Here is a 228163-nt window from a genome sequence, read left to right as displayed (position 1 = left end):
TCGGACGTCCGCGCAGCAGTGCGGGATTCGTGCCCGGACCGAGGACGACGGCGGCGAGCCGGTCGCGGGCCTGCGCCATCGTCGGACGGCGGGCGGGGTCGGGTTCGAGCATGGAGAGCAGGACGTCGGTGAGGGGGCCGGTCCGGGTCGGCGGGATGATCTCGGCGCGGGCGACGCGGTGCAGCAATGCGATCGAGTCGGCTTCGAAACCGAACGGGGGCTGGCCCTCGAGGATCGTGTAGAGGGTCGCGCCGAGGGAGAACACGTCGCTGGCTTCGGTGGGATCGTTGCCGCGCGCCACCTCGGGGGCGAAGTAGGCGGGGGTACCGGCGATCACACCGGACTGATCGGAGTCGCCGCTCGCCAGGGCGATGCCGAAGTCGCTGATCTTCACGATGCCGAGTTCGTGGCCGCGTTCGGCGACGAGGATGTTGCCGGGTTTGATGTCGCGGTGGATGATGCCCGCCGCGTGTGCGGCGGCCAGGGCGTCGGCCACGTCCGCCCCGATCTGCGCGACCTCGTACGGGGGCAGGGTCTCGACGGTGTTCAGCACCTGGGCGATGCTGCGGGAGGGCAGGTATTCCATGACCAGCCACGGTTCGCCGGCGTCGAGGGCCACGTCGTACATCCCGATGGCGTGCTCGTGCGCGAGCTGCGCGGCGATCCGCCCCTCGCGCAGTGTGCGGCGGCGTACCTCGTCGGCGGCCTCCGGCTGCAGGTCCACGGTGGAGACGACCTGTTTGACGGCGACATCGCGCCCGAGGCGCGTGTCGTGGGCGAGCCACACGGCGCCCATCCCGCCGCCGCCGAGCTTGGAATCGAGCCGGTAGCGACCGGCCACCAGGTGGTCCGGGCCGACAACCCTACCTACTCGTTCCTGTTTCGACACCTTCACGAGAGTAGTGGATGCGAGGGGTCTTTCTGCGCTTGACGGGCCGCCCCAAGATCATGTGTACTGGAAAGGTTCGAAAGTATGTTCGATAGTTGGTGACTGAACCACGTCTTCCCCGTGGTGTCGGTGGGCCGTGTTCCCGCGGCCGGCAGATGACGAAGGGGTGCATGTGGGTGAGCTCGCCGAGTTTCCGCTCGACGGTGTGGAAAGACCGTCCCGGCAGGAGCGGATCCAGTCGCTGCGCCGGCGGATGGCCGCGATACCCGCGCGCGGGGAGGTGGAACGGGCCGCCCCCGCCGACGTACCCGCCGACCGGTTGCTCCCGGTCCCGGAACCGCTCGCCGATGTGCTGCCCCAGGGTGGTCTGGTCCGTGGCTCCGTCGTATCCGTCTCCGGCGCCACGTCGTTGCTGATCGGTGTTCTCGCCTCGGTGACCGCTGCGGGAGGGTACGCCGCCGTGATCGGTCACCGCCGGCTGAGTCTGCTCGCCGCCGCGGAAATGGGAGCGCAGTTGCAGAGGGTGGCGGTGATTCCCGATCCCGGACCCGATCCGGTGGAGATCGCGGCCGTCCTGCTCGACGGCATGGACCTGGTGATCCTCGGTCTCGGCGGAATCGCGGTGCCGCCGTCGCGAACCCGGGCCGTGACCGCCCGCGCCCGCAGCAAGGGGGCGGTGCTGGTCGTCGTCGACGGCCGGTGGGAGGGGGCGCAGGTTCGGCTCGACGCGCAGGTCAGCGGCTACGAGGGACTCGGGGCGGGACGCGGCCGGTTGCGCGGCACCCGGCTGTCGGTGCGGGCCCAGGGCCGGGCCTTCCCGGCGCGGACCACCCGGATGGACGTGTGTGCCACCCGCACCCGGACCGAATGGAAGCACGCGGACCGCGTCGATTCGCCGCGCCGACCGGTCGCGCTGTGAGCGCCCGCGAACCGGCGCGGGTGCTGGCCCTGTGGTGCCCGGACTGGCCCGCCGTGGCTGCGGCCGCCGCGGCGGACCTGCCCGCGTCGGAACCGGTCGCGGTGGTCGCGGCGAACCGGGTGCTCGCGTGCTCGGCGACCGCCCGCGCCGCCGGGGTACGTCGCGGTCTGCGGCGTCGCGAGGCGCAGGCGCGATGCCCGGAACTGCATGTGCTGCAGGCTGATCCGAATCGTGATGCGCGGCTGTTCGAACCGGTGGTGGAGGCGGTCGACGCGACCGCCCCCGGTGTCGAGGTGCTCCGCCCCGGCCTGGTGGTGCTCGCCGCCCGCGGTGTCGTCCGCTGGTTCGGTTCGGAGGAGGCCGCCGCGGAACGATTGGTCGACGAGGTCGCCGCTCTCGGCGTCGAATGCCAGGTGGGGATCGCCGACGAACTGTCCACCGCGGTGCTCGCGGCGCGCCGCGGAACGCTGGTACCTCCGGGGAAGGGAGCGGAATTCCTTGCGCCGCTGCCGATTTCCGATCTGGCTGTCGAGCCGTCCCTGGCGGCGCTGGAACGTGAGGAACTGGTCGATCTGTTGCGTCGCCTCGGATTGCGCACGATCGGGGCCTTCGCCGCGCTGTCGGCCGGGGACGTCGCCTCGCGTTTCGGGACCGACGCGGTCAGGGCGCACCGCACCGCATGCGGACACCCGGAGCGGCCCCCGTCCGGTCGGACGCCGCCCCCGGACCTGACCGTCGAGCAGCGCTGCGACCCGCCGCTCGAACGGGTGGACGCGGCCGCGTTCGCCGGCCGTGCCCTCGCCGAACTGCTGCACGTGCGGCTCGCGGCGGCAGGGGTCGCGTGCACCCGGTTGCTGGTGGCGGCACGTACCGAGGGCGGCGAGGAACTGGCCCGTACCTGGCGCTGCGCCGAACCGCTGACCCCCGACGGCACCGTCGACCGGGTGCGCTGGCAACTCGACGGCTGGCTCACCGGACGCAGCCGAGACCGGCCGACTGCCGGCATCGAGGTGCTGCGGCTCGAACCGGTGGAGGTGGTGTCGGCCGGTGCCCTGCAACCGGGACTGTGGGGCGGGGTCGGCGACGAGGACGAACGGGCCCGCCGCGCGCTGGTGCGGGTGCAGGGCCTGCTCGGCGGTGAGGCCGTCCTCGTGGGGGTGCTCAGCGGCGGCCGGGGCCCGGCCGAACGCATCACCCTGGTGCCGGTCGGGGACGAGCGGGTCCCCGCGTCGGACCCGGAGGCGCCGTGGCCGGGTCGGCTCCCGCCACCCGCTCCGGCCATGGTGCTGACCGTTCCGCCGTCGATTGCGCTGCTCGACGACGCGGGCGCGGAGGTCGCGGTGACCGAGCGCGGGTTGTTGAGCGCGGCACCGGCACATCTGCGGTGGGGAAGCCGCGGATGGCAGGTGGTGGGCTGGGCCGGACCCTGGCCGGTCGACGAGTACTGGTGGGATCCGGCCGAGGCCCGGGCGGTGGCGCGGCTGCAGGTGCTGCTCGACGGGTCGCGGGCGCTGCTGGTGATCCACACCTCGGACGGCTGGAAAGTGGAGGGGGTCTACGACTGAGTAGGCTCGATGTCCGTGGAAACCGTGTTGACAGCCCAGCCGAACGGTGTGGCGATCGCCTACCGCGACTCGGCGCCGAGCGCCCGCGCCCACCCCGTTCCGGTGGTGCTGGTGCACGGCATGGGCGGTGACAGCCGCACCTGGGACCGTTTCGCCCGCACTCTCGTCACCGCCGGACGCCGGGTCGTCGCGATCGACCTGCGCGGGCACGGACGCAGCGCCCGGGCCCGGTCGTACCTGTTCGGCGAGTTCGCCGCCGACATCACCGGTTTGTGCGACCACCTGAACCTCGACACCGTCGACCTGGTCGGTCATTCGCTCGGCGGCCGCACCGGGTCGCTGATCGCCCAGGATCGCCCGGACCTGGTGCGCCGTCTCGTACTCGAGGAATCACCGCTGCCGCTGCGCGCCGGCGATCCCGTCCCGGAGATCCCGTCCCGCCGTCCGACGGTCGCGGAACTGTGGCACGCCACGAGCAGTCTGGTGCGCAACCCGCGCGCGACCGTCGCGTTCGACCGGAGCATGACCGCCTCGGCCATCGAACAGTTCCGCACCCCGGATCCGCGGTGGTGGCAGAGGCTGCCGGACCTCGCCGCGCCGACCCTGTTCCTGCGGGGCGCGCGGCCCGGCAGCATGGTCGATCCGCACCTGCTCGCCGAGGCTGCCGCGGCACTGCCGAATTGCACCCTCCGCGACATCGCGTGCGGGCACAGCATCCACCGGGACCGTTTCCGCGAATTCGAAGCGGCCGTGCTGCCGTTTCTCATGGACTGACCGTGCGGATCGCGACCTTCAACATCAACGGCATCCGCGCGGCGCAGCGGCGCGGATTCGAGGACTGGCTGCGCGAACGCGACCCCGACGTGGTCGCGTTGCAGGAGGTCCGTGCCCCGGCCGCCGCGATTCCGCCCGGCGTCTTCGGCAAGTACCACTTCGCCTACGACGAGGGCACTCTCGCCGGCCGCAACGGCGTCGGCATCCTGACCGCGCAGCCACCGGCCGCGGTGCGTACCTGGAGCGGGACCGCGTTGCTGCGTGCGCCCGGCGAGGAACACCTCGATCGGGTCGATCTCGAACGGGTGCCGTTGGCGCGTGGGCTGGGGGAGTTCGCCGGCCAGGGCCGGTACATCGAGGTCGATCTGGCCGACGCCCCGCTCACCGTCGCGTCGCTGTATCTGCCGAAGGGTGGTCTCCCGGCGCACCTGCAGAAGCCGGGGCGGATGCGGGAGGCGCCGGACGGCGGCGCCCGATACGAGCGCAAGATGCGGTTCCTCGCCGCATTCGCGAGGCAGCTGACGCGGTCGCGCCGCGCGGCGAAGGCGCAGGGCCGGGAACTGTTGCTGATGGGCGATCTCAACATCGCGCACACCCGGCACGACGTGCGGAACTGGCGGCGCAGCAATCAGGCCGAGGGGTTCCTTCCGGAGGAACGCGCGTGGCTCGATTCGCTGCTCTCGCCCCGCACCCTCGTCGACGTCGTCCGCAGCCGGTATCCGGGCGTCGACGGCCCGTATTCGTGGTGGTCGTGGATGGGGGAGTCGTTCACCGACGACGTCGGGTGGCGGATCGACTACCACCTCGCGACTCCGGGTCTGGCGCGCACCGCGACCGTGGCGGGTACGGACCGGGAACCGTCGGCGGATCGCCGGATGAGCGATCACGCGCCGGTCGTCGTCGATTACGACATTTGACGCGAACCACCCATTTCCCGTCTGCCGAAGAACGTGGTATTCATCTTTTGGAACGGGATTCTGCCAGGGGGAAGCGGGTACGTGGTGGCGACATTTGTTCTGGTACACGGCGGTGGGCACGGCGGGTGGTGCTGGGGGCGCTTGGCGCCGCTGCTGCGCGCCGCGGGCCACGACGTCCACACCCCGACGCTGACTGGTCTCGGTGACCGTGCCCATCTGGTGCGTCCGGGTATCGATCTCGATCACCACATCTCCGATATCCTCGCGGTTCTCGAATTCGAGGGTTTGAGCGACGTCATCCTCGTCGGTCACAGCTACGGCGGCATGGTGATCACCGGAGTCGCGGACCGGGCGCCGGGACGGATCCGTCATCTCGTCTATCTCGACGCCGCGAGCCCCGCCGACGGGCAGTCCCTCACCGACATCGCCCCGGCCCTCATGGAATTCGCGCGCAGCACCATCCGTGAGGTCGACGGTGCCGAACTCGTGTTGTGGCCGGTACCCGAGATGGGGCGGCTGTACGGGGTCACCGACCCCGACGATCTCGAGTGGATGCAGAATCGGCTCACGCCGCATCCGCTCGAGACCTTCGTCCAACCGCTGCTGTTGATCAACGAGGCCGCGATGCGGAAGATCCCACGAACCGACGTCGTGTGCATCTCCGAGTTGAGCGCCATCGAGGGCGCGAAAGAGGGTAGATCCGATGGTGCGCAACGGGTCTGGGAGATCGAAACCGGGCACGACCTGATGATCACCGAGCCGAAGGCCGTCGCCGAGATGCTGCTGAAGGTCGCTGAACTCTGAGCGAGTCGCCCGCCGCCCGCAGCCGCCGATGAGGCGGACAGCCGCGCGCTGCCGGTCGTCGGCGGCTGTCATCCGAGCGCGCGGATTTCGGCGAGCTGGGTGGTCGGTAGCATCGTGCGCATGGCTCTCACCGCATCGGATCGTCGGCTCCTCGGCTCGGCCGCGGTGTTCGTGGTCTCCCAGGCCAACGTTGCCCGCGTCCTCGGGTCCACGGCCCCGACCGTGGGCGCGATCCAGACCACCTTCTCGGCGGACAAGTACCGGAAGATCCTCGACAATCTCCAGCCTGAGGACCTACAGCGCTACCGGCAGCACTACTACTGGGACATGGTGCATCCCTTGACCTTTGCGGTCGCATTGCGGGCCGGAGTGCGGTCGCTGGCCGAGCATCATCCGGTGTCGCCGGGCACCCGCCGTACCCTCGCCGTGGCGTCGGTGGCCGCGGCGGCGAGCGACTACGTCGAGAACATCGCCGGGCTGTATCTGCTCGACCACCGCGACCGCATCGACGACACCACGGTTCGTGCCGTATCGACGATCAGCGTCACCAAGTGGACGCTGGCGTTCGGCTGCTTCGCCTATCTGTCCCAAGGATTCCTGCGCGTGTGGACCCGCGCCGGGTTGCGACGTCTGCGCGGTGAGAAGGGCTGAGAAGTTCGTCCGGCAACTCACCGAGGGCCGACGCTGCCACGGATGACCCCACCGGCGACAATGGCCGGGTGACCATCGCCGCCCCGATCTGCTCCGCGCCGTCCGTCCCCGAGGAGCCGCTGCCCGGCACCGCCGCCACGGCAGCGGGATATGTGTGCCTCGAGGTTCCCTCCGGGTGGGGTCGCGACGTGCTCGACGGCACCGCCCTCGGAACCGAGCTCGCCGCCGAGCTGTCCGCCCGCGCCGACGCGGCGGGGGTACGCATCCAGTTCATCCGACGTCCCGGCCGCGACGTGGAGCGCCCGACCCGCACCGTGCTGATCGCCCGCACCGAACCCGGCAACACGTGGTGCGAACGCCTCGAGGTCACCGAACCGGCCGAGCTGCTCGACATCGTGCCCCGGGTCGTCACCGGACCTGCGCCTCTTCTCGGCGCCGCGGTGACCGACCCGATCGTGCTGGTGTGCGCGCACGGCAAACGCGACCAGTGCTGCGCGGTGCAGGGCCGCCCGATCGCAGCCGCCCTCGCGCAACAGTTCGGCGACACCGTGTGGGAGTGCTCGCACACGGGTGGGCACCGCTTCGCACCGTCGATGATCCTGCTGCCCACCGGCTACACCTACGGTCGGCTCGACGCCGCGCACAGCGCCGACGCGGTGCGTGCCGCGGCCGCCGGTGAGGTGTACCTGCCGGGGCTGCGGGGACGCAGCACGTGGGCCGCGGCCGGTCAGGTCGCGGAGATCGCGGTGCGCGAACTCGACGCCGCTGCCGGTATCGCCGCTGCCGGTATCGATGCCCTCACCGTCGACGAAGCACCCTCACCGATCGTGCGTCACCGCGACGGCCGCGCCTGGCGCGTCGACGTCGAGCTGCACGAACTGCCGGCGCGACCGGCGAGCTGCGGTGCCGCGCCGAAGCCGGTGCGCCCGACCGTCGCGTCGAAGATCACCGCGCTGTAGCGGGTGAGATGCGCCTCACCCGAGGCTTCGGATTCGGGAGCGCGACCGCGATCCTCCTAATCTGAATGGTCGTGCCACGAGTAGACCTGCCGATTCCTGCCCCTGCTGCCCCGTGGCCGGCGATGGTGGGAGTACCGAGGTTGGGACGCAAGTGGCCCGGGGTCGCCCGCGCGGCCGTGACCGTCGCGGTGCCAGGACTTGCCGGTGTCCTCGCCGGCGCCGGACCGGTGTCCGCGATCGCGACGCTCGGCGCGTTCGCCGTCGTGTACGGCGAGACCCGTCCGTATCGGGTGCGGTGGCGGGCCGTGGGGATCGTCGGATGCGTGCTCGTCGCTCTGGCCGGTCTCGGAGCCGCCGTCGGGTCGGTGGTGCACAGCGCCGTCGCGGCCGGCGGATCCGCATGGTGGCCGATGCTCGTGGTGCTCACCATGACGGTGGTGGTGGCGTCGTGTGCGTTCGTCGTCGACGCCCTGCGGCTCGGTGCGCCCGGAGCGTTCCTGATGTTGTTGACCCTCGAGATCGCGTCGTCGCTGCCCGTGGCCGGGGTACCCGTGGCGACGATCGTGGGATGGACGGCGATCGGGGCGGTCGCCGCGCTGGCGGTCGCGATGTCGGGTGCGATCGTCCGGCCGCGCACCGCCGAGCGGACCGCGGTCGCCGCCGCGGTCGCCGCGGTCGAGGCCGTGTGCGAGGAGAACTCGGCGGCGCACCGTCGCGCTGCGGTGCACGATCTGCACGCGGCGTGGCAGTGCCTGCACGACGCCGGGCTCGTCGGATCGGAGCATCCGCTGGTCCGGGCGCTGCAGAGCGCGCACGCCCGGTGCGCGACCGTGCTGCACGGCGTCGATCACCACGAAGCCGACCCCGAGGACGACCTCCGTCCGCAGGTTCCACTGCGCCGGCCGTCGGTCCGCTACCGGCTCGCGCGTGCGGCGCATCCGGGCGGTCGATCCGTGACGGTGGTGCTGCGGCTGCTCGTCGCCGGCCCCGTGGCCGGGGGAGTCGCGGTCGCGGCGGGACTGGGGCGGCCGGACTGGGCGGTCATCACCGCGGCGATGATCCTGCACCAGGGACCGGACCGCATCCTCGGCAGCTACCGTGCGGCGCACCGATTCGTGGGGACCGTGCTCGGGCTGGCGCTGCTCGCGGGACTGTCGCTGTTCGACGTGCGCGGGGCCGCGCTCGTACTGGTCTGCGCCGCGATGATGGCCGGCATCGAGGCGTATCTGGTGCGCAACTACGGGCTCGCGATGGTGTTCATCACCCCGCTCGCGCTGATCCTCGGAGCACTCGGCACACCCGCGGATCTGGTCCTGGTCTCACGGGAACGTCTCGTCGAAACCGTCATCGGTGTGGTCGTCGCATTCGCCGTGATGTGGGGTGTGCTGCCGCGGGCGCACCGCCGGATCCTCGTCGACGCGGACGACCAGGTCGCCGGAACGATCGACCGGATCGTCGCAGCCGACGCCCGCGAGCTTGCCGAACTGCGCCGCGACCTCGAATTCGACCTGCACGCCTCGACCGCCGCGGCGATCACCGCTGCCCACACCGAGCCTGCCTGGACCGCGCGGAGATGGGCGGAACACCGTCGCCTGCACGAGCGCGGCTACCGGATCCTGGCCGGCCGCTGATCACCGCAGCTCAGGACGCGCGCAGACGGGCCAGTGCCGCCTCACGCCGCTTCCACAGCACGGTCTCGTCCGCCACGACGATCACCACCGGCGCTGCTGCCACGATCAGCAGGCAGACGGGGACCGGAACACCCAGCGCACCCGCCGTGACGGCCGCGCCGAGGACCACCAGCGCGGCGACGGTCGTCCCTGCGACTCCGAGGTCGACGCCGACGAGCCGGCTGTACAGGGCGGCAAGCGCCACCAGGTACACCGCGACGGGAATTGCGACGGTCGCGAGCACCGTCATCGTCGAGACGTGCGACTCGTGTTCGAGGTGATAGCCGGCCACGTGCAGTCCCGCGCCGACCGCGGCCAGCGCCGCGAACACCACGATGTGCCCGTATCCCCAGCCGAACGAGCGCGACCTGTGATGGTGTAGCGCGTCGCCGAACGGGTACTGGAAGTACACCCACCACAGCCCGAACGTCAGCCCCACCCCGGCCAGACCTGTGACGGCGGCCGTGACGTCCCATCCCTGCAGGTCGACGACCGCCCCGAGCGACGCGACGGTTCCGACGATCACCTCACCGAGCGCGATGATCGTGAGCAGGCTGTACCGCTCCGCGATGTGGTGCGGATGCCACGGTGTCCGTGCGGTGCGCTCACCGAGAACCGGCCCGAGCAACTCGAGCACGATCAGCGGAACGGTCAGCAGGAACGTCTCCCACACCGGGACGTCGACGAAGATCAGCGTGATCCAGCCGAGCTGCGCGATCGACACGAACCCCGCATAGGTCAGCGCCGTGCGGCGCAGCGTCTCGTTCTGCTTCGCTACGCGCAGCCACTGACCCACCAGTCCGACGCGCATCACGACGTACCCCAACACCACGATCCGGTTGTCCAGATAGTCGCCCTCGTCGATCGACGCGAACATCGCCGGCAAGCCCAACGCCAGGATGAGCACGCCGAGCATCTGCAGCATCGTCGCGATGCGATACAACCAGTCGTCCGTGTCGAACGCGGAGGCGAACCAGGCGAAGTTCACCCACGCCCAGCACACCGCCCACATCGCGAAGCCGAACGCGGCGATTCCCGAAGCCACATGGCCCTCGGCGATCAGGTGGGCAGCCTGATTCCCGGCGACACCGAACGCGATGACGAACGTCAGGTCGAGCAGCAACTCGAGCGGGCTGGCGACGCGGAACGACTCGCCGGGATCACGACCACCCATCCGCCGGATGCCGTGCGGGGAACGGGGAGAGGGCGGCGTGTCCAAGAGATCTCCCGGGTGAGGGGGAAGGGGCGTGCCGATGATAAGCGTCGGCAACGCTCCCTTCGCCGGATCAGTGCCCGATGCCGACCTTCTCGTGCACCCGCTTCATCCACGCCGGCGCCCACCAGTTGGCGTCGCCCATCAGCTTCACGAGCGACGGCACCAGCAGCATCCGCACCACCGTCGCGTCGATGATCAGCGCGAGGATCATGCCGACACCGAGGAACCGCATGATCGACAGCCCGGAGATGGTGAACGCCCCGGTGACCACGATCAGCAGCAGTGCCGCCGCCGTCACGACGCGGCCGGTGCGTTCGGTTCCGAACTTCACCGCCTCCTCGGTGGTCGCCCCGGCGGCGCGGGCCTCGACCATCCGGGACATGAGGAACACCTCGTAGTCGGTGGACAGACCGAACACCACCGCCAGGATCAACACCACGAACGACGGTTCGAGCGGGCTCGCGGTCACCCCGAGCAGTTCCGCACCGTGACCGAGCTGGAACACCCAGGTCAGAACACCGAACGTTGCGGCCAGGCTCAACGCCGCCATCGCGACGGCCTTCAGCGGCAGCACCACCGACCCGAACGCCAGGAACAACAGCACCAGCGTCGAGACCACCATGATCGCGAGCATCACCGGCAGCCACCGCGAGATGGCGGCGTTGCCGTCGTCGACCATCGCCCGGCCACCACCGACGAGCAGTTCGGTGCCGGCCGGCGCATCGACCGCCCGCAACTCGTGGACGATGTCGCCGGCCCGGGCGGTGCCGTCGACACCCTGCGCATACAGGGCCTGCACCACCGTCACGTCGCCGTTCGAGGCGACCGTCAACGCCTGGGCGATGCCGTCCACCCGGGCCGCCGCGCGCGACACCTCACCGACCGCGGCCGTGGACGGCGGGCCACCGTCGCTTCCTCGCACCAGGAGCGTGGCGCCGTTACCGGTGGACGGGAAGTCGTCGAGCAACGCCTGGGTCGCCACGCGCGCCGGGGCGTCCTCCGGAAGAGCCGTGTACTCGACCTCCCCGAACGAGGCGCGCAGCACCGGGAACGCCAGCACGAGCAGACCCGCGACGATCGCGACGGCGATGACCGCGGGCCTCCGCATCACCCCGACGACCACCGAACCCCAGAAACGCCGGGCCCGCGCCTCACCGCGATGAGCGGCGTTCTTGCTCCACGTCAGCGAGTTGATCCGTGGGCCGAGGATGGCGAGCAGCGCGGGGATCGCGGTCAGCGCGAGCACAGCCGCACTCAGGACCGCTGCGATCGCGCCGAGACCGAGGGATCGCAGCACCGCCTGCGGGAACACGAGCATCCCGGCGAACGCGCAGATCAGCAGCAGCCCGGAGAACATGACCGTTCGGCCCGCGGTGAGGACGGTGCGTCGGGTCGCCGCCGCCGTGTCGGCGCCGCCCTCGAGTTCCTCGCGGAATCGGCTGACGATGAACAGTCCGTAGTCGATGGCCAGGCCGAGACCGATCAGAGAGGTGACGTTCAGGGCGAACGAGCTCACATCGGTGACCATCGTGAGCAGGCGCAGCGTCGCGAGCGCGCTGAGCACGGCGAGGACACCGACGAACACCGGGACGGCGGCCGCGGTGAGGCCACCGAAGATGATCACCAGCAGGACGAGGGTGATCGGGATCGCGATCGCTTCGGCGCGCAGCAGGTCGTGCTCGAGCGTCGACGTGAAGGCCACGGCGACGACCGAGTTCCCCGCGAACTGCGACTCGACGCCGGGAACCTCGAGCTTCGGCAACAACGAATCGAACGTGGCGACGGAGACGCCCGAGTCGGGGGACAGGGTGATCGACGCGGCGACGCTGCGACCGTCCTTGGACAGCAGCAGCTGGTTCGCCGGGGGCGCCGTGGACCAGTAGGTGTTGATCGCGTGAGTGGGCACCTCCGCGGCGAACCGGTCCAGCACCGCGGTGACGTCCGGTTCGATGTCGTCGACGGTCCGGCCCTCGGGGGCCGTGTACATCGCGATGATGTCGGCGGTCTGCGGACCGAAGTTCTCCTCGACGATCTCCGCGACCTTGTAGGACTCGCTGTTCGGGTCGTAGAACCCGGCCGACGACAGATTTCCGAACACGCCGGTGCCCCACGCTCCGGCCACCGCCACGATCAGGACGGCGAGTCCGAGAACCCACCATCGCCGGGCGACCACGGTCGTGGCCCAGCGGTTCATGCGCGCTCCGTTCGGTCGAGGTGCCGACACCCCGGCCGGGCGTCGTGCCTCCGCGACTGTAGTAGGCCGCACGGATTCGCCGTCGTGGCGGTGGAACGCGGTCGAAACGACCGTGAAGTAGGGGACCGGCACGCCCGATCGCCTCTCGGCGAAAGGCGCAACGCGGCTCCAGCCGAACGGTATTCCACGAGGGCAAATTGTTTTGAGCCCGGGGGATACGTGACGTGCCGATCCGAACGGGGTCAACGCATCGGACCGCGCAGGTATTCCCGGCGGTCGATAGGGTGCGCGTATGCGCGTTCATCTCGGACCGGACCACGACGAACACCTCGCCGCCGCCATCGTCGAGGGCGGCGGCACACTCGTCCCGCTCCACGAGGCCGAGGCGCTGGTGTGGCACGGCGACGTCGCCGGTTTCCCCGAGCTCCCGGCGGGGGTGCGCTGGGTGCAGCTTGCGTTCGCGGGCATCGAGCCGTTCTTCCGCGCCGGGATTATCGACCCCGACCGGATGTGGACCAACGCGTCCGGGGTGTACGCCGACAACGTCGCCGAGTACGCCGTCGGGGCGCTGCTCGTCGGACTGCGGCAGTTCCACGGTTCGATCGCGGCCGCAGCCCGGCCGGTGCAGCGGTGGCAGAAGCCGGTGCTGGACCCGCAGGTGCGGATGCTGCACGGGTCGACCGTCGCGATCGTCGGGTGCGGCGGTATCGGCCGCGCGATGATCCCGCGCCTGCGTGCGCTCGGCGTCGACGTGGTCGCCGTGAACTATTCCGGTCGCCCCGTGGAGGGAGCATCGGTGACGTTGCCGGCGAGCCGCACCGCCGAGGTGTGGACGAGGGCCGATCACTTCGTGGTCGCGGCACCGGCGACCGCGGCCACCGACCGGCTCGTGAACGCCGAGGCGCTCGACGCGATGCCCGGCACCGCGTGGCTCGTCAATGTCGCGCGCGGCAACCTCGTCGACTCCGACGCGCTCGTCGATGCGCTGCGTGGCGGGAAGATCGCCGGTGCCGTCCTCGACGTCACCGACCCCGAGCCACTGCCCGACGACCATCCGCTGTGGACGTTCGACAACGTCGTGATCACCCCGCACATCGCGAACACCCGCACCGGGCTGAACGCGACGCTCGCGCCGACGGTGCGTGAGAACGTCGCCCGGTTCATCGCGGGGGAGCAGCTGATCGCACTCGTCGATCCCGCGGCGGGCTACTGACGCTCCGGGGTTACGGACCGTCACCGTCACCCGTATCTCCGGTCGGCTCCCGCAGCCACCGACGCCGGTGCTCGCGCAGCTCGTCTTCGCGGCGGGCGCGGTAGTGCGCCAACGCCGCCGACAACAGATCACCGAGATGATGACGGTGATTGACCCGAGGCTTCTGCTCGGGGTCGATGTGCGGTGGCGGGATCCACTCCGTGCGACCCGGGTGTTCGGAGTTGGCCGACGCGACGCGCGTTTGCCAGCCGCCGGGCCCGTCGTGCACCAGCGCGTGGCAGGCATCGCAGGCGAGGTCCTCGTTGGTGATGTCGGTGGGCCCGCCGTCCCGCCATTCGGTGACGTGGTGGACCGCGGTGAGTGTTGCCGGAGCATCGCAGCCGGGGCGGGTGCAGCCGCCGGAGGCGGCGATCAACGCCAGCCGCTGATCGGCCGAGGCGAGTCGTTTCGCGCGGCCGAGATGCAGCGGCCGGCCGTGGTGATCGAAAATCGCCAGCACCGGATGCGCGGTCTCGGCCATGCGCAGCGCGTCGCGGATCGGCACCAGCCCGCCGGAGGCGGTGGTCACGACGCCGGTCGCGTCTTCGAGCTGTTTGACGGTCATGGTCAGGATCGCGGTCACCGGCAGCCCGCGGTGGCTGCCGAGCACACCCGACGACAAGATCTGCCGCAGGGCGACTTTCAGTCCGTCGTGGTTGCGTTGCACCGCGGTGCGGGTGTCGCGGGCGGCGGCCTTGGCGAGGGCGTCGCGGTCGAGGGTCTCGGATTCGACGTCACCGGAAGGTGATTCGGGATCGTCCGGATTGTTCATGCCGGGGCGGGCGAGTTTCGCCAGGACCGGTTCGAGCAGGGCGCGGGTTTCGGGGTCGATGAGCCCGGAGATCGGGGTCATGAGATCGACGCGCTGCTTGCCGATCCGCAGACCGCGCCGTCGTTTGCGTTCCTTCTCGTCCGGCACGTCCCCGTCCGGATTCAGGTACGCGAGCAGATGCGCGCCGAGTTTCACGAGATCGTCGGGCGTGACCGAGCAGGCCGCGTCCGCGAGGATCTGCTCGGCGACGGTGATCTCGTCGAACCCGACCGTGCGCGGCACCTTCCGCATGGTCTTCGCGACGGCCGCGACATGATCCGGCCCGATCGCGCCAGAGCGCGCCGCGGCAGCGGTGGCGGGCAGTTCCGGTTCCAGGTCCTCGCCGTCGAGGGAATGCCAGGTGCCGACCTTCTTCGCGCCCTTGACCCGCCGGGCCGCGTCCGCGGCGGAGATCCGCAGGGTTCCGACCAGGAAGTCGTTGACCGAGCGGCATCCGAGATGCCCCGGAATCGTGCGTTCGGTGGCCTCGACGATCGCCCGGTGCCCGACGGCAGTGGCCTTGCGCAGGACGGTTTCGAAGCGCTGGAAGAACTCGACCAGGTCGTCGTTCGACAAGCCGGTCAGATCGTCCTCGAGCAGGCCGTCCACCGCGGCGTCGAGGGCGGACAGCCGCGCCCCGACGACCTCCCCTTCGACGCTGTTCGAAAGCATGTTCGAACTATAGCGAGACCCACCGACATCTGGGGATCAGTCGTCCGGGCTGTGCAGTCGCACCGTTCCGGCGTCGAGGTCGACGCCCAGCGGATCGGCACCGGTGCCCTGATCGTGCCGCGAGGTGCGCTGCCGCTGTTGTTCCTCGGCGACGTGGCGATACGACGGTGACAGCAGCGTCTGGATCTCGCCGAATGCGCCCATGACCGCCCCGCCGTTCACCGGCGGCTTGCGTTTGCGCCAGTAGATCCAGCCGCGACGCTCGGCGTACAGGGCGGCGCGGTCCAGAATCACGCCGGCCAGGACGGCGATTGCGAGCCAGACAACTGCGGACATGCGGCCTCCGGATGCCGTTCTCCGTTCGGGGCGATCGGGGTATGAGATCGGAGAGTACCGCTCAAGGGCGCATACCCGCTGCGACGTCGTGCTCGGAGCCCGACGACGAAGAGATATCGACGAGACCGCACAGCGCCGGCGGCAGCGGCGTCCGGTGGAGGACGCCGAGCAGCTGCGTGGCGCGGGTGAGCGCGACGTACAACTCGGCCGCGCCGCGCGGACCGTCGGCGAGAATCCGATCCGGATCGACCACCAGCACCGCGTCGAACTCGAGGCCCTTCGTTTCGGACGCCGCGACCGCACCGGGTACATCGGGCGGACCGATCACGACGCTGGTGCCCTCGCGTCCGGACTCGTCGCGGACGAATTCTTCGATCGCCGAGGCGATGTCGTCGTCGCCGACGTACCGGGACCACGGGGCGACTCCACATGCGCGCACCGACTCCGGTGGGGTTGTGTCGGGCGAGAACCCGGCGAGCAACGCGGCTGCGACGCTCATGATCTCCGTGGGGGTACGGTAGTTCACCGAGAGCGACCGGTACATCCAGCGGCCGGGCACGTACGGTTCGAGCATCACGTCCCAGGACGACGTTCCCGCCGGTGACCGGCGTTGTGCGAGATCGCCCACCACCGTGAACGATCGGTTGGGGCAGCGTCGCATCAGCACCCGCCAGTCCATTTCGGACAATTCCTGCGCCTCGTCGACCACGACGTGCCCGTATGTCCAATCCCGATCCGCGGCGGCACGTTCGGCGAGGTCTCGGGTGTCGCGTTCGACGAAGCGGTCCGCGAGATCCTCGGCGTAGAGCAGGTCGGTGGCGAACAGGTGGTCCTCGTCGTCCATGTGATCCTCACGGTTCGTCATGAGGTCGAGAACCCCGGCAGCGTAGGCGGTTTCCCTCTTTCGCTCGGACTCGGCCGCCTCGGCCGCCTCGACGGTGTCGACGGTGCCGAGGAGGTCGACGAGTTCGTCGAGCAGTGGCACGTCGGACACGGTCCACGCGTCGCCGTGCTCGCGCAGGAGCACGTCGTCGCCGCCGGCCGCCCGCAGCCGGGCGGGTGACGAGAACAGCTCCGACAACAGTGTTTCCGGTGTCAGAACCGGCCACAGGTCGTCGAGAACTCGGGTGAAGACATCGTTCCCGGCGAGTTCGCCGCGCAGGTCCTCGCGCAGGTTCTCCCACGCCGCGCGGTCGTCGCGGGACAGCCAGCCCCGGCCGATACGAGCGATCGCCCGTTCCGTCAGCGCCCATGTCACGACGTCGGTGAACACGGCCCGGGCCTGGTTGTGCGGAAGACCGCTCGCGCCGGCCTCGTCCCGTGCCCACCGAGCGATCTCGGCGTCGAGTCGCACGGTGACGTCCGTGAGTTCGACGAGCACCGGGTCCTGCGGCAGGCGCTGACGGTCCGCGATCGCGGCGGTCAGCACCTCCAGGATGGCCACCGAACCCTTCGATCGCGCGGCCTCGGCGGTGTCCTCGGCGGTGACGTGAAGGCCGGGCACGAGATCGCCGGTGGTCGCGAACACCACGTTCGTCTCGCCGAGCGACGGCAGGACGTGGGCGATGTGGTCCAGGAACGTCGGGTTCGGTCCGACGACGAGCACCCCGTGACGCTGCATCCGTTCGCGCTGCGTGTAGAGCAGGTATGCGACGCGATGCAGGGCGACGGCGGTCTTGCCGGTGCCGGGTCCGCCCTCGATGACCAGCACGCCCGGATGGTCGAGGCGGATGATCGCGTCCTGTTCGGCCTGGATGGTCGCGACGATGTCGCGCATGCCCTGCCCTCGCGGCGCGTTCACCGCCGCGAGCAGCGCGGCATCACCCCGGCCGCCGCGTTCACGACCGTCGGGGCGGCCGAGGACTTCGTCGGTGAACTCGACGACCTCGCGTCCACGGGTGTGGAACTGTCGGCGCCGCCGCATGCCTTCCGGGTGGGAGCCGGTCGCGACGTAGAACGGGCGTGCCGCCGGGGCGCGCCAGTCGAGCAGCAGTGGTTCGTATTCGTTCGTCCGGTCGAACATGCCGATCCGGCCGATGTAGGAGACTTCGCCGGTCGGCGTGTCGAGCCGGCCGAAGCACAGCCCGCCTTCCGCGACGTTCAGCCGTTGCACCTCCCGGGCCAGCGTGCGCACCTCGACCTCGCGATCCACGAGCGTCCCGCCGCTGCCCCGCAACGCGGCCGCATACCGCGCCTTCGCCTCCGCCCGCTCGGCATCGAGCCGCGCGTACAGGCCGGCTACACAACTGCGCTCGGACCGGAGCTCGTCCTCATACCCTCGGATCGACATGTGCGCCTCACTTCCCTCACCGCTGCGATCATGGGTTTCCGCTACGGCCAGCGATTGTGCGGCACGAGCGGGGCCTTGCCGCAAGACCCCGGGTGCGCTATACGTTGAAAGTGAGAGAGGCGCAGTGCCTCTCTTCTTCGTATTCGCGGGTTCGCGTCCGAGAGTCTTCTGGGACGATCCGGTGATGGATCAGCCCGGATACGACGCGGTTGCCGACCTCTACGCCGACACCTTTCCCGCCACGTACACGACTCCCCTCGAGCGTGCGGTGGTCGCAGCGTTCGCCGAATCGGTGCGCGACGGTCCGGCCGACGGTCTCGTGGTCGACGTGGGCTGCGGCGTCGGCCACGTCACCGCCGATCTCTCGAGCAGGGGACTGGACGTCGTCGGCGTCGATCCGAGCCGGGAGATGCTCCGGATCGCGCGGGATCTGTACCCGGGCCTCCGTTTCGAACGGGACGACGCGCACCTCGCCTCCACCGATCTCGGCGGCCGCGGTATCGCGGCGATCATCGCCCGGTTCAGCCTGATCCACGTGCCACCCAGCGGAATTCTCGACGTGCTCGCCGGCTGGGCATCCAGGACCTCCCCCGGTGCGGTGGTCGCGGTCGCGGCACAATCCACCGACGAAGCGGGAGAGGTCGTCGAGTTCGATCACGCCGTCGCACCGGCCTGGCGGTGGCACCCGGACCGGCTCGCCGAGTCACTCGCCGCCGCCGGATTCGACGAGATGTGGCGGACGGTCAGCCGTCCCGACACCGGGTACCACCGGTTTCCCGAGGTGCATCTCGTTGCTCGTCGCCGCTGACGGGACCGCCACTACTCCGGCTCGACGCGAGACCCGACGGTGTGAACGACCTGGAGTTCGGGATCCCACGGGAAGAGCCCGTCGACGGCATCTTCCAACTCGCTCAACGGGGGTAGTTCGGCGGGACCGAGTACGGACACGGTGACGGTGTCGCCCTGCCACGCCACGTCCGTGACCTCGGCTCCGGGCGTCGAGCCGAGCCACTGCTGCGTCACGTTGGAAACCTGCCGCGCCCACAGCGACGCGAGGGAGTTGACGACCATCGGCACCGCGACGACGACCAGCGCGATCGTGAGGATCACGTACGCACGCCGTCGCCCGGTCCTGAGACTGTCCTCCGCGGAGTAACCGGCGGCGACGAGAACGACGGTCGCGGTGATGATCATCGCGATCACGTTGGAGGCGAAGAGGATGAACGCCCCTGCTGCCAGAGCCCCGGCTCCCGAGCCCAGGCAGACTCCGACGACGGCAAGTGGCGGAACGAGGGAGATCGCGATGGCGACGCCCGGCAGGACGTCGCCGACGTCGCGGCGTGTAATCGCGACCGCCCCGACGAGGCCGGTCGCGAGAGCGGCGGTCAGATCCATCAGGGTGGGGGAGGTACGCCCGAGAACCTGCGAGTTGCTCAGCACGGAAGCCGGATTCGCGAGTACCTGAGCGAATACGACGCCGAGCAGGACGACCAGCACGATGCCGGCGGCGATGTACAGCAGGCTGCGAACGATCAGGGATCCGCGCCCGACGGTGATGCCTAGGCCCACACCGAGTATCGGCGTGGACAGCGGTGCCACGATCATCGCGCCGATCACGGTTGCGGTCGAGTCGCTCACCACGCCCGCCACCGCGATCACGGCGGACAGTGTCAGCATCACCCAGAATGCCGAACGTTTCGCCCCGGCATCACCGACGGACAGGTCCAGGCGGTCTTCGAGTTCGCCGAGGTCACGACGTTGGCTCGAGGGAATCACCAGGTGCAGCATTCACGACCTCCCGTCGGAGCCATCGCTTTCGGTTCCTGCCGAGTCGTTCGCCCCGGGAGGACGGTCGGACGACCGCGAATCCGACGTGGCGGTGGGCACAGAGTACGCCGGAACGCGGTCCGTCATCGAAGCTTCGGCAATCACCGGTGCGGCCACGAGCACCACCGCGAAGACGAACAGCCAGCCGATCCCGCTGAACACGATTCCGAGTACGCCGAAGTGCGCATACGAGTCTGCGATCACCCGCGGCATCACGATGCGGCTCGCTGCATCGAGCCCGGTGAGCAACGTCGCCGTGATCATCCCGGTGATCCACAGGACTCGGCCGGAGACGAACCCCACCGTCAGCAGGTAGGGGCATCCCGCCCACACGCACGTCCACAGGCACCACTGGCCGACCAGGATCAGGATCGGAATCTCCGACAGCTGGATCAGCGCGACGAGCGGAATCGAGCCGGCCACGACGAACAGGACCGCGAACCACCGCCAGGCATCGGACAACCCGAGGCTCGGTGTGTGCCATACCTTTCCGTACATGCGGCCGAGAGCGCGCGCGAACGACGTCCCGCCGATCACGACCATGATCACGCCCACCACCCCGAACGCGGCGGTCTGCGGGATCATCGGCAGGGCGTCGCCGGGGTAGAGGAGCGAGGTGTCGATGCGGTAGCGGTCCTGCACGGTGCGTCGCACCACGGTCGTGTCGGCGACGATCGACGCGGCCATGAGCACCGGCAGTACGGACGTGAACAGCTGAGCGGCCAGTGTCATCGCCCGGTCCACCAGCTCGATCTGTGCCAGTCCCACCAGCGTCCGCTCGACGACGCGACCGACGGGATTCGACGACAGACGAGCCTCGAGAGCGAGGATCGCGGCGTTCTTCGGCCGAGGTTGCTCTGTGGGTCGAGCCATGCCGGAATCCTTCCGTCATCCCACGGGCCGAAGCCGATGGCACGCCGCGCAGCGCGTCTTTCGGGCCGCTCGCGCAGCCCGAAAGACGCATCTACCTAACTACTGCCATTGTGCGCGGCGTCGACCTTCGCGATCGGTGCAGCGGAGACGGGGGCGGTGGCCGCAGTCGTTGCGGGGCGTTTTCCGACGGACCCGAGCATGCCGCTGACGTCGATACCGGAGGCTTCGAGTGTCTCGATCACGCCGGCGATGGTCGATGGGCTGATCCCGAGGATCGAACCCACCGACCCGGACACGCCGTCGGCGCCCCCGACGATCGAGATGCGGTCGATCTCGCCCACCGGCTTCGCGGCCGCGGCCGTCGCCTCGACCAGAGCCGCGAGGACGTCCGGCAGCATGAGCAGTTGCGCAGCGGCCGGGCTGTACGCATTGAGTGCCGCCGCGATCTCCTGCTTACCGCTCGCTTCTGCCTCGAGCCGGGCGCGCAGACCGTCGGCCTCGGCCTGCTGTTCGGCACGCAATGCGTCGGCGGCGGCCTTGCGGCCCTCGGCCTCGGCTTCGAGGCGGGCCTTGATGCCCTCGGCTTCGGCCAGCTGCTCGGTGCGCACTGCGGCGGCGGCGAGTTTGCGGGCATCGGCATCCGCTGCACCCGACCGGCGCGCGGCCTCGGCGGCAGCGTCGGCCCGCAGGATCGTCGCCTGCTTCTCACCTTCGGCACGAGCGACCGCGGCCTGACGTTCCGCCTCCGCAGGGGCGATCACGTCGGCTTCGAGGGCCGCCTTCGCCTGTTCGGCGCGACGCTTCTCGACCTCGATGCGGGCTTCGACCTGCGCGGCTTCGGCCTGCTCCTGGGCGATCCGGACCGCCTTCTCCGCGGTCGCCCGCGCCAGGGGACCGGCCTGATCGGCTTCGGCGTTCTCCGCCTCCGTCCGGGCGCGCAGCTTCGCCAGCTCGACGTCGCGGGCCTGGTTCGCGGCGGCGATGGCGGTGTCGGCCTGGGCCTGCGCGACCGCGCCTTCCTGCCTCGCCTTCGCGGACTGGATCTGGGCGTCGCGTTCGGCGTTCGCGGTGCCGACCGCGGCGTCCCGCTTGACCTCGGCGATCCGGCGCTGACCCAGGGATTCGAGATAGCCGTTGTTGTCGCTGATCCCGGCGATCTTGAGGACGTCGACTTCCATGCCGATGCGGGCGAGGTCGCTGCCGGCCTCGTCGACGACGCTGCGCGCGAGCGTCTCACGGTTCGAGTTCAGATCCTCGACGGTCATCGTGGCGGTGATGCCGCGCAGCGAACCGGCGAGGATCTCGTTGATCTGCCGGCGCAGTTCGTCGAGGTCGGAGGTGAGGAATCGCTGGACCGCGGTCTGAACGGCCTCGTCGGCGGATCCGATGCGCACCAGGCCGACCGCTTCGACGTTCACCGGCACACCGTCGTTCGACAGGGCGTTCTGGAGGTTGATGCTCACGTTGAACGGTTCGAGCGACATGATGTCCACCCGCTCGATACCGGGGATCTTGAAACGGGCCCCGCCCCGCACGACCTTCGGCTTTCCGCGACCCGTGAAGACCGCAACCTCGTTCGGGGGGACCTTGATGTAGTTCCGGACATAGACGAGTGGCACTCCGACGAACACCACCAGAGCCACCACGACGGCGACCGCGACAACGATCATGTAGTCATCCTCAGTTCGATTCGGGCATGTGCAGACCGGTGCGGGGATCGTCCGGGATCGACACGACGTGCACGACCTGCTCGTCGACGTCTCCGATGTAGACGTGGGAATTCGCAGGCAGCGCAATCTCTTCCGCGGTGACGGCGCGGGACCTTACCCGGTTGCCCTCGGTGTCGGTGAACGCGACCTCGCCCCAGCCACCGGGTTCGATCGACAGCGTGACGACGCCGGTCAGTCCGATGTACGAGAGGCGTCCGGTGTGGGAGTTGCCCTGCTGCCGTAGCAGATACGGCAGAAGAACACCTCGGGTCACGACGATCAGGACGAGCGCTGTGCACGCTGCGGCGACCGCAGCCGCAACGGATCCGAATCCGAGAAGTGTTGCGGTACCGCCTCCTACGCCGATTCCGAGAAGCGCTGTGGCGACGGTGGTGAGATTCAGGAACGGAAGACCGTCACCGGCGTCTCCGAGTTCCGATCCGGTTTCCCCGACCACGAGGGTCCCCACGACCCCCACCAGACCCATTGCGAGACACGCAATGTAGAAGATGTCCACCCGCCCCCCATTTCGCCGGTTCGTCGTCGACCTTACCGCAAATCGGACACCGGCGGCTCTGCGGGCGGCCTGCCCGCCGGGCTGCCGGAAGGACCCGAGGACGCACGATCGCTAGTCACGTACCCAGCGAACCAGCGTCCCGACGGGTTCCCGTCGGATGTGCCCGTCACCGCCGAATCCCGCGTGCGCGTAGAACCGTTGCGCGCGGATGTTCGTCTCGAGCACCCACAGGTGGGCCGGTTGCTCTCCCAGTGCCGCGTCGAGAAGCCGCCGGCCGTAGCCGAGTCCCCAGTGGGAGCCCCGCACGTACAGCGCGTACAGCTGCAGGGGAGTCGGCGCGGCGGGTTCGTCGGGTGGGCCGCTCGTGGCGAAGCCCGCCAGGCTTCCGTCGGGCAGTTCGACGACGAGAGCGTTCGGTGCCCGGGTCCGCCAGGTTTCGATGCGTCGGGCGCGTTCGTCGGGATCACGGAGACCGGCCAGGATCGCGGGGTCGATCAGTCCCGTGTAGGCGTCGTCCCAGCAATCGGCCTGCAGGTCGGCGAGAGCCTCTGCTTCGGCCGGAACCGCGCGGCGGATCACCCCGTCCGAAGCTCCGGTCATCGCGACCACCTCGATTCCGTGCGTGCGATCGCAGCGCTGCGCGTTCCTGCCGCGCGGCGGTACTCCCGAATGCTAGGAGTAGAGGAACGTCCGGGGAAGGTCTCCGGTGGGAGCGGGTGGGGGTGAACCGGGGTGGACGGCTTCTACGAACGCCGCGACGAATCGACCTTCGAGAGCACGCCGGCGACGGCGGGACCGTGGGGGCCGCAGACCCAGCACGCCGGTCCGCCCTCGGCGCTGCTGACCGGGGAGATCGAACGGCACCACGTCGCCGACGGTCAGCGGCTCGGACGCGTGTCGGTGGACATTCTCGCGCCGATCCCGGTCGCGCCCATCACCGTGACCACCTCGGTGGTCCGTCCGGGCAAACGCACCGCCCTGATCGAAGCGACCGGTGTGGTGGGCGAGCGGCCGGTGTTGTCCGTCCGGGCGTGGCGGCTCGCCCGCATCGACGACGACTACCCGGCCGTCGACCTCGCGCCGACGGTGCTGGACACCGACCCGGATCACGCGCGGGACGGAGGTGTCATTCCCGGGGCCAACATGGACGGGTATCTCGCTGCGACGCAGTTCCGTTTCACCACAGGAAGTTTCGCCGAGTTCGGTCCTGCCGCGGCCTGGGGACGCTCCCTGTGCGCCCTCGTGGCCGGGGAAGAGCCGAGTCCCTGGCAGCGGGTGCTGATCCTGGCCGACTCGTCGAGTGGAATGAGTCTCGCGGCGCATCCGGGGCGGTTTCCCGCGATCAACGCGGATCTGCATGTCGTCCTGCACCGTGATCCGGTCGGTGACTGGATCGGCATCGATGCGGTCACCCACAGCATGCCCGGGCACGGCGCGGCGGCGTACGCGCGTCTGAGCGATACGACCGGGTTGATCGGCACGTGCGCCCAGACGCTGTATGCGAGCACCGTGCGGTGACGGGAGTCAGTTCGTCGCGGTCGCAGCGAGGGAGTCGATGGCTGCCTGTAGAGCGACCGTGGCGTCGTCGGCGACCTCACCGAGTCCCGGCTGGTCGGCGACCTGGACCATCAGCCGGGGGTTCATCGCGTCGACCAGTACCGCGCCCGGGTCGGCGGGATCGGCGCGAACCACGACGTTGCAGGGCAACAACAGCCCGATCTGCCGGTCGACGTTCACCGCGCGATGCGCCAGCGGTGGGTTGCAGGCACCCAGGATCAGGTAGTCCTCCATGTCCTCGCCGAGTTTCGCCTTCAGCGTGGCTTTCATGTCGATCTCGGTGAGTATGCCGAAACCCTGGTCGGCCAGTGCTTTCCGGGTTCGCTCGACCGCCTCGGCGAACGAGGTGTGCAGAGTCGTCGACAATGCCAGTGCCGTCATGTGTGTGCCTTTCACTCGGAGTGCTCGGGCGAGAGCGGTACTCGAGCGAGAACGGTGCTCAGGCCAGAGCGAGGAAGAGCTTTTCGAGCTCTGCCTCGGTCATCGGTTCCTTGCCTTCCCGGTCCGTGCCGGTCAGGCATTCCCGGAGGCCGGTCGCGACGATCTTGAATCCGGCGCGGTCCAGTGCCCGGGAAACGGCGGCGAGTTGGGTGACGACGTCCTTGCAGTCGCGACCCTGCTCGATCATCGAGATCACTCCCGCGAGCTGGCCTTGCGCGCGGCGGAGCCTGTTGAGTACGAGAGCGATGCTGTCTTCGTCGCCGACCATAGAAGTGTCCTTTCCTGGAACTGACGTCAGTGTACCCCCGGGGGTATCGATCTCGGAGTCAGCGTAGCGCGACGACGTCGACCAGTACATATGCCGCCACGGCGAAGACCAGATAGGCGAACCAGTGTCGCAGCCGATCGGTGTCCAGGCGCGTTCCCACCCGCCCGGCGATCAGCGACCCGACGATCGCGGTACCCGCGAACGCGGCCGTGACGGCCCAGTCGATGCTCGTGCCGCTCAGGTGTGAGACCAGCCCGGCCGCGGAATTGGCGACGATGATCACCAGTGAGGTGCCCACCGCGACGGGCATTTCGACACCGAGCATGAGCACGAGGGCGGGAACGATGAGGAAACCGCCTCCGACGCCGAACAATCCGGTGAGAAAACCTACCGCGATGCCCGCCGGGATCGAGCGCGAAGCGCACCTGCGCCAGTTGATCCCGGATCCCTGGATGGAGCACGCGGTTCCGGTGCTGCCGTTGTCTGCGAGCATGCGCGCTCCCGCGACGACCATCACCACCGCGAACCCGATCAGCAACACCGACTCGGGCAGCAACCGGCCCACGGCGCTGCCGGCGAAGGTGGCCGGGATCCCGGTGGCGGCGAAGATCCCGGCGAGACGCCATTGGACCTGATGGGCGCGCACCTTCGGTAGCGCGCCCACTGCCGAGGCCGTGCCCACGACGATCAGCGAGATCGGGATCGCCTGCTCGATTCCCAGTCCCAGGCCGAAGACCAGCGCGGGGACGGCGAGGATCGATCCGCCCCCGCCGAGCAGTCCCAGCAGCACACCGATCACAGCGCCGAACCCGAGCGCGAGCACCCACGTCATCTCGTACCTTCTGCTGTCGGTGCGCTCACGACCGGTGTCCGTTCGGGTTGTTCGTCGGCTCGGTCAGCTGGGCCACAATGGTCCGGGGGTCGCACGACGCGCTGCGGTTGTAGGGCAGCTTCGACAGCACGGCGCCCATCGCGCAGGTGTTCGACACCGCGGCGAACGCGAGCCCGCCGCCGACACCGGCCGCGAGCCACTTGAGCTTCGGGACGGCGACGCTGGCCAGGACCGAGGTCAGGACGAGTGAACCCGCGACGAGCCGGACCTGGCGTTCGAGGTCCCAGCGCTGGGCGCCCCGGCGAACGGGCAGGCCGGCCGTTTCCCAGCTGAGCATGCCGCCGTCGAGGATGCGGAGGTTGAACAGTCCCGCGGTGCGCAAGGTCTCCTCGGCCTGGGCGGCCCGCTGCCCGGAGCGGCACACCAGCACGACGTCCTCGTCGAAATGGGCGAGGAACTCGTCACGGTGCTCGCGTAGCAGGTCGAGCGGCACGTTGTAGGCGCCGGAAATGTGCACGGACTCGAATTCGCCCGGCGTCCGGACGTCGACGATGCGCACGTTCTTGCCGGAGCCGGTCAGCTCGCGCAGAGCGATCGGATCGATGGTGACGGCAGTGGGCTCGGTCATGGGGGCCTTTCGATTCGGGGGGTGGCGGGCATCTGCACCGCAGGGGGAATACCCCAGGGGGTACTTGACATACCCTAGGGGGTATATGCCAACCTGTCCACATCGCCCCGGAAATCCCCGGGAACCCATCCGGCACCAGTCACGGAGGAGTCCATGATTCTCGAGCAGTACTACATCGAGTGCCTCTCCCACGCGTCGTATCTGATCGGCGACGAGAGCACCGGCCGGGCCGTCGTGGTCGACCCGCGTCGTGACATCACCGAATACCTCGACAACGCAACGAAATACGGCCTGACCATCGACGGGGTGATCAACACGCACTTCCACGCCGACTTCGTGTCCGGTCATCTCGAACTGGTCGCGGCCACGGGCGCGTGGATCGGCTTCGGGGAGGCCGCCGAGACCGACTATCCGATCCGCCGGCTGCGTGAAGGTGAGCGACTGTCCCTCGGCGAGGTCGAACTCGAGATCCTGGCCACACCGGGGCACACCTGGGAGTCGATCTCGGTGCTGGTGCGTGAGCGCCCCGGCGCCGTCCCGACCGCGGTGCTCACCGGTGACTCGCTGTTCATCGGCGACGTCGGCCGCCCGGACCTGGTCAACCTCGGCGAAGGATCGACCGCCGATCTGGCCCGCGCCATGTTCCGCACCGTGCACGAGAAGCTGCTGGCCCTTCCGGACGAGGTCACCGTCATGCCGGCGCACGGCGCAGGCTCGTCGTGCGGGAAGAATCTGTCGGCGGAACTGACCTCCACGATCGGCGAGCAGCGGGCGACGAACCCGTCGGTGCAGCCGATGACCGAGGCCGCCTTCGTCGCCCTGATCACCGAGGGGCAACCGGCCGCTCCGTCGTACTTCTCGGTCGACGCCGCGATGAACAAGCGGATCCACCCGCTCCTCGCGCAGGATCGCACCATCCCCGAACTGACACCCACGCAGGTGCGGGCCGAACTCGCCGCCGGCACCCGCGTGCTCGATGCGCGCAGCGTCGACGACTTCGCCGCCGGGCACCTGCGCGGTTCGGTCAACGTCGGATTCGACGGCCGTTTCGCCGAGACCGGCGGCATGGTCGCCGATGTCGGCGAGAAGATCGTGCTGATCACCTACCCCGGTGAGGAACAGGATGCGGCGGTGCGCCTGGCCCGGATCGGTTCGGATGGTGCGGCGGGCTATCTCACCGTCGACCGGGACGGGGTGTTTCCCGCGGAACTGACCGGGCTGATCCAGGCCGCGCCGCGCACCACCGTCGAGCAGCTCGATCGGTTGCTCGCCGCCGATGCGGTGACCCTCGTCGACATCCGCAATCCCGGTGAGCGCGAGTTCGGCACCATCCCCGGAGCGGTGCCGATTCCGTTGGCGCAGATACGAACCCGCGTGGATCAGGTGCCGGGCGACAAACCGATCGTGGTGCACTGCGCGGGTGGGTGGCGCTCGAGCGTGGCGGCCTCGCTGCTGCGGGCCCACGGTTTCGACGGCGTCTCGGACCTGGTCGGTGGCTACAACGCCTGGGCCGAGGCCCACGTCCCGGCGTGATCACCCGGGCAGCACCGGCGGCCGCCCCCTGCTTCCACGAGTTCCACGAACGATCGATCCCTGGAGGATTCCATGTGTTACCCCGTCACCTGCTCCCGCTGCGGCAAGACCGGCTGGGGAGGATGCGGCCGGCACGTCGACGCGGTCATGCGCTCCGTGCCCACCGCCGACCGCTGCACCTGCAGCCAGGACGCCCCGCCGGTTCAGGACCGGCGCGCGACTTTTCGTTCACTGTTCCGGCGCTGATCCCACGGCCGGCTACTCGCTGCCCGCCGCCGGCATCCAGGTGCGGGCTGCGGTCACCAGCGCACGGACCCCGATCGGAAGCGTCGGTTCGATGACGGGGGCGTAGTGCGGCGAGTGGTTGGACGGCACTGTCAGCAGCGCAGGGTCTGTCATGTCACCCGTGGTGAACAACGAAGGATCGGCGCCTCCGAGCAGCCAGTACGACAACGGGGCCCCGCAGCTGGTGGCGAGGATGCCGACGTCTTCGCTTCCCGCGCCGGCGCCCGGATCCAGAATGTTGTCGTGCCCCAGCAGATCTCCGAGGGCGTCGAGGCTCCGGCTCAGGGCGGCGGGGTCGTTGGATACGACGGGGAAGCGCTCGATCTCGGTGATCGTGGGCTCGTCCGGTGTGCCGGCGGTCGCGGCTTCGCCGCGCACGATGCGTTCGACGCTGTCGAGAATCCGGCGCCGCACCGCGGGATCGTAGCTACGGATGTTCAACTGGATCTCGGCGTAGCCGGGGATCACGTTCGCCGCGTCGCCGGCGTGGATCGAACCGACGGTGAGGACAGCGGTGGCGGTGCTCGGAATCTCCCTGGAGATGATGGTCTGGAGACGCAGGACCGTTGCTGCGGCCAGGACGATGGGATCGACCGAAGCCTCCGGCATCGAACCGTGTGCGCCCTTGCCTGCGAGGCGGATACGCAGCGAATCGGATGCCGCGTACGAGGGGCCGGGATGCCCGGCGATCTTGCCGGCAGGCAGCGGTGCCACATGCTGGCCGAGCACGACATCCGGTGTCGGGAATCGCTCGAACAAGCCGTCGTCCACCATCGCCTGGGCGCCCGCGCCCAGTTCCTCGGCGGGCTGGAACACCAGCATCGCCGTGCCGGTCCAGGCGGATCTGTCGTCCGCCAGAATCTGCGCTGCGCCCAGCAGGCAGGTGGTGTGCAGGTCGTGGCCGCACGCGTGAGCGACCGGCACGGTCTTGCCGCGCTCGTCGGTGGCTGTGACGGTGCTGGCGTAGTCGAGGCCGGTGTCCTCGCGGACGGGCAGGGCATCCATGTCCGCCCGCAGCAGTGCGGTCGGGCCGGTGCCGTTCTTCAGGACACCGACCACACCGGTCTTGCCTATCCCGGTTGTCACGTCGAATCCCGTTGCGCGCAGCCGTTCTGCCACGATCGAAGCGGTGCGGTGCTCCTGGAACCCGAGTTCGGGGTGGCGGTGAAGGTCCTTGTACACGTCGACGAGTTCCGGATCGATCCTGGTGTCGGGCACGGTCATCGTGACCTCCTTCGGCAGCGTTGTCGATCGGACGGGATCACCCACTCTGCATCTCGCCATCATCGCACAGCGTCGCCGGGGCCGGGGGGCTTCCCGCACACCGGCGCGAATATGGTACGACCGCTGGCACATACGCCCCTGCAGCGACGGCGGCGGACGGAGGATCCCGCTGAACCTGCTGTCACACGACCACGAATCTTACTGCGTACGAGCGAGTTTCTGTGACGGAGGGTTCCTGTGTGCTGTCGAGCGCAGGACTGTTCGAACATCGAGCCCCTGAAATGGCGTGTCCGGCGACATCGGGCTACTTCTGGATGATGTGGCGTGCGGACCGAATTCTCGGCTGATCCGGCGCATTCCTGCTTGACCTTCACGTAACGGCAACTTCTACGGTCGAAGACGAGGCCGGATCGACCGGCCTCACGGAAGATGGGAAGCACCATGAGCTGGTCGATCGCGGATGTGGCGAGGATGTCGGGCGTCACCGCCCGCACCTTGCGGCATTACGACGACATCGGGTTGCTCGAGCCCGCCTACGTGGGCACCAACGGCTACCGCTACTACGAGGATGCGCAACTGTTGCGCTTGCAGCAGATCCTCGTCCTGCGCGAACTCGGCCTGGGCCTCGCCGAGATCGCCGAGGCGGTCGACTCCGAGCCGGACACGCTCGCCGCCCTCAGGCGCCAGCACATCCGCCTTCTCGGAGAGCGCGACCGCCTGACGCGGATGGCCGACACCGTGGCGCACACCATCGCCGAACTCGAAGGGAAGACGGAAATGGCAGTCGAGATCAACCGCCCGGAGAACCTGTTCGAGGGCTTCGACCACACCCGGTACGACGACGAGGCCCGCGAGCGCTGGCCGGAGGAGTTCGAGCAGTCTCGGCGCAACACCGCAACGATGACTGTCGAGGACATCGAGCGTATGCAGCGTGAGCTGACCGCGGCGATGATCCGTATGGCCGAGTTCATGGCCGCGGGCACCCCGGTCGGCGACGTGGCGGTCCAGGCCGAGATCCATGTGCAATACCAGGGCATATGCCGCATGTGGACCCCGAACCGGGACGCGTACAAATGTCTCGGGCAGATGTATGTGGACGACGAGCGGTTCAAGGCGAACTACGAGAAGATCGCCGAGGGTCTGGCCGAATTTCAGCGGGACGCGATGGTCGTCTACGCGGACGAGCGGCTCGGCGAGTAGTCCTCGCCCGGCCGGCGCTCCGGATCCTGCCGGGACAACACAGCGAACCGGCCGTGGCCGCCCTCACCGATCGCCGCGACATGACATCACCCGCAGCCCAACACCGCTCGACGAACAGCACGCTCGGCGTGGGATTCTGGTGAATGGCCCGACCCTCGACAAGTGTGCTCGCAGTTCTTGCGTCGGCCGCCGCGGGATGATCCGCTATCATCGAACACGTGTTCGAGTTCGAGGTGGGTGCGCATGGGATGGAGTAACGGCCCGCCCACGTGGGCGGAGCTCGAACGGGTTCTGTCCGGCCGGCCCCGCCGCGAACCGGAGTTCCCCGGCGACGGCAGCGACAGCCCGGCCTGGTCGCGCACCCGCCCCGAGTACGAGGCCCGGGTGCGCCGACCGGACGGGCCGGTCGTGCCGTACGCCGAACTGCACACGCATTCGGCGTTCAGCTTCCTCGACGGTGCCTCCACACCCGAGGAGCTGGTCGAGGAGGCTGCGCGACTCGGCCTCGAGGCGCTCGCGCTCACCGACCACGACGGCATGTACGGCGTCGTCCGGTTCGCCGAGGCTGCGCGGGAGTTGGCGGTGCCCACCGTGTTCGGTGCCGAGCTCACCCTCGACGACGCGCACCTGCTCGTCCTGGCGCGTGGGCAGGAAGGGTACCGGCGGCTGTCCCGGCAGATCGCCGCCGCGCACCTGGTCGGCGGCACCAAGGGCGCGCCGCGCTACGACCTCGACGCGCTCGCCGACGCCGCCGGCGACCACTGGCAGATCCTCACCGGCTGCCGTCGGGGGCACGTCCGGCGGGCCCTCGCGATCGGCGGTCCCGACGCGGCCGCGGCCGCCCTGCGCGAGCTGATCGACCGGTTCGGCGCCGACCGCGTCACCGTCGAACTGACCCGGCACGGACTGCCCGACGACGACGAACGCAATGCGGCCCTGGCTGCGCTCGCCGAGGCGCACGGACTGACCTGCATCGCGAGCACCGCGGCGCACTTCGCGGACCCGTCCCGCAGGCGTCTCGCCATGGCGATGGCCGCCGTCCACGATCGGCAGAGCCTCGACGACGCCGCGGGCAGGCTCGCCCCCACCGGCGGCGGTCATCTGCGTTCCGGTGCCGAGATGGCGCAGCTGTTCGCCGCCCATCCCCACGCGGTGCACCACGCCGCGGAACTCGGCCGCGAATGTGCATTCGATCTGCGGCTCATCGCACCGAATCTGCCGCCGTTCGACGTACCCGCCGGTCACACCGAATTCACCTGGCTGCGCAAACTCACCTTCGACGGCGCGCACCGCCGCTACGGGCCACCGGAACGCAATCCGGCCGCCTACCGGCAGCTCGAACACGAACTCGACGTCATCGGCCGGCTCGACTTCCCCGGCTACTTCCTCGTCGTGCACGACATCGTCACCTTCTGCAAGAACAACGACATCCTGTGCCAGGGAAGAGGTTCGGCAGCCAACTCCGCCGTCTGCTACGCCATCGGCATCACGAACGTCGACCCGGTGCGCAACGAACTGCTCTTCGAACGCTTTCTGTCCCCGGAACGCGACGGCCCCCCGGACATCGACATCGACATCGAATCCGACCGCCGCGAGGAAGCCATCCAGCACGTCTACAGCAAGTACGGGCGCGAGTACGCCGCGCAGGTCGCCAACGTCATCACCTACCGCGGCAAGTCCGCCGTCCGCGACATGGCCCGCGCGCTCGGGCACTCGCAGGGCCAGCAGGACGCGTGGAGCCGTCAGGTGAGCCGCTGGCACGGCGTCACCACCGAGACCGACACAGACATCCCGCGTCCGGTGCTCGAACTCGCCGCGCAGATCGAAGGACTCCCGCGGCACCTGGGCATCCACTCCGGCGGCATGGTCATCTGCGACCGACCCATCGCCGACGTGTGCCCCGTCGAATGGGCGCGGATGCCCGGGCGCAGCGTGCTGCAGTGGGACAAGGACGACTGCGCCGCAGCCGGACTCGTCAAGTTCGACCTGCTCGGCCTCGGCATGCTCTCCGCGCTGCATTACATGATCGACCTGGTCGCCGAGAACGAAGGCGTCACCGTCGATCTCGCACAGCTCGACCTCACCGAACGTGGCGTCTACGAAATGCTGTGCCGCGCAGACTCCGTGGGGGTCTTCCAGGTGGAGTCGCGCGCCCAGATGGCGACACTGCCCCGGCTGAAGCCGCGCAACTTCTACGACCTGGTGGTCGAGGTCGCGCTGATCCGTCCCGGTCCGATCCAGGGCGGATCCGTGCACCCCTACATTCGGCGCCGCAACGGACTCGAACCCGTCACCTACGACCATCCGTGCCTGGAGAAGTCGCTGAAACGGACCCTCGGTGTGCCGTTGTTCCAGGAACAACTCATGCAGATGGCCGTCGACGCGGCCGGCTTCACCGCCGCCGAAGCCGACCAGTTGCGCCGCGCGATGGGTGCGAAACGCTCGACGGAGAAGATGGAACGGTTGCGCGGCAGACTCTACGACGGTATGCGCGAGCGACACGGCATCACCGGCGCCGTCGCCGACCGCATCTACGAGAAATTGCATGCGTTCGCGAATTTCGGTTTCCCGGAAAGCCATTCGCAGAGTTTCGCGTCGCTCGTGTTCTACTCCGCCTGGTTCAAGCTGCATCACCCGGCGGCATTCTGCGCGGGCCTGCTGCGCGCTCAGCCGATGGGGTTCTACTCCCCGCAGTCCCTCGTCGCCGACGCCCGCCGGCACGGGGTGGTCGTGCACGGACCGGACATCAACGCGAGCCTCACCCACGCCACCACCGAGAACCGGGGCCGGGAGGTGCGGCTCGGCCTCGGCGCGGTCCGGCATATCGGCGACGCTCTGGCCGCACGCATCGTCGCCGAACGCGACGAGCACGGGCCGTACACGTCGTTCCCGGACCTGACGACCCGGGTGGAACTGACCACCGCTCAGGCCGAATCGCTCGCCACCGGGGGAGCACTCACCTGTTTCGGGATCACCCGCCGCGAAGCGCTGTGGGCGGCGGGAGCAGCGGCCGGGCAACGCCCCGACCGGCTCCCCGGCATCGGGGCATCCACGCAGGCGCCGGCACTGCCCGGCATGAGCGACGTCGAACTCGCCGCGGCGGACGTGTGGGCTACGGGTGTGTCGCCGGACAGCTATCCGACGCAGTTCCTGCGCCCGCAACTCGACGCGCTCGGTGTCGTGCCCGCCGGACGGTTGCTGCAGATCCCCGATGGGAAACGGGTACTGGTCGGGGGCGCGGTCACCCACCGGCAGCGACCCGCGACCGCCGCGGGCGTGACCTTCCTCAATCTCGAGGACGAGACCGGCATGGTGAACGTCGTCTGCTCGGTGGGGCTGTGGGCGAAATACCGCACGCTCGCGCACACCGCCCCGGCGCTGCTGGTGCGCGGACGGGTGCAGAACGCGGAGGGCGCGGTCACCGTCGTCGCGGACCGGCTGCAGCGGATGGATCTGCGAACGGCGGGGAAGTCCCGCGACTTTCGTTAGGATCGCCGCCATGAACCGGCTGCTGGTGGTCCTGCTCACCGCGATAGCCCTGCTCGCCACCGGCTGCGGCGGAACCGGCTCCGACTCCGGAAGCGCCCCGTCCGCGTCGATGCCGCCGTCGCCGTCCCTGGCCGACGGCACCCGCGAATCCGCCCCCGCCGACACGCAGGCGACCGAACGCAAGGAAATCGTCACCGGACACCTGATGATCACCGCCGACGATCCGATCGCGGTCGGACGGCAGGTGGTGACGATCGTCGAGGACTCGGGCGGTCGCGTCGACTCCGTCACCGAACAGCCCGGGATCAGCAGCGTGCTCACGGTGCGGGTTCCGGCGGACCGGCTCGAAGGCACCATCGACGAACTCCGCGGTCTCGGTGAGGTGACCAGCCTGACCACCACGCGCGACGACGTCACCCTGCAGTACACGGACCTCGAGGCGCGGATCTCCGCCCTGCAGGCATCCGTGGACCGACTGCGGGCGCTGATGGAGTCCGCCGCGAACACCGCCGATCTCATCGAGGCGGAGAACGCGCTGGCGGATCGTCAGGCGGAGCTGGACAGTCTCACCGCGCAGCAGCGGTACCTGTCGGATCAGATCGACCTGTCCACCTTGACCGTCGACATCAGCGCCGAACCACGCCGCCCCGACGACCGCGACAGCTTCTGGGACGGAGTGCTCGCGGGCTGGGACAACCTGCGGTCCGCGATCGGCGATTCGATCGTCGCGCTCGGGGTGGCACTGCCGTGGATCGTGTTCTTCCTCCTGGGTGCCGGCATCGTCTACCTGATCGTCCGGCTGCTCGCCCGCATCGGACGCCGCCGGCCCGGAACCCCCGGAACTCCGGCGGAAACCCCCGACGAGAACCCGAAGGTGGAGGCGGACGATGACTAGGCGGATGAACGGCCGATGGACCCGAATGCTCGCTGCCGGTGCCTGCACGACCGCGGCCGTGCTGCTGGCCGCGTGTGGTGGAGAAACGGAATCCGGCACGCCGGTACCCGAATCAGCCACGGCCGCAACGCAGATGGATGCCGCCGAAACGGACGCCCCCGGCTCGAAGCAGACGCATTCGCAGCCGTCTGCCGGTGTCTCCGAGAAACCCGAGGTGTCCGCACCCTATCGGGCCGAGGAGATCCTGGTGTCGGGCTCGACCGACACGGTCGACTACGACGTGGTGATCCCGCAGATCAGTGGCGGGGACCCGGCCGTCGTCACCGAGTTCAACGAGTCGATGCGGGCAGCGCTCGAGGACTGGATCCAACGCTCCGACGACATGAGCTACACGCTCTCGACACAGGAACACGAGGTGACGCGCATCGGGGAGCACGTCGTCGCAGGTCTGCTCGTCGCTTCCTACAACGCGAATCCGCCGGGCGCGCACCCGACACCGCTGGTCGCCACGGTCGTGGTGAACACGGACACCGCAGCCCCGATCACGCTGCAGGACCTGTTCCCGGACCTGCAGGCCGGGCTGAACCGGCTGTCCGAGCAGGCGGCTCTGCTGTTGCCCGGTACCGCGGCCGGTCCGGAATATTTCGCCGATGGCATCGCCCCCGAGACGGCGAACTTCGCGAACTGGCTGCCGACTCCCGCGGGCATGGAGATCCACTTCGACGACTACCAGGTCGGGCCGCACGCGGTCGGGCTCGTCACGATCACCGTGCCGTGGGAGAACCTGACCGACGTCATGGATCCCTACATGGCAACCGTCGTCGCGAGCTGAGCAGCCGCCAATCCAGCGGATATCCGCGCGCTGCCGGTCGCGCGCGGATGTCTCGCGGGCGGGCGAACGTCAGACGGCCCCGGCGAATCCGTGCTGTCGCCATGCCTCGTAGGTGACGACGGCAGCGGCGTTCGACAGATTCAGCGACCGGCGGCCGGGCAGCATCGGGATACGGACCTGCGCAGTGATGTGCGGATCGGCGAGGACCTCGTCGGACAGGCCCGTCGGTTCCGGCCCGAACAGCAGCACGTCTCCCGGCTGGTATTCGATCGACGCGTACGACACCTCGCCGTGCGCGGTGAACGCGTACACCCGCTCCGGCTGCAGCGCATCCCAGGCCTCCTGCAGCCCTGCGTGCACCGTCACCGACGCCAGGTCGTGGTAGTCCAGTCCCGCACGCCGCAATTTCGGTTCCGACAGGTCGAACCCAAGCGGTTCCACCAGGTGCAGTTCGCAGCCGGTACCGGCGACCATGCGGATCGCGTTACCGGTGTTGGGGGGTATGCGGGGTTCGTGGAACATCACTCGGAACACCCGACCACCTTGCCAGAATCGGGGCGGCAACTTGAACTCAGCACACCCTGACGCAAGTCCCAGAACACGCTGATGGATTGTGCTGCCCGGGGGTCTCCCGGGCGACCTAATCGATTGTGTGAATGCCTACAGCTGGCTCCGGATCAGGCCGGGGCAGCGGATAGGGGCTTGTCGCAGCGGAGCGGATGACCGGCTCCGGCAATCATTCTTTGTGTGATGTAACAAACCATTCGGCCCCGGCGACGTTCTGCGGAACGTACCTCTCAGAACGGACCTCTGATGAACCCACCTGCTGGTTGGCACCCAGACCCCTACGATCCGTCGATCGATCGCTACTGGGACGGTCAACAGTGGACTGGCCACACCAGGCCCAAGGGGGCCTACGCCCCTACTCAGGCGTTCGGTGCTGCCGACGCTGGTGATCCCGCCAACAACGGGAAGAAGCGCAAGACCTGGCCGTGGGTCCTCGGCGCTGGCGTCCTCGGGTTCGCTGTCCTCGGCTCGGTTGTCGATACCGAGGACAAGAAGGACGCTCCGGCCGCCGTAGTCGCTACAACGACCAGTTCGGCGGCTCCGACAACCACAACGGCTCCTCGGACTACAACAACGACGGTCCCGCCCACCACCACAGCCACAACGGCACCTGCTGTCGTGCCGCTGGTGCCCCAGGTCGAGACGACGACCACGGTGTACACACCGCCGCCTGCCCCGGCGTACACCCCACCTCCGACGACTCAGTACACGCCTCCGCCCACGACGGAGTACACGCCGCCTCCGGCTCCGCGGCAACCGACCGTGTCGTACAGGAACTGTGATGAGGCGAAGGCTGCCGGGGCTGCTCCAATCCTTAAGGGCGAGCCGGGTTATGGAACTCATCTCGACCGGGACAAGGACGGCATTGCCTGCGACAAGTAGTGTCGATCGACCGGATGGTTGCGGCTAAACCCACATGCCAGCCGGGGCTCTTCGCGCTCGGCGTCCGGCAGGACGTCGAACGACGGCGAGCTGCTCACTGTGTCCAGAGCGGGGCGAGTCTCCGAGTGCGGGTGGTAGCGCATCCGCAACCGCAGGTGCCCCGCTCAATCCCGTTGGCGCGGGTCTCACGCGGCGTGAGTCACCGCGGCTGCTGCGGGCGGTACAGCTGCTGCGCGTAGGACGGTCCGTAATACCGCTCGAGTTCCTCGAGCGTCTCGGGTGCGTCGGGGACGGTCGCCTTCGCCAGCGCCGCGACCGACGGCAGAACCGTGGGATTCCACGTGTCCGGATCCCACAGCTTCGACCGCATGAACGCCTTGGCGCAGTGGTGGAAGACCTCCTCGATCTCGACGACCAGGCACAGGTTCGGGCGATGGTTGGCGACGCGGAGATCGTCGAAGAACGGCGCCTCCGTCACCAGCCGGGCGCGGCCGTTGATCCGGAGCGTGTCCCCGCGGCCGGGGACGAAGAAGTTCAAGCCCACGAACGGATTCCGGAGAATGTTGCGGTAGCCGTCCATGCGCTTGTTGCCCGGCCGTTCGGCCAGCGCGATGGTGGTGTCGTCGAGAACGTGCACGAGCCGGCCGGGAGGGTCGCCCTTGGGGGAGACGTCGCAGCGGCCCGTCTCGTCGGACGTGCCCACCAGGCAGAACGGCGACGCCGCGAGCCACTCGATGTCGAGTGGGTGCAGCCGTGCCCGAACCTTGTTCGCCGCCCGGAACGTCGGGACGCCGAACAACGCCGTCAATTCGTCGGGATCGCGGATCTCGGTCCAGGTCACCGCCCGACGCTACCAACGGATGTCGGTGGCCGCACCTACAGTTGCCGGCATGACGGTGCGCACGGTCGGGGTGGGCGAACGCAGGGCACGGCTAACACGCAGGCACCGCTTGTCTCCGGGGCATCGCGCCGCGGAAGCGGTGGACGCGGCGACGAGCATGGTGTGCCTGCACGGGACCGACGCGCCGACCGTGTATCTCTCGGCGTGGGCACGCGTCGCCGATGTCACCGTCGCCGATCTCGACGAGGCGCTCTACACCGACCGTTCGCTGGTCAAGCACCTGTCGATGCGGCGCACCATCTTCGTCTTCCCCCGGCATGTCCTGCCGTTCGCGCAGGCCGGCGCGAGCAATCGGGTGGCACTGGCGGAACGACGGAGGCTCACAACAGTCGACGAGAAATCCGATACTCGGTAATACTCTCCGATTCTTCCTGTTGTCCTGCTGCGTGTCTCGGAAAGAGCGGGATCGGCACGCATCGCAAGGGTCGGTCACCGCGCCGGCACACACCCCGACCCGGTCGGGACGCGGACCGAACCGAATCTGTCGGTGCCCGACGCTACGGTCGACGCCGCAGTCGAGCACGACGAGATGGTCCCGGCGGGAACCGATCGACGACGACACGGGGCGGGGGTGAACGGATGAGCAACACCGAACCGATCGACCGGCGCCCGTTCGCGTTCACCACCCGCCCCCATCGTGCGGTCGACGACACCACCGGCGAGCAGATCGGACTCGACGACCTCGATATTCGCATCGCATGGCTGCTCGACCTGATCACCGGCGCCGAAACCGAACTGCTCACCCGACTGTGGCAGCCGACCACCTTCGACACCCTGGCCGCCGGCCGCGACCGCGACGGCCGGGCACTACCGAAGCACGGACACGTCGCGGCGGCGCGTCTGGGCTGGACCCCCACCTACCCCGACGGGGTGTACGTGCCGTCGCGGGTGACGCGGGTGGTCACCGCCCACGCCACCGCGACCCTGCGGACCCTGGCGTATCGGGATGCGGCGCTCGCGTCGCTGTCGGCCCGGTTCGATCCCGCCACCGGACGCATCGCCGCACCGGAGTGTGCTGCGGAGTATGTGCCGTCGGGGTTCGCGCGGGGTGTGCGCCGTCAACTGCTCGCCCGGACCCGCCGGGTCGACGAGACGGCCTCGGCGGTGACACCACTGCGGATCACCGACATCCAAACCCCACCGCAGGCCGGTGCGATGGCCCGGCTCTCGGCCGCCGACACCCAACTCGCGCAGCTCACCGTCCTCGACGACACCATGGTGCTGACGGTGAAACTGCCCACCACCGCCGCCCCGACCGGGCGGGCGCACTGGAGGTCGGTGAGCCTGACCGCCGCGCTCCCCCCGCACCTGCACGGCCGGGCGGTCACGCAGTGGCATCTGCCGACCCTGACCCTCGACGGGCGGGGTCTGTTGCTGCGGTGCGCCGCCACCGAAGCCGTCCCCGCCGGTGACCTCGCGGCGGGCACGGTCGCGGTGGGGGTGGATTGGTCACCGGCCACCCTCGGCGCCGCCGCCGTGGTCACCGACACCGGCGACGGGTTGATCTCCGACTTTCGGGGCTTCACCTACGACGATCGCGGACTCGGCATCACACTCGCCCGCCTCCAGACAGAAGGCCAATTCCTGCACCGCAAGGCCGCGCGGCTGCGCCGGCTCGCCGAGACCGCACCGCCCCGGGTGCGGGCGGAGCTGGAGGCGAAGATCGAGGTCCTCGACGACAATCGTCTCGCGATCGGTGCCAAACGCGCCAGGATCAACCGGGAACTGGCGTTTCATTTCGCCCGCCAGATCGTCGACCACGCCGCTGCGGCGGAGGCGACGGTGATCGCGGTGGAGGACCTGACCACCCTGGAGGCTCGCAGGCGCGGCCGGTGCAACAACAATCGGGCGGCGCAGTCCGCCCGCCGTCGGGCCGCCGACGCCCTGACCCACACCGCGGCCCGGGAGGGTGTGGTGGTGGTGTCGGTGCCCGCGCGGGGATCGTCGGCACTGTGCCCGGGCTGCACCGAACCACTGACCCGCCCCGGTGGCTATCACACGGCATGGTGCGAGGCGTGCAAGGTGGGTGGGAATCGTGATCATGTGGCGGCGGTGAACCTCGCCGCACGGGCGTTGGTGGGGCGCAGCAGAGCGGTCCGCACCCGCAGTGGGAGCGTCGAGATCCGGACCGCGGTGCACGCCCCGGTCCGGAAATGCCGGGACAAGACCGGTCCCACCCCGCGCAGGCCTCGGCATCGCCGGGTCCGCCGCAGTGTTCCCGCCGCGACACCCCCGAAGGGGGTGACAGAGTCGAGGAGTTGTCCTGCACCCGAAGCGTCGGTGTGGGACACGGTCGAGCCCGCAACATCGCACGATGGTGTGGTGGGAGCCGTGAGGAACGTGGATCTTCACCGCCTGCCACGCCAGTGGCAGGAAGTATCAGATTTACGTAGACGCTGATCAAGGATGCCGAGGCGTCGGGGCTGCACCGGGACGGCGAACGCTGGCTGGACGAGGTGAGCGGCCGGGTGCTCGACGCGCTGGCGGACGGTCGGGAAGCGACGTCCACGGAACTGCGGGCCGAGATTCCGCTGCTCGGGGGCTCGATGGAGTATGGCGTCGGAAAGTCCTGGGGCGGAGAGGTTTCGCTCGGGCCGCGTGTCCTCACGGTGCTGTCGGCGTCGGGAAAGGTGGTGCGGGCCTCGAACAACGGTTCGTGGCGGGTGTCGCGGCACAACTGGGCGACGACGGAGTCGTGGCTGGGCTCCGGGATCGAGTCGTGTGACGAGGCGGACGGGCTGCGCACGCTCGTCGAAATGTGGTTGCGTGCTTTCGGTCCCGGAACGGAGACCGACATCAAGTGGTGGCTCGGTTCGACCCTGAAAACCGTGCGCGCGGCACTCGCCGAACTGAACGCGGTCGAGGTAGATCTCGACGGTCGCACCGGGTATCTGCTCCCCGACGACCTCGAGGCGGCGCCGCTCGTCGAGCCGTGGGGTGCGCTGCTGCCGGCACTGGATCCCACCACGATGGGGTGGTTCGAGCGCGACTGGTACCTCGGGCCGTACCGGCAGCAACTGTTCGACACCGCAGGCAACGCGGGCCCTACCGCGTGGTGGGACGGCCGGATCGTCGGCACCTGGTGGCAGAACGACTCCAGGGCGGTGTGCCTGCATCTGCTCGAGGACATCGGATCGGAAGGGAGAGCCGTACTCGAGCAGGAGGCCGCCCGGCTCGACGAATGGGTGGGCGGCGATCGGGTGACCGTGAAGTTTCCGAGCCCGCTGGCGCGGGAACTGGCCGGTCGTGGCTGAGCCGCAGGTCCCGGGTCGTCGTCGCCTTGCCAGAACCGGTAGGGCGTGGACGATGAAGGTATGGGCAGCGACAACACCGAGGTCCTGTGGAGAGGAGCGCGCGTCACGGGACGAAGCTTCCGGGACGCGGATCTGCGCGGCTCGATCATCGAGGACGCGTTCTTCATCGACTGCGATTTCACCGATGCAGACCTGAAGGGAAGCAGCCACCTGCGCAGCACCTACCGATCGTGCACGTTCACCCGGACCGATCTGTCGGACAGCGTCTTCCGGCGCTGTTCGCTGGTGGGATCGGTGTTCAAACAATGCCCGATGCGCCATCTCGTCCTCGACGACGTCGACTTCACCCGCGCGAGTCTGCGCAGCGCCGACCTGCGTGGCCTGGACCTGAGCACCTGTATCTTCCGGGACGCCGACCTGACCCGCGCCGACATGCGGTACGCGGTGCTGCGGACGGTGGATCTGCTGGGCGCGCGGCCGGTGGGGGTCCGACTGGACGGCGCGGACCTGCGCGGCGCCCACATCGGTCCCGCATTGTGGCGCAGCGCGGAACTCGACCACACCCGGATCGAGCAGTCGCAGGCGATCGGTTACGCCCGCGCTCACGGCCTCGACATCGACGAGCCCGACCGCCGTTGAAGGACCGGGACACGGACCTGCGACAATGGCAGTCGTGACTGCGACGATCCTGGACGGCAAGGCAACCCGCGACGAGATTTTCGAGGACCTGAAGGCCCGTGTGGCCGCGCTGAAGGCGAAGGGCATCACGCCCGGCCTCGGCACCGTCCTCGTCGGCGACGATCCCGGATCGGCTGCGTACGTGCGCGGTAAGCACAACGACTGCGCGAAGGTCGGCATCACCTCGATCCGCAAGGACCTGCCCGCCGACATCACCCAGGAGCAGCTCCACGCCGCGATCGACGAGCTCAACGCCGATCCCGCGTGCACCGGCTACATCGTGCAGCTTCCGCTGCCCAAGCATCTCGACGAGAACGCCGCGCTCGAGCGCATCGACCCGGACAAGGACGCCGACGGCCTGCACCCGGTGAACCTCGGCCGCCTCGTGCTCGGCAAGGAGGCTGCGCTGCCCTGCACCCCGCGCGGCATCGTGCACCTGCTGCGCCGTTACGAGGTTCCGATCGCCGGCGCCCACGTGGTCGTCGTCGGCCGTGGCGTCACCGTCGGCCGTCCCATCGGCCTGCTGCTCACCCGTCGCAGCGAGAACGCGACCGTGACGCTCTGCCACACCGGGACCAAGGATCTGAAGGCCGAGGTCGAGCGCGCCGACATCGTCGTCGCGGCGGCCGGTGTGCCCGGTCTGATCACCGCGGACATGGTCAAGCCGGGCGCGGCGGTGCTCGACGTGGGTGTCTCCCGCACCGCGGACGGTCTGCGCGGAGACGTCGCCGACGATGTGCGCGAGGTCGCCGGGTTCATTTCGCCGAATCCCGGTGGTGTCGGTCCGCTGACCCGTGCTTTCCTGCTCACGAACGTGGTGGAGCGGGCCGAGCAGCTCGCCGGCCTCTGATCCGGAATCAGGCGACTCGGATGGACCGTTGGATGCGGTTCGCCCGCCGGAACCTGCCGTTGGTGGCGGTGACCGTGGTCATCGCCGCCGCGGTGGTGCTGGTGCTCGCGGACCGGTGGCGTCGTGGCGCGTTCGTGTTCGGCGGCGCCGTGATCCTCGCGGGTGTGCTGCGGTGGGCGCTGGCGCCCGAGCAGGTCGGGGTGCTGGCCGTGCGCGGCAAACGATTCGATGTCGCGGCGATGCTCCTGGTGGGAGGGGCGATCGTGGCGCTTGCCGTCTCGATCGACCCTCTCGGAACCGGTTAGCCGCGTTCGACCAGGTCCATCAGTTCGACCAGGAGCTTCGCGACGGCGTCGGCCTCGGTGAGGAATCCGTCGTGCCCGTCCCGCGATTCGAGGACCCGCAGACCGTCGCAGTTGGGCAGCCCGTCGGCGATCTCCTGCTGCAGCCGCAGCGGGTACAGCCGATCGGAGCTGACGCCCGCGACGATCGTCGGAACCGGGGAAGCGGCGAGCGCAGCCTGGACTCCGCCCCGTCCGCGCCCGACGTCGTGGCGGTTCATGGCCTCGGTGAGGACGACGTAGGTGCCGGGGTCGAACCGCGACACCAGCTTGTCGGCCTGGTGTTGGAGGTAGCTCTGCACCGCGTACCGTCCGCCCTGCCACGGATCCTCGTCGGCCTGAGGCGAATTCGCGTAGCGGGAGTCGAGTTCTTCCTCGGTGCGGTAGGTCAGGTGTGCGATGCGGCGCGCGATGCCCAGACCGGCGTCCGGACGGCGTCCGGTGCCGTGATAGTCGCCGCCCTGCCAGTCGGGGTCGCCGGTGATGACGGCCATCTGCGTGGTCTGGGTGCCGATCTGGTCGGCGGTGGCGCGGGCGCCCACGGCAAGGATCAGCGAGGCCCGGACCCGGTCCGGATGGGTGACAATCCACTCGAGCGTGCGCATGCCACCCATGGATCCGCCGGTGACGGCGGCGAGGGTCTCGATGCCGAGCACGTCGAGCAGCGCGGCCTCGGCGGCGACCTGATCGCGGATGGTGATCTGCGGGAAACGCGACCCCCACGGTTTGCCGTCCGGGGCGATGCTGCCCGGCCCGGTGCTGCCGCGGCAGCCTCCGAGCACGTTGGACGCCACGACGCACCAGCGGTTGGTGTCGATCGGGGCGCCCGGCCCGACCATTCCGGTCCACCACCCGGGTGAGGGGTGATCCGGTCCGGCGGGTCCGGTGATGTGCGAATCCCCGGTGAGTGCGTGCTCGACCAGGACGACGTTGTCGCGCGCGGGGGAGAGGGCTCCCCAGCGCTGCACCGCGAGCGTGACGTTCGGGAGCGTCTCACCGTTCTCCAGCGACAGAGCGCCGATGTCGACCAGGCCGAGACGGCCGTCCTCGGGAGGAAGGTCGACGTATCGCCGTTCGGTGCCCGCCGTCAAGACGCGGCCGCCTCGACGACGACGGTGGGGGTGAGGGTGTGGGTCATCATGTCCTTCTGGGCGGGCGGCGGATGGTCGGGTCGGATCTACGCGCGACAGCTCATGATCACAACTCTCATGGTCACTACCTCCCTGTACAGGCTTGCCGCCCGGCCTGTGCGCCGAACGGCCCGGTCTTCACCCGGAGCACCCCACCCTGACCGGAGGGTTGCCGACCAGCAAGCCGGGGCTCGATGCTGGTACTCATGACCTGAACGGCAAGTTTAGCGGCTCGTTCGGGCGCGCCGGAAGCCGGGCCGAGCGCCCCGCTGACCAGCGCAAAGTTACCGGTCGGTAGTGAAACCCGCGCTTTGCGCTCCCAGGGAATAGCAGTACGCTTGTCTTGTTTGGCACGTGTTCCCGCGCGTGTGAACACGTCCATGCTCAGATCCCTCTGAGCAGTGTGAAGCCGTACTCACAAAGTGCGGTCGAATCGGGCCGAGGAAACGTCCTAGGAGGACACGAAGCGCACATGTCCAAGATCAAGGTTGAAGGCAAGGTCGTCGAACTCGACGGCGACGAGATGACCCGCATCATCTGGCAGTTCATCAAAGACAAGCTGATCCACCCTTACCTGGATGTCGATCTCGAGTATTACGACCTCGGAATCGAGCACCGCGACGCGACCGACGATCAGGTCACGATCGACGCGGCGAACGCCATCAAGAAGCACGGCGTCGGCGTCAAGTGCGCCACGATCACTCCGGACGAGGCGCGCGTCGAAGAGTTCGGCCTCAAGAAGATGTGGCGCTCGCCCAACGGCACGATCCGAAACATCCTCGGCGGCACCATCTTCCGCGCCCCGATCATCATCTCCAACGTGCCCCGCCTGGTTCCGGGCTGGACCAAGCCGGTGATCGTCGGCCGTCACGCCTTCGGCGACCAGTACCGCGCCACCGACTTCAAGGTCCCCGGCGCCGGCACCGTCACGATCACCTTCACGCCCGAGGACGGCAGCGAGCCGATCCAGCACGAGGTGTGCAAGATCCCGGAGGACGGCGGCGTCGTCATGGGGATGTACAACTACAAGAAGTCCATCCAGGACTTCGCGCGTGCGTCGCTGGCCTACGGCCTTCAGCAGAACTACCCGGTCTACCTGTCGACCAAGAACACGATCCTCAAGGCCTACGACGGCATGTTCAAGGACGAGTTCCAGCGGATCTACGAGGAAGAGTTCAAGGCGGAATTCGACGCCGCGGGCCTGACCTACGAGCACCGCCTCATCGACGACATGGTCGCCTCCTCCCTCAAGTGGGAGGGCGGCTACGTGTGGGCCTGCAAGAACTACGACGGCGACGTCCAGTCCGACACCGTCGCGCAGGGCTACGGTTCGCTCGGCCTGATGACCTCCGTGCTCATGACCCCGGACGGCAAGACCGTCGAGGCCGAGGCGGCGCACGGCACCGTCACCCGTCACTACCGTCAGCACCAGCAGGGCAAGCCGACGTCGACCAACCCGATCGCGTCGATCTTCGCCTGGACCCGCGGTCTCGAGCACCGCGGCAAGCTCGACAACACCCCCGAGGTGATCGAGTTCGCGCAGCAGCTCGAGGACGTCGTCATCAAGACCGTCGAAGCCGGCCAGATGACCAAGGACCTCGCTCTGCTCGTCGGCCCCGAGCAGGGCTGGCAGACCACCGAGGAGTTCCTCGGCACCCTCGACGAGAACCTGCAGAAGGCTCGCGCCTGACGTAGCTCGCGACACAGCAGAACGGGGCGCCTCCGGAAGGAGGCGCCCCGTTCTTTTGCTTTTCGTCGGGTCGACAGCGTTGTCGGGCCGACAGCGTTGTCGGGCCGACAGCGTGTCAGACCGACAGCGGCGACCGCGTAGCCAGGAGATGTCCGAACAGGCCACCGGCACGCAGCCATTCGTACTCCAGCGGAGTGTCGAGCCGTGCCAGTGCAGTGCCCTCCCACGACACCCTGCCCGCGCGCGTGACCCGGACCGTGACGTCCCGGGATGTTCCGAGATCGTCCAGACCGAGCACGGAGATCTCCTCGCTGCCGTCGAACTCCTCGGGGGCGGGTCCGTCCCACTGGATCGGCAGGACACCCAGCGCGACCAGGTTGGTCCGGTGGATGCGTTCGAAGCTGCGGGCGAGAACGGCCCGGACACCGAGCAGCCGTGTCACCTTGGCGGCCCAGTCGCGGGCGGACCCGGCGCCGTAGAGTTCTCCCGCAACCACGACGACGGGTGTGCCGTGCTCCCGGTGGTGTTCGGCGGCGACGTGGACCGGCACCGGAGGCTGCTCCGGCGAGATCCGCGTCCAGCCGCCCTCGCGCTCGGGCGCGAGGAAGTTGCGCAGGCGGGTGTTCGCGAAGCCGCCCCGGACCATCACGTCGTGGTTCAGCCGGCGAGAACTGAAGGTGCCCAGCGCCCGTTCGTCGACACCGCGTTCGACGAGCCAGCGTCCGGCCGCGGAATCGGGCAGGACCCGCGCGACGGGGGAGATGTGGTCGGTGGTCACGGCATCCCCGAGCACGAGCAGGGGACGCGCGTGCAGGTCTCCCGTGATCGCGGGCACGGTCAGCTCGGTGTCGGTGAACGGGGGCCGGCGGATGCTGCCGGTTTCCCCGTCCCACCGGTAGTGCTCGCCGTGCGGGTACTCGAGCTGTTCCCAGCGGTCGGTCGTCAACGCCCGATCCGCGCCACGGCCCAGCGCTGCCGCTTCGTGCTCGGCGAGCAGCGCGTCGATCTCCTGCTCGTCCGGCCAGAGGTCGGCGAGGGTGACCGGCGAGCTGTCACCGGCGTGACCGAGAGGCTCGGCCGACAGGTCGACCCGGACGTTGCCGGCCAGGGCGTAGGCCACGACCAGCGCCGGGGAGGCGAGGTAGGCGTGGGTGACGTCCGGGTGGATCCGGCCGGTGAAGTTCCGGTTGCCGGACAGCACGGCGGTGTCCGCGGTCCTGTCCGAGCCGGCCGGGGCCGGAGACAGCGGACCGGAGTTGCCCATGCAGGTGCCGCAACCGAATCCGGTGACGTGGAAACCGAGCCGGTCGAGGTGTGCCTGCAGGCCGCTGGACTCCAGGAGGTCGGCCGCGGCGCGGGATCCGGGGGTGAGCGAGGTCTTGGTCCACGGTGCCGCGGCGAGACCGGCCGCGACGGCGTTGCGCGCGAGCAGACCCGCGGTCACCAGGGCGCGGGGGTTGGACGTGTTGGTGCAGCTGGTGATCGCGGCGATGGCGATGTCGCCGCTGTGCGAGCCGGACTCGCCGCGGGATGCGGGAACGTCGGACAGCGACAGGGCTTCGTGCGGCCGCGACGGACCGGCCAGCGTCGTCGTGATGCTGCCGAGGTCGATCCGCAGTGTCGTCCCGAACCGGGGGACCGGGCTGGTTGCGGTGTGCAGCAGGCCCTGGGCGGCCAGGTACTGCCCGGCCAGGCGGACCTGCTCGGGCGAGCGCCCGGTGGTGGACAGGTACTCGAGGGTGCGGTGATCCGCGGGGAACCACGCCATCGTGGCGCCGTATTCGGGGGCCATGTTGGCGACCGTGGCGCGGTCGGGCACCGACAGCGAACCGAGGCCGTCGCCGTGGAATTCGACGATCGCCCCGACCACGTTCACCGCGCGCAGACGTTCCGCCAGGGTCAGTGCCAGGTCGGACGCGAGCACTCCCGGCGCGAGGCGGCCGGTGAGTTCGACACCGACGACGCGCGGCACCCGGATCATGAGGGCCTGCCCGAGCGCTGCGGCGGTGGCCTCGATTCCGCCGACGCCCCACCCGGTGACACCGAGCGCGTTGATCATCGTGGTGTGCGAGTCGGTGCCGACCAGCGCGTCCAGGGCCGCCACACGCAGGCCGTCGGATTCGGTGGTGGTGACCACCGGTGCCAGGACCTCGAGGTTCAGCTGGTGACAGATGCCGACCCCGGGCGGGACGACGCGGAGCCCGGGGATGCGGTCCTGGGCCCAGCGCAGGAATCGGTAGCGGTCGTGGTGGCGCATGTACTCGAGGTCGATGTTCCGGCCCGCTGCGGCGACGTGTCCGTGTTCGTCGACCTCCAGCGCGTGGTCCACGACGAGGTCGAGGGGCAACGACGGCCGGAAGGCGGATGCGTCGATGCCGTCGCTCTCGGCCCGCTCGAGCAGGGTCACGATGTCCGCCAGCACCGGAATGCCGGAGGCGTCCTGGAACAGGACACGTCCGGGGAAGAACGGAACGGCGGCGGTCTCGTCCCGGCGGGTCAGGGCGAGGACGTGCTCGGGCAGCGCCTCGGGATGGCCCTGATTGCGCAGGGCCCCTTCGACGAGCGTCTTCAGTGACCAGGGGAGCTCGCCGATCGGTCCGGCGCCGTTGGCCTCGGCGGCGGCGAGGCTGTAGTAGTGCAGCGGAGAACCGGCCGGGTCGTCGAGCGGCAACGCCGTCAGCGACCGGAAGGGATCCGTGTCGGAGATGCTCATCGGCCGTTCGTGTCCTCCGCTTCGGGATCCTCCACCGATTCGGGATCCCACGCGCGCTCGGGATGCCCGACGTAGGTCGGGAGCAGCGGAGGCGGCATCGGGCCCTTGATGCGGCGACCGCTCTGCGACTCCTCCCAGCTGTGGGCGAGAACGCCGACCGAGCGGGACAGGATGAACAGGCCGCGGGCGAGTTCGGCGGTGAAGCCGAGTTCGGCGTAGATGACGGCCGTCGCACCGTCGATGTTCATGGGAACCGGTCGGGCGCGGCCCGCGGAGAGCTGTTCCTCCAGTTCCAGCGCGGCCGCGAGGTAGCGGCCGGACACGACTCCGGCGTCGACGGCGGCCTGGACCGCCTCCAGAAGAGGATCCCGGCGCGGGTCGCGGGTGTGGAACCGGTGGCCGAAGCCGGGAACGTAGGCCCGGCGCGCGCGATAGGCCGCCACCTCGGCCGCCACGGCCTCGCCGAGATCGCCGCCCTCGGCGGACGTGACCAGCCGCTGCAGGAATTCGACGCACTGCTGGCCGGCACCGCCGTGGACGTCGCCGAGCAGGCCGACACCGGTCGACATCGCGCCGTGCAGGCCGACACCGCACGTGGCGGCCATCCGGGCGGCCGCGATCGACGGTGCCTGCGGCCCGTGGTCGACGGCCGCGACGAGCGCCTTCTCCAGCAGGGCCGCCTCGGCGCGGGACGGCATCGAGCCCCGCACCATGGTCCAGATGGTCTCGACGAACGTGGCCCGGCGGATGAGGTCCTGGATGGGGTATCCGCGGAACCGGATCACGTCGGGTTCGATGTCCGAGACGGCGGTGCTCCACCAATCGGCGGTCTTCTGCGAGTCCACCGCCTCGAGGGCAGCCGTGCGGGCCGGGGAGGTGGCGAGGTGTCGAGTCGTTTCTGCGGTGGTCATACGGCACCTTCTTCACGGAAGCTGGTGATCTGGTCGGCGGTGAAACCGATCTCGGCCAGGATCTCGTCGGTGTGCTCACCGAGGGTCGGCGGGCGGGTGGCGGGGCCGACGGCCTGACCGTCGACATGGGTGGGCAGGCCGAGGACCTGGACGGTGCCGGCGTCTCCGACCGGCATCTCCACCTCGGAGATCAGCTGACGGTGCCGGATCTGTTCGGAGCGAAGCGATTCCGACACCGGGACCACCGGTGCGGCCGGGACTCCGGTGTCGAGGAGGATCTCGTCCCACTCGGCCGCGGACTTCTCCTTCAGCGAGATCTCGAGTTCGTCGCGCAGGATCTCGCGGTTGCGCTTGCGGTCCTCGCGGGTGACGAAGCGGGGGTCGGTGATCAGTTCCTCGCGGCCGAGCACCTTGCAGAGGATCTCGTACTGCTCCTGCTTGTTCGCCGCGATGTTGAGGACGCCGTCGGCGGTCTTGAAGGCACCGGAGGGGGCCGAGGTCATGTTCTCGTTGCCCATGGGGATCGGCTCCTTGCCCGTGACAAGGTGATTGGAGACGACCCAGCCCATGGAGGTGATCGCGGCGTCCAGCATGGACGTGTCGAGGTAGGCGCCCTGTCCGGTCGCGCGCTGGCGGACGATCGCGGCGCATACGGCCATCGCCGCGGCGAGGCCGCCGAAGCTGTCGCAGACCGGGTAGCCCACCCGCAGGGGCGCCGACCGGGTGTCGCCGGTGACGCTCATGATTCCGGACATGCCCTGGACCACCTGGTCGTAGGCGGGGCGGCCGCGCAGCGGGCCGGTGGCGCCGAACCCGGACACCGCGCAGTAGACCAGGCGGGGGTTGATCTCCTTCAGGCGGTCCCAGCCGAAGCCGAGGCGCTCGAGCACGCCCGGACGGAAGTTCTCCAGCAGCACGTCCGCGTCGGCGAGCAGGCGTTCGAAAACCTCCTTGCCGCCAACGGTCTTGAGGTTCACGGTGACCGATCGCTTACCCGAGTTCTGGGCGAGGAAGGAGACGCCCATGTATTCGGCGCTCAGGCCCGGGTCCGCACCCAGCTGACGGGCCAGGTCACCGCTGCCGGCGGTCTCGACCTTGACGACGTCGGCACCGAGGAGGGCGAGCTGGTAGCCGGCGAAGGGGCCGGCGAGGACATTGGTCATGTCGAGGACGCGCACGCCCCCGAGCAGATCGGTGGTCAAAGGAAAGCCTCCACGGTTCCGAGCCCGACAGCACTGATCTGCCGGGCGGTGTCAATTACGGCGTCGACGTACCGGGCGACCCGGTCGGCGGTGAAGCGCGACGTGGGGCCGCTGATCGAGAGTGCGGCGAGGACTCGGCCGTCGGCGGAGAGAATCGGGGCGGCGACCGCCGAGGCGCCCAGTTCCCGCTCTCCGTGGGTGATCGCGCAGCCGGCCTCGAGGTCCCCGGCTGCTCTGCTGCGCAGGTCCGCTGTGCTCACGCCGTTCTGCTCGGCCAGCGCGTCGAGGACCTTGTCCGGGCAGGCGCCGAGCAGGATCCGGCCCGCGGCACCGGTCGTCAGGGGGTACTGCGCCCCGACCTGGACCACGCTGCGGACCGTGGTGGTTCCCTCGATCTGCGCGACCGACAGGCGGTGCAGGTCCTGGCGGATGTAGATGTTCACGGTTTCGCCGCACCGGTCGCGCAGGGCGGTCATCAGCCTCCGGGCCTCGGGGCCGATCTCCCACATCGCCTCGGCCAGCTTGACCCAGCGCAGGAACGAGGGCCCGACGCTGTAGGTCGTCGATTCGCCGGGGCTGGCGATGATGCCCTGCGACGTGAGCGTGCCCAGCAGCCGCACCACCGTGGACTTGGGCAGTCCACTGATGTCGACGAGTTCGCGCAGGGTCCGGACCGGATGTTCGGCGTCGAACCCGTTGAGCAGATCGAAGGCGCGGGCCACGCTGCGGACCCCGCCGTCGGCTCCTGCGGCCGCTGTTACCTGTGTCATGACGCCACTGTAGGTCCGCTAGGTGGTTTCTGCAAACCATCTGATGGATAAACGTCGTATTGACTTGTCAACAACACCATGATTTTATGCGTGACGCAGACCACAGGACTGCTCTGTGGTTCCGATCGACCACGTAGTGGTCGAACACGAGGAGGAAAATGACCACCAGCGGCGAGCTCATCGAAGAAGGTGTGAACAACAACGGGGTGAACACGGAGGGGGGTGCGAAGACCACGGGGAACCCCGCCATGGCGCGCCGAGCCGCGCTCGCCGGAGGCGTCGGTACCGTTATCGAGTACTACGACTTCAGCGTCTACGGATTTCTGGCGCTGACCCTGGCGCCACTGTTCTTCCCAGAGCAGGACCCGGCCACGGCGACCCTCTCGGCGCTGGCTGTGTTCGCGTCCTCGTACCTGGTCCGTCCCGTCGGCGGCTGGTTCTTCGGGATCCTCGGTGACCGCCGCGGCCGGCGCTTCGCGCTCGTCTCGACGGTGCTGCTCATGTCCGCCGCGTGCCTCGTGATGGGTCTGCTGCCCACCCACGCCAACATCGGCATCGCGGCGACCGTCGCGATCGTGATCGTCCGCCTGGTCCAGGGCTTCGCGGCGGGTGGTGAGGTCGGCGGTGCGGCGACCTACATCGCCGAACTCGCGCCTCCGGGGCGCCGCGGCTTCTTCGGAAGTTCCACCGCCATGGGTGCGACCTTCGGTTTCGCGGTGGCCGCGGCCGTCGTCGGTGCCGTCCGGCTGGGCCTGAGCGCCGAGCAGATGCAGTCCTGGGGATGGCGAATTCCGTTCCTGGTCTCCGTGATCTTCGCCGCCGTCGCCCTGTGGGGACGTCTCCGGCTCGAGGACAGCCCGCAGTTCAAGGAACTCGAGGAGCGTCTCGACGGACCGGCCGTGGAGAAGCGACCGCTGGCGACCGTGATCCGCAACCACCCGCTGTCGGTGCTCCGCGTGTTCGGCATGTCGGTCGCGCTCAACGGCACGGTGTACATCGGCCTGACCTATTTCGGAATCTTCCTGCAGCGCAAGGGACATCTCTCGCCGACGGCGATCGCGTGGATCGCCGCCGCGGGTATCGCGATCGCGACCATCACCTTCCCGCTGCCCGGTCTGCTCTCCGACCGGTTCGACCGTAAGCCGGTTCTGATCGTCGGCTACGTCGCACTCGCGCTCCTGGCCTGGCCGGCGTTCTCGATCCTGTCCACCACGAGCAGCGTGCTCCTGGCCATCGCGGTCTACGTCGTCTACATGTTCTTCAACGGATTCGTCCAGGTACCCACCTACGCCCTCGCGGCGGAGTTGTTCCCGACCAACGTGCGGTACACCGGGATCGCGCTGGGTTACAACCTGGGTACCATCACCGCCGGTGGCACCGCGCCCCTGATCGCGGAGCTCCTGGTGCAGCGCACCGGACAGGACACCAGTCCGGCAGGATGGGTCATCCTGGTCGCCGTGGTCGGTCTGATCAGCGTCGCCACCGTGGGGCGGACCGCGTCCAAGTCCCTGCCCCAGCACTGAGGAGTTTCATGAGTATCGACACCGCAACGCTGGAAACCGAGGTGCAGGCCGCGCCGGCCTCCCCGGAACGGCAGATGGCCCGTTTCGTCGCCGACACCGTGGTCGCCGACATCCCCTCCGATGTGCTCGCGATCGCCCATCAGGTCCTGCGCACGGTGTGCGGCACTGCGATCGCCGGGGCCGCCCAGGACGGAATCGCGGAACTGCGGAAGATGGTCGTCGTCCAGGGCGGTCGAGGTGAGGCGCGGTCGTTCGTTCACGGCGACCCCCTCCCGGCGCAGAGCGCCGCGCTGCTCAACGGCACCATGGCGCGCGCCCTCGACTACTGCGACACGATGGTCCCGGGGCTGCACCTCGGTTCCTCGGTCGTGCCGGCGGCGCTGGCCGCCGCCGAGCTCCGCGGCGGGTGCACCGGCTCGGAGCTCCTGGCGGCCCTGGCCGTCGGGCTCGAGGCGGGCATCCGGTTCAACCTCACCGAGGAGCAGTACGCCGGCCTCGACCCGACGGGCGTCGCCGGCCTCCTCGGAGCCACCGCCGCCGCGGCCCGGGCCGCCGGACTCGACGCCGAACAGACCCTGAACGCGCTGGCTCTCTCGTTCAACCGGTGCGCGGCGAGCTTCCAGAGCAACGTCGATGCGTCCCTCGCGGTGCGGTTGATCCAGGGCTGGACCGCGGCGTCGGCCGTGCAGAGCGTCCAGTTCGCCCAGGCTGGACTGACCGGGCCCGCGAACTACCTCTCGGGACCGTTCGGGTACGCGCGGCTGTATGCGCGCGGCGAACGCACTCCGGAGTCGTTCGTCGAGGAGATCGGCGGCCGCTACGGGCTGGGAGACATCTTCTTCAAGAAGTACCCGAGCTGCGGCCTGACCCAGGGTGTCACCGAATCCGCCCTCCTCGCACTGGAATCCGTCGGCAAGGAGAACATCGAGCGGGTCGACATCCACCTGCCGGAGTTCGCCCACAATCTCATCGGCAAGCCGTTCGAGCCGGGCACCAACCCGCGGGTCAACGCGCAGTTCAGTGCCCAGTACACCTGCGCGAACGCCCTCGAGCGCGGTGCCTCGCTGCTCGAGCACTTCGAACCGGAGCGGGTCGCCGAGCTCGACGGATCGGACATGCTCGCGCGGATCCGGGTGCATTTCGATCCGGAGCTGACCGGGCACTCGTCGTCGCGGGTCGAGGTGCACGCCACCACCGGCAGCACGTGGGTGCGGACCCTCGAGATCGGCCCGGGCTACCCCGGCAACCCCCTGACGCCGGAGGAGCAGGCACAGGGGTTCGGTGACTGCGTCGGCTATGCGCCCTGGCGCCTGCCGGCCGATCAGGTGCGCGACCTCGAGCGGATGACGTCCGATCTCACGACGGTGGAGGACGTCCGGAGCGTCGTCTCGGCGTTGATCAGTCCGGACGCGACGTCCCTGCCCGAGTCGCCGTAACGCCGAGCACGACACGAAAGAGGTCCGCGCCGGGGATGCCCGGCGCGGACCTCTTTTCTTTGTCGACGTACTGCCCTCAGGCGCAACCGATTTCGGATTCGACCGGTTGTGGGTGCAACCGGCTTCGGGGATGGGGTTCCGCCGACGAGGAGGGACCACCACGCGCGGTGGCGCATGGCGGTCCCTCCCGTTTCGTGCTCCGTTCGCCCGGGCTACCGGTTTTCGGCAGCCTCCTCGGCGAGTCGACGGAGTTCGAGTCCCCACGCTGCGATGTCCGCGCCCGGCGTGGGTGGTATCCGGCACAGCCGCAGCATGAGTTCGCAGCGGCCGTGAGCATTTCTGATGGGCGCCACCAGGCTTGCGCCCTGGTAGAGCGTCTGCGCCTCGAGCGGCACCGGTCGAAGTTCCGGCACTGCGGCGTGCAGCATCTGCCGGACCTCGCGCTGCCGGGCGGGCGTGACGGAGTCGAGGCCGTACTCGTCCAGGGCGGGGAACAGCAACCGGTCCCGCGTTTCACCGGCGTAGGAGCCGGTCCAGCCGTGTCGGCACGCGTGGGCCAACCGCTCCCGCGCGACGCTCAGCACCTCGTCGTCGGCAGAACCCCCCGCGGTCGCGAGCCACTGCTCGACCTCGGCCTCCGGGGCGCCCACCAGGAACACCTCACCGAGGGGAGGAGTCAGCGGCAGCTTCGAACCCAGGACGGTCGACGGCGGGACGTCGGCTGCGGCCACCGTCGCCACGGCAACCGCATGGTCGGCGACCTTGGCGTAGGCCGTGACCTCGCCTCCTGCCGCGTGGGCCAACGCCTGCATCCCGCTGCGGATGCGCTGCACGATCGGGACGCTCCCGGCGACGATCCCGTCGCTCGGTGCGACGAACGAACCGGGGACGAAGCCGCCGAAACCGCCCTGGAAGAACAGCAGCGGCGCAACGGGTCTGTGGATCGCGAGACTCTTCACCCGGCCGGTGACGAAGTAGTGGTCGCCCGCCGGGGTGGTGGATTCGAGGGTGCAGTCGATACTGCCCACGACGCCGGGCAACAGGGGGGAACCGTTGCCCGACGGCGACCACTCGACCCCGTCGAATTTCGTTGCGGCGGGCCGGGACAGCGCTCGGCACAGCGGTTCCTGGTCGTGGGCGAGGATGTTCACGGTGAACTTCCCCACCTTCTCGATCTCGGCGAAACTCGCCGAGTCGCGGGTGGGCAGGAAACCGACCAACGGGGGATCGAGGGACACCGACGTGAACGTCCCGACGATCATTCCGACCGGTGTCCCCTCGGCGGTCACGCTGGAGATCAGCGCGACCCCGGTGGGATGGTGACCGAGCACCTGCCGGAAATCGGCGGGATCGAGGACCCCGGTGCTCATGACGGTACGGCCACCGGAGTGGGGGCAGTCGAGTCGACCAGGGCGCGAACCTCGTCGGGCCACGCCATCGGACGCCCGCTGTCGCGATCGGTGAGGACGAAGACCGAGCGGGACGACGCGACGTCCTTCTCGCCGACGGACATCGTCTGGAGCAGCGTCATCGACGTGCGTCCGATCTTCTCGATCCGGGTGGCGGTCCGGATGGTCGCGGGGTAGTGGACCTGTCCGGTGAACTCGACCTCGAGCTTGACCAGGGCGAGGATGACGTCGAAACCGACTGTCGGCCTGACGCAGTCGCTCAGGAAGGCGAAGCGCGCGTTCGCGAAAACCTGGGTGAAGGCGGTGTTGCCCATGTGGCGCTGGAAGTCGAGGTCGCTGACCCGCAGGATGTCCTCGACGACGTGCCCGGAGGCGGCGAGCACCGTGCTCGGCTGGTCCGTCATGGCGTCCTCACCCGGCCTTGGCGGCCTTGACCGCGGCGCCGAAGTCCTTGAGGGCCTCTGCGCGGTATTCGCGCATCTCCTCGTTCGCCTCGCGACCGCGCACCAGGCCCTCGGCCAGCGGGAGATCGGCGACCTTGTGGAACAGGCGCTTGGTGGCCTGGAGGGAGGTGGGGATCTGCTCGGCCAAGGCCTGCGCGACCTTCAGGGCTTCGGCGTATTCCTCGCCCTCGGGGACCACGCGGGTGACCATGCCGAGCGCGGCGGCCTCCTCGGCGCCGACGAGGCGGCCGGTGGCCACCAGTTCGAAGCCGGCCTTGCGTCCGAGCTGCTTGGTGAGATTCGCCATCACCACGGCGGCGACCAGACCGTGCTTGATCTCCGGGTAACCCATCCGGACGTCGGCCGATGCGATCGTGATGTCGCAGGCCAGCGCGAGACCGCAACCGCCGCCGACGGTGTAGCCGTGGACCGCGCCGATCACCGGCTTCGAGATCTCGGGGATGGTCTTGTGCAGTTCGTAGGTGAGCCCGGCCCGCGCCTCGACGCGTTCGGTGTTGTCCGGCGTCAGCTCGGCGAATTCGCCGGTGTCCGCGCCGGAGCAGAAGGAGGTGCCCGCGCCGCGGATGACCACGGCCCGGATGTCGTCGTCCTTGTCGGCGCCGCGCAGCTCGTCGGTGAGGCGGATGTAGAGCGCGCTGTCCATCGCGTTGAGCTTCTTGGGACGGTTGAGGGTGAGCACCAGCACGTGGCCGAGGCGCTCGACGATCAGGTTCTCTTCCATGGTGGGGGCCTTTGCCTAGTCGAGGGAGAAGAAGACGGATTCCTGCTCACCCTGCAGGTGAATGTCGTACTGCAGGTGGCCTTCCTGGCCGGTGGGCTGGGCGACGAGCAGGTGACGGCGCTCCTCGGGCACCTGCTGCAGGATCGCGTCGGACCGGTTGGCGTCCGTCTCGTCGGGGAAGAACATCTTGGTGACCAGCGGTCCCGCGAGGCCGCGAGTGAAGATGAAGATGCCCAATTGCGGTGCGAGAGTGTGGCCATCGGCCAGGGTGACCGGCTGCGGCTTGCGCACGACGGCGCGGAAGCGCCCTTCCAGGGTGCGCACGCGGCAGGCCTGTTCGTCGCTCCAGAACTCGAGGAACGCGCCGTAGTCCACGTGCTCGCCCCGACCGTCGAGGAGCATGCCCTCGATGACGATCGCGTCGGGGTGGTCCTCGGAGACGGCCTGGGTGACCGCGGGCGGGGTCAGCGCGAAACCGAACAGGGGGCCGCAGGTCTGTGCGGGGGTGAGAATCATCGAGTCGTCCCTCATTCGAACGGGGTGGCGGCGGATCCGCGGAGCACGATGTCGAAGCGGTAGGCCAGTGCCGAGGGGTTCTTGGTCAGCAGGGCGCCCGGATCGGTCCGCTTGGGCGGGTACACGACGGCACCGCTGCCGTCGACGGTGGGCAGTGTCCTCGATGGGCCGAACGATTCGGAGATCGAGTTGTCCGCGTCCAGTTTGGCGACCAGCCGGTCCTGTCCACGCCGGTCCGGGATGGCATTGATCATGCGGTCCATCCGGATCAGCGGGTCGCCCTCGAAGTACATCTGGGTGACGAGGCGGCTCGCGCATCCGGCGCCGAGCACGGAGAAGTGGATGTGGGAGGCGCGCCAGACACGTGCACCGTCCTTGAACATCGCCGGGTACGGGCCGGGGCGGATCGTGACGAACCGGTAGTAGCCGCGGCTGTCGGTCAGGCAGCGTCCGGCACCGTAGAAGTTCGGGTCGAGCGGAAAGCCCGAGACGTCCAGGGAGTCGCGGTATCCGCCGGCGCTGTTCGCCTGCCAGATCTCGACGAGGGCGTTCTTGACCGGGACACCGCCGCTGTCGGTGATGTGGCCGTGCACGATGACCCGAGTGCCGATCGGCTCGGAGACGCCCTGCACGGTGAGGTCGCTGTCGAACGCGCCGAGCTTGAGCTGCCCGAAGGCGGGGCCCGGCCGGTTGTGGAAGAACTCCTTGTCCAGGTGCACCGGTGCCTGCAGGGGCACGCGCAGGGTGCTGACGAGGGAGTTCGAGTCCGCCAGCGGCGGATCGAACGATTCGATCATGATGTTGCCTCCAGTGCTTGTGCGGCGATGTCCCGGATTCCGAGGCTCTCGTCGGCCACGGTGTGCTGTGCGGGGCTGACCCCGCGGTCCATCAGCCTGCGGGCCGTCAGGAACGCGCCCGGGTCGTTGAGGGCCTCCACCGCGACGAGGTCGTCACCGCGGTAGTGCCACAGGGAGAATCCGTTGCCGTCCTCGGCCTTTCGGGTGACGACGGTGTCGCTCTCGTCGAGCAGGCCGACGATCTGCAGTTTCACGTCGTACTGGTCCGACCAGAACCACGGTGCGGGCCGCGGGGGAGTTTCCCTGCCCGCGATGTGCGCGGCCGCGGCCTTCGCCATGAACTCGGCGTTCTGCACCGACTCGAGTCGCCGTCGCCCGCCGCGCCACGCGAAGTTGGCGCAGTCGCCGATCGCGTAGACGCCGGGGGCGCTGGTGCGGCCGAGTTCGTCGACGGTGATGCCGTTGTCGACGTCGAGGCCGGCGTCGGCGGCGAGCTCGGCGACCGGTTCGGCGCCGATTCCGACGAGCACCAGGTCGGCCTCGATGCGGGTTCCGTCCGTCATCACGCCGGCGGTCACGCGTCCGTCCACGCCGTCGAACGAGGCGAGTTCACGACCTTCGACGAATTCGACGCCGTTGCCCAGGTGCACGGACCGGATGTGCTCGGCCGCCTGTTCGCTGACGACCCGCCCCAGCACTCGGTTGCGTTCGACCACCGTGACGCGACGGCCGAGACGTGCTGCCACGGCGGCGAATTCGAGTCCGATGAAGCCGCCACCGAGGACGAGCACCGACTTCGCGTCGTCGAGGGCGCCGGCCAGGGTGTCGGCGTCGGCGAGGGTCCGGAGCACGTGCACACCGGCGAGTCCGCCCACCAGCGCCTCGGGGAGCCTCCGGGCCCGGGTGCCGGTGGCCAGCACGAGATGGTCGTAGCGGAAGCTGGTGCCGGCGTCGGAGACGACGAGGCGCCGGTCGACGTCGATGCGGGCCACGCGTTCGCCGGTGCGCAGGTCGATCTGCGGTCCCCGGGCACGGCCGCCGAGTGCCAGGTGCTCGGGCTGGGCCTCGCGCAGCAGGTAGCGCTTGGACAGCGGAGGACGCTGGTAGGGGGCGGCCGGCTCGTCGCCGATGACGGTGACCGGGGCCTCGTATCCGGCGGCCCGCAACTGCATGGCGGCGGTGTGGCCGGCCTGTCCGGCGCCGACGATCACGGTTCCGTGGCTCATGGCTGTGCTCACCAGGCGGAGGGCACTTCGACGGTGATGCCGTCGAGCTCGGGCCGGGCAACGATCTGGCAGCTCAGCCGGCTGGTGTCGCGGCGGGGGACCTCGGCGAAGTCCAGCAGGTCGGCCTCGACCGGGGTGGGTTCACCGGTCCGGTGGTCCGACTCGACGTAGACGTGGCAGGTGGCGCACATCATTCCGCCGCCGCATTCGCCGACGATGCCGGGGACGCCGTTGGCGACGGCTGCTTCCATCAGGTTGATGCCGTCGGCGACATCCGCGGTGATGCGCTCGCCGTCGGCGATCCAGGTGACCTCAGCCATTTTCGGAACCTCCAAGGCGGACCTTCAGACTCTGGGGGCCGCGGTGGGCCATCGTCCTGGTCCATTCGAGTTGTTGTCCCTTCACCAGGCTCATGCCGGGGAAGGCGTTGACGAGTTCTTCGAGCACGATCTTCAGTTCGGCGCGTGCGAGGGGTGCTCCCATGCACACGTGGATGCCGTATCCGAAGGACAGGTGTTCACGGGAGTTGCGGCGGTGGATGTCGAAGACCTCGGGACGTTCGAACCGGGCCTCGTCGTGATTCGCCGAGGCCAGGCTGAGCAGGATCTTGCCGCCGGCCGGGATGGTCACGCCGCTCAGTTCGACGTCCTCGAGCGCGGTACGCCGCCAGGTCATGACGGGCGTGCTGTGCCGCAGGACCTCTTCGATCGCGCGGGGAATCAGCGAGGGGTCCGCGACCAGTTCCTCCCAGGCCTCACGATGCTCGAGCAGAGTGAGGACGCTGATGGTCAGGCCGTTGGTGACGGCCTCGTGACCGGCCAGCAGCAGCGCGAAGACGAGGCAGATGATCTCGTTCTCGGTTAGCACGCTGTCGTCGCCGTCACGCAGTTCCAGCAGCTTGCTGGGGTAGTCGTCGCGCGGGTCGACCTTGCGGTCCTCGACGATCTCCCGGCAGAACTGGAAGAAGTTGTTCAGCTCGTGGCCGGCGTCGATCATTTCCTGGTCGGTGAGCTTGCCCCAGATCATGGTGGCGCGGTTGAGCGCCCAGCGCTTGATCTGCAGCGGGTCCACGTCGTCGACGCCGAGCAGCATGAACACCACGCGCGCGGGCATCTCGTGGGTCAGTTCGGCGACGATGTCGACCTCGTCCTCACCGCGTGCGACCTTCTCGCGCAGGCCTTCGACGTACTCCTGGACCAGAGCGCGGACGCGGGGTTCGAAGTCGCGGTAGCGCTTGGGGTTCAGGAACTGGCCCGCACTCTGCCGGATCCGGGAGTGCCGGGGGCGGTCGGTGTTGGACTGCACCGGCTCCACCGTGAAGTTGTTGTCCGCGAGGAACCGGGTGAGCTCCTCGGGGTACGGCTTGACCGAGGACAGCACGTTCGCGGCCGAGAACCGGTCGGCGTCCTTGAACACCGCGAGGACGTCCTCGCGCCTGGTCACCACCCAGTAGTCGGTCTCGGCGTTGTAGAAGACCGGTGCCTCGCGGCGGGCGCCGAGGAAGAACTCGTAGGTGCCGTCGTGATCGAACGGCTTGAATCCGCTGGTCACGGGGCACTGTGCGGCGGCGGCGGTGGGCTTCTCGTCGGTGACAGTCATCCGTCTGCACTTTCTCCCGTCGGTCGTGTGTGACCGTGCTCGAGGTCACATTCGACCGTAGTTGTTGTTTTGTCAACAGACGGTCGAAGTGTGTCCAGAGTTTGATGATTTGTCAACAACTCCCCGGAAATCCGAGGACGGACGCGACTTCGCGGGAGAGCGTGTTGACAAGTCAAGAGTCTTCCGTCACCGTTGTGGTCCAGGTCACCGGACTCCGCCGAACCGATTCCGTGAGCGCAGTCCCGCCCTGGGGCCGGCGCTCCGTTGAAACCGGATTGCGGGCAGTGGCTTTCATAAACGACTCTGTCGAGAGGACTCCTATGGGAGCGAATCGGACTCCTGAACTCGCCGAAGCTTTCGCGTCGGCGGGTAGCACTGCGCCGGCAGGCATGGACCGGGAACGGCGACGCGTCGCGTATGCGACGCTCGTCGGCACCACGGTCGAGTGGTACGACTTTCTTGTCTACGCGCAGGTCGCTGCCCTGCTCTTCGGCAATCTGTTCTTCAGCGGTCTCGGCGAGTGGAGCCAGCTCACCGCGCTGGCGACCACCGGCGTGAGTTTCGTGTTCCGGCCACTCGGGGCGATCATCAGCGGATACCTCGGTGACCGTTACGGCCGCCGCCTCGTGCTGGTGCTCACGCTGGCCCTGATGGGTGTATCGACCGTCCTGGTCGGTCTGCTGCCGACGGCCGCGTCGATCGGTATCGCGGCTCCGATCTTGCTCATTCTGCTGCGGTGCCTCCAGGGGCTCTCCGCGGGCGGCGAGTGGGGTGGCGCGGCGATGCTCGCCGTCGAGCACGCCGAACCCGGTCGCCGCGGGCGCATGGGCTCCTTCCCCCAGATGGGCATGCCGCTCGGCATGATGCTGGCGATCATCGTGATGGCCGTCCTCAACGGCGTGCTGGGCAAGGAAGCGTTCGACTCCTGGGGCTGGCGTCTGCCGTTCCTGTTCTCGGTGGTGCTGGTCCTCGTGGGTCACTTCGTGCGGTCCAGGGTTTCCGAGTCGCCGATCTTCGCGCAGCTCGAGGAATCGAACGCCACGGCGAAGACCCCGCTGCGGGAGCTTCTCGGCAACCACTCCGGCAAGGTCTTCCTCGCGGCCGGCACGCTCGTGGGCAACATCGCCGCCGGGTACATGATCGTCGGTGGTTTCGTTCTCGCGTACTCCACCAAGACACACGACCTGCCCCGCAACCACGTGCTGATGTGGCTCGTCGCGGCCAGCGCGGTGTGGATCGCGTGCACCTACCTCGGGGCGTGGTGGAGTGATCGCGCCGGTCGCCGGGTCGTCTACCGCACGGGCTACTTCCTGCTGTTCGTGATGCTCGTGCCGCAGTTCTGGCTCCTCAGCGGGGGTTCCGAGCTCGGTACCGGCGTGGCGCTGCTGACGCTGGCGGCGCCGCTGGGTCTGACCTACGGACCGCAGTCGGCTCTGTTCGCCGAGATGTTCCCGGCGAAGATCCGGCTCTCCGGGGTGTCGCTGTCCTATGCGGTCGGTGCCGTGCTCGGTGGAGCCTTCGCTCCCACGATCGCCGAGGCGCTGACCAAGAGCTTCGGCTCGGTCATGGCAGTCGCTCCGTACCTGATGGGCATGGCCCTGCTCAGCCTGATCGCCGCGTTCCTCATCCCCGAGCGCTCCAAGGAGCCGCTGCCCACCCACTGAGTGCAGCGGCAGTTCACGAAGCACGGCCGGCGTCGGCGGCGTGGACCTCGGGTCCCGTCGCCGGCGCCGGCGTGCCGTTTTCCGGCAGGCCTGCGGAAGGGCCGACCCTGTGGCGTCGAGCCACATCCATCGCAAATGTGGTGTTGACAACTCAACAACTCTCTCGACAAGATGCGTGTTGACAAAACAACAACTTGTGACGGGGTCGTGCAATGCGTCGGCGCCCGGGCCGCAAGTCGTAGGAGGAAGCTGTGGAGATTCAGCAGAGCAAGGAAGCGGGAAGTCCGCTCGGAATGCTTCCGGGACTGAAAGTCGTGGAGATGGGCCAGAACCTGGCCGCTCCGTACGCTTCGTTGATCCTCGGTGACCTGGGCGCCGACGTCGTCAAGGTCGAGAAGCCCGGCGGTGACGACGCCCGCGGATGGGGCCCGCCGTTCGTGGGGGACAGCTCGGTGAGCTTCCACATGATGAACCGCAACAAGAAGTCCGTGGTTCTCTCCCTCGATGACGAGAACGACTACAAGGCGTTCCTCGATCTCATCCGCGATGCCGACGTCTTCGTCCACAACCTGCGCCCCGGCGTCGACAAGAAGCTCAAGGCCGACGCCGACACGCTCATGGCCGTGAACCCGCGGCTGATCTACTGCGGGATGTCGGCCTTCGGTCACGCCGGCCCGATGGCCGACCGTCCCGGCTACGAGCCTCTCCTGCAGGCCTTTTCGGGCATGGTCGCCATCAACGGTGACCCGAGCGGACCGCCCTCGCGGGTCGGCCCCTCGGTGGTCGACCTCGGCACCGGCATGTGGTCGGTCATCGGTGTGCTCTCGGCACTCCTGCAGCGTCAGGTCACCGGACTGGGCAGCGAGGTCAAGACCTCCCTGCTGGAGACCGCCGTCAACTGGGCAGGTCGCCACATCGCCGATTACGGTGCCACGGGCAAGATTCCGCCGCGCGTGGGCACCGGCCACAACTCGCTCACGCCCTACGGGGCGTTCGAGGCGTCGGACGGCCCGTTCATCATCGCGGCCGGCAACGACCGACTGTTCGCCAAACTGGCCGGGGCACTGGGCCATCCGGAGTGGCCCGAAGATCCGCGCTTCACGACCAACGCGGCCCGCACGGAGAACCGTCCCACGCTCCTGCCGCTGATCTCCGAGATCGTCGCCGGTGCCACCGTCGCGGAGTGGATCGAGCGCCTCGAGGCGGCGGGAGTGCCCTGCGCACCGATCAATTCGATCCCGCAGGTCCTCGAGCACCCGCAGACCGCGGCGATGCAGATGATCCTCGACACCGACGACGAGCGGCTCAAGCTCACCGGACTGCCGCTGAGCATCAACGGTGCCCGGGCAGGCTTCGGCACCGAGGCTCCGGCGCTCGACGCGCACCATGACGAACTGGTCGACGGCGCAGCCGCGACGAACACGGGAGAAGTCAAGTGACCCAGGCAGTGACACACATCGCGACCTCCGACGAGAAGTCGGTCACCGTCCGCGGCAAGGACCTGTGCGAGGAGCTCATCGGCGAGCGCACCTTCACCGAGATGATCTACTTCCTGTCCGTCGGGCGGATGCCGTCCACCGCCGAGGCGCGTGTCCTCGACGCCTGCCTGGTCACCTTGATGGAACACGGCTGGGTCCCGACCTCGATCGTCACCCGCCTGGTCGCGGACAGCGTCCCCGACGACGTGCAGGTCGCGATGGCCGCCGGTCTGCTCTCCGTCGGCCCGGTCTTCGCCGGCACCATGGAAGGCTGCGCGGAAATCCTCGCCGAAGGCATCCGCAGCGGTGAGGACCCGGACGTGTACTGCAAGCGGGTCGCCGAGGAGTATGTCGGCACCAAGCGGCCGGTCCCGGGATTCGGGCACCGCCTGCACAAGCCGGACGATCCGCGCTCGATCAAGCTGCTGCGTGTCGCCGAGGAGAACGGGCTCAAGGGCCGCTACGTCGATCTGCTCCTGACGCTGAGCCGCGAGGTCGACGCCGCCCGCGGTGGCCGGCACCTGACCATCAACGCCACCGGCATGATCGCCGCGCTGTTCCTGGAGATCGGAATCCCGCTGAAGGCGGGCCGCGGCATGGCCGTGGTCTCGCGCGCCGGCGGTCTGCTCGGTCACGTGGTCGAGGAGTTCAACGAGCCCTCCGCGCGGAAGATCTGGCAGCTCACCCGGGAAGGCATCCCGTACTCGGCACCCGAGGAGACGCAGGCATGACCGCCGCGTCGACCGATCGGTACTCCTCGGCCGAGGTGCTGGCGCTCTATCGCGAGCACGACGGAACCCTGGCCGATCTCGTCCGCAGCCGCGCCGAGACCGATTCCGGGCGCGAGATGCTCGTGTGCGGCGAGCGGTCCCGGTCCTGGGCGCAGGCCCTGGACGCGGCCGGCCGTCTGGCCGCCTACCTGCACGGCCGCGGTGTCGTCGCCGGCGACCGCGTGCTCGTCATGGGCCGCAACAGCGACTGGCACGTGCTCGCGTTGCTCGCCGCCGCGGGGCTCGGTGCCGTGTTCGTCCCCGTCAACCCGGATTTCAAGGTGGAGGAGGCGGCCTACGTCCTGCGCCAGTCGGGTGCCCGGGCCGTCCTCTGCGACGAGGTCGCCGCAGCGACCGCCGAGGCGGCGCGCGCCGAGGTCGACGAGGACGTCTGGATCGAACGGCTCGGCGAGCACCTGCTCACCGCAGAGCCGATGACGCTCGGTGGCGACCCGGAGGCGCCGTGCGTGATGATCTACACCTCCGGAACCACCGGTTTCCCCAAGGGCGTCCTGCACTCTCAGCAGAGCGTGATCGCCGCGGGGGAGAGCTTCGTGGAACGGGTGCAGCTGCAGCCGCACGACCGGGTCCTGGCGATCCTTCCGCTCTTCCACGTCAACGGACTGCTCTACTCGGTGGCGGGCGCGCTCGCCGCGGGCGCGACGCTGCTGGTGGAGCCGAAGTTCTCGGCGTCGAACTTCTGGACGACCGTGACGACGCTGTGCGCGACGCAGGTCAACATGATCGAGGCGATCAGCGCGATCCTGCTCAACCGACCCGAGAGCGAGTACGTTTCCGAGCACGGGCTGCGCAAGATCTACGGGATCCGGCAGGCGAGCATGCAGGCCTTCCGCGACCGGTTCGGTGTGCCGCACCTGGTGGGCGGCTACGGCATGACGGAGATCCCCGGCATCCTGAGCACCCCCTACGACGGCGAGACTCCGAAGGGCAGCATGGGCCGGTTGTGCCGGCATCCCGATCCCGCGCGGCCGTGGGCCAAGTGCCGGATCGTCGACGACAACGGCGCCGACGTCCCCGACGGAACGGTCGGCGAACTGTGGGTGAACACGCCCATCGTGATGCTCGGCTACTTCCGTGAACCCGAGCAGACCGCCGATTCCTTCGACGGCGGCTGGTTCAAGACCGGCGACCTCGTCCGCCGCGACGAGGACGGGTGGTTCTACTTCGTCGCCCGCAAGAAGGACATCATCCGCCGGCGCGGGGAGAACATCTCCGGCGCCGAACTCGACCGGGTCGTTGCCGAGCATCCGGAGATCGTGCTCGCCGCGGCTGTCGGCGTGCCCTCCGAAATGGGTGACGACGACATCCTGCTCGTGGTGACCAGGCGAACGGATTCGCAACTGACAGAACAGGAAGTCGCCGACTTCTGCAGCACACGACTGGCCCGGATCAAGCGACCGCGCTACGTCGTGTTCACCGACGACATGCCTCTCACCCCCACCGGAAAGGTCGCGAAACACCGGTTGCGCGCGGACGCCACGCTCCGCGACCGCGCCTGCGAAGTCGACCTCGTAACCGCCGAACAGTAAGCCCGCACCGTCGTCGGTGACGACGCGCAGCCACCCGTCGAACCGGTCAGCGTGACCGACGGTGGCCACAGAAAGGACCGAGCAATGACCGAGACCCTCGCACCACGCACCGCATCCTTCGTCTGGGACGACCCGATCGGCCGGATCCACGAATTCCTGGTCGGCGACTTCACGTCCTCGCCGCTGGTGCAACGTGCCCGCGACCTCGTTCCGACGCTGAAGGAGCGCGCGGCACGCCAGGCGCAGCAGGACCGCATCCTGCCGGAGACGATCGAGGACATGCAGCGGGCAGGGTTCTTCCAGATGCTGCAGCCGCGTTCCCACGGCGGTTTCGAACTGTCGCCGATCGAATCGTTCGAGGTGACTTCGATTCTCGCGGAGGGAGATCCGTCCGTCGGCTGGGTCCTGGGCGTGGTCGCCATCCACCACTTCCACCTCGGCTTCTTCGACGAGCGTGCCCAGTCGGACGTCTGGTCGACGGACCACACCACGCTGGTCAGTTCGCCGTACGCGCCGCAGACCGCGAAGCGGGTGGACGGCGGCTACCTCCTGTCCGGCCGCTGGTCGTTCTCGTCGGGCAGCGACTACTGCGAATGGGCGCTGCTCGGCGCGAACGTCGAAGGCGAGCCGACCCCCGGACCCGGACCGCTGGGCAGCCACGTGCTGCTGCTCCCGCGCAAGGACTACGAGATCGTCCACAACTGGGACGTCTCGGGCCTGCGCGCTACGGGTAGCAACGACATCGTGGTCGAGAACGCCTTCGTCCCCGACCACCGCAGCCTGACCTGGAACGAGGTGCACGACGGAACGGCACCGGGGCTCGCGCTCAACGACGGGCTGCTGTTCAAGCTCCCGTTCTTCCAGGTCTTCTCCCGCGCCACCCAGGCTCCCACCGCGCTCGGCGCACTGAAGGGCATGGCCGACGCCCTGGCCGACTTCATCCGGAGCAAGGGACGCAAGGGTGTCGATCCTGCTGCTGCCCTCGCACTCGCCGAGGCGTACTCGTTCATCTCGGAGGCGAAGGGACGGCTGTACGCGAACTACGGTGCGGTGATCGCCGAAGCGACCGGCGGTGCCGCGGTTTCGCCCGAGCGGCTCGAGGAGTTCCGGTTCCAGTCGGCGTACATCCCCGCGCGCGCCGCCCGGTACGGCACCGAGCTGTACCGCGTCGCGGGTGGCACCGGTATCTACAACACCCGGCCGTTCGGGCGGTACCTCACGGACCTGATGGCCACGCAGACCCACGCCATCAACAACTTCCAGGCCCGGGCGATGGACTGGATGGGTCCGCAGCTCGACATCACGGGTTCGTTCGTCTCGAAGCCGGACGGCGTGGTGCCGAACGCGATTCGGCGCTGAGCCGCCGGCGAGCACTGCTCGGCCCGGGTACCGATACGGTGCCCGGGCCGATCTGCTTTTCGGCGGTCCGTCTATTCGCTCAGCCCGTCCAGGTTCTCGCGGAAGCGCCGCAGCATTTCGTTGAACTTCTTGATCTCCCGCGGTGTGAAGCCCGACAGCACCTGCTTCTGGCGAGCGAGCACATCCTCGAGCATGCGGTCGTGGAGCTCGTATCCCTCCGGCGTCAGATGCCACAGGCGGCTCCGCGGATTCGTGCCGTTCGCTATCGCCTCGGCCAGGCCGAGCTTCTCGAGCTTGCTCAACGCGCGGCTCACGGCACCCTTGTCGTAGCCGACCGCGGGGCTGGCCGCGGTCACCGGGACATCCGGTTCCTTGCACAGCATCACCAGCATTCGCCATTCCATCGCGCTGATGCCGAATTTGTTCTGGTAGTGCCGGGAGGCGCTCCGGTTGAAACTGTTGGCGGCCCACACCAGAAGGACCGTCGGATTGTTGTCGAGATTGAGCGACTTCGAGCCGGAGCCGTCGCTGCGCTCGACGTCCTCGACAAAGAATTCATCGAGCGCGTCGGCCATGCGTTGCCCTTTCGGTTTCGGCTCGAACCGACGATCTCGGTGAACCGGACAGGAATCAGTTCTTGTTTCGTCAACAGTTTAAGGGCATTTCGGCGATTGCCAAGAGGCTGCAGCTGTTTGCCCACCCGAAGTTCCGGGGTGAGTGCCGGGTGAGTGAAGTCACGGGGCCGCACCGGTGACCTCGCCGCCGCGCACGGGACAATGGACACCCGTGACTCTCACCGACATCGCGCACCCACCCACCGGGTCCGGAACCGTCCGCAGCCGCGCCCTCGCGGTGTTCGCGCTGGCGCTGGGTGGCTTCGGAATCGGCACCACCGAATACGTCGCGATGGGACTGCTCCCCGAAATCGCCGCCGACCTCGGTATCACCGAGCCCACCGCCGGCCACACCATCTCCGCGTATGCGCTCGGCGTCGTCGTCGGCGCACCGCTGTTCGCGGTGCTCGCCGCCCGAATGCCCCGTAAGACGCTGCTCGCCGCCCTGATGGCGGTCTTCACGCTCGGCAACGCCGCCTCGGTCACGGCCTCGGGCTACGGGCTCCTCGTCGCGGCCCGTTTCCTCGCCGGCCTGCCGCACGGGGCCTACTTCGGGGTGGCCGCGCTGGTCGCCGCGCACCTCGCCGGTCCCCGGCGCCGCGCCCGGGCCGTCGCCCAGGTGATGCTGGGCCTGTCCGTCGCCAACGTCGTCGGTGTGCCCGCTGCGTCGTGGCTCGGGCAGGCCCTCGGCTGGCGGACGGCGTTCGGCCTCGTGGTCGTCATCGGCGCCGCGACCGTCGCGGCCATCACCGCCTGGATACCGAAGGTCTCGATGCCCGCCACCAACCCGATCACCGAACTCGGTGCGCTGCGGCGACGGCAGGTGTGGCTTACGTTGATCGTCGCGACCGTCGGTTTCGCCGGGTGCTTCGCCGTCTACACCTACCTGGCGACCACCCTCACCGACGTCACCGGCGTCGCCCGCTCGACGGTCCCGATCGGGCTGGCCGTGTACGGCGCGGGCATGGTTGCGGGCAGTCTCGCCGGCGGTCGCATCGCCGACCGTGCGCTGATTCCCGGCCTGATCGGCGGCATGCTCGTCTACGCCGCGCTGCTCGGCCTGTTCGTCGCCGGCGCTCACCATCCGGTCGCGGCGTTCGTGCTGCTATTCCTCATCGGCGCGACCAACGCCTCACTGATCCCGGGGCTGCAGACCCGCCTCATGGACGTCGCCGCCGACGCCCAATCCCTCGCCGCGTCCCTGAACCACGCCGCGCTCAATGCCGCGAATGCGCTGGGCGCGTGGCTGGGTGGCCTCGTCATCGCCGCCGGGTTCGGCTATACGGCGCCCGCCGCGGTCGGAGCCGTACTCGCGCTCGCAGGGGTCGCGGTCCTCACATTCTCCGTCCGCCTCGACACCCTCCCACCGGACCGGATCCGTCGACTGCGTCGGATACGGTGACCGGCGTGCCTCGCATCATCACCACCGTCAACGTCAACGGCGTGCGCGCCGCGGCCACCAAGGGCCTGCTCGAATGGCTCGCGGGGTCGGCCGCGGACATCGTGTGCCTGCAGGAGGTCCGCGCGACCGAGAAGCAGTTCCACGCGGCGATCGCGCCCGCCCTCGCCGCCGGATGGCAGGTCGTCGGCGCCGAATCCTCCGCGAAGGGCCGGGCCGGTGTCGCGATCATGTCCCGGGTTCCCGCGGACGCCGTCCGCGTCGGCTTCGGCGACGAGAGCTTCGCCGACACCGGCCGCTACCTCGAGGCCGACTTCGGCGACCTGACGGTCGGGAGCCTCTACCTGCCGACCGGCGAAGCGGAAACCCCGAAGCAGGACGAGAAGGAGCGCTTCATGAAGTCGCTCGCCGCCTACCTGGGGGACCGCGCCGCCGAGGTCGTCGAGGCGGACCGGCACATGCTCGTGTGCGGCGACTGGAACATCGCGCACACGGAACGGGACATCAAGAACTGGAAGGGCAACATCCGCAAGTCCGGGTTCCTGCCGCACGAACGCGAATGGGTCGGCGATCTCCTCGCGACCGGTCAGTGGCGCGATGTCGTGCGCGAGCACCACGGCGATGTCCCCGGCCCGTACTCGTGGTGGTCGTACCGGGGCAAGGCCTTCGACACCGACGCGGGCTGGCGGATCGACTACCACCTGGTGACCCCGGCACTCGCCGACCGGGTGACCGCGGCCCGCGTCGAACGGGCCGCGACATATGCCGAACGCTGGTCGGACCACGCGCCGGTGACGGTCGAATTCCGATGATCCGGCACCGGGTGAACCGGCACTGCAAGGCGGCCCTGCTCGCGCTGCTGTCCGCGATCGTCGCCCTGTTCGTCACGGCCTGCGGATCCGCGGGCACCGACACCGGCACGACCGTCGCGCCGCTGCTGTCCGTTCCCTCCTCGACAGCACAGCCGTCCGGGACGGCACAGCCGAACGGCGACACCGTCACCTGCGAGCCGGAAGGTCCGATCCCCGACTACGTCTGGGACACCCTCGAGCTCATCGACGCGGGGGACTGGCCACCGGACGACGCCCCGGGCACCCAGGGCGGTCGCCGGTTCGGCAACTACGAGGGCGAGCTGCCCACCGTCGGCGACGACGGGCGACCGGCGGCCTACCAGGAATGGGACGTCAACCGGAAGAAGCCCGGGCGCAGCCGCGACGCCGAACGCATCGTCACCGGTGCGGACGGATCGGCGTGGTACACCGCCGACCACTACGAGTCGTTCACGAGGATGTGCTGATGCGAGCCGACCTGACCCTGCTCGAGACCACCCGATCCGGGGCAGCGGACCTCGAGGAACAACTGCGGCAGGACGGGCGCGTCGTGCACCTGCGCGGCCGGAAGATGACGACCCTCCGGCAGCTGTTCGACGAGTTCGCCGCGGCGCTGCAGTTCCCGTACTACTTCGGTGCGAACAAGGACGCGTTCGACGAGTGCCTGTCCGAGGTCTGCGAGGCCGCCGCGCCGTCGGTACTGGTATTCGACGCACACGAACTGCTCACAGGAGAACCGGACCAGCTGGCGTGGTTCGTCGCGGTGCTCGGGCAGATCCCGCTGCGGGTGATCCTGCAGGTTCCGCCGCAGCACGCCGACGCCGTGGCCGAGCGATTCGCCGCGGCCGGACACGGCGACCTCGGTCGCAGCGCCGAACCCGGTGCGTGACAGTATCGAGAGCATGTCGAGCACTGCAGATCAGAACGCCACCGCGCCGACCGCCCGGCCTCGGGTGCTGTCCGGCATTCAGCCCACCTCGGATTCCTTCCATCTCGGGAACTTCCTCGGTGCGCTGCAGCAGTGGGTTCCGATGCAGGACGAGTTCGACGCCTACTACTTCATTCCCGACCTGCACGCGATCACCGTGCCGCAGAATCCGAAGGAGCTGCGCAAGCGGGTGCTGGTCTCGGCGGCGCAGCTCCTGGCCGTGGGCATCGACCCCGAGAAGTCGGTGCTGTTCGTGCAGAGCCACGTGCCCGAGCACGTCGAACTGTCCTGGGTGCTGACCTGCATGACCGGCTTCGGTGAGGCCAGCCGGATGACGCAGTTCAAGGACAAGTCCGCGAAGCAGGGCACCGAGCACGCCGGGGTCGGCCTGTTCACCTACCCGATGCTCATGGCCGCGGACATCCTGCTCTACCGCGCGCAGAAGGTCCCGGTCGGCGAGGATCAGCGCCAGCACCTCGAATTGACCCGCGACCTCGCGCAGCGTTTCAACAAGCGCTACGGCAAGACCTTCGTCGTCCCCGAGCCGCACATCGTCAAGGGCACCGCGAAGATCTACGACCTGCAGGACCCGACGTCGAAGATGAGCAAGTCGGCCGAGACCGCGGCCGGCCTGATCAACCTGCTCGACGACCCGAAGGTGTCCGCGAAGAAGATCAGGTCGGCCGTCACCGACAACGAACGGGAGATCCGCTTCGACCGCGAGGCCAAGCCCGGCGTGAGCAACCTGCTCACCATCCAGTCGGCGCTCTCCGGCCGCGACATCGACGATCTCGTCGCCGGATACGAGGGCAAGGGCTACGGCGATCTGAAGAACGACACCGCCGCGGTGCTCACCGAGTTCGTGACGCCGCTGCGGGCGAAGGTCGACGAGTACCTGTCCGACGAAACCGAACTGCTCAAGATCCTGTCGAACGGCGCGGACCGTGCGCGCGACGTCGCTTCCCGGACACTTGCCCAGGTCTATGACAAGGTGGGATTCCTGCCCCGCAAGTAGAAGGAGCGTCACGGATGGCCGGCGCGAGCGACGAGAAGAAACCCGGTTTCCTCGATCGGCAGCGTGCCGCCCATCCCTGGCTCGACCACACGATCCGGACCGGGCTGCGCTACCAGGAGCACAAAGGCGACTACTACGCCGCCGGTATCACGTACTTCACGGTGCTGGCTCTCGTGCCGATCCTCATGGTGGCGTTCTCGATCGCCGGTTTCGTGCTCGCCGGCCGACCCGAGATGATCGAGCAGATCCAGGACGCGATCGCCGAGAACATCCCCGGGCAACTCGGTGACACCGTGCAGAGTCTGATCGCGTCGGCGATCAACTCGCGCGGCGCCGTCGGCGTGATCGGGCTGCTCACCGCGTCGTACGCGGGACTCGGCTGGATGGCGAACGTGCGTGACGGCCTCACCGCGATGTGGGACCACCCGCGCGACAAGGGCAACTTCGTGGTCTCCAAACTGCGGGACGGGGCGTCGCTGCTGGGTCTCGGTCTCGCCATGCTCGTCTCGCTCGGGTTGTCGGCGCTGAGCAGCGGCCCGATCATGTCCAGGCTCGTCACGCTGCTGAACATGGAGAACCTCCTCGGGATCGGCGTCGCGTTGCGGATCGCCGCGCTGGTCTTCGCGCTGGGCGCGACCTGGGCGGTGTTCACGTGGGTGATCGCGCGGCTGCCCCGCGAACCGGTCACCTTTCGTAGCGCCGCGCAGGCCGGTCTGATCGCCGCGATCGGATTCGAAGTGCTCAAGCAGGCCGGGTCGATCTATCTCGAGATCGTGCTGAACGGGCCCGCCGGCGTCGCCTTCGGCCCGATCCTCGGTCTGCTCATCTTCTCCAACCTGACGGCGAAGCTGCTGCTGTTGTGTACGGCGTGGGCGGCGTCGAAGAAGGAGAATCTGGCCTTGGCGCACGTGCCCGCGCCGGAATCGGCGACGATCACTCCGCGGCTCGAGGTGCACCAGGGTCCCGGGGTGCGGGGGAGCATCGCGCTCCTCGGCGCGGGCATTCTGGGTGGCGCGCTGCTCGGGTCGCGCCGACGCGCCCGGAGATGACCGGCGAAGTCGAGGGGCCGGCGGATCAGCCCGCCGCCTCGTCCTGGCACGCCTCGTAGCCTCCCGCGACGAAGGTCGTCGCGGAGCAGTACACGGCGGTCGGATAGTACGGTCCCATCACCGTCGCGGGGTCGGCTCCGGTCGCCTGGGACGCCTGGATGGACTGCGGGTAGAACGCCGGCGTCGGCAGCATGTAGCGCAGGAACAGCACCTTCTTCGGTACCGTCGTATCGCCCCACGGCAGCACCGTCACGGTCGGATCGGCGACCGAGGTGAGATCGGCGGGCGCGGCGACCGCGTAGGTGTAGTAGCCCGATTCGTCGAGCGCGGTCTCGAAGTCGGCCCCGCACGCCACCACCGGATAGGGCGAGACCCGATCGTTCTGGCACAGCGACCAATACCGCACCTGCTGATCCGGGTCGGTCGCCGGGACACCCGCGCGGGTGTCCGGGAACAGCGGCGCCTTCCCGCGGACGACCACGATCCTGCCCGGCTGGTAGGTCAGTGCCGTTCCGAGATACTTGTTGTCCCCGTTGGGAAACAGACCGGACGAGCTGGCCGGGTTCACGAACACCGTCTCCGGTGTGTCGCCGGGGAACGCGCCGCTCGCGGCACCGGCGATGACCTGATCGAAACCTGCCTGCGCGAGCTGCGAGACGGGTCCCGTGTAGGAGTTCGGGTCGAACGGCTGCTCGCACGGCTGCCGCGGAACGGTCGCCCCACCGACCCGCATCGTCGCCTCGGGCAGGGGCACACCGCCGCTGGGGGAGGCGGCGTCGTCGGGCACGTAGACGCGGATGATCAGGAAACCCACCGGGGTGCTCTGACCGGCCGGCAGAGCCTGAATCTCGTTGCGCGCGTGGTCGGCCGGGCCGGTGACGATGGTGGCGTGCCATTGGCGTTGCACAGGGGGGAGGGTCCGTGCCGACGCGTCCGTGAACGGATTGCTGCTGCCAGGGTCGGGGTCGATCTGGTTGTCGCGCAACGTATCCACGGTGTCGAAGTTCGTGCCGTAGGTGTTGAGCGAGAAGTACCGGGCGTACGGGTAGGTGCCGGACAGTTCGATCGAGTCGCCCGGCCCCAGCGCATAGGGCAGGACCCAGTAGGTGGCGTTCACGTCCGGAAACGCGACGTTCAGCACCGTCTCGTTCGACATGAACCGCCACGCGCACAGGGGAGTATCGGCGGTCGCGGCCGGAGGCAGGGCGACCGTGACGGCGGCGCACAGGAACGCGACGAGGGCAACGATCCGGGCGCAGGCAGATCGAGAGCGATTGTCGGACACGGGGACTCCGTTCGTCGCCTCCACGATAACCGCGGTTCGCCCAGAACGGACCGGGTTTCGGTGAACAAGATCATTCGATTCGGTTACATCGGCTGACGCGGTGGCGGATCGGCCGTACTGTCGGGTCCATGAAAGCCGTTCAGTACACCGAGATCGGTGCGGAGCCGGTCGTCGTCGAGATCCCCACACCGTCCCCCGGCCCGGGGGAGGTGCTGCTGAAGGTCACCGCCGCGGGTCTGTGCCACTCCGACATCTTCGTGATGGACCTGCCCGCGGACGGATACGTCTACGGGCTTCCGCTGACGCTGGGCCACGAGGGGGTCGGCACGGTCGCCGAACTCGGCGCGGGCGTCGACGGCGTCGCGGTCGGGGACACGGTCGCCGTGTACGGGCCGTGGGGCTGCGGTTCCTGTCACGCCTGCGCTCGTGGCCACGAGAACTACTGCACGCGCGCCGCCGACCTCGGGATCACCCCGCCGGGGCTCGGTTCTCCCGGTTCCATGGCCGAATACATGATCGTCGATTCGGCCCGGCACCTCGTGCCCATCGGTGATCTCGACCCGGTCGCGGCGGCTCCGCTGACCGACGCCGGTCTGACCCCGTACCACGCGATCAACCGGGTGCTGCCGCTGCTGGGCCCCGGATCCACCGCGGTGGTGGTCGGTGTGGGCGGGCTCGGTCACGTCGGGATCCAGATCCTGCGGGCGATCGGCGCGGCCCGGGTCGTTGCACTGGACGTCGACGACGACCGTCTCGAACTGGCCCGCACGGTGGGCGCCGACGTGGCGATCCGGTCCGATGCGAGTGCGGCCGCCGCGATCCGCGAACTGACCGGCGGGCAGGGCGCCACCGCGGTGTTCGACTTCGTCGGCGCGCAGTCGACGATCGACATGGCGCAGCAGGTCGTCGCGATCGACGGGCACATCTCGATCGTCGGAATCCACGCCGGCGCGCATGCGAAGGTCGGGTTCTTCCTCGTACCGTTCGGTGCCTCCGTCGTGACGCCGTACTGGGGGTCCCGCACCGAGCTGATGGAGGTGATCGCCCTCGCCCGCGCCGGCAGACTCGAGATCCACACCGAGACGTTCACTCTCGACGAGGGGCCCGAGGCGTACCGGCGGCTGCGGGAAGGCACCATCCTCGGCCGCGGTGTGGTCGTACCCGGCTGAGTCCGCCCGGCGGAACAGCGTCGCGGAAACGCAGAACGCGGGCCCGGCCCCCGAAGGGCCGGACCCGCGTTCCGTGTTGCAGTTCCCTGTGACAGGGAGGGTCAGCGAGCGAACAGCAGCGCGCGCTTGACCTCCTGGATCGCCTTCGTCACCTGGATGCCACGGGGGCACGCGTCGGTGCAGTTGAAGGTGGTGCGGCAGCGCCACACGCCGTCCTTGTCGTTGAGGATGTCGAGACGCTCGGCGGCACCCTCGTCACGCGAGTCGAAGATGAACCGATGCGCGTTGACGATCGCGGCGGGGCCGAAGTACGACCCGTCGCTCCAGTACACCGGGCACGACGTGGTGCAGCACGCGCACAGGATGCACTTGGTGGTGTCGTCGAAGCGGGCGCGGTCGGCCTGCGACTGGATCCGCTCGCGGGTCGGCTCGTTGCCCGTCGTGATGAGGAACGGCTTGACGGCACGGAACGCGTCGAAGAACGGCTCCATGTCGACGACCAGGTCCTTCTCGACCGGCAGGCCGCGGATCGGCTCGACGGTGATGGTCACCGGCTTGCCGTCCTTGGGCAGCATGTCCTTCATGAGGATCTTGCAGGCCAGGCGGTTGACACCGTTGATCCGCATCGCGTCGGAGCCACACACGCCGTGCGCGCAACTGCGGCGGAAGGTGAGGGTTCCGTCGAGGTAGCCCTTCACGTACAGCAGCAGGTTGAGCATGCGGTCGCTGGGCAGCGCCGGCACCTGGAACGAATCCCAGTGCTGACCCTTGCCGTCCTCGGGGTTGAACCGGGCGATCTTGAGGGTGACCATGACGGCGCCCTCGGGAACCGGAGGCAGTTCCGCGGCGACGGCGTCGTTCTTCTCGAGAGTAGTCATCAGTACTTCCGCTCCATCGGCTCGTACCGGGTCTGGACCACCGGCTTGTAATCCAGGCGGATTTCGGAGATCAGATCCTGGCCCACCTTGTACGCCATGGTGTGCTTCATGTAGTTCGCGTCGTCACGATTCGGGTAGTCCTCGCGAGCGTGGCCGCCGCGCGATTCCTTCCGGTTGAGGGCGCCGACCACGGTGACCTCGGCCATCTCGAGCAGGAAGCCGAGCTCGACGGCCTCGAGCAGGTCGCTGTTGTAGCGCTTGCCCTTGTCGTGAACCGTGATGTTCTTGTAGCGCTTCTTCAGATCGTGGATGTCCTCGAGGGCCTTGGTGAGGGTCTCCTCGGTGCGGAACACCGACGCGTTGTTGTCCATCGACTGCTGCAGGTCGCGACGGATGTCGGCGACGCGCTCCTTGCCGCCCGCGTGGAGGATGCGGTCGAGCCACTCCTCGACGTAGGTCGCGGGGTTCTCGGGCAGCTCGACGAACTCGGTGCTGTTCGCGTACTCGGCGGCAGCGATGCCGGCGCGACGGCCGAACACGTTGATGTCGAGCAGCGAGTTGGTGCCGAGGCGGTTGGCGCCGTGCACGGACACGCAGGCGCACTCGCCGGCGGCGTACAGGCCCTTGACGATCTCGTCGTTGTTGCGCAGGACCTCGCCCTGGACGTTGGTGGGGATACCACCCATCACGTAGTGGCAGGTCGGGTACACCGGGACGAGCTCGGTGACCGGGTCGACGCCGAGGTAGGTGCGCGCGAACTCGGTGATGTCCGGGAGCTTCTCCTCGAGGACGTCCTCGCCGAGGTGCGTGACGTCGATGTAGACGTAGTCCTTGTTCGGACCGGCGCCGCGGCCTTCGAGCACCTCGAGCACCATCGACCGGGCGACGATGTCGCGGGGCGCGAGGTCCTTGATGGTGGGGGCGTAGCGTTCCATGAACCGCTCGCCGTCGGCGTTGCGGAGGATGCCGCCCTCACCGCGGACGGCCTCGGAGATGAGGATGCCGAGGCCCGCGAGTCCCGTCGGATGGAACTGGTGGAACTCCATGTCCTCGAGCGGCAGGCCCTTGCGGAAGATGATGCCCAGCCCGTCACCGGTGAGGGTGTGCGCGTTGGACGTCGTCTTGTACATGCGGCCCGAACCGCCGGTGGCGAACACGATCGACTTCGCGTGGAAGACGTGGATCTCGCCGGTCGCGAGCTCGTACGCGATGACACCGGTGGCGACGGGACCGTCCTCGGTCTCGGTCAGCGCGATGTCCAGCGCGTAGAACTCGTTGAAGAACTCGACGTCGTGCTTGACGCAGTTCTGGTACAGCGTCTGCAGGATCATGTGGCCGGTGCGGTCGGCGGCGTAGCACGCGCGACGGACCGGGGCCTTGCCGTGGTCACGGGTGTGACCACCGAAGCGGCGCTGGTCGATCTTGCCTTCGGGGGTGCGGTTGAAGGGGAGACCCATCTTCTCCAGGTCCAGCACCGCGTCGATGGCTTCCTTGGCCATGATCTCGACGGCGTCCTGGTCGGCGAGGTAGTCGCCGCCCTTGACGGTGTCGAAGGTGTGCCATTCCCAGTTGTCTTCTTCGACGTTGGCCAGCGCGGCACACATGCCGCCCTGCGCGGCACCGGTGTGGCTGCGGGTCGGGTAGAGCTTGGTCAGAACCGCGGTGCGGGCGCGGGGGCCGGCCTCGATGGCCGCGCGCATACCGGCGCCGCCGGCACCGACGATGACCACGTCATAACGATGTTCCTGCATGAAGTCTTGGCTCCCCTAGCTCGCAACGATGTTGGGGTCGAATGTGAAGATCACGTAGGTGCCCAGGCCCATGATCAGGATCATCGACACTGCGAGGATCGTGTTGAGCCAGAAACGGGTCGAGTCCTTGCGCGAGTAGTCGGCGATGACGGTGCGCAGACCGTTGCCGCCGTGCAGCTGCGCGAGCCACAGCATCGACAGGTCCCAGAACTGCCAGAACGGGCTGGACCAGCGACCGGCGACGAACGCGAAGTTGATGCGGTGCACGCCGTCGTCGAGCATCAGCATGATGAACAGGTGGCCGAGCACGAGGATGATCAGTGCGAGGCCGGACAGACGCATGAACAGCCAGGCGTAGAGCTCGAAGTTGTTCTTGGCCTGACGACGCGGCGAGCGCGGGTTGTCGAGGCCGGCCGGACGGTCGTAGGCCGTTCCGAGAGTCTTCGCTTCACTCATGTCAGTGCCCCGCAAACATGTTGTAGAAGATGCGTCCGGCCGCGGGGATCATCACCACGAACCAGATCGCCAGGATCGTCCAGAGCATCACGCGCTGGTACTGCGGTCCCTTCGACCAGAAGTCGACGAGCATGACACGCAGGCCGTTGAGCGCGTGGTAGAGAACCATCGCCACGAGCGCCAGCTCCATCAGGCCGACGATCGGGTTCTTGTAGGTTTCGATGACACTGTCGTAGGTCTCGGGGTTGACCCGGACGAGTGCCGTGTCCAGAACGTGGACGAAAAGGAAGAAGAATGTGGCCACACCTGTGATCCGGTGCAGAACCCAGGACCACATTCCGGGATCTCCCCGGTAAAGCGACCGTGTGCGCCCCGCCGGTGCGGGGGCGGCTTCAGTCGTGCTGCTCATCGAGTGCTGTGCCTCCAACGTCAATGGTGGACGCGTCGAGCCGCTGTAGCCTGTGGGGGATTCCGCAGTACGGGCCCGACGAGAACCTGAACCGACTTGTTCAGACTCTAAACCCATCGGAATCGTGGGAACTAATCTCCTTCGCGATTCGTACCGGCCCGAAATGCTAAGTTAGGTTTGCCTTTCCAACTGTGATCTGACGCGGTGGGGGCCACCGAACGTCGTCTCCGCCACCGTGACAGGATGGGCAACCATGGTGGACGTGGAGTGGGAAACGTTGCGCGCCAAGGCACATGAAGCGATGGGGCGTGCATACGCGCCGTACTCGCGGTTCCCGGTGGGGGCCGCCGCTCTCACCGCCGACGGCGCAGTTGTGAGTGGGTGCAATGTGGAAAATGTCTCACATGGGGTGGGACTTTGTGCCGAATGTGTACTCGTCGGTAACTTCGTTTCCGGTGGTGGCGGGCGGTTGCGAGCGATCTCCGTCTGCGATGCCCGCGGCGCCGTTCTGATGCCTTGCGGCCGCTGCCGCCAGCTCCTCATCGAGCACGGCGGACCCGACCTGCTCGTCGACACGTCCCGAGGGCCGCGACCCATGTCCGAGCTGCTGCCCGACGCGTTCGGGCCCGATGATCTTGCGGCCGTGCATCCGACGGGAGGCGATCGTGCCTGACATCGTCTCCGTGATCCGGCACAAGCGCGACGGTCTGGAACTGACCGGCGCCGAGATCGACTGGGTGATCAGAGCGTTCACCCACGACATCGTCGCCGACGAACAGATGGCGGCTCTCGCGATGGCCATCTGGTTCCGCGGCATGACCCGCGCCGAGACCGCCCGCTGGACGACCGCGATGATCGACTCCGGACGGCGTCTCGACTTCACCGGGTTGGGCCTGCCCACCGTCGACAAGCACTCCACCGGCGGTGTCGGCGACAAGATCACGCTGCCGCTCGCACCGCTCGTCGCGGCGTGCGGGGCTGCGGTGCCGCAGTTGTCCGGACGCGGACTCGGATACGCCGGCGGCACCCTCGACAAACTCGAATCGATTCCCGGCTGGCGCGCCGACCTCGACACCGTCGAGATGGCCGAGCTCCTCACCGATCCGGCGATCGGCGCGGTCGTGTGCGCACCCACCGAGGACCTGGCCCCGGCCGACCGCAAGCTCTATGCGCTGCGCGACGTCACCGGCACCGTCGAATCGATCCCGCTCATCGCCAGTTCGATCATGAGCAAGAAGATCGCCGAAGGAGCGGGCGCGCTCGTTCTCGACGTCAAGGTCGGCTCCGGCGCCTACATGACCGAGCTGGGCGAGGCACGCGAACTCGCGCGCACGATGGTCGAGCTCGGCAGCGACGAAGGCCTGCCCACCGTCGCGTTGATCACCCGCATGGACACCCCGCTCGGGCGCACGGCGGGGAATGCGCTCGAGGTACGCGAGGCTGTCGAGGTTCTCGCCGGTGGCGGACCGCCCGACGTCGTGGAGCTGACCCTGGCGCTGGCGCGGGAGATGCTCGCTCTCGCCGGGATCGACGGCGTCGACCCCGCCGAGCGGCTGAAGGACGGCTCGGCGATGGACCGATGGCGCGCGATGATCGCCGCGCAGGGAGGCGACCCGGACGCTGCGTTGCCCACCGCCGCGTACACCGAGACCCTGCGTGCGGACTCCGACGGCATCCTCACCGGACTCGACGCCATGGCGGTCGGGGTCGCGGCGTGGCGGCTCGGCGCAGGTCGTGAACGGCAGGGGCAGGCCGTGCAGGCCGGCGCCGGTGTCGAGCTGCACGCGAAACCGGGCGAGGCGGTGCGCGCCGGGCAGGTCCTCGCGACCCTGCACACCGATACCCCGGAGAAGATCCCGGCCGCGCTCACCACGCTGCAGGGCGGGGTCCGGATCTCCGCCGAGGCGTCCGACGGAGGGGCACCCGCGGTGCCCGCGCGACCGCTCGTCGTGGAGCGGATCTCCGGGTAGCCGACTACCGTCGGGGCATGAACGAGCTGACTGCCCCGCAGGTGCGTACGGCACCGAAGGTTCTGCTCCACGACCACCTCGACGGTGGCCTGCGACCGGCGACGATTCTGGACCTCGCCGACGCATGCGGCCACACCCTGCCTGCCGATTCCGAGACCGAGTTGGCCGGATGGTTCCGGCGGTCGGCGGACAGCGGTTCGCTGGTGCGGTACCTCGAGACATTCGAGCACACGGTCGCCGTCATGCAGACTGCCGAGGGGCTCGAACGGGTCGCCCGCGAGTGCGTCGAGGATCTTGCCGCCGACGGCGTCGTCTACGCGGAGGTTCGGTTCGCGCCGGAACAGCACCTCGAGTCCGGCCTGACGCTCGACGAGGTCGTCGAACACGTCCTCGAGGGGTTCCGGTCGGGGGAGTCCGCGGTCGCGGCGGCGGGCGGCCGGATCCACGTGGGATGTCTGCTCACCGCAATGCGGCACGCGGCGCGGTCGCGTGAAATCGCCGAACTGGCAGTGCGTTTCCGCGACCGGGGGGTCGCCGGGTTCGACATCGCCGGCGCCGAGGCCGGATATCCGCCCAGCCGGCACCTCGACGCCTTCGAGTACATGCGAGCGTCCAACGCGCACTTCACGATTCACGCGGGCGAAGCGTTCGGGCTCCCGTCGATCCACGAGGCCGTCGCGTTCTGCGGCACCGACCGGCTCGGTCACGGGGTGCGGATCGTCGACGACATCACCGTCGCCGAGGACGGCACCGCGTCGCTCGGTCTGTTGGCGAATTACGTGCGGGACAAGAGGATTCCGCTCGAGCTCTGCCCCAGCTCCAATGTCCAGACCGGCGCGGTGGCCGCGCTCGAGGACCATCCGTTCGATCTGCTCGCGAGGCTGCGGTTCCGCGTCACCGTCAACACCGACAACCGGCTGATGAGCGACACCACGATGACGAACGAGATGATGCGCCTGGTCGAGACGTTCGGCTACGGCTGGGTCGACCTCGAACGATTCACCATCAACGCCATGAAATCGGCGTTCCTGCCGTTCGATAAGCGGCTCGAGCTGATCGACGACGTCATCAAGCCCGGCTACGCGGTGTTGATCAGCGCGTAGCGCCCGGTGTGCCTTTGTGGCGGTGGGAGCCGCCACAAAGGCACACCGGCGGCGGAGCCGCCTAGTGCTTGCGGAGCCGTGCCTCGAACTCGCGCTCGAGTTCGCGCCACGCCGCGACCTCGGCGTCGAACGGCGCGCTCGGGGCCAGGCGGCTCGTATCGGGCTCGAGCACGTAGTTGACGAACCAGCCCAGCTCGGTGGAACCGGCGAGCGCGGCGTCGGTGGAGTCGTCGCGGGCGTAGTTCGCGGCATCGGTGAACAACTCGACCGCGAGTTCCAGCTGGTCCGGGTCCACCGCGTCGACGCCCTGCGCGATGTCGTCGGCGATGCCGGTGAGCACGTACACGTTGTCGTCGCTCACCTCGATCTCGAGCGAACCGTCGGTCGCTGCGAGGCGGATCTCGTCGTACGTGCTCACCGCCGCGAGATCGTGGTCGTGACGGTCGGCCAGGTAGCGGGCGAGCGCACGCTCGGAACCGAATACCGAGATCAGGCCGTCTTTGCCGAGGAACAGCGCGTCGTCGTCCAGGTAGCACCGCAGGGTGAACCACGTGCCTTCGCTCGTGATGATCTTGATCGGGTCGATGCCGACCTCGCCCCAGAAGTCGTCGACGAGTTCCTCGTCCTCGTCTTCGTCCACGAACTCGTATTCCTCGTCGTCTTCGCCCTCGACGGTGTCGTCGGCCTCGACGACGTTCTCCTCCGCAGCGACGAGTTCGGACTCGATCTCCGCGACGATCGCGGCGTCGACGTCGGGGGTCGTGACGACGGCGTCGATCGCGTCGATGACGTCGTCCCAGTCCTCGGCGACCGCGGTGCCGACCTGGTTCCACAGGTCGTCGCCGTCGGCACCGTCGAACGCGCTCGCGCCGTGCTGCAGCAGTGTCGCGATCTCGGGCCGGTCGACGAACTTCGTCACCGCCTCGAGATCGCACACCTCACCCAGGCTGCGGACGACGTCGAAGGTGTCCTGGAGCTGGGCGACGATCTCCGGGTCGACATCCTCGGCGACGAGCTCGGGCACCCCGACGATGTCGAACCGATAGGCGTCGTCGGGCTCGAACTCGACGGCCGCGAGCTTCGCGACGACCGGCCAGGTGGGGTGCTCGACGAGATCGTTGTCGGTGTCGGAGCGGACGAACGCGACCAGTTCGGCGACCCCGGGGAACCCGTACAGATCGTCCCCGCGGCCGAGGAACGCCTGCCATTCCTCGCCGTCCTCGCGCCACCGGGGCACCCACAGGGTGACGAGGTTGTCGTCGGTGAGACCGAGCTCGATCGGGACGATGTCTCCAGCCATGGCGGGAAGCCTAGCCACCTCGCGCCCGAAGACATAGCCGGGAGTCGACGAGACCGTCATCACCGGAACGAGTCGCGAAGATCCGAGAGCAACCGGTCGCGTTTCCCGGCTGCGATCCGCGCCGCCTCGTGCGCGGTCGCGAGGATCGCCGCGGACAATTCGGCGGCATCGAGCCGGCACGCCGACTCCTCCAGATGCAGTGCGATCATGCCGCCTCCACCGTCCACGCGTACCCACACCCGGCCGTCCGCGCTCGTCGCTTCCGCCGTCACCTCGCCGAGCCCGGCCATCACGTCCTCGAGCATGCCCAGCCTTTCCCGAGCCCGTTCGACGATCTCGTCGACACGGTGCCCGCTCACACCGACCTCAGCCAGGACGTGGGTTGCCGCTGCTCGTCGTCGGCCTGCTGGACGCGCGCCACCTCGTCCCGGGTGGGCAGGCCCATCCGGTCCAGCAGGGCGTCCGGCATGCCCTGGGCAGCGAGCTCGCCGCGGCGCAGCGCCGCGGCCTCGAGGGTCGCGCGGCGGCTGAGCGCGAGGATCTGCCCGGCCAGGTGCCCGGCCCCGTGGCGCAGTTCGCGGGGATCGATGTGCAGCTCGACCGGCACCCCCTGGTCGGTCGTGCGCACCGAGACGGTGCCCGCCGCATTGGCGGCGGTTGCTGTCGTGATGTTCATATCCGGTTGGACGCACCCGGTCGCCGGCCGGTTCCCTCTCAGCCGGTGGGCCGGTAGAACCCTTCGAAGGCCATGCCGCTGTTGCCGGTGCGGATCGGGGTGACGGCGACGGGATCGCCCGCTTCCACCATGAGGCCGTTGCCGATCACCATCGCGACGTGCCCGTCCCAGACGGCCAGGTCGCCGGGCAGGACCGAGTCCGGAGCGACCGGCATCCCGATGTCCTGCTGCTGGGCCAGCCGGGGAAGCTCGACACCGGCCTGGCCGTAGGCCCACTGGGTCAGCCCGCTGCAGTCGAGTCCCTGTCCCGGGGTGGTTCCGCCCCACACGTACGGGGTGCCCTGCTGGGACAGCGCATGACGCACCGCCGCGGCGGCCGTGGCGTTGGGTGCGGTGGCGACGCTGCCGTCGGGCAGGCGCACCGCGCAGTCCGACGCGGAGCCCGGCCCGACGCCCCTGTCGTCGTAGAACGCGCGGCTGTCGCCGGAACCGGGATCGGTTTCGGACGGTCCCGCTCCCGTGAGGGCCGGCGTCTCCGGCAGCAGGGCGGTGAGCCGGTCGGTGTGCTGTGCCAGTTCGGACGTGACCCGGGCGAGTACGTCGAGGCCTGCCGCGAGATGTTCGAGTGCGGCAGCGAGCATCAGCAGCTGGCCTTGGGGCAGCGCGAGCGCGGGTTCGAGGCTGCGGGCGACCGAACCGAACGAGTCGACGATGCGGGCGATCTCGACGGCGCCGCCGAGGACCGTCGCGGTGCCGTCCACCGCGATCGCGGCGATCTCCATGCCGCGGTCGGCGGCGGCGAGGGTGTCGGCGAGTACCTGCTCGGCGCTGCGGACCGCGGTGTCCGCCGCGGTACCGGTCCAGTCCCACACCAGTTCGGTGAGCGCGGCGCGGCCGATGGCGTGTACGTCCTCCGCAATTGCGGTCCCGGCTCGCAACGCCGCCGCCGGATCGATCGCGGGTGCGGTGCCGGAGCCGAATGCGGTGAGCAGATCCGCCAGCGGAGCCGCGAGCAGATCGGCCCCGATGGTCATCGTCGCGCTCCCGCCTCGGGCGTGCCTGCGGACTGCAGACCCGTGGACCACTCGGCCTCGCGGTTCTCGTAGCCCGCTGCGGTCGCTGCGGCGACCACGGACATGCCGTCGAGTGCGGTCACGAGGCGGGACACGTGCTCTTCGTGCGCGCGATGCGCCGTGACCAGGGCCGCGACGAATCCCGTTCCGATCGGGCCGAGCCCGGTGTCCAGTTGTTCGGGGGCGGCGCCCCGGATCTCGTCGACCGCGCCACGCATTCGTTCTGCCAGGTCTCCCGCCGTACCGCCGAACGCTGCGATGGTCTCCGGGCGTACCTGCACACCGTCCTGCCGAAACTCGCCTCTCACGCCTCACGCCCCTCGATGTCGGATCGAATCGCTCTCGACGGGTTCGACGCATTCGGGCGGCGGCCGGTTCCACCGTTCTATCCTTCGGGCATGGATCCGCTCGTCGTCGATCATCCGCTCGCTGCCTCGCTCCTCACGATCCTGCGCGATGAGCGCAGCGACAACGCCGCCTTCCGGCATGCACTGAGCCGGCTCACCCAGATGCTCGTGTACGAGGCGGTCAGGGACGCGCCGATCGAGCAGTTCGAGGTGCGCACGCCGATCACGACGACCACGGGGGTGCGGCTGAAGCAACCGCCACTTCTGGTCCCGGTTCTGCGGGCCGGTCTGGGCATGGTCGATCAGGCGCACGCGCTGATCCCGCAGGCACAGGTCGGTTTCGTCGGGCTGGCGCGCGACGAGAAGACGTTCGAGCCGGTGCCCTATCTCGAGTCCCTCCCCGCCGATCTGTCCAGGCTGCCGGTGTTCGTGCTGGATCCGATGCTGGCGACCGGTGGATCGATGGTGCACACGATCGAGCTCCTGGTGTCCCGCGGCGCGACCGACATCACCGCGGTGTGCGTGGTGGCGGCGCCGCAGGGTGTCGAGGCGCTCGCGGCGTGCGGGCATCCGGTGCGGTTGGTGACCGCGACGATCGACGAAGGCCTGAACGAGAACAAGTACATCGTTCCGGGCCTCGGCGACGCGGGCGACCGTCAATTCGGGCCGCGATAACGGCCATCGCCTACTCTGCGAAACACGCAGCCGAATCGTGACATCGATGCCCGTTTTGGTGCTTATGGTGCACATGGGGCTGCTGAGACGCGGTTCAGGCGCTGATCCGTTACCAACTCTTCACGATCTTCCTCACGAAATCGCTTGCGGCTCATTACTCTGAGGCGTGCATCACGATCGCTTCACTGTCATCTGTTCGTGAAATGGGGAAACGCGATGGTCCGCAATTCCGTAACGAAATCCCGCCGGCGATTCCGGGCAGCAGCACTGGGGGTGGCTGCCGCCGCGTTCGTGGCGATGGTCAACCCGGGCGCCGCAGGAGCCGCAGTCGACAACGCCCGGTCGATGCCGCTCGACGGCGGCGCCACGATCGAAGTCCTGCAGGCGGACACGTCGATTCAGTCCGTCCCGCCGCTCGACAGCTCACCGTTGAGCGTCGAGTTCTTCAACGACGGTGTCGCCGCCGTCCGGATCACCGGTCCTGGTGCCGACGCGTTCCAGGACACCAAGCTCACCTTGGGCTACCAGATCGGCTATCCGGTCGCGCTGCCCGGCGCGATCGTCCACATCTTCACCCCGAGCCTCAACTGGGGGGTCGGCAACAGCGCCGACTTCGGCATCGATCTCGGATTCGACAACGATGGCGGTGCGGCTCTCGGCCTGGGCCTGGGCCTGGGCACCAGCGCCGAACTCGGGGGCACGATCATTCCCGAGCAGGAGATCGAGGTCGAACTCGAACCGGGCGGCATCACCGAGGTGCCGATCGTCGAGAATCTCGAATTCGACGGCAGCGGCGTCACCGTCCGCATCGCGGGTGTGCACGGTTCCGTGTCCGGGGCGATCGGCCCGGTCACCGTCCGGCCGTTCGCGAAGGCGACCACCTCGAAGGGTGACACCGTCGTCACCTACGGTGTGCCGCAGCGGGTCTGACGACCCAGGCTCAATCGGCCATCCCGGAAGCCCACACGCGCAGCGCCGCCAGCTTGTTGGTGGCGCTGCCGTGGTTTCCGTCCACCGCGACCGCCTGCAGGTAGCACTTGAGTTTCGGTTCGGTGCCGGACGGCCGGACGACGACGCGGACCGACGCGCCCTCGAACACGAGCGCGTCGGTCCGCAGTCGTGTCTCCGCCCGGGCGAGATCGGTCACGGTGACCGCCTCACCCGCGAGTTCGTCCGGTGGTGTGGCCCGCAGTGAGGCCATGAGGCGGTCGATCCGCGTGAGGTCGGCGACCCGGATCGAGACCTGATCGGTGAGGTGCACGCCGAACTCGTCGTACAGATCGTCGAGCGCGTCGAGCAGCGTGCGACCCCCCGCCTTCAGGTCCGCCACATAATCCGCGACCACGACCGCCGTCGCGATGCCGTCCTTGTCGCGCACCGCATCCGGGTCGACGCAGTGACCGATCGCCTCCTCGTACGCGTAGACCAGACCCTCCCCGGCGCGGGCCAGCCACTTGAAACCGGTGAGGGTCTGCGCGAAGCGGGCGCCGCGCGCGGCGGCGACCTTCCCCAGCAGCGTGGACGACACGATCGTGGTCGCCACCAGCGATCCCGGGTGAGCTCCCGCGAGAATGCGCTCGCCGAGTAACACGCCGGTTTCGTCGCCGCGCAGCATCCGCCAGCCCTCGACGGCGGGCCGTCGCGAGTCGCTGCCCGCCGGCACCCCTACCGCGCAGCGGTCGGCGTCCGGATCGAACGCAAGTGCGACGTCCGCGCCGACCTCCTCTGCGAGCGCGAGCAGCGCGTCGGTGGCACCGGGTTCCTCGGGGTTCGGGAACGCCACGGTGGGGAACGCCGGGTCCGGCGCGAACTGGGATGCGACGACGTGCACGTCGGTGAATCCGGCCTGCCGCAACGCCGCGACCGCGGTCTCGCCGCCGACGCCGTGCAGCGCGGTGAGTGCGATCCGCACGTTCCGGTGTGGCGACCGCGGCAGTGTCGCGACCCGCGCGAGGTATCTCTCGACGAGGTCGCCGCCCGAGGGTTTCACGGGCGTACGAGGCACCACGCCGCCGACCGCGTCGATCGCCGCTTCGATCTCGCGGTCCGCGGGGGAGACCAGCTGGGCACCGCCGGTGACATACACCTTGTAGCCGTTGTCGGCGGCGGGATTGTGCGACGCGGTGATCTGCACCCCGGCGACGGCACCGAGCGCGCGCACCGCGAACGCGGTGACCGGCGTCGGCAGCGGGCGGGGGAGCGCGACCACGTCGAATCCTGCCGCGGCGAGCACCTCCGTTGCCGCGGTGAAGAATTCGGCGGATCCCGTGCGGGCGTCGCGGCCGACGACGACGGTACCGCCGCCGTGCCCCTGCGCGTCGAGCCAGGCCGCGAGCCCGGCGGTCGTGCGCTCGACGACCGGCACGTTCATGCAGTCCGGGCCGTCGCCGACCGGTCCCCGCAATCCCGCGGTCCCGAAGCGCAGGCTCACAGCCGCGCCGCCAGTTCGCGCAGCAGATCGCCCATGCGGCGGGCCGCGGCCTGCCCTGCGGTCAGGACCTCGGCGTGGTCGAGGTGCTCACCGGTGACGCCCGCGGCCGCGTTGGTCACGAGCGAGATGCCGAGCACGCGTGCTCCCGCGGCGCGCGCGGCGATCGTCTCGTGCACCGTGGACATGCCGACGAGGTCGGCGCCGAGGGTGCGCAGCATCCGGATCTCGGCCGGCGTCTCGTAGTGCGGGCCGGGCAGACCCGCGTACACGCCCTCCGCGAGCGAGGGGTCGATCTCGCGGGCGAGGCTGCGCAGGTCGGCGGAGTAGGCGTCGACGAGATCGACGAACTGGGCGCCGACCAGCGGCGACCGGCCGGTGAGATTGAGGTGGTCGGAGATGAGCACGGGTTCGCCGACCTTCAGGTCCGGGCGGATGCCACCGGCGGCGTTGGTGAGAATCACGGTGCGGGCGCCGGCCGCGACGGCGGTGCGCACAGGATGCACGACGCGGCTGAGGTCGTGGCCCTCGTAGGCGTGGATGCGCCCGGCCAGCAACAGCACCGGGGTCCGTCCGACGGTCACCGAATGGACGGTTCCGGGATGACCGGCCGCGGTCGGCGGGGTGAAGCCGGGCAGGTCGTTCATGGGTACGTCCGCGACGGTCGGCCCGAACCGTTCGACGGCGGCGCGCCAGCCCGAGCCGAGCACCACGGCGACCGGGTGGGCGGCCACCCCGGTGCGCTCGGCGAGGACGGCGGCGGCGCGTCCGGCTTCGGCGGGGGGATCGAGGATGGCGTCGGCTGCTCCCATGGCGCATGACCCTAGTGCCAACCTGCTTGTTACTCGCGAGTAGCTATTGGGTCTATCCTCGTGTCCATGCCTTATCTCGAACGTGACGGCGACGTCTTCGTCCTGTACCTCGGCGACCGGGACCGGGAGGTCGACGAGAACCGCTTCCATCCCGACCGGCTGGCCGAGATCGGCGCGCTGCTCGACGAGGTGGAGGCGCACGACGGTCCCGCCGCGCTCGTGACCGCCGCGACCGGAAAATTCTGGAGCAACGGCCTCGACACCGACTGGATCTTCGGAAATCTGCCCGACCTGCCCGGCTATCTCGACACCGTGCACGCGCTGTACGTGCGGATGCTGACCTTCCCCGCCGCGACCGTCGCCGCGATCCAGGGCCATGCGTTCGGCGCCGGCGCGATGCTCGCCCTCACCCACGACTTCGCGGTGATGCGTGCCGACCGCGGCTTCTGGTGCCTGCCCGAGGTGCAGCTCGGTATGCCGTTCACCGTCGGCATGTCCGCGCTGCTGCGCACCCGGCTGACCCCCGCCACCGCGGTCGAGGCCGTCACCACGAGCCGCCGTTACGGAGGCTCCGACGCGCTGGCCGCCGGGATCGTCGCCCAGGCCGTCGACGGGGACGCGGTCCTGGCCGCGGCGGTCGAGCGGGCGGCGGGACTGACCTCGACCCGTGGCGCGAACCTCGGCGTCGTCAAACGGGGCCTGCACGCGCCCCTCGTCGCCGCACTCGAGACGAAGACCGACGAGTCGAACTTCCGCTTCGGCTGACCGTTGGACCGGGCGGTCGGCATGACAGACTGGACGATGTGACGACCGAAGCGGACAGGGTGATCGAGGCGGCGTCCGACGAGCTCATCGCCCTCTCGCATTCGATCCACGCGGAACCGGAACTCGCGTTCGACGAGCACCGCAGTGCCACAAAGGTCGTCGAGGTCCTGCGCGCCGCGGGGTTCGAGATCCGCACGGGGATCGCCGATCTCCCGACCGCGTTCGACGCCCGTTTCGGCAGCGGCGAACTCGTCGTCGGGATCTGCGCCGAGTACGACGCGCTGCCCGGAATCGGTCACGCCTGCGGGCACAACATCATCGCCGCCGCTGCCGTCGGTGCCGGTCTCGGTCTCGCGTCCGTCGCCGATGCCCTGGGAGTCACCGTGCGGGTCATCGGAACCCCCGCCGAGGAGACCGGCGGGGGCAAGGTGCTCATGCTCGAGCGCGGCGTGTTCGACGACGTCGCCGCGGCGATGATGGTGCATCCGGGCCCCTTCGACATCACCGGTGCGACCTCCCTCGCGTTGGCGGACATCGCCGTCAGCTACGAAGGACGCGAGGCGCACGCGTCGGCGGCACCCGAGTACGGACGCAACGCCGCCGACGCCGCGACCGTCGCCCAGGTCGCGATCGGGTTGCTGCGTCAGCACCTCCTGCCGGGCCAGCAGATCCACGGCATCGTCAGCGACGGCGGCACGGCCCCGAACATCGTGCCCGCGCACACCGAGCTGCTGTACTACCTGCGCGCGACGACCGCGGAGTCGCTCGCCGACCTGTCCGAACGGGCCGGGAACTGCTTCGCGGCAGGGGCGCTCGCCGCCGGCTGCACCCACCGGATCCGGACGGTGTCGCCCACCTACACCGAACTCACTCCCGACCCGTGGCTCGTACAGGCATATCGTGAGGTGATCATCGGCATGGGACGGGCGCCGCTGCCCGTCGAAGAGGAAGGATCGCGCCCGCTGGGCAGCACGGACATGGGAAACGTGACGAATGTTGTGCCGGGTATCCATCCGGTCATCGGACTCGATTCGGGTGGTGCGGTCACGCACCAGGCTGCTTTCGCGGCGGCGTGTATCACCGAGTCCGCGGATCGGGCGGTGCTCGACGGAGCCCGGGCGCTCGCGGCGACCGCGGCCCGCGTCGCGTCCGATGCCGGTCAGCGTGATCGCCTCCTCGAAGGGGTCGCGCGCCGATGAACCCCTATGTCGAGAAGTGGCTCGGTGACCACACCCAGGACCTCACCGCATGGCGTCGCCACATCCATGCGAACCCCGAACTGGCCCGCCAGGAGTACGCGACGACCGAGTTCGTCGCGGGGCACCTGTCCGCGGCCGGGCTCGAACCGAAGGTGCTGCCTCGCGGGACCGGCGTGATCTGCGATCTCGGGCCCACCACGGGACCGCGTATCGCCTTGCGCGCCGACATGGACGCCCTGCCGATGCAGGAGCTGACCGGACTGCCGTTCGCGTCCTCGGTCCCCGGTGTTTCGCACGCGTGCGGTCACGACGCCCACACCGCCGTCCTGCTCGGCACCGGACTCGCACTGGCCGAGGTCCCCGAGCTGCCCGTCGGCGTCCGGCTGGTGTTCCAGCCCGCCGAGGAAGTCATGCCGGGCGGTGCCCTGGACGTCGTCGCGGCCGGCGGTCTCGACGGGGTGTCCCGGATCTTCGCGCTGCACTGCGATCCGCGCCTCGAAGCGGGGAAGGTCGGGATGCGGGTCGGTGCGATCACCTCCGCCGCCGACACCGTCGAACTGGTGCTGGATTCGCCCGGTGGCCACACTTCGCGCCCGCACCTGACCGGCGATCTGGTCTACGGGCTCGGCACCGTCATCACCGGACTGCCCGGCATGCTCAGCCGCCGTATCGATCCCCGAACCGGCACCGTCATGGTCTGGGGTGCGGTCAGCGCGGGCAAGGCGCCGAACGCGATTCCGCGGACCGGGATGCTCGCCGGCACCGTGCGTACCGGCGACCACGAGACGTGGGAACTGCTCGAACCCATGGTGCGCGAGGTCGTCCACGGTCTGCTCGCACCGACCGGGGTCAGCTACGAGCTGGACTATCGCCGGGGTGTGCCCCCGGTCGTCAACGACGAGGTCTCGGCGCGCATGTTCGAGGCCGCGATCCGGGCCACCGACCCGGACGCCCTGGCCGACACACCGCAATCCGGTGGCGGCGAGGACTTCTCGTGGTACCTCGAGCAGATCCCCGGGGCGATGGGCCGGCTCGGTGTGGGATTCGGGACCGGACCGGCGCTCGACATCCATCAGCCCACGTTCGACCTCGACGAGCGGGCGCTGCCGGTGGGAGTGCGGGTGATGACCAACCTCGTGCTCGGCGCAGGGTGAAACGGCCGGATGAGCTTAGCCTGACCTGAACCTGTAGGTTTCCTGTGAGTGACAGCTCACAACAGGAGGTCCGGGATGCACGTTCGACGCAGACTTGCCGCAGCCTTGACGGCCGGCGCGCTGGTGTCCGTACTCGCCGCCTGCGGCAGCGACAGCGCGTCCGACGAGTCCGGGGAGGACAGCGGCGCGCTGACGTTGTACTCGGGCCGCAGCGAGAACCTGGTCGCACCGCTCATCGATCGGCTCGAGGACACGCTCGGGTTCCCGATCGAGGTCGTCTACGGCGGCACCCCGGAGATCACCGGCAAACTCATCGAGGAGGGCGATTCCTCACCCGCCGACGTCGTGTTCAGTCAGGACGCCGGTGCACTCGGTCTCCTCGATCAGGCGGGGATGCTCGAGGTGCTGCCCGCCTCGGTGACCGATCCGGTCCCGCCCTACTACCGGGCCGAGGACGGCACCTGGGTCGCGACCTCCGCCCGGGCCCGTGTGCTCGTCTACAACGACGAGAAGGTGCAGCCGCAGGATCTGCCCACCGGAATCGACGATCTGCTCGACCCGAAGTGGAAGGGGCAGATCGGTTTCGCCCCGACGAACGCGTCGTTCCAGTCCTTCGTGACGGGCCTGCGCGTGTCGCGCGGCGAGGACGGTGCCCGGCAGTGGCTCGAGGCGTTCAAGGCGAACGAGCCCGTCGCGTTCGAAGGCAACGGCCCGCTCATGGAGGGCGTCGACAGCGGCCAGGTGAGCCTCGGGCTGACCAACCACTACTACTGGTACGGGCTGGCCGAGGAGAAGGGCGCCGAGAACCTCGCCGTTCAGGTCCACTACTTCCGTCCCGGCGACCCGGGAGCACTCGTGAACATCGCCGGCGCCGGTGTCCTGGCGACCACCGATCAGCCGGAACAGGCCCAGCAGTTCGTCGCGGCGCTGCTCTCGCCCGAGTCGCAGACCTACTTCGCGGACGAGACGTCCGAGTACCCGATCGTGGTCGGTGTCGAGACGAAGGACGAACTCCGTCCGATCACCGAGATCGGCACCTCGGACATCGAACTCGCCGAACTCGCGTCGGTCGAGCAGACCCAGTCGCTGCTGCAGGATCTGGGCTTCATCTGATCACGCTCACCGCTCCGCTCCGCACCCGGCGCGGCCGGCCGGTACTGGCCCTGGCCGCGCTGGGTGTGGCCGTGTTCGCGCTTGCTCCGGTCGTCCACCTGGTGATGCGGGCCTTCGCCGACGGCCCGGACCGGGTGTGGTCGCTGATCTTTCGTCAGCGCACCCTCGACCTGATCTGGCGCAGCGGCGTTCTCGCGCTGACGGTCACCGTCGCATGCCTCGTCGTCGGGCTCGCCGCCGCGTGGCTCACCACCCGCACCGACCTGCCCGGCCGCCGGTGGTTCGCGCTCGCTCTCAGTGTGCCGCTGGCGATCCCGTCGTACGTGTCGGGCTTCGTGTGGATCGCCCAGTTCCCCGCGCTCGAGGGATTCGTCGGCGCCGCGCTCGTACTGACCTGCGCGTCCTTCCCCTACGTGTACCTGCCGGTGGCGGCGGCCCTCGTGTCGATCGATCCGGGACTGGAGGAGGTCGCCCGCACCCTGGGCCGATCCCGCCTCCGCACCACGGTGACGGTGACGCTGCGGCAGGTGTGGCCCACCGCCGCCGCCGGTGGGCTGCTCGTCGCGCTGTACACGCTCAGCGACTTCGGGGCGGTCGCGCTCATGCGTTACGAGGCGTTCACCCTTGCGATCTACGGCAGCTACCGCGGTCTGCTCGATCGCACCCCGGCCGCTGTGTTCGGCCTGATCCTGGTGGCGCTCGCCGTGATCCTCACCGTCGCCGAACGCGGGGTGCGGCGCGGCGCGACCGCCCGCGTCGGCTCCGGGGCGGCCCGCACTCCGGGGCGGGTGCTGCTCGGGACCGGACGGTTGCCGGCGATCGGGTTCCTCGTCGCGGCCCTCGCCGTCTCCGTGGGAGTCCCGGTGGCCGGGCTGGCCCGGTGGCTGTGGAGATCGCAGCAGGCGTCGGTCGACTGGTCCGCCATCTGGACCGCGACCACCTACACCCTGTGGGTCGCCGCGCTCGGTGCGTTGCTGACCACCGCGCTGGCCCTGCCGGTCGGCGTGTTCGCGGCCCGCTCGACGTCGCCGCTGGCCCGGTTCACCGAGAGCGCCGCCTACGTCGGCTTCGCGCTGCCCGGCATCACCGTCGGCCTGGCACTCGTGTTCTTCGGCATCCGGCTGCTGCCGCAGTGGTACCAGCACACCCCGATGCTGCTCGTGGCCTACGCCGTGCTGTTCCTGCCCCTCGCCGTGGGATCCATCCATGCCGCGGTCGCCGCGATCCCGCCCGGCCTCGAGGACGCGTCGGCGACGCTCGGCAGCGGCCGGTTCCTCACGGGTCTGCGCGTGACGATTCCGCTCGCCGCACCGGGGGTCGTCGCCGGATGCGCGCTGGCGTTCCTCACCATCGCGAAGGAACTGCCCGCGACGCTGCTGCTCGTCCCGATCGGGCACGAGACCCTGGCCACCGGCATGTGGAAGCACACCGAAACGCTCGAATACGGTTCGGCAGCGCCGTATGCGGTGATCCTCGTGCTCATCGCGGCGCTGCCGTCGCTGATCCTGGGCCGGCTGCTGCGCGGTCGTGTCGATGCCGAAAGTGGTGGTGAGGAGTGAACGGACTGACCGTCGACGCGGTGTGTGCCCGGTACGGGCGCGCCGAGGTCGTCACCGACGTGTCCGTCGAGGTTCCGCGGGGCGACCTGCTCGCCGTGCTCGGCCCGTCGGGTGGTGGCAAGACCACGTTGTTGCGGGTGATCGCGGGCCTGCATCCGGCGAGTGCCGGCCGGGTCGTCGCGGACGGCAGGTCCGTGACGGACCTGCCCCCGGAGCGCCGCGGGGTGGGCCTGGTCCCGCAGGAGGGTGCGCTGTTCCCGCACCTCGACGTCGCCCGGAACATCGGCTACGGCCTGACCCGACCCACCTGGGACTCGCGGGTCCGGCAGCGGGCCGCGCGGGGCCGGCGCGTCGAGGAACTCCTCGAGCTGATCGGGCTGGCGGGCATGGGCCGGCGGAAGCCCGGCCAGTTGTCCGGCGGCCAGCAGCAGCGGGTCGCGCTGGCCCGGGCGCTCGCACCGCGACCGGCGGTGGTGCTGCTCGACGAGCCGTTCAGCGCGCTCGACGCGGGCCTGCGGTCCAGCCTGCGCGCCGACGTGCGTGTCCTGCTGCGGGAACAGCAGGTCGCGTCGGTGCTGGTGACACACGATCAGGCCGAGGCCCTCGCGATCGCGGACCGGGTCGCGATCATGCTCGACGGCCGGTTCGCCCAGGTCGGGACGCCGGAGGAGGTGTACCGGACGCCCGTGTCCGTCGCGGTCGGGGAGTTCGTGGGTGAGGCGATCGTGCTCGACGCCGAGGCGGACGGCGACCATGCCCACACGCCGGTCGGAAAGGTGCAGCTCACCGCGCCGGGACGTGGCACCGGCCGGATTCTGGTGCGACCCGAGCAGATCGCCGTCGAGGCGGCGGTGGGGGAGTCGTCGTTCACGGTCCGCGACATGGCCTTCGGTGGTGCGCACAGCGAGGTGCGGGTCGACGGACCCGGCATCACGATCCGCTCACTGCGCGGCGACGTCGACGACCTGCGCCCTGGGGACGCGGTGTCGGTCCGGGTGTGTCTGCCGGTCCCGTTCTACGCGGACTGACGGACCCCGGGCCCGACGGAACCTCGGCCCTCAGAACGCGTCGGGCCGGCCGGGTCCGACGTTGCGGCTGTTGCGGGTCCGCAGGTCCATCACGTAGTCGGAGGGGGCGCCCGCGATCTCCGCGGCATCGGCCATGACCCCGAGGTAGCGGGCGGACGGCAGGCCGCCCTCGTACGCGTCCACGACGTACAGCCACGCGAGAACCGGCCCGTCGGCGGTGTCCACACGCACCCGGATCTTGCGGTGGACGCCCAGTTCGGAGCCCTCCCAGCGGTCCAGGCTGCGCTCGTCCTCGTCCGGCACGTCGTAGAGCACCACGAAGACCTTCGAGTCCTCGTCCTCGACGACGGTCGCGAGGGCGCCCTCCCACCCGAGGTCTGCGCCGCTGAACGTCAACCGCCAGCCGTGCAACCACCCGGTACCGGCCATCGGCGAGTGCGGGCAGCGCTGCAACATCTGCTCCGGATGCATGTTGGACCCGTAGGCGGCGTAGATCGGCACGTGCCTAAGGCTAATCGGTCACCGCCCGACGCAGGATTCGGGGCACTTGTCGCCGAGTCCGCGCGTCCGTATGCGCTGCCCGCGCCCGGTGGCATAGCGTTTATGAGGGCGAAGCGGTGACCCTGCACGCCCGGAAACCGGCCCGAGGACCATCTCGGAATCGATACAGAGGAGAAAAATGACCCGGATCGTGATCATCGGCGGTGGGCCTGCGGGCTACGAGGCTGCGCTGGTGGCGGCCCAGTACGGCGCGACGGTGTCACTGATCGATTCGGACGGGATCGGCGGCGCCTGTGTGCTGTTCGACTGTGTGCCGTCGAAGACCTTCATCGCGTCGACCGGGGTGCGCACCGACATGCGCCGCGCCGCGGATCTCGGCATCGAGCTCGAACGTGCCGCCGTGTCGCTACCGCAGGTCCATGCCCGCGTCAAGGGCCTCGCCCGTGCCCAGTCCGCCGACATCCGCACCAAGCTCGAGGCCGCCGGTGTGTCGATCTACTCGGGGCACGGCGAACTCATCGACCGCGAGGTCGGCATGGCGGCCCACCAGGTCCGCGCGAACCTGTTCACCGGCGACGAGAGGGTGCTCGACGCCGACGTCGTTCTCATCGCGACCGGCGCGAGCCCCCGTGTGCTGCCCGGCGCGGTGCCGGACGGCGAGCGCATCCTCACCTGGCGTCAGCTCTACGACCTCGACAAGCTGCCCGAGCACCTGGTCGTCGTCGGGTCCGGTGTCACCGGCGCCGAGTTCGTTTCCGCGTACACCGAAGTCGGCGTGCAGGTCACCCTGGTGTCGAGCCGTGACCGTGTGCTGCCGCACGAGGACGAGGATGCGGCGCTCGTGCTCGAGGACGCGTTCGCCGAGCGCGGTGTCACCCTCGTCAAGCACGCTCGCGCGGACGTGGTCGAACGCACCGGGGACGGGGTGCGCGTGCTGCTCGCCGACGGCCGGATCGTCGAGGGCAGCCACGCTCTCATGACCGTCGGTTCGATTCCCAACACGTCCGGTCTCGGCCTCGAGAAGATCGGGCTCGAGCTCGATCGCGGCGGCTACATCCCGGTCGACCGCGTGTCGCGCACTGCGGTGCCGGGCGTCTACGCCGCGGGTGACTGCACCGGTCTGCTGCCGCTCGCGTCGGTCGCCGCGATGCAGGGTCGCATCGCGATGTACCACGCGCTCGGTGAAGGCGTGAGCCCCATCAAGCTCAAAACCGTTGCGTCCGCGGTGTTCACGCGCCCGGAGATCGCCACGGTCGGTGTCAGCCAGGCCGCGATCGACAACGGCGAGGTCCCGGCGCGGACCGTGATGCTGCCGCTGAACACCAACCCGCGCGCGAAGATGGCGGGACTCAAGCGCGGTTTCGTGAAGATCTTCTGCCGTCCCGCGACCGGCGTGGTCATCGGTGGTGTCGTGGTCGCGTCGACGGCGTCGGAGCTGATCCTGCCGATCGCGATCGCCGTCCAGAACAACCTGTCGGTCAACGATCTCGCGGCCACCTTCTCGGTGTACCCGTCGCTGAGCGGGTCGATCACGGAGGCGGCGCGGCAGCTCATGCGGCACGACGATCTCGACTGATCGAGTCTCGCTCGACGGTGGCGCGTTTCACGATGTGAGACGGCGAGTTCACATGGTGGTGCCGTGATGAGGTAAGCTCTTCCCGGGTCGGTCGTACCCACGACCGCTCGTCACGGCATCCCTCCGCCCGCAGATCCGGACGCTCGGTGCTGCTTCGCTCACCACCCCTCTGCTCGTGGAGTACCCATGACACGTATCCGCGCCCGCCGTCTGGACGGGTTGACCAGTTCCGCCATCCGAGATCTGCTCGAAGTCACCGCCCGTCCCGAGGTGATCAGCCTCGCCGGCGGCCTGCCCGCCGCCGAACTGCTGCCCACCGCGCGGCTCGCCGAGGCCGCCGCGTCCGCGCTCGCCGATCCCGCGACCGCCCAGTACACCGAGACCTGCGGGCTCGGGGACCTGCGCACGGTGATCGCCGCCCGCGAGAGCGGCCGCCTCGGCCGCACGGTGGATCCGCAGCAGGTCGTCGTCACCCACGGTTCGCAGCAGGCCCTGAGCCTGATCGCGCAGGCGCTGCTCGACCCGGGCGATCTCGTCGTCGTCGAGGAACCCGCGTATACCGGGGCGCTGCAGGTGTTCCGGGCCGCCGAGGCCACCCTCGCCTCTGTCCCCGTCGACGACGACGGCCTCGACACCGATGCACTCGAGGAACTGCTCGCGCGCGGCGCGCGGCCGGTGCTCGTGCACACCGTCGCCACCTTCCACAATCCGCGCGGGGCGGTTCTGTCGGCGCCGCGGCGGGCGCACCTCGCGGCACTCGCCGATCGCTACGGATTCCGCATCGTCGAGGACGATCCGTACGGCGACCTGTGGTTCGGTACACCGCCTCCGGCACCGGTCGCCTCCCACACGGACCGGGTGATCCGGCTGTCGAGCGCGTCGAAGATCATCGCCCCCGCGCTGCGGGTCGGCTGGCTGCTCGCCGACCGCGACGTGTGCGCGTCCGTGGAACTGCTCAAGCAGGGCGCGGATCTGTGCGGATCGTCGCTGACCCAGCGGATCGCCGCGGATCTGCTCGCCGACACCGCCTGGCTCGACGTCCATCTGACGACCCTGCGCGCCACCTACGGTGCCCGCGCGCACGCACTGGCCGCCGCTCTCACGGCCGAATTCGGTCCGGACGTGACGTATTCGCCGGTGCGCGGCGGCATGTTCACCTGGTCGTCGCTGCCCACCGCGGTTCCGGCCGCCGAATTGCTCCCTGTCGCAGCGGATCTCGGTGTCGCCTTCGTTCCGGGTGATGCGTTCGCGGTGGCAGGCGACCACACGCACTCCGTGAGGCTGTGTTTCGCCACCTCCGCGGAGGACGAACTCGCCGAGGCCGTCCGGCGCCTGGGCGCGGCGGTGCGGACCGCCGAGGGCGCCCGCCCGCCGGCCCGGGCTCAGGCCCAGTCGTAGGTTCGTTCGACCGCCTTGTTCCACTCGCCGTACAGCCGCTCGCGTTCCGTCTCGTCGAGTGCGGGCTCCCAGGTGTCGCCGACCGCCCAGTTACGGCGGATGTCGTCCTCGCCCTCCCAGAATCCGACGGCGAGACCGGCCGCGTAGGCCGCGCCGAGCGCGGTGGTCTCCGCGACCACCGGACGCACCACCGGCACCCCGAGGATGTCGGCTTGGAACTGCATCAGGGTGCGGTTGACGACCATGCCGCCGTCCACCTTGAGGGTGCTCAGATCGACCCCGGAATCCGCGCGCATCGCCTCGATGACCTCGCGGGTCTGGTACGCGGTCGCCTCCAGGGCGGCACGCGCCAGGTGGCCCTTGTTGACGAACCGGGTCAGACCCGCGATGACGCCGCGGGCGTCAGGGCGCCAGCGAGGCGCGAACAGCCCGGAGAACGCCGGCACGAAGTAGGCGCCGCCGTTGTCGGGGACGGTCGCGGCGAGGTCCTCGATCTCCGCTGCGGAGCGGATGATTCCGAGATTGTCGCGCAGCCACTGCACGAGCGATCCGGTCACCGCGACGGATCCTTCGAGCGCGTACACCGCCGGAGCGTCACCGATCCGGTAGCAGACCGTCGTGAGCAGGCCGTGCTCGCTGCGCACCGGCGTAGTGCCGGTGTTGAGCAGCAGGAAGTTTCCGGTGCCGTAGGTGTTCTTCGCCTCGCCGGGCGACAGGCACGCCTGCCCGAAGGTGGCGGCCTGCTGGTCGCCGAGGATGCCCGCGACCGGAACCCCCGCGAGCGGACCGCGCTCGCGTGCGTAGCCGTACACCTCGGACGAACTGCGGATCTCGGGCAGCATCGACATCGGGATCCCGAAGTCCGCGCAGATCTGCGGATCCCATTGCAGCGTCCGGAGATTCATCAGCATCGTGCGCGAGGCGTTGGTGACGTCGGTGACGTGCACACCCGGTTCCTGCGTGCCGTTGCCGACGCCGCCGGTCAGATTCCACACGATCCAGCTGTCCACGGTGCCGAACGCCAGCTGCCCGGCCTCCGCCTTCTCCCGGGCGCCTTCGACGTTGTCGAGGATCCAGCGCACCTTCGGGCCCGAAAAGTACGTCGACAGAGGCAGTCCCGTCGCCTCGCGGTACCGGTCGACGCCGGCGTCCCCGGCGAGTTCGCCGATGAGCCGATCCGTGCGGGTGTCCTGCCACACGATCGCGTTGTACACCGGCTTGCCGGTGGTGCGGTCCCACACCACGGCGGTCTCACGCTGATTCGTGATGCCGATCGCGACGATCGCTCCGCGCGGCAGGTCGGCCTTCGCCAGCGCCAGGGCCGCGACCTCGCGGGTGTTCGTCCACAGCGTCTCCGGGTCGTGTTCGACCCATCCCGAGCGCGGGAAGATCTGCTCGTGCTCGGTCTGCGCGACCGAGACGATACGGCCGTCGTGGTCGAACACGATGCAGCGGCTCGACGTGGTGCCCTGGTCGATCGCGGCGATGTACTGGTTCACGGCGTCCTCGCTCGAATCGGTGGTCTGAAGGTTGCGTCCTGGTCAGCGGTACGAATCGAAAACTACTAGCCTGGGTCCGGATACGTCGACGAGGCACAGGAGTGGCGCGGTGACCAACCAAGCGGGTGTGCAGATCCTCGGGCCCGAGCAGCGCCGCGAGGCGTGGCAGCGACTGGGTTCCGAACAGTTCGATGTGGTCGTCATCGGTGGCGGCGTGGTCGGTGCCGGTGCCGCACTGGACGCCGCGACCCGCGGGTTGCGGGTCGCCCTCGTCGAGGCACGGGATTTCGCCTCGGGCACCTCGAGCCGGTCGTCGAAGATGTTCCACGGCGGGCTGCGCTATCTCGAACAGCTCGAGTTCGGTCTGGTCCGGGAAGCGCTGCGCGAGCGGGAACTGTCGCTGACGACGCTCGCCCCCCACCTGGTCAAGCCACTCGAGTTCCTGTTCCCGCTCACCCACCGGGTCTGGGAACGGCCGTACATCGCCGCCGGGATCTTCCTCTACGACCGGATGGGCGGGGCGAAGTCCGTACCCGCGCAGAAACACCTGACCCGGTCGGGGGCACTGCGCATGGCGCCGGGTCTCAAGCGGTCGTCGCTCATCGGCGGGATCCGCTACTACGACACGGTCGTCGACGACGCCCGGCACACGATGACGGTGGCGCGGACGGCGGCGCACTACGGCGCGGTCGTGCGCACGTCGACGCAGGTCGTCGGGTTCCTGCGGGAAGCGGACCGGGTGTCGGGTGTACAGGTGCGCGACTCCGAGGACGGAACCGTCACCGAGGTCAAGGCACACGTGGTGATCAACGCGACGGGGGTGTGGACCGACGAGATCCAGGCGCTGTCGCGGCAACGCGGCCGGTTCCGGGTGCGTGCCTCGAAGGGCGTGCACATCGTGGTGCCCCGCGACCGCATCGTCGCCGACTCCGCGATCATCCTGCGCACCGAGAAGTCGGTGCTGTTCGTCATCCCGTGGGGCAACCACTGGATCATCGGCACCACCGACACCGACTGGAATCTCGATCTCGCGCACCCCGCGGCGACGAAGGCCGACATCGATTACATCCTCGACCACGTCAACGAGGTGCTCGTCACCCCGCTCACCCCCGAGGACATCGACGGGGTGTACGCGGGTCTGCGTCCGCTGCTCGCGGGGGAGAGCGACGAGACCTCGAAACTGTCCCGCGAGCACGCGGTCGCGCGCGTGGCGCCCGGGCTGGTGGCGATCGCCGGCGGCAAGTACACCACCTACCGCGTCATGGCCGAGGACGCCGTCGATCTGGCCGCCGAGGACATTCCGTCGCGCATCGCGCCGTCGATCACCGAGAAGGTGCCGCTGGTGGGCGCCGACGGGTACTTCGCGCTCGTGAACCAGACGATGCACCTCGCCGAGCAGTACCGGGTGCACCCGTACCGGATCAAGCACCTGCTCGACCGGTACGGCTCGCTCCTCGAGGAGGTGCTCGCCTACGCCGACGGCAAACCCGAACTGCTGCAACCTCTCACCGATGCGCCGCAGTACCTTCAGGTCGAGGTCGCCTACGGGGCCGCCGCCGAAGGCGCGCTGCACCTCGAGGACCTGCTCGCGCGGCGCACCCGGATCGCCATCGAGTATCCGCACCGCGGGGTGCACTGCGCCGAGCAGGTCGCGCGTCTCGTCGCCCCGATCCTGGGCTGGGATGCGGAGGCGGTGGAGCGGGAGATCAATACGTACCGCGCACGGGTCGACGCCGAGATCCGGTCGCAGAGCCGACCCGACGACGAGTCCGCGGACGCGTTGCGCGCGGCGGCACCCGAGGCCCGCGCCGAGATCCTCGAACCGGTGCCGGTCTGGGGCTGACCACCCGGGAACCATCGCGCCGGCCGGGAACCGCGCGGCCCGCTCACAGCTCGGCGAGCAGGTCCTTCCAGAACGCCTTCACATCGTCCGCGGAATCCGGGGACGGAAGCCGGTTGTGGGCGACCGCGATCCGGCTCCTGCCGGGGCCGCTCTCACCGATGGTGACCTCGACGCGGGTGCCGTCGTCGAGCGCGCAGCGCCAGTATCGCCACTTCGGCGTCGTGGAGGTCGTCGGGTCGTCGGCGAGATCCCGGTCGGCGAGGCGGGTACGGCCGCCGACCAGAGCGGTCCACGCCGCGAGCGCGTCGTCCGGTGATCCGTCGACGGTGCGGCTCGCGGCGGCGGAGAAGGTTCCGTCCGACTGCTGGCCGGGAACGCGCCGGCCGATGTGCTGTTCGTAGGCGACGGTGACGGACTGGGCCCACCATCCCGCGTTCGCGACGCCGAGCGAATCGAGTTCACGTTGCACGTGCGGGGCGATGTCCCGGTGATCCAGGTCGGCTGCGCCGAGTTCGTCGAGCCAGCGGACCCACTGTTCCCACGGCCGGGAGGTGCTGCGCTCGATGGCGGTGACGTCGGCGGGCGCGGTCATGCTCCGACACTAGTCCCGGTACGGCCCGGGATCCCGCATTCGGCGGTCCCGGATCAGTGGGTGAGCAGGACCTTCGTGAGCACGACCGACAAGGCGACCAGCATGATGACCGCGGCACTCGTGAGCCAGCCCTTGCTGGGACGTTTGCCGTTGAGTCTGCCGATGACGAGGACGATGCCGCCGATCCGCACGAGCACCGCGATCTCGGCGAGCAGCTGCGCGGTGTGCGGCTCGAGCCAGCCGATCCATCCGATCGCCAGGATCACGCACGGCATCACCGCCGAACTGAGGATCGGTACCGAGTTGCGGACCTCGGCCCGGCGCTCGGCAGCGGTCAGCTGCGCACCCTCCCGGACACTGTGCCCGACCGCCTCGGCGAAGACGTGGGCGACGAACGTCGACAACGTGGTGCCGAGGACGATCGCGATGCCGACGTACTTGTCTTCGGTCACCACCGGCACGAGCGCCGCCAGCACCAGGATGTTGCCGTAGATGTAGGCACTGATGCGGCTGGCGGCGTTGCTCCGGTCGAGCGGCTGACTCCGCGAGAACAGGGGACCGTGCAGCACGGCGTGGGCATCGACCTTCATGCACACAAGGGTGGCATGCGATGACCGCGTCTGCGTGCTTCTGTGTCGTCTGTGGGGCGTCGTCTGTGGGTCGTCGTCTGTGGTTGTCACCGGCTTTCGTGTGCGGGAACCTTCGGGCTGTAGTGGATGGGCAGGTCGCGGCGGTCGAGCGGCGGCAGGTTCCGTGCCGGGGTGTGCACAAGCGGCGCATCGCCCGGGATCCGGCCGGCTTCACGGTCCCACCCGGCGCGGGCCCGCGGATGGTAGCGATAACGCCACGGCACGAGCCGGGTACCGAGACCGATCGCCCGCCCGATCACCCGGTGGAGGCGCTCCTCGGGGCGTGACCACGAGAAGCCGAGCAGGTCGCGCACGGGCTGGTCGTAGAGGCCGACGGTCAGCCACAGGAATCCGCGGGTGACGACCGGACGCACGCCTCGCCAGATCGGATCCGGGAACCACCGGAGGAACGGCGGCCGGTCGAGCTGCGACAGGTCGAGGACGTCCCGGGTGGCCTTGTTGTCCTCGAGAACGTTCCGGCACATGTGGTCCCAGTACTCGAGGAACGCCTCCCACGACTCGGGGACCGGGCGCATCGACATCCCGTAGAGGCGGTACCACTGCACGTGTTCGTCGAACAGCCGGTGCTTGTCGGCGAGTGACAGCGGGCCGTCGAACCATTCGATCGACACGACCAGGCTGTAGAAGAAGGTGGCGTGTGCCCAGTAGAACGTGTCCGGGTCCAGCGCGTGGTACTTGCGGCCGCGGGCGTCGACGCCCTTGATGGTGTCGTGGTATCCGCGCACCTGGCGTGCGGTCTCGGCGGCACGGGGTCCGTCGAACACGACGCCGTAGATCGGATACAGCGATCGGTACAACCGTTCCCAGCGTTCGTCGAAGAACTTCGAATGCTGTTCGACGCCGGCGCCGAGGCCCGGATGCATGTTCTGCATCGACCCGGCCCACGGCCCGAACAGCATGCCGCGCCACCCGCCGAAGTACTTCCAGGTGAGCGAATCCGGCCCGAGTGGCACCGAGGAGTTCTGACTACGCATGTTGTCAGAGTAGAATTCCGGCGCGCAGGGGTCAACGACAGGATCGAGCCGTGGAACCAACGCGCCGCAGTTGGGCGGGCACCGCCCTCGAGGAGCGTCGGCGCGTGAGACGCGAGGCCCTTCTGGAGGCCGGAATAGAGCTGCTCGGGGCCGTCGACCGGTCGGCCTCGAACGTGCGGGCGGTGTGCCGCGCCGCCGGACTCACCGAACGATACTTCTACGAAAGCTTCGGCGACCGGGACAAGTTCGTCCGTGCCGTTTACGACGAGGTCGGCGACCGCGCGCGCACGGCACTGATCGAAGCAGTCGCCGGAGCGCCCCCGAACAAGCGCGCGGACGCCGCCGTGCGCGTGTTCGTCGAGCTGATGGTCGATCAGCCCGCCATGGGGCGGGTACTGCTGCTCGCGCCGCTGCGTGAACCGGCGATCGGCACCAGCGGCGTCGAACTGGCGCCTCAGTTCGTGACACTCGTGCGGGAGCAGCTCCCCATCGAGGACCCGGAGAAACGGCACATGGTCGCGGTCGGGCTGGTCGGTGCGCTGACCAGCCTGTTCATGGGCTACCTCGAAGGCACGATCGTCGTGCCCCGAGAAACGCTCGTGCAGCACTGCGTCGAACTCGTCGAGCGCGCCGGAAGCGGTTGATCCTGCACCTGGGGAACACGGTTGCACGGCCTCCAGGATGGGTATCCCTCACCCGACGAAGGGAGAATGCGATGCCGAACCCCTCGATCAAGGACGAGAAACTCTACGAGGAGCTTCGTGACGACGGTGCTTCGAAGGAGAAGGCCGCGCGAATCGCGAATGCCGCCGCCTCGCGCGGACGGTCGTCGGTGGGGCACAAGGGCGGCAAGTCCGGTTCGTACGAGGACTGGACCGTCGCGGAACTGAAGAAGCGCGCCAAGGAGATCGGGCTCAGCGGATACTCGTCGAAGCGCAAGGATGAGCTGATCGAGGCCTTGCGCAATCACTGAGGTGCGCGATCACCGATCCGTGCCTCGCTGACAGCGCGGGCAGTGGTAGAAGATCCGCTCCGGGTCGTTCGCGGCGCCCAGCGTGCCGGACACGACCGTGCCGCCGCAGCGGAGGCACGGTCGTCCGGCCCGCCCGTACACCCACAGGTTCCGGCCCGGACGGCGGTCGCCGGTCGTGATGCGCACGGCGCGGTCGCGGTTGGCGACGAGCAGCCTGTGTGCCAGATCCACCCACGCGGCGACGTCGCCGGCGTCGGCGACGGGCACTGCGGGATGCACCCCGCGCAGGAAACACAGTTCGCTGCGGTACACGTTCCCGACACCGGCGAGGACCCGCTGATCGAGCAACGCCAGTCCGATGGGCCGAGCAGGATCGCGTGCGAGATTGGCGGCTGCCGGAGCCGGATCCCACGACGGGCCGAGCAGATCCGGGCCCAGATGCCCGATGGCATCGGACTCGCGGTCGCGAGGAAGGACCTCGACGATCCCGAGGTCGAAACCCACCGCCTGCACATCGGCGGTCTCGAGAACCAGGCGCGCACGGAAACCGGGTTTGCGCCAGCGGGCGCCGCGGGCGTAGATCTGCCATTCGCCGTCCATCATCAGGTGCGTGTGCACCGTGTGCTCGGGCAACCGCGTCAGGATGTGCTTACCGTACGCGACGGTGCCGGTCACCTCCGCGCCGGACAGATCCACGGTGGCGTAGCGCGGAACCCGGAAGTCGGAGCGCGTCAACGTCTTTCCCGTCAGCGCCGCGTGCAGCCGCGCCGCGGTCCGGAACACGGTGTCGCCCTCGGGCATGTCAGGCCCGCAACCGATAGCCGCGCGGTGTCGCCGAGAATCCCGCCTCGGACAGCAGCGCCGCGAAATCGTGTCCGTGGATCGAACGCCCGTCGACCTTCTCCACCACGATCTTGTCGACGCTGCCTCGCTTGACGGTGGCCGCGAGCGACGCGCACGCCACGCGCAGCACGCCGGGATCGTCGTCGAAAGTCAGGAGGGTGCGGCCCCCGCGCTCGACGAACAGCACCAGCCTCCCGTCGACCAACACCACCAGCCCGCCGGCCTTGCGGCCCGGACGGTGCCGGGTCGTGTCGTCGGCGCGCGGCGCCGGCCACGGCAGCGCCGAGCCGTACGGATTGGCGGGGTCGCATGCCGCGAGCGTCACCGCCGGGGTCTCGGCGTGGCGACCCTCGAGGGATTCGCCATAGGAACGCAACCGATCCACGACCTCGGGCGTCGAGAACTGGGCACCGCCGAGCGAATCGACGAAATAGCCGCGACGGCACCGGCCCGATTCCTCGAAACGCGCGAGCACCTTGTACATCAGGGCGAATCCACCGGGCACGGACTCGCCGGCCACCACCCCGCGCGTCACCACGCCGTACCGTTCGAGCAGGAGTTCGGCGGTCGCGTGGGCGCGCACAGTCGACTGCGGTTCGGGTTCGGGCAGCAGCGACCACCGCCCGCCCACCGTCGGGGGTCCGGTCCGCGACGGCAGAGCCGGGCGACCCCGGTACATGCGCGAACGCGGTGCGCGGCGGGGTGCGCGGTGCGCCGGGGTGGCGCGGGACGTGTCCCCGATCAGGGCGCGCAGAGGTGCGAGGGTATCGCCGCCGATGTGCCCCGCCCACACCAGATCCCACAGCGCCGCCGCGGCGGCCGCGTCGCTGACCTGGAGGCCCTGCGCCGCCAGCGCGTCGGCGAGCTGACGGAAGAAGAACCCGCCGCCGCCGGCCAGCGCGTCGAGGATCGCCCGGTGGGTGTCGTTCAACTCGATGTCGGTGGGTGGCGCCAGGGTGGTCGATGCCGCGTCGGCCGGGTGCAGGCACACCCAGCCGTCCTTGCCCGAGATCGAGCCGGCGCCCGACCACAGCACCTCACCGGTCGCGGTGAGCTCGTCCAGCATCGCGGGGGAGTAGTCCCGCACCCGGGGCGCGAGCACGAGCGGTTCCAGGGCGCTGGCCGGGACCGGGAACCCGGCGAGCTGGTCGACGACGGCCGCGACCCCGTCGATGCCGCGCAGCCCGCCGCCGATGTTGTGCCACGCGGGCAGGAATCGTCCGAGGGTCGCGGTGCTGACCGGTTCCACCTCCTGGCGCGCGGCCGCGAGGGAGCGGCGACGCAATCGCCGCAGCACCTCGCTGTCACACCATTCCGATCCGGTCGCACCGGGACGGAATTCGCCTGTCGTGACGCGTTTCTCGTCGGCGAGGCGGCGCAGGACGTCCTGGACCACGGCGGCGCCGAGACCGAACCGCGCCGCAGCCTCGGCAGTGGTGAACGGTCCGTGGGTGCGGGCGTACCGCCCGACGAGGTCGCCGAGCGGATCGGCAACCGGTTCGACGAACGCCGTGGGCACGCCGATCGGCAGCGGCACGCCGAGGGCGTCGCGCAACCGGGATGCGTCCTCGATCGCCGCCCACCACACGTGGCCGGCGAACGACACCTCCAGCACCCGGTTGCGGGCGGCCAGATCGGCGATCCATTCCGCCGGGTCGGCGGTGCTCCGTTCCCGTAGTTCGGCGAGGGTCAGCGGCCCGAGCAGACGCAGCAGATCCGCGACACCCTCGGCGTCCCGGGCGCGCCGGTCCGGCACCAGCCGTTGCAGTTCGTGTTCGGCCGCGGCGATGACGTCGGCGTCGAGCAGTTCCCGCAACTCGACGCGCCCGAGCAGTTCGGCGAGCAGCGACGAGTCCAGCGACAGGGCGGCCGCGCGGCGTTCGGCGAGGGGACTGTCCCCCTCGTAGAGGAATGCGCCGACGTAGTCGAACAGCAGCGAACTCGCGAACGGGGACGCGGTGGCGGTCTCGACGTCCACCAGGCGGATCTGCCGACGGGCGATGCGTCCGAACAGGTCCCGCAGGGCGGGCAGGTCGTAGACGTCCTGCAGGCATTCGCGGACAGTCTCGAGCAGGATCGGGAACGTGGGGTAACGGCGTGCCACGTCCAGCAACTGGGCCGAGCGCTGCCGCTGCTGCCACAGCGGTGCGCGTTTGCCGGGATTGCGACGCGGCAGCAACAGGGCGCGGGCCGCGCACTCCCGGAACCGGGACGCGAACAGGGCCGACCCGCCGACCTGTTCGGTGACCAGATCCTCGATCTCGTCGCGGTCGAAGACGAAGATCTCCGCGCCGGGCGGGTCGTCCTCGGTGTCGGGCAACCGGACGATGATGCCGTCGTCGGAGGCCGTCGGATTGGATTCGACACCGAACCGCTCCTGTAGGCGTGCGCCCACCGCGAGCGCCCAGGGTGCGTGCACCCGCAGCCCGAACGGTGAGTGCAATACGAGCCGCCAGTCGCCGAGTTCGTCGCGGAACCGTTCGACGACGAGGGTGCGGTCGGTGGGCAGGTGCCCGGTCGCGGTGCGTTGTTCGTCGAGCAACCGGATCAGGTTCCTGGTGGCGTTGTCGTCGAGCCCGCTTTCCTTGCAGCGGGTTTCGGCGTCCTCCGGGGTGGCGTGTCCGAGTTCGCGGACGAATTCGCCCAGAGCTGCGCCGAGTTCGGCGGGCCGGCCCTGGCCGTCGCCGTGCCAGAACGGCAACCGGCCTGGTCGGCCGTAGGCGGGGGAGACCAGTACACGGTCGAAGGTGATCTCCTCGATCCGCCAGCTGGTCGCGCCGAGCGCGAAGACGTCGCCGACCCGCGACTCGTACACCATCTCCTCGTCGAGTTCGCCTACCCGCGTGGCCTTTTCGCCGACCATGTAGACGGTGAACAGACCGCGGTCGGGAATCGTCCCGCCGGAGGTGACCGCGAGACGCTGCGCTCCCGGACGCCCCGTGAGCGTGCCTTCGTTACGGTCCCACACCAGACGCGGTCGCAGTTCGGCGAATTCGTCCGAGGGGTACCGTCCGGCCAGCAGGTCCAGAGTGGATTCGTAGGCCGAACGGGGGAGTGTCGCGAACGATCCGGTGCGGCGCACGGTCTCGAACCAGTCGTCGACGTCGAGTGGTTCGAGCGCGGCTGCGGCCACGGTCTGCTGGGCCAGCACGTCCAGCGGGTTCGCCGGTACCTGCAGGGCCTCGATGCGGCCCGCGACCATTCGTTCGACGGTGACCGCACAGTGGATCAGGTCGGTGCGGTGCTTGGGGAAGAGCACACCGCGGGAGACCTCGCCGACCTGGTGGCCGGCGCGCCCGACGCGTTGCAGTCCGCTGGCCACCGACGGAGGGGCCTCGACCTGGATCACGAGATCCACGGTGCCCATGTCGATGCCGAGTTCGAGGCTCGACGTCGCGACGACGCACGCGAGCCGGCCCGATTTGAGATCGTCCTCGATCAGCGCGCGCTGATCCTTGCTCACCGAGCCGTGGTGGGCGCGGGCCAGCAGCGGTTCGGCGCCGTAGCTCACCTCGGTCGGGGCACCGATCTGCGCGGGCGGACGCGGTTCCCGGTCCACGGTGGCCCCGGCGCGTTCGGCGTGAATCTCGTTGAGCCGCGCCGTCAGTCGCTCGGCCAGGCGTCTCGAGTTCGCGAACACGATCGTCGACCGGTGGGCGGTGATGAGGTCGACGAGTTGTTCCTCGACATGTGGCCAGATCGAGCCGGCCTGCGGGGTGGCCGGGAACGGATCCTCGCCCGCGATCTCGTTCTCCGGCGCCGCGACGCCGAGTTCGGTCATGTCCTCGACCGGCACCCGGACGGTGAGGTCCCAGGTCTTGGTCGCCGGGGGCGCGACGATACGGATCGGGGCCTGCCCGGTCAGGAACCGGCCGACCTCCTCGTGGGGACGCACCGTCGCGGACAGGCCGATCCGTTGCGCCGGGCGCGACAGGAGCAGGTCGAGCCGTTCGAGGGAGACCGCGAGGTGCGTGCCGCGTTTGGTTCCGGCGACCGCGTGCACCTCGTCGACGATCACCGTCTCCACACCGGCGAGCGTGCTGCGGGCCGCCGAGGTAAGCATGAGGAACAGCGACTCGGGGGTGGTGATGAGGATGTCCGGCGGCTTCTGGACGAGCTTGCGCCGGTCGGCGGGGGTGGTGTCGCCCGAGCGCACCCCGACGGTGATCTCGGGTGGGTCCAGCCCGAGGCGTTTCGCGGTCTGGGTGATCCCCACCAGGGGGGAGCGCAGGTTCCGTTCGATGTCGACGGCCAGCGCCTTCAGCGGCGAGACGTAGAGAACCCGCGTCGTGCGGGTGTCGCGGGGTTCGGCCGCCAGCCGGTCGAGCGACCACAGGAACGCCGAGAGGGTCTTGCCGGAGCCGGTCGGCGCGACGACGAGGGTGTGCAGCCCCGACGAGATCGCCTCCCACGCCCCGAGCTGGGCGGGAGTGGGGGCCGCGAATGCGCCCGCGAACCACTCGCGGGTGGGCGCGGAGAAGCGGTCGAGGACGGCGTCGGTCACTCGTCCATGGTGCACCCGGGGTCCGACATGCGTCGCAGCTGTGCAGGTTGCCTGGCTGTCGCCAGGGGGCAGGTTGCCTGGCTGTCGCCAGGGGGCAGGTTTGCCCGGCTGTTCCCACGGGTAGGCCACGGAGGTCCCTGCCAGCGATCCTCCTGGCCGGAAGGCACGAGGGTTCTGCCGGCCGGCAGAACTCGAAAGAAGGGAACCGTCATGGCCGAGCACGCGACACGCAGTATGACGCGGACACCTGTCCAGACCGCCGCTCTGGTGATCGGGGCACTGTTCCTCCTCGTCGGGATTCTCGGGTTCATTCCCGGCATCACGACCAACTACGACACCATGACCTTCGCCGGTCACCACTCCGAGGCGATGCTGCTCGGCGTGTTCAACGTGTCGATCCTCCACAACATCGTGCATCTGCTCTTCGGTGTGGCCGGGCTCGCGATGGCGCGCACCGTCCCTGCTGCCAGGGCATTCCTCGTCGGCGGCGGCGTGATCTACGCGGTGCTGTGGATCTACGGACTGGTGGTCGACGCGGACAGCTCCGCGAATTTCGTTCCGCTCAACACGGCGGACAACTGGCTGCACTTCGGACTGGCGGTCATCATGATCGCGGCCGGTGCGCTGCTGGAGCCGCGTAACGATCGGGCGCTGCGCAGCGAGCGCGCGCGGTAGCGTCCGCGGATCGTCCCGAGCGCCGGTTCAGTCCGGATCGGCGTTCAGGATCCGATCGACGATCGAGCGAGCGGTCTCGGCGGCGCGCGGATCGTCAAGGCGCAGTGCGGTGTTGGTGGCCGCGAGGACGGCATCGATCTCGAACGCGACCTCGTCCGGGTCGCGATCCGGGACGGTGCCGTCCTCGCGTGCGTGCCGGTACTCGCCGGCCAGCAGGTCCAGCCAGTCGCGGCGGTCGCGGGCGAGTGCGTCGCGGACCGGTCCGGGGCGGCTGTCGAACTCGGCGATCGTGGCGGCGCGGAAGCATCCGCCCGGAAACGCCGGTTCGATCGCGTAGTCGAGCCACCGGTCGATCAGGGCGCGGAGTCGCGGAAGTCCAGCGGGTTCGCGCAGGGCGGGCCGGACGATCCGTTCGACGAACACCTCTCGGGCCGCGTCGACGGCGGCCACCTGCAGGTTCTCCTTGCTGCCGAACAGTGTCGCGACACCGCTCTTGCTGAGGCCGAGGTCGGTCGCGAGGCGTCCGATGCTCACCCCGTTGAGGCCCTCGACCGATGCCACGTCCACCGCGTGCCGGGTGATGGTCGCGCGGGTGCGTGCGCCCTTGAGCAGTCGCAGGTCGGACGTCGATGCGGGTTCCGTCACGCGAATCATCCTCTCACGTCTTGCCGAAGTGGACGAACGGTCGTACTGTCATATGCACGAACGATCGTACTCCCTTCCTCAGTCGAGACCCGGAGGGTCAGCCATGACGAACTCGATCTCCCGAACCGTCCCCGCCTCGCCCTGGACCGAGGCGACGGACCCGATGTGCCTGCCCGCAGCGACGCAAGCGGCACTCCTCGCCGACGCCCCCTGGTCGAGATACGCCGTGATGGGCGACTCGATCGCCGAGGGCATCGGCGATCCCAGCCCCGGATACGCGACCTCACCGTGGGCCGATCGGGTCGCGGCCGCGCTGCGCGCCACCCATCCGGACCTGGCGTATCTCAACACCGGGCGCATGGGCGCCACCAGCGGGCAGGTGGTCGCGACCCAGCTGTCACCCGTGCTGGACTTCGCACCCGATCTGATCCACATCACGTGCGGTTCCAACGACCTGTGGTCCGCCCGTCCGGACCTGGCGCGCACCGCCGACAATCTCGGGTCGCTGTTCGCGGCGGCTCACGACACCGGTGCCACCGTCACCACGCTCACCCTGGCCGACGCGTTCGTCGGCGACGACATGCTCGCGCTCCGCGACGGTGTCATGGCGGTGAACGACCTGGTCCGCACGCTCGCCGCCCAGTACGACGCGGTGCTGCTGGATCTGTGGCAGCACCCGCTGCGACTGCGGCCGGAACTGCTCAGCGCCGACCGGATCCACTTCACGATGACCGGGCACGCGGTGCTGGCCACCGAAATGGTCCGGGCGCTGCACGCGAGGATGTCGCGGTCCGTCAACCCGCTTCGGTAGCGGACCGATCGCGGCGGGGCAGCGAGAGCAGCGCGGAGACCAGGAAGCACAGGGCACCGACGAATGTCCCTGCGTTGGCCCAGAAGTCGCTGGCCTCGGCGCCGCTGGAGGTGATGAACGCACCGGCCGCGGAGATCCCGAATGCGATGCATCCGACCAGATTCACCCACACGGCCCATCCGTCGCGACCGCGCGGTACCCACGTCCGCGCACCTTCCTGGTACACGCGGAGCGCGAGTGCCCCGCTGATCAGGAACGCCACCGACCCCGCCGCGTCGGGCCGCCACACGAGGTGCCGCTCCTCGGTGACGTCGTAGGCCTGCAGGGCGGCAGCGGTACTGACGTTGAACAGCACCGTCCCCACGCTCTGCACGGCGGACGACAGCCATTCCGCCCGGAGCAGGGACTCCCCGCCGGTCTCCGTGGTCATGGGTCCGCTGCGCAGAAGCTGGATCAACCCCGCGGCGGTGAAGAACCACGCTCCGACGAAGAAGAACCCGTTGGCGCGCGAGGTGCCGAGGAGACCGGCGAGCACGGGCGCGGATCCGATTGCGAAACAGGCCGATCCGATGACGAAGCCCCAGCACTGCTTCCGCAGCGTCGGCCGCACGTGGATTCCGGAATGCGCAGCAGGCGGAACGTTGTCCATGGCAACCTCCGGTCGGATGGAGACGACCCATCGAGTATCGCCGGTGCGGTCGTCCCTCGGCCTCGTCTCGGCGAGACCGGTCCGGGTGCCTCCCGCCGAATCAGCTTTCCGCCGTGCGTGATTGCAGGGGATCCGCGGGAAGTCGGTCCGCCTGCGCGAACCGGGCGAGCTGCGCGCTGTGATTGGACGCTTCGAGGCACTTGCCCTGACGCATCAACTCGGTGACCAGGTGCCGGGCGGCGGGCCGCCACGGCAGAGCGTCGAACTGCTCCCTGCTGCCCCCCGTGTCCGTCCACCAGATGGTTGTCGTCGTCGGCTGCGTCCGGAACCGCAACTCGGGGTTGGCGGCTTCGAGACCACCGACATCGGTGCCGGCGTCACCTTCGAACACGGCGGTGTCGACGGTGACGAACCCACCGAGCCGGCGCTGTCCGTCGGGCATCGTCTCGACGTACAGGCACGCGGTCTCGTACGCGCCCGCGTGCACGCTGCACAGCCGTTGTGCGGTGTCCGCCTCGGAGGTGAAGGGCAGGCACACCACCGCCCAGTACTCGCGTTCACCCATCTTCGGGTTGGGCACCGACGACTGCACGTAATCGTGCAACCACTCGGTGACCGTCCCGAACTCCGGGTACGTCTCCAGTTCCCGATACCGGGTGTCGCGCAGCGGAAGGGCGGCTGCGTCGTATCGCGTCTGTCCGGTCACTCGTCGGGCTCCTCTTGCACGACGACACGGTACTCGATCACAGGTCAGAACAGAACGCCCGGATTCAGGATCGCGTTCGGGTCCAACGCTTCCTTGACCCGCCGCGTCAGATCCATGACGTCCGGGCCGACCTGGTCGGGCAGCCACGCCTTCTTCAACCGGCCGACCCCGTGTTCGCCGGTGATGGTCCCGCCGAGGCCGATCGCCAGATCCATGATCTGGCCGAACGCGGCGTGCGCCCGCGCCGTCATGTCCTCGTCGGCAGGGTCGAAGACGATGAGCGGGTGGGTGTTCCCGTCCCCGGCATGGGCGATCACCGCGACCGTCACCGCATTCCGCTCGGCGATCTCCGCGATACCCCCGACCAGCGCGGGAAGCGTCGGCAACGGAACCCCGACATCCTCGAGCAGAAGACTGCCGGTGCGCTCGACAGCGGGGATGGCCATCCGCCGCGCCGCCGCGAACGCTTCACCCTCCTCCGGATCGTCGGTGTCGAACACCTCGTCCGCGCCGGCGTCGCGGCACGCCTGCACCATCAGCGCGATCTCCTGCGCGGCAGCGGCACCCGGCGCATCGGACCGCGCGATGAGCATGGCCTCGGTCGCGCGATCGAGGCCCATGTGCAGGGCGTCCTCGACCGCATTGATGGATGCGCGGTCCATGAACTCCAGCATCGCCGGGCGCAGTTTCCCGGTGATCGCCAGCACCGCGTCCGCGGCGGCCTGTACCGACGAGAACGTCGCGACCATCGTCGACGCGGGTGGCTGCGGCGGCAGCAACCGCAAGGTCACCTCGGTGATGATCCCGAGCGTGCCCTCGCTCCCGACGAACAGTTTCGTCAGGGAAAGTCCCGCGACGTCCTTCAGGCGCGGGCCGCCGAGCCGCACGACGGTGCCGTCGGCGAGCACGACCTCGAGGCCGAGCACGTAGTCGGTGGTGACTCCGTACTTCACACAACACAATCCGCCCGCATTGGTGGCGGCGTTGCCACCGATCGTGCAGATCTCGAACGACGACGGGTCCGGTGGGTACCACAAACCGTGCTCCGCGGCGGCTCGCTTGACCTCCGCGTTGAGCAGTCCCGGCTGGACGACCGCGGTGCGGGTCACCGGGTCGACGGTGATCTCACGCATCTTCTCGGTGCTCAGCACGATCCCGGCGGCGAGACCGCCGGCGCCGCCGGACAGGCTCGTGCCTGCCCCGCGCGGCACCACCGGAACCCGATGGGTGTTCGCCCATTTCAGGGTCGCCGACACGTCCGCGGTCGAACGCGCCCGAACCACCGCGAGCGGCACGGACGCGTCCGGATCCATCGCCCGGTCCTGCCGGTAGCCGGCGAGGATGTCGGGGTCGGTGACCACTGCGCCTTCGGGCAGCAGCCGGGCCAGCGCGTCCAGGTCGGCTGTGTGCTGGGTGCCGCCTGCGCTCATGGTGTGGCGGTCAGGTAGCGGGCCCGCAGCTTGTGCTTGACGAGTTTGCCGGTGGGGGTGCGCGGCAGGTCGTCGGAGAAGTCGATGCTGCGCGGCGCCTTGAACCGGGACACCCGTTCCCGCACGTAGTCGAGCAGTTCCTGCTCGACCTCGGGGCTCGGCTCGACACCGTCGACGAGCTGAACGACCGCCTTGACCTCCTCACCCATCTCCTCGTTCGGCACACCGATCACCGCGACGTCGAACACCTTCGGATGCAGGGTGAGCACGTTCTCCGATTCCTGCGGGTAGATGTTGACGCCGCCGGAGATGATCGTGAACGCGGCACGGTCGGTCAGGTACAGGAACCGCTCCTCGTCGAGATAGCCGATGTCGCCGCTCGTCGTCCACGTCGGATGCGCGGGGTGCGTTGCCTCCTCGGTCTTCCGAGGATCGTTGTGGTACTCGAACGGGCGCTCGTCGCGCTCCCACCACACGGTGCCGATCGAGCCGGTCGTCAGTTCCTCGCCCTCGTCGTCGCAGATGTGGACGATTCCCATGACCCCGTCGCGACCCACCGAACCGGGGTGCGCGAGAGCCTGAGCGGAGTCGATGAACGTGGCGCCGGAACCCTCCGTGGACGCGTAGTACTCGTTGACGACCGGGCCCCACCACTCGATCATCGCGCGCTTGATCTCCGGCGGGCACGGGGCCGCAGCGTGGATCGCGACCTTCATGCTGGACACGTCGTACTTCGCGCGAACCTCCTCCGGGAGTTTCAGCATGCGCACGAACATGGTCGGCACCCACTGGCTCGCGGTCACCCGGTACCGGTCGATCAGGGCGAGTGCCTCCTCCGCGTCGAATCGGTCCATGAGGATGACGGTGCCGCCGACCGACTGGATGGTCCCGCAGAAACGCAGCGGCGCAGCGTGATACAGCGGCGCCGGGCACAGGTAGACCGTCTCGGCGTCGAATCCGTACATCGGCGCGAACACGGCCGTGTAGGGATCGGGGATGTCCTGCACCTGCCCGTCGGGCAGCTTCGGCTTGATGCCCTTGGGGCGGCCGGTCGTACCGGACGAGTACAGCATGTCCTGGCCGCGGGGCTGATCGGCGAGGGGAGTGGTGTCGAACCGGGCAACGGCCTGCGCGTAGTCGTCGAAACCGGGAAGGTCGCCGCCGAACACGACGCGATGGGTCACGGCCGGGTACGCGTCCGGTGCGAGGTCGACGGCCTCGACCGCGTCCGCGGACACGACGAGTACCTTCGCGCCGCAGTCGTTCACCACGTAGGCGGCTTCGGCGGCGGTCAGATGCCAGTTCACGACGGTGATGTAGAGACCGGACCGCAGGGCCGCCCAGTAGACCTCCATCACGCGCAGGTCGTTGTTCGAGATCAGCGCCATGTGGTCGCCCGGTCGGAGACCGAGGTCGCGGAGGTACTTCGCGAATCGCAGCGAATTCTCGTCGAGTTGCCGGTAGGTCAGCGACTCTCCGGTCGCGGGCCGGATGATAGCCGGCTTGTCAGGGGTGACGGACACGAAATTCCCGGGGTACATGCCCACGGTCTTACCACACCGTGTGGCGTACGCCACACAGAAGTGGGATCGCGTGGTGCGGCCCGGGAGCCCACCGGACGGGGCCGTCCGGGCGTAGGCTCGCCGACACACGGCGGGCCGGAGCGGGAGGAACGAGATGGCGCTCAGTGTCGATCAGGACAGGCTGTACTTCGAATTCCCCGAGGTGCATGCCGATGCCGAACTCTCCGTCTCCTTCCATCGCACGGTGCGTGTCCCGGACGACGGCACCACCTATCCGCTGCCGCCGAGCCTGGGCCGATTCCCTCTGCGTGTCGTCGACGACGTGCTCGTGCTGCCGATGTGGCAGTCGGAGGCGTGCTGGATCAAGTTCGACGGCCGCTACCCCTTCCTCGTCAAGGTCGGCGTCGGTGATGTCGACGCGGTGACCGGCGGAAAGTGGTCCGAGGACCCGGATTTCGAGCGGGAGGACTACTTCGAGGTGCCGGAACAACCGTGGCTCGACGGCTTCCAGGTGGCCGCGGGCAAGGTCCGGCAGTTCGTGGCAGCACCGCTCGGAGCCGGATACACGGTCGAGGAACAGCTCGCCGCCGGGGTTGCGATCGGGGGAGTGCGGATCGTCGCGTACCCGATCCGAGGACCGATCTGGGAGGAGCGCAAGAAGTTCGACGCGCAGCGGCCGATGCGGGCGTTCGCGGCGCCCGAGCCGTCGTCGTCGATGGGATTCGGGGCCGGAGGGGCGATCGAGCAGGGTGTCGCGACGCCCGTCGAGGAACACGACGCGTGGGATCTCGACCACCACTCGGCGGTCCGGATCGAGCTGGTCAACAGCGACCGCTGGGAAGCGCTCACCGGCGAGCAGCCGCCCACCGAACCCGTGACCGCAGAGGAGTACACGAAGCGCGGATACCCGTGGTTCTCGCTCTACGAGGAAACCCCGGCCCGTCAGGGCTCCGAGGAGTTCGCCGGGGTCGAAACCGTGTCCGAGGTGCGCGCCCGGCGCGGCGAATCCCCGCTTCCCGGCAACGAGCACGTCGAGGCGCCCGAGCCGATCCGGATCCGGCGTGAGCGCCGAACCCGCGACCGCCGCGGATAGACCCGTTACCCTCGTACAACATGGGCGTCACCCAGAGAGTCGACCCCGAACCGCTCGTCGCGGAGTTGCTTGCCCGCGGTCGCGCGGCCGTAGCGTTCGACCACGACGAGCGCGTCGACGCGCTGCCCGCACGCGTCGTTTCCGAAGGCGAGAAGCTCCGGATCGGACTCCACCCGGAATCCCTCCCGGCGGATGCCGCGTTCGATCGGGTCACGCTGATCCTCGACGACGGATCGTTCTGGTTCGAGCTGCGCGCGGTGAACCTGCGCGGCCGGATGGTGCGGGCCACCGATGTCACGACCGACGGCCTCGCCTGGTTCGATTTCGAGCAGCGCCGCGCCACCGGATGGGACTACGCCAAGCTGCACGAGGAGCCGTCGTGACCCCGGACGATCCGATCGCCGCCACGTTCTTCGAGCATTCGCTCGTCGCGCGGGTCGCGACCCGGTCGCCGAAGGGGCGTCCGGCCATGACACCGCTGTGGTTCCTGTACGACCGAGGCCGGCTGTTCCTGGCCACCGGCCGGGACACGGTCGCGGCCCGCAACGCCACGGCGAACCCCGAGGTCGTCGTGCTGCTCGACGCGGAGGGGAAGGGCCGCTCGGACCACGTCCTCCGGGTCCGCGGACGCGCGAAGGTGCATCCCGGGGCCCCGTCACTGCGCGCGCTGGCGTTGCTCGGCCGGAAGTACTACCTCGGCGGCTGGCGTTCGGAGCTCGGGCACATCCGCCTGTGGCGGATGCGGACGCGCTACTACGGTCAGGCGGAGGGCGCGGTGATCGAGATCGAACCGCTCAGCGCGGAGCTGCTGCCTCGTCCCTGACGTGAACTCGTGGGCGCCGGATGATTGAGGTCGGCGAGGACGGGTAACTCGTTTGCACCCGCGAACGAAGGAACCCCGATGACTCTCACCTCGGAACCCGCAGCGAAGCTCGACAGCCCCCGTGACGAACCGGAGGACGAGCGGAATCTCGGCGGGCACCTGATGGTCCTGGTTCTGTACGGCGTTCTCGTTGTAGGCATCGCTGCGTTGTCGGTGGTGACCGGCAGACAGCTGCCCCGGAGAATGAGCACCCGCGATCTGCTTCTCGCCGCGGTTGCGGTCCACAAACTGTCGCGCACGATCACCAAGGACGAGGTGACCAACCCGCTTCGCGCATCGTTCACCGAGTACGACGGCGACGGCGGGCCCGCAGAGGTGATGGAGTCCCCGAAGTACCGGAACGGAGCCCGGCGCAGCCTGGGTGAACTACTGACCTGCCCGTTCTGCTTCGACGTCTGGGCCGTTGCCGTTCTCACCGTGGGGCGGGTGTTCGCGCCGCGCCCGACCGCACTCTGTGTGGACGCCCTCGCGGTCCTGACAGGAGCGGACTTTCTTCATCTCGCGTACGCGAAGGCCCAGCAGGTCGCGGGGTGAGGCGGACATGATCACTCTCGGCGTCGCCGACGGCATCTATCTGATCGGCCACGCACACGTCAACTGCTACGTCGTCGAGGACGACGACGGGGTGACCTTGCTGGACGCGGGCCTGCCGAGCATGTGGCAGATGGTGGAGGAGGTGCTCGCGCGTTGCCGGCGCGCCCCCGTCGGCATCCGCGCTCTGATCCTGACCCACGCCCACTTCGACCACCTCGGGTTCGCCGCCCGGGCGCGCCGCGAGTGGAATGTGCCGATCCTCGTCCATCCCGGCGACGAACGTCTGGCCGCGCACCCCTACCGCTACACACCCCAACGCAACCGGTTCCTCTACGCGCTGACCCACCCCCGGTCCCTTCCGATCCTCGCTCGCATGGCGGCCGCCGGCGCGCTCACGGTGAAGGGTGTCCGGGACGTCGAAAAGCTTTCCACCGGAACCGCATTGGATGTACCGGGGCGACCGGTGGCCGCGCATACGCCCGGGCACACCGACGGCCACTGCATCCTGCACCTGGCCGATCGCGGTGTGGTGTTCAGCGGTGACGCGCTCGTCACGCTCGATCCCTACACCGGCGGTGAGGGACCCCAGATCGTCGCCTCGGCGGCCACCAAGGACACCCGCCGCGCGATCGAATCGCTGACCGCCATTGCCGCCACCGGTGCCGGCACGGTCCTGCCCGGCCACGGAGCGCCGTGGACCGACGGGGCCGAGGAGGCGGTGCGTCGAGCGGTCGAACGCGGGGAACACTGACCATCCGCAGGCTGTGAGTAGGCGTTCACGACAGAGGTGAAAGGAGTTCCGGGACAGATGACTACGACCGATGTGCAAGACCTCGGCCCGGCCGAGGCGGAGGGACCGGAGCCGGTACGGCCGTGGACGACGGGAGCAGGCTTCAGTACGGCCGAGATCAAGGCCCGCATCGAAGCCATGTTCGCCGACCACCCCGAGGTTCCGTAGAAGGACTCCGGCGCAGAGCCGGGATCGAGAATCCAGAGCCGGGAGGCGAATTGAAAGCGATGGTGTACCGCGGACCGTACAAGGTCCGGGTGGAGGAAAAGGATGTTCCGCGCATCGAGAACCCGAACGACGCGATCGTGCGGGTCGTGCGCGCCGCGATCTGTGGGTCGGATCTGCATCTCTATCACGGCATGATGCCCGACACCCGAGTGGGCATGACGTTCGGTCACGAGTTCGTCGGCGTGGTGCACGAAGTCGGGTCGTCGGTCCGGAACGTGCAACCCGGGGACCGGGTGATGGTGCCGTTCAACATCTACTGCGGCTCGTGCTATTTCTGTGCGCGGGGCCTGTATTCGAACTGCCACAACGTCAATCCCAACGCCACCGCGGTCGGGGGGATCTACGGGTATTCGCACACGTGCGGCGGATACGACGGCGGCCAGGCGGAGTTCGTGCGCGTGCCGTTCGCGGACGTCGGGCCGCAGAAGATTCCGGTTTGGATGGACGACGAGGACGCGCTGCTATGCACCGACGCCCTGGCGACCGGATACTTCGGGGCGCAGCTCGGTGACATCGTCGAGGGTGACACCGTGGTGGTGTTCGGCGCCGGCCCGGTGGGTCTGTACGCCGCGAAGAGTTCGTGGTTCATGGGTGCCGGGCGGGTGATCGTGATCGACCACCTCGAATACCGGCTCGAGAAGGCGCGTACCTTCGCCCACGCCGAGACCTACAACTTCGCCGAGTACGACGACATCGTCGTGCAGATGAAGAAGGCCACCGATCATCTCGGGGCAGACGTGGTCATCGACGCGGTCGGCGCGGAAGCCGACGGCAACCTGCTGCAGCACGTGACCTCGACCAAGTTCAAGCTGCAGGGTGGGTCACCCATCGCGTTGAACTGGGCCATCGACTCGGTCCGCAAGGGTGGAACGGTCTCGGTGATGGGTGCCTACGGGCCGATGTTCAGCGCCGTGAAGTTCGGGGATGCGATGAACAAGGGGCTGACGCTGCGGATGAACCAGTGTCCGGTCAAACGCCAGTGGCCGCGCCTGTTCGAGCACATCCGGAGTGGCGTGATCAAGCCGAACGACATTGTCACGCACCGTATCCCGCTGGAGCACATCGCCGACGGCTACCACATCTTCTCCGCGAAACTCGACGACTGCATCAAGCCGGTCATCGTGCCGGACGCTGCGTGAAAGGACTGCGAGATGACGAAGCCGCCGACACCCGCCGCGTACACCGCGAGCCCGCACCCGCGTCCGGACTCGGACGCTCTGCGCGCACGCATTCCGGGATGGGGGGTCGACCTCGATCCGAAGGACCGGCCGGCGGTGCCGAAGGAGCGTTTCGAGCCGGAAGCCACGGGAGCGCACTGGGACTTCCCGGACCGGCAGGAAGAGAAGTGGCCGCGTGAACGCTCGGTCGAACATGCCCTGCTGACCCCGGTGTTCGGCACCTCCTGCCCGCCGAAGGGGCTGTCGGGAATCGTCCGCAAGTACGCCTACCGCCGGTTCAGCGAAGGACGCGCTGCGCACTGGCTGCTGCTGCTCGGCGCCGACCGGATCGACGCCGTCGAGTCCCACCTGAGGTCGTTCGTATCCACGCGCCCGGACAACCCGTTCACCGAGACCGGCATCCGCAGCGAGTTCACGCACGGAGGGGCCCGCTCGCGCCTCGGACGCCGACGCGTCGACACGGCCCATCAGTGGATGGATCCGATTCTCGTGGGCGGACCCTGGGTTCTCGGCATCGGTGCGGCGGCTGTCGCCGTGCGGGGTGCGCTGATGCGGACCCGCAGCGGTAGCCCGTCATCATGACCACCACCGTTGCCGAAGCCGATCGTCTCGGCGTCGGACTCGCGCGCGTCCACGGATGGTGCAACCTTCTCGGCGGGCTGTGGCCGCTCGTGCACAGACGCAGTTTCGAAGCGATCTTCGGTCCGAAACAGGACCGGTGGCTGATGTACACGGTGGCAGGTCTGCTCGTGGGCAACGGATCGGTGCAACTGCGGTCCGAGGGCACTGTCGAGGGAACACGCGCGGCGCGCCGGGTCGGGGTGGCCACCGCCGCCACCCTGCTCACCGTCGACCTCGTCTACGTTCCCGCCGGGCGGATCCCGAAGACCTACCTTCTGGACGCGGCCATGGAAGGTGCACTGCTCGCCGCCTGGGCGTGGCATGCGCGGACGCGGGGACCGTGACCGTCAGCCGAACTCGACGCCCTGCGCGAGAGGCAGCTCGTCGGAGTAGTTGATCGTGTTGGTGGCACGGCGCATGTACGCCTTCCACGAGTCCGATCCGGATTCGCGGCCGCCGCCGGTCTCCTTCTCGCCGCCGAAAGCGCCGCCGATCTCGGCGCCCGACGTGCCGATGTTGACATTCGCGATGCCGCAATCGGATGCGGCCAGGAAGCGTTCGGCCTCACGGGAATCGGTGGTGAAGATCGACGACGCCAAGCCCTGCGGCACCGCGTTGTGCAGCGCGATCGCCTCGTCGAAATCGTCGTAGGTCAGCACGTACAGGATCGGGGCGAAGGTCTCCTCCCGAACCACTTCCGTCTGCGCGGGCATGCGGACGAGCGCGGGGGAGACGTAGATCGACTCGCCGGGACTCTCGACACGTTCGCCGCCGGTGACGCGCACGCCGCCGTCGAGCTCGGCACGTTCGAGCGCCTTGCACATCGCCTCGTACGCGCGACCGGAGATCAAGGGGCCCACCAGGACTCCGTCGTCGAACGGGTTGCCGATCCGCAGACCCGAATAGGCGGTCGCGATGCGGCGGACCAGTTCGTCGGCCACCGACCGGTGCACGATGAGCCGGCGCAGTGTGGTGCAGCGTTGCCCGGCGGTGCCGGCGGCGGCGAACACGACGGCCCGCACCGTCAGGTTCAGATCGGCCGACGGAGCGACGATCGCGCCGTTGTTCCCGCCGAGTTCGAGCAGCACCCGGCCGAAGCGCGCCGCGACCCGGGGGCCGACGATGCGGCCCATGCGCACCGACCCCGTCGCGCTGACCAGCGCGACGCGGGGGTCGTCGACGAGTGCCTCGCCGACGGTGGCGTCCCCGAGCAGCACGTGGTGCAGTGCATCCGGTGCCCCCACGTCGCTCGCGGCGCGGCGCAGGAGCGCGTCGCAGGCCAGCGCGGTCAGCGGGGTGGTCTCCGACGGCTTCCACACCACCGGATCGCCGCACACCAGGGCGATCGCGGTGTTCCAGGACCACACGGCGACCGGAAAGTTGAACGCGGAGATCACGCCGACGACACCGAGGGGATGCCAGGTCTCCATGAGCCGGTGCCCGGGACGCTCCGACGGCATCGTGCGACCGTAGAGCTGACGCGACAGTCCGACCGCGAAGTCGCAGACGTCGATCATCTCCTGCACCTCGCCGAGTGCCTCGGAGGTGATCTTCCCGGCCTCGAGGGTGACCAGCTCGGCCAGATCGGCCTTGTGCTCGGTGAGCAGCTCCGAGAGCCGCCGCACGAGCCGCCCCCGTTGCGGCGCCGGCACCGCCCGCCAGACGGTGAAGGCTTCGGCGGCGGCGGAGATCGCGACGTCGAGGTCGGCGGCGGTGTGCGGGTGGAGGCGTGCGAGCTCGGTGCCGTCGATCGGGGTGGTCACGACGAGGGAGCCGTCGCGCGCCGGACTCGGTGCCCCGCATCGCTGCAGGGCCTGTGCGGCGCGGGGGGCGAGATCTGCGCTCGGATGCGGTGGGGCCGGATGCCCTGAGGGCGCATTCATGGGTGCGGTCCTTCCGTGCTCGGATAACCTGCGCTCGTGCCGGAATCCTCGAGAGAAAACCTGGACGAGATCGATCGGCTGTTGTTGCGTGAGCTCGTCGCCGACGGCCGGGCCACGCTGTCGGCGCTGGCGGACAAGGCCGGCCTGTCGGTGTCGGCGGTGCAGTCGCGAGTGCGAAGGCTCGAGGCGCGGGAGGTGATCCGCGGGTACACGGCGTCGGTCGATCCCGAGGCGCTCGGGCTGATGCTGTCGGCGTTCGTGGCGATCACCCCTCTCGATCCCTCGCAACCGGACGACGCGCCTGCCCGGCTGCGGCACATCGACGCCATCCAATCCTGTCACTCGGTGGCCGGCGACGAGAGCTACATCCTGCTCGTGCGGGTCGGTTCTCCGCGGGAACTCGAACAGCTACTGCAGCAGATCCGCGCCACCGCGAACGTCGCCACCCGCAGCACCGTCATACTCCAAACATTTTACGATCGTTAGCCCTTGCGCAAGGATATTCTCCGGTTGCAAGCCTGCACCGCAGTAAAGGATTTGGCGTAGCCTCGGGGCATGAGCACTGCATTCCGAAACCCGGGCGGTGCCGAAGAACTGCCGCCGAACCGGGTACACGACACACTGGGCCGCCACATCCTGGCCGACGGGTTCGATCTCGTCCTCGATCTCGACAAGTCCTCGGGGCTGCGCCTGGTCGACCAGCGCGACGGCACCACCTACCTCGACATGTTCGGATTCTTCGCGTCGTCCGCACTCGGCATGAATCATCCCGAGCTCGTCGGCGACCCCGAATTCGTCGACGAACTGGCCGCGGTGGCAGTGAACAAGCCCAGCAACTCCGACATCTACACGGTGCCGATGGCCCGGTTCGTCGAGACCTTCGCCCGGATCCTCGGCGACCCGGCCCTGCCGCACATGTTCTTCGTCGACGGCGGTGCGGTCGCCGTCGAGAATGCGCTCAAGGCGGCGTTCGACCGGGCCAGCAGGCTCAACGAAGCCCACGGCCGCGACCCGAGCCTCGGCAGCAAGGTGCTGCACCTGACCGAGGCGTTCCACGGCCGGACCGGCTACACGATGTCGCTGACCAACACCGATCCCGTCAAGACCGACCGCTATCCCAAGTTCGACTGGCCACGCATCGACGCGCCCTATCTGCGGGACGGACGCGACGTCGCGGAAGCCGAATCCCGGGCGCTCGAGCAGGCCCGGCGTGCCTTCGCCGAGAACCCGCACGACATCGCGTGCTTCATCGCCGAACCGATCCAGGGGGAGGGTGGCGACCACCATTTCCGCCCCGAATTCTTCCGTGCCATGGCGGATCTGTGTCACGAGAACGATGCGCTGGTGATCTTCGACGAGGTGCAGACCGGGGTCGGCATGACCGGCACCATGTGGGCCTACCAGCAGATGGGTGTCGTCCCGGACATCGTGGTGTTCGGTAAGAAGACGCAGGTGTGCGGCATCATGGCCGGTCGCCGACTCGACGACGTCGCCGACAACGTCTTCACCGTGAGTTCCCGCCTGAACTCCACGTGGGGCGGCAACCTCACCGACATGGTGCGGGCCCGTCGCGTCTTCGAAGTGATCGAACGGGACCGGCTCGTCGATCGGGCCCGGCTCACCGGCGCGCACCTGCTGTCGGCACTGCGGCAGCTCGCCGACCGGCATCCCGAGATCACCGAAGTGCGCGGACGCGGGCTGATGTGCGCCGTCGATCTGCCGTCCCCGGCCGAACGCGACGCCGTCCTGTCCCGGCTGTTCACCGACGAACACGTCCTCATGATCGGAACCGGTTCGCGCGGAATCCGTTTCCGCCCGCCGCTGGTCGTCACGACCGCCGAACTCGACGAAGCGGTCGGGGCGCTGGACCGGGTGCTCTCCCGCAGCTGACCACGCTGTCTCCCGTCACGAGGAGTTCGCCTCGAGATGTTCGAGGACCGCGAGCACCCGGCGGTGGGCCTCCGGCTCCGGATGCAGGCCGAGCTTGAGGAAGATCGACCGAATGTGCGCCTCCACGGTCCGTTCCCCGAGGAACAGCGTGGCGCCGATCGCGCGGTTCGAGCGACCCTCGGCCATGAGCGCGAGCACCTCCCGTTCGCGGGTCGACAGGTCGTCGATGGGCCGCCTGCCGGGGTGCGGGCGGGACACCATCCGGCTCACCACACTCGGGTCGATCGCCGACCCGCCGTCGGCGACCCGATGCAGGGTGTCGATGAACTCGTCGATGTCGGCGACCCGGTCCTTGAGCAGATAGCCCAGCCCACCGGCCCCGTTCGTCAACAGATCCATCACGTATTCGGATTCGACGTACTGCGACAACAACAGCACCGACGTCTCGGGGAACTCGGAGCGGATCGTCCGGGCCGCATCGATGCCCTCGACCGTGTGCGTCGGCGGCATCCGGATGTCGACGACCGCGACGTCGGGACGGGCCTGCGCGACGAGCGCGAGCAGATCGGACGCATCGCCGGCCTCACCCACCACCTCGAGGCCCTCGTCGCCGAGCAGGCTGCGGATGCCTTCCCGCAGGAGCACCGAGTCGTCGGCGAGGACCACCCGCAGCGGACACGACCGGCGTTCGCGGGGCCCGGAGCGCCGCAGCTCCGCGCGGTCGGGTTCGCGCCAGATCTGCGTTCGTGCGCCGGCGCTGCCGTCGGTCTCGATCGCCGCCCGCGCCGCGTCGGCGAACGCGCGGCACGACGGGTACCGATCCGCCCGATCCTTCGCGAGTACCCGTGCGACGACCGCGTCCAGTGCGACCGGGACATCCGGACGAGCCTCGCTCGGACGCGGGATCGGGCTCCGGGCGTGACCGTGCCACAGCTGCGGCAATGTCTCACCGGGGTACGGGGGCCGGCCGGTGAGCAGGTGGTAGAACGTGCATCCCAGCGAATACTGGTCCGCCCGATGGTCGAGGACGACCGCGGTGTCGAACTGTTCCGGCGCGGCGTTCTGCAGGCTCGCCGCGAACATTCCCGTGCGCGTCAGCCGCCCCGTCTCGTCGAGCGCCTTCGCGATACCGAAATCGGTGAGCAGCACCCGCTCCGGCTCGTCCTCGGCGATCGGGTCGGCGATGAGAATGTTCGCCGGCTTCACATCGCGATGCAGCACACCCGTCCGATGCGCGAAATCGAGAGCCTTCGCCGTTTCGGAGATGATGTGCACGGCCCGCCCCACCGGGACCGGTCCCGCCGCGATCAGGTCCGCGGCCGTGACACCGGGAACGTACTGCATCGTGATCCACAAACGCCCGTGCTCGCGCCCGCGGTCGTAGATCTGCACGATGTTGGGATGTTCGAGCCGCGTGACATGCGCTGCCTCCCGCTCGAACCGCGACGCGACGTAGTCGTCCGACGTCAGCCCCGGATGCAGCACCTTCAACGCGACCTTGCGTGGCAGATGCGGATGCACAGCGAGATATACGCGGCCCATACCGCCGATGCCGAGCAGGCGCTCGATCGTGTATCCCGCGAAGACCGTGCCCGGACCGAGTTCATCCTGTTCGTCCACTGCCCGCACTCCCTGAGGAGGACCCAGAATCCATTGAACGCCATCCGGTCCGGCAGCGGAACCGGCTGGACCGATCGCGCGTCCGTCGATCGTGCGTCCGGTCAGGTGGCCGGGACGGTGCCGAGCGGCAGGGTCACCGTGATGGTCGTGCCCCGGTCCGGTGGGCTGTCCAACACCAGATCTCCGCCGAGCGCGGCTGCACGATCGGCCAACCCGTCGAGTCCGCTGCCCGCGGTCGGTTTCGCTCCGCCGCAACCGTCGTCACGGACCGTCAGCGTCATCCGCTCGTCGTCCCGGTCCAGTTCGATGTCGACCACCGACGCACCAGAATGCTTCGCCGCATTCGTGACCGCCTCGGCGGTGATCAGATACACGGCCAACTCGATCGCGGGCGGCAGCCGTGTCCCTATCCGATCCTCCATGCGGACGGGGAGCGGCGCCCGCTCGGCCAGCGACTTCAGCGCCACCACCAGGCCACGCTCGGTCAGTACCGGCGGATACACGCCGCGGGCCAGTTCCCGCAGTTCGGCCAGGGCATTGTCGAGCTCGGCGACCCCGTCACCGAGCAACTTGCGCAGATCCATCTCGTCGTCGGCGCGCTGCGCGCGGCGCAACAGCAACGACGCCGCAACCAGGCGCTGTTGCGCGCCGTCGTGCAGGTCGCGTTCGAGACGCTTTCGTTGCATGTCGCCGGCCGCCACGATCCTCTCCCGGGACCGCCGCACCTCCTCGAGCTGTTCGCGCAACGAGTCCCGAAGACGCTCGTGATCCAACGCGACGATCGCGGCACTCCGCACGGCCGCGAGCAACTCCGGTTGCGCTTCCAACGTCGCGTCGTAGACGAGCGCACCGACAGGCCGGCCCTCACGCTCGACGATCGTCGCCGCCCGCGTCCGGGAATGGCGAGGCAGCTCCCGCGGGATTCCGTCCGCGTCGAGATAGCAGCGGTCCTCGGGTGAGTACGTCCACAGCACCAGGCTGGGGTCGCGCACCGCGCGCCGCAGCGCATCCACGAAGCCGACATCGAGTGGCACGTCGCCGATCTCGACCATCGCGTCGCTGATCGCCGCCCGTGCCAGCCGGTAGCGCACCAACCCGATCGCGACGGCCAGCGGGAACAGCGCGGCGCCGGGATAACGCAGATTCAGGATCCAGATGTAGGGGGAGCCGGGCACCCGGATCGCGGTGGACAGAATCGCCACCGTCACGAGCCCGGCGATCGCGTAGGCGATCGCGAGCGGCGCGAACCCCGCTCGATAGGCCGGTGTTCCGCGCCGCCAGCGCACCGTCACAACGGCGACGACGACGGCGACCAGCACCAGTGCACCGGCGCCGACCACCAGTTGGATGGGGTCCGCCAACCGGGGATCGTGCCGGATCAGCAGCAGATTCGTGGATGTCGACGGGACCAGCGTGACGGTCGCTCGGGGATCGACGAACATCCACTCCGTCATCACGCCGACTGTCGCGAGGAACCAGGTCGCGCCGATGAACCATTTCTCCCAGCGATGGTGCAGCCGGCCGGTAGGGAATCCGATCACCGCCTGCAGCAACAGCGGCAGATACAGGTTCGTCGCCACGACCCCGATCGTGAACAGAACCGGATTGCTGGAGCGACGCAGCCCGCCGAGCAGCCACAGCAGGCCCGCCGCCAGGATCAGCGGACCCGTCAGGTCGTGCGGACGGAACTGCCACGCGACGGCACCGGACACCACGAACGCCATGCCGGCACCCAGGAACAGGATCAGCTCGGTGGTGCCGAACACCGGCAGGAACGGGCCCTCCGCGGCAGCGAACGATTCGCGCGGTCCGAGGAGCAATGCACGCGCCGGATCGTGCCGCGCGGCGGGGGACCAGTCCACGGACGCCACCACGGCCGCGGCGAGAAGGGCGGCCAGGGCGATCAGGACCGGGATTGCTCGACCACGCACCATCGCATCTCCTCACCGAACCTTCTCAGTGTCCTCCCGGCCCGATTACGGGCACCACCGTGCAGGCACGGAACCGGAATCCGTGCCGGCACTGGGTGGAAATGCCGGGTCAGCACGGATTCGCCGAGGCGCTCATCAGCGGAGAGTTCTCGTCGTAGCCGGAATCACCGGAACGACCGCGGTAGCGGAAGCGCCGCAAGAGCAAGGGAGAAAGAAATGTTGGAAGCGCTCATCGCAAATGTGATCAGCACCGTGTGGCTCATGATCTTCAGCAGCGACGCAAATATCAAGCACGATGTTCAGGCCCTCGGGCAGTAGGCAGGGAGAACCTGGTGGAACTGTCGGCTGTCAGCATGGACACCGCACGAGCCGGCAAGGCTTCGGCACAGTACGGTCGGACGGATGTCGACGGCGGGCTACCCGAGCTCCCCGGGCGGTGGATTTCCACCGCCCGGGGGCAGCGGCGAGCCCGACTGTCGGGACGCACCAGGCACCCGATCGCCTGGATGCATTCCGCCCTGACCCGCCGACGTGGGCTTCAGGCGCAGATACCGGTCGGTGCGGACGAAATTCTCGTGCGCCTCAGCGAATTGCCGCTGAGCGTGTGGACCTACGGGTTCGACCACAGCTCGGTTCGGCATCTCGGGCCGATGGCGCAGGATTTCGCGGCTGCGTTCGGGCTCGGGCACTCGAATCGGAGGATTGCACTCGTGGACGCCAACGGCGTGTGCATGGCCGCCATCCAAGCGCTCTACCGCAGGGTGGTGATCCTCGAAGAAGCACTCGACGAAGCGCGAGCGTCGGATATCGAACCGTAGCGGGGACGGTCGAGACCGGGGTTGTTTGCGACTTTCCCGCAGAATTCGCAAACAACATCGGTCTCGAGCCGCCCCCAAGCGCACCACATGGGGGCGGCTGCGCTTGACCGGATGTTCGATCCCGCGCACGCTCGGTGCCGTGAGCATCAAAGTCGATCTCGCCGCCCTCGACGCGGCACTCGCGGACTTCGGATACGCCTACCTGCTGACCACCGGCGCCGACTTCAGACCGCACGCGGTCGCGGTGACGGCGGTGTGGAACGGCACCGATCTGACCGTCGGCGAACCCGGCCGGCGCACCACCGCGAACATCGGTGTGCACCCGGTCGTGTCCCTCGTGCACCCACCCGCCGAACCGGGCGGGTACTCACTGATCGTCGACGGTGAAGCCGTCCTCGACGGCGACGCGCTGCGGGTCCGGCCGACGTCGGCCGTGCTGCACCGGCCGGCGACCCCGGAGACCCCGCCGCAGAACCCGGGATGCACCGCCGATTGCCGTCCGCTCACCGGGTAACGGTGTCACCCGGGCTGTGCCGCAGTCCGTCGCCCGGCCGCGTAGTTTGTCGTACATGACAGAAACAGTGGGAGAAGGCGCGGGCGAGGACACGACGTTCGCGATACCGTCGCTCGCCAACCTGCGGGACATCGGCGGGTGTGCGAGCCGGTTCGGCGGCGTGGTCCGCACCGGAGTGGTGTTCCGCTCCACCGATCTGAGCCGACTCACCGACACCGACCGTGAGACGCTCGACGCCCTGCAGATCACCACTGTCTTCGACCTGCGGACCGCCGCCGAGATGGAACGGCGCCCCGACCGTCTGCCCGAGGGTGCCGTCCACGTCGGGCTCGACGTCTTCGCCGATCGCGAGGACGCCTCCATCGCCGCCGCACTGCCCGAACTCGTCGCGAACCCCGAGGTTGTCGCGAAGGAGTTGTCGGACGGTCGCGCCGAGAACTACCTGCTGGGCAGCTACCGGGACTTCGTCTCCATGCCCAGCGCTGCCGCGTCCTATCGACGTTTGGCGACCGGAATCGCGCACGGCGAGGTTCCGGCACTCGTGCACTGCAGTGCGGGGAAGGACCGGACCGGATGGGCGGCCGCGTCGCTGCTGCTGTTCGCCGGCGCCGGCGAGGACGACGTGTTCGCCGACTATCTGCGCACCAACGATCTGCTGCTCCCCACGTTCGAGCCGGTGTTCACGAAGTTCCGCGAACTCGGCGGGGATCCGAACGTGCTGCGCCCACTCCTCGGTGTGCAGCGCAACTATCTCGAGGCGTCGCTCGACGAGGTCACCAACCGCTACGGGACGATCGAGCAGTACTTCGCGGAAGGACTCGGTCTCGACGACGACACCCTCCAGGCATTGCGGACCCGGCTGGTCGACACGGAACGTACGGAGACCGTACGCGGCGAATGACGTAGGCGCAGTGTCTCGTCCGGGTGCAGGGGGTCGTCGAACCCGATCCGTCAGCGCGCGGTTCGGGTGCGACGGCGTACCGCAGTGAACACCGCGAGACCGACGAGCACACCGACCAGGTCGGCGCACCAGTCCCAGACCGACCCCGAGCGACGCACCGCAACCATTTCCTGCAGGATCTCGGTCAGCACGCCGTACGCGGCGAGCCAGCCGATCGTCCAGGCGACGGGGATCCGTGCATACAGCGAGCAGTAGGCGAGGGTCGCGAAGAAGACTGCGTGCGTGACCTTGTCGGCGTGCGGCGGGCCTTCCGGTGCGGTGCCTCCGGGGGACAGGAGCATCGCGGTAACCACGACCGTCGCCAGCACGAGAGGCAGCGTGCGCCGCCACGTGAGTGTGGGCACCGGTCAGGCGTCCCGGACGGTCAGACCGAGTGCGGCCTCGGCGAATCCGCGTACCGCGCGGCGCGCGGCGGTCAGCGCGGCGTCCTCGCCGTCGCGGGCGGTGCCGGTCAACGTCCCGTCCGGCATCAGTGTCACGTCCGCAACCGATTCCGCGGTCGTCGCCTCGCGCACCGACCAGCGGTACCGGGTGTCGGCGTTCCAGGACTCGGTGTCCTCGGCGAGCAGATACCAGTTGCCCGCGTTGATCTCGACCGGTTCCATCAGGCGTCGCCCCTGTCCTTGCGATTCTTTCTGTCGCGCTTGCGGTCACGCGAACGGTCGTTCTGATCGAGCCCCGCATACAGGACGACGCTGACGACGGGGATGAGCAGGAACCACAGCCAGCTGTGAGTAAGGAAGAACAGGACGAGCGCGACGGCAGGTGTCACGCCCGCGACCACGTCGCGCCACCGGTCCGGCAGTCCACGCTTGGCCGGGGCAGTCTCGGCTGCCGGAGCAGGGACGTTCGCCGTTTCCGTCGGCAGATCGGTGAACAGGGCGTCGAGGTCGCTGCGGGTCGTCGCTGCCGAGGCCTTGCCGCTGCGTTCTTCGAACTCGGCGAGGGTGAGTCGTCCGGCTGCGAAATGTTCACCGAGCAACTGCAGCGCACGCTCGCGTTCGGCGGTGCCGATGCGAACCTCGGGTGTGTCGGACATGCCCACAGACTAGTTGCCCGAAGTTGGCGCCGCGTGGCCGGTCTCACGGGCCGAAGCCGGGTCCGCCGGTCATGATCCGATACGCCTTCACCACGACCGCGACGAGCACGACGGCGCAGATCACCATGACGAGCGGGAAGCGGATCGCCACCATCGACACCGCGGCCACCAGCCCGATCGGCAAGAGGGTGAGCACGTCGAGCACAGCGGCGCCCGAAGGGGCTGTGCGGGGACGGGTTTCGCGGTTGTAGGGGGGAGCCGGAGTGGTCTCGTCGAGAAGGCGTGCGGGCAGGAGACGCGCGGACCCGGGTGCCGGGTCTTCGGGACGGGACCGGCCGACGAACATCGCCGTCCCCGCGGCGGCAACTGCTGCGACCGCGGGCAGCCACAGACCGATGCCGAACCGGTCCGCCACGACGAACACCGCGAACAGGGCCAGCGGCAGCAGGCCGAGAACCAGTCCCCGTCCGCGCCGTTGCCGCCGTGCCGGTTCGATGAGGGGCAGATCGGAGAACGGGGCCACCAGCTCGCCGCGTGTCGTCGCCGCTTCGATGCGTCCGGACCGTTCCTCGAACTCGGTGAGGGTGAGCCGTCCGGCAGCGAAGTGTTCTCCGAGCAGACGCTGCGCCTGCTCGCGTTCGGCGGTGCCGATGCGTATCTCGTGCGGCTCGGCCATATATCCACCCTAGTCTCGAGCGTTCACGGAAATCTGCCCCGGAACGCTACGAACTGCGCTCCGTTCGTGGGTGATGATCCTCCGCCGAGTCGGAGCCGTTCCGATCCCGGCAACGCGTCGGTGCTGCCGGGCCGCGCCTGCGACGGGGCGGGGACGCGTTCAGGATCGCGTGGGTGACGAGCTCGTGGGGGTGATGGCGATGGTTGCGCCGGGGTGTGCGGGTGGGATCGAGGAGGTGCGGTGCGGTCCACAGAGGGCGGTGGCCGTGGGGATCGGCGGTGGTGCGCCACCCGGAGTCGGTGACGCGTGCGTGGTCGGCGTCGCATACCAGCGCGAGGTTGTCGATGTCGGTGCCGCCGCCGTGTTGCCATTCGGTCAGGTGGTGAACGGCGCAGTGCGAGGCGGGAGCATCGCAACCGGGCCGGGTGCAGCCGCGTTGCCAGGCGGTGAGCAACAGGCGCTGGTCGGCGGTGGCGAGGCGTCTGGACCGTCCGAAATGCAGGGGAGCGCCGGCGTGGTCGAAAAGTGCAAGGACCGGATGGGCGTGCTCGGCCATGGCGAGGGCATCGGTGACGGGCACGACCCCGCCGGTGGCGGTGGTGGCGAGGCCGGTGGCCCGTTCGAGTTGGCGCAGGGTCATGGTGACGACGACGGTGACCGGCAGACCGCGGTGTCGGCCGAGAGCGCCGGAGGCCAGTGCGTGGGTGCAGAGTGCGTCGAAGGCGTCGTGGAGGCGTTGGTCGGGAGTGCGCCGGTCGCGGCGGGCCGCCCGATCGAGAACGGCGGGGTCGAGGTCGGGCCGGTCGATGCTGCCGGCAGGTGAGTCGGGGTCGTCGGGGTTGTTCATGCCCGGTCGGGCCCAGGTGGCGAGGATGGCGTCGAGTTTGGCTCGGGTGGCCGGATGCAGGTCGCCGTGCAGGCGGGACATCAGATCGGCCGATTGCGGTGCGAGCCTCAGGGAGCGGCGGGCCTTGCGGTCGCGGTCGTCCGGTGGGTTGCCGTCGGGGTCCAGTCGGGCGAGCAGGTCGATGCCGGCGGTGGTGATGTCGTCGGGGGTCGCGGTCCGGGCGAGGGTGCCGAGGATGCGGTCGACGGTCTCGACGACGTCGTTCCCGAACCGCCCCGGAATCTTCTCGGTCACCTTGCGGATGGCATCGACGTGCGCGGCGGACGCGTCACCGTCGGCAACGGCAGCGGCCGTGACCTGCAGGATCGGGGCGAGGGCGGTGCCGCTGGGAGTCGTGCGGGGTGCGAGGAGGCGGGAGTTCTTCACTCGCCGAACCGCGTCGGCGCGGGACAGGTGCAGGAGTTCGACCAGGTATTTCTGGGGCGTGGACAGCTTCACGGCGTTCTCGAGTCCGCGCTGTTCGATCTGGGCGACCAGTCGCGCGTCGAGGCCGTCGAGTCGGCGGCGGAGGCGTTCGACGGTGCGGAGTGTCGAGGCGATGTCCTCGTCGGAGAGGCGGTCGACGTCGAGTGCGCAGAGTTCGTCCACGGTGGGGCGCTCCACCGTATGAACCTCTGCTGTCGAACTCATGTTCGAATAGTACATGTGTTCGAACGGGGGCGCAGCCGATTCGGAAGCCGAAACGGGGCGTGCCCCGGGCGGATCGTCGGATCCGCCCGGGGCACGCCCCGTTGGTCAGAACATCACTTGAGTTCGGCGAGCACCGTTCCCTGAGTGATGGCAGCACCCGGCTCGACGGCCAGGCCGGTCACGACACCGGCCTTGTGCGCGGTGACGGGGTTCTCCATCTTCATGGCCTCGAGGACGGCGATCAGATCGCCCTCGGCGACCTCCTGGCCCTCGGTGACCGCGACCTTGACGACGGTGCCCTGCATCGGCGCGGTCACGGCGTCGCCGGACGCCTTGCCGCCGTGGGCGCCGCCACGCTTGCGGGCCTTCGGCTTCTTGCGGATGGCACCGGCCGCGCCGCCGCCACCGCCGAGCGAGAACTGGCCGGGCAGCGACACCTCGACGCGACGGCCACCGACCTCGACGACGACGTTCTGACGCGGCAGAGCCTCGTCCTCGTCATCGACGGCACCGGCACCCGCGTAGGGCTCGATGGTGTTCTCCCACTCGGTTTCGATCCACTTGGTGTAGACGTCGAACTTCTCGCCGTCGCCGACGAAGGCCGGGTTCTCGACGATGTGCCGGTGGAACGGGATGACCGTGGCGAGGCCGTCGACCTCGAACTCGGCGAGGGCGCGGCGAGCGCGCTGCAGCGCCTGCTCGCGGGTCTCGCCGGTGACGATCAGCTTGGCGAGCATCGAGTCGAACTGGCCGCCGATGACGTCACCCTGCACGACGCCGGAGTCGACGCGCACGCCCGGGCCCGAGGGCTCCTTGTAGACGGCGATCGGGCCGGGGGCGGGGAGGAAGCCGCGACCGGCGTCCTCACCGTTGATGCGGAACTCGAAGGAGTGGCCGCGCGGCGTCGGGTCTTCCTTGATCTCGAGTTCTTCGCCGTTGGCGATGCGGAACTGCTGACGCACCAGGTCGATGCCGGCGGTCTCTTCGGTGACCGGGTGCTCGACCTGCAGGCGGGTGTTGACCTCGAGGAACGACACCGTGTCGCCCTGCACCAGGTACTCGACGGTGCCGGCGCCGTAGTAACCGGCCTCGCGGCAGATGGCCTTGGCGGACTCGTGGATGCGCTTGCGCTGCTCGTCGGTCAGGAACGGCGCGGGCGCCTCCTCGACGAGCTTCTGGAAGCGGCGCTGCAGCGAGCAGTCGCGGGTGCCGGCGACGACGACGTTGCCGTGCTGGTCGGCGATGACCTGCGCCTCGACGTGGCGGGCCTTGTCCAGGTACTGCTCGACGAAGCACTCGCCGCGGCCGAAGGCGGCGATCGCCTCGCGGGTGGCCGACTCGAACAGCTCGGGGATCTCCTCGATGGTCTGCGCGACCTTCATGCCGCGACCGCCGCCACCGAAGGCCGCCTTGATCGCGACCGGCACGCCGTACTGCTTGGCGAACTCGACGACCTCGTCGGCGTTCTTGACCGGGTCCTTGGTGCCCGCGGCCATCGGCGCGTTGGCGCGCTCGGCGATGTGGCGGGCGGTGACCTTGTCGCCGAGGTCGCGGATGGACTGCGGCGAGGGGCCGATCCAGATCAGGCCGGCGTCGATCACGGCCTGGGCGAAGTCGGCGTTCTCGGACAGGAAGCCGTAGCCGGGGTGGATCGCGTCGGCGCCGGACTTCTTCGCGGCGTCGAGGATCTTGTCGAAGACCAGGTAGGACTCGGCCGACGTCTGGCCGCCGAGCGCGAACGCCTCGTCGGCGAGCTTCACGAACTGCGCATCCGCGTCGGGCTCGGCGTAGACGGCTACGCTGCCGTAACCGGCGTCCTTGGCAGCTCGGATGACCCGCACAGCGATCTCGCCGCGGTTGGCGACGAGCACTTTCGTGATGTGCGCGCTGGCATGACTGGGCACGGAGCCTCCTGTTGATCGATCGTTAGGTTATTGCCGTCACGGAGAGTGTAGGCGTCAATCCGATAGACGATGTAACCGGATAGCCCCTACACACTACGAGCAAGATCGAACCCCGCAACGTTACCGGCCGGTAGCCGAGACTGCACAGCCGCCCCCCGCGAGGTCGGGACAGCGCCTCCGACGAGGTCAGGCCCGAAGATGCCGCTTGATCCGGGCGAGCATTGCGCTCATGCCGCGCAGCCGCAGCGGACTCACCACATCCGCCAGTCCGAGCGCCGAGTAGAAGTCGTCCGGCACATCGAGGATCTCCTGTGCGCTGAGCCCGTCGAGACCCTGATGCAGGATCGATGCGAACCCCCGCGTGGTCGGCGCCTCCGGCGGAGCACTGAAATGCAGCCGCACCCGATCACGCTCCGACGAATCGACGGACAGGAACAACGGCGACTGGCACTCGGGCACCGGTTCCATCGCGGCTTCCTCGACTTCGGCCGGGAGGGGCGGAAGCTCCCGGCTGAACTCGAGGAGCAGCTGCAGCTTGTCCTGACCGGTGACGGCGGCGAAGTCGTCGACGATCTCGGCGAGCGCGGAGGGCAGGCTCATCGGGCGGGCGCTTCCCCGGGTTCTTCGCCCTTGACGATCGGCACGCGCACCGCGTTGCCCCACTCCGTCCACGAACCGTCGTAGTTGCGGACGTTCTGGTAGCCGAGCAGGTGTGTGAGCACGAACCACGTGTGGCTGGACCGCTCACCGATGCGGCAGTAGGCGATCACATCCGCGTCGCGGGAGATGTCCGCGTAGATCTCGTCGAGTTCGGCGCGGGAACGGAACCGGCCGTCCGGCGCCGCGGCCTTCGCCCACGGGATGGACACCGCGGTGGGGATGTGGCCGCCGCGCAGGGCACCTTCCTCCGGGTAGTCCGGCATGTGGGTGCGCTCGCCGGTGTACTCCTGCGGCGAGCGCACGTCCACCAGCGGAGACGTGCCGAGGGATGCGAGCACCTCGTCCTTGAAGGCCCGGATCGGGGCGTCGTTGCGCGCAACCACCGGGTATCCGGTCGTGGTGGTGGACGGGACGTCGAAGGTTGTGTCGCGGTTCTCGGAGATCCACGCGTCGCGGCCGCCGTCGAGCAGGCGCACGTCCTCGTGGCCGAACAGCGTGAAGACCCACAGCGCGTAGGCGGCCCACCAGTTCGACTTGTCGCCGTAGATCACGACGGTGTCGGTGCGGCGAATGCCCTTGCGGTTCATCAGGTCGGCGAACGCGGCACCGTCGATGTAGTCGCGGGTGACCGGGTCGTTCAGGTCCAGATGCCAGTCGATCTTCACGGCGCCGGGAATGTGGCCGACGTCGTAGAGCAGCACGTCCTCGTCGGATTCGACGACCTTCACCTCGGGATGTCCGAGGTGGGCGGACAGCCATTCCGTCGACACCAGGCGAGTGGGGTCGGCGTATGCGGCGAATGAGGGATTGGCGTCGGGCTCGACGGGCACAGAGGGCTCCTGAGGCAGTGGTGGCAGGTGCGCCGTCAATACTAGGCGGTAGGTTCGGTGGATGTGATTTCCAGTGGCGCCCCGGTCTTCGACGTGTCCGATCGCGCCGACATCGACCGGCTCGTCCGCAGGTTCTACGAACGCGCCCTCACCGATCCGACGCTCGCGCCGGTGTTCGAGGTGCTCGCGATCGTCGGTCTCGACGAGCATCTGCTCGTCGTCGGTGACTTCTGGGAACAGATCCTCTTCCGCACCACGCGGTACGAGGGCAACTTCCTGCCGGTGCACCGGGCACTGCACGCGCACCACGGCCTCACCCCGGCACGGTTCGAACGGTGGCTCGAACTGTGGGTCGGGACGGTCGACGAGCTGTTCGCAGGAGTTCACGCCGAGCGGGCCAAGAGCAAGGCCGAGGCGATGGCGCGGTCGTTGGAACGCGGGGTCCGGCGGCCCTTCGCTAGCGGGTGACGGTTCCCGTCGACTTCGCGGACGTGGACCAGAGGTCGGCGACGGAAACTCCGACCTCGCCGAGGAGCCGCCGAACGAGCGGCAGACCGATGCCGATGACCGACGACGGGTCGCCTTCGAGACGCTCGATGAACCAGCCACCGAGGCTGTCGAGGGTGAAGGCACCCGCGACCTGGAGGGGTTCGCCGCTCGCGAGGTAGGCCTCGAGTTCGTCGTCGGTGGGGGTGCCGAAATAGACGGTCGTGCCGCTGTGCGCGGAGGCTTCCGCGACGATCTCACCGTCGCGGACCCGCAGCAGGCTGTGCCCGGTGAGCAGGTCGGCGCTGCGGCCGGCCATCGAGCGCCAGCGGGCCCGCGCGACCTCGGCGGTGCCGGGCTTGCCCTGCAACCGTCCGTCGACGTGCAGCATCGAATCGCACCCGACGACCACTGCGTCGTCCACGCCGTCACCGCTCAGCCGGGGCACCACGTCGGCGGCCTTGGCGCGGGCGAGTTCGGTGACCACGACCTCGGGCGCGGTGTCGGGGCCGAGCGACGCGACGATCGCGTCCTCGTCGACCCCCGACACCAGCACGAGCGGTTCCACGCCGGCGGCGCGCAGCACGGACAGCCGTGCCGGCGACGCCGACGCGAGCACCAATCGGGTCATCTCAGCCGAGGTTCGGGTACGAATACGGCGAGAACGGCGCCCACTGGCGATGCATCCGGGTCGGGTCGCCCCACGTCTCCGCGGGACGGCCGTCGCCTTCGGATTCGGCGCCCGAGGAAGCCGCGGCGAGCACGCACACGAGCGCGGCGATGTCCTCGTCGGTCGGGTTGCCCTTCACGATGCGCAGGGCAGCCGCGGTCTCGACTACCGCCTCGGCAGTCACGGGCTCCGGTGCCGAGTTCTCACCGGCAGCTTCGACCACGACGTCCTCGAGAGGGGCGTCGGATGCTTCGGTCGAGTCGATGTCGGTGATGATCTTTTCCTCCGTCACGGCGGTCACAGCGGAATGTTCCCATGCTTCTTCGGCGGAAGCGAAACCATCTTGCGCTCGAGCAGTCGCAATGCGGACACGATCTGGCCGCGGGTGTGCGACGGCGGGATGACCGCGTCGACGTATCCGCGCTCGGCCGCGACGTACGGGTTCACCAGGGTGTCCTCGTACTCGTTCTGCAGTTCGAGGCGCAGCGCATCGACGTCCTCGCCGTTCTTGGCGGCTTCGAGAAGGCGCTTGCGGTAGACGAAGCCGACGGCGCCGGAGGCACCCATGACGGCGATCTGCGCGGTCGGCCACGCCAGGTTCACGTCGGCACCCATGTGCTTGGAACCCATGACGTCGTACGCGCCGCCGTAGGCCTTGCGGGTGATGACGGTGATCTTGCCGACGGTGGCCTCACCGTACGCGTACAGCAGCTTGGCGCCGCGGCGGATGATGCCGTTGTATTCCTGCTCGGTACCCGGCAGGAAGCCCGGGACGTCGACCAGGGTGATGATCGGCACGTTGAACGCGTCGCAGGTCCGCACGAACCGGGCCGCCTTCTCGGAGGCGTCGATGTCGAGGCAGCCGGCGAACTGGGTGGGCTGGTTCGCGACGATGCCGACGCTGCGGCCGTCGATGCGGCCGAAACCGACGATGACGTTGGCGGCGCGCTCGGCCTGCACCTCGAGGAACTCGTCGTCGTCGAGCAGCCGACGAATGATCTCGTGCATGTCGTACGGCTGGTTCGCCGAGTCCGGGATGATCGTGTCGAGCTCGAGGTCCTCGTCGGTGAGCGAGTCCTCGATGGACCCGAGGATCGGGTCGGTCGGGGCCAGGCGCGGAGCCGCGGCCTGGTTGTTCGACGGCAGGTAGGACAGCAGGTCCTTGACGTAGTCGAGGGCGTCCTGTTCGCCGTCGGCGACGTAGTGCGCGACACCCGACTTGACCATGTGGGTGTGCGCGCCGCCGAGGTCCTCCATGGTGACGTCCTCGCCGGTGACGGTCTTGATGACGTCGGGACCGGTGACGAACATCTGGCTGGTCTGGTCGACCATCACCACGAAGTCGGTCAGGGCGGGGGAGTACACGTGACCACCGGCGGCGGGGCCCATGATCAGCGAGATCTGCGGGATCACGCCGGAGGCCTGCACGTTGCGGTGGAAGATCTCGCCGTACAGGCCGAGCGAGACGACGCCTTCCTGGATGCGGGCGCCGGCGCCCTCGTTGATGCCGATCAGCGGACGGCCCGTGCGCAGGGCCAGGTCCATGACCTTGACGATCTTCTCGCCGTAGACCTCACCGAGGCTGCCGCCGAAGACCGTCGCGTCCTGGGAGAACACGCACACATCGCGACCGTCGATGGTGCCGTAGCCGGTGACGACACCGTCGCCGACGGGACGGTTGTCGGCCAGGCCGAAGTTGGTGCTGCGGTGCCGTGCGAGGGCGTCGAGTTCGACGAACGAGCCCTCGTCGAGCAGAGCGTGGATACGCTCGCGGGCGGTGAGCTTGCCCTTCGCGTGGACCTTCTCGATGGCAGCCTCACCGCTCGGGGCGTGGGCCTGGGCCTGACGATTGCGCAGGTCTGCCAGCTTGCCGGCGGTGGTGTGGATATCGGGCGTACTCGCCGCCTCGGGCGCGGACGGCTCCTGGACAGTGGTCATGGCCAGTCAGCTTAGCGAGCGTCATACTAGGGCTCCGAATCGACTCCCAGTTGTGTTGAATCATTGAACTGAAGCTACCGGCCAGTACGTTTTCGCAGCACCGGCGCGGCGCCATCCGGCCCTAGGCTGTGAGCATGTCCCCGGACCCGCAATCCCCTCGTCCCGCCTCGACAGATCCGGCCGCGCTGCGCGCCCCGCTCGACGTCGAGCACCTGCGCGACGCCCTGGTCGCGGCCACCGGACCCGCCGCGTTCTACCGGCGGCTCGACGTCGTCGAGGAAACCGGATCGACCAACGCCGATCTGCTCGCCGTCGCAGGTGAAGGCGACGCGCCGCGCGCGCTGCTCGCCGAATTCCAGTCCGGCGGCCGCGGACGGCACTCGCGCCGGTTCGAGGGCACTCCGAACGCGCAGGTGATCGCCTCCGTACTCGTCACCCTGCCCGGGGTGGACCTCGCCGACCTCGGCTGGCTGCCGCTGCTCGCCGGAATCGCGACCGTCGACACCGTCCGTTCGGTCACCGGCGTGCCCGCCGAACTGAAATGGCCCAACGACGTGCTCGTCGACGGCCGCAAGGTCGCCGGAATCCTCGTCGAGATCGCCGCGACCGCACCCGTCCCCGCGGTCGTCGTCGGCATCGGCCTCAACGTCTCGCTGGCCGAGGACGAACTGCCGGTGCCGACCGCGACGTCGCTGATGCTGGCGGGAGCCACCGACCTCGACCGCACCCGCCTCGCGCAGGTGCTGCTGACCAACCTGGCCGAGCGGATGCGTCGGTGGCACGACCACGACTGGGACACCGCGGCACTCGCCGACGCCTACCGCGAACGGTGCAGCACCGTCGGACAGCGGGTGCGGGCGGTCCTGCCCGGCGACACCGAACTGCACGGCGTCGCCGTCGACATCGACGAGCAGGGTCGGATCGTCGTCCGTCCCGACCGCGACGGCGACCCGGTGGCGATCGCCGCGGGCGACATCACCCATCTGCGACCCGTGGGCTGACCTCCGGTCGCGCGACGTGCGATCCTCGGCGGCATGGGCTACCCCGAGGACGCACTCGCCGTCGACGAAGAGCTGCTGCTGCACCGGCATCCGCATTGGAAGATGCTCATCGTCCCCACCGCGATCTTCCTGCTGACAACCGCGGTCGCGGGCTTCCTGCTCGGTGTCGCCGGTACGCGTCTCGAAGGCGCCGCGGCCGGTGTCCTGACCGTCGCGGTCCTGGTGTTGTGGGTCGTTCTCGTCGGCTGGCGTTGTGTCGCGCCCCTCGTGCGGTGGCTCACGACGCACTTCATCGTCACCGACCGGCGGGTCCTCGTGCGGCAGGGCGTGATCACCCACACCGGCATCGACATTCCGATGGGTCGCATCAGCAACGTGCAGTTCCGGCACGGCATCGTGGACCGCATGCTGCGTACCGGCACCCTGGTGATCGTCTCCGCGGCCGACGATCCGCTCGAATTCGACGACATCCCCGACGTGCAGACCGTGCACACGCTGCTCTACCGGCAGGCGTTCGACAGCAGCGCCGACAGGGGCGGTTACGGGACCGGCGAGTACCGCGACGATCGGGGCGGTGACGACCGGGGACGTGACGACTCGGGTGGGGGCACCGGCCGCAAAGCGTGGTAATTCGGACAGCGCCCCCGGCGGATCCGTACCCTGGTTCCGTGACCGCTGTCCTGCTCGCCGAAGACGACGAAGCCATCGCCGCGCCCCTCTCGCGAGCCCTCGGTCGCGAGGGGTACGAGGTGACGATCGCCCAGGAAGGCCCCGCCGCACTGGAAGAGGCCCTGTCCGGCCGGTACGAGCTGCTGATCCTCGACCTCGGACTGCCCGGTATGGACGGTCTCGAGGTGTGCCGGCAGATCCGGACCAACCGCTCCGACCTGGCCGTACTCATGCTCACCGCTCGCACCGACGAGGTCGATTTCGTCGTCGGTCTCGACGCGGGCGCCGACGACTACGTCGGCAAACCGTTCCGCCTCGCCGAACTGATGGCGCGTGTGCGGGCGTTGCTGCGCCGCCGGGGCGGCGGTGACACCGACGACGTGGTCGAGGTCGCCGGGATCCGGCTCGAACGCGCCGCGCGGCGCGTGCTCGTCGACGGTTCCGAGGTCGTCCTCGCCAACAAGGAGTACGAGCTGCTGCGGGTGTTGCTCGAACACGCCGGGCAGGTCGTCTCGCGGGACGCGATCCTCCAGGAGGTGTGGGGAGACGTCGACCTGCGTGGTTCCAAGACTCTGGACATGCACATGTCGTGGCTGCGCCGGAAGATCGGCGACGAGGGGCCGGCCGGGGAACGCCGCATCGCGACCGTCCGCGGTGTCGGTTTCCGAGTGAACACCGACTAGCCGGGGCCGCTCGTGCGTCGTCGCATTCTCATCGCGGTTCTCGCCGTGGTGCTGCTCGTCGCGCTGTTGCTCGGCCTTCCGCTCGCCTACACCGCGTACCTGTTCGTCGAGGACACCATGCGCCGGGATCTGCAGGGACGGCTGGAGCTGATGGCCTCCGAGATCATCGCCCAGGAAGGCGCGGAGGGGGTGATCGCCGGCGGCCTCGACACGAGTTCGATGCGTCTGCTCGTGCCCGACGGCGGCCGCCTGGTGATCGTCTATCCGACCCCGGAGGACGCCGCTGCCCGTCTCGACATCGGCGCTCCGGCAGTCTCGGCGCCGATCCTGGAGTCCCTGTCGCTGGGCACATCCGGGTCGTTGCGGCTGGAGGCGCCGTCGGCGGGCGTGCGCACCGTGCAACGGCAGGTCCTGGCGGCCGTGGCCACGATCGTCTTGTTGACCGTGGTAGCCGGCGCGATCGTCGCCGTCGTCACCGCGCGGCGCCTGTCCGATCCGCTGCGCGACGTCGCCGCACGCGCGGCGCGACTGACCCAGGGCGACTTCCGGCCGGATCCGCGACGGCACCGTATCCCGGAGCTCGATCGGGTTTCCGACGTGCTCGATGCCGCCGCGGTGGAGATCGCGGGGCGCCTGCAGCGCGAGCACATGCTCGTCGGTGACGTGTCGCACCAGCTGCGTTCGCGGTTGACCGCGGTGCGGTTGCGGCTCGACGAACTGTCCACGCACTCCGATCCTGCGGTCGTGGAGGAAGCCGAGGCCGCCATGGCCCAGGTGGACCGGCTCACCGCCGCGATCGACGATCTGGTGCGACAGTCCCGCGACAGCGGCTCCGCCCTGCGCACCGAGGTGTCGGTGGTGGGGGAGATGTCGGGGGTCATCGCGGATTGGCGCGGACCGTTCCGGGAGGCCGGACGCGATCTGGTGTTGCGGGGCAACCCGGCGTTGCGCTCGACCGTGACCGGCTCGCGCCTGCGTGAGGCCGTGGCCGTGCTGGTCGACAACGCGCTGGTCCACGGCGGCGGGACCTGCACGGTCTCGGTGCGGCGGGCGGGCGACGACACGGTGTGTGTGGAAGTGACCGACGAGGGGGAGGGTGTCAGCGACGAACTCGCCCCGCACATCTTCGATCGCGGGTTCTCCGGTAGCGGATCGACGGGGGTGGGGCTGGCGCTCGCCCGCGCGCTGGTCTCCGCCGACGGCGGCCGGCTCGAACTGCAACGGCGGAGGCCGGCGCTGTTCGCGTTGTTCCTCGGCACGTCCCGGGACCGCGGGCACGGGACCTCGGATGCGAGTCGGGAGCCTCGCTGAACCGGTGTGCCGGCAGCAGCGGGTGGGTCAGCGTCCGATCTGTTCCTCGGCGAGCTCGCCGAGTTCGGCGTCGGGGCCGGTTTCCTCGGGGAAGACGAACCGCTTGAAGCAGTAGAAGCGGAACGCCATCTGCAGCAGGTTCCCGATGATGTAGGCGCTGATGAAGTCGGCGATGTTCTCGACCGTCAGGCTCACCTCGGGTACCCGCAGCCCGAACACGTAGCTCGAGATCCACAGCGGGATGAAGCTGAGTACGACACCGATGCCGCTGACGAAGAAGAACAGGAACGCCTCGTGGGCACGTTCACGGCCACCGCGGTTCTTGAACGACCATTCGCGGTTGAAGATGTAGGAGCAGATCACCGCGATGATGCCGGCGATGATCTTGGCCGTCACCGGCTTCTCCTCCAGCACTGTCAGCTTGAGGGTGTAGAAGATGCCCGAGTCGATGACGAAGGTCGTGCCGCCGACGATGGCGAACTTGACCAGCTCGCTGTGCCGCAGGAGCAGGCCTCGCAGCGGCTGGGGAACGCGGTTCATGGCGACATCGACGAAAGACACTCGGACAAGTCTACGAAACCGGATCGCAGACTTTCGCATCCGGATGAAATTTTCAGTATTAGCACAGGAATGTGTCGGGCGCCTCACACGCTGTGACAGCGTGCACGCGCACGGTGCAGCAGTGCCGGTCTTCCGATGTGACACCATGGACAGTCGTGACCGGTAGACCTGATTCGCCCCCCAGATCCGACACCCCCCGCGCGCTGACCGGCGGAATGCCCGTCGTGACGATGATCGGCGGCGGCCAGCTCGCCCGGATGACCCATCAGGCCGCGATCGCCCTCGGCCAGACCCTGCGGGTCCTGGCGGGCAGCGCGGACGAACCCGCCGCCCGCGTCAGCCCCGACGTGGTGCTCGGCAGCCACAACGATCTCGAGGCACTGCGCAGCGCCGCGATCGGCGCACACGCCCTGACCTTCGACCACGAGGGCGTTCCCACCGAGCACCTGAAGGTGCTGCAGGCCGAGGGCGTCAACGTGCTCCCGCCGCCGCAGGCCCTGATCTACGCGCAGGACAAGATCGCCATGCGTGAGCGGCTCGGTGACCTGGGCGTCCCGATGCCGAAGTTCGCGGTCATCCGGTCCGTCGCCGATGCGAAGGCCGCGCGCGAGAAGCTGGGCTGGCCCTATGTGCTCAAGGCTGCCCGCGGCGGGTACGACGGCCGTGGCGTGTGGATCCTCGACGATCAGCAGGAACTCGAGGCCGTCGTCGAGGATCGGCTCGCCGCCGGGGTGCCGTTGCTGGCCGAGGAGAAGGTGTCGTGGCGCCGCGAGCTGTCCGCGATGGTCGCCCGGTCCCCGTTCGGGCAGGGCGCGTCGTGGCCGGTCGTCGAGACGGTGCAGCGCGACGGGCAGTGCGCGGTCGTCATCGCACCCGCCCCGGACCTGCCGGAGGACGTGGAGACGGCGGCCGAGCAGCTCGCGTTGCGCATCGCCGGGGAACTCGGCGTCGTGGGCGTGATGGCCGTCGAACTGTTCGAGACGGAGGGCGGCGAACTCGTCGTCAACGAACTGGCGATGCGTCCGCACAACTCGGGCCACTGGGGTATGGACGGTGCCCGCACCGGACAGTTCGAGCAGCACCTGCGCGCGGTCCTGGACTATCCGCTCGGCGACACCACGCCGCTCGCCCCGGTCACGGTGATGGCGAACGTGCTCGGCGCGCCAGAGGCGCCGGAGATGAGCATGGACGAGCGCCTGCACCATCTGTTCGCGCGGATGCCCGACGTGCGTGTGCACCTGTACGGCAAGGGTGAACGCAAGGACCGCAAGATCGGGCACGTCAACGTGCTCGGCGACCCGTCCGGATCCATCACCGATCCGCAGTACGTGGCGGCGGTCCGCGAGCGTGCCGAACGGGCCGCGCACTGGCTCTCGCACGGCGTATGGACCGACGGTTGGAACGAACACACGGGAGAGCAGGGTGAGTGACGTGGCGCAGGGCGCACAGGTCGGCCTGATCATGGGCAGCGACTCGGATTGGCCGACGATGGAGGCCGCAGCGGAGGCGCTGGCCGAGTTCGGGATCCGATTCGAGGTCGGGGTCGTCTCGGCGCACCGCACCCCGCAGCGCATGCTCGACTACGCGAAGTCGGCGGCCGGTCGCGGCATCAAGGTGATCATCGCGGGTGCCGGTGGCGCCGCGCACCTGCCGGGCATGGTGGCCTCCGCGACGGCGCTGCCCGTGATCGGTGTCCCTGTGCCGCTCAAGTACCTCGACGGCATGGATTCGCTGCTGTCGATCGTGCAGATGCCCGCCGGTGTTCCCGTCGCGACCGTGTCGATCGGCGGAGCCCGCAACGCCGGCCTGCTCGCCGCCCGCATCCTCGGCGCCTCCGATCCGGCGCTGCGTGAGCAGATGGAACGCTTCCAGGCCGGCCTCGAGCAGATGGTGCTCGAGAAGGACGACGCGCTGCGGCAGAAGCTGCTCGGCTGAACCCGGCGGTTCCGTGCAGACGACCCCGTTGATCGAGCGATGGAGCCGGTGGAGCCGTGCCCACGTCGCGACGATCGACGGGGTCGTCGCCGTCCTGCTGGCGATGGCCGGCGTCGCCGGAGCGGTGACCGGGCACGAGGGTGCGCGCGGGGTGCTGGTGGCGCTCGCGCTGACCGGTCCGCTGGCGTGGCGGCGCACCCGACCGGTGTTGTCCGGGGGGCTGGTCGCGGCGGCGGCGTACGCGCACCTGCTGGTGCTGCCGCAGATGTCCGTGATCGTCCCGATCGCTGTGCCGGCCTCGGTGTACGCGCTCGCCGCCTACGCGCCGCGCTGGGCCGCGAACGGTGCGCTCGCCGCGGCGGCGATCGGCGGTGCGGCGGCCGGGGTGAAGTACATGGGGCAGTACGAGGGCCGCACCCTCTTCGAGACGGTCGCGGCGGCGGTGTTCGTCGCGGTGCTCCTCGCCGGCATCTGGGCGTTCGGCCGGATGCGGGGACTGCGGCTGCGCGAGATGGAGTCGCTGACCGAACGCAACCGTCTGCTCGAACTCGACCGGCTCAAGGAGGCGGAACTGGCGGCCACCCAGGAACGCACCCGCATCGCGCGGGAGATGCACGACATCGTCGCGCACTCGCTCACCGCGATGATCGCGCAGGCCGACGGCGGCCGGTACGCGGCCGCAGCCGATCCCGAGGCGGCGGCCGGTGCGCTCACCACGATCGCCGAAACCGGGCGCCGCGCCCTGTCCGACATGCGGTCGCTGCTGTCGGTGCTGCGCGAGGACACGCCCCGCGAGTTCACAGCGACCCCCGGTCTCGACGACCTCGACGCGCTCGTCGGTCAGATGCGCGGTAGCGGCCTGGACGTGACGTACACCGTCGCCGGGCAGGCCCGCGACCTTCCGGTCGGAACGCAGTTGTCGGTCTACCGGATCGTGCAGGAGTCGCTGACGAACGTGCTCAAGCATGCAGGGCCCCACGCGCACGCCGACGTCAGGCTGGACTGGCGGCCGGACGTGCTGGTCGTGGAGGTCGTCGACGACGGGCGTGGTGCCGCCGCCCTCGTGCAGTCGCCGCCCGGTGGGCAGGGTCTGACCGGGGTCGAGGAACGCGCCCGCCTACACGGTGGACGTGCCGTCGCGGGACCACGCGACGGGGGTGGCTATCGTGTGCGCGCCGAGCTCCCCGCATAGGGTGGCAGCGATGACCGAACCCGCCGCACCGACCGAACCCACCGCACCCATCCGCGTCGCACTCGTCGACGACCAGCAGCTCGTTCGCGCCGGCCTGCGCATGGTGCTCGAATCCCAGCCGGACATCGTCGTCGTCGCCGAAGCGTCCGACGGCGCGGCCGCGCTGATCGAACTCGGGCGCGTCCGCGCGGACGTCGTGCTCATGGATGTGCAGATGCCGCGGGTCGACGGGATCTCGGCGACCCGCACCCTGCTCGCCGACCCCGAGGCACCGAAGGTGGTGGTGCTCACCACCTTCGACAACGACGACTACGTCGTTCAGGCCATCGCGGCCGGTGCGAGCGGATTCCTGCTCAAGGATGCGCCGCCGGAGGATCTGCTCGACGCGGTGCGCACCGTGCATCGCGGTGACGCGGTCATGGCCCCGCGCGCGACCCGGCGTCTGCTCCGGCACGTGTCGCCCATGCTCGAACAGACCGCCGCGACGAAGGACACGTACGTGGACCTTCCGGACGATCTCACCCCGCGCGAGGTCGAGGTGCTCACCGCGATGGCCCACGGTTTGAGCAACGGCGAGATCGCGGAACGGTTCGTGTTGTCCGCGGCGACCGTCAAGACCCATGTCGGCCGGGTGCTCGCCAAGACCGGTTCGCGTGACCGGGTGCAGGCCGTGCTGTTCGCCTTCCGCGCGGGGCTGGTGCGTCCGGACGAGCTGCTGCACACCGCGCAGTAGGACCCCGGTATCGCCGGTGGCAGCGGCGCGTCATACCCCGGTATGACGCTCGGCGCCGCAGGATCGGGTGTCGCGCCGATGCGTCGGGATCGCAGTGATTCCTACTGTCGGAGCATGACTTCCATCAGAGCTTTCGCGCCCGCCTGCTCGGCGCACGACGTGGTCCGTGTCTACGGTCACGGCGACGTCGAAGTCCGTGCCCTGGACGGTGTTTCGGTCGAGTTCGAGCGCGGCCGGTTCACCGCGATCATGGGCCCGTCGGGGTCCGGCAAGTCCACGCTCATGCATGTGCTGGCAGGACTCGACGGCGTCGACGGCGGTCGGGTGGTGTTGCACGGCGGAGCCGGGAGCGGCGCGGCAGCCGAGAACAGCGCGGCGATCGAGATCAGCACGGCATCGGACGCGGTGCTCACCGGATTGCGCCGCGACCGTATCGGTTTCGTGTTCCAGGCGTTCAACCTGCTGCCCGTGCTCACCGCCCGCGACAACATCCTGCTGCCGATGCGACTGGCCGGAACCCGGCCCGCACCACAGTGGTTCGACGAGGTCGTCGGGCGCCTCGGCCTGACGGACCGTCTCGATCACCTGCCCCACGAGATGTCCGGGGGACAGCAGCAGCGGGTCGCCGTCGCGCGGGCCCTGCTGCCGCAGCCCGACGTGATCTTCGCGGACGAACCGACCGGGAACCTGGATTCGCAGGCCGGCGCCGAGGTGCTCGCGCTGCTGCGGTCGAGTGTGCGCGAGACCGGCCAGACCGTCGTCATGGTCACCCACGATCCGGTCGCTGCGTCGTACTCGGACCGGGTGGTGCTCCTCGCCGACGGACGACTCGCCGGTGAAATAGCGGATCCCACAGCGGATTCCGTGCTCGACGCGATGCGTGGCCTCGGCGCGGTCGGTGTGGTGGCGCGATGATGCATCTCGTTCTGGCCCAGGCTCGCGCCCACCGCGGCCGCTACATCGCGTCCGCCCTCGCCGTGATCGTGTCCGTCGCGTTCGCCGTCGGCACCCTCGTGCTCGGCGACACCGTGAACACCTCGATCACGAAAGCGACTGCCGCCCAATACGAAGGGGTTGCAGCCGCAGCGGTCCTCGACCATGCGCGAGGTTCCGAGCCGGACGTCGCTCCGGAGCACACGGCGGCGGCCGCCGCCGCGGTACCCGGTGTGCGCGCGGCGGTGCTGGACGTGACGGGATACGTCCGGATCGTGGGGGCCGAGGGAATTCCCGAATCGGCCAGGGTGACCAGCCTGGCCCCGGACGATTCGTTGCGCTGGCAGCGGCTCGCCGACGGTCGCTGGCCCGGCGGTCCCGGCGAGGTGGTCGTCGGTTCGGGATCGCGATACGCGCTGGGCGAAGCGCTCACCGTCATCGCCTCCGACGCTGCCGCCTCCGACGCTGCGCCCGACCTCGTCACGGTCGTCGGCACCGTCGACCTCGACGGCACACCGCAGGCCATGGACTCCGGGCTCGTGTTCGGCGAGACCGCGCAGGTGCGCTCCTGGGCGGGCGCCGACGCGGAGGTGGAACTGCGGGTCGCCGGCGACGGGGACGGCCTCGTCGACGCGCTGGCCGCGGCCCTGCCCGGTGTGCATGTCGTCTCCGGCGCCGACCGTGCCACCGAGGTCGCCGGAGCAAACGTCGGCAACATCTCGGTGCTGCGCGACGTGCTGCTGTGTTTCGTCGCGATCGCGGTCGTCGTCGCCGGTCTCGTCATCGCCAACACCTTCGCGGTCCTGCTCGCAGCCCGCACCCGCGAACTCGCACTCATGCGATGCGTGGGAGTGTCGGCGAAACAGGTGCGGCGCAGTGTGCGCGGCGAAGCCCTCGTCGTGGGTCTCGTCTCCGCCACGTTGGGTGTGCTCGCCGGATGCGGTCTCGCGGCGCTGGTGGTCGCGCTGGCACGGGCCGCGGACGTGCCGATCCCGCTGACCTCGATCGCGATCGGCCCGATCACCGTCGTGGCCGGCATCGTGCTCGGCACCGTCGTCACGGTGGTCGCGGCGAGCGGCCCGGCCCGCCGGGCCACGCGGATCCCGGCGCTGGCCGCGTTGCACCCGATCGAGACGCAACCCGAACCCGTGGCGGACTCGCGGATGCGCCGTGTCTGCGCGGCGCTCGCCCTCGTCTCGGGTGCGGCGCTGCTCGTCGTCGGCGTCGCCGGCGCGAACGTGATGATCGCCTGTCCCGGCGGGGTGCTGGTGTTCGTCGGGGTGGTCCTCGCGTCTCGGCGACTCGTTCCTGTCGCGGTCGGCGCGGTCGGGCGGGCCACGGGCCGGTTCGGCGGTCCCGTCGCCGCCCTCGCCGCGGGCAACGCCGTCCGCAACCCGCGACGCACCGCGGCCACCGCGACCGCACTGCTCATCGGCATCACCCTGACGTCGACGATCGTGGTCGGCACCGGCACGCTCAAGGCCGGGGCACCCGGAATCGTCGACGACAACTTCCCGGTCGACGCCATCGTCGAGGCACCGTCGGACGGGGTTCCCTCCGGTGCGGCAGAGCTGTTCACCGGCGTCGAGGGGGTGCGTGCCGCCACCGAGACCGCCGCCGCGAAGATTACCGTCGCCGGAACCGAGGTTGCCGTGACGGGTGTCGACACGACCACTGCCGCAACGACGGTCCGTGCCGACGTCCGCCTGCCGGAGCCGGGCACGATCGTGCTCGAGCAGTCGCTCGCCGACAGCCTCGCTGCCGCCGACGGCAGCACCGTCACCGTCACCGGCCCGAGCGGAGCCCGCGAGTTGTCGGTCACGGCGACGTCCGCCGGCGAACCCTCCCTGATCGACCTCGCCGACCTGCGGGAGGTCGCCGGCCCGGTACCGGCCGACTCCGTGTGGCTGCGCTTCGACGACGGCATGACCGACGACGCACTCGTCGCCGTCACCGACGAGGTGACCCGCGTCGCGGCGACGGTCGTCCCCGGCGGTGAGGTCGCCGGTGTGGTGGCCATGCGCCGCATGATCGAGAAGGTGCTCGACACGATGCTGCTGATCGTCGGCGGCCTGCTGTCCGTCGCGGTGGTGATCGCGCTGATCGGGGTCGGCAACACCATGGCGCTGTCGGTGCTCGAACGCCGACGCGAAACCGCGATGCTCCGGGCGATCGGGTTGTCCCGGTCCGGGGTGCGGAGCCTGCTGATGCGCGAAGCGCTGCTCGTCGCGGCGGTCGCGTCCGCGCTCGGCGTGACGCTCGGGCTGCTTCTCGGCACGGCGGGCACGGCATCGGTCATCGGACCCGGCAAGATCGGCTTCGGCGGTGTGCCGTGGCTGCAACTCGCCGGGATCGTCGTCGCCGGTGGTCTTGCCGGGGTGATCGCGTCGCTCATTCCGGCACTGCGCGCGAGCCGCGTCCCACCGGTCGCTGCGCTCGGTGCTTGACCCTCACACCACTTGACCCTCACACGGTGTCAGGGCTTCCACTGGTCGCGGAAGGAGGTGGTTGTCGTGAACACAACCCGTTACGGCCGAACCGATTCCGCGCAGGTGGAGGCGCAGCTGGTGGAGGCACTGTCCGATGCGGCCCCGTCGACGCGGCTGAGGGCGGCGCTGCGCGCCGGGACCGATCCCGAGCCGCACCTGGTGGAGATCCTGGTGGGCCGGTGTGCCGTGGAACCGGACTTCTACGTCCGCGACATGCTCACCTGGGCACTGTGCCGGATGCCCGCCGACGTCACCGTGCCGAGGCTGCTCGACGAGGTGCGATCCGGGAATGCGCAGGCCTGCAGTCAGGCCTTGCACACGCTGTCGAAGATCGGGGACGGGCGGGCCTGGCCCGATGTGTCGGCGCGGCTGCACGACCGGGACGACGACGTCGCACGCAGCGCGTGGCGTGCGGCCCTGGCGCTCGTACCGGCCGGCGTCGAGGGCGAGCTTGCCGCCGACCTCGGGGCCGCGCTCGGGCGGGGTGACCGGGAGCTGCAGCGCAGCCTGTCCCGGGCACTGGTCGGGCTGGGCGAGCCGATGCTCCCGGTGCTGGACGCGGCGAAGGCAAGTCCGGATGCGAAGATCCGCGCGCATGCCGCCGCCACCGAAGCGCTCTATCGTGACCCCGACAGTGCATTCGCGTTGTCCGTGGAAGCCGCGAAGCGGGTGACCGTTGATCCGGAAGCCGCGAAGCGGGTGACCGTTGATCCGGAAGCCGCGAAGCGGGTGACCGTTGATCCGGAAACGGCGAAGCGGGTGGCGGTGACCGGACCGGAGGGATCCTGATGGCCGAAGTCGTGACGGGGGAGGTCGCGCAGTGCTGATCGGGGAAGTCTCACGACGCTCCGGTGTCAGCGTCCGCATGCTGCGTCACTACGACACGCTCGGGCTGGTGGTACCCACCGGTCGCACGACCGGTGGGTACCGCGAGTACTCCGCGGACGACATCCGGCGGCTGTTCCACGTCGAATGCCTGCGCACCCTCGGGTTGTCGCTCACCGACGCCAAGCGGGCACTCGACGAGCCGGGCTTCGCACCGGCCACCCTGGTCGCGGACCTCATCGGGCACACCCGCGCCCGGATCCGCGCCGAAGAGGAACTGCTCGCCCGGTTGCTGCGGGTCGACGCCTCCGCTCCCGCGGACTGGAGCGACGTGCTGCAGGTCGTGTCGTTGCTGCACGCGCTCGAATCGGACTCGGGAGGTCACCGGCAGCGAGCCGTCCTGACACAGGACGAGTCGGCACCGGTACCTGTTGCCGCGCTGGTCGAAGCCCTGCTCGCCGAGGACGATCCGAACGTCGCCGGGGCGCTGCAGTGGGCGCTCGTCCGCGCCGACGGGCACGGCCTGCCCGAACTGGAAGCCGGCCTGGATTTGCCGGACGTCGAGGTGCGACGGCGCGCGATCACGGCGATCGCCGCGGTGCCGGACGCGGACGCGGCGAGGCTGCTGCGTCGCGCACTCGACGATCCCGACACCACGATCCGCGGTCGCGCCGCCCTGGCGCTGGGGTCCCGCGGCAGCGCCGACGCGCTCCCGGGGCTCGTCGATCTCGTCGTCGAGGGCCGGCGCGACGTCGAAGCCGCCGAGACACTCGGGACACTGGCCGGCGGTCCGATCGCGGCCGAGGACGTCGTGTCCGCGCTCGAACACCGATTGGGTGACGCCGCCGACGGTGCCGCTCGGCTGCGTCTGGCGCAGGCGCTCGCCGAGATCCCCGGCCGCGCAGCCCGCGACGTTCTCGACCGGCTCGCGCGGGACGAGGACCGGACCGTCGCACTCACCGCGACCGCGATCGTCCGGGCGCGAGGTGACGGGTCCTGACCGGTTACGCTCCCGGCGTGGCAGGAACGGGCAGGATGACGCGGGCGTCGCGGGGCGTGCCGTCCGCGCGGATCGTGACGGTGCTGGCGCTGTGCTGGGCGCGGTTGTGCGGCGCGACGATCGGATTCGACGAGCGGTCCGGTCTCTACGTGTGCACAGGTCTGCGGTTCGGATTCGCCCGCGGCGGTACCACGATCGGTGGAGTCTTCCTCACGAGCCGGTGGCCGTCGGACCGGTTGCTGCGCCACGAGGCGGTCCATGCCGACCAGTGGGCACGGTTCGGGGTGGGATTCGCGGTGCGATATCTCGTCGAGGAGATGCGGAACCCGGGTCCGCGCAACCGATTCGAGGTCGAAGCCGGCCTCGCCGACGGCGGCTACCTTCCTGAGCGCCCCGAGCGCCCCTGAACGCCCTGAGCGAGCGGTACATTCACTCGATCGAAGGAGACGAGCGATACATTCGCTCGGAAACCCGGGGGAGAGGGAGCGCGCGGGTGGGGCGACCGTTCAGTCGAGCCGGACGGTGATCTTCTCCGTTGCGACCCGCCGTTCAGTGGCGTCGGCGTCGGGGTTGCTCACCTGCACCAGCGACGCGCCGGCCGCGAGGACCGCGAGCAGCCCCGAGATCAGGTCGTCGGCGGTGGACCATTCGCGACCCGACAGCACCCGGTCGCCGCTGCCGATCCCGGACGACGATGCGGATTCGCGTGCAGCGGAAAGAATTTCGGCAGACGACCGTCCGTCGAGCGCGGCCCCGGCGTCGCCGGACGACCGGAATTGATCGCCGTGCATGCGCACGTGCGTGGCGTAGTCGGTCACCCCGACCGGCAGGTTCGGCACCGGCATCCCGAACGCGTCGAGGGACAGCGCCGCGACCTCGGCGACATCGGCGACGTCGTCGAGCCGGTCCGCGGTGACCAGCGCCAGTTCGGCATCGGGATCGGCGTCCAACACGACGTCGGCGCCCGCCCACCACGCACCGAGGAGCACCGCTGCCGTCTGCCAGTGCGCGGGCAGCAGCACCACGACCCGGCCGCCGGGCAGCAGCCCGAATTCGTCGCGAATCATGTTGGCGGTCTTCGCCGCCCAGTTCGCGAGCGTGACCGCCGACAACTCGATGCGGGCGCCGGTCGCATCGTCGTACCAGGTGATGCGCGGACCTGCCGGGTCGGCGGCCAGGATCGGGTCGAGCAGGGCGTCGGTCAGGGTGGTCACGGAAATCTCTTTCGTCGGGTGGTCAGTTGACGCAGCGGGTTCCGTTGCCGGCGTCGATCGGGTCGGCGGGCGGGGCGGGTGTGGCGGTGCCGCCGGCCGGCGTCAGCTCCGACGCGGCCGTGCTGGTGGTCGACCGGGACGCACCGGAACCGGGGCCGTCGTAGCCGGCTGCCAGCACGACCGTGACCTGCCCCTTCGGCAGCGACCGGTCGGCGGCGACGTCGAGACCACCGAGCACGGCGGCCACGGCCTTCGCCTCGTCGGAATCGGGGTCGGCCGCGAACACCGTCGACGTGTCCACCGGATCGCCGCTCCCGACGACCCCGTAGTTGCCGACCTCACCCTCGGTGAAACCCTCCGCGGTCAGGGCGGCCGACACGGTGGAGGCGAGACCGGCGACGTCCCCGGCGTTCGCGACGTCGACCGTCACCGAGGAGCGGTCGATGTCGGGTGCGACCGCGGTGGTCGCGGCGACCTCGGTGGCCTCTGCGGTCTCGACACCGCTGAGGGACGCCACGAACGCCCTCACCGCGGCCGGATCGACCTGCACGACCGACTCGCCGTAGTCGGTCATGGCGTTGATGTCCTCGACGGGAATGGTGGAGAACTGCACCGCTCCGCCCGACAGGTCCTGCATCTGTGTCGCCAGATCGAGGATGTCCCAGTCGTCGTCGAGCACCACCGACCGCTGCACCGCCGCGGTGAGCTGGCTCAGCTTCGACGGATTGCTCAGCGTCTTCGCGCTGAGCACCTTCTGCACCAGCGACGCCATGAACACCTGCTGTCGCACGATGCGGTCGAGGTCGCCGCGCGGCAGATCGTGGCGTTGCCGCACGAAGCTCAGCGCGTCGGCTCCCTGCAGGGTCTGCTTGCCGGCGGCGAACCGTGCGCCCGACAGCGGCTCGTCGACCGCATTGTTGAGGCAGACGTCCACGCCGCCCACCGCGTCGGTGAGCAGCACGAATCCGAGCAGGCCGACCTCCGCGTAGTGGTCGACGGTGACGCCGGTCAGGTTCGCCACCGTGTCGATCAGGGCCTCGCGACCGGCCCGGGAGGAGTCCTTCTCCGCGGTCGCGTCCGATTCGCCGTCCTCGACGAGTCGGATGCGCTCGAGTTCCTTCGTCGCGCCGTACGCCGCGTTGATCTTCGACATGCCGATTCCCGGCACCTCGACGTACGCATCGCGGGGGATGGAGACGGCCGTCGCGGAACTGCCGTCGTTGGGCACCCGGATCAGGATGATCGTGTCGGTGTTGTTGGCGACCTCCTCGCCGGCCCGCAGCGCGTCGAGTTCGCGTTGCGACAGCGCGTTGCCGTGCGCGTCGGTGCGGCTGTCGGTGCCGACCAGCAGGATGTCGAGGGCGCCGTCCTCGCCACCGCCGAGTCCGAGACCGCCGATCGTCGCGAGCGAGGCCCGCAGGGAGTCGATGCTCCGCCATGCGAAACCGGTCACCACCAGTGTCAACGCCGCCAGCATCGCCATCGCGATGCGCAGCGGACGACCTTCGAACACCCGCGCGGCGATGCTCGGGCCACGCTGCACGGGCGCGGTCTGCTGCCTGGTCCTGCGTGGCGCCGGCCTCTCCCGATCGCTGCGGGTGGGCGGCTCTGGCGGCACGTGCAGGTCCTCCTGTCGGGTGGCTCGGATGGCGTACGCCGGGGTGGGGGCGGCGCGGAACCAAGGCTACTGCGGGCACCGGCGCATCGTCGGGAGCCTCTCCGGCGTGCCAGACTTTGGCCGTGAACACAGTTCTGATCACCGGTGCCCGCGGTCAGCTCGGCCGGCAGCTGCTCGCGCGCGGCACGGCCGCGGGTACGGCGGTCCGCGGATACGGTTCCGACGAGCTCGACATCACGGATCCGCGCAGCGTCGCCGACGCCGTCCGGCCCGGGGACGTGGTCGTCAACTGCGCCGCCTACACCGCGGTCGACGCTGCCGAGACGGACGAGGACCGCGCCGCGGCGGTGAACGGTGACGGTCCGGCGGTGCTCGCCGCCGCGTGCGCCCGTGCGGGCGCCCACCTCGTCCACGTCTCCACCGACTACGTGTTCGCGGGCGACGCAACCGAGCCGTACCGGGTGGACGCGCCGACCGGCCCCCGCAGCGCGTACGGGCGGACGAAGCTCGCCGGGGAACGTGGCGTCCTCGCCGCGTTGCCGTCCGCGCACGTCGTGCGCACCGCGTGGGTGTACACCGGCGACGACGGGGACTTCGTCGCCACGATGCGACGCCTCGAACACGAACGCGACACCGTCTCGGTGGTCGACGACCAGCGCGGATCTCCGACGTTCGCCCGCGACCTCGCGGACGCGCTGCTCGAACTGGCCGCTCGCGCGGGCGGTCCGGATCCGGTGCCCGGCGGGGTGCTGCACGCCACCAACGCGGGGGAGGCGACCTGGTTCGATCTGGCCCGGGCCGTGTTCGCGGAGATCGGCGCGGACCCCGAGCGGGTGCGGCCGTGCAGCAGTGCCGAGTTCGTCCGGCCCGCCCCGCGCCCGGCGTATTCGGTGCTCGACGGCAGTGCGTGGGCCGCGGCGGGCCTGACGCCGTTGCGCCCGTGGCGCGAGGCGCTGCACGCCGCGCTGAGCACGACGGAGGTCCGTGGGTGACGCGCGAGGCCGTGGAGGCCGGGCCGGACACGCACCGGCCGGAGGCGGTGTCCGAGGACGGACTGCGTGATTCGGAGCACTCGGACGCGGCCGCTAAGGTTGCCCGCGTGAGTGCGAAGCTGGCCGTGGTGACGGTGACCTACTCGCCCGGCGAGCACCTGGAGCATTTCCTGGCGACGCTGACGGGTGCGACGGAACTGCCGACCCAGGTGATCATGGCGGACAACGGGTCCACCGACGGGGCGCCGGAGGCCGCCGAGGCCGCGCACCCGAACGTGCGGCTGCTGCACACCGGCGGGAACATCGGCTACGGCGGCGCCGTGAACCGCGCTGTCGCCGAGGTCGATCCGTCGGCCGAGTTCGTCGTCGTCGCCAATCCGGACGTGCGGTGGGGACCGGGATCGCTGGACCGTCTGCTCGAGGCCGCGCAGCGCTGGCCGCGGGCCGGTGCGCTGGGCCCGCTCATCCGCGAACCGGACGGCAGCATCTATCCGTCGGCGCGCAGCGTGCCCACCCTGGTCTCCGGCGCCGGGCACGCCCTGCTCGGCACGGTGTGGCCGTCGAACCCGTGGACCCTGCGCTACCGCCAGGACAACGAGGCGGTCGCCGAACGGGCGGTGGGCTGGTTGTCCGGATCGTGCCTGTTGCTGCGGCGCGCGGCGTTCGACGCGGTCGACGGTTTCGATTCGCGCTACTTCATGTACATGGAGGACGTCGACCTCGGAGACCGGCTCGGCCGTGCCGGCTGGCTCAACGTCTACATCCCGGACGCCGAGGTCACCCACGCCAAGGGGCACGCCGCGGGACGCCATCCCGAGCTGATGCTGCCCGCCCACCACGACAGTGCCTACCGGTTCCAGGCGGACCGGCACCCGCACCTGTGGCAGGCCCCGCTGCGATGGGCGCTGCGCGCCGGCCTCGCGGTGCGTTCCAGAGTGGCGGTCGCGGCAGCGGTCCGCGAACGCGATCGAGAGAATTCCGGCACCGTGACGGACGGCCGGCAGAGTGGATCAGGGGAGACGAGATGACGAGTGACACCGCACCGCACACCGATGCGGTCATCCTGGTCGGCGGCCAGGGCACCCGCCTGCGGCCACTGACGCTGTCGGCGCCGAAGCCGATGCTGCCCACCGCGGGTGTGCCGTTCCTGACCCACCTGCTGGCCCGCATCCGGGAGGCCGGGATCAAGCACGTCGTGCTCGGCACCTCGTTCAAGGCGGAGGTCTTCGAGGAGCACTTCGCCGACGGCTCCGATCTCGGTCTCGAGATCGAGTACGTCACCGAGACCGAACCGCTCGGCACCGGCGGCGGTATCCGCAACGTGCTGCCCAAGCTGCGCGCCGACAACGTCATGGTGTTCAACGGTGACGTCCTCGGCGGCACCGATCTCGGGGCGATCCTCGACACGCACACCCGGACCGACGCGGACGTGACCCTGCACCTGGTGCGGGTCGGGGACCCCCGGGCGTTCGGTTGCGTGCCGACCGACGCCGACGGCCGGGTCACCGCGTTCCTCGAGAAGACGCAGGATCCGCCGACCGATCAGATCAACGCGGGCTGCTACGTGTTCAAGCGGGAGATCATCGAGTCCATCCCCGAGGGTCGTCCCGTCTCGGTGGAGCGCGAGGTGTTCCCGGCGCTGCTCACCGAGGGCAAGCGCGTGTTCGGGCACGTCGACGCCGCGTACTGGCGTGACATGGGGACCCCGGAGGACTTCGTGCGCGGATCGGCGGACCTGGTCCGCGGCATCGCGCCGTCGCCGGCCCTGCCGGGGCAGCGCGGCGAGTCGCTCGTGCACCCGGGGGCGTCGATCGCTCCCGGTGCGCTGCTGATCGGCGGAACCGTCGTCGGCCGCGGCGCCGAGATCGGCGCCGGGGCGCGACTGGACGGTGCGGTGATCTTCGACGGTGCGAAGGTCGAGGCCGGCGCGGTGATCGAGCGGTCCATCATCGGATTCGGCGTGCGGGTCGGACCGCGTGCGCTGATCCGCGACGGCGTGATCGGTGACGGCGCGGACATCGGCGCCCGCTGCGAACTGCTTCGCGGCGCGCGGGTGTGGCCGGGCGTGACCATCCCCGACGGCGGCATCCGGTTCAGTACCGACGTCTGACCGCACGAGATACCTTCGACCGACTGCGTGGGTGGTGACCTGTGAAATTCGAACGCTATGTGGCCCTGGGGGATTCGTTCACCGAAGGAGTGGGTGACCCGGACCCGTCGCGTCCCAACGGGGTACGCGGATGGGCCGATCGGGTAGCCGACGAACTTGCCTCTGCCGGAACGGATTTCGCGTACGCGAATCTCGCCGTGCGTGGCAGGCTCATGCGGCAGATCCTCGCCGAGCAGGTCGACGCGGCCGTCGCCCTGAACCCGGACCTGGTCACCATCTATGCCGGCGGCAACGATGTCATGCGGCCGAAGCTGGACCTGGACGCGATGGCCGCCGAGTACGACGACGCGATCGGCCGCCTCGCCGCGACCGGCGCGACCGTCGTGATGTGGACCGCCTACGACGTCGGATGGGCGCCGGTGTTCCGGCACCTGCGCGGCCGGATCGCGACCTACAACGAACTCGTCCGTGAGATCGCGGACCGGCGGGGTACGACGCTCGTCGACTACTGGCGTTTCGGCGAGTACCGGGACTACCGCATGTGGGATTTCGACCGCCTGCACATGTCCCCGCTCGGCCACCGCAACATGGCCGCACGGGTGCTCGACGCGCTCGGCGTCGAGCACGGCATCGAGCCGGTCGTCCTCGAACGGATCCCGGAGCCCGCGCCCGCCGACCAGCGACGCGAGGACCTGCGGTGGATGCGGGACTTCCTGGTTCCCTGGGTCGGGCGCCGCGTCCGCGGCACCTCCTCCGGTGACGGGATCACCCCCAAACGGCCGACGCTCACGCCCGTCGAGACCGCGAACCGGGGTGGCTCGCCGGTCGCGTGAGTAGGCTCCGGGGATGACTCCCGACACGGTCGTCGTCCGAAAAGTCGGCCCGGTCACCACGATCGGACTGAACCGCCCGCACGTGCGCAACGCCGTGGACAGACCCACCGCCGACGCGCTCGCCGCGGCGTTCCGGGCGTTCGACGCGGATCCCGACGCGGCGGTCGCCGTCCTCCACGGCGAGGGCGGAACATTCTGTGCCGGGGCGGATCTCAAGGCGATCAGCACGGGCGACGGCAACCGCGTCGCGCCCGACGGGGACGGACCGATGGGCGTGAGCCGGATGCGGCTGTCCAAACCGGTGATCGCGGCGATCTCCGGGCACGCCGTCGCCGGCGGCCTGGAGCTGGCGCTGTGGGCGGACCTTCGCGTCGCCGACGACGACGCGGTCCTCGGCGTGTTCTGCCGCCGATGGGGTGTGCCGCTCATCGACGGCGGCACCGTCCGGCTGCCGCGGCTGATCGGGGAGAGCCGCGCGATGGACCTCGTCCTGACCGGCCGCCCGGTCGCCGCCGACGAGGCGCTGAGCATGGGACTGGTCAACCGCACGGTTCCGGCCGGGACCGCGCTGGACGCGGCCGTCGAACTGGCCACCGAGATCGCCGGATTCCCGCAGACGTGCCTGCGGCAGGATCGGCTGTCGGTGCTCGAACAGGCGGGCCTGAGCGAGGATCAGGCGATGCTCAACGAATTCCGCCGGGGGACGACCTCACTGGCCGACGGTGCCGTGGCCGGCGCCGCCCGGTTCGCCGCCGGTTCCGGCCGGCACGGCTCGTTCGGCTGAGCGCGCCGCCGCCAGCGCGACCAGGTGCTCGATCGTGTCGCGCTCGGCGTCGTCGGGCAGCGCGTCGACGGGCCACCACCGCAGATCCGTGGATTCGGCACTGCGCGTCGGCACCGCGCCGGGCGGTGCCGTCACCAGGAACCGCAGGTCGAGATGCCGGGTGGGAATCCCGAGCGAGCACGTGATCGGGTGGGTGTGCGCCGACAGCAGGTCCGGATCGATGACGAGGCCCTCGATGCCCGATTCCTCGGTCGCCTCGCGCAGTGCCGCGTCGACGACGGTGTCGTCGGATTCCTCGCAGTGCCCGCCGAGCTGGATCCACCGGCCCACCTTCGGATGCAGGGTGAGCAGCACGTTGCGATGCTCCGCGTCGAGCACCAGCGACGACGCCGTGATGTGTCCCGGCGCGTGGGCGCGCAGGCAGCCGTCCGGCGCCGAGCCGAGGAACGCGAGCATCGTGTGCCGCAGCGATTCGGCGTCGGCGGAATCGGTGTCCCAGGCCAGGAGCCGTTCGGTGGCGGACTCGTGCAGCGAACGCGCCGACATCGCTACAGCTCCAGCAGCGCGGCGTCGGCGGATGCGGGTTCGCGCGGCTCGGGTGCGGTGAGCGGATGCCCGACGGCGATCGCGCCGAGCGGCGACCAGTCGGCGGGCAGACCCAGTTCCTCGCGCACCACGTCGGGCGCGAAGATCGTCGAGCCGATCCAGCAGCTGCCGAGCCCGCGCACGGCGAGCGCGACGAGCAGCCCCTGCACGGCGGCACCGGCCGCGACCGTGAACATGGTGGCCTCGGCCGCGGTCCGGCGCGCGTCGGGATAGGTGTGCGCGCCGTCGGGCACCCAGAACGGGACGAGCACCTCGGGGGCGTCGTAGAGAATCGCACCGCGGGCCAGCCGGCGTTCGATCGCGGCGGCGTCCAGGCCGTCCGCCGCCAGGTCGTCGGCCCAGCGGTCGCGCATCCGGTCGAGCAGCCGGCGGCGCACCTGCTCGGTGCGCACCCACACGAACCTCACGGGACGCGTGTGGTGCGGGGCGGGGGCGGTGAGCGCATCGGCGACCGCGTCGCGCAGATCCTCCGGATCGACCGGTTCGGCCGAGAAGGTCCGCACGGACCGTCGCAGCAGTAACGCCTCGCGACGGCCCTGCTCGAGGGCCTCGTCGGCACCGAGCCGGAACAGGTCCTCCTCGCCGCGGCGGATCAGGTCCTGGGCCGTGGAACCGTCGTCGACGGTGTCGAGACCGCGCACGACCGCCACCGGAACCCCACCGAGCTTGCCCTTGACGAGATCGCCGGCGGCGGCGAGTTCGTCGGCGAGGGCGACGGAGGTGACGAACAGTTCGTTGCCCTGCGAATCGTGCGAGCCGGCGTAGCCGTGCAGGACCGGCAGGCCCGCGGCGCCGATCGCGGCGTCGGTCTGGCCGACGCGCCAGGCGCGACCCATCGTGTCGGTGACGACGACGGCGACGGTCACCCCGAGCAACGAGCGCAAGCGCTCACGCAGTCCGGCGGCGCTGGCATCGGGGTCCTCGGGGAGCAGCGCGAGTTCGCCGGAGTCGACGTTGGAACCGTCGATTCCGGATGCGGCCTGGACGATGCCGAGCCGGTTCTCGGTGATGAGCGTGCGTCCCTTGCGGGCCAGCACGCGGACCGCCTCCTGGGTGACCAGCCGCCGCCGCAGCGCATCGCGCGCGTCCGGGTCGGTGGGGGACTCGACGATGCGTCCCTCGGCCTTGGAGACGATCTTGCTGGTGACGACGAGGATGTCGCCGTCGACGAGCCACGGCGCGGCGGCGGCGATCGCCTCGGCGAGATCGTCGCCGGGCCGGAACTCGGGCAGTCCGGTGACCGGGATGATCTCGATCGGCCGGCCGGGTGCGTGGTCACGCACGTCGGTGCTGGCGGTCGCGTCGGGGGACATCACAGGCTGACTCCGGCGAGTTCGAGTGCGGCGCGCGCCATCTCGGCGGTCGCTGCGGGGTCGGTCATGAGCAGGGGAACGCTGCGGACGGCGACCCCGGGAACGTCGGCGGTGTCGGTCTCGTGGACGAGCCAGCCGTCGAGGATGCCGGTGCCGCTGCGCGCGCCGTAGTGGCGGCCGACGGCTTCCGCGGTCGATTCGATGCCGATCACGTCGAGGCACGCATCGGCCATGCCGCGCAACGGCTTCCCGCCGACGACCGGGGACAGGCCGACGACCTTCGCGGAGGTGGTGCGCAGGGCGCCTCGGATGCCGGGGATGGCGAGGATCGCGCCGATGCTCACCACCGGGTTGGAGGGAGCGAGGATCACCGCGTCCGCCGATTCGATCGATTCCAGCACTCCCGGTGCAGGTTTCGCTTCGTCGGCGCCGATGTGCGCGAAGGAATGGGTCTCGACCGCCGCGCGGTGCCGCACCCACCATTCCTCGAAGTGGATCGCGCGGCGTTCGCCGTCGGCGGGGTCGGTGATCACGACGTGGGTTTCGCTGCGGTCGTCCGACACCGGGAGCAGCGTCACCCCGGGCTTCCATCGGGTGCACAGCGCTTCGGTGACCGCGGAGAGCGGATATCCGGTGCGCAGCATCTGGGTGCGGATGAGGTGGGTCGCCAGGTCCCGGTCACCAAGACCGAACCAGTCGGGATTCGCGCCGTATGCGGCGAGCTCTTCCTTGGCGTTCCACGTTTCGTCGGTGCGGCCCCAGCCCCGTTCGGGGTTGATGCCACCGCCGAGCGTGTACATGCATGTGTCGAGGTCGGGACAGATTCGCAGCCCGTGCATCCAGACGTCGTCACCGACGTTGACGACCGCGGTGATGCGGTGCGGGGCGTCCACGGCGAGGTCTCGCCCGGGTTCGATGCCGAGCAGGCGGCGCAAGCCGGTGAGGAACCGGGCCCCGCCGACGCCTCCGACCAAAACTGTCACGTTCACAGCACAAGCCTAGGGGGTCCGTTTCGTGACTGGTGAGGCACCGCCCGATGGGGTGAAATGTGAGGAATGCGACAGGGTGAATTGTGCCGGATGTCACCGGGTGAATTGCCCCGAGCGTGACGCGGCCTACTCCGAAGTGCTCGATGGTAGCGAATACGTCCGTTCGGCTTGACCGCGACACGCCCAACGTGTGTAATCACATACGTGTCATTCCGACATTTCGAAACGCGGGATCGTATGCGGAATATGCATATACGACCGGCCTTCGCGGAATGGCCCGGGGTAGATCCCCGAATGTGAAGGATGCAGCGCTGCAGGTTAGGAGGCGTGTATGGCCGACGAGCGCGAATGGTTCGAGGACACTCGGATCGAGACTGCAGTCGAGGGCATCTGTGCCGAAGGCGGGCACGACGGAGAGCCGACGTCGTCGGTGCTGAGTCTGATTGCAGGACTTTCCGATCCGTCGGACGTCGAGGAACAGTGGCAGGACCGTGCGCTGTGTGCGCAGACCGATCCGGAGGCGTTCTTCCCCGAAAAGGGTGGATCGACGAGGGAGGCCAAGCGGATCTGCATGGGGTGCGAGGTGAAGGACGAATGCCTCGAGTACGCCCTGGCCCACGATGAGCGGTTCGGCATCTGGGGTGGTCTCTCGGAGAGGGAAAGGCGGCGCCTCAAGCGGGGCATCGTCTGAGATCGGGACCGGTCCGGTACGGGGAGTTCGGACAAGGTGGAATGCCGGTCTGTTTGGGGGTGAGGGTCGGGTACTCGATGGGGGTCGAGTACCCGGCCCTCACTCTTTCCCGAAGCAGCCGCCACCGACGAGCGGTCCTCGCCGGGATCACCCGGTTCAGTCTTCGCCGAGATCCCCGAGTTCGGGATCGACGACCTCCGGTTCGACTCCCAGATACGTTGCGACCTGGTGCACGAGCACGTCGTGGACCAGATCGGTCAGGTCGTCGGGATCCTTCGCGCGCAATTCGAGGGGCCGGCGGAACAGGACGATGCGTGCCCGCGTGGCCGCGCCCCGACGATCGATGCCGGCCGGGACGAGCCGCGACAGCGGCACCGGACCGTCCGCGACGACCTCGTCCGGCCAGTTCACCGAGTCCGGATCCAGCGCACGGATCTTCGGGACCTCGTCGACCGCGATGTCGAGCTTCGTGAGGCGGTCGTGCCACTGCGCGTCGATCGGGGCGAACGCACCGAGCACGAGCAGGTCGAATTTCTCGGCCCGCGACTTCCACACCGGAAGGTCGTGGGGGAACATCGGCCCGCGGATTCCGCGTCCGCGACGCGCGACGGATCGGGACGTCACGGGGCGGGGCCGGCGAACGCGAGACATGTAGGCGACACTACGACACGCGACTCGAATTGTGCCGTTCCGGTGTGTCCGGATAGTCGCGACGCGACGGGCGCGCTACGCTCCCATCCGTGAGAACACTGCGTCGATGCTGCCGGCCTGGGTGCAAGAACCCTGCTGTTGCGACGCTGACCTACGTGTACTCGGATTCCACGGCGGTCGTGGGACCGCTGGCCACGGTGGCCGAGCCGCACTCGTGGGATCTGTGCGAATCGCACGGCTCGAGGATCACCGCGCCGAAGGGCTGGGAACTGGTCCGGTACGAAGGTGCGTTCTCGTCGGGCACACCCGACGAGGACGATCTGACCGCGCTCGCCGAGGCGGTGCGGGAGGCCGGTCTGGGCGATCGCGGCCACGGTCACGGCGACTCCGACGAGTCCGACGCCGCCCCGCGGCAGGTCGCGCAGCCGACGACCCGCACCGGCCGTCGCGGACACCTGCGTGTGCTGCCGGACCCCACGTCCTGAGCGCTGGGCACGGCAGTTCCGAGTACTCCACTAGGCTGATCGCTGCCGCGCTGCGGAGGGTGGCGTGCGTGTACGACGATCAGGAGCGATAACAGTGGCGAGATCTGCCGAATCCGTGGCCGCCGTCGTCAAGGCATACGACGTGCGGGGCGTGGTGGGTGACCAGATCGACGCGGATTTCGTCCGCGAGGTCGGTGCGTCCTTCGCCCGGCTCGTGCGCGACGGCGGGAACCCGGCGACGCGGATCGTCATCGGTCACGACATGCGCGAATCCTCGCCCGAGTTGTCCCGCGCGTTCGCCGAGGGCGTCACCGCTCAAGGGCTCGACGTCGTGCACATCGGGCTCGCCTCGACCGACCAGCTGTACTTCGCCTCCGGGCTCCTCGACGCCCCCGGCGCCATGTTCACCGCCAGCCACAACCCGGCCCGCTACAACGGCATCAAGCTGTGCCGTGCCGGCGCGAAGCCCGTCGGCCAGGAAACCGGTCTCGCCACCATCACCGCCGAACTCGTTGCCGGGGTACCCCCCCACGACGGCGCGCCGGGCACGATCACGGAGCAGGACGTCCTCGACGAGTACGCCTCGTTCGTCCGCGGCCTGGTGGATCTGAGCGAGATGCGGCCCCTGAAGGTCGCCGTGGACGCCGGGAACGGCATGGGCGGGCACACGGTGCCCGCGGTGTTCGATGTGCTCCCCGTCGAACTCGTGCCGCTGTACTTCGAACTCGACGGCACCTTCCCGAACCACGAGGCGAACCCCCTCGATCCGGCGAACCTCGTCGACCTCCAGCAGCTGGTGCGCGAGTCCGGCGCGGACGTCGGTCTGGCGTTCGACGGGGACGCCGACCGCTGCTTCGTCGTCGACGAGCGTGGCGAGCCGGTCACCCCCTCCGCGGTCACCGCACTCGTCGCAGCCCGCGAGCTCGCGAAGGAACCCGGCGCGACGATCATCCACAACCTGATCACCTCGCGGGTCGTGCCCGAACTCGTCACCGAACTCGGTGGCGAGCCGGTCCGCACCCGGGTGGGTCACTCGTTCATCAAGCAGCAGATGGCCGAGACCGGTGCGGTCTTCGGCGGGGAGCATTCTGCGCACTACTACTTCCGCGATTTCTGGGGCGCCGATTCCGGGATGCTCGCGGCCCTGCACGTGCTGGCCGCGCTGGGCGGGCAGGACCTCCCGCTCTCCGAACTGATGAGCTCCTACGAGCGGTATGCCGCGTCCGGTGAGCTGAACTCGACCGTCGACGACGCCGCGGCACGGACCGAGGCGGTGCTCAGCGCGTTCGCGGACCGCGCCGAGTCGGTGGACCGGCTCGACGGGGTCACCGTGAATCTGCCCGGCAACGCATGGTTCAACCTGCGTGCCTCGAACACCGAACCGCTGCTGCGCCTCAACGTGGAGGCGCGCACGGCGGAAGAGGTCGACTCGCTGGCGACGGAAATTCTGGCCATCGTGCGTTCGTGACGGCGCGCGTTCGTGGCGGAAATGTTCGTGACGGGGATAATCGGGTGTGCCCGGGCTGCTGCGTCGGGCCGGTTCGAATCGGCTGAAGGAAGGTGGCGCAGTGATGACGGCTCCCTCGCCGCTGTTCGACTTCGATGACTCGAGCGCTCTGATCGCGGCCGACATCGACGGCATCCTGCGCATGTCGGCGCTCGGCGGCGCGCAGATCCGAGCGACGGCATCCGCGGTCGACGAACAGGCCCTGGACCGGTTGCACGACCTGCACCCGCGCAGCGTCGTCCTCGTCGGCGGGGACGCCCGCTCGGCGCGGGCCGCCGAACTGGTCGTCGCGATGCTGGCCGCGCACGCGACCGTGCCGCTGGTCGTCGCACCGACCACCCCGACCTGGGTGGGACCGCTCGATGTGGTGGTGGTCGCCGGTGACGACGCGGGCGACCCGACCCTCGTCGAATCCGTGGCCGCCGGGCTGCAGCGCCGCGCCGAAGTGGTCGTGGGCGCACCCGACGAGGGCCCGATCCGGGCCGCGGTCGCCGGGCGGGCCCTGCTGCTGCCGCCGCGCATCCACCTGCCGTCCGCCTACGCGCTGGCCCGCCACGTCGCGGTGTTCTGCGCGGTCCTGACGGCGATGGCCGCGACCAAGGTGCGCTCGCACGTGCCGGACCTCGCCGAACTCGCCGATGCGGTGGACAACGAGGCAGCCCGCAACCATCCGTCCAACGAGGTGTTCCACAATCCGGCGAAGTCGCTCGCGGTGCGCATGCAGTCGCGTCGGGTCGCGCTGGCCGGGGATTCCCCCGCGACCACCTCCCTCGCCCGCCACGGCGCGGAGATGCTGCTGCTCGGGGCCGGGATGATCGCCGCGGCCGCGTCGCTGCCGGATACGCTCGCTGCGCGGGATCGCTTGGTGGCCACGGCCACCGGGACCGGTGAACCGTACGACCCGTTCTTCCACGACGAGCAGCTCGACGGGCCGATTCCGGAGGCTCCCGTGCGGGTATTCGTGCTCAGCACGGACGACGATCGACGGGCTGCGCAGCGTCGCGCAGCTGCATTACCGGATATGGAATTGGTGTCTGTAGTGGGGGAAACGGAGTCGCGGGCAGTGCCGCCCGTGTTGGAACAGGCCTTGGTGCTCGCGGCCCGGATCGAGATGGCCGCCGCCTACCTGCGTTTGGCCGGGGGCCGGTAGTGCGGCGACTCGAAGGTGCGCTGCGTTCCTATGCCTGGGGCTCGCGCACCGCGATCGCAGAGTTGTGCGGGCGCCCGGTGCCGTCCGATCACCCGGAAGCGGAGCTGTGGCTCGGAGCCCATCCGGCAGATCCGGCCAAGGTGCTCTCGGAGGACGGGGAGGCCCCGGTGTCGCTGCTCGACGTCGTCGAGTCCGACCCGCACGGGCAGCTCGGATCCGGGACCGTCGACCGGTTCGGCGCCCGCCTGCCGTTCCTGCTCAAGCTGCTCGCGGCGGAGGAGCCGCTGTCGCTGCAGGCGCATCCGAGCGCGGAGCAGGCGGCGCAGGGCTACGCCCGCGAGCAGGAGCTGGGGGTGCCCCTCGATTCCCCGATCCGCAACTACCGGGATCCGAATCACAAACCGGAGCTCGTGGTCGCGCTCACGCGCTTCGAGGCGCTCGCCGGATTCCGGGACGCGGCACGCACCGTGGAGCTGCTCGAGGCGCTCGGTGTGCCGGAACTCGATCCGTACGTGGGTCTGCTGGCCGGTCAGCCCGACTCGGGCGGGCTGCGTGCCCTGTTCACCACGTGGATCACGTTGCCCCAGCCGGTGCTGACGTCGCTGTTGCCGCGCGTGCTCGACGGCTGCGTGACCTACCTGGCGACCAACGGGCGCCCGCGGGTGTTCGCGGAGGAGGTGCGGACGGCCCTCCAGCTGGCCGAGTTCTATCCCGGCGACGCCGGGGTGCTCGCGTCGCTGCTGCTCAACCGCATCACCCTCGAACCGGGACAGGGCCTGTACCTCGACGCCGGCAACCTGCACGCCTATCTGAGCGGCATGGGGGTCGAGATCATGGCGAACTCCGACAACGTGCTGCGCGGGGGACTGACCCCCAAGCACGTGGACGTGCCGGAGTTGCTCAGGGTTCTGGACTTCCGGTCCCCGGACGTGCCGATCCTCGAAGCCGTCCCCGTGGGTGAGGCCGAGGTCTGCTACCGCACCCCGGCGCCGGAGTTCGCGCTGTCGCGTCTGGAACCCGAGCCGCACACGAAGGTGTCGCTCGCGCCGTGCGGCCCGCAGATCCTGTTGTGCACCGCCGGCGCGGCGCACCTGGACTGCGGCGGTGCCGGCCTCGACCTGACACCCGGCCATTCGGTGTGGATCTCGGCGGCCGATCCCGAACTGACCGTCGAGGCGCTGACCGCCGGGACCCAGGTGTTCCGGGCCTGTCTCGGCGACAGATCCGCCCTGTAGCCGTCACCGCGGCGCCCGGTTGTGGTCCCTGCCACACGCTGCACGCCACCCACGGCGTTGACGCGGCGTGTCGCAGCGTGGCAACGTCGGCGCATGTCGATCGTGCACGAGCCAGCGTCCGCAGACGACTCCGATGTCGCGCCCCCTGACGGAAGGCGGCGTGTGCAGTTCCACGAGGCCAGCCGGATGCTGTTGCGCAACTCCGTGCTCGATGCGATGAGGGACCTGCTGACCGTGCGGGACTGGTCCTCGATCACGATGACCGACGTCGCGCGCCGCGCCGGGGTGAGCCGTCAGACGCTCTACAACGAGTTCGCGTCCCGTCAGGGGCTGGCCCAGGCGTACGCGCTGCGACTGGCCGATCAGTTCGTCGACGCCGTCGACGATGCGGTCTACTCGAACGTCGGCGACGCCCGGCGGGCGTTGGCGGTCGGTTTCGCCGCGTTCTTCGCGGACAGCAGTTCCGATCCGCTCGTGCAATCGCTGCTGCGCGGGGACGCCAAACCGGACCTGCTGCGACTGATCACCACCGAATCGGCACCGCTGATCGACCGGGCGTCGGGCCGCCTCGTCGAGACGTTCCGGCGCAGCTGGGTACAGGCCTCGGAGACCGACGCGACGATCCTGGCGCGGGCGATCGTGCGCATCGCCATGAGCTACATCGCGATGCCGCCGGAGTCCGACCGGGACGTCGCCGCGGACATGGCGTATCTGGTCGGTCCGTTCCTGGACCGCGTCACCGGCGGACAGTGACCGTCCCCGCACGGATACCGGCGGGTACGACAGCGGCACTCCGCGGCGTGGTTGTATAGCCTGTTCGACAAAACGACTGTCAACAGGAGAGGCGCTCACACGTGTCCGACAACAAGCTCGTGGCCGACCGGCTGAACGGCATCGACTTCAAGGTCGCCGACCTGTCCCTCGCCGAATTCGGGCGCAAGGAGATCCGGCTGGCCGAGCACGAGATGCCCGGCCTCATGGCGCTGCGCCGCGAGTACGCCGAGGTGCTGCCGCTGAAGGGCGCGCGCATTTCGGGTTCGCTGCACATGACCGTGCAGACCGCCGTGCTCATCGAGACCCTCGTCGCGCTCGGTGCCGAGGTGCGCTGGGCGTCCTGCAACATCTTCTCCACCCAGGACCACGCGGCGGCCGCGGTCGTCGTCGGCCCGCACGGCACGGTCGAGGAGCCCAAGGGCGTCTCGGTGTTCGCGTGGAAGGGTGAGACGCTCGAGGAGTACTGGTGGGCGGCCGAGCAGATGCTCACGTGGCCCGGCGAGCCCGCGAACATGATCCTCGACGACGGCGGCGACGCCACGATGCTCGTTCTCAAGGGCGCCCAGTTCGAGAAGGCCGGCGTCGTGCCGCCGACCGACGAGGAGCACGACTCCACCGAGTACCAGGTCTTCCTGCAGCTCCTGCGCGAGTCGCTGGCTGCGGATTCGAAGAAGTGGACCACGGTCGCCCAGTCGGTGCGCGGTGTCACCGAGGAGACCACCACCGGAGTGCTGCGCCTGTACCAGCTCGCCGCCGCCGGTGAGCTCGTGTTCCCGGCGATCAACGTCAACGACTCGGTCACCAAGAGCAAGTTCGACAACAAGTACGGCACCCGCCACTCCCTGCTCGACGGCATCAACCGCGGCACCGACGTCCTCATCGGCGGCAAGACCGCGCTGGTCTGCGGCTACGGTGACGTCGGCAAGGGCTGCGCGGAGGCCCTCCGCGGCCAGGGCGCGCGCGTGTCGGTCACCGAGATCGACCCGATCAACGCGCTGCAGGCGATGATGGACGGCTTCGACGTCGTCACCGTCGAGGACTTCGTCGGCAAGGCCGACATCGTGATCACCTCGACCGGCAACAAGGACATCATCACGTTCGATCACATGAAGCAGATGAAGCACCAGGCGATCCTGGGCAACATCGGTCACTTCGACAACGAGATCGACATGGCGGGCCTCGAGCGTGCCGCCGACGTCACGCGGATCAACATCAAGCCGCAGGTCGACGAATTCGTCTTCCCCGACGGCCATTCGATCATCGTGCTGTCCGAGGGTCGCCTGCTCAACCTCGGCAACGCGACCGGCCACCCGTCGTTCGTGATGAGCAACTCGTTCGCGAACCAGGTCATCGCTCAGATCGAGTTGTGGACCAAGCCGGACGAATACGACAACGAGGTGTACCGCCTGCCCAAGCACCTCGACGAGAAGGTCGCGCGGATCCACGTCGAGGCGCTCGGTGGCAAGCTCACCAAGCTGACGAAGGAGCAGGCCGAGTACATCGGTGTCGACGTCGAGGGCCCGTACAAGCCCGAGCACTACCGCTACTGATCGGGGTCGGGAACCGAAGCAGCATGGGCGTTCTCATCGTCGTCGAGGGACTCGACGGGGCCGGTAAGCGGACACTGTCCGCCGGTCTCGTCGAGTCCTGGCGGGCCGCGGGTGCCCGCGTCGCCACGCTCGCGTTTCCGCGCTACGGGCAGTCCGTGCACGCCGATCTCGGCGCCGAGGCCCTGCGGGGCCGTCACGGGGACACGGCGTCGAGCGTCGAGGCGATGGCCCTGCTGTGGGCGCTCGACCGTCGCGACGCGGCCGACGAGTTGCGGAAACTCCTGGCCGACAACGACATCGTGCTGCTGGATCGTTACGTGGCGTCGAACGTCGCGTACACCGCGGCCCGCAGGCACGAGGGAGCTTCGGGGCCGGCGGCCGAGTGGGTGCGCGAGATCGAGTTCGACCGGTTCGGATTGCCGGTGCCCGATCTGCAGTTGTTGCTGAAGGTTCCCGTCGAGCTCGCGGCACAGCGGGCGCGGGACCGCGCCACCGCCGACGCGACCCGCGACCGGGACGCGTACGAACGCGACGGGGACCTCCAGATCCGTACCGGTGAGGTGTACGACCAGTTGGTGCAACAGAACTGGATGTCGCCGTGGATGGTCGCCGGACCCGACACCGATCCGGTACAACTCGCCGCGCAGATCTCAAATCAGCTTCAGCACGGTGAAGGAGTGACACGATAGACGGTATGAAGCCGAGGATTCTCGTCGTCGACGACGACACCGCGCTGGCCGAGATGCTCACGATCGTCCTGCGGGGCGAAGGTTTCGAACCTTTTGTGGTCGGGGACGGCACACAGGCACTCGGTGCTGTGCGCGAGATCCGGCCCGACCTCGTTCTGCTCGACCTGATGCTGCCCGGCATGAACGGCCTCGACGTGTGCCGCGTGCTGCGGGCCGATTCGGGTGTGCCGATCGTCATGCTCACGGCCAAGTCGGACACGGTCGATGTTGTGCTCGGGCTCGAATCGGGCGCCGACGACTACATCGTCAAGCCGTTCAAGCCGAAGGAACTCGTCGCCCGCGTGCGGGCACGGTTGCGTCGGACCGAGCAGGAACCCGCCGAAATGCTGTCGATCGGTGAGATCACCATCGACGTCCCGGCGCACAAGGTCAGCCGCGGCGAGGAACTCATCTCTCTCACCCCCCCTCGAGTTCGACCTGCTGGTGGCACTGGCCCGCAAACCGCGGCAGGTGTTCACTCGTGAGGTGCTGCTCGAACAGGTCTGGGGTTACCGCCACGCCGCGGACACGCGCCTCGTCAACGTGCACGTGCAGCGACTGCGCGCGAAGGTCGAGAAGGATCCCGAGAATCCCGAGGTCGTGCTGACGGTGCGCGGCGTCGGCTACAAGGCCGGACCGCCGTGATCCGTGCTTACCGACTGCGGCGGCGGATCACTCGTAGGACTCTGCCGCTGCTGAGGTGGTCCCGTTCGCTGAGCAGCTGGCTCACCCACACGTGGCGCCGGTCGCTCCAGCTGCGGGTCGTGGTGTCCACCCTGACACTGTCGCTGGTCGTGATGCTGGTGCTCGGCGTGGTGCTGACCAGCCAGATCACCGATCGTCTGCTCGAAGTGAAGATCAACGCGGCCACCGAGGAGATGGAGCGCTCCCGGGCGCTCGTCGAAGGCCAGCTGGCCGGCGCCGACGACACCGGATCGCTCAGCGTCCGGCTCGACAGCGCCCGGGCCACGCTCACGAACCGTGGCAGCGACGCCGGTCAGGACACCGGTGTCGCGGGTACCTTCGATCCGGTGCTCATCGTTCCCGGCGACGGGCCGCGCGCACCGACGTCGAGCGGCCCCGCCGATCAGATCCCGCAGAACCTGCGCGCCTTCGTGCAGAACGGCCAGATCGCCTACCAGTTCGCGACCGTCGACGATCCCGACGGCTACTCCGGCCCGGCGCTGATCGTCGGCAGCCCGACGTCGTCGAACATCGGCACGCTCGAGCTGTATCTGGTGTTCCCGCTGGCAGGGGAGGAGAGCACCCTCGCGCTCGTGCGCGGCACCCTGCTCGTCGGTGCGCTGGTCCTGCTGGTGCTGCTCGCCGCCATCTCGATGATCGTCGCCCGTCAGGTGGTGCTGCCCATCCGATCCGCGTCGCGGATCGCGGTGCGCTTCGCCGACGGCCGCCTCAAGGAACGCATGCCGGTGCGCGGCGAGGACGACATGGCCCGGCTGGCGATGTCGTTCAACGAGATGGCCGAGAGCCTGTCGCGGCAGATCACCCAGCTCGAGGAGTACGGCAACCTGCAGAAGCGGTTCACCTCGGACGTCAGCCACGAACTGCGGACCCCGCTGACGACCGTGCGGATGGCGGCGGACCTGATCCACGACGGCAGCGACGAACTCGACCCGTCGCTGAAACGCGCCTCCGAACTGCTGGTCGCCGAACTCGACCGGTTCGAGAGCCTGCTCGGCGACCTGCTCGAGATCAGCCGGCACGACGCCGGTGTCGCCGAACTCGCCGCCGAGCAGCTCGATCTGCGGATGTGCGCGCGGGCAGCGGTGTCCACGGTCCGGCACCTGGCCCGCGAGACCGGAACCGAACTCATCGTGGATCTGCCGAACGAGCCGGTCATGGCAGAGGTCGATCCCCGGCGCGTCGAACGCATCCTGCGGAACCTGCTCGCCAACGCGATCGATCACGGTGAGGGCAAGCCGATCCTGCTGCGGCTGCGCGCCGACGACGCCGCGGCGGCGTTCGTCGTCCGCGACCAGGGCATCGGCCTGCGGCCGGGGGAGGAGAAACTCGTGTTCAACCGGTTCTGGCGCTCCGATCCGTCCCGGGTGCGACGGTCCGGCGGCACAGGTCTGGGACTGGCGATCAGCGTGGAGGACGCGAACCTGCACAAGGGCAAGCTCGAGGCCTGGGGCGAACCGGGCAAGGGTGCGTGCTTCCGGCTGACGCTGCCGCGCGAGCGCGGACGCAAGGTGGGACGCAGTCCACTGCCGCTCGTCCCGACGAACGCGCACGCGGTGCAGGGCAAGACGCCCCCCGCCGCCGACGCCGCAGCGCCGACGGTCGTCGAATCCGTCCCGCCCGAGGGAGCGACCCCGTGAGCGGTTCGCTGTCGCGGCGCGTCGCCGGGCCGGTTCTGCTGCTGGCGCTCCTGCTCGGGGTCTCCGGCTGTGCGAGCCTGCCGGATTCGTCGTCCCCGCAGGCGATCGGCACCATCGTCCGTCCCCCCGCGACCACGGAGGTCGCCGCGCCCGCGCCCGGCCGCGAGCCGGATCTGCTGCTGCGCGACTTCCTCCTCGCGAGCACGGACCCCACCAACAGGCACCAGGCGGCGCGCCAGTACCTCACCCCCGAGATGACGAGTCGCTGGGACGACGCGGCCAGCGCCACGATCGTCGAGAAGGTCGACGTGCTGCCGGAATCGCGCAGCGGCGACCGTGCCACCTACGTGATCCGGGCGACCCGCGTCGGTTTCCTCGAGGAGGGCGGCGTCTACCGCGCGGACCAGGGTCCCTTCGAGGAGAAGGTCACCCTCGTGCGGTCCGACGGCGAATGGCGGATCGACGATCTGCCGCCCGGCGTCGTGATGGACCGGCCGCAGTTCCTCAACACCTACCAGCGACGCTCGCTGTTCTTCGTCGACCCCTCCGGGCAGACGGTCGTGCCCGATCCCCGCTGGATCGCCGGCACCCAGGAGCAGACCGCCTCCCAGCTCATCGAGCTGCTGGTGGAGGGCCCGAAGCCGTCGCTGGAGCCGGCCGTGCGCAACCTCCTCCACGACGTCGACGTCATCGGTCCCATCACCAAGGCGGACGGCCGCACCGCGCAGGTCGGTGTCGGACTCGGCGGCATCCGGGTGGACTTCCAGGGCGCGACCGGGCTGGCCAAGCAGGACCGGGAGCTTCTCGCGGCCCAGGTGATCTGGACGCTGGCGAACGCCGAGATCTCCGGTCCGTACGTGTTGCTCGCGGACGGGCAACCGCTCGACGAACGGTTCCCGAACGGCTGGACCACCGCGGACGTGGCGTCGACGAATCCGCTCGCCACCTCGAGCGCGACCATCGGCCTGCATGCGGTGCGTGGCGGTGGGCTGGTCGCCGTGGCCGAGACGGGTGTCACACCCGTGCCCGGCTTCTTCGGGAGCACCACCGGACTGCAGTCCGTCGCGATCTCGCACGACGGACAGCTCGTGGCCGGTGTCCTCGGAACCGGACGGCCGGAGCCGGAACCCGCCGCCGAGCTGATGATCGGCGGGTACGGGGACGGGGCAGCGGTGCATGCGGCGGAAGGCAGCTCGATCAGCAGACCGTCGTGGTCGATCGACGACAACTCCGTGTGGGCGGTCGTGGGCGGCACCTCCGTCGTGCGGGCGATCCGGGAACCCGGTACCGGACGGGTGACGGTGGTTCCGGTCGAGGCGGGCGCCATCCTGGAGTTGGGCGACCGGATCACCGAGTTGCGTCTGTCGAGGGACGGTGTCCGCGCGGCGCTCATCGTCGACGGCCGGGTGTACACGGCGATCGTGGTGCAGTACCCGAACGGCGAGTTCGCGCTGACCTCTCCGCGCGAGATCGCCATCGGGCTCGGTAGTCCCGCTCTCTCCCTCGACTGGAGCACCTCGGACACGGTGGTCGTGGCACGGGCGGCGTCCGACATCCCCGTCGTCCAGGTCGCCGTGGACGGTTCCCGGATGGACGCGCTGCCCAGCCGTAATCTGACCCCGCCGGTGGGTGCCGTCGAGGCGTCGACGACCACCGAGTTCGTGGCCGATTCACGCGCGGTGTTCCAGCTCAACAACAGTGATCCCGCCGGCGACCGCTACTGGCGTGAGGTTCCGGGCCTGGCGGGACTGACCGCGATTCCGGTGCTGCCCGGCTGAGCGTCTGTCGGTGCCGTAGGGCACTGCGCCTGTCGGTGCCGTAGGGCACAGTGCCTGTCGGTGCCGTAGGGCACAGTGCCTGTCGGTGCCGTAGGGCACAGTGCGGCGCATGTTGCAGGCCCTGTTGGATCTCGTGCTGCCGGTGGAATGCGGCGGCTGCGGCCGGCCCGGCGTCCGATGGTGCCGTCACTGCGCCCGCGACCTCGCCGATGCGCCCGCGACCGTGCGGCCGCGTGTCGATCCGGGTGTTCCCGTCTGGGCGCTCGGGTCGTACCGAGGGGTCCACCGGCGCGCGGTGATCGCCGCGAAGGAGCAGGGTCGTCGCGACCTCGCGGAGCCGCTGGGGGTGGCACTGGGGACGGCGATCGTGCGGCTGCGCCGGTGGGGTGAGCTTCCGGCCGGACCGTTGGGCGTGGTGCCCGCGCCGACCCGGGCGCGGGCGGCGCGAGCCCGGGGCGGCGACCCGGTCACGCGGGCCGTGCGCGCCGCTGCGGCGCACGATCGCGCGTTGCGTGTGATGCCGATCCTCGAGACCGCTCGGGGGGTCCGGGACTCCGTGGGACTGTCCGCCGCGCAGCGGCACCGGAACCTCGCCGGGCGGGTGCGGCTGCGCCGGGGAAGCGGCGTGCCGCGGGGGTTCCCGGTGCTCGTCGTGGACGACGTGACGACCACCGGCACGACCGCGGCGGAGTCCGTGCGAGTGCTCACGGCAGCCGGCTTCTGTCCACTGGGAGTGCTTGTGATTGCTGCCGCGTAAGTGTGCGCGAGTGAAATTCAGCGGAACGGTGGCACTCGCGGAGGTTACGTACTACCGTCGCCCTCAGACCCGGAAAACACTGGTAGACGGGTGGAAACGTTCGATCCGCCGGTTCCGGGCGGAGCGCTGATGCGCTCATCGAACATGCCGGTGCGCGGGCTGCACCGGCCGTACTCGGGAGGTACGAGTGACGACCCCTTCGAAGTCCAAGGTTTCCGCTGCAGGTCTCGATGGCGAAGCCGCCGGTCCCAAGGCTGACATCGTCGTCAAGGGACGCAACGTCGAGGTTCCGGACCACTTCCGGATCTACGTGTCCGAGAAACTCGCCCGATTGGAGCGATTCGATCCGACCATTTTCCTGTTCGATGTCGAACTGCAGCACGAGCGCAACCGCCGTCAGATGAAGAGTTGTCAGCGCGTCGAGATCACCGCCCGTGGAAAGGGCCCGGTCGTCCGTGCCGAGGCGTCCGCCGACAGCTTCTACGCGGCCTTCGAGTCGGTTACCGACAAACTCGAATCCCGTCTGCGGCGTACCAAGGAGCGTCGCAAGGTCTCCTACGGTGACAAGACTCCCGTTTCCGTTGCCGCCGCCACCGCGGCGCTCGCTCAGGACGATTCGCTCGGCATCTCGCGGGATCTGGCGCAGGAATTCGAAGCGGAAGACAAGTCCGGTCCCGGCCGGATCGTCCGGACGAAGGAGCACAAGGCCGAGCCGATGACCGTCGACGACGCCCTGTACGAGATGGAACTGGTCGGCCACGACTTCTACCTGTTCCACGACAAGGAAACGGACAGGCCGTCGGTCGTCTACCGTCGGCACGCGTTCGACTACGGCCTGATCAGCCTGGTCTGAATGCCCGGTCGGAGCGGTCGCAATCGCAACCGCTCCGGCCGAACGCCTACCATGGAATCCGGCCGGGGACCGACGAGGCCCTCGGCCGGATTTTCTTGTCCGTGCACGAACCCGAGATTGAGGACGAACACCCAGTGCTGTCGCTGACGAAGCTGCTCCGGATCGGTGAAGGTCGCATGGTCAAGCGACTGAAGCACATCGCCGAGCACGTCGAATCCCTGTCGCCGGAGTTCGAGGCGCTCACCGACGCGGAACTGCGCGCCAAGACGGACGAGTTCCGCAAGCGGTACGCGGACGGGGAAACCCTCGACGACCTGCTGCCGGAGGCGTTTGCGGTGGCCCGTGAGGCCTCCTGGCGAGTTCTCGGACAGAAGCACTACACGGTGCAGATCATGGGTGGCGCGGCGCTGCACTTCGGCAACATCGCCGAGATGAAGACAGGTGAGGGCAAGACCCTCACCTGTGTGCTGCCGGCCTACCTCAACGCCCTGTCCGGCGACGGTGTGCACGTCGTGACCGTGAACGACTACCTCGCCAAGCGCGACTCCGAGTGGATGGGCCGCGTGCACCGCTCCCTCGGCCTGAGCACCGACGTGATCCTGTCGGGGCTCACCCCCGCGCAGCGCCGTGCCGCCTACGCCGCGGACATCACGTACGGCACGAACAACGAGTTCGGCTTCGACTACCTGCGCGACAACATGACGCACTCGCTCGACGACCTGGTCCAGCGCGGGCACAACTTCGCGGTCGTCGACGAGGTCGACTCCATCCTCATCGACGAGGCCCGGACGCCGCTGATCATCTCCGGCCCCGCGGACGCGTCGAGCAAGTGGTACTCCGAGTTCGCGCGGATCGCGCAGATGCTTCAACCGGAGACCCACTACGAGATCGACATCCGCAAGCGGACCGTCGGTGTTCACGAGGCGGGCGTCGAGTTCGTCGAGGACCAGCTCGGCATCGACAACCTGTACGAGGCCGCGAACTCGCCGCTGGTGAGCTACCTGAACAACGCCATCAAGGCCAAGGAGCTCTACACCAAGGACAAGGACTACATCGTCCGCGACGGCGAGGTCGTCATCGTCGACGAGTTCACCGGCCGCGTGCTGACGGGCCGCCGCTACAACGAGGGCATGCACCAGGCGATCGAGGCCAAGGAAAAGGTCGAGATCAAGGCCGAGAACCAGACCCTCGCCACGATCACGCTGCAGAACTACTTCCGTCTCTACGACAAGCTCTCGGGTATGACCGGTACCGCCGAGACCGAGGCCGCCGAGCTGCATCAGATCTACGGCCTCGGCGTCATCCCCATCCCGACGAACCGGGAGATGATCCGCGCCGACCAGGGCGACCTGATCTACAAGACGGAGGAAGCGAAGTTCGCTGCCGTCGTCGACGACGTGGTCGAGCGGCACCAGAAGGGCCAGCCGGTCCTCATCGGTACCACCAGCGTCGAGCGGTCGGAATACCTCTCGCGGCAGCTGACCAAGCGCGGCGTCGTCCACAGCGTGCTCAACGCGAAGTTCCACGAGCAGGAAGCGCAGATCATCGCCGAGGCCGGTCGGTCCGGTGCGGTGACCGTCGCGACGAACATGGCCGGTCGCGGTACCGACATCGTGCTCGGCGGCAACCCGGACATTCTCGCCGACATCGCGCTGCGTCGCCGCGGCCTGGATCCCGTGCACACGCCCGAGGAATACGAGGCCGCGTGGGACGACACCCTCGAGAAGATCAAGGCCGAGGTCAAGGCGGACGCCGAGAAGGTCAAGGCGGCCGGTGGCCTGTACGTGCTCGGCACCGAACGGCACGAGTCCCGGCGTATCGACAACCAGCTCCGCGGCCGCTCCGGACGTCAGGGCGATCCCGGCGAGTCCCGGTTCTACCTCTCGCTCGGTGACGAGCTGATGCGCCGCTTCAACGGCGCCGCGCTCGAATCGATCATGACGCGGCTCAACCTGCCCGACGACGTGCCGATCGAGGCGAAGATGGTCTCGAAGGCCATCAAGAGCGCCCAGACGCAGGTCGAGCAGCAGAACTTCGAGATCCGCAAGAACGTCCTCAAATACGACGAGGTGATGAACCAGCAGCGCACCGTCATCTACGACGAGCGCCGCCGGATCCTGCGCGGCGAGGACCTCGAGGGTCAGATCGAGTCGATGATCCGCGACGTGGTCACCGCCTACGTCGACGGCGCCACCTCCGAGGGCTACGTCGAGGACTGGGATCTCGAGCAGTTGTGGACCGCCCTCCGCACGCTCTACCCCGTCGGGGTCGACTACAAGGAACTGGTCGCGGCGAACGAGGACCTCGGCCGTGACGAGCTGCGGGAGATCCTGCTCGAGGACGCGGAGAAGGCGTACGCGCGGCGTGAGGCCGAGATCGAGAGCATCGCGGGTGAGGGCGCGATGCGCGAACTCGAGCGTCGTGTCCTGCTGTCGGTGCTCGACCGCAAGTGGCGCGAGCACCTCTACGAGATGGACTACCTCAAGGAAGGCATCGGGCTGCGCGCGATGGCGCAGCGCGACCCGCTGGTGGAGTACCAGCGCGAGGGCTTCGACATGTTCACCGGCATGCTCGACGCGCTCAAGGAGGAATCGGTCGGGTTCCTGTTCAACCTGCAGGTCGAAGGGGCGCAGCCGCAGGCACCGGCAGCGGGGGGGGTCAGCGTGACCGCGGCCTCCGCCGCCACGGCCGCGCAGAACGCGCCGTCGCTGACCAAGCCGACCCCGGCTCCGGCACCTGCTCCCGCCCCCGCCCCGGCCGCGCTGCGTGCGAAAGGCCTCGACGACGGGGGCCGGCAGCAGCGCCTGACCTACTCGGGTCCCGCCGAGGACGGCAGCGCGCAGGTCAGCCGCACCGGCGGGGCCGCCGCGGCAGCGCAGGCCGGCAGCCGCAAGGAGCGTCGCGCGGCCGCCCGCAAGGAGGCCAAGGGCGGTTCCCGCCGCCGCTGAACGCCGATCGTCGGCCGTCGGTCGTCGCGCCGGATCAGCCCAGCCACAGCGAGGTGATGAGCCAGCCGTGCGGGGCCCGGCGCGACGGCGCGACCCGGCTGATGCGACCGGCCAGCGCGAGAACGCGATGGCCACGCGTGTAGGAACCGAACAGTTCCGCGGTGTCGGCGTCGACGGCACGCAAGCGGGTGCGCAGCAACGTCGCACTGCCCGCACCCGGGGACGCCGACCGTGTGGGCGCCATCGCGTCGCGCAGGACGGGATCGAGCACCGTCTCCAGTTGCGTCTCCGGCCGCCGCCGGTCGAGAACTTCGAGCACCAGCCGGACCGCGCGTTCGGCGAATGCGCTCGCCGTCGGATCGATTGCCGCTGTGAGCGGAGGAGTGGCCGGCCCCGACCGGGCCGGGCGGGGTGATCTGCCGTCGTGCGTGGTGGTGCGCCGCGTCGCGTACCGGCGGGGCCGATCGCAGTTGTGCCGGGCGGGTGGCTCGTACGGAGGGATCCGCAGGACGTGGCGGATCCCGGGGTTTTCGGACATGCATCTCCCTGGTGACGTGCGTGACGGTCGCGACCCGCGACGGTGCACGGGTCGACCCCGGGAGAGGACGGAGCCGCGGTCATCGTGCCACAGCTACGGCGCGCGCGCCCGTCGAGACACTCCGTGCCCGCCGGGACACTCCTGTCGCAGAGACCGGCGCACGAACTCTAGGGTGGATACGTGCGGGGATTGGTCTTGGATTTCGGTGGGGTGCTCGCGGGACCCGGCACGGACGGGCGTGCGCTCGCAGGCGTGGTGGCTGCGCTGCGCGGACGAGGTGTGCGGACGGCGATCCTGAGCAACGACCCGGGTGGGCCCGGAGCGGACCGGCTGCGCGAGCTCGGCGGTGGGCGCTTCGTCGACGAAGTGGTGCTCTCCGGCGATGTGGGTGTGGCCAAACCCGATCCACGGAGTTATCTGCTGGTGGCGCAGCGACTGGGACTGGAACCGGCGCAGTGCGTCTTCGTCGACGACCTCGTCGCGAACGTGCGCGCAGCGGCCGCCACGGGGATGGTGGGAGTGCACCACGAGTGTCCGGATGTCGTTGTGGCAGAACTGACCGTACTCTTCGAGCTGAGCGCCGACGAGGCGCCCGTGACCTCGGCGCCTGAGACCTCGGCGGCAGGGGACACGGTCACGGACCGGGGTGAGGGGGACACTCGCAGATGACGACCCGCATGACCGCGCAGGACGCATCGTTCTACTTCCTGGAGACGACGAACACGCCGATGCACATCGGGTCGCTGGCGATCCTCTCCGAACCGGAGGGCGGCTTGGACTTCGAGACGCTGCTGCAGCTCGTGGAACGCCGTATCGCGGAGGTGCCGCGCTATCGGCAGAAGGTGCGGGAGGTCGCGCTGGGACTGGCGCGGCCGGTGTGGGTGGACGACCGCGACTTCGACATCGCCTACCATGTGCGCCGCTCGGCGCTGCCCCGCCCCGGATCGGACGACCAGTTGCACGATCTGCTGGCTCGGCTGATCTCGCGTCCGCTGGACCGGACCCGCCCGCTGTGGGAGATGTACCTCGTCGAGGGCCTCGAGGGAAACCGGTGTGCGCTGTTCACGAAGTCGCATTCGGCGCTCGTCGACGGTGAGGACGCGCTGGACATCGGGCAGGTGCTCTTCGATTCCGATGTCGAACCCCGGCAGGTGCCCGAAGAGCTGTGGATGCCGGAGCAGGAACCGTCGGACACCGCGCTCGTGATCGGTGCGCTCGCCGACCTGGTCGCGCGACCGGGAGAGGGAATCGCGCTGCTGCGTTCGGCCGTGGGCAACCTCGCCGCCACAGCGACCGAGGCCGTCGACGTGGTCGGGCGCCTGGCGCGGACCGCCGCACAGTCGGCGCCGGAGAGCCCGCTCAACGAGTCGATCTCGCGCAGCCGCCGGTTCGCGGTGGTGCGGTCCGATCTGGAGTTGTACCGCAAGATCCATTCCCGGTACGGCTGCACCATCAACGACGTCGTGCTCGCGGTGATCTCCGGGGCGTTGCGCTATTGGCTGCTCTCGCGCGGCGAACCGGTGACCGAGGCGTCGGTGGTGCGCGCGATGGTGCCGATGTCGGTGTACACGCAGGATCCGGCGGACGCCGACGACGCCGACGGTGCCGAGACGATCCAGGTGCACCCGCAGGGGGAGGTGTCGACCTTCCTCGTCGACCTGCCGGTGGGGGAGCCGAACGCGGTGGTGCGGTTGTCGCACATCGCGCACGCCGGTGAGGCCTACGCGCGGCAGCGCCGCCGCATCGCGGCACAGGCCATGATCCGGTTGTCCGGTTTCGCGCCGGCGACCATGCACGCGGTGGGGGTGCGGGTGGCCAGCGGCTTCTCGCAGCGCATGTTCAATCTGATGATCACCAACGCACCCGGCCCGCAGCACCCGCTCTACCTGGCCGGCATACCGGTCCTGGAGATGTACCCGGTGTCGCCGCTGCTGAAGAACCAGACGTTGAGCATTGCGCTGACGTCCTACGACGGGTCCGTCTACTACGGTTTGAACGCGGACCGCGATGCGATGCCCGATGTGGGGGTCCTGACGTCGCTGCTCCAGGAAGCACTCGAGGAGTTGTTGGATGCCAGTAGGTAAGGGCAAGACGCGGGTCTACGTGCCGGCCACGATCGACATGCTGCAGCGGCTGGTGGCCGACGGTGAGGTCGAAGCGGTGAACCGCACGGCGTTCGCGGTGACGGCCGCGCTGCGCGAGGCCTACACGTCCGGGGACGACGACGAACTCGCCGAGGTCGCCATGGCGGAGGCCGCCCGGGCCTCGCTGCGGCTCCTGGCGGCACGGGCGGACGACGAATCGGCCACCGACGAGTCGGCGAAGGATCTGCCGGTGCGTCGGGTGGTGGTGGCCGCGGACGTCGAGGAGGCCACCCCGCGTCCGGATCTCGACGATGCGGTCGTCCGCCTCGCCGCGCCCGTCACGCTGAAGTCGGTGGCCTCGGTGCACGTCGACCTCGAAGGAGCCGAAGCGGACGTGGCGCGGGCCGTCGAGGTCATCGACGCCGCGGACATGGGTGACGAGGAAGCCGAGTTCGTGCTCGGCGACGCGGAGGACCACCAGCTCGCCTGGTATGCGACGCAGGAGTTGCCGTTCCTTCTGGAACTGCTCTAGTTCCGGAACCGTTCCAGCTGTTTGTCGACCACTTGTCCGTAACCTACGCCACCGTAGCTTTCTGGTAACCTACGGCACCGTAGGCATACCGGGTGAGGAGAAGTGGTCGATGGGTTTGAAGGAGTGGATCGAGCGTCCCGCGGCGCACGTCTCGGCGTCCGAGCGATCCGTGTCGAATCTCGTACGAGGCGCGGTCGCGCGATTCACGACCCCGCTGCTGCCCGACGACTATCTGCACCTGGTCAACCCGCTGTGGTCCGCGCGTGAGCTGCGTGGCCGCATCGTCGAGGTGCGCCCGGAGACGACGGATTCGGCAACCCTCGTCATCAAGCCCGGCTGGGGATTCGACTTCGGCTACAACCCGGGTCAGTACATCGGCATCGGCCTGCACATCGACGGCCGGTGGCACTGGCGGTCCTACTCGCTGACATCGTCGCCCACCTGGAACGACAAGCTCATCTCGATCGCGGTCAAGGCGATGCCGGAAGGTTTCCTGTCGAGCCACCTCGTCACCGGCGTGCCCGCGGGCACGATCGTGCGGCTCGCGACACCGAAGGGCGACTTCGTGCTGCCCGACCCGCCGCCGGAGCGGATCCTGATGCTCACCGCCGGCAGTGGGATCACCCCGATCATGTCGATGCTGCGCACGCTCGACCGTCGCGCGGTCGACCGCGACGTCGAGCTGCCCGACGTCGTGCACGTGCACTCGGCGCCGACCGCGGACGACGTGATGTTCCGTGCCGAGCTCGAGAAGTTCGACGCCACGCACGACCGGTTCCGGTCGCACGTCCAGCTCACCCGCTCGCAGGGGAAGTTCACCCTGGACCGGCTCGACGAGGTCTGCCCCGACTGGCGTGAGCGTCAGACCTGGGCGTGCGGACCGCAGCAGATGCTCGACGACATCGAGGCGTTCTGGAAGAAGGCCGGCATCGAGGATCGTCTGCACCTCGAGCGGTTCGCGGTCACCCGCGCCGACACCTCCGGTTCCGGCGGCACCGTGACCTTCGCGAAGTCGGGCAAGACCGTCACCGTCGACGGCGCGACCACGCTGCTCGAGGCCGGTGAGAGCGTCGGCGCACTGATGCCGTTCGGCTGCCGGATGGGGATCTGTCAGACTTGTGTGGTCCCGCTCGAGAAGGGGCACATCGTCGATCTGCGGTCCGGCCAGGAACACGCCGAGGGTGAGCGTGTCCAGACCTGCATTTCCGCGGCTGCCGGGGACTGCACTCTCGACGCCTGACGCCCACCGCCCGTTCCACAGCAAGGACCCTCAGTGGCCATCACCGACATCCGCGCGTTCGCGCACCTCAGCGATTCGGACATCGAAGCGCTGGGTCGTGAGTTCGACGCGATCCGCCGGGACGTCGAGGACTCGCGCGGGGTGCGGGACGCCCGCTACATCCGCAACACGATCCGGCTGCAGCGGGTACTCGAGCTCGGTGGGCGGGCGGTGCTGTTCGGCTCCCCCCGACGTCCGTTGTGGGTGCTGGGTGCCGGGATGCTCTCGCTCGCGAAGATCATCGAGAACATGGAGCTCGGGCACAACGTGATGCACGGGCAGTGGGACTGGATGAACGACCCGGAGATCCATTCCACGTCGTGGGAGTGGGATCAGACGGGGCCGTCGGCGCACTGGAAGCGTGCCCACAACTACGCGCACCACACGTACACGAACATCGTCGGCATGGACGAGGACGTGGGATTCGGGATCCTGCGGATGACCCGCGACGAGGCGTGGCGGCCGCGCAACCTTCTCCAGCCGATCGCGAACGTGGTCCTCGCCGCGACCTTCGAGTGGGGCATCGCCCTGCACGACCTGTCGGCACAGAAGGAGGCCGATGGGGTTCCGCGTATGCAGTGGAATTCGCAGCCCAACAAGGACTTTGCGCGCAAGGCGGCACGTCAGGTCGTCAAGGACGTGGTGTTGTTCCCCGCGTTGACGGGCCCGGCCTGGCGCAGCACGCTGTCCGCGAATCTCACCGCGAACCTGGTCCGGAACCTGTGGGCGTACGCGGTGATCTTCTGCGGGCACTTCCCGGACGGGGCCGAGAAGTTCACCGTCGACCAGTTCGAGAACGAGACGCACGCGCAGTGGTATCTGCGGCAGCTGCTCGGCAGCGCGAACATCTCCGGCGGTCCGGTGATGGGATTCCTGACGGGGAACCTGAGCTACCAGATCGAGCACCATCTGTTCCCGGATCTGCCGAGCAACCGGTATCCGGAGATCGCGGCACGGGTGCGCGCGCTGTGCGCGAAGTACGACCTTCCGTACACGACCGGTTCGCTCGGCCGGCAGTACCTGCTCGCGTTGCGGACCATCCACAAGCTCGCGTTGCCGGACCGGTTCCTGCGCGCCACGTCGGACGACGCGCCGGAGACCTCGTCCGAGCGCAAGTTCTCGCGGGTGCAGGGCCCCGGGGTCGCGGAGCTCACGGTGGATCCGGTGACGGGCCGGCGACGGGGTCTGCTGACGGCGTTGCGCGCCCAGGCGGAGGCGAAACTCGCCGCTCGCCGCGCGAAACGATCTTGATTGTGATTCCTCTCACAGCGCGGATCCGGCTAACCTACGGGGCCGTAACTTACGGTAGGGTAGCCGCATGGCCATTTCGGACATCAAAGAGTATGCGCACCTGACGGAGGCCGACGTCGAGGCCATCGGCCGCGAACTCGACGCCATCCGCCGCGACATCGAGGAGGCGCGCGGCGAGCGGGACGCCCGCTACGTGCGCAACACGATCCGGCTCCAGCGTGGACTCGAAGTCGGCGGGCGCGCAGTGCTCTTCGGTTCCCGCAAGCGCTCGCTGTGGGTCCTGGGCACCGCCATGCTCTCGCTCTCGAAGATCATCGAGAACATGGAGCTCGGGCACAACGTGATGCACGGGCAGTGGGACTGGATGAACGACCCCGAGGTGCATTCGGCGAACTGGGAGTGGGACAACGTCGATCCGTCGGCGCACTGGAAGCAGACCCACAACTACCTGCACCACAAGTACACGAACATCCTCGGCATGGACGACGACGTGGGATACGGGCTGCTGCGCGTGACCCGCGACCAGCGCTGGAAGCCGTTCTACCTCGGCAACGTCGCCTACAACGCGATCCTCGCGTCGCTGTTCCAGTACGGCATCGCGATCCAGCTGCTCGAGCTCGGCAAGGTCATCCAGGGGCGCGACGACCGCGAGCGCACCAAGGAACTCGGTAGCGAGGTGCTCGTCAAGCTCGGCAAGCAGACGCTCAAGGACTACGTGGTGCACCCGGCGCTGACCGGCAAGGCCTGGAAGTCGACGCTCACCGCGAATGCGACCGCGAACTTCGTGCGCAACATCTGGACCAACGCCGTGATCTTCTGCGGGCACTTCCCGGACGGTGCCGAGAAGTTCACCAAGGCCGACGTCGAGAACGAAACGCGCGCCGAGTGGTACCTGCGGCAGATGCTCGGTTCGGCCAACATCTCCGGTGGCCGCGTCATGGACTTCATGACCGGCAACCTCAGCTACCAGATCGAGCACCACATCTTCCCGGACCTGCCGTCCAACCGGTACCACGAGATCTCGCTCCGGGTGAAGGCGCTGTGCGAGAAGTACGACCTTCCGTACACCACGGGTCCGCTCGCGGTGCAGTACTGGAAGTCGTGGCGCACCATCGCGAAGCTGTCGCTGCCCGACAAGTACCTCAAGGACACCCGGGACGCCGCTCCCGAGACGGCATCGGAACGCGGTTTCGGCGGCAAGTCCGAGATCGATCCGCTCACCGGTCGCCGGGTCGGACTGGCCACCGCGATCGAGAAAACCCGCAAGCGCGGATTCGTCCGTCGCGTCCTGGGGATGCGCTGAGCGACTCTGTTGCTACAGATCGGCCCCCGGCTCCTTTTCGGAGCCGGGGGCCGATCCGCGTCACCAGGCTTCGTTCTCGGTGAGCGCCGTGAGCAGTCCCCGCACGGCCTGGGCGCGGCGCAACGACTTGCCCTCGAGGTTGTCGAGCGCGCACTCCGGGTCGGCCGGGGGGCCGAGGTGGGTGCACCCGCGCGGGCAGTCCTCCACTGCCTCGGCCAGGTCGGAGAACGCGGCGACGACATTCTCCGCGGAGATGTGCGCGAGCCCGAACGAGCGGATGCCGGGGGTGTCGACGACCCAGCCGCCGCCGGGCAACGGCAGAGCGACCGATTGGGTCGAGGTGTGCCGGCCCTTGCCGACGCCGGAGACCTCGCCGGTCGCGCGGGCCGCGTCCGGCACCAGCCGGTTGACCAGCGTCGACTTGCCCACGCCGGAGTGCCCGATCAGCGCCGTCACCGAATCGGTGATCAGCTCGGTGAGCTCGGTCAGGTCGTCGTCCTTGCCGACGAGCATCACCGGCAGGTCCAGATCGGCGAACTGGGCGGTGAACTCGGCGGGGTCGGCGAGATCGGACTTCGTCAGGCCCAGCACGGGGGTCAGTCCGCCGGCATAGGCCGCGACCAGCGCACGTTCGACCAGACCTGTCCGCGGCGGCGGATCGGCGAGCGCGACGACGATGAGCAGCCGCTGCGCGTTCGCGACGACGATCCGCTCGAACGGATCGGTGTCGTCGGCGGTGCGTCGCAGCACCGTCTCGCGGTCGTGGACCCGCACGATCCGCGCGAGCGTGTCAGGACGGCCCGACAGGTCGCCGACGACGCCGACGAGATCACCGACCACGATCGGGGTGCGGCCGAGTTCGCGGGCGCGCATCGCCACGATCGGGCGCTTCGGGTCGCCGCCGAGCACCACGCCCCAGCGACCGCGGTCGACGGAGACGACCATGCCCTCGACGGCGTCGAGGTGGGCGGGGCGATCCTTGGTGCGCGGCCGCGAGCCCTTGCCCGGGCGGACCCGGACGTCGGACTCGTCGTACTGGCGGCGCCGCCGGTTCAGGAGCGCGCTCCCGTCAACATCGCCGCCCACAACGACTCGAATCCGGGCAGCGTCTTGGAGGTCGTGCCGATGTCGTGGACGTCGACGTCGTCGACGACGAGACCGATGATCGCCCCGGCGGTGGCCATGCGGTGATCGGCGTAGGACTGCCACCGACCGCCGTGCAGGGTGGCCGGTTCGATACGCAGTCCGTCCTCCGTTTCGGTCGCCGATCCGCCGAGCCGGGCGATCTCGGTCACCAGCGCCGCGAGCCGGTCGGTCTCGTGGCCGCGCAGGTGCGCGATGCCGCGCAGCTGCGACGGGGTCGTCGCGAGAGCGGCGAGGGCGGCGACGGTCGGGGCGAGTTCCCCGACGTCGTGCAGGTCGATGTCGATGCCGGTGAGCCGCTCGGGGCCGCGCACCGTCAGGGTGCCGTCCGACCAGGTGACGGTCGCGCCCATCCGCTCGAGAATCTCGCGGATCGCGTCGCCGGCCTGCGTGGTCGACTTCGGCCACATCGGGACCGACACCGTGCCGCCGGTGACGGCCGCGGCGGCGAGGAAGGGCGTCGCGTTCGACAGGTCCGGTTCGACCTCGACGTCGATCGCCCGGATCGGGCCCGGCGCCACACGCCATGTGTTCGCGTCGGCGGTGTCGACGTCGACACCGGCGGCGCGCAGCATCTCGACGGTCATGTCGATGTGCGGCATCGACGGCACCGGCTCGCCGCTGTGCCGGACGGTGACGCCCTCGTCGTAGCGGGCGGCCGACAGCAGCAGGCCGCTGACGAACTGCGAGGACCCGGACGCGTCGATGGTGACGGTTCCGCCGCGCAGTGCGCCGGCGCCGTGCACGGTGAACGGCAGCCGCTCGCCGTCGATGTCGGCGCCGAGGGAACGCAGGGCGTCCAGGACGGTTCCCATCGGCCGGGTCTTGGCCTGCTCGTCGCCGTCGAAGAAGACGTCCCCGTCGGCGAGTGCCGCGAGCGGCGGCACGAACCGCATGACGGTGCCGGCGAGCCCGCAGGCGACCTCGCCGCCGTGCAGGTCGCCGGGAACGACGTCGAGGGTGGTGCCGCCGTCACGCTCGGTGATCGTCGTACCCAGTCCGCCCAGGGCAGCGATCATCAGGTCGGTGTCGCGGCTGCGCAGGGCCCCTGTGATCGTCGAGGGACCGTCGGCGAGGGCGGCGAGGATCAGCGCGCGGTTGGTGATCGACTTGGATCCGGGCAGTGTCACGATCGCGTCGACGGGGGACTCGGCTCGGGGGGCTCTCCACAGACTCACCCGACCATCTTCTCCCATCGTCGCAGCCGGGTGTGCACCCGGCGCGTCCGACGCGGGGAAGTGGTCGTCGGAGCCGGCTGTCAGACTCGCCCTATGTGCGGCAGGTATGCGACGACGGCGGACCCGGCGACCCTCGCGGCGGAACTCGACGCGATCGACGAGACGGTCGGGGGAGGAGACGGTAATAGCGACAGCACCACCGACTTCGACGCCGTCAATTTCAACGTCGCCCCGACGACCCGGGTGCTCACCGTCGTCGCCCGGCACGATCGCGAGAATCCGGACGAGCCGGTGACGCGGCGGATCCGTCGCATGCGGTGGGGTCTCGTGCCGCCGTTCGCGAAGGAGATCGGCAGAAGCGCGCCGCTGTTCAATGCCCGCTCCGAGTCGGTGGCCACGAAGCCGTCGTTCGCGCAGTCGCTGCGGTACAAGCGCTGCCTGGTGCCGATGAACGGCTGGTACGAGTGGCAGGTCGAACCGACACCGGACGGGAAGACCGCGAAGGTGCCGTACTACATGTCCCCGGAGGACGGTTCGCGGATCTGCATGGCGGGCCTGTGGGCGGTGTGGCGCGACCCGAAGGTTCCCGACGCGGCGCCGCTGGTCAGCACCACGATCCTCACCGCCGACTCGGTCGCGCAGTTGCGCAACGTCCACGAGCGGATGCCGCTGATCCTGCCGCCGGACCGGTGGGACGCCTGGCTGGATCCGGACAGCCTGGGGCATCCGGACCTGATCCGTCCGAGCCTCGAGGCGGTCTCGGCGATCACCGTCCGCCGGGTCTCCCCGAAGGTCAACAGCGTGCGCAACAACGGTCCCGAGCTGCTCGTGCCCGACGACGGGAGCGGCGAGCAGATGGCTCTCTTGTAGACGCTAGGCCAGCCGGAGCAGGTGCGGGTACCGCGCGCGACGGTCGGCGGGCACGATCGAGTTCAGCACGAACCGGATCTGCAGGGTCGTGTACTCGTCGAGTGTGTAGTGCCGGCCGAAGTGCCACTGCTTCAGCGCCCACCCGTGGGCGAGGAGCATGAAGTCGAAGACGATGAGGTCGACGTCGACCGGGCTGAACTCCCCGGACGCGATGCCGGTTTCGAGGGTGGCGCGCAGCGGTGCCGCAGTGGCGACCTCGAGTTCCTTGATACGTTCCCGGCCCGTCTTGTCGAGCGTGCGGCTCTCCCGGTAGGTCAGGACCACCGCGTCGAGGTTGGTGTCGACGACCTCGAGATAGCGCCGCATGCCCGCCGCCAACCGCTCGACCGGGTCGTCGCCGACGGCGTCCATCGCCGGTTCCAGCTGGTCGCGGAAGGCGTCGAGGATCGAGGTGACGGTCGCGAGGAGCACGTCCTCCTTGCCGCCGAAGTACTTGTAGATCAGGCCGACGCTGACCCCCGCCTCGTCGGCGAGGGCCTGCATCGACATCTGGTGGAATCCGGTCTGTTCCATCAGGCGCACCGCGGCCTCGAGCACCTGCTTGCGACGCGAGTGGGCGCGCACGGCGCGCACGGCCTCGTCGACGTTCAGCGCGTCGTCTCGGGTGGTCATGGTGGGTGCTCCTCGTCGCCGATGGGTGGATTCACAGTACCGATCGGGCGGATGGGCCCGGTCAGCGTGCGGCGGTCACGAACCGTTCGAGCAGCCGGGCCGTCTCGTCGGTCTCGATGAGCCGGCCGATCTCGTCGATCTCGGTGGCGAAACCGTCGGTGCCGCGTGCGGCGGCGATGCAGCGCTTGGCCGCGCCGTAGGCGGCCGGAGGCAGTGCCGCGAGCCGCTGCGCGTGCCGCATCGCAGCCTCCTCGACACCGCCGTCGACCACCCAGTGCACGATCCCGAGCCGGTGCGCCTCCGCTCCGTCGACGAGTTCGGCGCCGAGGACGAGCCGGGTGGCGACGGCGGGCCCGGCGATCCGGGTCAGCCGCTGGGTTCCGCCGGCGCCGGGCAGCAGCCCGAGCCCGACCTCGGGCAGGCCGATCCGGGAGGACGTGCCGGCGATGCGGAAGTCGCAGGCCAGCGCCAGTTCGAGGCCGCCGCCGGTCGCGGCGCCGGTGATCGCCGCGATCGACGGTTTCGGCAGCTCCGCCAGCGTCTCCAGAGCTTCCTGGAGGCTCTCGGCGAAACGGGCGAGACGTTCGCGGCGATCGGGGGCGGTCCGCCAGGAGTCCATCATCGCGATGTCGGCTCCACCGCAGAAGTGCCGGCCCGCCCCGCGGATCAGCAGCGACCGCACGTGGGTGTCGGCGCCGAGTTCCGCGACCGCCGCGGCGAATCCGGCGGTCTGCTCCTCGTCGAACGCGTTCACGGCGGGACGGTCGAGGGTGATGATGCCGACGTGGCCTTCGCGTCCGACGAGGACAGTCATGGCTTCTCCGTTTCCGATGGTGGATCGTGTTGTTCCGGAACGCAATTCGGCCCGGCGTCTCGGATGACCGGTCGTCTCAGATGCCCAGGTCCTTGGCGACGATCGTCTTCATGATCTCGGTGGTGCCGCCGTAGATCGTCTGGATGCGGGCGTCGACGAACGCGCGGGACACCGCGTATTCGCGCATGTAGCCGTAGCCGCCGTGCAGTTGCAGGCAGCGGTCCGCCACGCGCACCTGCAGTTCGGTCGTCCACCACTTGAGCCGGGCCGCGCGGGCCGCGGACAGCTCACCGGCGACGTGCTCGGCGATGCAGTCGTCGAGGAAGGTGCGGGCCAGATCCAGTTCGGTGGCCAGTTCCGCGAGCACGAACCGGGTGTTCTGGAAGCCGGCCACCGGCTTGCCGAACGCCTTGCGTTCCTTGACGTACTCGACGGTCTGCGCGAACACCCCCTCCGCGGCGGCGACCGCGCCGATCGACAGCGAGAGCCGTTCCTGCGGCAGGTTGTGCACGAGCTGGTGGAAGCCCTGTCCCTCCTCGCCGAGCCGGTTCGCGACCGGCACACGCATGCCGGTGAAGGTCAGCTCGCTGGTGTCCTGGGCGTGCAGGCCGATCTTCTCGAGGTTGCGTCCGCGGGAGAACCCGGGGGTGTCGGCCTCGACGACGAGCAGCGTCAGCCCGTTGTGCGGGTCGGGGGAGGTGCGGGTCGCGACGACGAACAGGTCCCCGTTCTGTCCGTTGGAGATGAACGTCTTGGCTCCGTCGACCACGTAGTGGTCGCCGTCGCGGACGGCGGTGGTGCGGATGCCGGTCAGGTCGCTGCCGGCGCCGGGCTCGGTCATCGCGATGCCCAGCACCGTCTCGCCGGTCACGACGCCGGGCAGCCAGCGGGCCTTCTGCTCGTCGTCGGTCATGTCCGTGAGGTAGGGCAGGACCACGTCGTTCTGCAGGGAGAACGCGATGCCTGCGGCGGCGTTCCCGGCGCGGTTGACCTCGTCGATGAGGATGGCGTTGTAGCGGAAGTCGTCGACGCCGGGGCCGCCGTACTTCTCGTCGACGGAGAAACCGAGCAGCCCGAGTTTGCCGGCGTCGGTGAACAGGGACCGGTCGAGGCGCGACGCCCGTTCCCAGTCCTCGTGCACCGGCGTGATCCGGTCCCGGACGAAGTCGCGGGCGACCTCGCGGAACTGCCGGTGTTCGGAGTCGTATTCCAGTCGTGCGTTCATGGTGTCCGTCCTTGGCCCGGGTGCGGCGGTGCTCACCGGGCGATCTTCGAGGCCGTGGGGGTCGTGAACAGGCCGGCGGCGTACTCGCCGGCGGCGGTGTCGGTCGCCCGGTAGTGGAGTTTCTTGCCGGTTGCGCTGACCGGCAGCGACTCGACGAAGCGGTAGGCGCGCGGTCGTTTGAACGACGACAGCATCGGGTGGTCCCGGCAGTGGGCGTCGAGGGCATCGGCGGTCAGGGTGGGTTCCTCGGCGACGATGTAGGCCACGACGATCCGGCCCCACGTGTCGTGGGGAACGCCGACGACGAGCGAGTCCCGCACCTGGGGATGGGCGTTGAGGGCTTCTTCGACCTGCACCGGGTGGACGTTCTCCCCGCCGGAGACGAGCATGTCGTCCTTGCGGCCGACGACGGTGACGAATTCGTCGGCGTCCCACGTGCCGAGGTCGCCGATGTGCAGCCATCCGCGGTGGAACTTCGCCTTCTCCTGATCGGGGGAGTCGAAGTAGGCGTTGGCGCACTTGGGGGAGCGGACGATGATCTCACCGACGTCCTCGCCGTCCTTGGCGACCACGTCGTCCGGATCCGCGAGCCGGTCCGCGTACACGCGGACCACGCGGACGTCGTCGTCGGTGCAGGCGCGGCCCGCACTGCCGGCCCGGTCGGGCAGGTCCGCCGGCCGCAGGAAGGTGTTCCAGAACCCTTCGGTGCTGCCGTAGCCGTTGAAGATCCGGGGGTTGAGCACCTGCTGGTAGCGCAGCGCCGCTTCGCGTTCGAGCGGGGCGCCCATCGTCACGATGCCGCGCAGGCTGGACAGGTCGCGCGGGCGTGCCTCCTGGGCGGTGGCGAGCATCGCGAGGTTGGTGGGGGCACCGATGAGGAACGTCAGTCCACGCTCGGCGACGAGATCGAGCACCCGGTCCGCGTCGAACGTCCGCAGCGGCACCACCTCACCGCCGACGTAGAACACCGGGTTCGGGCCGCCGGAGTACAGGCCGCCGCGGTGGAACCACGGCGTCATGTTGAGCGTCCGGTCCTCGGGGGTCAGCGGGAAGTGCATGATCACGTCGTGCGCGCTGAAGACCTCGATCATGCTGTTGAGCGGCACGCCCTTCGGCATTCCGGTGGTGCCGGAGGTGTAGAGGCGGGTGGTCTCGTCCCACACCGTGCGGTGCAGCGGCGGCAGGGCCACGCGGTCGGCGGCCAGGTGACCGTAGCGGATCACGGTGACGCCGTCCGCTTCGACGGGGTCGCCGTCGCCGACCACTACGATCACCTTCGGGGTGTGCTGCGCGAGCTGCAACGCCTCGCGCACCGTGTCGGTGAGTTCGGTGTCGTAGACGAACACCGTCGGCGCGCTCTTGTCCAGCACGAAGGCCGTCTCCCCGGCGGCGAGGCGGTAGTTCACCGGTGACCCGACCGCGCCCACGGCCTGGGTGGCGAGATACAGCTCGGCGATTTCGACACCGTTGAACAGCTGGTAGGCGACGACGTCCCCGGCGACCACCCCGGCGTCCGCGAGACCGGTCGCGATGCGGTCCACCCGTGCACCGAGCTGGGCGTAGGTCCACTGCTGTCCGGTGTCCGGATCGCTGACGGCGATCCGGTTCCCGAACCGCCCGGTGTTGCGCCGGAAGCCGTTGAGGTACGTGAAATCGTTCTCGAAGTACTCCCGGTAGGCCCGGGCGTTGTACGACGCGGTCATGGTGTCCGTCCCTCCTGGTTGCCGGTTCAGCCGGCCATGGTGAGGCCGCCGCTGACGCTGATCACCTGGCCGGTGATGAACGACGCGGATTCCGATGCGAAGAACAGGACGGGCGCGGCGACCTCCTCGGGCCGGGCGAGCCGGCGGAACGGAATCGCTTTGATCAGCGCTGCCTTGAGCTTCTCGTCCTGCGCCTGGAACAGCGGGGTGTCGGTGGGGCCGGGGCAGACGCAGTTGACGGAGATGCCGTGGCGGGCCATCTCTCGTGCGAGCGACTTGGTGAGGGCGATGACGCCGCCTTTCGCGCCCGCGTAGATGGACTCGCCGGAGCTGCCGACGCGGCCGGCGTCGGACGCGAGGTTGATCACGCGGCCCCCGTTGCCCGCGTCGATCATGCCGGGGAGGAAAGCGCTGCAGACGTGCACCGGGCCGAGGTAGTTGATCGCTACGACCTTCTCCGCGAATTCCGGTGTCGCGTTGAGGAATTGGTCGGTCCGGTCCCAGCCGGCGGCGTTGACGACGACGTTGGGGACGCCTACCTCGGCGAAGGTCCGATCGCGCAGTTCGTCGACCTGGGCGCGGACCGAGATGTCCACCGGCAGAGCGGTGATGAGTTCGGTGTTCTCCTTGGCGGTGGCTTCGGCGGCGGCGAGATCGAGGTCGGCGGCGATCACGCGGTCGCCCTGCGCGGCGAACGCCAGCGCGATGGCCTTGCCGATACCGGAGCCGGCGCCGGTCACCAATGCGATGTTGCCCATTGCGGAATGTCCTTTCGAGGGGTGTGACCGGCGGATCAGGCGTTGACGTACTTGGCGAAGTCGGCGGGGCGCTTCTCCGCGAAGGCCTTGGCTCCCTCGAGTCCTTCGTCGGACTTGCCGAACAGGTCGAGTGCGGACATCGCGAGATTGCTCAGCCCGGCCTGGTGGTCGGTGTCGGCGTTGAACGACTGCTTGAGGAATCGGATCGCGGTGGGGCTCTTCTCGGCGATCTCGGCGACGATCGCCTTGGCCTCCTCGAGCAGTTTGTCCTGCGGGACAACCCAATTCACCAGACCCCAGCGCTCGGCGGTGGCGGCGTCGTACTGGCGGCACAGGTACCAGATCTCGCGGGCGCGCTTCTCTCCGACGACGCGGGCGAGGAAGGCGGAGCCGAAGCCGGCGTCGAACGAACCGACACGCGGGCCGGCCTGGCCGAACTTCGCGTTCTCCGAGGCGATCGTCAGGTCGCACAGGACGTGCAGGACGTGACCGCCGCCGACGGCGATGCCGTTGACCGCCGCGATGACGGGCTTGGGGACGTCGCGAATCAGCTTGTGCAGGTTGCCGATTTCGAACATGCCGGACTCGGTGGGGCCGTAGTCGCCGGTCTCGGCGCGCTGCTTGACGTCGCCTCCGGTGCAGAACGCCTTCTCGCCCGCGCCGGTGAGGATGATCGCGGCGACACGGCTGTCGGCCCAAGCGGAACGGAACGCCTTGATCAGTTCTTCGACCGTCTTGCCGCGGAAGGCGTTGTAGCGCTCCGGGCGGTTGATCGTGATGACCGCGGCGTGGTCTTCGACCTCGTAGGTGATGTCTTCGAATCCGGACATGGTGACTCCTCGTCGGCTCGGGTTCGCGGGGTGTTTCGCGATGTGAATGAATGCCCCTTCACTGTGAGTGAATGTACATTCATTCCGGAAGGTGTGTCAACCATCACAGAGATCGCGACCCGTCGCGACGGGCGGAGGATCGGGCAGGGAAAGGGCTACGGACCTGCGGTGATCGGGGCCACGACCGCGCCGGTCAGCCGGATCAGATCGGCGGGCGCCAGTTCGATTTCCAGCCCGCGGCGGCCCGCGCTGCACAGCACCTGCTCCCAGTTCTGCGCGGACGAATCGACGACCGTGCGCAACCGGCTGCGCTGACCGAGCGGAGAGATCCCGCCGAGCACGTACCCGGTGGCGCGTTCGGCGTCGGCGCGTTCGGCCATCACCGCCTTACCGCCACCGAGTGCCCCGGCCGCGGCCTTCAGGGAGAGCTTGGCCGGCACCGGGATCACCGCGACCGCGAGTTTGCCGTCGGACAGCTTCACCACCAGCGTCTTGAAGATCTGCGCGGCCTCGACGCCGAGCCGCTCGCCCAGCACGTCGACGGCCTCGGTGCCGTACGACGCGGCGCGGGCGTCGTGGTCGTATTCGTGAACCCGGTGCGACACCTTCTCCCGGGTCAGCAATTTCGTCGCGGGCGTGGAGGTCGAGGCCATGCCGGACACTCTAGGGCCGCACGTTCCAGGACAGCGCCGGCCACGGGGAACAACTCGCCCGGACGCGTTGTTGATCCGGGGTGGCCGCCCCCGGTCGGGGGACGACCGTGAACGACGAACAGTGATCGAACAGTGATCGGAGTACCGCGTGCCTGTGCTGTGCCCACCGCGGCCGGTAGCCTTCACGGATACGGCAAGTGAAGGGATCGGTGTGGTCGAAGAGTCAGGTGCGGAGCTGGCCGAACGGTTCGAGCGTGACGCGCTGCCGATGCTGGACCAGCTCTACGGCGCGGCCCTGCGGATGACCCGCAACCCGTCGGACGCGGAGGATCTGGTCCAGGAGACGTTCATCAAGGCGTTCTCGGCGTTCGCGTCGTTCAAGGAAGGCACCAACCTCAAGGCGTGGTTGTACCGGATCCTGACGAACACCTACATCAACTCGTACCGCAAGAAGCAGCGCCAGCCGGCGCAGTATCCGACGGACGAGATCACCGACTGGCAGCTCGCCGCGACCGCCGAACACATGTCCACCGGTCTGCGGTCGGCCGAGGTCGAGGCCCTCGACGCGCTGCCGGACGACGCGATCAAGCAGGCGCTGCAGGAACTTCCCGAGGAGTTCCGGATGGCTGTGTACTACGCCGACGTCGAAGGATTCCCCTACAAGGAGATCGCCGAGATCATGGGCACGCCCATCGGCACGGTGATGTCGCGCCTGCATCGCGGACGCAAGCAGCTGCGCGGCCTGCTCGCCGACGTGGCGCGTGAACGGGGATTCAACCGGGACGGCGCGGTCGACGCCGCCGTTGCCGCGGCAGCAGAAACGAAGACCGCGAACGAGAAGGGGGGAGCTCGGTGAGCGAGCCGACCGAATTCGAACCGATCGACTGCTCCGCGGTGATCGCGGACGTGTACCTGCTGCTCGACTCCGAGTGCGACGAGACGTCCCGCGCGCGGCTGGAGCATCACCTGCACGAGTGCGGCCCGTGCCTCGAGGCGTACGGCATCGAGGAGAAGATCAAATCGTTGCTCAGCCGCAAGTGCGGGGGCGAGCACGCTCCCGAAGGGCTGCGGGAACGCCTGATGATCGAGATCCGCCGGAACGTCGTGGTGAAGCGCACCGAGACGGAGGGCTGACGGCCGAAGGCCGATCGAACCGCCCGAGAACCATCGAAGGGGCCGGAAAGCGTGTGCTTTCCGGCCCCTTCGACGTCTGTGCCTACGCCTCAGGCGTTGGGACGCTTACCGTGGTTGGCGGCGTTACCCTTGCGGCTGCGCTTCTTGCGGCCTCGCTTACCCATGGTCGGGACTCCTTTCTCGTTCATTACAGTGTTTCACGTGTGGTTGGGTGGGCCTGTCGGCAGGTCCGCCGTCACGTCCATGGATTGGGGTTTCGATGGCTGAAGACGTACGCGCCGAGATGGTTTCCACCGTCTTCGAGGTGGTGGTGAGCAAGGGGGACGTCGTCGACGTGGGCGACACCCTCGTGATCCTCGAATCGATGAAGATGGAGATCCCGGTCATCGCCGAGACCTCCGGCACGGTCACCGCGCTCGATGTCGCCGTGGGTGATGTCATCCAGGCGGGCGATCTCATCGCAGTCATCTCCTGAACGGCGGGAAACCGGTGTCCACACTCAGTGCCCTGCTCGCCCAGCACACCGACCTGCCGGGTGCGGCGGTGGACCATCTCCAACGGGTCGTCGGGGAATGGCAGTTGCTCGCGGATCTGTCGTTCGCGGACGTGCTGCTGTGGGTCAATGCGGAACCCAGCGACATCGTGTGCGTCGCCCAGTGCCGGCCCACCACGGCCTCGACCGTGCTGCCCGAGGACTCCGTCGGGACGATCGTGTCCGAGGACGAGCACCCGTACGTCCGGAAGGCGTTCGAGAGCGGAAAGATCGTCGTCGCGGACGTCGATCCGAACGACCCTGTGCCGCTGCGCCGCCAGGCCGTGCCGGTGCGCTGGGACGGCAAGGTCATCGCGGTGCTGAGCCGCGATGCGGCGCGCGTGTCCCGTCGTTCGACGAGTGCGCTCGAGACCGCCTATCTGGAATGCGCCGACGCGCTGTACCGGATGATCTGCGAGGGCACGTTCCCGACGCCGGAGTCCCGGTCGGACACCAAGTCGAGCCCGCGCGCCGGTGACGGGTTCATCCGTCTCGACCGTGAGGGGCGCGTGGTGTACGCGAGCCCCAACGCGCTGTCCGCCTACCACCGCATGGGTCTGAACTCCGACCTGGTCGGCCAGGACCTGATCGAGACGACGAGGGCGCTGGTAACCGACCCGTTCGAGAGCGGCGACGTCGCCGACTACCTCAGCGGTGCCGTGCAGGGCCGCATCGGTCAGCGCATGGAGATCGAGGCGCGCGGTGCGACGGTGTTGTTGCGGGCGCTGGTGCTGGCACCGGGCGGCCGGCTCGAGGGTGCGGCGGTGGTGATCCGCGACGTCACCGAGGTCAAGCGTCGCGACCGCGCGTTGCTGAGCAAGGATGCGACGATCCGCGAGATCCATCACCGGGTGAAGAACAACCTGCAGACGGTCGCGGCCCTGCTGCGGCTGCAGGCGCGGCGCACCGGGAACGTCGAGGCCCAGCAGGCCCTCGGGGAGGCGGTGCGGCGCGTGACGTCGATCGCGCTGGTGCACGAGGCGCTGTCGATGTCCGTCGACGAGGAAGTGGACCTGGACGATGTGGTCGACCGGTTGATCCCGATCGTCATCGACGTCGCGACGGTGGGCAATCAGATCCGGGTGCGACGCGAAGGCAGTCTCGGTGTGTTCCCGGCGGACCGGGCCACCCCACTCGTCATGGTGCTGACCGAGCTGGTGCAGAACTCCGTCGAGCACGCGTTCGAACCGGGCGCGCACGGGACCGTGACGCTGCGTGCGGACCGTTCGGCGCGGTGGCTCGACGTGGTCGTCCACGACGACGGCAAGGGCCTGCCGGAAGGTTTCGTGCTCGAGGACGCCGACCGGCTCGGGCTGCAGATCGTGCGGACGCTGGTCGCTGCGGAGCTCGGCGGGACGCTGCGGCTCGAGCGGGGGGAGTCGGGCGGCACCGACGCGCATCTGCGGCTTCCGCTGGGCCGGGTGCCGGTGAACTGACCGGGGCTGTGCAGGCCTGCCGGGCGCGCTGCCCGGTCTGCCGCGGGCAGACAAAAGCCCGGCACCCGAAATGGTGCCGGGCTGTCCTCTTGCCCTGCGACGACCGCCCCGCCGTGAGGCAGGGTGGCGTCCGTGCTCTGTCTAGACGGCGGTGCGGGCGCGGGTACGGGCGTTGCGACGCTTGAGCGCGCGACGCTCGTCCTCGCTCATTCCACCCCAGACTCCGGCGTCCTGACCGGACTCGAGGGCCCAGGACAGGCAGTCCGCGACGACCGGGCAGCGGTTGCACACGAGCTTGGCATCAGCAATCTGCGCGATGGCCGGGCCGCTGTTTCCCACGGGGAAGAACAGCTCCGGATCCTCGTCGCGACAGATTGCCTTGTGGCGCCAGTCCATGCTTCTACTCTCCTTCGAAGGTGCTCCGCACCGGGGTGATTGGTTGCTGCAAGTTCGTGCGCGCGTCCGACATGTGTTTCCGCGCGGTTACTTGTGAATGCTTTCACGAACGAGCGTGAAGTCAATAGAATTCGCCCCGACCGTGGGCAAGCTCACGCCACCGGTGTTCGGGCATGTTGCCGATCTAACTTTTTACACCCTTGACAGCGGAAATGTAACCCAATTCACATAATCCCATTGTTGGAATTCATCGCGCGGGAGCCACCACATCGAGTATTGCGGGCACCGACACGAACTCGACCTCCTCGTGAAGGCCCAGGTAGTCGCCATCGACCTGCAGACCGATCGGCCGGGAGGAGACCACCCGTACCCGTTCCACGTCGTCGGCCCGCAACAGATGTTTCGAACGGGGGTCGCCGTTCCGCGCAAGGAACTGTGTGATGACGCGCAGGCTCGGCAACACGGCCATCGTGCGCATCGCGAAGACGCCCAGACCCGTGTCGAACGAGGTGCCCGGATTGGTGTGGACCGGGCGCGTGTCCAGGAACGTCCACGGGCTCGAATTCGACACGAACGCGTAATAGACCCCGGACACCGGATCGCGGTCCGGCAATTCGACCGTGAGGGCGGGCTCGGCGCGCTTGGACGCGAAGAACTGAGCGATCGCGTGCCGCACGTACCGGGCGGTCGTGACCTTCTTGCCGCCGTCCCGGCTGATGTCGATCGCCTCACAGACCTGGGCATCGAGGCCCAGTCCGGCGTTGAAGACGAACCAGCGGCCCACGCAGTGACCGAGCCCGATCCGGCGGTGCGTGCGCTCGACGAGCAGTCCGAGCAGTTGCTCGGTGGCCTCCATCGGGTCGGCGGACATTCCCAGCGACCGCGCGAACACGTTCGCGGAACCGCCCGGCACGACGGCCAGCAGCGGCAACGTCGGATCCGCAGGCTCGGACGGGGACCCCAGCAGGCCGTTGACGATCTCGTTGACGGTGCCGTCCCCGCCGTGCGCGACGATCACGTCCATGCCGTCGGCGTGGGCGGAGCGGGCCAGTTCTGCGGCGTGACCGCGATGTGTCGTGTGCGCCACGGTGAGTGCGACGGCGCCGCCGAGCGCGTGCGCGAGCCGGTCCCGGCCCGCGGGAGTGGTCGTCGTCGCATGGGGATTCACGATCAGCAGTGCGCGCACGGAGCATCAGCCTAAGTGGTCGCGATCGGGTCCACTACGCTGGCCGGGTGCCCATCGAGTCCCCCCGAAGCAGCGTTCCGTCGACCGTGCGCATCGCAGGTTCCCTCGTCGTCCTCGAGGGAATCGTCGCGATCGGGTTCGCGGTGTACTCGGTCGTGCGTGCCCTGTCCGGGACCCACGACCAGAGCGTCACCAACGGATACGGACTGGCGTTGTGGCTGGGCATCCTGTTCGGCGGTGTGCTCGCCGCCGGGATCGCGCTGCTGCGCGGCAAGCGCTGGGGCAGGGCCGTCGCGGTCGTCGCGCAGTTGCTGCTGCTGCCGGTGGCGTGGTCGTTGCTGACCGACTCGCACCAGCTGGTGCTGGGCATCGTGTTGTCGGTGATCGTCGTGCCCGCGCTGGTGCTGCTGTTCGTGCCGCAGACGACGACCTGGCTCGCGGAGGAGTACGCACCCGACGCCGAACACGGGTCGGACCCGGACGGCCGCTGACGGCTAGCTGCCGCCCTCCGTGCCCAGCGCGGTGAGAGCGTCGCCGGTCAGCCGGAAGGTGGTCCACTCGTCCTGCGGCACCGCGCCGAGCGCACGGTAGAACCCGATCGACGGGGTGTTCCAGTCCAGCACCGACCAACTGAGCCGGCTGTAGCCGTGTTCGACGCATTCGGCGGCCAGCGCAGCCAGCAGCGCGCGGCCGTATCCGTGCCCGCGGTGCTCGGGACGCACGAACAGGTCCTCGAGGTAGATCCCGTGCACGCCGTCCCAGGTGGAGAAGTTCAGGAACCACAGGGCCAGTCCGACGACCTCGCCGGTGTCGGTCTCGGCGACGTGCGCGAACGCCGCCGGGTGGGGACCGAACAGCGCGGTGTGGATCTGCTCGGGCACCACGGTGCATTCGTCGGGTGCCTTCTCGTACTCGGCGAGGCCGTGGATCAGGCCGGTGACGGCATCGACATCGTCGGGGCGGGCGCGGCGGATCACGTTCGGCTGCCGTCCTTTTCGGGAGAATCGGGGGTTCGCGGATGTGCGGGGTGTGGCCTCAATTGTCGCGTGCCGGCGCGAAGTGCGCGAGGATCGACGCGTGACAACGGTACTTGCAGTGGCAAATCAGAAGGGTGGCGTCGCGAAGACGACCACCGTCGCGTCGCTGGGGGCGGCATTGGCAGGGGCGGGACAGCGGGTACTCGTCGTCGACCTCGATCCTCAGGGATGTCTGACGTTCTCGCTCGGGCACAACCCGGACCGGCTCGAACGGTCCGTGCACGACGTGCTCGTCGGGGACGCGGAGGCGAAGGAGGTTCTGCTCGACACGGACGAAGGGGTGAGCCTGCTGCCCGCGACGATCGATCTGGCGGGCGCCGAGGCGCTGCTGCTGATGCGTCCGGGACGGGAATTCACGGTGAAGCGGGCGCTGGCGCCGCTGCTTCCGAACTTCGATGTCGTGATCATCGACTGCCCGCCGTCGCTCGGCGTGCTGACACTCAACGGTCTCACCGCCGCCGAGGCGGTGCTCGTGCCGCTGCAGTGCGAGACCCTCGCCCATCGCGGCGTCGGTCAGCTGCTGCGCACGGTCTCCGAGGTCAAGCAGGTGACCAACCCCGACCTGGAACTGCTCGGGGCGCTCCCGACGCTGTACGACGCGCGCACCACGCACAGCCGGGACGTGCTCGCCGACGTCGCGGACCGGTACGACATGCCGGTGCTGGCGCCGCCCGTTCCCCGGACCGTCCGGTTCGCGGAGGCGTCGGCGTCCGGCGCGACGGTGCTCGCCGGCCGCAAGAACAAGGGCGCGCAGGCCTATCGCGAGCTCGCCGAGAACCTGCTCGGGTACTGGGCCGGCAAGGGCCTGGTGACGTTCGAACCCCAGTAACCCGAACCCGGGTAGCACGACCTGCGGTAGCCCGGCCTCAGCGCAGCGCGACGACCTCGTCGCCGCGCTGTTCGAGGACGGTGCTGCCCGCGACCGCCACGGCCACCGGGCCGGCCTCCTCGCGGTTGACGGGGATGCGGCCCTGCACCGTGCCGGACGCCGGGTCGACGACCGCGAGGGCGTCGTCCACGGGCAGCAGCAGCGCACCGGCCATCGAGTCGCCCCAGCCGGTGGTGCCCGGCACGGTCCAGCGCGGCGCCAGATCCGTCGTTCCGAGACCGATGGTGGCCTCCCCGGTCCACCACGTGACGATTCCGTCCCGGGTCTTGGCGGGGACGGTCGCGGCATCGGTGGCCGGACGGGGGAGTGGATATTCGGCGACGGTCTGCCCGGCTTCTCCGAAGACCTCGATGCGCGGTCCGGCCCCGGCCCCGGGCGGCAGGTACAGGGCGGTGCGGTCGCCTGCGACGGCGATGACGCGTGTTCCGGGTGCGGGGGAGCCGGTCGGGTCCTGGGCCGCGTCGGCCAGCACCGACGACGCGAACTCTTCCGGTTTCTGATTGTCGTCGGGCACCGGATCGAGCAGTGTCAGCCGGTCGGCGTCCTCACCCGGGCAGTTCTCGACGACGGCGAGCCGGTTGTTGCTCGCGGCAGCGGACAGCAGCGTGCATCCGGTCCGCGGCTGCGCGTTCGGGTTGACCGGCGCGTCGACGCGTCCGTACTCGACGGTGCGGACCAGGTCCGACCGCCACATCTCGAGGCGGGTGTCGCCCGTGGAGATCAGGTGGGTGCCGGCGTCGACGAGGACGACCGCGTCGTCGGCGTCGCTGCTCCGTTGGGCGCCCCGCGCCCCGGTGCCCGCGTTCAGCTGGGTGACCTGGCTGCATCCCCGCCGGTCCCGGTAGACGGCCACGACCGTCTGCCACGCGGCGGTCGCCGCGCACAGCGGCATGTTCCGCTCGTAGATCCAGCGCTGGGCGCCGGTCTCCGGATCGCGACCGACGACGCTGCCGCCGTCGGCGGTCGCGACGGTTCCACCCACCACGAGCGGACGCGTGGTGGCGGCGCTGGCGGCGCGCCACACCTCCCCGAGGGTGGCCGGAACCGTGGTCGCGGCGGCCGGGACGGTCACCGGCCCGTCCCACGTGATCGATGTCGTGCCGCGCGCGTCGGATCGCAGCCAGACCACACTCGCCGCCACCACGACGGCGACGGCGAGTACGGCTGCGACGATCAGGTCGGTGCGCGTGCGGCGCTCGGGAGCGAGCACGTGGCCGCGGCTACTGGGCCGCCGAGGCCGAGACCGTGTCCTGCGTGGCTGCGGTGGCGTTGGAGGACGAACCGCCACGACGCCGCCGGCGACGGCGGCGGGCGGGCGCGGCGTCACCTTCCGCAGCGGCTTCGCCGGCCGGTGCCGCGGCGGTGCTCGGCGCGGACGCGTCCTGAGCGGCCACATCCGGGGTGCCGGCTTCGGGCGTGACGGGCCTGCCGCCGCGGGTACGACGACGCACCCGCGTGGTGGTGCGCTTCGGGCGTTCGCGGCGCGCTTCGCCGTCCGCCGCTTCGCCGGTGGCCGCGGTGCGGGCCTTGCGGACCGTTCCGGTTGCGCCCTCGGGGATGTTCAGCTCCTCGTACAGGTGCGGCGAGCTCGAGTACGTCTCGACCGGCTCCGGCATGCCCAGGTCGAGGGCCTTGTCGATGAGTTCCCAGCGCGGCACGTCGTCCCAGTCGACGAGCGTGATCGCGGTACCCGTGCGTCCGGCGCGACCGGTGCGGCCGATGCGGTGGACGTAGGTCTTCTCGTCCTCGGGGCACTGGTAGTTGATGACGTGCGTGACGTCGTCGATGTCGATGCCGCGCGCGGCGACATCGGTGGCGACGAGCACGTCGATCTTGCCGTTGCGGAACTTGTCGAGAGCCTTCTCGCGAGCGATCTGGCCGAGGTCGCCGTGGACGGCACCGCATGCGAAGCCGCGTTCGACGAGGTCGTCGGCGACCTTCTGGGCGGTGCGCTTGGTCCGGGTGAAGATCATCGTCGCGCCGCGGCCCTCGGCCTGCAGCACACGGGCGACGAGCTCGGCCTTGTCGAGGGCGTGCGCCCGGTACACGAGCTGGTTGGTGCGCTCGTGCACCGCCGACGACTCGGGCTCCTCGGCCCGGATGTGCGTCGGCTGCGTCAGGAACGTGCGGGCGAGAGTGATGATCGGTCCCGGCATGGTGGCCGAGAACAGCATCGTCTGACGACGGTCGGGGACCATGTTCAGGATGCGTTCGATGTCGGGGAGGAAGCCGAGGTCGAGCATCTCGTCGGCCTCGTCCATGACGAGCACGCCGATCTTGCCGAGGATCAGGTGACCCTGGTTCGCGAGATCCAGCAGGCGGCCGGGGGTGCCGACGACGACGTCGACGCCCTTCTGCAGCTGCTCGATCTGCTGCTCGTACGGGCGGCCGCCGTAGATCGCGAGGACCTCGAGGCCCTTCTTGCCGCTGCCGGGCAGGTACTTCGAGGCGTTCTCCAGGTCGCCGGCGACCTGGATGCACAGCTCCCGGGTCGGGACGATCACCAGGGCGCGCGGGGTGCCGTCGAGGGCGGTGGTTCCGGAACCCTCGGTGGTGACGCGATGCAGCAGCGGAACGCCGAAGCCGAAGGTCTTGCCCATGCCGGTGCGGGCCTGGCCGATGAGGTCGTCGCCGGCGAGGGCCAGCGGAAGCGTGAGCTCCTGGATGGCGAAGGTGCGCTCGATGCCGTGCTCGGCGAGGGCGCGGACGATCTCCTCGCGCACACCCAGCTCCGCGAAGGTGGGGGCGACGTGGGTCGAATCGAGTTGTGCGGAAACGGTGGTTTCGGTGGCGTCGTCTTCGTGGTCGACAGTGATCTTGCTCAGGGGTCTGGCCTTCCTGGTCTCGGCACGCACGCACGAGGTGGAGAAGGCGACCGACTCAGCGTCTCAGCGCGAGCGTTCGGTTCGGCTCGGCGAGACGCGAGCGCGATCGGCGTCGGGTGCGCGCACATCATCGTTGAGGACTGCGGGCCGCATTGGACAGCTCGAAGCGCAGTCTTCCAGGACGATTGTACCGGTTCCGGCGAACGATACCCCGCGGTACTACGCTTTGTCGTCATGGGAGCCGAAACGTCGCCGTCCGCAGCATCATCCGAACCGACCATCGCACAGACACCGGTTCCGGCCGATCATCCGGGTGTCGCGGACCTGTTCGCGGTCCTCGCTTACGGTGAGATCTCCGCGTTCTATCGTCTCGCCGAGGACGCGAAACTGTCCCCGACCCTGCGCGGCCGCGTCGCGCTGGCGAGCATGGCCGCCGCCGAGATGAGCCACTTCGAGACGCTGCAGGAGGCGCTCGAGTCCCGCGGCGTCGAGATCTACGCGGCGATGGAGCCGTTCCGGCGGTCCCTCGACGCGTATCACGCGTGCACCACCCCGTCGACGTGGCTCGAATCGCTGGTCAAGGCGCACGTGGGCGACGGCATCGCCGCCGACTTCTACCGCGAGATCGCCGGCACCCTCGCCCCGGAGGTCGCCTCGGTCGTCCGGGAGGTCCTCGCCGAGACCGGGCACTCGGACTTCGTGATCCACGAGGTGCGCGCCGCGGTCGAGAAGAGCAGCCTCGAGAAGGACCGGCTGATGCTGTGGGGACGCCGGCTGCTCGGTGAGGCGATCACCCAGGCCCAGTACGTGATGGCACAGCAGGAGAATCTCGCCGAGCTGGTCATCACCGCCACCGGCGACCTGACGAACATCGCCGCGTTGTTCGACCGCATGCAGGTCGAGCACGCCAAGCGGATGGCAGTGCTCGGACTGCACTAACCTGACGGAGACAGCTGTAGAGCACTGAGATTTCGGAGGTCCACCGTGGAGGTCAAGATCGGTGTCGCGGACAGCCCGCGCGAACTCACCGTGGTCAGCGACCAGACGCCCGACGAGGTCGAGGCGCTGGTGACGACCGCCCTGGCCGGCGGTAAGGACGGGGTGCTCGCCCTCGTCGACGAGAAGGGCCGCAAGCTCCTCGTCCAGGCATCGCGCATCACGTACGTGGAGATCGGCCCCGCCGACATCCGCAAGGTAGGGTTCGCGGCCGGCTGACCGGGGCGAGACGAACGAAGGGCCGGGGCGAGACGCCCCGGCCCTTCCTCGTTTCCGGTGTCGCTGCTGTCGGTGGCCCGGCTGTCAGCGCAGCCGCAGCTCGGGCTGCAGCGGCACGTGCTTGAGACCACCCCACGCCAGGGCGACGGTGGTGTCGACCGCGTCCTCCTTCGGGATCGGCCGGGCCGCCTCGAGCCAGTAGCGCGCGGTGAACTGGCTGGTGCCCACGAGGCCGACCGCAAGGATGCGCGCACGATAGGGATCGAGACCGGAATCGTGGCTGACCAGGTCGAACACGGCATCCACGCATGCTTCGGTGGCCTGCTCGACCCGCTGCGCGACCTGCGGCTCACCCATCAGATCCGACTCGAACACGAGGCGGAAGCCCTGCGAGTCGTTGTCGACGAAGTCGAAGTACGCCTGCACCGCGGCGCGCACGCGCTGACGGTTGTCGGTCGTCGAACGCAGCGCCTGGCGGACACTGGCGATGAGAATGTCGACGTAGCTCTGCAGCACCGCGCAGTACAACTCGAGCTTGCCGGGGAAGTGCTGGTAGAGCACCGGCTTGCTGACGCCGGCGCATTCCGCGATCTCGTCCATGCCGGCCGCGTGGTAGCCACGTGTCACGAAGACCTCGCTCGCGGCGGCGAGAAGCTGGGCCCGACGTTCGTCACGAGGCATTCGTGCGCCCCGCTTGGCTCCGGTGCCTGAGGTGTTGCCCCGGCCGGAAGTGCGGTCGGCGAGTTCGGTCATGTCGCTCCCAAATCTGCACAAGTCGTCGGCAGTGACGGAGCCAAGGTGATGGGCACCACTGTCGACGTCGATCGTCCTTGCAGGTTACAGGCAGGGCACCTTGCGGGTGCGTACCGCCCTACCGACGAGTATCCCCGCGGCGGGTACTTCAAGCGGGCCGAGGAGCGACTTCACCGACGAATTTGCGCGATGTGACATTCTGGCACCCGTGACCGACCGAGGAGGATTGCGAGCGGCAGGCGCCCCACCCGACGCCCCGCAGACGCCACACCGGGCATCCGGAGCACCATCGCACCGGACGTCACATCAGCCCTTGCGCGCGCAATGGGACCCCGTCGGAGGAGCGGATCGGCCGCCCCGGCGTCCGCGTCCGGATCGCGACGTCCGCAAGCAGTCCAAGGTGGGACGCTTCGTCTCGACCTACGGGTGGCGGGCTTACGCCATCCCTGTCCTCGTCGCCGTCACCGGCTTCGTCGTGTGGGACGCCGTGCGCGCGGTACCGGCGCAATCCGACGACCCGGTCGCTGCGGACGAGGCCACCGTGGCCGAGGTGCCGCAGCCGGACGGCCTGTTCCCGGCCGGCACCGGACCCGGCGAGCTTCCCGACGGCGGGCCGTTCACCGTGACCGGCGCGGGTACCTGGCACATGGTGCCGGGCACCACCGCGCAGGTCGGCGCCGGCACGAAGAAGGTGTACACCTACACGGTCGAGGTCGAGGACGGGGTGGACGCGACCGGGTACGGCGGTGAAGCCGCGTTCGGCCGGATGGTCGACGAGACCCTCGCCAACCCGAAGAGCTGGACGAACAGCCCCGACTTCGCGTTCCGGCGGGTCGACACCGGCGACCCCGACTTCCGGGTCTCGCTCACCTCGCAGATGAGCATCCGTCAGTACTGCGGTTTCGACATCCCCCTCGAGGGATCGTGTTTCAACCCCGGCGCCGAGCGGGTGCTGCTCAACGAGGCCAGGTGGGTGCGCGGCGCGGTCGCCTTCCAGGGCGACATCGGCTCGTACCGGCAGTATCAGATCAACCACGAGATCGGGCACGCCATCGGCTTCGCCGCGCACGAACCGTGCCGGAGCCAGGGTGGCCTCGCGCCGATCATGATGCAGCAGACGTTCGGGATCGCGAACGACGACATCGCCCGCGTGGATCCGGGGGGAGTCGTGCCCGCGGACGGGCTGATCTGCCGGTTCAATCCCTGGCCGTTCCCACGCGGGTGAACCCGGCGTCCGGCCCGTCGCGGCATCCGATGTGAGAATGGGCGTCGAACCGTCGAGCGCGCCGAGGAGCCTGTCGTGACCGCACTGCCACCGCTGGTGGAACCCGCCGCCGAGCTGACCCGCGAGGACGTGGCCCGCTACAGCCGGCACCTGATCATCCCGAATGTGGGGGTCGCCGGGCAGAAGCGGCTCCGCAACGCGAAGGTGCTGTTCATCGGCGCGGGCGGCCTCGGGTCCCCGGCGCTGCTGTATCTGGCCGCGGCCGGGGTCGGCACGATCGGCATCGTCGAGTTCGACGAGGTCGACAGCTCCAATCTGCAGCGCCAGATCATCCACGGACAGGCCGACGTCGGCCGGTCGAAGGGGGAGAGCGCCCGCGAGACCATCGCCGGCATCAACGACACCGTCGAGGTTCGTCTGCACCCGGTACGCCTCGACACCACCAACGCGGTCGAGATCTTCCGGGAGTACGACCTCATCGTCGACGGCACCGACAACTTCGCGACCCGCTATCTCGTCAACGACGCCGCGATCCTCGCCGGCAAGCCGTACGTGTGGGGATCGATCTTCCGGTTCGAAGGTCAGGTGTCGGTGTTCTGGGAGGATGCGCCGGGCGGGGTGGGCCTGAACTACCGCGACCTGTACCCGGAGGCGCCGCCGCCCGGCATGGTGCCCTCGTGCGCCGAGGGCGGGGTGCTCGGTGTGCTGCCCGGCACCGTCGGGTGCATCATGGCCACCGAGGCGATCAAGCTCATCACCGGTATCGGTGACACCCTGCTGGGCCGGCTGATGATCTACGACGCACTCTCGATGACGTTCCGGACCGTCACGTTGCGCCGGGATCCCGGCCGCGTCCCGGTCACCGAACTCGTCGACTACGACGAGTTCTGCGGGGTGGTGTCCGAGGAGGGTGTGGCCGCCGCCGCCGAATCCACCGTCACCGCAACGGAATTGCGCGACATGCTCGACTCCGGCCGTGAACTCGCGCTCATCGACGTCCGGGAACCCGTCGAGTGGGACATCATGCACATCGAGGGCGCCCGCCTGATTCCCAAGGACCGCATCCTGTCCGGTGAGGCACTCGCGGAGCTTCCGCAGAACGTTCCGCTCGTCGCGTACTGCAAGACCGGTATCCGGTCCGCGGAGGTGCTCGCCGCACTCAAACGGGCCGGATTCGCGGACGCGACCCACCTGCAGGGCGGGGTCGTCGCGTGGGCACAGCAGGTCGATCCCTCGCTGCCGCTGTACTGAGTACTCTCACGTTGTCCCCGGTCACAGAATTCTGTGGGCGCAGGATCCTGTGATCATCGACAACGGAGTGCCTTCCCGGATCGCGCCGTGCACGACGGTACGGTGAGCGTCGTGAGCTCACTCGAACCCCCGCAGCACGTGCGCTCCACGTTCGGCCTCCGCGACGTCGAACCGGTACCGCTCGGCTCGGACTGGGACGGCGGCTGGCGATGTGGAGACGTGGTGCTCTCTCCGGTGGCCGATCACGCCCGCGCGGCGTGGTCGGCGAAGGTCCGCGAGACACTCAGCGTCGACGGGCTGCGTCTGGCCCGCCCGGTCCGTTCCACGGACGGCCGATACGTCGTGTCCGGGTGGCGCGCCGACACCTACATCGTCGGCACCTCGGAACCGCGCCACGACGAGGTGGTGTCGCTGTCGTTGCGTCTGCACGCCGCGACCGCGCAACTCGAGCGTCCCCGGTTCCTGATGCAGCCGCCGGTCGCGCCGTGGGCCGACGTCGACGTGTTCGTCGCCGCCGACCGGGCAGCCTGGGAGACCGTGCCGATGCGTTCGGCGCGGGCGGCCGGGGCGCCGGAGACCACCACACCGGACGGACGCAAGAGCCTGGATCTCATCAATCAGCTCGCGACCTTCCGTAAACCCGTCCATCTGCCGGACCAGCTCGTGCACGGCGATCTGTTCGGGACCGTCCTGTTCGCGGGTCGGGCCGCTCCCGGGCTGACCGACATCACGCCCTACTGGCGGCCCGCGTCGTGGGCGGCGGCCGTGGCCGTCGTCGACGCCCTGTCCTGGGGTGGCGCCGACGACGCGCTGATCGCCCGCTGGGACGATCTGCCCGAATGGCCCCAGATGCTGTTGCGTGCCGTGATGTTCCGGTTGGCCGTGCACGCGCTGCATCCGCGGTCGACCGAGGAGGCGTTCCCCGGTCTCGCGCACACCTCCGATCTGGTGCGGCTGTTGCTGTAGTTCGCCCTCACAGGGTGGCCTGCGCGTGAGTGAGAAACTCTTGACGCGGAGGTCACCGCGGGCAGCACCGCGGCAACACCCACTTCCTACCTTGGGTTCATCACGAATCCGAGAGAGGTGGGGCGGGGTGGCTGCGACTATCGAAAACGAAACGCTGCGAGCGAAATTCGCGCGGAAGCACAACATCGAGCACTGGGACGCCGAAGACGTCGAGGCGTGGGAGTCCGGTAACAAGGACATCGCGAAGCGGAACCTGATCTGGTCCGTCATCGCCGAGCACGTCGGTTTCTCGGTGTGGTCCATCTGGTCGGTCATGGTCCTGTTCATGCCCACCGACGTCTACGGCATCGACGCCGCCGGCAAGTTCTTCCTGGTGGCGGTGCCGACGCTGGTCGGCTCGCTCCTGCGCATTCCCTACACCGTCGCGACGGCGCGTTTCGGTGGCCGCAACTGGACGATCTTCAGCGCGCTGGTGCTGTTCGTGCCGCTGCTGGCAACGCTCTACCTGATGCTCAACCCCGGCTACTCGTACACCACGTTCATGCTGGTCGCCGCGATCGCCGGTGTCGGCGGTGGCAACTTCGCCTCGTCGATGACCAACATCAACGCGTTCTACCCGCAGCGCCTGAAGGGCTGGGCGCTCGGACTCAACGCCGGCGGCGGCAACATCGGTGTGCCGGTCGTCCAGCTCATCGGTCTGCTCGTCATCGCCACCGTCGGCAACACCGAACCGTGGATCGTGTGCGCCGTCTACCTGGTGGCGTGCGGTGTCGCGGCGGTCGGAGCGGCGTTGTTCATGGACAACCTCGGCGGTCAGAAGGCGGACCTGCGGGCGATGGGCGAGGCCCTGAAGTTCCGCGACTCGTGGATCGTGTCCTTCCTCTACATCGGCACGTTCGGCTCGTTCATCGGCTTCAGCTTCGCGTTCGGCCAGGTCCTGCAGATCAACTTCCTCGCCGGTGGTGACACGCCCGCCCAGGCAGCACTGCACGCCGCGCAGATCGCGTTCATCGGCCCGCTGCTCGGTTCGATCTCCCGTCCCTACGGCGGCAAGCTCGCAGACCGCATCGGCGGCGGCCGCATCACGATGGTCACCTTCGCCGCGATGGCATTGGCGGCCGGTGTCCTGATCGTCGCCGGTGTCCTCGACGACGCGTCGGCGGGTGCCCCCACCGGCGGCATCATGACCGCCTACGTCCTCGGCTTCATCGCACTGTTCCTGCTGTCGGGTATCGGCAACGGCTCGGTGTACAAGATGATCCCGTCGATCTTCGAAGCCAAGGCACAGAGCCTCGACCACCTCGACCGCGCAGCCAAGGCGGTCTGGTCGCGCACCATGTCCGGCGCGCTCATCGGCTTCGCCGGCGCGATCGGCGGACTCGGCGGCGTCGGCATCAACCTGGTGCTCCGCGCCTCCTACGCCGGCGAGGCGAAGTCCGCGACGATGGCCTTCTGGGTCTTCGGGGCCTTCTACCTGGTGTGCATCGCCGTCACCTGGCTGGTCTTCCTCCGCACCCCCCGCACGGCGGCCGTCACCGAGACCGCCGAAGCGGACCGTCCGTCCGTCCCGGTCGTCTGACGCCGTACCCCGGCACTGATCCACCCTGCACGAGAGAAAGCGAAATCCCATGAGCCGCAAGAACGTTGTCGTCGTCGGACACGGAATGGTCGGACACCGCTTCGTCGAAGCGCTGCGCGCCCGCGACGAGCACGACACCTGGTCGGTGACGGTGTTGAGCGAGGAGACGCAGCCTGCCTACGACCGCGTCGGTCTGTCCTCCTACGTCGGCTCGTGGGATGCGAAGGAACTCGCGCTCGCCGGCAACACCTACGACGGTGACGACCTCGTCGACCTGAAGCTCGGCACGCGCGCCGCGGCGATCGACCGCGCCGCGCGCACCGTCACCACCGACGGCGGCGAGGTGATCGGGTACGACGCGCTCGTCATGGCCACCGGTTCGTATCCGTTCGTGCCGCCGATCCCCGGCAAGGACCTGCCCGGCACGTTCGTCTACCGCACCCTCGACGACCTCGACGGCATCCGGGCCGCGGCCGACGCCGCCGGACCCGGTGCCGTGGGTGTGGTGGTAGGCGGTGGCCTGCTCGGCCTCGAGGCCGCCAACGCCCTGAAGCTGATGGGCATGACGCCGCACGTCGTCGAGTTCGCGCCCCGGCTGATGCCGCTGCAGGTCGACGAGGGCGGCGGCAACGTGCTGGCCCGGCTCGTGACCGACCTGGGCCTGACCGTGCACACCGGGGTCGGCACCTCGGCGATCACCGAAGGTCCCGCAGGGCTGAAGGTCGAACTGTCCGACGGTTCCGTCATCGACGCTTCGGTGCTGGTGTTCTCGGCCGGTGTCCGCCCGCAGGATGCGCTCGCCCGCGACACCGGCCTCGAGGTCGGCGCACGCGGCGGCATCCTCACCGACATCGGCTGCCGCAGCGTCACCGACGAGTCGGTGTACGCGGTCGGCGAGTGCGCGGCCGTCGAAGGCACCTGCTACGGCCTCGTCGCCCCCGGCTACAGCACCGCCGAGGTCGTCGCCGACCGTCTGCTCGGCGGCGACGCCGAGTTCCCCGGCGCCGACCTGTCCACGAAGCTCAAGCTGCTCGGCGTCGATGTCGCCAGCTTCGGCGACGCCCACGCGACCACCCCGGGTGCGCTCGAGGTGGTGCTGTCCGACGCCGCGAAGGGCACCTACGCCAAGCTCGTCGTCTCGGACGACGCGAAGATCCTGCTCGGCGGCATCCTCGTCGGCGACGCCTCGGCGTACGGGTCGCTGCGGCCGCTCGTCGGGCGGGAGCTGCCCGGCGACCCCGCAGCCCTGATCTCCCCGGCCGGGGAGAAGCCCGGCGCCGGCTCGTTGCCGGACGACGCCGAGGTCTGCTCGTGCAACGGCGTCACGAAGGGCACGATCTGCGGCGCGATCTCGGAGGGGGCCTGCGACATCGCGCAGGTCAAGGCGTGCACGAACGCCGGTACCACCTGCGGTGGCTGCCTGCCGACCATCAAGCAGCTGCTCGCGTCGTCCGGGGTGGAGCTCAGCAAGGCGCTGTGCGAACACTTCGAGCAGTCCCGCGCCGAGCTGTTCGAGATCGTCCAGGCCACCGGAATCCGCACGTTCTCCGCGCTGATCGCCAGGTACGGCAAGGGCTCGGGGTGCGACATCTGCAAGCCGGTGGTCGCCTCGATCCTCGCCTCCACCGACTCGGACCACATCCTGCACCCGAAGCAGGCCGGTCTGCAGGACACCAACGACCACTTCCTCGCGAACATCCAGAAGAACGGCACCTACTCGGTGGTGCCGCGCATGCCGGGCGGCGAGTGCACCCCGGAACAGTTGATCGTGATCGGCGAGGTGGCCCGCGACTTCGGGCTCTACGTGAAGATGACCGGCGGCCAGCGGATCGACCTGTTCGGTGCGCGCGTCGAGCAGCTGCCGCTGATCTGGAAGCGGCTCGTCGACGCCGGCATGGAGTCGGGGCAGGCCTACGGCAAGTCGCTGCGGACCGTGAAGAGCTGCGTCGGTTCGACGTGGTGCCGGTACGGCGTGCAGGACTCCGTCGGGATGGCCGTCGACCTGGAGCTGCGCTACCGCGGCCTTCGTTCGCCGCACAAGCTCAAGTTCGGTGTCTCCGGCTGCGCCCGGGAATGCGCGGAGGCCCGCGGCAAGGACGTCGGTGTCATCGCCACCGAGAGCGGCTGGAACCTGTACGTGTGCGGCAACGGCGGCCAGTCGCCCAAGCACGCGCAGTTGCTCGCCGGGGGTCTCGACGACGACACCCTCGTCAAGTACATCGACCGGTTCCTGATGTTCTACATCCGCACCGCGGACCGGCTGCAGCGCACCGCGCCGTGGCTGGAGGCCATGGAGGGCGGTCTCGACCACCTCCGTGAGGTCGTGTGCGAGGACAGCCTCGGTATCGCCGCCGAACTCGAGGCCGCGATGGCCAAGCACGTCGAGGGCTACCGCGACGAGTGGGCCGGCGTGCTCGAGGACCCGGAGAAGCTCGCCCGGTTCGTCTCGTTCGTCAACGCACCCGACGAGGCCGACCCGACCGTTCAGTTCGACGAGACCGGGAAGCGGAAGGTTCCCGTCCTGGTCGGGATGCCCGCTTACCGGCCGGGAATCTCCGGGTAACTCGCCTGAAACACCGGACCCGGATGATTTCGTCAGTACTTTCGAGGGAGGACCTATGACCGTCATCGAGATGCACGGCGCAGCGGGAACGACGCGCCAGAGCGTGTTCGACGGCCGCTTGGAATGGACGTCTGCGTGCCCGCTCAGCCGGCTGGTACCCGGCTGTGGAGTCGCGGTACTGCTGCGCGGGGGCGAGCAGGTGGCGCTGTTCCTGCTCGACGACGGCACGCTGCGTGCCGTCGGCAACATCGATCCGTACGCCCGCGCCGCGGTGATGTCGCGCGGACTCGTCGGGGACCGGGCGGGCGAGCCGACCGTGGCCTCCCCGCTGCTCAAGCAGGTGTTCTCACTCAACGACGGTCGTTGCCTCGACGACCCCGAGGTGTCGCTGCCGGTGTACGACGTGCGTGTCTGGGCCGGCGTGGTGCAGATCCACAGCAAGCGGATTCCGGGCGCCGCCGACGCCGGCGAGCTTTCGTGAGCGACGGCACCGAGCCGTTGCGGGGATTCACCATCGGGGTGACCGCGTCGCGCCGCGCGGAGGAGTTCACGACGCTGCTCACCCGCCGCGGCGCGGAGGTCGTCCTCGCCCCGGCGATCCGCATCATCCCGCTGTCCGACGACACCGAGCTCGAACGGGTCACCCGCGACATCATCGCGAACCCGCCGGACATCACGGTCGCCACCACGGCGATCGGATTCCGGGGCTGGATCGGTGCGGCGGAGGGCTGGGGCCTGTCCGAGGATCTCACCGAGGCCCTCGGCGGCAGCCGGATTCTGGCGCGCGGCCCGAAGGTGACCGGCGCGATCCGCGCCGCCGAGCTGCGGGAGGAGTGGTCCCCGGCTTCGGAATCGTCGGCCGAGGTGCTCGCCCACCTGCTCGCCGAGGGCGTCGAGGGGCAGCGCATCGCGGTGCAGCTGCACGGCGAGCGCACCGAATGGGAACCCGGCGCCGACCTGTGCGAGGAACTGCGCGCGGCCGGTGCCGAGGTCGTCGCCGTCCCGGTCTACCGGTGGACCCCGCCGGAGGACCCGACCGCGCTGGACCGGCTCATCGAACAGATCGCCGACTACGGGCTCGACGCGGTCAGCTTCACCAGCGCACCGGCGGTGGCGTCCCTGCTGATGCGGGCCAAGCAGACCGGAATGCTCGAACTGGTGTTGCGCGCGATGCGCAGCGGCGTCACCGCGGTGTGCGTCGGCCCCGTCACGGCCGCGCCGCTCGCCGCACTCGACGTGCCGGTCACCATGCCGGCCCGGGCCCGCCTCGGTTCCCTGGCCCGGCACCTCGCCGAAGAACTGCCCCGCCGAGCTGTCCGCATCGAAGCCGGCGGGCACGTCCTGGGTATGCGCGGACGTTGCGTCATCGTCGACGAGGAGAAGCGCTGCCTCGCCCCGGCCGGAATGGCCCTGCTCCGCACGCTCGCGTCCCGTCCCGGACGGGTCGTCGCGCGCGAGGAGCTGCTCGCCGCCCTTCCCGGCGGTGGGGGAGACACCCACGCGGTCGAGACCGCCGTGGCGCGACTGCGGTCGTCGCTCGGCGCGCCTGCGATCGTGCAGACCGTCGTCAAGCGGGGTTACCGCCTCGCCGTCGACCCGGAGGATATGCGCTGATGACTCGACCCCAGTTGCTGCTCGTCGCCCACGGCACCCGCAATCCGCGCGGTGTCGACATGATCGCCTCGCTCGCCGACGCCGTCGCCGGGCGGGTCGGCCCCACCCGCGTCGCGTTCGTGGACGTGCTCGGTCCGTCGCCGGCAGAGGTCCTGCGCGACTCGTCCCGCCCCACGGTGCTGGTGCCGGCGTTCCTCGCGTCCGGCTACCACGTGCACAGCGACGTCCCGCAGGAGGTCGCGGCGAGCGGGCACACCGCGGTGTCGGTGACCCGAGCACTCGGCCCCGACCCGATCCTTGCTCAGGTGCTCGTGCAGCGGCTCGAGGCCGCCGGATGGCGACCCGGGGACGCAGTGGTCCTCGCCGCCGCCGGCTCGTCCGATCCGCGCGCGCTGCGCGACGTGCGCAGCGCCGCCCGCATGCTGTCCTCGCTGGTACGTACCACCGTGCGCATCGCATATGTCGCGACCGGCTCACCCCGGGTTCCCGAGGTCGTGGAAACTCTGCGTGCGCAGGGGGCGCGCAGGGTGTTCATCGCCTCGTACCTGCTCGCGCCCGGCCTGTTCCATGCCCGGCTCGCCGACGCGGGAGCCGACGGGGTCGCCGCGCCGCTCGGTGTCACCGACTCGATCGTCGATCTCGTCGCGCAGCGCTACCACGAGGGCGCGCGGCTCGTCGTCACCCGTTGAGGGTTGACTGCGCGCCGTATGCGGCGGATTCGAGTAGTGAGGTACTCATGACCACGAGCTCCCCATAGCCCACTCTGTCCTCGAGACACGCGGCGACGCCGCGCTGACGAGGGAGAGGCCATGTTTCCGAACGAGTTCGACCCGAGTACATCCACCGCGCTGGCGACAGCGCACGCGAGTTTATTGTTGTCCGCCGGTGTCTTGCCGGAATCATTGGAGGGGGCCGTCGTCGAGGTCGACGGGACTCCGGTGTTCGACGTGAACGGTGAAGTGTTGTTCACGAGATCACAGACACGCAGCGAGGTCTCACGTTCGTACCTGGACATCGGTGTCCATCCGGCGATAGGTGCACTTCTTGTTGCCGTCGGGGACGGTGACTGGTCGCCGGACGAGCTCCTCAGCCGGGCTGTCACCGCATTCGAAAGGCAAGCCCCGAACCCGCGATTCGACGAAACGCGCTTCGTCGCGTACAGCTACCCGAAGATCGGTGTCCAGTTCCTCGCGGAAGGGCAGGAGGTGGGGTTGCTCGAGTTGGCTACCTGGATTCCTGTGCTCCCGGGAGAACGTGACGGTGCCGAGCCGCCCTCCAACTTCGAACGCTGGTCGTATGTCGACGAACTGCCCGACGAGGTGCGATCCGAACACGAACGAAGCTATGGAATCGCATTGCGTGATCTGGGGGAGATTCTGACCGTCCTCGGTCGGGATCCCTTTGTGATCCACCGAATCGACATCTCTCAGTTGCTCCGGGTGCACCTGACACGCGAACTGCACTTCGGGCGGGGGGATACAGGTCACCAGGTCTGCTTCGAATTGCATGGGCAGCAGACGAGTCTGTGGTGTGTGGCAGCCAGCGTTCAGATGGTGCTGGATTTCTACCGTTACGAGTATTCCCAGGAACGGCTCGCCCGGGAACTGGGCTTGGGAACCCCGACGCATCCGAGCGGTCTGCCCTACACCAACGACGGGGATGTCGTCACCGTTCTCGAGGCGATGACGGGAAATGCGTTGGACGCAACGATGTACAAGTCGAACTCGTTCGCTCGGTTCAGGTCCGAGATCAGATCTAACAGGCCACTGATCAGTTTCGTGCCGGGGCATTCTCGTGTGGTCGCAGGCTTCAGCGAAACCTGGGGGGAAGTCCTGACGGAACCGACGCAGGGACTGCTGGTGTACGACCCTTGGCCACCGGGCGCCGGAGTCGTCACGCGCTGGGAGAACTTCGCGTCACAGGTGTACCGGCGAACCTTTACTGCAAGGGTGACACTGTCCTGATGGACGAACGGTGTGTTGCCGCGATTGCGACGCGAGCCCGCGACCTTCTCTACAACTGCGGCCGGGCCGGATCTTGGGTGGCACTCCACGGAGAAATCGCGACTCCACGCCCGATAGAGGATCCCGACGGCAGCGTGCAGAGGTGGTTCGTCCCTGTGGTGGTAGGTCGACGACTTGCTGGGTTCTTCGTGCTCGGCGGCGATCTCGTGGAGCATCGTTGGTCCGGATTCCAGCAACAACCGGGTTCGGTTGGGAACTGTCCCCTCGCGACCACGTGGCTCGATGAACATACGATCGTGGAGCGGGCTCGAACGGTCGCGAGCGGGGAGCCTTCGGGTCGTGCGCGATTGACCTACGACGGGACTCCGGACCGGATCGCGTGGGCGGTGCCGTTCACGTCCGGGTGGGTGTACGTGGCCGGCACGGCGGCATGGCCCGCCTGATCACATTCGGGGCAGCGGCACGATCTCGACGAGATCGCCGTCGACCGCGCCCGGCGGAACCAGTGCGATCGCCTGCCGGTCGATCAACCCGGCGAGGTGTGCTGTCCGGATCGCATTGTCGCACAGCCATGTTCCGTCGGGAAGTCGCCGCGCGGGCAGCAGTCGGGTCACATCGCCGACCACTTCCGAGGCGTTTGCCAGCGGGGCCGTCCACGGCACGGCCGGGGTTCGGCAGGTGCGGCCGTCGATCACCGCGGGCAGCATGACCAGCAACGTTGCGATCGCCGCAACCGGGTTGCCCGGCAGGCCCAGCACCGCTCGGCCGTCCGGTAGTGCCGCGGCGACCTGGGAACCGCCCGGTTTGCACCGGACGCGTTCGACGGCGATGTGTGCCCCGGCGCGCGCCAGCGCACCGCGCAACTGATCGGCGGCACCCCCGCCGGTCGCGCCGACGACGACGATCGTGTCCACGTCCGTGGTTGCGCGCAGCAACCGGTCGAACCCGTCCTCGGTGTCGCGCAGGTGCGCCTCGCTCACTGCGTCGGCGCCGCACCACCGGACGAACTGCGCGAGAACCGGCCCGAGCGAGTCGCGGGTCTGACCCGCGCGCAGCGGACCGTCGCGCCGGATCTCGTCGCCGCTGACGACGACGTGCACCCGCACCGGCCCGCGCGCCTCGACGTCGGTGACCTCGCCGCTCAGTGCGGCGGACACGACCGCCGGATCGATCGCCGTACCCGGCTGCGCGAGAGCGAATCCGGGCTGCCAGTCCTCGCCGCGCCGGCGGGTGTCGTCGCGGACGGGGGTATCCGGGCGCCGGCGGAGTATTCCGCCTTCGCCGACGTCGACGTGTTCGTCGCGCACGACCGCGGTCGCGCCGGGCGGCAGATGCGCGCCGGTCGCGATGCGCGCGGCCTGCCCGGCGGTGAGGGTGAACCCGCTGTCGGAACCCGCGCGCCGGATCTCGCTGCGCAGGGTCCACGGTTCGTCGCCCGCGACGGCGTATCCGTCCATCGCGGACACCGCGACGGGCGGCAGCGCCTCCGCCGCGACCAGGGGCGCCGCGAGGGTCGCACCGAGTGACTCGCGTATCGGCAGTGTCCGAACGGGCAACGGCTGCATTGCTTTTCGTACGATCTCGCGTGCACGGTCCGGGTTCGCGGCGACCGCCCCGGGCTGGGCGGAGCGGGCGCGGTGCAGATCCTCGGGAGTGTCGCAGTCCGCGGTGCCGGACACGGGGACCGTCACATACCGGTCCGGCAGCAGCGCCTTCATCGGCTGGTTCGCGACCTCGCCGGCGAGGTCGTCGAGACGCGTGGCGAGCGCGGCGCCGCGCCAGGCCGCGAGCAGGAACTGGATGCGGCCGTTCGCATCGACGGCGAACGCGGCGTCCGCGTCCGGATCGGCGCTCAGCGCGTCGAGCAGGGCGATCAGCGTGTCCGCGGTGACGAACGGCAGGTCGGACGCGAGTGTCAGGACGGGCGCGTCGTGGGGGATCGGGGCGGCGGCGATCGCGGCCACCGGACCGCCGCCCGCGGGGGTCTCCTGGACCTGGCCGATCGTGGGGTCGAGGTCGTCGCGGGGCGGCCCGACCACGGTGACGCGCCGGCAGGCCGAGACCGCGGTGAGGGCGCTGTCGAGCATGCGCCGGCCGTGCACGACCAGTGCCGGTTTGTCGACGCCACCCATCCGGGTCGCTCGTCCGCCCGCGACGACGACGGCTTCGGATCCGCTCAACGTGGTCATGACGACCATGCTGCCGCACCGCGCCGCGGCCCGCGCGGTCGACCGGTGTGTCGGCGGCCACCGGCGCGCGCGGGTGGGAAACGGGTTCTGTCCGCGGAGAATTTCGTGTATTCCTCGAAGTCGGCGAAAGGATTTGCATGCGAATCGGATTGACAGGCGGCGCCGCGTCGACCGACAAGGTGGTCCGGCAGGCGCAGCAGGCGGAAGCGGACGGATTCGCGTCGCTGTGGTTCGCCAGTGGTGTGCTCGGCGATCCGTTGGCCGCGATGGCGGTCGCGGGACGGGCCACGACCTCGATCGAACTGGGTACGGCAGTGCTGCAGACCTATCCATGCCACCCGCTGCTGCAGGCCAATCGGGTGGCCGCGACCGCCGAGGCAATGGGACGGCCCGGCTTCACCCTCGGGCTCGGCCCGTCGCACGAATCCTCGGTCCGCGACGTCTACGGCCTGTCCTACGACCGGCCCGGCACGAACACCGAGGAATACGTGGGCATCGTCACGGCTCTGCTCCGCGGTGACGACGTCGACGTGCGCGGCACCGAGTGGACGACGCGCAGCGCCGGGCGCATGACGCCGGTCGCCCATCCTGTGCCCGTGCTGCTGTCGGCGATGTCGCCGCGCATGCTGCGGGTCGCGGGTAGTCACGCCGACGGCACGATCCTGTGGATGGCGTCGGCGTCGGTGATCGAGTCCCGGATCGTGCCCGCCCTGCACGCCGCGGCGCAGCAGGCGGGACGGCCTGCGCCGCGTGTCGTCGCCGGACTGCCCGTTGCGGTCCACGACGACGTGGCGCAGGCCCGGATCGCATGCGCCGGGACCGCCGGGTCGTACGCCACGGTGCCCGCCTACCGTCGCGTCCTCGAGGCCGCAGGCGCATCCCAGCGTCTACGTAAATCTGATACTTCCTGCCACTGGCGTGGCAGGCGGTGAAGATCCACGTCCCTCACGGCTACCCACCACACCATCGTGCGATGTTGCGGGCTCGACCGTGTCCCACACCGACGCTTCGGGTGCAGGACGAGTCCTCGACTGTGTCACCCCCTTCGGGGGTGTCGCGGCGGGAACACTGCGGCGGACCCGGCGATGCCGAGGCCTGCGCGGGGTGGGACCGGTCTTGTCCCGGCATTTCCGGACCGGGGCGTGCACCGCGGTCCGGATCTCCACGCTCCCACTGCGGGTGCGGACCGCTCTGCTGCGCCCCACCAAGCCGCGTTTGGCGAGGTTCACCGCCGCCACATGATCACGATTCCCACCCACCTTGCACGCCTCGCACCATGCCGTGTGATAGCCACCGGGGCGGGTCAGCGGCTCATCACAGCCCGGACACCGTGCCGACGATCCCCGCGCCGGCACCGACACCACCACCACACCCACCCGTGCCGCGGTGTGGGCAAGGGCGTCGACGGCCCGACGGCGGGCGGACTGCGCCGCCCGATTGTTGTT

222 protein-coding genes, 3 pseudogenes and 1 riboswitch (1 of these 226 cut by a window edge) are annotated in these 228163 nt (G+C 69.3%); of the genes and pseudogenes, 129 read left to right on the top strand and 96 right to left on the bottom strand.

Features of this window, described 5'->3' with window-relative positions; genetic code table 11:
- A protein-coding gene (locus tag ACWDTS_RS08565; RefSeq protein ID WP_248675425.1) for a serine/threonine-protein kinase crosses the window boundary here: on the bottom strand, positions 1 to 889 show its 5' portion. It extends 302 nt beyond the left edge of the window; 889 of the gene's 1191 nt are visible here — the first part of the coding sequence; it begins with the start codon at positions 887 to 889; its stop codon lies beyond the left edge, outside the window.
- A 172-nt stretch (positions 890 to 1061) separates the two neighbouring features.
- Here ACWDTS_RS08565 and ACWDTS_RS08560 point away from each other — a divergent pair, with 172 nt between their 5' ends.
- The 8 genes from ACWDTS_RS08560 to ACWDTS_RS08525 all read left to right on the top strand — a co-directional run bounded on the left by ACWDTS_RS08560 (position 1062) and on the right by ACWDTS_RS08525 (position 9109).
- The gene (locus ACWDTS_RS08560; protein WP_450117955.1) at positions 1062 to 1808 is read left to right on the top strand and encodes a hypothetical protein; all 747 of its coding nucleotides are present in this window, start codon (positions 1062 to 1064) and stop codon (positions 1806 to 1808) included.
- Positions 1805 to 3373: a DNA polymerase Y family protein gene (locus ACWDTS_RS08555; RefSeq protein WP_450117954.1), complete on the top strand. Its 1569-nt coding sequence runs from the start codon at positions 1805 to 1807 to the stop codon at positions 3371 to 3373. Before ACWDTS_RS08560 ends, ACWDTS_RS08555 begins: the two co-directional genes overlap by 4 nt.
- 9 nt (positions 3374 to 3382) lie before the next feature.
- Entirely contained in the window at positions 3383 to 4147 is a 765-nt protein-coding gene (locus tag ACWDTS_RS08550; protein ID WP_450117953.1) for an alpha/beta fold hydrolase, read from the top strand.
- Between the two features lie 2 nt (positions 4148 to 4149).
- Positions 4150 to 5064 carry an exodeoxyribonuclease III gene (locus tag ACWDTS_RS08545; protein WP_450109333.1) on the top strand — a complete coding sequence of 305 codons (915 nt, stop codon included), beginning with the start codon at positions 4150 to 4152 and terminating at the stop codon, positions 5062 to 5064.
- 84 nt (positions 5065 to 5148) lie between these two features.
- Positions 5149 to 5868 (top strand): alpha/beta fold hydrolase, encoded by a 720-nt coding sequence (locus ACWDTS_RS08540; protein WP_450109334.1) that lies wholly within the window; start codon positions 5149 to 5151, stop codon positions 5866 to 5868.
- A gap of 120 nt (positions 5869 to 5988) precedes the next feature.
- Positions 5989 to 6519: a hypothetical protein gene (locus ACWDTS_RS08535; protein ID WP_450109335.1), complete on the top strand. Its 531-nt coding sequence runs from the start codon at positions 5989 to 5991 to the stop codon at positions 6517 to 6519.
- Positions 6520 to 6587: 68 nt separating this feature from the next.
- Positions 6588 to 7478: a sucrase ferredoxin gene (locus tag ACWDTS_RS08530; protein ID WP_450117952.1), complete on the top strand. Its 891-nt coding sequence runs from the start codon at positions 6588 to 6590 to the stop codon at positions 7476 to 7478.
- Between the two features lie 122 nt (positions 7479 to 7600).
- Positions 7601 to 9109 (top strand): FUSC family protein, encoded by a 1509-nt coding sequence (locus ACWDTS_RS08525; RefSeq protein ID WP_450117965.1) that lies wholly within the window; start codon positions 7601 to 7603, stop codon positions 9107 to 9109.
- A 10-nt stretch (positions 9110 to 9119) separates the two neighbouring features.
- On the opposite strand, the gene ACWDTS_RS08520 is transcribed toward ACWDTS_RS08525, so the two are convergent.
- Positions 9120 to 10367 (bottom strand): low temperature requirement protein A, encoded by a 1248-nt coding sequence (locus ACWDTS_RS08520; RefSeq protein ID WP_450117951.1) that lies wholly within the window; start codon positions 10365 to 10367, stop codon positions 9120 to 9122.
- A gap of 67 nt (positions 10368 to 10434) precedes the next feature.
- Positions 10435 to 12558: an MMPL family transporter gene (locus tag ACWDTS_RS08515; RefSeq protein WP_450117950.1), complete on the bottom strand. Its 2124-nt coding sequence runs from the start codon at positions 12556 to 12558 to the stop codon at positions 10435 to 10437.
- A gap of 292 nt (positions 12559 to 12850) precedes the next feature.
- Between ACWDTS_RS08515 and ACWDTS_RS08510 the strand changes: the two genes are divergently transcribed.
- Entirely contained in the window at positions 12851 to 13771 is a 921-nt protein-coding gene (locus ACWDTS_RS08510) for a D-isomer specific 2-hydroxyacid dehydrogenase family protein (protein ID WP_450117949.1), read from the top strand.
- A gap of 10 nt (positions 13772 to 13781) precedes the next feature.
- On the opposite strand, the gene ACWDTS_RS08505 is transcribed toward ACWDTS_RS08510, so the two are convergent.
- From ACWDTS_RS08505 to helR, 3 genes are all read right to left on the bottom strand, one after another.
- On the bottom strand, positions 13782 to 15293 hold the full coding sequence (locus tag ACWDTS_RS08505) for a DUF222 domain-containing protein (protein ID WP_450117948.1): 1512 nt from the start codon (positions 15291 to 15293) through the stop codon (positions 13782 to 13784).
- Positions 15294 to 15329: 36 nt separating this feature from the next.
- Positions 15330 to 15629, bottom strand: a complete 300-nt coding sequence (locus ACWDTS_RS08500; protein WP_450117947.1) for a DUF6191 domain-containing protein — start codon at positions 15627 to 15629, stop codon at positions 15330 to 15332.
- A gap of 61 nt (positions 15630 to 15690) precedes the next feature.
- A complete protein-coding gene (helR, locus tag ACWDTS_RS08495; RefSeq protein WP_450117946.1) occupies positions 15691 to 17919 on the bottom strand; it encodes an RNA polymerase recycling motor ATPase HelR in 2229 nt (742 codons plus the stop codon).
- A 184-nt stretch (positions 17920 to 18103) separates the two neighbouring features.
- Between helR and ACWDTS_RS08490 the strand changes: the two genes are divergently transcribed.
- Positions 18104 to 18727 (top strand): class I SAM-dependent methyltransferase, encoded by a 624-nt coding sequence (locus tag ACWDTS_RS08490; RefSeq protein WP_450109341.1) that lies wholly within the window; start codon positions 18104 to 18106, stop codon positions 18725 to 18727.
- Between the two features lie 11 nt (positions 18728 to 18738).
- Here the strand turns inward: ACWDTS_RS08490 and ACWDTS_RS08485 are convergent, their stop codons facing one another.
- From ACWDTS_RS08485 to ACWDTS_RS08465, 5 genes are all read right to left on the bottom strand, one after another.
- Entirely contained in the window at positions 18739 to 19707 is a 969-nt protein-coding gene (locus ACWDTS_RS08485) for a TIGR00341 family protein (protein WP_450109342.1), read from the bottom strand.
- Positions 19708 to 20619 (bottom strand): hypothetical protein, encoded by a 912-nt coding sequence (locus tag ACWDTS_RS08480; RefSeq protein ID WP_450117945.1) that lies wholly within the window; start codon positions 20617 to 20619, stop codon positions 19708 to 19710.
- Positions 20620 to 20714: 95 nt separating this feature from the next.
- Positions 20715 to 22289, bottom strand: coding sequence for a flotillin family protein (locus tag ACWDTS_RS08475; RefSeq protein ID WP_450117944.1), 1575 nt, complete (start codon positions 22287 to 22289; stop codon positions 20715 to 20717).
- Positions 22290 to 22299: 10 nt separating this feature from the next.
- Positions 22300 to 22815, bottom strand: a complete 516-nt coding sequence (locus tag ACWDTS_RS08470; RefSeq protein ID WP_450117964.1) for an NfeD family protein — start codon at positions 22813 to 22815, stop codon at positions 22300 to 22302.
- Between the two features lie 141 nt (positions 22816 to 22956).
- Positions 22957 to 23445, bottom strand: a complete 489-nt coding sequence (locus ACWDTS_RS08465) for an N-acetyltransferase family protein (RefSeq protein ID WP_450117943.1) — start codon at positions 23443 to 23445, stop codon at positions 22957 to 22959.
- 132 nt (positions 23446 to 23577) lie between these two features.
- Between ACWDTS_RS08465 and ACWDTS_RS08460 the strand changes: the two genes are divergently transcribed.
- A complete protein-coding gene (locus ACWDTS_RS08460) occupies positions 23578 to 24363 on the top strand; it encodes a thioesterase family protein (protein ID WP_450117942.1) in 786 nt (261 codons plus the stop codon).
- A gap of 6 nt (positions 24364 to 24369) precedes the next feature.
- Here the strand turns inward: ACWDTS_RS08460 and ACWDTS_RS08455 are convergent, their stop codons facing one another.
- From ACWDTS_RS08455 to ACWDTS_RS08440, 4 genes are read right to left on the bottom strand one after another with little or no spacing between them, the layout of a single operon-like run.
- Positions 24370 to 24783 carry a DUF302 domain-containing protein gene (locus ACWDTS_RS08455; protein ID WP_450117941.1) on the bottom strand — a complete coding sequence of 138 codons (414 nt, stop codon included), beginning with the start codon at positions 24781 to 24783 and terminating at the stop codon, positions 24370 to 24372.
- A gap of 58 nt (positions 24784 to 24841) precedes the next feature.
- Entirely contained in the window at positions 24842 to 25111 is a 270-nt protein-coding gene (locus ACWDTS_RS08450) for a metal-sensitive transcriptional regulator (protein WP_420750652.1), read from the bottom strand.
- A 58-nt stretch (positions 25112 to 25169) separates the two neighbouring features.
- Entirely contained in the window at positions 25170 to 25943 is a 774-nt protein-coding gene (locus ACWDTS_RS08445; protein ID WP_450117940.1) for a sulfite exporter TauE/SafE family protein, read from the bottom strand.
- Between the two features lie 25 nt (positions 25944 to 25968).
- Complete coding sequence (locus tag ACWDTS_RS08440; RefSeq protein WP_450109353.1) at positions 25969 to 26571, bottom strand: rhodanese-like domain-containing protein; 603 nt, start codon at positions 26569 to 26571, stop codon at positions 25969 to 25971.
- Positions 26572 to 26724: 153 nt separating this feature from the next.
- Here ACWDTS_RS08440 and ACWDTS_RS08435 point away from each other — a divergent pair, with 153 nt between their 5' ends.
- Complete coding sequence (locus tag ACWDTS_RS08435; protein ID WP_450109354.1) at positions 26725 to 28104, top strand: MBL fold metallo-hydrolase; 1380 nt, start codon at positions 26725 to 26727, stop codon at positions 28102 to 28104.
- A gap of 258 nt (positions 28105 to 28362) precedes the next feature.
- On the opposite strand, the gene ACWDTS_RS08430 is transcribed toward ACWDTS_RS08435, so the two are convergent.
- Entirely contained in the window at positions 28363 to 29613 is a 1251-nt protein-coding gene (locus ACWDTS_RS08430; protein WP_450109355.1) for an amidohydrolase, read from the bottom strand.
- Between the two features lie 441 nt (positions 29614 to 30054).
- Between ACWDTS_RS08430 and ACWDTS_RS08425 the strand changes: the two genes are divergently transcribed.
- The 4 genes from ACWDTS_RS08425 to ACWDTS_RS08410 all read left to right on the top strand — a co-directional run bounded on the left by ACWDTS_RS08425 (position 30055) and on the right by ACWDTS_RS08410 (position 36029).
- Entirely contained in the window at positions 30055 to 30813 is a 759-nt protein-coding gene (locus tag ACWDTS_RS08425; RefSeq protein WP_450109356.1) for a MerR family transcriptional regulator, read from the top strand.
- A 243-nt stretch (positions 30814 to 31056) separates the two neighbouring features.
- Entirely contained in the window at positions 31057 to 34302 is a 3246-nt protein-coding gene (locus ACWDTS_RS08420; RefSeq protein WP_450117939.1) for an error-prone DNA polymerase, read from the top strand.
- A gap of 10 nt (positions 34303 to 34312) precedes the next feature.
- Positions 34313 to 35197, top strand: coding sequence for a DUF4349 domain-containing protein (locus ACWDTS_RS08415; protein WP_248675411.1), 885 nt, complete (start codon positions 34313 to 34315; stop codon positions 35195 to 35197).
- A complete protein-coding gene (locus ACWDTS_RS08410) occupies positions 35190 to 36029 on the top strand; it encodes an RsiV family protein (RefSeq protein ID WP_450109358.1) in 840 nt (279 codons plus the stop codon). The genes ACWDTS_RS08415 and ACWDTS_RS08410 overlap by 8 nt, the downstream gene beginning before the upstream one ends.
- A 69-nt stretch (positions 36030 to 36098) precedes the next feature.
- Here the strand turns inward: ACWDTS_RS08410 and ACWDTS_RS08405 are convergent, their stop codons facing one another.
- Positions 36099 to 36563 carry a tRNA (cytidine(34)-2'-O)-methyltransferase gene (locus ACWDTS_RS08405; protein WP_197256275.1) on the bottom strand — a complete coding sequence of 155 codons (465 nt, stop codon included), beginning with the start codon at positions 36561 to 36563 and terminating at the stop codon, positions 36099 to 36101.
- A gap of 279 nt (positions 36564 to 36842) precedes the next feature.
- Between ACWDTS_RS08405 and ACWDTS_RS08400 the strand changes: the two genes are divergently transcribed.
- Positions 36843 to 37478: an excalibur calcium-binding domain-containing protein gene (locus ACWDTS_RS08400; protein WP_197256277.1), complete on the top strand. Its 636-nt coding sequence runs from the start codon at positions 36843 to 36845 to the stop codon at positions 37476 to 37478.
- Positions 37479 to 37677: 199 nt separating this feature from the next.
- Here the strand turns inward: ACWDTS_RS08400 and ACWDTS_RS08395 are convergent, their stop codons facing one another.
- Positions 37678 to 38319: a pyridoxamine 5'-phosphate oxidase family protein gene (locus tag ACWDTS_RS08395; protein ID WP_450117938.1), complete on the bottom strand. Its 642-nt coding sequence runs from the start codon at positions 38317 to 38319 to the stop codon at positions 37678 to 37680.
- 49 nt (positions 38320 to 38368) lie between these two features.
- On the opposite strand from ACWDTS_RS08395, the gene ACWDTS_RS08390 reads away from it, so the two are divergent.
- The 6 genes and pseudogenes from ACWDTS_RS08390 to ACWDTS_RS08365 all read left to right on the top strand — a co-directional run bounded on the left by ACWDTS_RS08390 (position 38369) and on the right by ACWDTS_RS08365 (position 43466).
- Positions 38369 to 38734 (top strand): DNA glycosylase AlkZ-like family protein, encoded by a 366-nt coding sequence (locus tag ACWDTS_RS08390; RefSeq protein ID WP_450117937.1) that lies wholly within the window; start codon positions 38369 to 38371, stop codon positions 38732 to 38734.
- Between the two features lie 224 nt (positions 38735 to 38958).
- Positions 38959 to 40772, top strand: a pseudogene (locus ACWDTS_RS08385) (zinc ribbon domain-containing protein).
- Between the two features lie 3 nt (positions 40773 to 40775).
- Entirely contained in the window at positions 40776 to 41633 is an 858-nt protein-coding gene (locus tag ACWDTS_RS08380) for a winged helix DNA-binding domain-containing protein (protein ID WP_450108695.1), read from the top strand.
- Between the two features lie 60 nt (positions 41634 to 41693).
- The gene (locus ACWDTS_RS08375) at positions 41694 to 42272 is read left to right on the top strand and encodes a pentapeptide repeat-containing protein (protein ID WP_197255270.1); all 579 of its coding nucleotides are present in this window, start codon (positions 41694 to 41696) and stop codon (positions 42270 to 42272) included.
- A gap of 34 nt (positions 42273 to 42306) precedes the next feature.
- On the top strand, positions 42307 to 43161 hold the full coding sequence (locus ACWDTS_RS08370) for a bifunctional methylenetetrahydrofolate dehydrogenase/methenyltetrahydrofolate cyclohydrolase (RefSeq protein ID WP_248673186.1): 855 nt from the start codon (positions 42307 to 42309) through the stop codon (positions 43159 to 43161).
- A gap of 20 nt (positions 43162 to 43181) precedes the next feature.
- The gene (locus tag ACWDTS_RS08365; RefSeq protein WP_197255271.1) at positions 43182 to 43466 is read left to right on the top strand and encodes a DUF3017 domain-containing protein; all 285 of its coding nucleotides are present in this window, start codon (positions 43182 to 43184) and stop codon (positions 43464 to 43466) included.
- Here the strand turns inward: ACWDTS_RS08365 and metX are convergent.
- Positions 43463 to 44593, bottom strand: coding sequence for a homoserine O-acetyltransferase MetX (metX, locus tag ACWDTS_RS08360; protein ID WP_450117936.1), 1131 nt, complete (start codon positions 44591 to 44593; stop codon positions 43463 to 43465). The genes ACWDTS_RS08365 and metX overlap by 4 nt on opposite strands.
- A gap of 133 nt (positions 44594 to 44726) precedes the next feature.
- A riboswitch (SAM riboswitch) is annotated at positions 44727 to 44844 on the bottom strand.
- Positions 44845 to 45104: 260 nt separating this feature from the next.
- Between metX and ACWDTS_RS08355 the strand changes: the two genes are divergently transcribed.
- Entirely contained in the window at positions 45105 to 46322 is a 1218-nt protein-coding gene (locus tag ACWDTS_RS08355) for an NADP-dependent isocitrate dehydrogenase (RefSeq protein ID WP_197255275.1), read from the top strand.
- Positions 46323 to 46437: 115 nt separating this feature from the next.
- On the opposite strand, the gene acnA is transcribed toward ACWDTS_RS08355, so the two are convergent.
- From acnA to ACWDTS_RS08335, 4 genes are read right to left on the bottom strand one after another with little or no spacing between them, the layout of a single operon-like run.
- Positions 46438 to 49035, bottom strand: coding sequence for an aconitate hydratase AcnA (acnA, locus tag ACWDTS_RS08350; protein WP_450108684.1), 2598 nt, complete (start codon positions 49033 to 49035; stop codon positions 46438 to 46440).
- Complete coding sequence (locus ACWDTS_RS08345) at positions 49032 to 49946, bottom strand: citryl-CoA lyase (RefSeq protein WP_450108683.1); 915 nt, start codon at positions 49944 to 49946, stop codon at positions 49032 to 49034. The genes acnA and ACWDTS_RS08345 overlap by 4 nt, the downstream gene beginning before the upstream one ends.
- The gene (locus ACWDTS_RS08340; RefSeq protein WP_420750637.1) at positions 49943 to 51148 is read right to left on the bottom strand and encodes a CaiB/BaiF CoA transferase family protein; all 1206 of its coding nucleotides are present in this window, start codon (positions 51146 to 51148) and stop codon (positions 49943 to 49945) included. Before ACWDTS_RS08340 ends, ACWDTS_RS08345 begins: the two co-directional genes overlap by 4 nt.
- Positions 51145 to 51918 carry an IclR family transcriptional regulator gene (locus ACWDTS_RS08335; RefSeq protein WP_420750636.1) on the bottom strand — a complete coding sequence of 258 codons (774 nt, stop codon included), beginning with the start codon at positions 51916 to 51918 and terminating at the stop codon, positions 51145 to 51147. The genes ACWDTS_RS08340 and ACWDTS_RS08335 overlap by 4 nt, the downstream gene beginning before the upstream one ends.
- A gap of 158 nt (positions 51919 to 52076) precedes the next feature.
- Between ACWDTS_RS08335 and ACWDTS_RS08330 the strand changes: the two genes are divergently transcribed.
- Entirely contained in the window at positions 52077 to 53441 is a 1365-nt protein-coding gene (locus ACWDTS_RS08330; RefSeq protein ID WP_420750635.1) for an MFS transporter, read from the top strand.
- Between the two features lie 8 nt (positions 53442 to 53449).
- Positions 53450 to 54877 carry an MmgE/PrpD family protein gene (locus ACWDTS_RS08325; RefSeq protein ID WP_450108682.1) on the top strand — a complete coding sequence of 476 codons (1428 nt, stop codon included), beginning with the start codon at positions 53450 to 53452 and terminating at the stop codon, positions 54875 to 54877.
- Positions 54878 to 55089: 212 nt separating this feature from the next.
- Here ACWDTS_RS08325 and ACWDTS_RS08320 read toward each other — a convergent pair whose 3' ends face one another.
- Genes ACWDTS_RS08320 through ACWDTS_RS08285 form a run of 8 tightly spaced genes read right to left on the bottom strand, consistent with a single transcriptional unit; the run spans position 55090 to position 61609 of the window.
- Positions 55090 to 56247: a flavin reductase family protein gene (locus ACWDTS_RS08320; RefSeq protein ID WP_450108681.1), complete on the bottom strand. Its 1158-nt coding sequence runs from the start codon at positions 56245 to 56247 to the stop codon at positions 55090 to 55092.
- Positions 56244 to 56690 (bottom strand): acyl-CoA thioesterase, encoded by a 447-nt coding sequence (locus ACWDTS_RS08315; protein ID WP_450108680.1) that lies wholly within the window; start codon positions 56688 to 56690, stop codon positions 56244 to 56246. Before ACWDTS_RS08315 ends, ACWDTS_RS08320 begins: the two co-directional genes overlap by 4 nt.
- 7 nt (positions 56691 to 56697) lie before the next feature.
- The gene (locus tag ACWDTS_RS08310) at positions 56698 to 57471 is read right to left on the bottom strand and encodes an enoyl-CoA hydratase/isomerase family protein (RefSeq protein WP_450108679.1); all 774 of its coding nucleotides are present in this window, start codon (positions 57469 to 57471) and stop codon (positions 56698 to 56700) included.
- Positions 57472 to 57486: 15 nt separating this feature from the next.
- Positions 57487 to 57987, bottom strand: coding sequence for a peptidase associated/transthyretin-like domain-containing protein (locus ACWDTS_RS08305; protein WP_420750630.1), 501 nt, complete (start codon positions 57985 to 57987; stop codon positions 57487 to 57489).
- 11 nt (positions 57988 to 57998) lie between these two features.
- Positions 57999 to 58784: a dioxygenase family protein gene (locus ACWDTS_RS08300; protein ID WP_420750629.1), complete on the bottom strand. Its 786-nt coding sequence runs from the start codon at positions 58782 to 58784 to the stop codon at positions 57999 to 58001.
- Positions 58781 to 60022 (bottom strand): NAD(P)/FAD-dependent oxidoreductase, encoded by a 1242-nt coding sequence (locus ACWDTS_RS08295; RefSeq protein WP_450108678.1) that lies wholly within the window; start codon positions 60020 to 60022, stop codon positions 58781 to 58783. Before ACWDTS_RS08295 ends, ACWDTS_RS08300 begins: the two co-directional genes overlap by 4 nt.
- Positions 60019 to 60330: a 2Fe-2S iron-sulfur cluster-binding protein gene (locus tag ACWDTS_RS08290; RefSeq protein WP_420750627.1), complete on the bottom strand. Its 312-nt coding sequence runs from the start codon at positions 60328 to 60330 to the stop codon at positions 60019 to 60021. Before ACWDTS_RS08290 ends, ACWDTS_RS08295 begins: the two co-directional genes overlap by 4 nt.
- Positions 60323 to 61609, bottom strand: a complete 1287-nt coding sequence (locus ACWDTS_RS08285) for a cytochrome P450 (protein ID WP_450108677.1) — start codon at positions 61607 to 61609, stop codon at positions 60323 to 60325. Before ACWDTS_RS08285 ends, ACWDTS_RS08290 begins: the two co-directional genes overlap by 8 nt.
- 320 nt (positions 61610 to 61929) lie before the next feature.
- Here ACWDTS_RS08285 and ACWDTS_RS08280 point away from each other — a divergent pair, with 320 nt between their 5' ends.
- The 5 genes from ACWDTS_RS08280 (at position 61930) to ACWDTS_RS08260 (ending at position 68430) form a co-directional block, all read left to right on the top strand.
- Entirely contained in the window at positions 61930 to 63273 is a 1344-nt protein-coding gene (locus ACWDTS_RS08280; protein ID WP_420750625.1) for an MFS transporter, read from the top strand.
- Between the two features lie 251 nt (positions 63274 to 63524).
- The gene (locus tag ACWDTS_RS08275) at positions 63525 to 64712 is read left to right on the top strand and encodes a CaiB/BaiF CoA transferase family protein (RefSeq protein WP_450108676.1); all 1188 of its coding nucleotides are present in this window, start codon (positions 63525 to 63527) and stop codon (positions 64710 to 64712) included.
- Entirely contained in the window at positions 64709 to 65482 is a 774-nt protein-coding gene (locus ACWDTS_RS08270; RefSeq protein ID WP_450108675.1) for a citryl-CoA lyase, read from the top strand. Before ACWDTS_RS08275 ends, ACWDTS_RS08270 begins: the two co-directional genes overlap by 4 nt.
- Positions 65479 to 67071, top strand: a complete 1593-nt coding sequence (locus ACWDTS_RS08265; protein WP_450108674.1) for a class I adenylate-forming enzyme family protein — start codon at positions 65479 to 65481, stop codon at positions 67069 to 67071. The genes ACWDTS_RS08270 and ACWDTS_RS08265 overlap by 4 nt, the downstream gene beginning before the upstream one ends.
- 84 nt (positions 67072 to 67155) lie before the next feature.
- Positions 67156 to 68430, top strand: a complete 1275-nt coding sequence (locus ACWDTS_RS08260; protein ID WP_450108673.1) for an acyl-CoA dehydrogenase family protein — start codon at positions 67156 to 67158, stop codon at positions 68428 to 68430.
- Between the two features lie 71 nt (positions 68431 to 68501).
- Here ACWDTS_RS08260 and ACWDTS_RS08255 read toward each other — a convergent pair whose 3' ends face one another.
- On the bottom strand, positions 68502 to 69005 hold the full coding sequence (locus tag ACWDTS_RS08255) for a MarR family winged helix-turn-helix transcriptional regulator (protein WP_248673198.1): 504 nt from the start codon (positions 69003 to 69005) through the stop codon (positions 68502 to 68504).
- Between the two features lie 211 nt (positions 69006 to 69216).
- Between ACWDTS_RS08255 and ACWDTS_RS08250 the strand changes: the two genes are divergently transcribed.
- From ACWDTS_RS08250 to yhjD, 6 genes are read left to right on the top strand one after another with little or no spacing between them, the layout of a single operon-like run.
- Positions 69217 to 70446, top strand: a complete 1230-nt coding sequence (locus tag ACWDTS_RS08250) for an MFS transporter (protein ID WP_450108672.1) — start codon at positions 69217 to 69219, stop codon at positions 70444 to 70446.
- Positions 70447 to 70451: 5 nt separating this feature from the next.
- Positions 70452 to 71255, top strand: a complete 804-nt coding sequence (locus tag ACWDTS_RS08245; protein WP_450108671.1) for an exodeoxyribonuclease III — start codon at positions 70452 to 70454, stop codon at positions 71253 to 71255.
- Entirely contained in the window at positions 71252 to 71740 is a 489-nt protein-coding gene (locus ACWDTS_RS08240) for a ribonuclease domain-containing protein (protein ID WP_197255000.1), read from the top strand. The genes ACWDTS_RS08245 and ACWDTS_RS08240 overlap by 4 nt, the downstream gene beginning before the upstream one ends.
- Positions 71740 to 72162, top strand: a complete 423-nt coding sequence (locus tag ACWDTS_RS08235; RefSeq protein WP_450108670.1) for a barstar family protein — start codon at positions 71740 to 71742, stop codon at positions 72160 to 72162. The genes ACWDTS_RS08240 and ACWDTS_RS08235 overlap by 1 nt, the downstream gene beginning before the upstream one ends.
- Positions 72163 to 72175: 13 nt before the next feature.
- Positions 72176 to 73216, top strand: a complete 1041-nt coding sequence (trpS, locus tag ACWDTS_RS08230) for a tryptophan--tRNA ligase (protein ID WP_450108669.1) — start codon at positions 72176 to 72178, stop codon at positions 73214 to 73216.
- Between the two features lie 14 nt (positions 73217 to 73230).
- On the top strand, positions 73231 to 74265 hold the full coding sequence (gene yhjD / locus ACWDTS_RS08225) for an inner membrane protein YhjD (protein ID WP_197254994.1): 1035 nt from the start codon (positions 73231 to 73233) through the stop codon (positions 74263 to 74265).
- 25 nt (positions 74266 to 74290) lie between these two features.
- Here the strand turns inward: yhjD and ACWDTS_RS08220 are convergent, their stop codons facing one another.
- A complete protein-coding gene (locus tag ACWDTS_RS08220) occupies positions 74291 to 75493 on the bottom strand; it encodes a hypothetical protein (protein WP_231611257.1) in 1203 nt (400 codons plus the stop codon).
- 185 nt (positions 75494 to 75678) lie between these two features.
- Between ACWDTS_RS08220 and ACWDTS_RS08215 the strand changes: the two genes are divergently transcribed.
- The gene (locus ACWDTS_RS08215; protein ID WP_450117935.1) at positions 75679 to 76719 is read left to right on the top strand and encodes an NAD(P)-dependent alcohol dehydrogenase; all 1041 of its coding nucleotides are present in this window, start codon (positions 75679 to 75681) and stop codon (positions 76717 to 76719) included.
- A gap of 101 nt (positions 76720 to 76820) precedes the next feature.
- Here the strand turns inward: ACWDTS_RS08215 and ACWDTS_RS08210 are convergent, their stop codons facing one another.
- Genes ACWDTS_RS08210 through sdhC form a run of 4 tightly spaced genes read right to left on the bottom strand, consistent with a single transcriptional unit; the run spans position 76821 to position 80213 of the window.
- Positions 76821 to 77597: a succinate dehydrogenase iron-sulfur subunit gene (locus ACWDTS_RS08210; RefSeq protein WP_197254990.1), complete on the bottom strand. Its 777-nt coding sequence runs from the start codon at positions 77595 to 77597 to the stop codon at positions 76821 to 76823.
- Entirely contained in the window at positions 77597 to 79348 is a 1752-nt protein-coding gene (gene sdhA / locus ACWDTS_RS08205; protein ID WP_197254988.1) for a succinate dehydrogenase flavoprotein subunit, read from the bottom strand. The genes ACWDTS_RS08210 and sdhA overlap by 1 nt, the downstream gene beginning before the upstream one ends.
- Positions 79349 to 79363: 15 nt before the next feature.
- On the bottom strand, positions 79364 to 79804 hold the full coding sequence (locus ACWDTS_RS08200) for a succinate dehydrogenase hydrophobic membrane anchor subunit (RefSeq protein ID WP_450117934.1): 441 nt from the start codon (positions 79802 to 79804) through the stop codon (positions 79364 to 79366).
- A gap of 1 nt (position 79805) precedes the next feature.
- On the bottom strand, positions 79806 to 80213 hold the full coding sequence (gene sdhC / locus ACWDTS_RS08195; RefSeq protein WP_282581764.1) for a succinate dehydrogenase, cytochrome b556 subunit: 408 nt from the start codon (positions 80211 to 80213) through the stop codon (positions 79806 to 79808).
- 253 nt (positions 80214 to 80466) lie between these two features.
- Between sdhC and ACWDTS_RS08190 the strand changes: the two genes are divergently transcribed.
- The 3 genes from ACWDTS_RS08190 to ACWDTS_RS08180 are packed head-to-tail and all read left to right on the top strand — an operon-like array spanning position 80467 to position 83286.
- Positions 80467 to 80886, top strand: coding sequence for a cytidine deaminase (locus tag ACWDTS_RS08190; RefSeq protein ID WP_197254985.1), 420 nt, complete (start codon positions 80467 to 80469; stop codon positions 80884 to 80886).
- On the top strand, positions 80879 to 82183 hold the full coding sequence (locus tag ACWDTS_RS08185) for a thymidine phosphorylase (RefSeq protein WP_197254983.1): 1305 nt from the start codon (positions 80879 to 80881) through the stop codon (positions 82181 to 82183). The genes ACWDTS_RS08190 and ACWDTS_RS08185 overlap by 8 nt, the downstream gene beginning before the upstream one ends.
- A 17-nt stretch (positions 82184 to 82200) precedes the next feature.
- Positions 82201 to 83286 (top strand): adenosine deaminase, encoded by a 1086-nt coding sequence (locus tag ACWDTS_RS08180; protein WP_450108667.1) that lies wholly within the window; start codon positions 82201 to 82203, stop codon positions 83284 to 83286.
- A 61-nt stretch (positions 83287 to 83347) separates the two neighbouring features.
- Here ACWDTS_RS08180 and ACWDTS_RS08175 read toward each other — a convergent pair whose 3' ends face one another.
- From ACWDTS_RS08175 to ACWDTS_RS08155, 5 genes are read right to left on the bottom strand one after another with little or no spacing between them, the layout of a single operon-like run.
- Positions 83348 to 84586: a primosomal protein gene (locus tag ACWDTS_RS08175; RefSeq protein WP_450108666.1), complete on the bottom strand. Its 1239-nt coding sequence runs from the start codon at positions 84584 to 84586 to the stop codon at positions 83348 to 83350.
- A gap of 59 nt (positions 84587 to 84645) precedes the next feature.
- On the bottom strand, positions 84646 to 84945 hold the full coding sequence (locus ACWDTS_RS08170) for a YbaB/EbfC family nucleoid-associated protein (RefSeq protein ID WP_450108665.1): 300 nt from the start codon (positions 84943 to 84945) through the stop codon (positions 84646 to 84648).
- A complete protein-coding gene (locus ACWDTS_RS08165; RefSeq protein WP_450108664.1) occupies positions 84942 to 85262 on the bottom strand; it encodes a hypothetical protein in 321 nt (106 codons plus the stop codon). Before ACWDTS_RS08165 ends, ACWDTS_RS08170 begins: the two co-directional genes overlap by 4 nt.
- A gap of 38 nt (positions 85263 to 85300) precedes the next feature.
- Positions 85301 to 86296: a C40 family peptidase gene (locus ACWDTS_RS08160; RefSeq protein WP_450108663.1), complete on the bottom strand. Its 996-nt coding sequence runs from the start codon at positions 86294 to 86296 to the stop codon at positions 85301 to 85303.
- Positions 86293 to 86643 (bottom strand): type VII secretion target, encoded by a 351-nt coding sequence (locus tag ACWDTS_RS08155; protein WP_248673213.1) that lies wholly within the window; start codon positions 86641 to 86643, stop codon positions 86293 to 86295. The genes ACWDTS_RS08160 and ACWDTS_RS08155 overlap by 4 nt, the downstream gene beginning before the upstream one ends.
- Before the next feature lie 90 nt (positions 86644 to 86733).
- On the opposite strand from ACWDTS_RS08155, the gene upp reads away from it, so the two are divergent.
- The gene (gene upp / locus ACWDTS_RS08150; protein WP_248673214.1) at positions 86734 to 87357 is read left to right on the top strand and encodes a uracil phosphoribosyltransferase; all 624 of its coding nucleotides are present in this window, start codon (positions 86734 to 86736) and stop codon (positions 87355 to 87357) included.
- A gap of 216 nt (positions 87358 to 87573) precedes the next feature.
- On the top strand, positions 87574 to 88287 hold the full coding sequence (locus ACWDTS_RS08145; protein ID WP_450108694.1) for an MspA family porin: 714 nt from the start codon (positions 87574 to 87576) through the stop codon (positions 88285 to 88287).
- A 10-nt stretch (positions 88288 to 88297) separates the two neighbouring features.
- Here ACWDTS_RS08145 and ACWDTS_RS08140 read toward each other — a convergent pair whose 3' ends face one another.
- Together ACWDTS_RS08140 and ACWDTS_RS08135 are read right to left on the bottom strand one after the other, a co-directional pair.
- Complete coding sequence (locus ACWDTS_RS08140) at positions 88298 to 89788, bottom strand: phospho-sugar mutase (protein ID WP_450117933.1); 1491 nt, start codon at positions 89786 to 89788, stop codon at positions 88298 to 88300.
- On the bottom strand, positions 89785 to 90597 hold the full coding sequence (locus ACWDTS_RS08135; protein WP_450117932.1) for a purine-nucleoside phosphorylase: 813 nt from the start codon (positions 90595 to 90597) through the stop codon (positions 89785 to 89787). Before ACWDTS_RS08135 ends, ACWDTS_RS08140 begins: the two co-directional genes overlap by 4 nt.
- A gap of 66 nt (positions 90598 to 90663) precedes the next feature.
- On the opposite strand from ACWDTS_RS08135, the gene ACWDTS_RS08130 reads away from it, so the two are divergent.
- The 6 genes from ACWDTS_RS08130 to ACWDTS_RS08105 all read left to right on the top strand — a co-directional run bounded on the left by ACWDTS_RS08130 (position 90664) and on the right by ACWDTS_RS08105 (position 97415).
- Positions 90664 to 91362, top strand: coding sequence for an enoyl-CoA hydratase/isomerase family protein (locus ACWDTS_RS08130; RefSeq protein ID WP_197253854.1), 699 nt, complete (start codon positions 90664 to 90666; stop codon positions 91360 to 91362).
- A gap of 38 nt (positions 91363 to 91400) precedes the next feature.
- A complete protein-coding gene (locus tag ACWDTS_RS08125) occupies positions 91401 to 92561 on the top strand; it encodes a M20 family metallopeptidase (RefSeq protein WP_450117931.1) in 1161 nt (386 codons plus the stop codon).
- Positions 92558 to 93715: a M20 family metallopeptidase gene (locus tag ACWDTS_RS08120; RefSeq protein ID WP_197253849.1), complete on the top strand. Its 1158-nt coding sequence runs from the start codon at positions 92558 to 92560 to the stop codon at positions 93713 to 93715. Before ACWDTS_RS08125 ends, ACWDTS_RS08120 begins: the two co-directional genes overlap by 4 nt.
- Before the next feature lie 75 nt (positions 93716 to 93790).
- Entirely contained in the window at positions 93791 to 94828 is a 1038-nt protein-coding gene (locus tag ACWDTS_RS08115) for an iron ABC transporter substrate-binding protein (RefSeq protein WP_450117930.1), read from the top strand.
- A 104-nt stretch (positions 94829 to 94932) separates the two neighbouring features.
- Positions 94933 to 96387, top strand: coding sequence for an ABC transporter permease (locus ACWDTS_RS08110; RefSeq protein WP_450117963.1), 1455 nt, complete (start codon positions 94933 to 94935; stop codon positions 96385 to 96387).
- Positions 96384 to 97415, top strand: a complete 1032-nt coding sequence (locus ACWDTS_RS08105; RefSeq protein WP_450108656.1) for an ABC transporter ATP-binding protein — start codon at positions 96384 to 96386, stop codon at positions 97413 to 97415. Before ACWDTS_RS08110 ends, ACWDTS_RS08105 begins: the two co-directional genes overlap by 4 nt.
- A gap of 30 nt (positions 97416 to 97445) precedes the next feature.
- Here the strand turns inward: ACWDTS_RS08105 and ACWDTS_RS08100 are convergent, their stop codons facing one another.
- On the bottom strand, positions 97446 to 97916 hold the full coding sequence (locus ACWDTS_RS08100; protein WP_197253847.1) for a gamma-glutamylcyclotransferase: 471 nt from the start codon (positions 97914 to 97916) through the stop codon (positions 97446 to 97448).
- A 178-nt stretch (positions 97917 to 98094) separates the two neighbouring features.
- On the opposite strand from ACWDTS_RS08100, the gene ACWDTS_RS08095 reads away from it, so the two are divergent.
- Complete coding sequence (locus tag ACWDTS_RS08095) at positions 98095 to 99492, top strand: NAD(P)H-quinone dehydrogenase (RefSeq protein ID WP_450108655.1); 1398 nt, start codon at positions 98095 to 98097, stop codon at positions 99490 to 99492.
- 186 nt (positions 99493 to 99678) lie between these two features.
- Positions 99679 to 100890, top strand: coding sequence for an aminotransferase-like domain-containing protein (locus ACWDTS_RS08090; protein WP_450117929.1), 1212 nt, complete (start codon positions 99679 to 99681; stop codon positions 100888 to 100890).
- Here the strand turns inward: ACWDTS_RS08090 and glpK are convergent.
- Positions 100875 to 102389: a glycerol kinase GlpK gene (gene glpK / locus ACWDTS_RS08085; RefSeq protein WP_450117928.1), complete on the bottom strand. Its 1515-nt coding sequence runs from the start codon at positions 102387 to 102389 to the stop codon at positions 100875 to 100877. The genes ACWDTS_RS08090 and glpK overlap by 16 nt on opposite strands.
- 109 nt (positions 102390 to 102498) lie before the next feature.
- Between glpK and glpD the strand changes: the two genes are divergently transcribed.
- Positions 102499 to 104232 (top strand): glycerol-3-phosphate dehydrogenase, encoded by a 1734-nt coding sequence (glpD, locus tag ACWDTS_RS08080; RefSeq protein ID WP_450108652.1) that lies wholly within the window; start codon positions 102499 to 102501, stop codon positions 104230 to 104232.
- A 43-nt stretch (positions 104233 to 104275) separates the two neighbouring features.
- On the opposite strand, the gene ACWDTS_RS08075 is transcribed toward glpD, so the two are convergent.
- The 3 genes from ACWDTS_RS08075 to ACWDTS_RS08065 all read right to left on the bottom strand — a co-directional run bounded on the left by ACWDTS_RS08075 (position 104276) and on the right by ACWDTS_RS08065 (position 106448).
- Complete coding sequence (locus ACWDTS_RS08075; RefSeq protein WP_450117927.1) at positions 104276 to 104824, bottom strand: hypothetical protein; 549 nt, start codon at positions 104822 to 104824, stop codon at positions 104276 to 104278.
- Positions 104825 to 104877: 53 nt separating this feature from the next.
- On the bottom strand, positions 104878 to 105414 hold the full coding sequence (locus ACWDTS_RS08070) for a hypothetical protein (RefSeq protein ID WP_450117926.1): 537 nt from the start codon (positions 105412 to 105414) through the stop codon (positions 104878 to 104880).
- A gap of 86 nt (positions 105415 to 105500) precedes the next feature.
- A complete protein-coding gene (locus ACWDTS_RS08065) occupies positions 105501 to 106448 on the bottom strand; it encodes an oxygenase MpaB family protein (RefSeq protein ID WP_450108649.1) in 948 nt (315 codons plus the stop codon).
- A gap of 50 nt (positions 106449 to 106498) precedes the next feature.
- Here ACWDTS_RS08065 and ACWDTS_RS08060 point away from each other — a divergent pair, with 50 nt between their 5' ends.
- A complete protein-coding gene (locus tag ACWDTS_RS08060) occupies positions 106499 to 107092 on the top strand; it encodes a TetR/AcrR family transcriptional regulator (protein WP_450117925.1) in 594 nt (197 codons plus the stop codon).
- Between the two features lie 71 nt (positions 107093 to 107163).
- Positions 107164 to 107421, top strand: coding sequence for a DUF7218 family protein (locus ACWDTS_RS08055; RefSeq protein ID WP_450117924.1), 258 nt, complete (start codon positions 107164 to 107166; stop codon positions 107419 to 107421).
- A 9-nt stretch (positions 107422 to 107430) separates the two neighbouring features.
- Here the strand turns inward: ACWDTS_RS08055 and ACWDTS_RS08050 are convergent, their stop codons facing one another.
- Positions 107431 to 108222 (bottom strand): DNA-formamidopyrimidine glycosylase family protein, encoded by a 792-nt coding sequence (locus ACWDTS_RS08050; RefSeq protein WP_450108646.1) that lies wholly within the window; start codon positions 108220 to 108222, stop codon positions 107431 to 107433.
- A 1-nt stretch (position 108223) separates the two neighbouring features.
- On the bottom strand, positions 108224 to 112768 hold the full coding sequence (locus ACWDTS_RS08045; RefSeq protein WP_450117923.1) for an ATP-dependent helicase: 4545 nt from the start codon (positions 112766 to 112768) through the stop codon (positions 108224 to 108226).
- 234 nt (positions 112769 to 113002) lie between these two features.
- Here ACWDTS_RS08045 and ACWDTS_RS08040 point away from each other — a divergent pair, with 234 nt between their 5' ends.
- Positions 113003 to 113443, top strand: coding sequence for a DUF4383 domain-containing protein (locus ACWDTS_RS08040; RefSeq protein WP_197253864.1), 441 nt, complete (start codon positions 113003 to 113005; stop codon positions 113441 to 113443).
- A 27-nt stretch (positions 113444 to 113470) separates the two neighbouring features.
- Here the strand turns inward: ACWDTS_RS08040 and ACWDTS_RS08035 are convergent, their stop codons facing one another.
- Complete coding sequence (locus ACWDTS_RS08035; protein WP_374068741.1) at positions 113471 to 114088, bottom strand: TetR/AcrR family transcriptional regulator; 618 nt, start codon at positions 114086 to 114088, stop codon at positions 113471 to 113473.
- A 103-nt stretch (positions 114089 to 114191) separates the two neighbouring features.
- Between ACWDTS_RS08035 and ACWDTS_RS08030 the strand changes: the two genes are divergently transcribed.
- Positions 114192 to 114899, top strand: coding sequence for an SGNH/GDSL hydrolase family protein (locus ACWDTS_RS08030; protein WP_450108644.1), 708 nt, complete (start codon positions 114192 to 114194; stop codon positions 114897 to 114899).
- Here the strand turns inward: ACWDTS_RS08030 and ACWDTS_RS08025 are convergent.
- From ACWDTS_RS08025 to ACWDTS_RS08010, 4 genes are all read right to left on the bottom strand, one after another.
- Complete coding sequence (locus ACWDTS_RS08025) at positions 114883 to 115548, bottom strand: hypothetical protein (protein WP_197253822.1); 666 nt, start codon at positions 115546 to 115548, stop codon at positions 114883 to 114885. The two genes, ACWDTS_RS08030 and ACWDTS_RS08025, sit on opposite strands and share 17 nt — an antisense overlap.
- 100 nt (positions 115549 to 115648) lie before the next feature.
- Positions 115649 to 116254 (bottom strand): hypothetical protein, encoded by a 606-nt coding sequence (locus tag ACWDTS_RS08020; RefSeq protein ID WP_450108643.1) that lies wholly within the window; start codon positions 116252 to 116254, stop codon positions 115649 to 115651.
- A 44-nt stretch (positions 116255 to 116298) separates the two neighbouring features.
- The gene (locus tag ACWDTS_RS08015; RefSeq protein ID WP_450108642.1) at positions 116299 to 117684 is read right to left on the bottom strand and encodes an FAD-binding oxidoreductase; all 1386 of its coding nucleotides are present in this window, start codon (positions 117682 to 117684) and stop codon (positions 116299 to 116301) included.
- Positions 117681 to 119225, bottom strand: a complete 1545-nt coding sequence (locus tag ACWDTS_RS08010; protein WP_450117922.1) for an AMP-binding protein — start codon at positions 119223 to 119225, stop codon at positions 117681 to 117683. Before ACWDTS_RS08010 ends, ACWDTS_RS08015 begins: the two co-directional genes overlap by 4 nt.
- A 136-nt stretch (positions 119226 to 119361) precedes the next feature.
- On the opposite strand from ACWDTS_RS08010, the gene ACWDTS_RS08005 reads away from it, so the two are divergent.
- From ACWDTS_RS08005 to ACWDTS_RS07965, 9 genes are all read left to right on the top strand, one after another.
- A complete protein-coding gene (locus ACWDTS_RS08005) occupies positions 119362 to 120300 on the top strand; it encodes a hypothetical protein (protein WP_450117921.1) in 939 nt (312 codons plus the stop codon).
- Positions 120301 to 120320: 20 nt separating this feature from the next.
- On the top strand, positions 120321 to 120683 hold the full coding sequence (locus ACWDTS_RS08000) for a hypothetical protein (RefSeq protein WP_450108639.1): 363 nt from the start codon (positions 120321 to 120323) through the stop codon (positions 120681 to 120683).
- Positions 120680 to 121123 (top strand): pyridoxamine 5'-phosphate oxidase family protein, encoded by a 444-nt coding sequence (locus ACWDTS_RS07995; protein ID WP_450108638.1) that lies wholly within the window; start codon positions 120680 to 120682, stop codon positions 121121 to 121123. The genes ACWDTS_RS08000 and ACWDTS_RS07995 overlap by 4 nt, the downstream gene beginning before the upstream one ends.
- Before the next feature lie 78 nt (positions 121124 to 121201).
- Entirely contained in the window at positions 121202 to 121717 is a 516-nt protein-coding gene (locus tag ACWDTS_RS07990; RefSeq protein ID WP_450117920.1) for a DUF1360 domain-containing protein, read from the top strand.
- A gap of 7 nt (positions 121718 to 121724) precedes the next feature.
- Positions 121725 to 122468, top strand: a complete 744-nt coding sequence (locus tag ACWDTS_RS07985; RefSeq protein WP_450117919.1) for an MBL fold metallo-hydrolase — start codon at positions 121725 to 121727, stop codon at positions 122466 to 122468.
- A gap of 57 nt (positions 122469 to 122525) precedes the next feature.
- The gene (locus ACWDTS_RS07980) at positions 122526 to 122675 is read left to right on the top strand and encodes a hypothetical protein (RefSeq protein ID WP_197253809.1); all 150 of its coding nucleotides are present in this window, start codon (positions 122526 to 122528) and stop codon (positions 122673 to 122675) included.
- 50 nt (positions 122676 to 122725) lie between these two features.
- Positions 122726 to 123874 (top strand): zinc-dependent alcohol dehydrogenase, encoded by a 1149-nt coding sequence (locus ACWDTS_RS07975; protein ID WP_450117918.1) that lies wholly within the window; start codon positions 122726 to 122728, stop codon positions 123872 to 123874.
- 12 nt (positions 123875 to 123886) lie between these two features.
- A complete protein-coding gene (locus tag ACWDTS_RS07970; RefSeq protein WP_450117917.1) occupies positions 123887 to 124495 on the top strand; it encodes a hypothetical protein in 609 nt (202 codons plus the stop codon).
- Entirely contained in the window at positions 124492 to 124878 is a 387-nt protein-coding gene (locus tag ACWDTS_RS07965; RefSeq protein WP_450117916.1) for a hypothetical protein, read from the top strand. The genes ACWDTS_RS07970 and ACWDTS_RS07965 overlap by 4 nt, the downstream gene beginning before the upstream one ends.
- Before the next feature lie 3 nt (positions 124879 to 124881).
- Here ACWDTS_RS07965 and amaB read toward each other — a convergent pair whose 3' ends face one another.
- On the bottom strand, positions 124882 to 126417 hold the full coding sequence (amaB, locus tag ACWDTS_RS07960) for an L-piperidine-6-carboxylate dehydrogenase (protein ID WP_450117915.1): 1536 nt from the start codon (positions 126415 to 126417) through the stop codon (positions 124882 to 124884).
- 36 nt (positions 126418 to 126453) lie between these two features.
- Between amaB and ACWDTS_RS07955 the strand changes: the two genes are divergently transcribed.
- Together ACWDTS_RS07955 and lat are read left to right on the top strand one after the other, a co-directional pair.
- Entirely contained in the window at positions 126454 to 126903 is a 450-nt protein-coding gene (locus tag ACWDTS_RS07955) for an Lrp/AsnC family transcriptional regulator (protein ID WP_197253800.1), read from the top strand.
- Between the two features lie 69 nt (positions 126904 to 126972).
- Positions 126973 to 128307, top strand: a complete 1335-nt coding sequence (lat, locus tag ACWDTS_RS07950) for an L-lysine 6-transaminase (protein ID WP_450117914.1) — start codon at positions 126973 to 126975, stop codon at positions 128305 to 128307.
- 15 nt (positions 128308 to 128322) lie between these two features.
- Here the strand turns inward: lat and ACWDTS_RS07945 are convergent, their stop codons facing one another.
- On the bottom strand, positions 128323 to 129927 hold the full coding sequence (locus ACWDTS_RS07945) for a protein kinase domain-containing protein (RefSeq protein WP_450108629.1): 1605 nt from the start codon (positions 129925 to 129927) through the stop codon (positions 128323 to 128325).
- A gap of 101 nt (positions 129928 to 130028) precedes the next feature.
- Positions 130029 to 131861 (bottom strand): ATP-binding protein, encoded by a 1833-nt coding sequence (locus tag ACWDTS_RS07940; protein ID WP_450117913.1) that lies wholly within the window; start codon positions 131859 to 131861, stop codon positions 130029 to 130031.
- A gap of 572 nt (positions 131862 to 132433) precedes the next feature.
- On the opposite strand from ACWDTS_RS07940, the gene ACWDTS_RS07935 reads away from it, so the two are divergent.
- From ACWDTS_RS07935 to ACWDTS_RS07925, 3 genes are all read left to right on the top strand, one after another.
- Positions 132434 to 132676 (top strand): hypothetical protein, encoded by a 243-nt coding sequence (locus ACWDTS_RS07935; RefSeq protein ID WP_450117912.1) that lies wholly within the window; start codon positions 132434 to 132436, stop codon positions 132674 to 132676.
- A gap of 139 nt (positions 132677 to 132815) precedes the next feature.
- A complete protein-coding gene (locus ACWDTS_RS07930) occupies positions 132816 to 133190 on the top strand; it encodes a pyridoxamine 5'-phosphate oxidase family protein (protein WP_420750741.1) in 375 nt (124 codons plus the stop codon).
- A gap of 55 nt (positions 133191 to 133245) precedes the next feature.
- Entirely contained in the window at positions 133246 to 134091 is an 846-nt protein-coding gene (locus ACWDTS_RS07925; protein ID WP_450108626.1) for a tyrosine-protein phosphatase, read from the top strand.
- Between the two features lie 50 nt (positions 134092 to 134141).
- Here ACWDTS_RS07925 and ACWDTS_RS07920 read toward each other — a convergent pair whose 3' ends face one another.
- The 8 genes from ACWDTS_RS07920 to ACWDTS_RS07885 form a co-directional block, all read right to left on the bottom strand.
- Positions 134142 to 134432: a VanZ family protein gene (locus ACWDTS_RS07920; RefSeq protein ID WP_450108692.1), complete on the bottom strand. Its 291-nt coding sequence runs from the start codon at positions 134430 to 134432 to the stop codon at positions 134142 to 134144.
- A 66-nt stretch (positions 134433 to 134498) separates the two neighbouring features.
- Entirely contained in the window at positions 134499 to 134756 is a 258-nt protein-coding gene (locus tag ACWDTS_RS07915) for a hypothetical protein (RefSeq protein ID WP_197253794.1), read from the bottom strand.
- Positions 134756 to 135190 carry a DUF1707 SHOCT-like domain-containing protein gene (locus tag ACWDTS_RS07910; RefSeq protein ID WP_450108625.1) on the bottom strand — a complete coding sequence of 145 codons (435 nt, stop codon included), beginning with the start codon at positions 135188 to 135190 and terminating at the stop codon, positions 134756 to 134758. Before ACWDTS_RS07910 ends, ACWDTS_RS07915 begins: the two co-directional genes overlap by 1 nt.
- Before the next feature lie 43 nt (positions 135191 to 135233).
- Positions 135234 to 135866 carry a DUF1707 SHOCT-like domain-containing protein gene (locus tag ACWDTS_RS07905; RefSeq protein ID WP_450108624.1) on the bottom strand — a complete coding sequence of 211 codons (633 nt, stop codon included), beginning with the start codon at positions 135864 to 135866 and terminating at the stop codon, positions 135234 to 135236.
- Between the two features lie 46 nt (positions 135867 to 135912).
- The gene (locus ACWDTS_RS07900) at positions 135913 to 137403 is read right to left on the bottom strand and encodes a DUF222 domain-containing protein (protein WP_450117911.1); all 1491 of its coding nucleotides are present in this window, start codon (positions 137401 to 137403) and stop codon (positions 135913 to 135915) included.
- Between the two features lie 113 nt (positions 137404 to 137516).
- Positions 137517 to 139307, bottom strand: coding sequence for an acetyl/propionyl/methylcrotonyl-CoA carboxylase subunit alpha (locus ACWDTS_RS07895; RefSeq protein ID WP_450108622.1), 1791 nt, complete (start codon positions 139305 to 139307; stop codon positions 137517 to 137519).
- Positions 139308 to 139493: 186 nt separating this feature from the next.
- Positions 139494 to 139907 carry a SufE family protein gene (locus ACWDTS_RS07890; protein ID WP_450117910.1) on the bottom strand — a complete coding sequence of 138 codons (414 nt, stop codon included), beginning with the start codon at positions 139905 to 139907 and terminating at the stop codon, positions 139494 to 139496.
- Complete coding sequence (locus ACWDTS_RS07885) at positions 139904 to 140797, bottom strand: sulfurtransferase (protein WP_248673250.1); 894 nt, start codon at positions 140795 to 140797, stop codon at positions 139904 to 139906. Before ACWDTS_RS07885 ends, ACWDTS_RS07890 begins: the two co-directional genes overlap by 4 nt.
- Before the next feature lie 63 nt (positions 140798 to 140860).
- On the opposite strand from ACWDTS_RS07885, the gene ACWDTS_RS07880 reads away from it, so the two are divergent.
- Complete coding sequence (locus ACWDTS_RS07880) at positions 140861 to 141265, top strand: group III truncated hemoglobin (RefSeq protein WP_197253091.1); 405 nt, start codon at positions 140861 to 140863, stop codon at positions 141263 to 141265.
- Here the strand turns inward: ACWDTS_RS07880 and ACWDTS_RS07875 are convergent.
- The 3 genes from ACWDTS_RS07875 to ACWDTS_RS07865 are packed head-to-tail and all read right to left on the bottom strand — an operon-like array spanning position 141255 to position 143891.
- Positions 141255 to 141914, bottom strand: a complete 660-nt coding sequence (locus ACWDTS_RS07875) for a Maf family protein (RefSeq protein ID WP_197253065.1) — start codon at positions 141912 to 141914, stop codon at positions 141255 to 141257. The genes ACWDTS_RS07880 and ACWDTS_RS07875 overlap by 11 nt on opposite strands.
- Before the next feature lies 1 nt (position 141915).
- Positions 141916 to 142254 carry an acyl-CoA carboxylase subunit epsilon gene (locus tag ACWDTS_RS07870; protein ID WP_197253066.1) on the bottom strand — a complete coding sequence of 113 codons (339 nt, stop codon included), beginning with the start codon at positions 142252 to 142254 and terminating at the stop codon, positions 141916 to 141918.
- Complete coding sequence (locus ACWDTS_RS07865; protein ID WP_197253067.1) at positions 142251 to 143891, bottom strand: acyl-CoA carboxylase subunit beta; 1641 nt, start codon at positions 143889 to 143891, stop codon at positions 142251 to 142253. The genes ACWDTS_RS07870 and ACWDTS_RS07865 overlap by 4 nt, the downstream gene beginning before the upstream one ends.
- A 134-nt stretch (positions 143892 to 144025) precedes the next feature.
- On the opposite strand from ACWDTS_RS07865, the gene ACWDTS_RS07860 reads away from it, so the two are divergent.
- The 4 genes from ACWDTS_RS07860 to ACWDTS_RS07845 are packed head-to-tail and all read left to right on the top strand — an operon-like array spanning position 144026 to position 147555.
- On the top strand, positions 144026 to 144892 hold the full coding sequence (locus ACWDTS_RS07860; protein ID WP_248673251.1) for a biotin--[acetyl-CoA-carboxylase] ligase: 867 nt from the start codon (positions 144026 to 144028) through the stop codon (positions 144890 to 144892).
- A 33-nt stretch (positions 144893 to 144925) separates the two neighbouring features.
- On the top strand, positions 144926 to 145522 hold the full coding sequence (locus ACWDTS_RS07855) for a PH domain-containing protein (RefSeq protein ID WP_197253069.1): 597 nt from the start codon (positions 144926 to 144928) through the stop codon (positions 145520 to 145522).
- 38 nt (positions 145523 to 145560) lie between these two features.
- Positions 145561 to 146244 (top strand): response regulator transcription factor, encoded by a 684-nt coding sequence (locus ACWDTS_RS07850; protein WP_197253070.1) that lies wholly within the window; start codon positions 145561 to 145563, stop codon positions 146242 to 146244.
- Between the two features lie 12 nt (positions 146245 to 146256).
- Positions 146257 to 147555 carry a sensor histidine kinase gene (locus ACWDTS_RS07845; protein ID WP_248673252.1) on the top strand — a complete coding sequence of 433 codons (1299 nt, stop codon included), beginning with the start codon at positions 146257 to 146259 and terminating at the stop codon, positions 147553 to 147555.
- Between the two features lie 60 nt (positions 147556 to 147615).
- On the opposite strand, the pseudogene ACWDTS_RS07840 reads toward ACWDTS_RS07845, so the two are convergent.
- Positions 147616 to 148095: pseudogene (locus tag ACWDTS_RS07840) on the bottom strand (GtrA family protein); the annotation flags it as partial.
- Positions 148096 to 148271: 176 nt separating this feature from the next.
- Between ACWDTS_RS07840 and ACWDTS_RS07835 the strand changes: the two are divergent.
- The 9 genes from ACWDTS_RS07835 to ACWDTS_RS07795 all read left to right on the top strand — a co-directional run bounded on the left by ACWDTS_RS07835 (position 148272) and on the right by ACWDTS_RS07795 (position 157630).
- Positions 148272 to 149546: a 5-(carboxyamino)imidazole ribonucleotide synthase gene (locus tag ACWDTS_RS07835; protein WP_307846320.1), complete on the top strand. Its 1275-nt coding sequence runs from the start codon at positions 148272 to 148274 to the stop codon at positions 149544 to 149546.
- Positions 149539 to 150051: a 5-(carboxyamino)imidazole ribonucleotide mutase gene (gene purE, locus ACWDTS_RS07830; RefSeq protein WP_197253073.1), complete on the top strand. Its 513-nt coding sequence runs from the start codon at positions 149539 to 149541 to the stop codon at positions 150049 to 150051. Before ACWDTS_RS07835 ends, purE begins: the two co-directional genes overlap by 8 nt.
- Positions 150052 to 150064: 13 nt before the next feature.
- A complete protein-coding gene (locus tag ACWDTS_RS07825; RefSeq protein WP_197253074.1) occupies positions 150065 to 151243 on the top strand; it encodes a sensor histidine kinase in 1179 nt (392 codons plus the stop codon).
- Positions 151244 to 151253: 10 nt separating this feature from the next.
- A complete protein-coding gene (locus ACWDTS_RS07820) occupies positions 151254 to 151976 on the top strand; it encodes a response regulator transcription factor (RefSeq protein ID WP_197253075.1) in 723 nt (240 codons plus the stop codon).
- 114 nt (positions 151977 to 152090) lie between these two features.
- A complete protein-coding gene (locus ACWDTS_RS07815) occupies positions 152091 to 152891 on the top strand; it encodes an ABC transporter ATP-binding protein (protein ID WP_197253076.1) in 801 nt (266 codons plus the stop codon).
- Positions 152888 to 155356, top strand: coding sequence for an FtsX-like permease family protein (locus ACWDTS_RS07810; RefSeq protein WP_450108617.1), 2469 nt, complete (start codon positions 152888 to 152890; stop codon positions 155354 to 155356). Before ACWDTS_RS07815 ends, ACWDTS_RS07810 begins: the two co-directional genes overlap by 4 nt.
- A 57-nt stretch (positions 155357 to 155413) precedes the next feature.
- Positions 155414 to 156187: a HEAT repeat domain-containing protein gene (locus ACWDTS_RS07805; RefSeq protein WP_450108691.1), complete on the top strand. Its 774-nt coding sequence runs from the start codon at positions 155414 to 155416 to the stop codon at positions 156185 to 156187.
- Between the two features lie 31 nt (positions 156188 to 156218).
- Entirely contained in the window at positions 156219 to 157223 is a 1005-nt protein-coding gene (locus ACWDTS_RS07800; RefSeq protein WP_450108616.1) for a HEAT repeat domain-containing protein, read from the top strand.
- Positions 157224 to 157258: 35 nt separating this feature from the next.
- On the top strand, positions 157259 to 157630 hold the full coding sequence (locus ACWDTS_RS07795; protein WP_450117962.1) for a hypothetical protein: 372 nt from the start codon (positions 157259 to 157261) through the stop codon (positions 157628 to 157630).
- Between the two features lie 99 nt (positions 157631 to 157729).
- Here the strand turns inward: ACWDTS_RS07795 and ACWDTS_RS07790 are convergent, their stop codons facing one another.
- Positions 157730 to 158437 (bottom strand): TIGR03089 family protein, encoded by a 708-nt coding sequence (locus ACWDTS_RS07790; protein WP_450108615.1) that lies wholly within the window; start codon positions 158435 to 158437, stop codon positions 157730 to 157732.
- Positions 158438 to 158459: 22 nt separating this feature from the next.
- A complete protein-coding gene (locus ACWDTS_RS07785; RefSeq protein WP_450117961.1) occupies positions 158460 to 159920 on the bottom strand; it encodes an LCP family protein in 1461 nt (486 codons plus the stop codon).
- A gap of 257 nt (positions 159921 to 160177) precedes the next feature.
- Between ACWDTS_RS07785 and rfbD the strand changes: the two genes are divergently transcribed.
- The 5 genes from rfbD to ACWDTS_RS07760 all read left to right on the top strand — a co-directional run bounded on the left by rfbD (position 160178) and on the right by ACWDTS_RS07760 (position 164774).
- Positions 160178 to 161047 carry a dTDP-4-dehydrorhamnose reductase gene (gene rfbD, locus ACWDTS_RS07780; RefSeq protein ID WP_248673258.1) on the top strand — a complete coding sequence of 290 codons (870 nt, stop codon included), beginning with the start codon at positions 160178 to 160180 and terminating at the stop codon, positions 161045 to 161047.
- A gap of 107 nt (positions 161048 to 161154) precedes the next feature.
- Complete coding sequence (locus tag ACWDTS_RS07775) at positions 161155 to 162075, top strand: glycosyltransferase family 2 protein (RefSeq protein WP_450108613.1); 921 nt, start codon at positions 161155 to 161157, stop codon at positions 162073 to 162075.
- Positions 162072 to 163157, top strand: coding sequence for a sugar phosphate nucleotidyltransferase (locus tag ACWDTS_RS07770; RefSeq protein WP_450117909.1), 1086 nt, complete (start codon positions 162072 to 162074; stop codon positions 163155 to 163157). Before ACWDTS_RS07775 ends, ACWDTS_RS07770 begins: the two co-directional genes overlap by 4 nt.
- Positions 163158 to 163198: 41 nt before the next feature.
- Positions 163199 to 163990, top strand: coding sequence for an SGNH/GDSL hydrolase family protein (locus tag ACWDTS_RS07765; protein ID WP_450108611.1), 792 nt, complete (start codon positions 163199 to 163201; stop codon positions 163988 to 163990).
- 13 nt (positions 163991 to 164003) lie between these two features.
- Positions 164004 to 164774, top strand: a complete 771-nt coding sequence (locus tag ACWDTS_RS07760; protein ID WP_450108610.1) for a crotonase/enoyl-CoA hydratase family protein — start codon at positions 164004 to 164006, stop codon at positions 164772 to 164774.
- On the opposite strand, the gene ACWDTS_RS07755 is transcribed toward ACWDTS_RS07760, so the two are convergent.
- Genes ACWDTS_RS07755 through cofD form a run of 3 tightly spaced genes read right to left on the bottom strand, consistent with a single transcriptional unit; the run spans position 164700 to position 167682 of the window.
- Positions 164700 to 165320, bottom strand: coding sequence for an NUDIX hydrolase (locus ACWDTS_RS07755; protein WP_450108609.1), 621 nt, complete (start codon positions 165318 to 165320; stop codon positions 164700 to 164702). The genes ACWDTS_RS07760 and ACWDTS_RS07755 overlap by 75 nt on opposite strands.
- Positions 165321 to 165322: 2 nt before the next feature.
- A complete protein-coding gene (locus ACWDTS_RS07750; RefSeq protein WP_197253095.1) occupies positions 165323 to 166693 on the bottom strand; it encodes a coenzyme F420-0:L-glutamate ligase in 1371 nt (456 codons plus the stop codon).
- Positions 166693 to 167682: a 2-phospho-L-lactate transferase gene (gene cofD, locus ACWDTS_RS07745; protein ID WP_450117908.1), complete on the bottom strand. Its 990-nt coding sequence runs from the start codon at positions 167680 to 167682 to the stop codon at positions 166693 to 166695. The genes ACWDTS_RS07750 and cofD overlap by 1 nt, the downstream gene beginning before the upstream one ends.
- A gap of 430 nt (positions 167683 to 168112) precedes the next feature.
- Between cofD and ACWDTS_RS07740 the strand changes: the two genes are divergently transcribed.
- On the top strand, positions 168113 to 168373 hold the full coding sequence (locus ACWDTS_RS07740) for a WhiB family transcriptional regulator (protein WP_169917902.1): 261 nt from the start codon (positions 168113 to 168115) through the stop codon (positions 168371 to 168373).
- A gap of 156 nt (positions 168374 to 168529) precedes the next feature.
- Here ACWDTS_RS07740 and ACWDTS_RS07735 read toward each other — a convergent pair whose 3' ends face one another.
- A complete protein-coding gene (locus ACWDTS_RS07735; RefSeq protein WP_197253088.1) occupies positions 168530 to 169024 on the bottom strand; it encodes a metallopeptidase family protein in 495 nt (164 codons plus the stop codon).
- A gap of 89 nt (positions 169025 to 169113) precedes the next feature.
- Here ACWDTS_RS07735 and ACWDTS_RS07730 point away from each other — a divergent pair, with 89 nt between their 5' ends.
- The 13 genes and pseudogenes from ACWDTS_RS07730 (at position 169114) to secA (ending at position 185131) form a co-directional block, all read left to right on the top strand.
- Positions 169114 to 169509 carry a DUF3499 domain-containing protein gene (locus ACWDTS_RS07730; RefSeq protein WP_420752934.1) on the top strand — a complete coding sequence of 132 codons (396 nt, stop codon included), beginning with the start codon at positions 169114 to 169116 and terminating at the stop codon, positions 169507 to 169509.
- A 94-nt stretch (positions 169510 to 169603) separates the two neighbouring features.
- Complete coding sequence (locus ACWDTS_RS07725; RefSeq protein ID WP_450117907.1) at positions 169604 to 170977, top strand: phosphomannomutase/phosphoglucomutase; 1374 nt, start codon at positions 169604 to 169606, stop codon at positions 170975 to 170977.
- A gap of 103 nt (positions 170978 to 171080) precedes the next feature.
- A complete protein-coding gene (locus tag ACWDTS_RS07720; protein WP_450108608.1) occupies positions 171081 to 172166 on the top strand; it encodes a tobH protein in 1086 nt (361 codons plus the stop codon).
- On the top strand, positions 172166 to 173401 hold the full coding sequence (manA, locus tag ACWDTS_RS07715) for a mannose-6-phosphate isomerase, class I (RefSeq protein ID WP_197252750.1): 1236 nt from the start codon (positions 172166 to 172168) through the stop codon (positions 173399 to 173401). The genes ACWDTS_RS07720 and manA overlap by 1 nt, the downstream gene beginning before the upstream one ends.
- Positions 173402 to 173494: 93 nt before the next feature.
- Complete coding sequence (locus ACWDTS_RS07710) at positions 173495 to 174154, top strand: TetR family transcriptional regulator (RefSeq protein ID WP_450108607.1); 660 nt, start codon at positions 173495 to 173497, stop codon at positions 174152 to 174154.
- Between the two features lie 101 nt (positions 174155 to 174255).
- Entirely contained in the window at positions 174256 to 175725 is a 1470-nt protein-coding gene (gene ahcY, locus ACWDTS_RS07705; protein ID WP_248673264.1) for an adenosylhomocysteinase, read from the top strand.
- 23 nt (positions 175726 to 175748) lie between these two features.
- On the top strand, positions 175749 to 176414 hold the full coding sequence (locus ACWDTS_RS07700; RefSeq protein WP_197252753.1) for a dTMP kinase: 666 nt from the start codon (positions 175749 to 175751) through the stop codon (positions 176412 to 176414).
- Positions 176411 to 177098, top strand: a pseudogene (gene mtrA / locus ACWDTS_RS07695) (MtrAB system response regulator MtrA). Before ACWDTS_RS07700 ends, mtrA begins: the two are co-directional and overlap by 4 nt.
- Positions 177095 to 178795 carry an MtrAB system histidine kinase MtrB gene (gene mtrB, locus ACWDTS_RS07690; protein WP_450108606.1) on the top strand — a complete coding sequence of 567 codons (1701 nt, stop codon included), beginning with the start codon at positions 177095 to 177097 and terminating at the stop codon, positions 178793 to 178795. Before mtrA ends, mtrB begins: the two are co-directional and overlap by 4 nt.
- Positions 178796 to 178803: 8 nt before the next feature.
- Positions 178804 to 180573 (top strand): MtrAB system accessory lipoprotein LpqB, encoded by a 1770-nt coding sequence (gene lpqB / locus ACWDTS_RS07685; RefSeq protein ID WP_450108688.1) that lies wholly within the window; start codon positions 178804 to 178806, stop codon positions 180571 to 180573.
- A gap of 109 nt (positions 180574 to 180682) precedes the next feature.
- Positions 180683 to 181330, top strand: coding sequence for a ComF family protein (locus tag ACWDTS_RS07680; RefSeq protein ID WP_450108605.1), 648 nt, complete (start codon positions 180683 to 180685; stop codon positions 181328 to 181330).
- 187 nt (positions 181331 to 181517) lie between these two features.
- A complete protein-coding gene (gene hpf / locus ACWDTS_RS07675) occupies positions 181518 to 182183 on the top strand; it encodes a ribosome hibernation-promoting factor, HPF/YfiA family (protein WP_197252756.1) in 666 nt (221 codons plus the stop codon).
- A gap of 176 nt (positions 182184 to 182359) precedes the next feature.
- A complete protein-coding gene (secA, locus tag ACWDTS_RS07670; RefSeq protein WP_450117960.1) occupies positions 182360 to 185131 on the top strand; it encodes a preprotein translocase subunit SecA in 2772 nt (923 codons plus the stop codon).
- Positions 185132 to 185165: 34 nt separating this feature from the next.
- On the opposite strand, the gene ACWDTS_RS07665 is transcribed toward secA, so the two are convergent.
- The gene (locus tag ACWDTS_RS07665) at positions 185166 to 185669 is read right to left on the bottom strand and encodes an Rv3235 family protein (RefSeq protein ID WP_450117906.1); all 504 of its coding nucleotides are present in this window, start codon (positions 185667 to 185669) and stop codon (positions 185166 to 185168) included.
- A 180-nt stretch (positions 185670 to 185849) separates the two neighbouring features.
- On the opposite strand from ACWDTS_RS07665, the gene ACWDTS_RS07660 reads away from it, so the two are divergent.
- The 6 genes from ACWDTS_RS07660 (at position 185850) to ACWDTS_RS07635 (ending at position 192118) form a co-directional block, all read left to right on the top strand.
- Positions 185850 to 186338 (top strand): HAD-IA family hydrolase, encoded by a 489-nt coding sequence (locus ACWDTS_RS07660; protein ID WP_450117905.1) that lies wholly within the window; start codon positions 185850 to 185852, stop codon positions 186336 to 186338.
- Positions 186335 to 187753, top strand: a complete 1419-nt coding sequence (locus tag ACWDTS_RS07655) for a WS/DGAT/MGAT family O-acyltransferase (RefSeq protein WP_450117904.1) — start codon at positions 186335 to 186337, stop codon at positions 187751 to 187753. The genes ACWDTS_RS07660 and ACWDTS_RS07655 overlap by 4 nt, the downstream gene beginning before the upstream one ends.
- Positions 187740 to 188285: a DUF6912 family protein gene (locus tag ACWDTS_RS07650; RefSeq protein WP_450117903.1), complete on the top strand. Its 546-nt coding sequence runs from the start codon at positions 187740 to 187742 to the stop codon at positions 188283 to 188285. The genes ACWDTS_RS07655 and ACWDTS_RS07650 overlap by 14 nt, the downstream gene beginning before the upstream one ends.
- 109 nt (positions 188286 to 188394) lie before the next feature.
- Positions 188395 to 189525 (top strand): ferredoxin reductase, encoded by a 1131-nt coding sequence (locus ACWDTS_RS07645; protein WP_450117902.1) that lies wholly within the window; start codon positions 188395 to 188397, stop codon positions 189523 to 189525.
- A 33-nt stretch (positions 189526 to 189558) separates the two neighbouring features.
- The gene (locus tag ACWDTS_RS07640; protein WP_450117901.1) at positions 189559 to 190815 is read left to right on the top strand and encodes a fatty acid desaturase family protein; all 1257 of its coding nucleotides are present in this window, start codon (positions 189559 to 189561) and stop codon (positions 190813 to 190815) included.
- 67 nt (positions 190816 to 190882) lie between these two features.
- Complete coding sequence (locus tag ACWDTS_RS07635) at positions 190883 to 192118, top strand: fatty acid desaturase family protein (RefSeq protein ID WP_450108602.1); 1236 nt, start codon at positions 190883 to 190885, stop codon at positions 192116 to 192118.
- Positions 192119 to 192178: 60 nt separating this feature from the next.
- Here the strand turns inward: ACWDTS_RS07635 and rsgA are convergent, their stop codons facing one another.
- Both rsgA and aroA read right to left on the bottom strand, forming a co-directional pair.
- Positions 192179 to 193204, bottom strand: coding sequence for a ribosome small subunit-dependent GTPase A (gene rsgA, locus ACWDTS_RS07630; RefSeq protein WP_450108601.1), 1026 nt, complete (start codon positions 193202 to 193204; stop codon positions 192179 to 192181).
- Positions 193171 to 194457, bottom strand: a complete 1287-nt coding sequence (aroA, locus tag ACWDTS_RS07625; RefSeq protein ID WP_450117900.1) for a 3-phosphoshikimate 1-carboxyvinyltransferase — start codon at positions 194455 to 194457, stop codon at positions 193171 to 193173. Before aroA ends, rsgA begins: the two co-directional genes overlap by 34 nt.
- Positions 194458 to 194532: 75 nt before the next feature.
- Between aroA and ACWDTS_RS07620 the strand changes: the two genes are divergently transcribed.
- Entirely contained in the window at positions 194533 to 195309 is a 777-nt protein-coding gene (locus tag ACWDTS_RS07620) for an SOS response-associated peptidase (protein WP_450108599.1), read from the top strand.
- A 3-nt stretch (positions 195310 to 195312) separates the two neighbouring features.
- Here ACWDTS_RS07620 and ACWDTS_RS07615 read toward each other — a convergent pair whose 3' ends face one another.
- The 7 genes from ACWDTS_RS07615 to ybaK all read right to left on the bottom strand — a co-directional run bounded on the left by ACWDTS_RS07615 (position 195313) and on the right by ybaK (position 201964).
- Positions 195313 to 195981: a TetR/AcrR family transcriptional regulator gene (locus ACWDTS_RS07615; RefSeq protein ID WP_197252768.1), complete on the bottom strand. Its 669-nt coding sequence runs from the start codon at positions 195979 to 195981 to the stop codon at positions 195313 to 195315.
- A gap of 61 nt (positions 195982 to 196042) precedes the next feature.
- Positions 196043 to 196795, bottom strand: a complete 753-nt coding sequence (locus ACWDTS_RS07610; RefSeq protein ID WP_450117899.1) for an enoyl-CoA hydratase/isomerase family protein — start codon at positions 196793 to 196795, stop codon at positions 196043 to 196045.
- A gap of 76 nt (positions 196796 to 196871) precedes the next feature.
- Positions 196872 to 198020 (bottom strand): acyl-CoA dehydrogenase family protein, encoded by a 1149-nt coding sequence (locus ACWDTS_RS07605; RefSeq protein ID WP_420752497.1) that lies wholly within the window; start codon positions 198018 to 198020, stop codon positions 196872 to 196874.
- Between the two features lie 32 nt (positions 198021 to 198052).
- Positions 198053 to 199723 carry a class I adenylate-forming enzyme family protein gene (locus tag ACWDTS_RS07600; RefSeq protein WP_450117898.1) on the bottom strand — a complete coding sequence of 557 codons (1671 nt, stop codon included), beginning with the start codon at positions 199721 to 199723 and terminating at the stop codon, positions 198053 to 198055.
- A 26-nt stretch (positions 199724 to 199749) separates the two neighbouring features.
- Positions 199750 to 200481, bottom strand: coding sequence for an SDR family NAD(P)-dependent oxidoreductase (locus ACWDTS_RS07595; protein WP_197252772.1), 732 nt, complete (start codon positions 200479 to 200481; stop codon positions 199750 to 199752).
- A 35-nt stretch (positions 200482 to 200516) separates the two neighbouring features.
- Positions 200517 to 201311: an enoyl-CoA hydratase-related protein gene (locus ACWDTS_RS07590; protein WP_450117897.1), complete on the bottom strand. Its 795-nt coding sequence runs from the start codon at positions 201309 to 201311 to the stop codon at positions 200517 to 200519.
- A 155-nt stretch (positions 201312 to 201466) separates the two neighbouring features.
- The gene (gene ybaK, locus ACWDTS_RS07585) at positions 201467 to 201964 is read right to left on the bottom strand and encodes a Cys-tRNA(Pro) deacylase (RefSeq protein WP_197252774.1); all 498 of its coding nucleotides are present in this window, start codon (positions 201962 to 201964) and stop codon (positions 201467 to 201469) included.
- Between the two features lie 211 nt (positions 201965 to 202175).
- Here ybaK and ACWDTS_RS07580 point away from each other — a divergent pair, with 211 nt between their 5' ends.
- Together ACWDTS_RS07580 and rsrA are read left to right on the top strand one after the other, a co-directional pair.
- Positions 202176 to 202820, top strand: a complete 645-nt coding sequence (locus tag ACWDTS_RS07580) for a sigma-70 family RNA polymerase sigma factor (RefSeq protein WP_197252775.1) — start codon at positions 202176 to 202178, stop codon at positions 202818 to 202820.
- Positions 202817 to 203098, top strand: a complete 282-nt coding sequence (gene rsrA / locus ACWDTS_RS07575; RefSeq protein ID WP_197252776.1) for a mycothiol system anti-sigma-R factor — start codon at positions 202817 to 202819, stop codon at positions 203096 to 203098. Before ACWDTS_RS07580 ends, rsrA begins: the two co-directional genes overlap by 4 nt.
- 89 nt (positions 203099 to 203187) lie before the next feature.
- On the opposite strand, the gene ACWDTS_RS07570 is transcribed toward rsrA, so the two are convergent.
- Positions 203188 to 203262 carry a 50S ribosomal protein bL37 gene (locus ACWDTS_RS07570; RefSeq protein ID WP_022597109.1) on the bottom strand — a complete coding sequence of 25 codons (75 nt, stop codon included), beginning with the start codon at positions 203260 to 203262 and terminating at the stop codon, positions 203188 to 203190.
- A gap of 95 nt (positions 203263 to 203357) precedes the next feature.
- On the opposite strand from ACWDTS_RS07570, the gene ACWDTS_RS07565 reads away from it, so the two are divergent.
- Positions 203358 to 203573 (top strand): biotin/lipoyl-binding carrier protein, encoded by a 216-nt coding sequence (locus ACWDTS_RS07565; protein ID WP_450108593.1) that lies wholly within the window; start codon positions 203358 to 203360, stop codon positions 203571 to 203573.
- A 14-nt stretch (positions 203574 to 203587) separates the two neighbouring features.
- On the top strand, positions 203588 to 205066 hold the full coding sequence (locus ACWDTS_RS07560) for a sensor histidine kinase (protein ID WP_450117896.1): 1479 nt from the start codon (positions 203588 to 203590) through the stop codon (positions 205064 to 205066).
- A gap of 141 nt (positions 205067 to 205207) precedes the next feature.
- On the opposite strand, the gene ACWDTS_RS07555 is transcribed toward ACWDTS_RS07560, so the two are convergent.
- A complete protein-coding gene (locus ACWDTS_RS07555; RefSeq protein ID WP_068157905.1) occupies positions 205208 to 205462 on the bottom strand; it encodes a WhiB family transcriptional regulator in 255 nt (84 codons plus the stop codon).
- 247 nt (positions 205463 to 205709) lie between these two features.
- Positions 205710 to 206648: a diacylglycerol/lipid kinase family protein gene (locus ACWDTS_RS07550; RefSeq protein ID WP_450108591.1), complete on the bottom strand. Its 939-nt coding sequence runs from the start codon at positions 206646 to 206648 to the stop codon at positions 205710 to 205712.
- Positions 206649 to 206695: 47 nt separating this feature from the next.
- On the opposite strand from ACWDTS_RS07550, the gene ACWDTS_RS07545 reads away from it, so the two are divergent.
- Positions 206696 to 207139 (top strand): hypothetical protein, encoded by a 444-nt coding sequence (locus ACWDTS_RS07545; protein ID WP_450108590.1) that lies wholly within the window; start codon positions 206696 to 206698, stop codon positions 207137 to 207139.
- A 3-nt stretch (positions 207140 to 207142) separates the two neighbouring features.
- Here ACWDTS_RS07545 and ACWDTS_RS07540 read toward each other — a convergent pair whose 3' ends face one another.
- Positions 207143 to 207625 carry an N-acetyltransferase family protein gene (locus ACWDTS_RS07540; RefSeq protein ID WP_450108589.1) on the bottom strand — a complete coding sequence of 161 codons (483 nt, stop codon included), beginning with the start codon at positions 207623 to 207625 and terminating at the stop codon, positions 207143 to 207145.
- A gap of 100 nt (positions 207626 to 207725) precedes the next feature.
- Here ACWDTS_RS07540 and ACWDTS_RS07535 point away from each other — a divergent pair, with 100 nt between their 5' ends.
- Positions 207726 to 208514: a ParA family protein gene (locus ACWDTS_RS07535; RefSeq protein ID WP_450108588.1), complete on the top strand. Its 789-nt coding sequence runs from the start codon at positions 207726 to 207728 to the stop codon at positions 208512 to 208514.
- Positions 208515 to 208551: 37 nt separating this feature from the next.
- On the opposite strand, the gene ACWDTS_RS07530 is transcribed toward ACWDTS_RS07535, so the two are convergent.
- Positions 208552 to 209784, bottom strand: coding sequence for an Rv3212 family protein (locus ACWDTS_RS07530; RefSeq protein ID WP_450117895.1), 1233 nt, complete (start codon positions 209782 to 209784; stop codon positions 208552 to 208554).
- A 10-nt stretch (positions 209785 to 209794) separates the two neighbouring features.
- Positions 209795 to 211429, bottom strand: coding sequence for a DEAD/DEAH box helicase (locus tag ACWDTS_RS07525; protein ID WP_450117894.1), 1635 nt, complete (start codon positions 211427 to 211429; stop codon positions 209795 to 209797).
- A 204-nt stretch (positions 211430 to 211633) separates the two neighbouring features.
- Between ACWDTS_RS07525 and ACWDTS_RS07520 the strand changes: the two genes are divergently transcribed.
- Entirely contained in the window at positions 211634 to 212338 is a 705-nt protein-coding gene (locus tag ACWDTS_RS07520) for a ferritin-like fold-containing protein (protein WP_450117893.1), read from the top strand.
- Positions 212339 to 212383: 45 nt separating this feature from the next.
- Positions 212384 to 212614 carry a DUF3107 domain-containing protein gene (locus ACWDTS_RS07515; protein ID WP_197252786.1) on the top strand — a complete coding sequence of 77 codons (231 nt, stop codon included), beginning with the start codon at positions 212384 to 212386 and terminating at the stop codon, positions 212612 to 212614.
- 84 nt (positions 212615 to 212698) lie between these two features.
- Here ACWDTS_RS07515 and ACWDTS_RS07510 read toward each other — a convergent pair whose 3' ends face one another.
- Positions 212699 to 213367: a TetR/AcrR family transcriptional regulator gene (locus tag ACWDTS_RS07510; RefSeq protein WP_197252787.1), complete on the bottom strand. Its 669-nt coding sequence runs from the start codon at positions 213365 to 213367 to the stop codon at positions 212699 to 212701.
- 208 nt (positions 213368 to 213575) lie between these two features.
- Between ACWDTS_RS07510 and ACWDTS_RS07505 the strand changes: the two genes are divergently transcribed.
- The 10 genes from ACWDTS_RS07505 to ACWDTS_RS07460 all read left to right on the top strand — a co-directional run bounded on the left by ACWDTS_RS07505 (position 213576) and on the right by ACWDTS_RS07460 (position 224972).
- A complete protein-coding gene (locus tag ACWDTS_RS07505; RefSeq protein ID WP_450117892.1) occupies positions 213576 to 214592 on the top strand; it encodes a DUF3152 domain-containing protein in 1017 nt (338 codons plus the stop codon).
- A 75-nt stretch (positions 214593 to 214667) separates the two neighbouring features.
- On the top strand, positions 214668 to 215843 hold the full coding sequence (gene moeZ / locus ACWDTS_RS07500) for an adenylyltransferase/sulfurtransferase MoeZ (protein WP_450117891.1): 1176 nt from the start codon (positions 214668 to 214670) through the stop codon (positions 215841 to 215843).
- A 111-nt stretch (positions 215844 to 215954) separates the two neighbouring features.
- On the top strand, positions 215955 to 216809 hold the full coding sequence (locus tag ACWDTS_RS07495; RefSeq protein WP_248673274.1) for a TIGR02569 family protein: 855 nt from the start codon (positions 215955 to 215957) through the stop codon (positions 216807 to 216809).
- A gap of 127 nt (positions 216810 to 216936) precedes the next feature.
- On the top strand, positions 216937 to 218388 hold the full coding sequence (locus ACWDTS_RS07490) for an MFS transporter (protein WP_248673275.1): 1452 nt from the start codon (positions 216937 to 216939) through the stop codon (positions 218386 to 218388).
- A gap of 49 nt (positions 218389 to 218437) precedes the next feature.
- The gene (gene nirB / locus ACWDTS_RS07485) at positions 218438 to 220951 is read left to right on the top strand and encodes a nitrite reductase large subunit NirB (RefSeq protein ID WP_248673276.1); all 2514 of its coding nucleotides are present in this window, start codon (positions 218438 to 218440) and stop codon (positions 220949 to 220951) included.
- A 55-nt stretch (positions 220952 to 221006) separates the two neighbouring features.
- Positions 221007 to 221432, top strand: a complete 426-nt coding sequence (gene nirD / locus ACWDTS_RS07480; protein ID WP_450117890.1) for a nitrite reductase small subunit NirD — start codon at positions 221007 to 221009, stop codon at positions 221430 to 221432.
- Entirely contained in the window at positions 221429 to 222565 is a 1137-nt protein-coding gene (locus ACWDTS_RS07475) for a uroporphyrinogen-III synthase (protein ID WP_197252794.1), read from the top strand. The genes nirD and ACWDTS_RS07475 overlap by 4 nt, the downstream gene beginning before the upstream one ends.
- On the top strand, positions 222565 to 223254 hold the full coding sequence (locus ACWDTS_RS07470; RefSeq protein WP_450108580.1) for a sirohydrochlorin chelatase: 690 nt from the start codon (positions 222565 to 222567) through the stop codon (positions 223252 to 223254). Before ACWDTS_RS07475 ends, ACWDTS_RS07470 begins: the two co-directional genes overlap by 1 nt.
- A gap of 516 nt (positions 223255 to 223770) precedes the next feature.
- Positions 223771 to 224529: a C39 family peptidase gene (locus tag ACWDTS_RS07465; protein WP_450117889.1), complete on the top strand. Its 759-nt coding sequence runs from the start codon at positions 223771 to 223773 to the stop codon at positions 224527 to 224529.
- Positions 224530 to 224825: 296 nt separating this feature from the next.
- The gene (locus ACWDTS_RS07460; RefSeq protein WP_450108578.1) at positions 224826 to 224972 is read left to right on the top strand and encodes a hypothetical protein; all 147 of its coding nucleotides are present in this window, start codon (positions 224826 to 224828) and stop codon (positions 224970 to 224972) included.
- Here the strand turns inward: ACWDTS_RS07460 and ACWDTS_RS07455 are convergent, their stop codons facing one another.
- Positions 224973 to 226718, bottom strand: a complete 1746-nt coding sequence (locus ACWDTS_RS07455) for an NTP transferase domain-containing protein (RefSeq protein ID WP_450108577.1) — start codon at positions 226716 to 226718, stop codon at positions 224973 to 224975. It abuts the gene before it with no gap.
- Positions 226719 to 226855: 137 nt separating this feature from the next.
- On the opposite strand from ACWDTS_RS07455, the gene ACWDTS_RS07450 reads away from it, so the two are divergent.
- Complete coding sequence (locus tag ACWDTS_RS07450; protein WP_450108576.1) at positions 226856 to 227650, top strand: TIGR03564 family F420-dependent LLM class oxidoreductase; 795 nt, start codon at positions 226856 to 226858, stop codon at positions 227648 to 227650.
- Here the strand turns inward: ACWDTS_RS07450 and ACWDTS_RS07445 are convergent.
- Positions 227606 to 228073 (bottom strand): hypothetical protein, encoded by a 468-nt coding sequence (locus ACWDTS_RS07445; protein ID WP_450117959.1) that lies wholly within the window; start codon positions 228071 to 228073, stop codon positions 227606 to 227608. The genes ACWDTS_RS07450 and ACWDTS_RS07445 overlap by 45 nt on opposite strands.
- Positions 228074 to 228163: the final 90 nt, after the last annotated feature.

The sequence above is a fragment of the Rhodococcus sp. NPDC003383 genome, assembly GCF_053589115.1.
Note: the sequence above shows the minus strand (reverse complement) of the source record. Positions and strands in the feature narration are given on the sequence as shown.

Coding starts and splice junctions, on each gene's coding strand:
- ACWDTS_RS08410 (WP_450109358.1), top strand. CDS start 35,190: ATGACTAGGCGGATGAACGGCCGATGGACCCGAATGCTCGCTGCCGGT.
- ACWDTS_RS08095 (WP_450108655.1), top strand. CDS start 98,095: ATGACCCGGATCGTGATCATCGGCGGTGGGCCTGCGGGCTACGAGGCT.
- ACWDTS_RS07710 (WP_450108607.1), top strand. CDS start 173,495: ATGTCGATCGTGCACGAGCCAGCGTCCGCAGACGACTCCGATGTCGCG.
- ACWDTS_RS07650 (WP_450117903.1), top strand. CDS start 187,740: ATGCCAGTAGGTAAGGGCAAGACGCGGGTCTACGTGCCGGCCACGATC.
- ACWDTS_RS08525 (WP_450117965.1), top strand. CDS start 7,601: ATGGTGGGAGTACCGAGGTTGGGACGCAAGTGGCCCGGGGTCGCCCGC.
- ACWDTS_RS08425 (WP_450109356.1), top strand. CDS start 30,055: ATGAGCTGGTCGATCGCGGATGTGGCGAGGATGTCGGGCGTCACCGCC.
- ACWDTS_RS08285 (WP_450108677.1), bottom strand. CDS start 61,609: ATGACTGTCACCGACGAGAAGCCCACCGCCGCCGCCGCACAGTGCCCC.
- ACWDTS_RS08005 (WP_450117921.1), top strand. CDS start 119,362: ATGGCGCTCAGTGTCGATCAGGACAGGCTGTACTTCGAATTCCCCGAG.
- sdhA (WP_197254988.1), bottom strand. CDS start 79,348: ATGCAGGAACATCGTTATGACGTGGTCATCGTCGGTGCCGGCGGCGCC.
- ACWDTS_RS08235 (WP_450108670.1), top strand. CDS start 71,740: ATGCGAGCCGACCTGACCCTGCTCGAGACCACCCGATCCGGGGCAGCG.
- ACWDTS_RS08120 (WP_197253849.1), top strand. CDS start 92,558: ATGAACCCCTATGTCGAGAAGTGGCTCGGTGACCACACCCAGGACCTC.
- ACWDTS_RS08300 (WP_420750629.1), bottom strand. CDS start 58,784: ATGATCGAATCGTTCGATCCGCCGCTGGCGGACTCGAACTCCCTCGTC.
- ACWDTS_RS07860 (WP_248673251.1), top strand. CDS start 144,026: ATGTCCCCGGACCCGCAATCCCCTCGTCCCGCCTCGACAGATCCGGCC.
- ACWDTS_RS07920 (WP_450108692.1), bottom strand. CDS start 134,432: ATGCTCCTGTCCCCCGGAGGCACCGCACCGGAAGGCCCGCCGCACGCC.
- ACWDTS_RS08450 (WP_420750652.1), bottom strand. CDS start 25,111: ATGGTCGGCGACGAAGACAGCATCGCTCTCGTACTCAACAGGCTCCGC.
- ACWDTS_RS07915 (WP_197253794.1), bottom strand. CDS start 134,756: ATGGAACCGGTCGAGATCAACGCGGGCAACTGGTATCTGCTCGCCGAG.
- ACWDTS_RS08305 (WP_420750630.1), bottom strand. CDS start 57,987: ATGATTCTCACCCCCGCACAGACCTGCGGCCCCCTGTTCGGTTTCGCG.
- ACWDTS_RS08330 (WP_420750635.1), top strand. CDS start 52,077: ATGACCACCAGCGGCGAGCTCATCGAAGAAGGTGTGAACAACAACGGG.
- ACWDTS_RS08415 (WP_248675411.1), top strand. CDS start 34,313: ATGAACCGGCTGCTGGTGGTCCTGCTCACCGCGATAGCCCTGCTCGCC.
- ACWDTS_RS08375 (WP_197255270.1), top strand. CDS start 41,694: ATGGGCAGCGACAACACCGAGGTCCTGTGGAGAGGAGCGCGCGTCACG.
- ACWDTS_RS07655 (WP_450117904.1), top strand. CDS start 186,335: ATGACGACCCGCATGACCGCGCAGGACGCATCGTTCTACTTCCTGGAG.
- ACWDTS_RS08000 (WP_450108639.1), top strand. CDS start 120,321: ATGGGCGTCACCCAGAGAGTCGACCCCGAACCGCTCGTCGCGGAGTTG.
- ACWDTS_RS07900 (WP_450117911.1), bottom strand. CDS start 137,403: ATGAGTTCGACAGCAGAGGTTCATACGGTGGAGCGCCCCACCGTGGAC.
- ACWDTS_RS08110 (WP_450117963.1), top strand. CDS start 94,933: ATGCGGGCCTTCGCCGACGGCCCGGACCGGGTGTGGTCGCTGATCTTT.
- ACWDTS_RS07795 (WP_450117962.1), top strand. CDS start 157,259: ATGACGCGGGCGTCGCGGGGCGTGCCGTCCGCGCGGATCGTGACGGTG.
- ACWDTS_RS07450 (WP_450108576.1), top strand. CDS start 226,856: ATGCGAATCGGATTGACAGGCGGCGCCGCGTCGACCGACAAGGTGGTC.
- ACWDTS_RS08240 (WP_197255000.1), top strand. CDS start 71,252: ATGATCCGGCACCGGGTGAACCGGCACTGCAAGGCGGCCCTGCTCGCG.
- ACWDTS_RS08050 (WP_450108646.1), bottom strand. CDS start 108,222: ATGCCCGAGGGCGACACCGTGTTCCGGACCGCGGCGCGGCTGCACGCG.
- ACWDTS_RS08115 (WP_450117930.1), top strand. CDS start 93,791: ATGCACGTTCGACGCAGACTTGCCGCAGCCTTGACGGCCGGCGCGCTG.
- ACWDTS_RS08505 (WP_450117948.1), bottom strand. CDS start 15,293: ATGCTTTCGAACAGCGTCGAAGGGGAGGTCGTCGGGGCGCGGCTGTCC.
- ACWDTS_RS08485 (WP_450109342.1), bottom strand. CDS start 19,707: ATGCTGCACCTGGTGATTCCCTCGAGCCAACGTCGTGACCTCGGCGAA.
- ACWDTS_RS08430 (WP_450109355.1), bottom strand. CDS start 29,613: ATGACCGTGCCCGACACCAGGATCGATCCGGAACTCGTCGACGTGTAC.
- ACWDTS_RS08400 (WP_197256277.1), top strand. CDS start 36,843: ATGAACCCACCTGCTGGTTGGCACCCAGACCCCTACGATCCGTCGATC.
- ACWDTS_RS07620 (WP_450108599.1), top strand. CDS start 194,533: ATGTGCGGCAGGTATGCGACGACGGCGGACCCGGCGACCCTCGCGGCG.
- ACWDTS_RS08065 (WP_450108649.1), bottom strand. CDS start 106,448: ATGCGTAGTCAGAACTCCTCGGTGCCACTCGGGCCGGATTCGCTCACC.
- ACWDTS_RS08440 (WP_450109353.1), bottom strand. CDS start 26,571: ATGACCGAGCCCACTGCCGTCACCATCGATCCGATCGCTCTGCGCGAG.
- nirD (WP_450117890.1), top strand. CDS start 221,007: ATGACCGTCATCGAGATGCACGGCGCAGCGGGAACGACGCGCCAGAGC.
- ACWDTS_RS08040 (WP_197253864.1), top strand. CDS start 113,003: ATGACGCGGACACCTGTCCAGACCGCCGCTCTGGTGATCGGGGCACTG.
- ACWDTS_RS08315 (WP_450108680.1), bottom strand. CDS start 56,690: ATGACGGACCAGCCGAGCACGGTGCTCGCCGCCTCCGGGCACGTCGTC.
- ACWDTS_RS07970 (WP_450117917.1), top strand. CDS start 123,887: ATGACGAAGCCGCCGACACCCGCCGCGTACACCGCGAGCCCGCACCCG.
- ACWDTS_RS07750 (WP_197253095.1), bottom strand. CDS start 166,693: ATGTCCCCCGACGCGACCGCCAGCACCGACGTGCGTGACCACGCACCC.
- ACWDTS_RS07700 (WP_197252753.1), top strand. CDS start 175,749: ATGGGCGTTCTCATCGTCGTCGAGGGACTCGACGGGGCCGGTAAGCGG.
- ACWDTS_RS07520 (WP_450117893.1), top strand. CDS start 211,634: ATGGGAGCCGAAACGTCGCCGTCCGCAGCATCATCCGAACCGACCATC.
- ACWDTS_RS07615 (WP_197252768.1), bottom strand. CDS start 195,981: ATGACCACCCGAGACGACGCGCTGAACGTCGACGAGGCCGTGCGCGCC.
- amaB (WP_450117915.1), bottom strand. CDS start 126,417: ATGAATGCGCCCTCAGGGCATCCGGCCCCACCGCATCCGAGCGCAGAT.
- ACWDTS_RS08465 (WP_450117943.1), bottom strand. CDS start 23,445: ATGACCGGAGCTTCGGACGGGGTGATCCGCCGCGCGGTTCCGGCCGAA.
- ACWDTS_RS08390 (WP_450117937.1), top strand. CDS start 38,369: ATGACGGTGCGCACGGTCGGGGTGGGCGAACGCAGGGCACGGCTAACA.
- ACWDTS_RS08345 (WP_450108683.1), bottom strand. CDS start 49,946: ATGACCACCGCAGAAACGACTCGACACCTCGCCACCTCCCCGGCCCGC.
- ACWDTS_RS08010 (WP_450117922.1), bottom strand. CDS start 119,225: ATGTACCCCGGGAATTTCGTGTCCGTCACCCCTGACAAGCCGGCTATC.
- ACWDTS_RS08265 (WP_450108674.1), top strand. CDS start 65,479: ATGACCGCCGCGTCGACCGATCGGTACTCCTCGGCCGAGGTGCTGGCG.
- ACWDTS_RS07600 (WP_450117898.1), bottom strand. CDS start 199,723: ATGACCGCGTCGTACAACGCCCGGGCCTACCGGGAGTACTTCGAGAAC.
- ACWDTS_RS07510 (WP_197252787.1), bottom strand. CDS start 213,367: ATGACCGAACTCGCCGACCGCACTTCCGGCCGGGGCAACACCTCAGGC.
- ACWDTS_RS07555 (WP_068157905.1), bottom strand. CDS start 205,462: ATGGACTGGCGCCACAAGGCAATCTGTCGCGACGAGGATCCGGAGCTG.
- ACWDTS_RS07980 (WP_197253809.1), top strand. CDS start 122,526: ATGACTACGACCGATGTGCAAGACCTCGGCCCGGCCGAGGCGGAGGGA.
- ACWDTS_RS07985 (WP_450117919.1), top strand. CDS start 121,725: ATGATCACTCTCGGCGTCGCCGACGGCATCTATCTGATCGGCCACGCA.
- ACWDTS_RS07815 (WP_197253076.1), top strand. CDS start 152,091: ATGACTTCCATCAGAGCTTTCGCGCCCGCCTGCTCGGCGCACGACGTG.
- nirB (WP_248673276.1), top strand. CDS start 218,438: ATGAGCCGCAAGAACGTTGTCGTCGTCGGACACGGAATGGTCGGACAC.
- ACWDTS_RS08200 (WP_450117934.1), bottom strand. CDS start 79,804: ATGAGTGAAGCGAAGACTCTCGGAACGGCCTACGACCGTCCGGCCGGC.
- ACWDTS_RS08550 (WP_450117953.1), top strand. CDS start 3,383: ATGTCCGTGGAAACCGTGTTGACAGCCCAGCCGAACGGTGTGGCGATC.
- ACWDTS_RS08445 (WP_450117940.1), bottom strand. CDS start 25,943: ATGACGTGGGTGCTCGCGCTCGGGTTCGGCGCTGTGATCGGTGTGCTG.
- ACWDTS_RS08075 (WP_450117927.1), bottom strand. CDS start 104,824: ATGACCGCGCCCGCCGACGTCACCGCCATCGAGCGCAGCACCTCCCGG.
- ACWDTS_RS07890 (WP_450117910.1), bottom strand. CDS start 139,907: ATGAGCCTGCCCTCCGCGCTCGCCGAGATCGTCGACGACTTCGCCGCC.
- aroA (WP_450117900.1), bottom strand. CDS start 194,457: ATGGGAGAAGATGGTCGGGTGAGTCTGTGGAGAGCCCCCCGAGCCGAG.
- ACWDTS_RS08025 (WP_197253822.1), bottom strand. CDS start 115,548: ATGGACAACGTTCCGCCTGCTGCGCATTCCGGAATCCACGTGCGGCCG.
- ACWDTS_RS07865 (WP_197253067.1), bottom strand. CDS start 143,891: ATGACCACTGTCCAGGAGCCGTCCGCGCCCGAGGCGGCGAGTACGCCC.
- ACWDTS_RS08290 (WP_420750627.1), bottom strand. CDS start 60,330: ATGGCTGAGGTCACCTGGATCGCCGACGGCGAGCGCATCACCGCGGAT.
- ACWDTS_RS08320 (WP_450108681.1), bottom strand. CDS start 56,247: ATGAGCACCGGGGTCCTCGATCCCGCCGATTTCCGGCAGGTGCTCGGT.
- ACWDTS_RS08015 (WP_450108642.1), bottom strand. CDS start 117,684: ATGAGCGCAGGCGGCACCCAGCACACAGCCGACCTGGACGCGCTGGCC.
- ACWDTS_RS08210 (WP_197254990.1), bottom strand. CDS start 77,597: ATGACTACTCTCGAGAAGAACGACGCCGTCGCCGCGGAACTGCCTCCG.
- ACWDTS_RS08335 (WP_420750636.1), bottom strand. CDS start 51,918: ATGACACAGGTAACAGCGGCCGCAGGAGCCGACGGCGGGGTCCGCAGC.
- ACWDTS_RS08310 (WP_450108679.1), bottom strand. CDS start 57,471: ATGGAAGAGAACCTGATCGTCGAGCGCCTCGGCCACGTGCTGGTGCTC.
- trpS (WP_450108669.1), top strand. CDS start 72,176: ATGTCGAGCACTGCAGATCAGAACGCCACCGCGCCGACCGCCCGGCCT.
- ACWDTS_RS07810 (WP_450108617.1), top strand. CDS start 152,888: ATGATGCATCTCGTTCTGGCCCAGGCTCGCGCCCACCGCGGCCGCTAC.
- ACWDTS_RS08130 (WP_197253854.1), top strand. CDS start 90,664: ATGCCTTATCTCGAACGTGACGGCGACGTCTTCGTCCTGTACCTCGGC.
- ACWDTS_RS08135 (WP_450117932.1), bottom strand. CDS start 90,597: ATGGGAGCAGCCGACGCCATCCTCGATCCCCCCGCCGAAGCCGGACGC.
- ACWDTS_RS08500 (WP_450117947.1), bottom strand. CDS start 15,629: ATGTCCGCAGTTGTCTGGCTCGCAATCGCCGTCCTGGCCGGCGTGATT.
- ACWDTS_RS08455 (WP_450117941.1), bottom strand. CDS start 24,783: ATGACGGCACTGGCATTGTCGACGACTCTGCACACCTCGTTCGCCGAG.
- ACWDTS_RS08180 (WP_450108667.1), top strand. CDS start 82,201: ATGAACGAGCTGACTGCCCCGCAGGTGCGTACGGCACCGAAGGTTCTG.
- ACWDTS_RS08145 (WP_450108694.1), top strand. CDS start 87,574: ATGGTCCGCAATTCCGTAACGAAATCCCGCCGGCGATTCCGGGCAGCA.
- lat (WP_450117914.1), top strand. CDS start 126,973: ATGAGCACTGCATTCCGAAACCCGGGCGGTGCCGAAGAACTGCCGCCG.
- ACWDTS_RS07905 (WP_450108624.1), bottom strand. CDS start 135,866: ATGGCCGAGCCGCACGAGATACGCATCGGCACCGCCGAACGCGAGCAG.
- ACWDTS_RS07720 (WP_450108608.1), top strand. CDS start 171,081: ATGACGGCTCCCTCGCCGCTGTTCGACTTCGATGACTCGAGCGCTCTG.
- ACWDTS_RS08175 (WP_450108666.1), bottom strand. CDS start 84,586: ATGGCTGGAGACATCGTCCCGATCGAGCTCGGTCTCACCGACGACAAC.
- ACWDTS_RS07610 (WP_450117899.1), bottom strand. CDS start 196,795: ATGACTGTCCTCGTCGGACGCGAAGGCCACGTCGGCATCATCACCCTC.
- ACWDTS_RS07470 (WP_450108580.1), top strand. CDS start 222,565: ATGACTCGACCCCAGTTGCTGCTCGTCGCCCACGGCACCCGCAATCCG.
- ACWDTS_RS07925 (WP_450108626.1), top strand. CDS start 133,246: ATGACAGAAACAGTGGGAGAAGGCGCGGGCGAGGACACGACGTTCGCG.
- ACWDTS_RS07645 (WP_450117902.1), top strand. CDS start 188,395: ATGGGTTTGAAGGAGTGGATCGAGCGTCCCGCGGCGCACGTCTCGGCG.
- ACWDTS_RS07665 (WP_450117906.1), bottom strand. CDS start 185,669: ATGTCCGAAAACCCCGGGATCCGCCACGTCCTGCGGATCCCTCCGTAC.
- ACWDTS_RS08515 (WP_450117950.1), bottom strand. CDS start 12,558: ATGAACCGCTGGGCCACGACCGTGGTCGCCCGGCGATGGTGGGTTCTC.
- ACWDTS_RS07940 (WP_450117913.1), bottom strand. CDS start 131,861: ATGGTGCGTGGTCGAGCAATCCCGGTCCTGATCGCCCTGGCCGCCCTT.
- ACWDTS_RS08490 (WP_450109341.1), top strand. CDS start 18,104: ATGGATCAGCCCGGATACGACGCGGTTGCCGACCTCTACGCCGACACC.
- ACWDTS_RS08365 (WP_197255271.1), top strand. CDS start 43,182: ATGGACCGTTGGATGCGGTTCGCCCGCCGGAACCTGCCGTTGGTGGCG.
- ACWDTS_RS08055 (WP_450117924.1), top strand. CDS start 107,164: ATGCCGAACCCCTCGATCAAGGACGAGAAACTCTACGAGGAGCTTCGT.
- upp (WP_248673214.1), top strand. CDS start 86,734: ATGGATCCGCTCGTCGTCGATCATCCGCTCGCTGCCTCGCTCCTCACG.
- ACWDTS_RS07910 (WP_450108625.1), bottom strand. CDS start 135,190: ATGTCCGACACACCCGAGGTTCGCATCGGCACCGCCGAACGCGAGCGT.
- ACWDTS_RS08165 (WP_450108664.1), bottom strand. CDS start 85,262: ATGAACATCACGACAGCAACCGCCGCCAATGCGGCGGGCACCGTCTCG.
- ACWDTS_RS07590 (WP_450117897.1), bottom strand. CDS start 201,311: ATGTCCGGATTCGAAGACATCACCTACGAGGTCGAAGACCACGCCGCG.
- ACWDTS_RS08280 (WP_420750625.1), top strand. CDS start 61,930: ATGGGAGCGAATCGGACTCCTGAACTCGCCGAAGCTTTCGCGTCGGCG.
- ACWDTS_RS08190 (WP_197254985.1), top strand. CDS start 80,467: ATGGTGGACGTGGAGTGGGAAACGTTGCGCGCCAAGGCACATGAAGCG.
- ACWDTS_RS07785 (WP_450117961.1), bottom strand. CDS start 159,920: ATGGCGATGCTGGCGGCGTTGACACTGGTGGTGACCGGTTTCGCATGG.
- ACWDTS_RS07855 (WP_197253069.1), top strand. CDS start 144,926: ATGGGCTACCCCGAGGACGCACTCGCCGTCGACGAAGAGCTGCTGCTG.
- ACWDTS_RS07455 (WP_450108577.1), bottom strand. CDS start 226,718: ATGACCACGTTGAGCGGATCCGAAGCCGTCGTCGTCGCGGGCGGACGA.
- ACWDTS_RS08355 (WP_197255275.1), top strand. CDS start 45,105: ATGTCCAAGATCAAGGTTGAAGGCAAGGTCGTCGAACTCGACGGCGAC.
- ACWDTS_RS07635 (WP_450108602.1), top strand. CDS start 190,883: ATGGCCATTTCGGACATCAAAGAGTATGCGCACCTGACGGAGGCCGAC.
- ACWDTS_RS07595 (WP_197252772.1), bottom strand. CDS start 200,481: ATGGGCAACATCGCATTGGTGACCGGCGCCGGCTCCGGTATCGGCAAG.
- ACWDTS_RS08480 (WP_450117945.1), bottom strand. CDS start 20,619: ATGGCTCGACCCACAGAGCAACCTCGGCCGAAGAACGCCGCGATCCTC.
- ACWDTS_RS07770 (WP_450117909.1), top strand. CDS start 162,072: ATGACGAGTGACACCGCACCGCACACCGATGCGGTCATCCTGGTCGGC.
- ACWDTS_RS08535 (WP_450109335.1), top strand. CDS start 5,989: ATGGCTCTCACCGCATCGGATCGTCGGCTCCTCGGCTCGGCCGCGGTG.
- ACWDTS_RS07680 (WP_450108605.1), top strand. CDS start 180,683: ATGTTGCAGGCCCTGTTGGATCTCGTGCTGCCGGTGGAATGCGGCGGC.
- ACWDTS_RS08215 (WP_450117935.1), top strand. CDS start 75,679: ATGAAAGCCGTTCAGTACACCGAGATCGGTGCGGAGCCGGTCGTCGTC.
- ACWDTS_RS08325 (WP_450108682.1), top strand. CDS start 53,450: ATGAGTATCGACACCGCAACGCTGGAAACCGAGGTGCAGGCCGCGCCG.
- acnA (WP_450108684.1), bottom strand. CDS start 49,035: ATGAGCATCTCCGACACGGATCCCTTCCGGTCGCTGACGGCGTTGCCG.
- ACWDTS_RS08435 (WP_450109354.1), top strand. CDS start 26,725: ATGATTCTCGAGCAGTACTACATCGAGTGCCTCTCCCACGCGTCGTAT.
- ACWDTS_RS07965 (WP_450117916.1), top strand. CDS start 124,492: ATGACCACCACCGTTGCCGAAGCCGATCGTCTCGGCGTCGGACTCGCG.
- ACWDTS_RS07990 (WP_450117920.1), top strand. CDS start 121,202: ATGACTCTCACCTCGGAACCCGCAGCGAAGCTCGACAGCCCCCGTGAC.
- ACWDTS_RS07760 (WP_450108610.1), top strand. CDS start 164,004: ATGACTCCCGACACGGTCGTCGTCCGAAAAGTCGGCCCGGTCACCACG.
- ACWDTS_RS08475 (WP_450117944.1), bottom strand. CDS start 22,289: ATGATCGTTGTCGCGGTCGCCGTCGTGGTGGCTCTGGTGGTGTTCGTC.
- ACWDTS_RS07565 (WP_450108593.1), top strand. CDS start 203,358: ATGGCTGAAGACGTACGCGCCGAGATGGTTTCCACCGTCTTCGAGGTG.
- ybaK (WP_197252774.1), bottom strand. CDS start 201,964: ATGGCCTCGACCTCCACGCCCGCGACGAAATTGCTGACCCGGGAGAAG.
- ACWDTS_RS08160 (WP_450108663.1), bottom strand. CDS start 86,296: ATGACCATCGGGGCCGATCTGCTCGCGGCTCCGCTGGCGGATCTGCTC.
- helR (WP_450117946.1), bottom strand. CDS start 17,919: ATGTCGATCCGAGGGTATGAGGACGAGCTCCGGTCCGAGCGCAGTTGT.
- secA (WP_450117960.1), top strand. CDS start 182,360: ATGGTCAAGCGACTGAAGCACATCGCCGAGCACGTCGAATCCCTGTCG.
- ACWDTS_RS08030 (WP_450108644.1), top strand. CDS start 114,192: ATGACGAACTCGATCTCCCGAACCGTCCCCGCCTCGCCCTGGACCGAG.
- ACWDTS_RS07875 (WP_197253065.1), bottom strand. CDS start 141,914: ATGACCCGATTGGTGCTCGCGTCGGCGTCGCCGGCACGGCTGTCCGTG.
- ACWDTS_RS08070 (WP_450117926.1), bottom strand. CDS start 105,414: ATGAAGGTCGATGCCCACGCCGTGCTGCACGGTCCCCTGTTCTCGCGG.
- ACWDTS_RS08510 (WP_450117949.1), top strand. CDS start 12,851: ATGCGCGTTCATCTCGGACCGGACCACGACGAACACCTCGCCGCCGCC.
- yhjD (WP_197254994.1), top strand. CDS start 73,231: ATGGCCGGCGCGAGCGACGAGAAGAAACCCGGTTTCCTCGATCGGCAG.
- ACWDTS_RS07820 (WP_197253075.1), top strand. CDS start 151,254: ATGACCGAACCCGCCGCACCGACCGAACCCACCGCACCCATCCGCGTC.
- ACWDTS_RS07605 (WP_420752497.1), bottom strand. CDS start 198,020: ATGAACGCACGACTGGAATACGACTCCGAACACCGGCAGTTCCGCGAG.
- ACWDTS_RS08470 (WP_450117964.1), bottom strand. CDS start 22,815: ATGGGTCTGGTGGGGGTCGTGGGGACCCTCGTGGTCGGGGAAACCGGA.
- ACWDTS_RS08420 (WP_450117939.1), top strand. CDS start 31,057: ATGGGATGGAGTAACGGCCCGCCCACGTGGGCGGAGCTCGAACGGGTT.
- ACWDTS_RS08090 (WP_450117929.1), top strand. CDS start 99,679: ATGACACGTATCCGCGCCCGCCGTCTGGACGGGTTGACCAGTTCCGCC.
- sdhC (WP_282581764.1), bottom strand. CDS start 80,213: ATGAGCAGCACGACTGAAGCCGCCCCCGCACCGGCGGGGCGCACACGG.
- ACWDTS_RS08260 (WP_450108673.1), top strand. CDS start 67,156: ATGACCGAGACCCTCGCACCACGCACCGCATCCTTCGTCTGGGACGAC.
- ACWDTS_RS08255 (WP_248673198.1), bottom strand. CDS start 69,005: ATGGCCGACGCGCTCGATGAATTCTTTGTCGAGGACGTCGAGCGCAGC.
- ACWDTS_RS07735 (WP_197253088.1), bottom strand. CDS start 169,024: ATGTCTCGCGTTCGCCGGCCCCGCCCCGTGACGTCCCGATCCGTCGCG.
- ACWDTS_RS07755 (WP_450108609.1), bottom strand. CDS start 165,320: ATGTCGGCGCGTTCGCTGCACGAGTCCGCCACCGAACGGCTCCTGGCC.